The sequence below is a fragment of the Microbacterium sp. CCNWLW41 genome (assembly GCF_037083505.1).
This window is the reverse complement of record NZ_JBAOJP010000012.1, coordinates 1-164,449: the sequence shown is the minus strand read 5'-3', so window position 1 is coordinate 164,449 and position 164,449 is coordinate 1. Positions and strand designations below refer to the sequence as shown.

Genomic DNA, 164,449 nt, shown 5'->3' with positions numbered 1-164,449 from the left:
GCGGCGGACGCGACGGCCTCGGCGGCGGCTCAGGCGGCGGCGACGGCGACGGCGTCGACGAACGCTTCGACGGACGCGACGACGGATGCCACGGCTTCGGCCACGGCGGCCGCTCAGGCGGCTGCTCTGGCGGACGCGACCTCGGCGACGAACGCGGACGCCTCGTCGGCGGCCACGGCGGACACGGCGGCGGCGGCTCAGGTCGCGGCGACCGCGACCTCGTCGAACGACGCCTCGGCGCAGGCCGCGGCGACGGCGGACGCGACGGCGGCGGCGGACCCGGACGCTTCGGCGACGGCGACCGCGGACGTGAACACCAACGCCTCTGCTTCGGCGGCGGCGTCGGCGGATGCGGACTCGGACGCGAACCCGGCGGCGCAGGTTGCTGCTCAGGCGGCGGCTCTGGCGGACGCGACCTCCACGGCTTCGGCTGCGGCGGACGCGACGGCCTCGGCGGCGGCTCAGGCGGCGGCGACGGCGACGGCGTCGACGAACGCTTCGACGGACGCCACGACCGACGCGACGGCCTCGGCCACGGCGGCGGCGCAGGCGGCGGCCAACGCCGACAACACCGCCAACACGGCGGCTGAGGCCTCGGCCGCGGCCACCGCGAACACGGCGGCGGCGGCGGACGCGGCGGCGATCGCCACGGCCTCGGCGGACGCCTCGTCGGCTGCGGCGGCGGACTCGTCGGCGCGCGGGGCTCCGGACGGGACGGCGGACGCCTCGTCCACCGCTTCGGCCACCTCGAGCGCCACCGCGACGGCGGACGCCACGGCCTCGGCCACGTCGGCGGCCACGGCCTCGGCCACGTCGAGCGCCACGGCCTCGGCCACGTCGAGCGCATCCGCCTCGGCGAACGGAACCGCCACCGCCAACGGCAAGCCGCTTCCTCCGACGGGTGCGGACGTGCCGCTGGGCCTGCTGGCCCTGGGCGGTCTGCTGGTTATGCTCGGCATCGGAGCCGCCGTTCTCGGCGTCGCCAAGCGCCGGGCGACCGCCGACGTCGAGTGACGATTCGGTAGCAAGGGTCGGGGTCGTCCTTGGTGGCGACCCCGACCTTTTCTTGACACACCTTCCCGATCCACGAGGGGAACCCGGATGACCGAGGACACCACGAGCGCCCCTGCGCGCTCCGCTCCCGCCCGGCCGAAGCCCACCTGGTGGGTGCGCCTGATCGCCTTCGGGGCATGCGCGTTCACCGCCTGGCACGTCTTCGCATCGTTTCTCTGGATCGCGCCCCCGTCGCCGCTGCGGGAGATCCCGACGCAGCAGGTCCTCTCTGCCTACATGCTCCCGATGTTCGGGCAGTCCTGGAGCGTGTTCGCCCCGGAGCCGATCAACGGCGACTACCACTTCAACGTCCGCGCCGTCATCGAGAAGGACGGCGAGGAGATCACCACCGGATGGGTCAGCGCGACCGACGTCGAGCTGTCGATGATCCGGTACAACCTCTTCCCTCCGCGGGCGGGCATCCAGTCCAGCGAGGTCGCGAGCGGGCAGATGTCGGCCTTCAACAAGCTCTCCGACGAGCAGAAGGCCGTGGTCGCGCTCGACTTCGACAAGGACGACGGCGAGGCCTGGATGCGCCGGGCCTTCGAGAAGCTCGAGGGCGACCAGAACGCCGCCCTGGCCGAGGCCTACATGAAGAAGGAGCACCTGGCGACGACCTACGCCACCCAGGTCGCATACGCCATCTGGGGCGACGACGTCCGGAAGGTGCAGTATCGCGTCAGTCGGCAGAACGTCGTCCCCTTCGCCGAGCGCAACACGCCCGGTGCCCAGCGGCCCGACCCGTCGTTCTCTCCGAGCGGATGGCGACTGCCCATCGAGGAGCCGGGGCAGAGCCGCTCCGCCTTCGGCGACGTGTTCCGTGCCCAGTTCGAGAGGACGCAGCGATGAGCCGGCCCAGCGGAACCTCCGATGCCCGCGCGACCGCGAACGCCCCCGCGTCCGAGGCGAAGGACGCGAAGGCGGCGAGGAAGACGAAGGCCGCGGAGGCCGCCGACGCTGCCGCGACCGGGGCGACCACGCTCGCGCCGGTGCACCCCGCCGAGGTCCCCGCCGAGACCGAGCCGGCCACGGGGGCGACGCCGACGCCGACCGACACCCCCGACGCGGGCACACCCGCTCCGGAGACCGAGCCCGCGGGCGCGGCCGCGGAGGTCACCGCGACCACTCGCGTGCTGACCTTCGCCGGCAGCATGATCGCGGGCCTGTGGAACATGGTCGTGACCGGGCTCGCGGCGATCTTCGCCTGGATCGAGGCCTGGCTCTACGGCGAGAAGAAGGCGCTGTACGGGCTCGCGGTGACCCGCATCCTGTTCGGCGTCACCGCCCTCGGCCTGCTCGCGGCCAACTTCGGCACCCGCCTGTACACATTCGGGTCGGGGTCCGCCTGGAACGGCGAGATGGCCGAGCCGGTGAGCGACTTCCCGAAGATCTGGATCTTCAGCACCTTCCACGCCGTCATGGGCAACGACGTCGTCTACACGCTGATGTATCTGCTGCTGGGCGTCCTCGCGGTGCTGTTCGTGCTCGGGTGGCGGTTCCGCATCGTGCTTCCGGTGTTCTTCTGCCTGTGGGTCGGCTTCATCGAGGCGAACGACATGGTGGGCGACCAGGGCGACAACATGTTCCGGATCGCGCTGCTGCTGCTGTTCTTCGCGGATCCTGCGGCGCGCTGGTCGCTCGATGCCCGGCGACGCGCGAGGAAGGGCGAGTGGTTCGAGCCCGGCAGCCAGCCGGCGATCCTCGGCACGGTGTTCCACAACCTCGCGCTCGTCGCGCTCACCGCGCAGGTCTGCTTCGTGTACGCCTCCGGCGCCCTGTTCAAGGCCGCGGGCTCCCCCTGGTCGGAGGGGTATGCGGTCTACAACCCGCTGCACACCATGCGTTTCGGCACGTGGCCGGTCCTCAGCGACCTGGTGACGGCGTGGGGACCGGCGGTGACGATGATGACCTGGGGATCCATCATCCTGCAGGTGGCCTTCCCGCTGGCGCTGCTGCTGCGTCCCACGCGTCTGGTGGCGCTCGTCGGCATCCTGTCGTTCCACATCGGGATCGCCGTGCTGATGGGCCTGCCGTGGTTCTCGCTGACGATGATCGCGATCGACTCGATCTTCATCCGCGACCGCAGCTGGGAGCGTCTGCACGACGGCGTCGTGCGTCGCTGGCGCGCGGCGGGGAAGGCCCCGGCCGCGTCCCCGCCCGCCACGGCGTAGCGGCTCCTGTGGACACGGCACAATCGCGGGGGCGCGTGCGGCCGGGGGTGGTTGGACGAAAGCCACAGCCGGCTTCGGTCCGTGTTGTCGGAGTCCTACCGTGGAATCATCTCCCACCCGTGTCTTGAGAGGATGCTCATGGTCGACGCAGCCGTCCGAATGAACGCTTCCACCCCCGCCGCCGGAGACGCCGACGCGCACCGTATCGACGTCGAGGCCGTCGGCGACCTGCTCCTGGGCACCTGGGCGGACACCCGCCGTCAGGCCCGCGAGATGATCAAGGATCCCGCGTTCTGGCGCGACGACTCCCTGGGCAAGGACGAGCACCGCGAGCGCGTGCTCAGTCAGCTCCACCTGCTCGTGCAGAACCGCGCCGTGCACCGCGCGTTCCCGAAGCGCCTCGGGGGCGAGGAGAACAACGGCGCGAACATCGCGGGCTTCGAGGAGCTCGTCGCGGCGGATCCCAGCCTGCAGATCAAGTCCGGGGTGCAGTGGGGACTGTTCGGCTCCGCGATCCTGCAGCTCGGGACGACCGAGCACCACGACCGCTGGCTGCCCGGCGTCATGGATCTGTCGATCCCCGGCGCGTTCGCGATGACCGAGATCGGTCACGGCTCGGACGTCGCGGCGGTCGGCACGACGGCGACCTACGACCCGGAGACCGAGGAGTTCGTCATCCACACGCCGTTCCGCGGCGCGACGAAGGAGTACCTGGGCAACGCCGCGCTGCACGGCGTGGCGGCGACCGTCTTCGCGCAGCTCATCACGAACGGCGTCAACCACGGTGTGCACTGCTTCTACGTGCCGCTGCGTGGCGAGGACGGCGTGGATCTGCCCGGAATCGGCCGCGAGGACGACGGCCTCAAGGGCGGGCTCAACGGCATCGACAACGGGAGGCTGTCGTTCGACCACGTGCGCATCCCCCGGACGAACCTGCTGAACCGTTACGGCGACGTCGCCCCCGACGGCACGTACTCCAGCGCGATCGACAGCCCCGGACGACGCTTCTTCACGATGCTCGGCACCCTCGTCCAGGGGAGGGTGTCGCTGGACGGCGCCGCGTCCTGGGCCTCGGCGCTCGGGCTGTACATCGCGATCACCTACGCGACGCAGCGCCGCCAGTTCGACGGGGCGGACGGGCAGGAGACGGTCCTGCTCGACTACGGCAAGCACCAGCGCCGCCTGCTCCCGCGGCTGGCCACCACCTATGCGCAGCTGTTCGCGCACGACGAGTTCCTGCAGAAGTTCGACGGGGTCTTCTCCGGCGCGACGGACACCCCGGACGACAGGGAGGACCTGGAGACGCTCGCGGCGGCCCTGAAGCCGCTGTCGACGTGGCACGCCCTGGACACGTTGCAGGAGTGCCGCGAGGCCTGCGGCGGCGCAGGGTTCATGTTCGAGAACCGCTTCGTCGGGCTCCGTCAGGATCTGGACATCTACGTCACCTTCGAAGGGGACAACAACGTCCTCCTGCAGCTGGTCGGCAAGCGCCTGCTCACCGACTACGCGAAGCAGTTCCAGGGTAAGGACGCGGCCGCGCTGGCCAAGTTCGCGGTGGGGCAGACGGCGGGCAAGGTCTTCCACGGTGCGGGCCTGCGGGCCTTCGGACAGGCGGTCGCGGACTTCGGGTCCACGGCGCGGTCGGTGGAGAACGGGCTGCGCGAGGAGCAGCAGCACGAGCTGCTCGCCGACCGTGTGCAGCAGATGATCGCCGACATCGCAGGGCGGCTGCGCCCCGCCGGCAAGGACAAGGTCCTCGGCGAGAAGCTGTTCAACGAGAACCAGGCCGAACTGATCGAGGCCGCCCGCGCGCACGGCGAGCTCCTCCAGTGGGAAGCGTTCACCGACGCGGTGCACCGGATCCAGGACCCCGAGACGAAGGCGGTGCTCACGTGGCTGCGGGACCTGTTCGGGCTCCAGCTCATCGAGAAGCACCTCGCCTGGTACCTCATCAACGGGCGTCTCTCCGCGCAGCGCGCCGCCGCGGTGTCGCGCTACATCGACCGCCTCTGCACGCGTCTGCGGCCGCACGCGCTGGATCTCGTGAACGCCTTCGGCTATGAGCCGGAGCACGTGCGGGCTCCGATCGCATCCGGCATCGAGCAGCGGCGTCAGGACGAGGCGCGGGCGCACTACGCAGCGCTCGCCGCGTCCGGCGAGGCGCCGATCTCGGAGAAGGCTCTGAAGAAGGCCGCGAAGCGGAAGTAGCCCCCCGGCGGGTTCTCTCCCTCGGGGCCACCGAGACCCCCTCCACGCGTCGAAACCCCTCCGCAGATACGTATCTGCGGAGGGGTTTCGGCGATGCGAGGGGGTCTCGCGTGCGGGAGACGGGACGCTCTGCGGGAGACCGGATGCTCTGCGGAGGCGGGACGCTCAGCCGGCGACGCGGTCGGCCAGGTGGTCGGGCAACGGGCGGTCGGTGGCCAGCACCACGCGGACGTTCGCGCCCTCGTAGTCGAGCGCACCCGCCCGCTGCGACCGCAGATCGAAGATCGTCTGCCCGCGCCCGGGGCCGTCGGAGTGGTCGACGAGGGCGGGGACGGCGGGCGCGCGCGTCGCCGTGACGGTCCCGACGGCGATCGCGGCGGCCAGCGGGTCGTGCAGCGCGCTGCAGCGGCGGCCGTATGCGGAGACGTAGAAGTCCATGTAGAAGTCGAGCATCGCTCCCACGGTCCGCGCCAGCGCCGAGTCGGAGGCGAGGAGGCGCTCGCGGTGGGCGTCCTCGAACACGTTCTCCATCGTGACGTCCAGCGGCACCACGGTCACCGGCCAGGAGGCGGCGAACACGGCGGCGGCCGCCTCCGGGTCGTTGCCGATGTTCGCCTCGGCGACGGGCGAGATGTTGCCGGGGACGAGTGCGGCGCCCCCCATCAGCGTGACGGAGGCGACGCGCTCGGGCAGCGTCGGGTCCAGGCCCAGCGCCGTGGCGAGGTTGGTCAGCGGACCCACGGCGACGACCTCCAGCGTGCCGGCGTGCGCGTGCGACAGGCGGATGAGCATCTCGGCGGCGCTGGCCGCGTCGACGTCGTGCGCGGGCTCCGGCAGGGCCACGTGGCCCACGCCGTCCTCGCCGTGCACGTGCGGCGCGCCCCCGTCGTAGGCGTGCGCGAGGAAGTCATGACGCCCGACGGCGACGGGGATGTCGGTCCGATCCGCGAGCGCCAGCAGGCCCAGCGTGTTGCGGGCGGCCTGAGCGGCGCTGGTGTTCCCGCTGACGGTGCCGATGCCCGCGAGCGCGATCTCCGGCGACGCCAGCAGGTACGCCAGCGCCAGGGAGTCGTCGATCCCCGTGTCGCAGTCGAAGTAGAGGGGGCGGGCGGACGAGGTCATCGGTTCTCCTTCGGAACTCGGGTGGGGAGGGTCAGGCCGACTTGGGCTGCAGGAACAGGCTCGCGACGAGCGCCAGCGCGCTGATGCCGACAGAGATCCACAGTGCCAGGCCGTAGCCGCCGGAGGCGACGAACGGCGCGACGATCGCGATCCCGAGGCTCGCGCCGAAGCCGAAGGCGGTGCTGTTCATGCTCGGCAGGATCGCCGGCGCGTCGTCCGGGGACTGCAGCACGCCGAGGCCGTTCGTGGTGGTGAGCACGACGCCGTTGTAGGTCACGCCGAGCAGGGCGAACAGCGCGAACACGGTCCAGAGGCTGTGCGGGAACAGCGCGACGAGAGCGAGGATCACGACGCAGGCGACGAGGCCGACCCGCAGCACGGGGATCCACCCGATGCGCCCGGCGAGCCAGCCGGACAGCGGCGCGGCGGCCAGCCCGATCAGGGCCGGAGGCGCGAGGTAGAGGAGGGCCGAGGTCGAGGCGGGCAGACCGTACCCGGCCTCGGCGTCCTGGCTGAGCACGACGATCGTGAAGTTGATGACCGTGAAGACGCTCGACAGCGTCAGCACGGTCGTGGCGAGCACCGGCCAGACCTGGCGGGAGCGCAGGTGGTGCACGGCGATGAGCGGCGTGCGGCGGCGGCGCTCGATGACCACGAAGACCGCGAACGCGGCGATCGCCCCGGCGAGGAACAGCAGCGTGACGGTGTCCAGCCACCCGCGCGCGGATCCCTGGGACACGAAGTACGTGATGCAGATGAGCCCGGCCGACAGCGCCGCGGCGCCCCACCAGTCCATCCGGCCCCGGGAGGACGGCTCGCCGTCACGCGGCACGGCGAGCACGACGCATCCGATCGCGACGACGGCGACGACCAGGATCACGACGAACAGCGAACGGAAGCCGAACGCGTCGGCGAGGAGTCCGCCGATCCAGCCGTCGACGCCGCCGACGCCGCCGTTGATGGCGGTGAGGACCCCGAGCACGGTGGGGAAGACCGCGGCCGGGAGCGTCTCGGCGAGGATCACGTACGCGATCTGGAAGGCGGCGCTGGACGCACCCTGGAGCACGCGGCCGACGAGGAGGAGGGGGAGGTTCGGCGCGGCGATGCACAGCACCGTGCCGAGCGCGATGAGGACGAGCACGATGAGCAGCGCGCGCTTGCGGCCGATGAAGTCGCTCCACCGGGCGAGGACCACGCCGCCCACCGCTCCGGCGAGGAAGAACAGCGACGACACCTGCGAGACGGCGTCCATCGGCGCGGACAGCTGCGCGGCGATGTCCGGGAGCGCGGGGGTGATCATGCTCGAGTTCAGCTGGAAGGCGACCACGGTCAGGATGAGCGTCGCCACGAGCGCGAACGCGCGCCCGCCGCGCAGTCCGCCGGTGGGTGCGGGAGCGAGGGTCTCGGGGGAGGTCGGCACGGTGACTCCTTCGTCGGGGAGGGCCGCGTGCGCTGCGGCCCGGCGGGATGATCCCCGCCAATGGGTATGATGTTATACCTCTCGGGTACAACATCTGCAATCGGGTAGGACTGTGGTTGGATGAACCGCGAGACCACCCCGGCCCGGGAGCCATGCCGGACGCCGGGAGGACGCTCGGGAGGAGGACCGATGACGGACGTCGCACCGTTCCTAGACCGTCCGCTGACCGCACCGGTCGGCCAGCCGCTCCGGGTCGCGGTCTACTCCCGGCTGGCGGAGGGCATCCGCAGCGGGGTCTTCCCGCTCGCCTCCATGCTGCCGAGGGAGACCGAGCTCGGCATCGCCCTCGGGGTGTCGCGCACCGTCGTCCGCGAGGCCCTGATGCTCCTGGAGGAGGACGGCCTGATCGTCACCCGGCGCGGTGTGGGCCGGTTCGTGGCCGACGACCTGCCGACCGTCGGCCTGGAGGAGCTGCGCCCGCTGGAGGCCGCGCTCGCCGAGGGCGGCGAGGACGTCACGGTGCGCCCGCTCGAGTTCGTGGTCCAGCCGACGACCGACTACGTCTCCGGTCACCTCGGGCTCGACGCCGAGGCCAACACGTGGTTCCGCGAGAGCGTGGTCGAACGCGCCGGCGAGCCCATCGCCATCCTCCAGGAGCACCTGCCCGCCGGACGCTATCTGAGCGATGCGAGCCCGCAGGTGGCCGCAGCGCTGCCGGAGGCGGCGGACGATCCGTCCAGCCTGATGGCCGCGCTCCTGACGCGCGGCGTGGTCTTCGGATCGGGCCGGTGCGAGATCACCGTGAACGTCGTCGGCCGCTCGCGCGGCGAGCTGCTCGGCCTGAAGGCCGGCGATCCCGTCCTCATCCTCACGCAGACGGCCACCGTGGCGGGGGCGCCCCTCTACCTGGCCAAGTGCATCGTCTCCGGGCGGGCCGGGGTGCTGTCGGTCGTGCAGACGACCCAGTGATCCGCGATCGCCGGCGCCCGCCGGCGGTGTCGGCGCCGGCCCCTACGCTGGAACGGTGATCGCACCGACCGACGACCGCCCGCGCTGTGCCTGGGCCGGGGACGACCCCGAGTACCGCCGCTACCACGACGAGGAGTGGGGGCGGCCGCTGCGCGGCGACCGCGCGCTGTTCGAGAAGATGGCGCTGGAGGGCTTCCAGGCGGGACTCTCCTGGATCACGATCCTGCGCAAGCGTCCTCGCTTCCGCGAGGTGTTCGCGGGGTTCGAGCCGGAGGCGGTGGCGTCCTTCGGCGCCGACGACGTGGAGCGGCTGATGACCGATCCCGGGATCATCCGCAACCGCGCGAAGATCGAGGCGACGATCGCGAACGCCGCACTCGTCCGGGACATGGCCGACGGCGAGCTCGACGCGCTCATGTGGTCCTTCGCCCCCGGGCCCCGTGCGCGCCCGAGGACGATGGCGGACGTGCCCGCGGTGACGCCCGAGTCCGAGGCCATGAGCAAGGCCCTGCGCGCGCGGGGGTTCCGCTTCGTGGGGCCCACGACGATGTATGCCCTGATGCAGTCCGCCGGGATGGTGGACGACCACCTGGAGGGCTGCTGGCGCGCCGCGGACTGAATCGAAGCCGCGCCGGGTCCCGAGCGCGCCGTGCCCGCTAACGTGGAGCCATGCCCCAGGTCACCGCATTCGCCGCGCCCCGTGAGGGCGCTCCGCTGGAACGCACGACGATCGAACGCCGCGAACCGGGTCCGCTCGATGTCGTCATCGAGATCGCCTTCGCCGGCATCTGCCACTCCGACATCCACACCGTCCGCGGCGACTGGGGCGACCAGCAGTACCCCCTCGCCCCCGGCCACGAGATCGCGGGCGTCGTGTCGGCCGTGGGATCGGACGTGACGCGCTTCGCCGTGGGCGACCGCGTCGGCGTGGGCTGCCTGGTGAACTCGTGCGGCGAGTGCGACGGGTGCCTGCGCGGCGAGGAGCAGAACTGCCGCCGCGGCGCGGTCGGCACATACGGCGCGATCGACCGCGACGGGACCGTCACGCAGGGCGGATACTCCACGTCGGTCGTGGTGACCGAGGCGTTCGTCCTCCGGATCCCGGACGCGATCCCGCTCGACCGGGCCGCGCCGCTGCTGTGCGCCGGCATCACCACCTACTCGCCGCTGCGGCACTGGCGCGTCGGGCCCGGCAGCCGCGTCGCCGTGATCGGACTGGGCGGACTGGGCCACATGGGCGTGCAGATCGCGCACGCGCTGGGCGCCGAGGTCACGGTGCTGTCCCAGTCGCTCGGCAAGAAGGACGACGGGCTGCGCCTGGGCGCGGACCGCTACCTCGCCACGAGCGATCCCGAGACCTTCCGCAGCCTGCGCCGCTCGTTCGACCTCATCCTCAACACGGTCAGCGCGCCGCTCGACATCGACGCGTACCTGCGGCTGCTCGACACGAGCGGCACGCTCGTGTGCGTCGGCGCCCCGCCGGAGCCGATGAGCTTCGACGTGTCCCACCTCATCTCCGGGCGTCGTTCGCTCGCCGGGTCGAACATCGGCGGGATCGCCGAGACCCAGGAGATGCTGGACTTCTGTGCCGAGCACGGCATCGCCGCCGAGATCGAGCTCATCGCCGCGGACGACGTCAACGACGCCTATGAGCGCGTCCTCGCCTCGGACGTGCGCTTCCGGTTCGTGATCGACGCCGCCACCCTCGGCTGAGCGCCGCGACGCCTCGCCGTCGTGACACGGCGGGGCATCGGCGCGAGCGGCGCGGGCCTCGCTAGGGTCGAGGCGACGCGGAGGACGACGGAGGGGATCGGATGTCGCAGGAGAGCGAGACGGCGTCGTCGTCCCCGGCGGCGCGGGCACGGACGACGGGGGCGACCTGCTTCGTGTGCACCGTCACGCTGGCGATCGTCGCCGCGCTGTTCCTCTGGGGTGTGACGGTGGACCTGGCGTTCCTGGGCGCTGCCATCGTGTCCGCCGTGCTGGCCGTGCTGATGTTCCTGCTCGGCGCGATCGCCGTGCCGCTGCCGCGTCTGCGCCCGCCGGCCCTGGCCACGCGTCGCGCCGTGCGGATCCTCACCGTGGTCGTGCTCGGCGTCGGGATCGGCGGCGGCGGCGTCGCGCTGCTGCTGGCGGGGCTGCGCGGCAGCGTCATCGGCATGCTCTCCGCCGGCGCCCTGATGCTGATGTCCCTCCTCCTGGCGAACGTCGCCGGCTCGGTCGGCGGCGTCCTCGTGCGCCGGGGACCGGATGCCTGACCTCGGCCTCCCACCGGTCGCCCTCGTCGCCGTTGCGGCCGTCGGCGTCCTCGTCGCCGCCGCGCTGTTCGTCTGGTACGCGGTCGCGCTCTCCCGGCTCTTCCCGCGCCTGGGCGGCGAGGGATGGAAGGGATGGGTCCCCGTCCTCAACGAGGCGGAGATCCTCGCCCGCGGCGGCGTGCCGGCCTGGTCGGTGGTGTTCTTCTTCATCCCGCTGGTGCAGTTCTACGGGCTGTACCTGCGGATCGTCGCGGTCCACCGGATCACAGTGCGCTTCCGCCGGGGCGCGGGGTTCACGGTCCTGGGCGTGCTCCTCCCGCCGCTGTGGGCGACGCTGCTGGCCCGGGCCGAGGCTCCCGCGGCCGAGACCGCGCCGCCTCACGACCCGGCGACGCCGCGGACGGGCGGGATCCGCACGCTCCCGGACCCGCGACGGACCACGCTCGCCCGCGACGCCTCCGGGTACGCGATCCCGATCCCCGCCCCGCTCGAGCCGACGCTGATCGACGACGTGCCGATCGAGCGCCCCGGAGCGTCCGCCTCCGTGCCCGCCGCGCCGGAGCAGGCCTCGGACCCGAGCCCCGCGCCCGCTCCTGTCGTCCCGGACCCCGCGTCCGCGCCGGTGTCGTGGCATCTCGTCCTCGACGACGGCACTCGGCTGCCCCTCCCCGGGCCCCGGATCGTGCTCGGTCGCGCGCCGGCGGGCGCGGCGGGCGACCAGCCGCTGGCGGTCCCCGACGCCACGCGCACGGTGTCGAAGACGCACGCCCGCCTGGAGCACGACGGCACGCGCTGGCACCTCACCGACCTGAGCTCGACGAACGGCTCGGGCGTCCAGAGTGCCTCCGGCGGTTGGCAGGCGCTGAGCGCGGGCGAACGCGTCGTCGTGGAGGGTGCGTTCCGGCTCGGCGATCTGACCCTGCGACTCATCCGGAGCGCGTGACCGCCCCTCCCCTCGGCTGCGCACGGCGACGACGCCGCGGATGGGGAATTCGCCCCATCGACGCGGCGTCGGTCCTCGGGAGAGGATCGGCCAGAGGCAGCGAGAAGGGGAGCGGCGCACGTGACCGACGACATCGACAGGCTGTATGACCTCCGGGACGAGATCGATCTCGGCAGGCAGCGGTTCGCGCAGGGGACGCCTCCGGAGGACGAGGGCGAGGCCAGCGATCCGTCCGGGGCGATCCGTGTCGTCGCCCGGCGCTCGGAGAACCACATCCGCGTCCACCTCGGCGACCACTGGGAGGACGCGCACGAGCCGGAGGCCCTCGGCGCCGCCATCGTGGCGACCTATGCGCAGATCGCGTACGCGGCGCTCGGCGCCTGGGGCGAGAGCGTGGCCGAGGCGCCGGAGCCCACGCGCGCGACCCCGCTCCCGCCGCTCGGATCCTCGGTCGCCTCCCGGGTGGAGGACGCGTTCGCCGCCGGGGCGGAGCGTCCCGACATCCACGCCGTCATGCACAACGTCACCGAGATCCTGCAGCAGCTCAGTGCGGGCTTCGCCGAGGCCGCCGAGGCCGTCGGGCACCGGGCGACGGCCGAGTACGACGGGTCCACCTACGGGGGGCACGTGACCGCCACCGTCAATGGAGCCGGACATCTCGTCCGGCTCGTCCTGAGCCCGCAGTGGCTCGGGCGGACGAGGGCGAGCGGCATCGCGACGGAGATCAACGCCGCGATCGACGCGGCGGTCGAGCAGATCCCGCCGGCCACGGCGGCGGGCGCGCTCGAGGGCACGCCGCTGGCGGAGTTCGCCGCGCTCGCGGAGGACCCGGACGCACTGGTGAAGAGGCTGCTCGGACGGTAGCAGGACCGCGGCGGCATCCGCAGCACGAAGCACGAAGCACGAGATCGAGGAGCAGGAGGACGGGACATGGGACTGGTCGAGTTCAACGCCTTGACGGAGGACGCGTCGAAATGGGACGGGGCAGCGCAACAGCTCGGCGCGATCGAGACGGCGCTCAACGGCATCGACGTGTATCGCGGGGCGTTCTCGTTCGCCGCGATGGACGTCTTCGACGAGTACGTGCAGGTCCGTGATCACGTGCTGCGCCTCCTTCGAGAGGGCGCCGGCGAGACGGCGGGCGCCGCCACCGCGCTGCGCCGGATCCGCACGGACCTGGAGGCCAACGAGAACGCCGCGATCAACGAGTTCGGCGGCATGTGGGCGCCGGTGCAGTAGCGCCCGACCGTCATCAGGAGAGAGGAACAAGGACATGGATCCCGCAGCCGAGGCGAGAAGACTGCTCGAACAGCTCCAGCGACAGTTCGAGGAGCTGCGCCGCGTCATCAACGACACCCTGTCGCACGTGCCCGGCGTCTTCCAGTGGGTCGTGGACCGCGTGATCGAGGGCTGGAACTGGCTCGTCGAGCGCGTCCAGGAGTTCTGGGACTGGTTCGTCGACAAGCTCTCCTACGTCGGCAACCCCTTCATGCTGAGCGGGGCGGCCAACGGCTGGAAGGAGAGCGTCGGGGGCCCGGCGACCGAGGCCAGCCGCAACGTCGACCGCGGCATGCTCGCCGCCGACGACCGCTGGCAGGAGTTCGGGGCCGAGCAGTACCGCCAGCGCGTCCCGCTCCAGCAGGCCGCGATGAAATCCCTGGACACCGATTACGCGCAGAAGATCGCGTCGATGATGGACGACCTGCAGATCGCGATCGTCGCGTTCTGGGCGGGCGTCGTGGCGGCGATCATCTCCGTCATCGTCGGCTTCACCACCGCGACCGGGGAGGCCGTCACGGTCGTCGGGATCCCGCTGGCTCCGCCGACGGCGCTCGGTGCGATCGCCATCGCCCTGGGGGCGCTCGGCGCTGCGCTGGCGGTCATGTACAGCAAGGCCGCCTCGGCGCGAAGCACGCTGAAGGGGACCTCGTCCGGGATCCAGACCTGGCCGAAGTTCGCGTCGGCATGACCGCTGCCGGAGGCACTCGCGACCCCGCCGACGATCCGGCCGGGGTCGCGAGCGGCGCGCGGCGGCGCGCGGCGGGCGGGTTCGTCGTCGGCGTGCTCATCCTGGGCGTCGCCGTCGTCGCGTTCGCGGGGTGGTCCGGAGGCATCGCCATCCGAGCGACCGCGCTTGTGAGCGCGGTCATCGGCGTCCTCACGCTGATCGTGGCGGGGCTCGCGCGGACCATCGCCCGCCGGTATCCGGACGTCGCGGCGATCAGCGGCCCCAACCTCCTCGCCGGCCTCCTGGGGGGAGCGGTCGCCGGGGTAGGTGCGGTGCTCTGCCTCCTCGACGCCACCCGGCTGACGCTCGGGCTCGTGCTCGCCGCCCTGATGCTCGTCCTGGGGATCCAACTGGCGGTGTACGTCCGCGCCAACCACCGCGACGTCCGTCGTTCCCGCGACGCGGATCCTCGCGCCTGAGCCCACCGGCCCACGGAGTGCGGGGCCGGGACGCCGTTGCGGCGGAGCACACGTCTTCGGGCGGATGCCTGAGGATCCATCGTCCGCAGGAGCGCGCGTTGTCCGTGCGGGGCACGGTTCTCCGCGGGAGGGTGCGTTGTCCCCGGGAGGGCGTGGTCTCCGCCGGAATGCGCGATGTCCGTGTCGGTGGGAGTTGCCCTAGCGGAGACCTGCTGTTGGCGCGGAAGCCTCGGCGTCAATCCTCTGCTTGAGTGCGCGTCATCCGTGTGGACGTGTGGTCTCCGCCGGCGTGCGCGGAGTTTCGAGGGGGTGGATGCCGGTGCGGCGGAGATCACCTGTTGGTGCGGACAGTTGGGTCTCAATCCACCGTCGGAGCGTGCGGAGTCCGCGGGAGGGGGTCTCTCCGCCGGAGGGTGCGTTGTCCCCGGGAGGGTGCGTTGTCCCCATGAGGAGGTGATTTCCGCGGGAACGCGCGACGTCCGCGTCGGTGGAGGCTGTGGGGCGGAGAACACGTGCTCGTGCGGACGATCGATTGCTCATCCTCCGCGGGAGGGTGCGTCCTCCGTCGCGTCAGAACGGGGACACGGGAGGGCGCTCGAGCAGGCCGCCCGCAGATCCGGCGCGTTCCGGCCCGGCGGCCGGCCCTGCGCGCTCCGGACCGGCGTCCGAGGCGGCGTCCGGCCCGGTGGGACGCCCGGCGGCGGGACGCCCGGCGGCGGGGCGGGCGGTGTCCGGGCGACGGCGGAGCAGCAGGAGCGCGGCCAGGACGGCGAGCAGCGCCGCCGTGACGACGCCGACGAGGAGCGCGACCTCCCGGGTGAGGGCGAAGGGCGTCGCCGTGGGCGCGGAGCCGATCTCCGCCGGCTCCGGGCGCACCGCGCTGCCGCCGGTGTCGAAGAACGGGCTCGCCGGCCCCCGCGTGCTGGCGTCGGGAAGGAGGTCGATCGCGGCGAGCGGACGGATGAATCCCCACCCGTCGCGATCGTCGCGCCGGTCGGGGTCCGTGCGCACCGCGGTGGCGGCCAGGCGGTACGCCCACGCCGAGGGCGGCTCGGACGGATGCGCCTGCGCCACCAGGGCCGCCGCGGCGCTCGCGTAGCCGGTCGCGAAGCTGGCGGAGGGGGCGTCATCGCTGAACTGGCAGTCCCCGGCCCCGGTCGCGGTGCTCAGCACGTGGGACCCGGGAGCCGAGACGTCCACTTGCGGGCCGTGCACCGAGTCGTCGGTGGCGCGGCCGTTCGCGGCGGCGGCGGTGACCCCGAGCGCCTGCGGGTAGCCCGCGGGGTAACGCACATCGTCGGGGGCGTCCGGCGTCGCAGCGCGGTTCCCGGCGCTGGCGACGACCAGCGCGCCGACGGCGTCCGCGTACTCCACGGCGGCGCGGAGCTCCGGGGCGTCCTGCTGCATGCTCATGGACACGTTGATCACCCGTGCACCGTTGTCCGCGGCCCAGCGGATGCCGGCCGCGATCCGCTCGGGCGTGGGGCCGAACCCCTTGTCCCGGTCCTCCTCGCTGTCGCTGCGGAACACCCGCACCGACAGCAGCACGGCGTCGGGGGCCAGACCCACCACGCCGGAACCGGCGATCCGCCGCGCGGCGATCTCGCCCGCGATCGCGGTGCCGTGCCCGTGCGGGTCGCTCAGACCGTCGGGGCGCTCGCCGTCGCCGACGAGGTTCACCCCGCCGGCGACCGCATCCGCGAGATGCGGATTGGCCACGTCGATCCCGGAGTCCACGACGGCGACGGTCACGCCGCGGCCGGTCGCCCGCTCCGCCACCTGCTCGGCCCCCAGCGCGAGGAGTGCGGGCGGCGTCTGCGGCGTGAGCACGACCTCGCCGGGCCGGCAGGCGTCGCCCGCGGCCATCACGGGGGCCGCGGCCCGCACCGGAGCCGCGGCCGACGCCGAGGCGGGAACGGATCCGACGACGATCGCTCCGGCGACGAGGAGCGCGGCGACGAACGTGCCGGGCGAGCGTCTCATCCGTCGCTCGCGGGCGTGCGTCCTGCGGCGTCGATGGCGAGGGCCGGGCCGCCCGCGAAGTACGCCAGCCACGACTCCGGGACCGGCCCGGCCTGGTCCGTCGTGTACCCGAGACGGTCGACGGCCTCCGCGCCGTCGGGGATCGCGTAGGCGGTCCCCGACTCGTCGACCAGCACGTGCGCCGCCGCCTCGCCGTCGCCCACCCGGACGAGGGCGCCCGATCCGACCGCCACTGCCGGCCGGGCCCGATCCGCCGGCAGTTCGACGTCGGTCGCGGCGAGCACCGTGCGGCCCTCGTCGTCCAGGAGGGCGCAGGCGGCCAGCGGCTCCGCGAGCGCGGTCAGCGGCTCGGCGGGCCAGTCGTCTCCGCCGGCGGGCGAGCCCGTGGGCAGCGCCGCCAGCTCCGCCGGGGTCACCTCGCGCTCGGGACCCGCCGTCGCCCCGCTCCCGAGCAGGTACAGCTGGAACGCGAGCGGCGTGAGGGGTGCGGCCTCGCCCCGGCTGGTGATGACGTAGCGCTCGTCCGCCGGTCGTCCCTGCACGTGCACGATCTCGCCCGCGACGAGGTCGCTGTCCGGGATGCGCGTCCCCACGTCCCGCAGCACGATGGGGGAGAGGTTCCTGCCGGGAGGGAAGAGGTTCAGCCAGCGGCCGTCCACGCGCGTGATCCCCGCGGTGCCGAGCCCTGCGCCGCGCAGGACGGCGTCCGCCTCGTCGGCGGGAACGGCGTAGCGCAGTCCCCCGGCGATGACGAACAGGTCGCCGTCGCGGCGGACGACGACGCCGGCGCCCGGCTGCGCGGTGGCGATGGAGGTGGCGGCGACGGACACCGCGGCGCCGGCGTCCTGATCCACGCACGCGGTCCACCCGGTGTTGTGCAGCGAGCCGGGCGCGGGAAGGTCGTCCGGGGCGCCGAGGATGCCGATCGGGGCCCCGACCTCGATGCCCTCCAACGTGCCCTTGTCCGTGCTGACCACCGAGAACTCTTTCGCCGGGATGAGCAGGCGCGCGCTGGCGGTGTTGATCACCGGATGCAGCACGCCCTCGACGGAGACGTAGCGCGCGCCGGTGTCGGTGGCGATGATCAGGCGGTTGTTCTCCCATCCCTGCGGGAGCCCCGGGCGGAGCATCCCGAAGAACAGGCCGCCCAGCAGGAGCATCGCGGTCAGGGCGATGCCGGCGGCGACGGCCCGCAGAGGCTTGGCCGGCTCGAGCTCCTTGCCTCCGGGCGCCCCTCCGGTGAACGCCGACAGCAGGCGGCGGCGGCTGAAGCCCTGCGCCTCGATGAGCTCCTTCTTCGTCGCCATCGGCTACAGCAGTCCCGCCGTCACGACGCCGAGCGGCAGCACGAGCGCCATCGCGAGGATCTCGACCGTGTCGGCGAGGCGGGCCAGCCGCAGCCGCGCGCGCGGACTCAGCAGGGTGAGGCCGACGAGCACGACGGTGGCGACGATGAGCACGACCAGCAGGCCCAGTCGGAGCCCGGGCTGCGTGAGCGCGACGGTGAGCCCGGCGGCGGCGAGCCCCAGCGCGCCGAGGATCATCAGCGCGAGAACCCCGAGCCGCGCGTGCATCTGACGAGACTGGAACATCATCCCGACGAACGCGAGCAGGCACAGCAGCGCACCCGCCAGTCCCTGGGCGGCCACCAGCGGCGTGGCCGCGAGCGCGGCGAGTCCGAGCGCGGCGCGCAGGGAGACGAGGGTGCGCGTCCCCGCCGCGGCGCGGCGTTTGACGTCCTCGCCGTCGATCGGCTCGGGGACGCTGAAGACGTCCGCGTCGCTCTGCGGCGAGATGACCCGGATGCGGGTCGAGCCGAGGGCGAGCCACGGGATCCCGTTGGCGAGCGTGGCGCTCACGGCGAGCATCAGCGCATAGGGGGCGATGACGCTGCCGAACAGCGCGGCGGACGCCGCCGTGATCCCGATCACGGTGCCCAGCACGATCGGGATGAGATGGATCTCGGGTTTGTCCTTCGTGAGAGCGAGGCTCACCCCGCCCACCACGAGCAGCCCCAGCCCGGCGGTCGCGAGCGGCCAGCCCCAGAGGATCGTCGCGGGGGCGGCGAGATAGCCGGCCAGCCCGCCGTACGCGGCGGCGGCGAGCCCGAGGGCGTGGCCTGCCTCCGGCTGGTCGAGGCGCAGGAGCACCGTGGCGACGACGAGGAGCACGACCGCCCCGGCGCCGGCGACGATCGCCGGCACGAGTCCGGCGCCGCTCGCCACCAGCAGCAGGCCGCACAGCGCCAGGAACGTGAGGCTGATCGCCAGCGCGGTGCGGGCGCTGTCCTTGGGCGTCCAGCTCCCGTGCTGCGCGGCGGTCGCGTCGATCACGGCCTCGACGACGTCGTCGTACACCCGCGGCTCGGAGACGAGGCCGCCGCGCACGAGGGTGAGCAGCTCGCCGTCGTGCACGCCCTGCGCGGAGGCGCCGAGCGCGGGGTTCAGCGGCGTCCCGTCCGCGCGGTGCAGGGCGTAGCCGCCGTGGGCGAGGGAGGGGTCGAGGACGCCGAGGCTCCGCGCGAAGCCCGGGATGATCTCGACGAGCGGCACCTGCGCGGGCACGCCCGCGTCGAGGCGCCGGTCGTCGCTGACGATCGACAGCCTCAGCACGGCACCCGCAGCGCTGCTGCCCTGGTCCATTGGATCCGGTTCCCCCACGCGGTCGTTGATCCCCGGCGGAAACCGCGCCGGGGACAGCGACAACTCTATAAGGAGCACGCCCAGGGGCCCGAGGGGATCCATGGGGAGTTCTCCCCATGGATTCCGTCCGTGGCAGCGCCTACTGTCTTCCGTGGGGACATCACCGGGCGCTTCGGACACCTGGCCTCGAGTCCTCTTTCCGCACCCAACCGGAGGAGAGTGAGTAATGGCTGAGGTCATCTCTGCAGAGGAAGGCGCGCTCAGGAAGGGCGCACAGGCCGTCAACACCGCCAAGGCGGGCATCGACCAGCAGGTCAAGAAGGTCCGGGGCGAGATCGAGCAGGTCCGCGGCTACTGGACCGGCGGCGCCTCGGACTCGTTCCAGGGCCTGATGAACCAGTGGGACCAGAAGACCCGCCAGCTCAACGAGGTGCTGGTGACGCTCGAGGAGGCCCTGGCGGGCACCGAGCGCGACCAGGCCGCGACCGAAGAGCAGCACCGTTCCACCATCTCGGGCCTCGGCTCGATGATGTCGGGCGCCTGAGCGAGAGACAACGAGGGAGATCACGATGCAGTCGATGTCGGTGCGTCCGGAGCAGGTCACTGCTCTGGCGAATCAGATCCGCGGCGGTGCGAACGGCATCCGCTCGCAGTTGGACACCCTGGAGAGCGAGGTCGGCAAGCTCCGGGCCGCCTGGAACGGTGAGGCGCAGACCGCCTACGACCGGGCGCAGCGGGAGTGGAGCGCCAAGCTCACCGAGCTGCAGCAGCTGCTGGAGCAGATCGCGACGAAGACCCAGGGCATGAGCGAGGAGTACGTCTCCCGCGACCGCTCGTCGGCGGGTCGCTTCGCGTAAGGTGACGACGTCCACGGGTGCGGCTCTTCGGGATCCGCACCCGTGGCGTGTCCGGTGCACGCCCCGGCCAGAGCGAGGCCTCGGGGCGTGCAGCGGACACGAGTCGACGGACATGAGTGAGAGGCGGACACGGACATGACGATCAGCATCCTCGTCGAGGGCGTCACCGGCGCCCTGACCAAGATCCTCCAGGCGATGGAGGAGTTCCCCGCCGCGGTCGAGGTGGCGATCTCCGAGGGCGGGACGAGCGCGGTCACCAAGCCGTTCCGCGACGAGGTCCGGTACGCCGCCCAGGAGATGAGCGACGTCACCGCGAAGATCATCACGGTCGTGAACGAGACCCAGGACGAGATCCGTGCCGCCGTGAAGAGGCTCATGGAGACCGATGCCGAGTTCGCCGACGAGGGGCGCCGCCTGCTGGCGCTGCTGGAGTCCGCCGAACAGGGCGGGGGGAGCCGTCCGTGAGCTCCGCGCGTGCGCGTCGCACGGCCGCGGGTCTGGCGGCGGTGGCCGCCGTGCTCGCGGTCGGGGTCGTCGCGCCCGCGCACGCCGCTGACCAGCCGGTCCCCGGCGGGTGGTACATCGATCAGGGGGGCGTGCCCGAGGCCCACGCCGCGGGCTTTCGCGGTCAGGGCGTGACCATCGCGGTCATCGACTCGCAGATCAACCCCGACGTGCCCGCCCTGCGCGGCGCGGACCTGCAGGTGGCCGAGCCGGCGTTCTGCCGCGGCGCCGACGGCGCTGAGATCCCGGCGGCGTCCACCGACGGCCAGGTCGCCGACCACGGCACGCAGGTCGTGTCGACCATCCTCGGCACCGGCGCCGCGGCGGAGGGGCAGTGGCCGGTGCGGGGGGTCGCACCGGAGGCGACAGTCCTGTACTACGCCGGGATGACCGGGAGGACCGCGGACGCGGACGCCGAGAGCCTGGAGTGCCTCGACGGCCAGGGGACGAACATCCGTCTGGACGGGGCCGGGCATGCGTTCGAGGCGGCGCTGGACGCCGGAGCCGACATCGTCTCGATCTCGCTCAGCGGCCCGATCTCCGGTGTCCTCCAGGACGCGATCGCGCGCGCACACGCCGAGGGGGTCGTCGTGCTGGCGGCGATGCCGAACGACACGGGCGCGGTGACCTTCCCCGCGGGCCGCAACGGCGTCGTCACGGTCCAGGCGCTCGACGAGGCCGGGCAGATCATGGCCGGGGACAAGGGCATCGAGGGTGCGCCGCTCACCCCGAACACGAGCGAGTCGGTCGTCGTCGCCGCGCCGGGCATCGGGATCCTGGTGCCGGACGCCGGCGAGGGCTGGACGGCACAGGCGCTGGTGGACGGCACGTCCCTGGCGACGCCGATCGTCGCCGGCTCCCTGGCGGTGCTCAAGAGCAGGTTCCCCGAGGCGAGCGGCAACCAGCTGATCCAGACGATGCTGGGCACCACCGGCGGATCCCGGCACGAGCCGGCATGGCGGGACGACGTCGGCTACGGGCCGATCTCGCTCACGGGCATGCTGGCGGACGACCCGCTGTCCTATCCGGACGTCAACCCGCTCTTCGACAATCCGCAGTTCGAGCTCGCCATGGCGTACGGGCCGACGGCGGACGAGGTCGCGGCGGCGGGCGGAGAGGCACCCGCCACGGCACCGGAGACGGCCTCGACGACCGCGCCGGCCGAGACGCCGGCGCCGTGGGGGATGTGGGCGGTCGCGGGCGGCGCGCTCGTGGTCGTGGGCGGCGCGTTCGCGCTGGTCCTGGGGCTCGGCGCGTCGCGGCGCCGCCGGGCCGCGGCCGCCACGACGCCGCCGACGCCGACGGCCGCGACGGTGACGGACGAGAACAGCCACGGTGTGCCGGGGGGTTACGCCGGAGCAGGACACGACGGAGGGAAGCGATGAGCGAGGCAGAGGACGAACTGAACCGGATCCGCGCGATCGAGGACTGGCGCATCCCCAAGGCGGGCGCGTTGCGGCTGTCGTTGCAGTCGCTGGACGCCGTGCTCAAGACGCTCACCGAGGCGGAGGGCGCCTGGGAGGGCGAGTCGGGGGCAGCGGTACGGGCACGGGTGACCCAGCTGCGGGCGAAGTTCACCGAGGTCGACGGACTCGTGTCGACCATCGCCTCGTCCATCGAGGCGGCGAACACCGCGCGCCGGACGGCGGTGTCGGCGGAGCTCCCGAGCGCGGAGGTCGACCCGTTCTGGGCGAACGCGGTGAAGGGGGCGTCGGTCGTGGTGCACCCCATCCTCGGCCCGCTGGCCGCGGACAAGGCGCTCGACCTCATCGGGGACTTCCTCGGCGGTCAGCGTGAGGAGCAGGCACGTGCGGCGGTGAAGAGCGTCGAGACCGCGATCGAGGAGCCGCGGCGCAAGGTCGTCGAGGCCCGGGCCCGGCTCGCGCAGATCGACTTCAGCTCGAGCGGGGGGAAGACCCCGCCCCCGCCGCCCCCTGGCGGCACCACCGAGAACGAGGGCGGCACCGGCGGCGTCCCCGTCGGACCGACCGGCGGCCCCGGCGGGACCGGCGGCCCCGGGGGGACCGGCGGTCCCGGGGTCCCGCCGCCCTCGGTCCCGGACTACCCGGACGGCCCCCGGGATCCGGATGTCCCCGACTTCCCGGACGAGCCGGACGGCCCGAGCGACCCGGATCACCCGGACGACCCGGACGGGCCGCAGGATCCTGACTACCCGGATTACCCGGACGAGCCGGACGGCCCCCGGGATCCGGACTACCCGGACTATCCGGACGGTCCCGACGTCCCCGACGATCCTTCGGTCGACGACCCGAACCCGACGGGACGCGTCCCCGGCGGTCCCGAGGGGCCGGGCGGTCTGCGACCCGGAGGCACGGGACCCGGAGGATCCGTGCCGGGCGGTCACGCCCCCGGCGGGGGCGGCGGCATCGGCGGCGGAGCGCTGCCCGGGGCGATCGGCGGTGGCGGTGCGGGAGCGCTCGCGCTCGGCGCCGGCGCGAAGCTCGGTGGCGTGGGCGGTGTCGGCGGCCTGGCCGGTGCGAAGACCGGCGGGCTGCTCGGCCTCGGCGGAACCGGATCGAACGGCGCTGCCGGTACGGGATCCGGAGCCGGAGCGGGCGCCCGCGGCGGGATGATCATGGGAGCCGGCGGCACGGGTTCGGACGAGAAGAAGCGTCCGCGCGCCGGGCTCGGGGGCCCGATCGCGCCGCGCATCGAGGACGACGAGGAGCCGCTGCCGCGGTCGAAGGGCTCCCGTGCGGGCTCACGCGACGACCGGGAGTGAGCCGTGCCCGCCGGTCGGCGCGCACCGGACGAGTAGGGTACTGCTGTGTCCGGGGGAGTGATCGAGCGGCGGCGCATCGCGCTGGCGGGCGGGCGGGGACGCGCCGACCTCGCGCTGCCCGTCGACGAGAGCCTGGCGCAGGCCCTGCGGGTCAGCGGTCTCGCCGGATCGGCCCGTCCCACGGTGCTCGGTCCGGACGGGTACGAGATCGATGCGGACACCCTCGGCGAGGACCTCGTCGAGGGTGGGCTGTACACCCTGGTCGACCCCGACGCGGTCGCGGGCGATGCGGACGTCGCACGGGGACGGGCCGACGAAGGGCGCGCGGACCACGGCGCCCGCTGGGTGCTGCTGGCGGTCGCGGCGGTGCTGCTCGTGGCCGCCGGCGCAGCGAGCGCGATCGACCCCCTGCTGCGCCTGATCGCCGGTCTGGTGGCCGCGGCGGGCGCCTTCGTGTCCGCGGTGGCCTGGACCGGCCGCACTGCGGACACGGACACCGACGCTCTGGCGCTGCGGGGCGTGGTCGCCCCGGCGGCGTTGTCCTTCGCCGCGGGAGCACTGCTGATCCCGGCGTCGCTCGAGGGGGCGGCGCACCTGTCGGTCGCCTCCGGCTTCCTCGCCGCCGCCGTCGGGACGGCGCTCGTCGCCCTGCTCACCGGGACGCGCGCGATCCGCGCGGCCGCGGGGACCGTGGCGATCCTGCTGGTCGTGTTCGGCGCGGTGTGGGGGATCGCGCTGCTGCTGCGCTGGGCCCCGCCCGACGCGGCCGCGATCTGCCTGGGCCTCGTGCCCCTGCTGCTGCGCGCGCTCCCCAGCGCCCTGGTGAACCTCCCCGACGGGGCGTTCATCGATTACCGGCACTTCATGAGCAATCGCTGGACCGTGCGCGGCGCGATCCCCGAGTCGCCGACGACGGTGGATGCCCTGGGCGTACGCGAGGTGGTGGCCGACTCCTGGGCGCGGCTGGGGTCGGGCACGGTCGTGCTCAGCCTCGTCGCCCTGGCGCTGGCTCCCGTCGTCCTGCTGCGGCCCTGGGGTTCGGACCCGTTCGTCGTCGTCGGCGGCATCGCGCTGCTGGTCTGCCTGGTGCTGTCCCTCCTGCTCGTGCCGCGACACACCGGCTCGCGCCTGCTGCGCTGGGCGCCGCGGGCGTCGGCGGTCGGCGTGCTCGTCCTCGCGGCGGCGGCCGTCGCCGCCGGGACAGGACCCTGGTCGGGGGCCGCCGTCCCCCCGCCGACGCTGCTGCTGATCGTCGCGAGCGGCCTGTTCCTCCTCGCCGTCCTCGCCGTCCTCGTGATCCGGCCGGTGTCCCGCGGCGCTCGCTCGCTCGCCTGGTCCCGGGTGGGCGATGCGTTCGAGGCGATCGCCGTCGCGCTGGCCCTGCCCGCCGCCCTGCTGCACGCGGATGTGCTCACCCTCCTGCGTGGAATGATGGCAGCGTGAGCGGAATCGGAACGCCCCCGGGGGGCCGCGCCCGGGGAGCCGGGATCCCCGAACCCGTCTCCGTGATCATCCCCGACGCTCCGCCTGCCTCGTCGCCCGGTGCTGCGCGGTCCCGCCGGCGCCGCGGAACGGCGCCTGTGCCCCGCCCCCGCCCCACCGCGAGCGAGAGCGCCCTCGGACCGGCGTTCGCCGGCGTCCCCGCGGCGACGGGCGCCCGACTGGCGGCCTTCACGATCGACGTCGTGCTCGTCGCCCTGCTCGCCGGCGGCGTGCTCTGGGCGACGCGCAGCCCGACCCTCGCCGTCGTGGTCGCCCTGCAGGTCGCTGTCGGGTTCGCGGTCGCCCTCGCCCGCACCGGCGCCACCCCGGGCAACCTGCTGCTGCGCCTGCGTGCCGCACGCAGCGACGGGCCCTTCTCCCCAGGGGCAGGACGCGCGTTCGTCCGCGCGCTCATCACCGGGGCGGGCTTCGTCGTCGGCATCGGGTCCTGGATCGTCGTCGCCTCCAGCGCCTGGGATCCGCTCGGGCGTCGCCGCTCCTGGGCGGACCGCGCCGCAGACACCGTGGTCGTCGCGGCGCCCCGTCGCGGCGCCGCATCCGCCCCGGCCGCCGTGGGCGGCGGGGCGACGCTGGCCCCGCCGCAGCTCATCAGCATGTCGGCTCGCCCGGCGGTCGACGAGGAGGAGGACGACGAGCCCGCGCCGCTGCGCGCCACGCCGTCCGGCGTCCCGGCCGCTCCGGCTCCCGTCGGGTCCGCGCCCGCCGTGTCCGCGCCCGTCGCGGCGACGCCCGCCGCATCCCCGGATCCGGCGCGGGGCGCCCTGCTCCTCGTGTTCGACACGGGGCAGCGGGTGCGCATCGACCTCCCCGCCGCCGTCACGCTCGGACGACGACCGGCGCCGACGGAGCCCGGCGATCTGCTCGTCGTGATCGACGACCCGGACAGCACGGTCTCCAAGAGCCACCTCCGCCTGGAGCACTCGCGCGGCCGCACCTGGGTGACCGACCTCGGCTCGACCAACGGATCCGACATCCTCGCCGATCAGGGCGGCCGCACCGAGCTCCCCGCGGGCACGCGCCTCGTGCTCGACGACGGCGACCGGGTGCGCGTGGGCGACCGGGTCTTCACGATCAACCTGCTGATGCCCGAGGCGGAGGGCGCGGCGGACCAGCCGCTGCGCGGCGCACGACGCGGTCGCGCCGCCGACCGGGAGAGGGGCGCACAGCCATGACCGGACCACGGCTCGCGCCGCCGCGCGTCCCCTCGGGGCGGCTCACCGTCCAGGCGCCGCCTGAGCTGCAGCCCAGCGAGGGCGGCTCGAACATGCTCGCCTCGATGCTGCCGATGCTCGGCAGCGTCGGCGCCGTCGTGATGGTCAGCATGTCCAACGCCGGGCCCACCGGGTTCCTCATCGGCGGCATGGTGCTCGTCTCGTCCCTGGGCTTCGTCGTGGTCAACGGCTGGCGGCAGCGGGCGCAGCGACAGGCGGCGACGCTCGCCGCGCGGCGGGAGTACCTGGCCTATCTCACCGAGCTCCGCACCTCGATCCGGGTGGCGGCCCACCAGCAGCGCCGGGGCGCGAACTGGCAGCTTCCCGCCCCCTCGGCCCTGCCGTACATCGCCGAGGAGCGCACCCGCGTGGGCGAGCGTGCCCCGACCGATCCCGACTTCCTCTCGGTGCGCGTGGGGATCAGCGATCAGCCGCTGTGCATCACGCTGGAGGCGCCGGAGCTGCCCCCGCTCGCGCAGCTCGATCCGGTCGCCGCCTCCGCCGCGCACCGGTTCATGCTGACGCACGAGACGCAGAAGCAGCTGCCGCTCGGTGTCACGCTCGGCGACTACGCGCGCGTCGAGATCACCGGCGACGAGGAGGAGGCGCGGGGCCTCGCGCGGGCGATGCTCCTGCACGCCGCCACCCTCCACGACCCCGAGAACCTGCAGATCGTCATCGCCGCCGAGCCGGGGGTCCTGCCGCAGTGGGAGTGGGCGAAGTGGCTGCCGCAGACGCACTCGCGCACGGTCCGCGACGCCCTGGGCGCGGCGCGGATGATCGGGTCGGACCTGGCGGAGCTGGAGGCGATGCTCTCCCCGGAGGTGCGTGAGCGCTCCCGCTTCACGCGCAGCGCCGGCGCCCCGGCCCTGCCGCACGTCATCGTCCTCACGGACGGCGTGCCGGCGACCGGCGCGCTGCTGAGCCCGGACGGCGTCACCGGGGTGACCGTCATCGATCTGCCCCACAGCTGGGACGAGCTGGACGACGACAACACGCTGCGCGTCGCGCTCGCCGCCGGCGCCGGCGGCGCCGGCGAGCTCGTCAGCAGGCAGGTGCCCGCGCGGGAGTTCGTGCCGGATGCGATCAGCATCGTGGAGGCCGAGGCGACAGCGCGCCGGCTCATCTCCGTGCAGCAGGCCGCCTCGGACTCCCCGGCGGAGGCGTCGGCGACCCCGCGGGGACAGGCGGAGCTGGTCGACCTGCTCGGCCTCCCCGACGTCCGGGACATCGACTTCGACGCCGCGTGGGCGGGCCGCCTGGAGCGCGACCGCCTGCGCGTGCCGATCGGCCAGGCCGACGACGGCACACCGCTGATCCTCGACATCAAGGAGTCCGCCCAGCAGGGCATGGGGCCGCACGGCCTCATCATCGGTGCCACGGGATCCGGCAAGTCCGAGGTCCTGCGGACTCTCGTGCTGGCACTGGCGCTGACCCACTCGCCGGAGCAGCTGAACTTCGTGCTCGTCGACTTCAAGGGCGGTGCGACCTTCGCGGGCATGGCGGGCATGCCGCACGTGTCGGCGATCATCACCAACCTCGGCGAGGAGATCTCGCTGGTCGATCGCATGCAGGACGCCCTGCAGGGCGAGATGGTCCGGCGCCAGGAGCTGCTGCGCGCCACCGGTCCCTTCGCGAACGTGGCCGACTACGAGAAGGCGCGCCGTGCGGGGCGCACGGATCTCGCGCCGCTGCCGGCGCTGCTCATCGTCGCGGACGAGTTCTCGGAGCTCCTGGCCGCGAAGCCGGAGTTCGTGGAGACGTTCGTGAACATCGGACGCCTGGGCCGGTCGTTGCAGGTGCACCTGCTCCTGAGCTCGCAGCGTCTGGAGGAGGGCAAGCTCCGCGGTCTCGACTCGCACCTGTCGTACCGGATCGGCCTGCGCACGTTCTCCGCATCCGAGTCCCGTGCCGTCCTCGGCGTCCCCGACGCCTATCACCTGCCGCCCCAGCCCGGCGTGGGATTCCTCAAGTCCGACACCGAGTCGATGACCCGGTTCCGCGCGGCCTACGTCTCCGGCCCGCCGCCACGTCGCCGCCGCGCGACGCCGGGAAGCCGCCGCGGGGCGCAGGCCGCAGCCGTCGAGCTGTTCACCGCCGCGCCCGTGCGCGTCCCGGAGACCCCCGCCCCGCAGCCGGAGGAGCCGGCACCCGCCGCCGAGCCCGAGACCCAGCGCAGCACGTTCGAGCTCGCCGTGGAGCGGATGAGCGGCCGCGGCCCGGCCGCGCACCAGGTGTGGCTCCCGCCGCTGGAGACGCCCACCACCCTGGACGCGCTGTTCGGCGACCTCGTCGAGGACCCGCAGCTCGGCCTCGTCTCGCCGCGCTGGCGCGCCGTCGGCGGGCTCACCGTGCCGCTCGGCATCGTCGACGTGCCGCTCGAGCAGCGCCGTGAGAACCTCGTCGTCTCCCTGGGCGGCGCGGCCGGGCACATGGCGATCGTCGGGGCGCCGTTGAGCGGCAAGAGCACCCTGGCGCGCACCACCGTCGCCGCCCTCGCGCTGACCCACACGCCGCGGGAGGTGCAGTTCTTCGTCATCGACTTCGGCGGCGGCAGCTTCGCCGGCATGCAGCGCTTCGCGCACCTGAGCGGGCTGGCGACGCGGTCCGAGCCCGACGTGGTGCGCCGGACGGTGTCGGAGATCACCGGCCTGCTCAACCGGCGCGAGGTGTACTTCCGGCAGAACGGCATCGACTCGATCGACACCTACCGCCAGCGGCGGGCGCAGGGCCTCGTCGACGACGGCTACGGCGACATCTTCCTCGTCGTGGACGGATGGGGGACCCTGCGCTCCGAGTTCGAGCTGCTGGAGCCGCAGATCCAGGCCATCGCCGCCCGCGGCCTCACCTACGGTGTGCACGTGATCCTCACCGCCGCCCGGTGGATGGAGGTGCGCGCCAACATCAAGGACCTGATCGGCACCCGCATCGAGCTCCGGCTGGGGGACCCGAGCGACTCCGAGGTCGACCGCAAGGCGGCGGCGAACGTCACCAGCCTCCCCGGACGGGGACTCGACGCCCGCGGGCTCCAGATGCTCACCGCGATCCCCCGCGTCGACGGGGTCGAGGACGCCTCGACCCTGGCCGACGGCATCGCGCGGCTCGTCGAGCGGGTCGGCGCGGCGTGGCCGGGCCCGGCAGGACCCAAGCTGCGACTGCTCCCGGAGCGCATCACCCATGCCGAGCTGCGGGCTCTCGCCGCGGAGCGCGGCGGAGGCGTGGAGCCGCGGGAGATGCTCCTGGGCATCGACGAAGCCGATCTCGCCCCGGTGTCGATCGACCCGATCGCCGAGCCCCTGTTGTACCTGTACGGCGACGCGGACTCCGGGAAGTCGTCCATGCTGCGCGGCGTCGTCCACGAGATCATGCGGCTGTACGGGCCGAAGGAAGCGAAGATCTTCGTCGTCGACTACCGGCGCGCGCTGCTCGGCGAGATCCCCGAGGACTACCTGGGGGCCTATCTGACCTCGCACGAGCTCGCCGACGGCGGCATGGGCGAGCTGGCGGCGTTCTTCCGCAGCCGCATGCCCGGACCGGACGTCACGCCCGAGCAGCTGCGCAGCCGGTCCTGGTGGACGGGGGCGGAGGGGTTCGTCCTCGTGGACGACTACGACCTCGTCGCCACGTCGCAGGGCAACCCGATCGCGGTGCTGGCGCCGCTGCTGGCGCAGGCGGGGGACCTCGGCCTGCACGTGATCCTCACCCGGCGAACGGGCGGGGCGAGCCGCGCCGCGTACGATCCGATCATCCAGCGGATGACCGATCTCGGCGCCACCGGCATCCTCCTCAGCGGGAATCCCGAGGAGGGCCAGCTCATCGGCAAGGTGAAGCCGGTGCCGGCGATCCCGGGCCGCGCGCAGATCGTCAGCCGGGACCGCGGCGTGGTCGCCGCGCAGATGCTCTGGGTGCCTCCGCAGTACGGCTGAGCAGGCTCCGGCGTGGGCGCCGTCGCCCGATGAGGGATGCCGATGGGGAGAGCTCCCCATCGGCATCCCTTAAGGCGGCGGTTAGGATGTCCTCCGGGTCCTCGCGTCCTCCGCCATCCTCGGCGGAGCGATCGCGCGGTCTCGCCATGCCGACCGGAGATCAGCAGAGCGCAGGGGGATTGCGTCGTGAAGTCGTTGCGATGGGGCCGTGCACGCCCGAAGACGATCGCGTCGATCGCGGGCGTCACCGTGGCCGCCGTCGCGATCACGGGCATGGCTCTCGCGTACGAGGGCAACCCCACCGCAGAGGTCGACCTGCACGACGGCGGCGTCTGGATCACGAAGAGCTCCAGCATGCTCGTGGGCCACTTCAACAACGAGTCCCGCGTCCTCGACGGCGGCCTGCGCGCCGCCGGTGACCAGTACGACGTTCTGCAGGACGGCGGGACGGTCCTCGTCTCGGACACGAGTGCTTCGACGCTGACCGCCGTGGACCCGGCGCGTGTCGCGATGGAGCAGTCGGTTCCGGTTCCGGGAGGGGCGAAGATCGCGCTCGGCGGGACCACCGTCGCGATGCTCGAGCCCAAGGACGGCAAGCTCTGGGCGGTGCAGGCCGGCGGCCTCGGCGGGTTCAAGGCGGGAGGCGCCAAGCCCGTAGCGACGCTCGGCAAGGGCGCCGACGTGGCGGTGGGGCAGGACGGCACCGTGTACGGTGTGTCCGCCGAGGACGGCACGGTCGTGACCGTGGCCATGAGCCCGCAGGGTGAGGCGGAGAAGCCGTCCTCCGCCCCGATCGAGCTCCCCGAGGGCGCGGAGCCGCGCATCACCGTGGTCGGGACGCGTCCCGTGGTGCTGGACGCCGCGTCCGGCGCGCTGCGCGGGCCGGGGATCGAGACGGAGATCGAGGACGCCGACGGCGCCGTGCTGCAGTGGCCGTCGGCGGACGCGCCGGGCGTCACGATCGCGACCTCGAAGAGCCTCGTGACGGTGCCTTTCGACGGCGCCGAGCCGGTGGTCCGCGAGGCCGGCGGCGAAGGGGCGCCGGCGGTTCCCGCAGTGGTGAAAGGCTGCGCCTACGGGGCATGGGCCGGCTCCGCCCGGTTCGTCCGCGACTGCGCGGGGGACGCCGCCGATCTCGAGGCGGGCATCGAGGGCGCCGAGGGCAGCACCTCGCTCACGTTCCGCGTGAACCGCGACGTCGTCGTGCTCAACGACATCATCGGCGGCGCGGCCTGGCTCGCCGCCGACAGTCTGCAGCGCGTCGACAACTGGGAGGTCATCACCCCGCCCGAGGGCGAGTCGGAGGACAATCAGGAGACGTCGGAGGAGACGGTCGAGACGACCCTCCCCGAGCGCAGCGAGCAGAACACCCCGCCGATCGCGACGGACGACGAGTTCGGCGTGCGCCCGGGGCGCACCACCCTCCTGCCGGTGCTCGACAACGACACCGACGCGGACGGGGACGTCCTCGTCGCCGCCCTGGAGGGGGATCAGCCGGGCCTGGGCCGCGTGGAGCCGATCAACAACGGCGGCGCCCTCCAGATCGCCGTCCCCGAGGACGCCACGGGCGGCGGGTCCTTCCGCTACGGCATCGACGACGGGCGCGGGGGCACGGCGCAGGCGAACGTCCAGCTCTCCGTGCACGACTGGAGCGTCAACGCCGCTCCCACCCAGAAGCGGACCACCTCGCTGGCGGTCGAGACGGGCGGGACCGTCTCGTACAACGTCCTGCCGGACTGGATCGACCCGGACGGCGACGACGTCTACCTGAAGTCGGTGACGGCCGCCGAGGGCGACGAGGTGGACTTCACCACGGACGGGCAGATCACCTACCGCGCGGTGGCGAGCCTGCAGGGGCGCAAGGACATCGAGGTCGTCGTCGCGGACGGACAGAACGAGTCGGCCGTGGGCGTGCTCCGCCTGGACGTGCGGCCCGCGGGCTCGACCATGCCCAAGACGAACGCGGACCACGTCGTCACCCGCGCCGGGGAGTCCGTCACGGTGGCCCCGCTGACCAATGACACCAGCTCCGGCCGGGAGGCGCTGCGCCTCGCCCGGGTGGACGAGGTCTCCGGTGCCACGATCACGCCGGACTTCCCGAACAAGACCTTCACCTTCCAGGCGGAGGCCCCCGGCGTGTACTACGCCCAGTACCTCGTGAGTGCCGGACCCAATGCGGTGCCGGGGCTCGTCCGCGTCGACGTGCTCGACAAGACCCAGGAGGACCTGCCCCCGGTGGCGGTTCGCGACGTGGCGCTGCTTCCGACGGGCGGCGACGTGCTCGTCGGCGTGCTCAACAACGACACCGAGCCCTCCGGCGGAATCCTCGTGGTGCAGTCCGTGACCGTGCCCCCGCAGAGCGGCATCAGCGTGTCCGTGCTCAACCACGAGACGCTGCGCATCACCGACCAGGGGATGCTCGACGAGCAGGTGCGGATCAGCTACCGCATCTCCAACGGCACCAAGACCGCCGAAGGCGACGTGATCGTCATCCCGATCCCGGCCCCGGACAAGCTCCTTCCCCCGGTGGCCAACGACGACCAGGTGGTCGTGCGTGCGGGGGACGTGGTGAACATCCCGGTGCTCGACAACGACACCCATCCGAACGGCGACGCGTTGCACCTCGCCCCGGACCTCGTCGAGCCGCTGGTGGACCCCCTCGACGGCGAGGCGTTCGTCTCCCAGGACCTGCTGCGCTTCCGCGCGGGGCCCGAGGCGAAGACCGTCTACGCCACCTACGAGGCGATCGACACGACGGGGCAGAAGGACGCCGGCTACGTGACCATCCAGATCCTGCCCCTCGACGCCGAGGAGAACGCGGCCCCGCGACCGCAGGACATCACGGTGCGTGCGCTCAGCGGTTCGAGCGTCCGCGTGGCGGTGCCGCTGGACGGGCTGGACGCCGACGGCGACTCGGTGGAGCTGCTCGGCCTCGCCTCGGCGCCGAAGAAGGGGGAGGTCTCCGAGGTCGGGACCAACTACCTCGTCTACGACGCGTTCGCGGACTCCGTCGGCGCGGACACCTTCACCTACCGCGTCCGGGATCGCCTCGGCAAGGAGGGCACGGCGTCGATCCGGGTGGGCATCGCCCCCGGCACCGAGACGAACCAGGCGCCGTACGCGGTCAAGGACTCGATCGTCACGCGGCCCGGGCGCACCGTCGCGGTGCCGGTCCTGGCCAACGACTCCGACCCCGAGGGCGACGCGATCGGCCTGGTGACGGACGGCGTCGAGGTGCCCGACGTGGCGGGGCTGTCCGCCGAGGTCTCCGGAGACCGCCTGCTCGTCACCGCCCCCGACTCCCCGATGGAGACGTCGGTGCAGTACACGATCGCGGACGAGCGCGGCGCCGAGGCGACGGCGCCGCTGCAGATCACCGTGGCCGAGGACGTGCCGCTGGTCGCGCCTATCGCCCGAGACGACCGCGTGCTCGTCGAGGACGTGACCGACGACCTGACCGTCGACGTCGCGGTCCTCGACAACGACGAGGACCCGGACGGCGTCGTGGACGACCTCGAGCTCGAGGTCGAGGACGGAGGGGTGATCCGGAGCGACCGGTCCATCCGGGTCACCGTGGGCGAGGAGCGCCAGCTCATCCGCTACACCGTGACCGATCTCGATGACCAGCAGGCCTCGGCGTTCATCTTCGTCCCGGCCCGCGACGAGCTGCGCCCGACGCTGCGATCGACGAAGCCCGTCGAGGTCAAGAGCGGCGAGCGGATCGACCTGCCCCTGTCGGAGTACGTCACGGTCGCCGGCGGCGGGACCGCGCGGATCACCGAGGCCGCCAAGGTGAGCGCGGTGAACTCCGACGGCTCGTCGCTCATCAAGGACGAGGCGACTCTGACGTACGCGTCCAAGAACCGCTACTTCGGCAGGGACGCGCTGACGTTCGAGGTCACCGACGGGACCGGGCCGGACGACCCGGAGGGGCGCAAGGCGACCCTGACGATCCCGATCACGGTCCTCCCGCCCGACAACCAGCCGCCGACGTTCACGAACGGCGAGGTGACCGTCGCCCCCGGCGAGCAGCCGGTGACGGTGGATCTGGCGGCCCTCACCGACGATCCCGATCCCGAGGACAAGAGCGGCATGGCCTACGCCGTGGCCGGGCAGCCCCGCGGCGGCATCACCGCACGCATCGAGGGCTCCACGCTGTCCGTGGAGGCCGGGTCCACCGTGCCGAAGGGGACGACCGGGACCGTCCGCATCCGGGTCGACGACGGCACCACCGACCCGATCGAGGGTACGGTCGCCGTGACGGTCTCGGCGTCGACCCGGCCGTTGCCGGTGGCGAACGAGGACACGGTTCCGCAGGCGGACCAGGGCAAGGAGATCTCGATCCCGGTCCTCGCGAACGACGTCAACCCGTTCCCGGAGACCCCGCTGGCCGTCACCAGCGCGATCGCGGAGACCGGCAGCGGCACCGTGCGCCGCGACGGCGACAACGTCGTCGTCCAGCCCTCGGAGGACTACGTGGGCCCGATGGTGGTGCGCTACCGGATCCAGGACGCCACGAAGGACCCCGACCGCGAGGTCGACGGCCGGATCGTGATCACGGTGCAGGGCGTCCCCGACGCCCCGAGCACTCCGCGGGTGACGAGCGTGCAGGATCGCACCGCCGTGCTGTCGTGGTCCCCGCCGGCGAACAACGGTGCCGAGATCACCGGCTACACCGTCACCTCGCTCGCCGGGAACTACACCAAGGCGTGCACCTCGACGACGTGCACGCTGGACGGGCTGACCAACAACGTCGAGTACACGTTCCAGGTCGTCGCCACGAACCGCGTCGGCGACAGCGAGCCCTCGCGCGCATCCGAGGTGGCGCGTCCGGACGCACGGCCGGACACCCCGACCCCGCCGACCCTGAAGTTCGGCGACAAGTCCCTCTCGATCGCATGGAAGACCCCCACGACGCCCGGGTCGCCGGTCTCCTCCTACACGCTGGAGATCTCCCCCGCGCCGCCGAACGGCGTCGCGACGAAGACGGGGGTCACCGGCAACGCGTACACGTGGGAGGGGCTGGAGAACGGCGCCTCCTACCAGGTGCGCGTGCGCGCCCACAACCGCGCCCCCGAGCCGTCGAGCTGGAGCGGGTGGTCGGCCGACGAGATCCCCGCAGGTCCCCCGGGCGCGCCCGGCGTGCCGCGGGTGGGCCGGTCGTCCGCGGTGGGCGACCAGGCACAGGTGAACGTCAGCTGGCCGGCGGCGTCGCCCAACGGTGATCCGGTCGCCGAGTACCGCCTGCACGTCCTGCAGGGCGGGACGACGGTGCAGGAGCTGCTGGTCTCCGGCACCGAGCAGGCCGTGGTCGTCCCGACGTCGACGACCGACTACACGTTCCGCGTACAGGCGAGGAACAAGGCCGGCTGGGGGGCGCTCGGCGAGGTCTCCCCGCCCGTGCGTGCGGTGACCAAGCCGAAGCCGATCACGGACATCGGCGTCGAGCCCCACGACAAGAGCATCACGGTGACCTATCAGAAGCACGGCGGAAACGGTTTCGCGGAGTCGGAGATCAGCGTGATGTACTCGCTGGACGGCGGCATCCCGACCGCGCTGGTGAACGACACGATCACCGGGCTCACCAACGGGACGACGTATCGGGTGACTCTGTTCGCGACCGTCAACGACGCCGCGATCGCCCAGGGGTCCTTCGGCGGAGACTCCGGGTACTACTACCAGAGCGACCCGGCGACGTCCGGCGAGGTGGTCCCGTTCGGCCCGGTGAACACCCCCTCGGCGACGGCCGAGAACCTCGGCACCTCCATCCGCCTGGGCTGGAACGCCCCGCCGGACAACGGCCGGACCATCCAGGTGATGCAGATCAGCATCGACGGCGGCGCATGGGAGAACGTCGGCCGCAGCGGCACGCGCGACGTCGGCAACGGCTACCAGCAGACCCACTCGATCGCCGTCAAGGCGATGGACACCGAGGGGCAGTGGTCGCAGGAGGCCACCCGGTCGGCGACGACCAGCGACCCGCCGCCCCCGCCGACGGCGACCCTGAGCAGGGCGCCCGGGGTGTCGAAGGAGGACGCGCGGATCTGCGGTCACTCCTCGTGCGGGTACTACGTCGTCAACACGAAGAACTTCACGCCGGGCACCTACCGGATCACCTGCATGGTCAACGGCTCGATGATGGGCGGCAACCACCGCCCGCGGGACTACTACCTGCCGGCGAACGGTCCCACCCAGCTGTCCTGCTTCCAGGGGTACCCGGGCTCCCAGGCCTCCGTCGTCATCGACGGCTGGGGCGAGACGCCGGCCATCACGTGGCCGAACTCGTAGCCGGTCCGCACCCTTCCCCCACCGCCCACGCGCTTCACCACGCACACGAGAGGAATCCCCTCCTGATGACCATGACCCCCGAACAGGCCGCCTGGTTCCAGGGCACGTTCCAGCGCCTCGTCGACAACGTCGACCGCGCGCTCCAGGGCAAGCGTGACGTGGTGAGCCTCGTGCTGGCCTCGATGCTCGCCGAGGGCCACGTGTTGCTCGAGGACGCCCCGGGAACCGGCAAGACGAGCCTCGCCAAGGCGCTCGCCGCCACCGTGCAGGGAACGAGCACGCGCATCCAGTTCACGCCGGACCTGCTGCCCTCCGACGTGACCGGCGTCACCATCTACGACCAGCAGTCGCACACCTTCACGTTCCACCGCGGACCGGTGTTCGCCTCGATCGTGCTGGCGGACGAGATCAACCGCGCCTCGCCGAAGACGCAGTCGGCGCTGCTGGAGGTCATGGAGGAGTCCCGGGTGACCGTGGACGGCACAGCCCACGAGACGGGGCGCCCGTTCCTCGTGATCGCGACGCAGAACCCCATCGAGCAGGCGGGCACCTACAAGCTGCCCGAGGCGCAGCTGGACCGCTTCCTCATCAAGACCTCGATCGGCTACCCCGACCTCGACGTGACCGCGGCGATCCTCGCCGGCTCCGCCGATCGGAACCCGTCGGCGCACCTGACGCCGATCATCACGACGAACGCCGTCGCGGACATGGCCGACCTGGGCGCCTCCGTGCACGTCGAGCCGGCCGTGCTGCGCTACATCGCCGAGCTCGTCGAGGCCACGCGCGCCGACGGCGCGATCCGGCTGGGCGTGTCCGTCCGAGGCGCGCTCGCGATGGCCCGGATCGCGAAGGTCTGGGCGGCGGCGCACGGGCGTCACTACGTCCTCCCCGACGACGTCAAGGCGCTCGCCCGCCCGGTCTGGATGCACCGGCTCCTGCTGGACGCGGAGGCGGAGTTCTCCGGCACCACGGCAGAGACCGTGATCGCGCGGGTCGTCGACGCGGTCCCCGCCCCGCAGGCCCGCACCGCGGCCTGATCGCCCGACCGTCCCCGAGCACCCGAACGGAGCCCCGTGAGCATCGAGACCGCCGCCCCGGAACGCGAGGCGGGCTGGCGCGACGTCGCCGCCCTCGTCCTCGCGCGCGTCGGCGCGCGTCTGCGGGCCGTGACGGCGGTGTTCCGGCCGCTCGCCTGGGTGCTGGTCGGCCTCGCACTGGGGCTCTGGATCCTCGGCCGCGTGCTCGGGTGGTCGGAGCTCACCGTCGCCGCCGTGGTGATCGCCGCCGCTCTCGCGCTGTGCGCGCTGTTCCTCATCGGCCGGACGACGTACGACATCCGCCTGGACCTGGCCCGCACCCGTGTCGTGGTCGGGGAGCGCGCCTACGGCGGCCTGCTGCTGTCCAATCCGGGAGCGCGCGCGATCCTGCCGTCCCGCGTGGTGTTGCCCGTCGGCGCCGGTCGCGGCGAGTTCGGCATCAAGCGGCTCGCGCCCGGGGAGGAGGCCGAGGAGCTGTTCGCGATCCCGACCCAGCGCCGCGGCGTGGTGCAGGTCGGACCGGTCAGCATCGTCCGCGGCGATCCGCTGGGCCTGTTCGAGCGGGCGCATCGCCGCGACGAGCCGCGGGACCTGTATGTGCACCCGCGGACCCTCCTCTTCGACGGCCAGTCGCTCGGCTTCCTCCGTGACCTCGACGGGCTCCCGGCCGCCGACCTCTCGCGCGACGACGTGTCGTTCCACGCGCTCAACGAGTACCAGCCCGGCGACGACCTCCGTCGCGTGCACTGGCGCTCGACGGCGCGCACGGGCACGTTGATGGTCCGCCAGTACGAGGAGACCCGGCGGTCGCACTTCGTCATCGGGCTGAGCCGGTCCGCCGGCGACTACGCCGACCCCGACGAGTTCGAGCTCGCCGTGTCACTGGCCGGGTCGGTCGGGCTCCGCGCGATCCGCGACTCCCAGCACGTCGAGCTGCGGGTGCAGGGGCGAGCCCTGCCCGCCGGCACCGGCAAGCAGCTGCTGGACTCCCTGGCCGGGGTCGAGTCGTCCCGCCCGCGCGAGGGCGGCATCGCGACGCTCGCCGGCGTCGTGGCGGCGAACATGCCGCTCGCCAGCGTCGTCGTGCTCGTGTGCGGCGGGCGCGTGGATCCGGAGGACCTGCGCGCCGCGTGTGCGCGGCTGCCGTACGGCTCGCGCGTGCTCGTCCTCGTGGCCGACGCGGGGGCCGCGCCGTCCCTGCGGCGGATCGCGGACGCGGACGTGGTGACCGTGGGGGCCCTGGAAGAGCTCCCGCTGGCGCTCGGGAAGGTGCTCTCGTGAGCGGCGCAGGAGCGACGACGCGCGTCGGAGCCCGGGGCGCGCGCGGACGCGGCGCGCTTCCGCCGACCCGCCGCCTGGTGCTCGACCTCGTCGCCGTCGGCCTGCTGCTCGGCGTCGGGATCGCCGGGTGGTGGCCTTCCTTCGGCGGCCCCGCGTTCCTCCCCGCGGCGATCGGCGGCGCCGTGCTGGGCCTCGCGATCGCCGTCGTCTGCGCGTGGCGCCGGTGGGGCGTCCTTCCGGCGGCAGGACTCACGGCGGCCGCCTACCTCGTCCTCGGCGGCCCCCTCGCCCTGCCGCAGACGATGATCGCCGGCGTCGTGCCGACGCTGCGGACGGTCCAGGAGCTCGTGGTCGGCGTGGTCACGGCCTGGAAGCGCCTGCTCACGACCGTCGCCCCGCTCTCCGGGGCCGACGGGCACCTGCTCGTGCCGTTCCTGCTCGCGCTCGTCGCGGCGGTGCTGGCCGGAACCCTGGCGCTGCGCCGCCGTCGTGCGGGCTGGGCGCTGATCCCCGCCGGCGCGCACCTCCTTCTGGTCCTCGCTCTCGGCACGCCGGAGCCGGCCGCCCCGGTGGTGCAGGGCGGGGTGTTCGCGATCACGGCGATCACCTGGCTCGCGCTGCGTCAGGCCCCCTCCGGGGAGGGCGCGGCCGTGCCGATCGCGTCGGCTGCGGACGCCGACGAGCCGGGCCGAGGGGTCCTCGGCTCCGCACTCCGTCGTCGCCGCCTGATCGCGGGCGCGGCGGTGCTGGCACTGGCCGGCGGCGTCGGCGCGGCCACCGCGGCGGTCGCGGCGCCGACCGAGCCGCGACACGTGTTCCGCGACGTCGTCATCCCGCCGTTCGACGTGCACCAGTACCCGAGCCCGCTGCAGGGCTTCCGCGGCTACGTGAAGGACCATCGCGAGGACACGCTCTTCACCGTCGAGGGGCTGCCCGAAGGTGCGCGCGTGCGCCTGGGCACCGTGGACCAGTACACCGGCGTCGTCTACGACGTCTCGGATCGGGGCGTCGGCTCCTCGGGCGGGTTCACCCCGCTGCGCGGCAACATGTCCGCCGACGCCGAGGGGACGCCGGTGACCCTGCGGTTCTCGGTCCAGGACTACCGGGGGGTCTGGGTCCCGGACGCGGGCGTGGTGCGCGGGATCGCCTATGGTGGCACCCGCGGCGAGGAGCTTCGCCGCAGCACCTACTACAACGACGCCACCGGGACCGCCGTCACGACGGCCCGCCTCGGCGAGGGCGACTCCTACACCGTGGAGACGATCCTGCCGCGCGAGTTGTCCGACGAGGAGCTGGCGGATCAGGGGTTCGGCCACGTCGCGATGCCGAAGCAGTCCGGCGTCCCCGACGACGTCGCGACCCTGGCGTCGGAGGCGGTGGAGAACGCGAAGACGCCGATCGAGCAGGTCAGGGCGCTGGAGACCTACTTCCACGAGGGCGGCTTCTTCAGCCACGGCCTCGACGGCGAGGTGCTCTCGCGTGCCGGACACACCGCGGAGCGGCTGAGCACTCTCCTCGCCGGGGACCAGATGATCGGCGACGACGAGCAGTACGCCGCCCTGATGGCACTGTTCGCGCGCGAGCTCGGCATGCCGGCCCGCGTCGTCATGGGGTTCTACCCCGAGGAGGGCAAGGAGAGCGGCACGTTCGCCGCGACGGGCGACGACGTGCACGCGTGGGTCGAGGTGAACTTCGACCGTGCGGGATGGGTCGTGTTCGATCCGACGCCGCCGGAGGACCAGGTCCCGAACGAGCAGACCACCAAGCCGAAGGTGAACCCGAAGCCGCAGGTCCTGCAGCCGCCGCCCCCGCCCCAGGAGCCGGTGGACCTCCCGCCGACGCTTCCGGACCAGCGCGAGGGCGAGGACGGCAGCTCCGAGATCCTGGGCATCATCGGGATCATCCTGGCCGTCGCCGGCGGCGTCCTGCTGCTGCTCGCGATCCTGCTCGCGCCGTTCATCGTCATCGGGGCGTGGAAGGCCGCCCGTCGGCGGAAGCGGCGCACGGCGGAGGCGGCCGCCGACCGGATCAGCGGAGGCTGGGACGAGCTGGCCGATCGCGCGGTCGACTACGGAGCGCGGATCCCCGCCGGGGCGACCAGGGCGGAGGAGGCGGAGCACGTGGCGCACTCGCTCACGCTGCCTGCGGCCACCGTCCTCGCCGACCAGGCCGACGCGAGCGTGTTCGGTCCGACGGACCCGACGCCCGAGGACATCGACGCGTTCTGGGGCGAGGTCGACGAGATCGTCGGCGGCATGGGGAAGCAGGCCGGCCTGCGGCGCAGGCTCGCCGCCCGGCTGAGTCTGCGTTCGCTGCTGGGCGGCTCCCGGCTGTCGCGGGGCCTCGGCGCCCTGCGCGCCGCGGCGACCGAGCGCGTGCGCGGCAGACCTGGCACGATCGGGGGAGGCGCCGCCGCCCGACCCGGTGACGCCGCCCGCGATGACGGCGACAGCGAGAGCGAGACATCATGACGAACCCGGCCGCCCCGACCGGCGCCGCGACGGCGGTGCCGGTCGCCACCCCGTCCCGCCGGGCGCCCGCGTACCTCGTCGACGCCGGGATCGGCGCCGTGATCGGCGGCGTCGGCTACGGGATCACGCTGGCATCCGTGCTCGGCGCGACCGACCTCACGGCTCTGCTGACGACAATGAGCCTCGGGATCGGCATCGTCGGTCTCGCGCTGCTGGCCTGGTTCCTCGTCTGCACCGCCCTGCAGGGCTCCTCCGGCGGGTCGGTCGGCATGCGCCTGCTGGGACTGCGGCTGGTCCGGGAAGAGGCGCCCGCGGAGCCTCTCGGCTTCGGGCGGGCGCTGGTGCGCAACCTCCTGTTCGCCGTGACGGCGGCGATCGTCGTCGGCTACTTCACGCCGCTGTTCGACGGCAGCGGGCGGTTCCAGGGGTGGCACGACCGGGCCGGGCGGGCGCTCATGCTCGACGTCCGTTCGCTGCGATCCCCCGCCGTCGCCGCGGCGACACCGGCGGCAGGGGAGGCCGCGTCGGCCGTGTCCTCGGAAGCCCCGGGAACGGAGACCGTGGCGATCCCGGGCCTGCCGCCCGTGCCGCCGCGGCCGCCCCTGCCGGTTCCGGCGGAGGACCCGGAGTTCCCGGACGAGACGGTCGTCTCGGGTCCCGCCGTCGCCGCGGCCGCCGAGTCCCCCGCTCCTGTTCCTCCGGCTCCCGTTCCTCCGGTCCCGGACGATGCGGGCCGAGTCGCGGCGGCGGCACCGGCGCCGGCGGAGGCCGACGTCATGATCACGACGGTGCCCGGGATCAGCCCGGCCGTGGCCCCGCGCCCCGAGCCGCCGGTGACGGGCCCGGAGGCGACGCCTGACCCCGGTCCCGTCGTGCCGCCGGTCCCGCCGGCCGACGACGCGCCGTCCGAGGAGGCGCCGCCCTCTCCCGCGCCGCAGATCCCCGGCGAGGAGGACGACCTGGAGGACACGCGGCTGAGCGTGCCGGGCCACCGGCTCGTCTTCGTGTGGGACGACGGCACCCGCTCGCTCGTCTCCGGCCGCACCGTGTTCGGCCGCAACCCCGCCGAGGACGACGGGGCGACGCTCGTCGCGGTGCGCGACGAGACGCTGTCGCTGTCGAAGACGCACTTCGAGGCCGCAGCGGAGGCCGTCGGCGGCTGGGTGCTCGACCGGCACTCGACCAACGGGCTGACGATCGTCCGCGACGGCGTGCGCATCGCGTGCCCTCCCGGCGAGCGCGTCCGCATCCGGTTGGGGGACGCGATCCAGATCGGCGAGCGGATCGTCACCGTCGGAGGCTACGCATGATCGCGCCGGTCGTGGTCTCGGTGGGTGCGGCGACGCACACCGGACTGCGGCGACGGCTCAACGAGGACTCCTTCCTCGCACAGGCGCCGCTGTTCCTCGTCGCGGACGGGATGGGCGGGCATCAGGCGGGCGACGTCGCCAGCGCGGCGGTGATCGACGTCTTCCGTCCGCTGGCGGGCCGTGCGGTGCTGACGGTGGACGACGTGGGCTTCGCGGTCGCGCGGGCGCGGAGCGCCGTCGAGGCGATCGCCGGGGACGGCGCCTCGCGCGCCGGGACGACGCTGAGCGGCGTGGCCATCACCGCCGTGGACGGCGTCGGGTACTGGCTGGCGGTCAACATCGGGGACTCGCGCACCTACCGTCTCGCGGAGGGTCTGCTGGAGCAGATCTCGGTGGACCATTCGGTCGTGCAGGAGCTGATCGACGCCGGCGAGCTGCTCTCCGACGACGCGCAGCGGGATCGACGGCGCAACATCATCACCCGCGCCCTCGGAGCCGGCAGCGACGGCGAGGCCGACTACTGGATGATCCCCGCCGAGCCAGGGGACCGGCTGCTCGTCTGCTCGGACGGCCTGAGCTCCGAGGTGCCCGACGCCCTGATCCACGCCGTCCTGCGCCGCTCCGAGGACGCGCAGGCGGCGGCCGACCGGCTCATCGCCCTCGCGCTGGAGCGCGGCGGGCGCGACAACGTCACGGCGATCGTGATCGACGCCGTCCATGTCTCGGCGCGCGCCCTGGGCGCCGCCGACGACGAATCGGACATCGATTCCGACACGCGTCCGCGTGCCGGAGCGACGGGAGGAGTCCGCTGATGCCCATCACCGCTTACCACTCCGGGACCTGGTACCTGCTCGTCGGACCGCGCGCCGTCGTCGCGCTTCCCCCGGACGCGGACGCGGGCCTCGTCGCCGAGGTCTGGCGTCGCGCCTCGGGCGAGGAGGCCGCCTTCGCCGACATCGTGGACGCGCTCACCGCCGCCGGAGGCGGGTCCTTCGCCGCGATCCCGCCGTTCGGGGCCGTCGTCCTGGAGGGGACGGACGCGACGATCCGCATCGCGGTGCGGGGGCGGGTCTCGGTGCGCTTCGCCGCCGCCGACGGCGAGCAGGAGGCGAGCGGCGCCGAGGTGACGACCTGGAGCGAACGGGTGGCCGGCGGCGTGCACGGGTTCGAGCTGCGCACCGCCGAGGAGCCCGGAGCGGAGGACGAGGCGCTGCCGATCGTCGCCGGTGTCGTGCGCGGCGCGCTGTTCCGCCACGGGGAGATCGCCCGACCCGACGACGCCGACGCCGCGGTGTCGGCCGACGGGTCGACCGACGCCCAGGACGCGGCTCCGCTCGACGAGCCGGAGCCGGAGCCGGAGCCGGAGCCCGAGCACGATCCGTCGGGCGGAGCCCCGGCGGACGAGGAGGTCCCTGACTCCGAGCCTTCCGCGACCACGGCGTTCGAGCCGGCGGACGAGCCGGTGGACGAGCCGGTGGATCCGGCGGATGAGCCCGTGGCGGACGCCCTGGCGGACGAGCCCGCGGCGGAGGAGCCCGTGGCGGACGAGCTCCCTGAGCCGCCGGCCCCGGTGGACGAGCCGGCGGACCCGGCGGACGACTCCCCCGAGCCGGTCGCGGTTCCGGAGGACGAGCCCCGGGAACCGGTGGCCCCGGTGGACGGGCCGACGGACACGGCCCACAGCGGCTTCTCGAGCGTCGAGTCCGCACCGATCGACACGATCGCCGTCGCCGATCCCGAGACGGTCGCCGACCCGGAGGGATCCTCGCCGCCCGCCGACCCGGAGCCGGCCGGAGACCACGACGGCGCGACCATCTCGGTGGCGCAGGCGCGGGAGCTGCGGGGCGCGGAGGCGCCCGTTCCGCCCGCCCCGGCGGTGCCGGCCCCGGTCGTGTCCGCCCCGGCCCCGGTCTTCTCGTTCAGCCCCGCGGTGCTGCCCGACCCGAGGACCGCACCCTCGTCCTCGCCGGTGGCCCCGTCGGACGCGGCGACGGAGGCCATCCCGACCTCGGCGACCGGGCCCCGCCTGGTCCTCTCGACCGGCCAGATCGTGACGCTGGACCGCCCCGCCGTGATCGGGCGACGGCCGCGCTCGCCGCGGGCGACCGGGGCGACCCTGCCCCACCTGATCGCCGTCGAGAGCCCTCAGCACGACATCTCCCGCAGCCACCTGGAGGTGCGTCCCGAGCCCGACGCGGTGGTGGTGGTCGATCTGCACGCCACCAACGGCTCGACGCTGCTCCGGCCCGGCGTCGAGCCGGTGCGCCTGCATCCCGGGGAGCCGACGGTGGTCGTCAGCGGCGACGTGATCGACCTCGGAGACGGAGTGACGGTCCGGTTCGAGGATCTTCCGTGAGCAGACCGCCCTCGCCGCCGCCGCGGCTCGCGGGGTTCACGTACGTCGAGCCGCTCGGGACGGGCGGGTTCGCGGACGTGTTCCTGTACGAGCAGGAGCTGCCGCGGCGCCGCGTCGCGGTGAAGGTGCTGCTCGCCGACCGGCTGGCCAGCGGCGCGGCGCAGGAGTTCTCCGACGAGGCCAACGTCATGGCGATGCTCTCCACGCACCCCGCCATCGTCACCATCCACCAGGCCGGCGTCGCCGAGGACGGGCGTCCGTACCTCGTCATGGAGTACTGCCCGCGGCCGAATCTGCAGCAGCGCGCGCGCAAGGAGCCCTTCACGGTCGCCGAGGCGTTGCGCGTCGGCGTGCAGGTGGCCGGGGCGGTGGAGACCGCGCACCGTGCCGGGGTGCTGCACCGGGACATCAAGCCGGCCAACATCCTCGTGACCGAGTACAACCGTCCCGCGCTGACGGACTTCGGGATCGCGTCCACGACGGGGGCCGTCTCCGAGGCCTCCGGCATGTCGATCCCGTGGTCGCCGCCGGAGTCGTTCGCGGACCCGCCCACGAGCGGGGTGCGCTCCGACGTGTACGCCCTCGGCGCGACCGTGTACACGCTGCTGACCGGTCGCTCGCCGTTCGAGAAGACGGGCGAGCGCAACCGGGGCGCGGACCTGATCGCGCGGATCGAGCGCGAGCCCCTGCCCCCGCTCGGCCGTCCGGATGCGCCGGAGAGCCTGCGCGGCGTGCTCGAGCGCGCCATGGCGAAGGACCCGGCGCAGCGCTACCCGAGCGCCGTCTCGTTCGCGCGCGCCCTGCAGAAGGTGCAGATCGAGCTCGCGCACTCGGTGACGCCCATCGACATCGTGGACGAGCACCCGGTCGACGACGAGCCCGAGAACGACGACGACGGCCTCACCCGGGTCCGCCAGGTCGTCACGATCGCGCAGGACGGCCCGGGAGGCACCGGAGCGACCCGGCCCTCGGCGAAGACGCGTCCCGTCACTGCGGAGCCGTCCGCCGCCCCCGGCCCGCGCTTCGACCCCGGCGGGGTCCCGGTCGCCGACGACACCGTGATCCGCACGCCTCGGCCGGTGCCCGAGGACGACGCCACCGTGGTCAGCCCGCCGCGCGTGGTGGCGCCGGAGGGGACCGCTGCGTCGTCCGCGCCGTCCGCCGTCGTCGCGGAGCCCGCGCCGACGGCGCCGGACGAGAGGCCCCGCGGGCGCCGCGCGCTGTGGATCGTGCTCGCTGTCGTCGCCGTGATCGCGCTCACGGTCGGAGCGGTCGTGGCCGTGAACCTGCTCAACGCCGCGCCGCCCGTGCCGTCGCCGAGCGAGAGCGCGGACGTCGTGCCGCAGGACGTGATCAGCGGAGCGGTCCCCCGGGTGGCGGACCTGTCCGCGACCGTCGCCGGCGATCAGGCGACGTTCACCTGGACCAACCGCGCACCGGAGGAGGGGGACGGCTATGTGTGGAACATCGTCACGCTGTCGGGGGAGGAGGAGCTGTCGATGACGACGGAGACCACGGTCGCCGTGCCGTTCTCCGGCACGCAGACCTGTATCGACGTGATGCTGCGGCGCGCCGACGGGCGCACCTCCGAGGCGGTACGGGGGTGCACGCCGTGAGCGGGGAGCGCCGGTCCTCCCCGGCCGACGAGACTCCGGACGACGCGCTTCCGGACCAGGCGGCGCGGATCGCCGATCTGATGAGCCAGGCTCCCGACCCCGAGGACGCCGCCCGCCGGACCCGCGTCGCCGACCTGATGATCGGGGACGGCGAGGTGGCCGGGGCGGAGCCGAGCGATCCGGCGGACGCGAACGACTCCTCGGCGGCGGAGGAGGCGGAGCCCGGCGCCAGCGAGGGGACTCAGGAGCCGGCTCCCGCGCCGACCGGCACGGTCACGGTCGAGTTCGCGGGTGAGTACTTCCCGGTGGCCGAGGGCGGCCGGTTCGTGGTCGGGCGGGAGGGTGAGCTCGCGATCGACGACAACCTGTTCCTGCACCGCCACTTCCTGGAGATCGCGCAGGAGAACGGACTGTGGTGGCTGGCCAACATCGGCTCGCGCCTCACCGCCACGGTCACGGACGTCTCCGGGGGCGTCCAGGCGTGGCTGGCTCCGGGAGCACGCCTGCCGCTCGTGTTCCAGATCACGACGGTGGTGTTCTCGGCGGGCCCGACCACCTACGAGTTCACGATCCACGCGACCAACCCGACGTTCCACGCGACCCGTCGCGATCTGGCCGGCGACGGGGTGTCGACGATCGGCGAGGTGCCGCTCACGGAGAGCCAGAAGCTGCTGCTCGTCGCGCTCGCCGAGCCGCTGCTGCGTCGCGACGGCACCGGGATGAGTGCGATCCCGACGAGCGCTGCCGCGGCCGAGCGCCTGGGATGGACCGTCACGCGGTTCAACCGCAAGCTCGACAACGTGTGCGACAAGTTCGACCGGATCGGCGTCCCCGGCATGCGCGGAGGCGCGCGCTCGTTCGCGACCAACCGCCGTGCCCGTCTCGTGGAGCACGTGATCTCGTCACGTCTCGTGACGAAGGAGGACCTGGCGCTGCTGGACGCGCCTCAGGGCGAGGACAACGGCGCCGACTGATGCCCGCGGCCGACGGACTCCCGGGGTCGCGCCGGATCAGCGTCCGGCGTCGGCCAGGTGCCGTGCGTGGTGGCTGAGCACCTTGACCATCACTCCGCGCCGTCGCAGCTCCGCCACCGTCCGCGACTCCTCGTCGATGTCTCGGCCGAGCGCGTGGATGTTGGCCACGACCAGCACGTCGCCGGGGCCGAGGGTGTCGATCAGGCGGGCGATGCGGTCGCCCCAGCTCTCCAGGATGTCCGGCGCCGGGTGGCGGAAGCCCTCGATGGGGACGCCGAAGCGGGTCAGGTCCTCGCGCTGCTGCACCACGGAGGGCATCCCCTCACGGGCCACCACGAGGCCGACGAGCCGCGAGCCGTCCGGCCGCGCGGACCACCAGTCGCGGTTCTGCTGCAGCTCGGTGAAGCACTTGGGGCACTCCGCCGCCGCATGGGGCAGGTGCAGGGGGCTGGTCAGCGCATCCTCGCCGGGCCCTGCCGTCGAGACCTGATCCTGCTGCGCGCTGTTCATCCGTGCACCTCCGTCCACCATCATTCTGCCCTGTCGAGGACCGTTCCGCCCATTCTCTCCCCGCCCACGGACATCCTGCGCGGATCGGTCAGCAGGCTCCCGGACCCCGGAGCGCCTCGTTCTCGGCGATCGCACCGTCCACGTCGAAGCGGGCGGTCATCCCGGCGTCGTCGACGTCCACGGCGGTGAGCGTGAACGCCCGGGGAAGCGCGGCGGCCAGGCACACCGAGCGCGGCGAGAGCATGGGCTCGGCGTAGTCGCCGAAGCGGTCGCGCACCAGGTCGGCCGACATGTCCGCGCCCCCGACCGAGAACGCCTGCGGGTTCAGCAGCAGCCGCCCGGAGCCGACGGAGGGCGACAGGTCGACGTCGACGTCCACGCCGGAGTCGAAGAGCCCGGGATCCAGCGAGACCCGCACGCCCGGCGGCGTCAGCTCCAGGCCCACCGTGGGGAGTCCGGTGCTGGTGGCCAGCAGCTGCCGCGCCGCATCCGGCGAGAGCGAGACCTCGGCGCGGGCATCCCCCATCGTGGTCTCGCCGCGGACGGCGACGTTCTCCGCATGCATGGTGAGGTCGCCGCGGACGCCCCCGACCGGGACGTCGGCGACGGCGATGTCGAGGGCGGAGAGCGCGCCGGCGAGGTACTGGGGAAGGACCGGCGTCGGGACCTCGACGTCGACCGGATGGTCGTCCGGCAGGCCGAGCGCCGCCCGCGCCTCCTGCTGCACGGTGCGGACGACCTCTCCCTCCGCCCAGCTCTCGCCGAGGAACCAGCCGCCGGCGGCCAGGCCCGCGAGCAACAGGAGCGAGGAGACGGCGATGATCGCACCCCGGCGACGCCGTCGACGCGGAGCGGGGTGCGGCGCACCGGCCCCGGGATCGGAGGCGGGAGTCTGCTCCGGCGCGAACAGCGCGCCCCCGCCTTCGACGACGTACTGCTGCGAGCGGGTCGGCGGCGAGGTCTGCGCCGGGGCCTGAACCGGGATCTCCAGCGTCGGCGTCTCGTCCTCGCGGCGCGGTGCGGGCGCGTCCGAGCGGTCGTCGGAGTCGATCGCCGGGCGGCCGTCGGCGCGCATCTCGAAGGGCGCGGTGGGCGCGTCCTGCCCCTCGGCGCCGTGCGCCTCGGGGGTGCGCGGCTCGTGCGGGGCCATCATCGTCCTCCTCGTCGTACTGCGCGAGGGGCGGCAGGGAGGGCATCCGGCGTCATGGCCGGATCAGTCTAAGTCTCCCGCCTGAACGCCGTCCGTGTCCGCGCCGGCCCGGGCGTGCGCCTCTCCGGGGCGGTGCGCCCGGCGGTCAGAGCAGGCCGAGCGCCCGCACCGCCTCGCGCTCGTCGGCGAGCTCCTCGACGGAGGCGTCGACGCGCGATCGTGCCCACTCGTCGAGCTCGATCCCCTCGACGACGTGCCATTCGCCGTCCACGGCGTGCACCGGGAACGAGCTGACCAGTCCCTCGGGGACGCCGTACTCGCCCCGGGAGACGACCCCGGCGCTGGTCACATCCGCGTCGGTCGTCCCGGTGCCCAGCGCCCAGCTGCGGACGTGGTCGATCGTCGCGCTCGCGGCGGAGGCGACGGACGACGATCCGCGTACCTCGATGATCTCGGCGCCGCGCCGGGCGACGCGGGGGATGAACGTCGACTCCAGCCAGGCGCGCACGTCGCCCACCCGCTCGGCCAGGGCCTGCGTGACCGGGCGCCCGCCGACGGTGGCGCGGGAGACGTCCGGGAACTGCGTGGCGGAGTGGTTGCCCCAGATCGGCACATGCCGGACGTCGGCGACCGGCGCGTCGAGGGTCGCGGCGAGCTGCGCGCGCGCCCGGTTCTCGTCGAGGCGGGTCAGCGCGCTGAACCGCTCGGCGGGCACCCCGTCGGCGTGGGCGGCGGCGATGAGCGCGTTGGTGTTCGCGGGGTTGCCGACCACGGTGACGCGGACGCCGGCGGCGGCGTTCGCGGCGATCGCCGCTCCCTGCGGGCCGAAGATCCCGCCGTTCGCGGCGAGCAGGTCCGCGCGCTCCATCCCGGGGCCGCGAGGGCGGGCGCCGACGAGCAGCGCGTGGTCGGCGCCCGCGAAGCCGACCGCCGGGTCGTCGGTGACCTCCACGTCGTCCAGCAGCGGGAACGCGCCGTCCTGGAGCTCCAGCGCCGCCCCCTCCGCGGCGCCGAGGCCCGCGGGGATCTCCAGGAGGCGCAGGCGCACGTGCTCGTCCGGGCCGAGCATGTCGCCGGCCGCGATGCGGAACAGCAGGGCGTAGCCGATCTGTCCGCCGGCACCGGTGATCGTGATCGTCGTCGTCATGACTCGAGCCTACGACCGCGGGACGACGACCGATCCGCGGAGTACCCTCGTGCCATGACGTTCAATCCCGATGCGGACATCAGCGGCAACACCACGCGACGACGCGGGCGCACCGCTGCGATCGCGGGCGGCGGCGTGGTCGGCGTCGGTGCGATCGCCGTGATGCTGATCAGCATGTTCACCGGGGTGGATCTCAGCGGGCTGCTGGGCGGCGGGGCCGGGGCGCCGGCGGGCGGGACGGCTCCGTCGTCCTCCGAGGGGGCGCTGTTGGACGAGTGCAACACCGGGCAGGACGCGAACACGAACGACGACTGCCGCATGGCGGGGGCGCAGGTCGTGCTGGACGACTACTGGACGGCGAAGCTCGACGGCTACCGGCCGCCGCAGATGACCGTCGTGGACGGCCAGACCGCGACGCAGTGCGGCACCGCGTCGAATGCCGTGGGGCCGTTCTACTGCCCGCCCGAGGAGGGCGTCTACCTGGACCCCACCTTCTTCCAGCTGATGCGTCAGCAGTTCGGGGCCTCGGCCGGCGAGCTGGCCCAGCTCTACATCGTGGGCCACGAGTGGGGGCACCACATCCAGAACATCACCGGCGTCATGTCCGAGCACCCGAACAACGGCACCGGTCCGTACAGCAACGGCGTCCGGATCGAGCTGCAGGCGGACTGCTACGCGGGCGCCTGGCTGGGCGCGATCACGCAGCAGACGGACGAGAACGGCGTGCCGTTCCTGGAGAAGCCCACGGACGCCCAGATCAACGACGCGCTGAATGCGGCGTTCACCGTGGGCGACGACCACATCCAGGAGCAGTCGGGCTTCTCCAACCCGGAGAGCTGGACGCATGGATCCAGCACGCAGCGCCAGGGGTGGTTCGCCCAGGGCTACAAGAACGCCGCCGGCGACGTCTTCGCGGTCTGCGACACCTTCGCGGTCCCCGACGCGAACCTCTAGTCCTCACCCGAGCGCGGCGTCCAGGAGCCGGTCCAAGGCGGCGTGCGCGGCGGTGCGCGCGGCGGCGTCGCCCGGTCGCGCGGCCAGTCCCAGCGCCGCCTCGTTCATCGCGCCGGACAGCATCGCCGTCATCGCCTCGCGGAGGGCGGGCTCCACGCCCGCCGCGGCCAGGGCCTCCGCGAGGTGGACCCCCGAGTGCTGCGCGTCGAGCTGCCGCCACCGCTGCCACCCCAGCACCGCCGGCGCTTCGATCAGAAGCACGCGCACCGCGGCGTCGTCGGTGATCGCGTCGAGGAAGGCGTGGCTGCCGGCGCGGAGCTGCGCCGAGGGGTCGTCGCCGGCCGCGTCGGCGGCCGCCACGACCGCCGCCGCCACGAGCTCCTGCTGCCGAGCGGCGACCGCCTCGAACAGCCCGGCCTTGTTCCCGTAGTGGTGGTAGACGGCCCCGCGCGTGGCTCCGACCCGCCGTGCGACGTCTTCCACGGCGACGGCCGCGTACCCGTCCTCGGCGAACAGCGCGCGGGCGGCGTCCAGGATCTGCTGCGCCGTGCGTGCGGCGTCGTCGGCGGAGGCGCGGGGCATGGGGTTCCTTTACGTACAGCGTGTATGTAAACTCGAGGGCGATACATACTCAGTGTACGTAAAGGAGCAGACGTGTCCGTCACCAGCCTGTACCCCGTACTCATGTCCTCGGACGTCGCCGTGGCCGCCCGGTTCTACCGCGACGAGCTCGGCTTCGAGGTCTCCTTCGAGAGCGACTGGTACGTGAGCCTGCGTGTGCCGGGGAGGGATGGCGCCGTGTTCGAGCTGGCGATCCTCGACCGCGCGCACGAGACGATCCCCGCGCCCTTCCGCGCCGCCGTGCGGGGCGTGCTGGTGAACGTCGAGGTCGACGATGTGGACGCCGTGCACGCGCGACTCGTGGGAGAGAGGGGATGCGACGTGGCGCTGCCGCTGCGGGACGAGGCCTTCGGGCAGCGCCACTTCATCGTCATCGCGCCCGACGGGGTGCTCGTCGACGTCATCCAGCCGATCGAGCCCGCCCCGGAGTTCGTGGGGGCGTACGCGTGAGCGCGGCCCCGCCCGTCGAGCGGGCGAGCAGCGCGCTCAGGCGCGCATCGCCTGGACGAGCGTGCGCAGCAGCGCCAGCACCCCGCCGCGGGCGCGGAAACGGGTGAGTCCCTCGCTGACCTCCGCGCCGGTGCGGGACGACACGAACCACGGGGGCTTCGGGAGGATGCTGAACCGTCCGCCGTCCGTCACGACGGACGCCGAGCGGGGGAACGGGCGGAACGGTCCGCGCACGACGGAGCGCTCCACGTCCGCGAGGAGCAGCGCGTTGTGCACCACCCCGATGCCGCTGCCGACGTCCTGGATCGTGCCGCCCGGGTACGCGCCCCAGGTCATGGTGGGGGTGAGGAAGGCGAACGCCGTCCAGGCGTTGATCGCGATGTCCCCGTAGCGGAGGTCGGCGATCGCGCGCTCGAAGCCCGCCCCGAGCGCCTGCTCGGACGCGGGGTCTATGAGCACGTTCGCGCCGAGCGTCCCCTGGAGCCGCTCGTTCGCGTGGGCGACCGCCGCGTCCAGGAACTCCTGTCCGGTGCCGGGGATCGAGACGACGCCGAGGACCGGGGCGAAGTACTCGGTCTGCTCCAGCGCGGCCGCATCGTCCTCCGGGCCGAGCTCGACGAGCACGCGGTCGGCCAGCACGAGCGCGTCGGGATACGCGTCGGCGGCCTGCTGCATCCGCTCGTCCGAGCGGGGATACCAGATCGGGCGCTCGGGGGCGTTGGCATAGGCGCGGCGAAGCTCGGCGCGGAACTGATCGGCCTGGGACCAGTCGGAGGACAGGATCACGACCTGCCCGGCGATGCAGTTGTGCCCGGCGTTCTGCAGGCGCATCGTGGCGATGTGCTCCGCGTGGAAGCGGAGGTCATCGGCGCTCCAGGACCCGGGGACGACGATGATCGGGGAGACCCCGCCCAGCTCGGCCGTGATCGGCGTCGTGAGCCGCGGCTTGTCCTGCGTGCGGCGGCGCTTGGTCGCGGCGGCGCCCTGACCGGACGACGGGCCCCACACGATCGCATCGAAGGTCGGCGCGGACCCGGTGATGTGGACGTGCGCGAAGCCGGCGTGGGCCGTCAGGTAGGTCCCGACGTCCGCGCCGCCGCGGACGATGCGGAGGAAGCCGGGCGCGATGAGCGGGGCGAGGGCCCGCTCGAACACGGGCACGAGCGCGTCCTGGGTGGGGTTGACCTTGAGCAGCACCGTCCGGTTGTGCGCGAGCAGCTCGTACAGCACGTCGAGGACGGGGATCGAGGTGATGTTCCCGGCGCCGAGCACCAGCCCGACGCCCCCGTCGCCCTCGGCGGCGGCGCGCTGGGCGAGCCCCGCCCGCGCGCGGGCGTCGCCGGGGGTGGTGCCCGGGGTGAGCCAGACCTCGCCGGAGAAGCCGGACAGGAGGAAGCGGTCGATCCCGGTCAGCGGGAACGCGTGCACGCGGGTCCGTCCGCCGGGTCCGCGATCGACCCGGACGCCGTCGAGCGGGTTGCGCCCGTCGGCGATCCGCTCCAGGGTCGATAGGTAGGCGTCGAGGGCGCCGAGCACGCCGTAGGGGCCGCTCAGCCATTCCTCGCCGCGGAGGGGGTGTCCGGGCGGCAGCTGCTTGGAGGCGGCCGCCGTCTGCGTCCAGGTCCGCGCCGTGTCCGCCACCGTACGGCGGACGCCGCGGAGGACGGTCGCGCGCTGGCCGACCGTCAGCGCGGCCCAGGAGCGGGCGCCGTCGGCGAGAGCGGCGACGGCCGCGTCGATCGGCGCACGCCGGTCTTCGGCGAGGGCGGGGGATGCGGGCATCGGAGCCTCCTTCGGCGCGGTGTCTCCACCCTACGACCGTCGTGACCGGAGGACGGCCCGATCGCACCGGTTCCGTCGCCGATCGGCCTCGGGGTCCGGGCCCCGGCGGAAAGCCTCGGGCCTCAGATGAGGGAGAGCTCGCGCAGCTTCGCCTCGACGTCGGCGTTGGACGGCTCGACGTGGTGGCTGGCGTCCGGATACACCACGACCGGGATGTTCGTGCGGCCGGAGATCTCCTTGGCCACGTCCGCGGCGGCGGGGTCCGCCTCCAGGTCGACGTAGGTGTAGGCGACGCCCAGCTCGTCGAGCTGCTTCTTGGTGCGGCGGCAGTCGCCGCACCACTCGGCGCCGAACATGGTGATGGTGTCGGAGGCAGGAGTGCTCATGTCACCCAGCGTACGGCTGAAATCCGGAGGCGGCTCCGCGGTGGGCGGGTCAGCGGGCGGCGGCCATCGCGCCGGAGGCGATGGCGTCCAGCGCGCGCCGCAGCGCGGTGCTGGAGGTGTGCGCGGTGTACGGGAAGTACACGACCTCGACGCCCACCTCGGCGAACTCCCGCTCCAGCCTCAGGCCCTTCTCGGTGCCCCGCCAGTCGTCGCCCTTGAAGAAGTGCGTGAAGCGCACGTCCCGCCAGGCGTCCATCTTGTCCGGGGCCGTCTCCACGTAGACGTCGTCCACGAAGGAGATGTGGCGGACGATCTCCGCCCGCTCCGCCGTCGGGATCACGGGTTCGATCCCCTTGACCTGCCGCAGCATCTCGTCGCTCACCACCCCCGCGACGAGTCGGTCGCACTGCTGCCGCGCGTGGCGGAGCAGGTTGAGATGGCCCACGTGGAACAGGTCGAATGCTCCCGCGGCATAGCCGATACGCGTCCCCATGACGTCCCCAGATGTCGCGTCCTCGAAAGGACTCCCCAGTGAGGGCGGATCCCCATCCGCCCGACGGCTCCCACAGCCGTATCCGCCGATCCTAGCGCGTCCGTCGCCGGAACTCCACGAGCGGCGGCTGGGCGGGCGCGCAGGCAGGGGGCCGCTCGACGTGCGACGATGGAAGTCGGCGCTGGGGAGGGGGACAGGCATGGACGACACGTCGCCGACGGCCGTCACCGTCGTCGTCCCCACCTTCAATGAGCGCGACAACGTCGCCGCGCTGGTCTCCCGTGTCGCAGACGCCCTGGACGGACAGGACGGCGAGATCGTCTTCGTCGACGACAGCACCGACGACACCCCGGATGTGATCCGCGCCGTGTCGGTGACCGCGCCGATCCCGGTCCGGGTGATCCATCGGGAGCGGGCCGTCGGAGGACTCGGCGGGGCCGTCGTCGAGGGGATCCGCGCCGCCGAGCACGACCTCTGCGTGGTCATGGACGGGGACCTGCAGCATCCGCCGGAGCTGATCCCCGACCTGCTCGCGCGGCACCTCGACGGAGGCGCCGACGTCGTCGCGGCCTCCCGCTACATCGGCGGCGGGGACCACGCCGGACTCGGCACGACGATGCGCTACGCCACCTCGCGCGCCGCGACGCTCCTCACGAAGGCGATGTTCCCGATCCGCCTCGCACGCAGCTCGGATCCGATGACCGGGTTCTTCCTGGTGGACCGCCGGCGGATCGATCCCGCGGCCCTGCGTCCGAACGGCTTCAAGATCCTGCTGGAGATCCTCGTGCGCTCGGAAGTGCGCGTCGCCGAGGTGCCGATGGCGTTCGGCGAGCGGGTCAACGGCACGTCCAAGGCGACCTTCCGCCAGGGGACGACCTTCCTCGCCCACCTGACCCGGCTGCGGTTCGGGAAGATGTCCCTGTTCGCACTGATCGGAGCCCTCGGCGCGGTCGCGAACCTCGCCATCATGTGGGCGCTGACCTCGCTCGGCATGGAGTACGTCTGGGCGGCGATCATCGCCGCCGAGGCGACCATCATCGGCAACTTCGTGCTGCAGGAGCGCTTCGTGTTCGCCGACATGCGCGACGACGCCTCCCGGCTGCCGGTCCGCTTCGCCCAGTCGTTCGCGTTCAACAACGTCGAGGCGGCCCTTCGGATCCCCGTGCTGGCGTTCATGGTGGAGACCTGGCACCTCTCGAGTATCCTCGCCGCGGCGATCTCGCTCGGCGTGGCCTTCTTCGCCCGGTTCCTGTTTCACTCGCTCGTGGTCTACGCCCCTCGCCGCCTTGGAGGGGGACGCCGCGGCAAGGGCGCCGAGGAGCCGCCCGTCGACACCGCGGCGCAGCGCATCATCCGCGCGATCGACGCGGAGGCGATGCGGCCGGGCGAGCTGTAGCGCGTCCGGCGATCCGGCCGGTCAGGCGGTGAAGTCCGCGTCGGAGGCCTCGGGTTCCGGGCAGCCGCACGATCCGCGGCGCACCATCTGCGCGGGCAGCACGGTGGTCGGGGCGAGGCGCCCCGGATCCTTCAACAGCTCCAGGAGGCGCTCGACGCCGGTGCGCCCGATCTCGGCGATCGGAGGCGCCATCGTCGTCAGGCCCGGCGTGACGTAGCCCGCCGCGGGGATCCCGTCGAAGGAGACGACCGCGATGTCCTCCGGGCACCGCACGCCGCGGTCCTTGAGCGCCTCCAGGACCCCGAGCGCCTGGGTGTCGCTGCCGCAGAAGATCGCGTCGGGCGCGCCGTCGCGCTCCAGCAGTCGGATCGTCTCGCGGTACCCCGCCTCCCGTCCGAACGGCGCGTAGACGATCCGGTCCTCGTCGACGGGCACCCCGCTCTCGAGCATCGCGTCGCGCCAGCCCTCGACCCGGGACCGCGCGGAGCGCACGATCCCGGGACCCGCGATGCAGGCGAGCGAGCGTCGTCCGTGGCCGATCAGGTGGAGCGTGGCCTCCCGGGCGCCCGCGCGGTTGTCGATCGTGACGAGGGGGGCGTCGCTGCTCTGCGCAGGGGGGCGCACGACATGCACCAACGGGACGTTGCGGCGACGGAGCTCGTCCTCTCCGGCCGTCGTCGTGATGCCGGGCACGAGGATGATGCCGTCGACCTGGCGCTGGATGAAGGTCCTGATCCAGGTCTCCTGCATGGTGCCGTCCTGGAGAGCGTCTCCGATCAGGAGCGCGTACCCCTCGGCGGAGGCGTGTCGGAGGACGGCGTGAACGAGCGTCGCGAAGAACGGGTTCGACGGGTCGGGGACGATGAGGCCGAGCGTCATCGTCCGGTCCATCCGGAGAGAGCGGGCGATGCTGTTGGGCCGGTAGCCGAGCTCGGCCACCGCCTCGAGGACCCGTTCCCGCACGGCGGCGGACACGCTGCGGGGTCCTCCGTTGAGGACATAGCTCACGACGGCGGGGGAGACCCCGGCGCGCTCCGCGACGTCCTTCCGTCGAGCCGGACGGGAATCAGATCCTTGCTGCAACACGTATTGACTCTACGTGGCCGCCTGAACAACCGCAATATCAACAATCTCGAATTCAGTCTTGACAGCTGGTCGCACCCGATGCTCAACTCGTGTTGACAACTCACAGGGAGGTGACCATGTCGACAGGGACGGCGGTGCTGCCGCGCACCTTCGCACGACGACGGACCCCGGCGCGCCGGACGCGCCGACCGCACGGGCCCGGCTGGAGCTTCGTGCTCCCCGGGCTGCTCGTCATCGGTGTGTTCCACATCGGTGCGTTCGGTTTCAACATCGGCATGTCGTTCACGGACTGGTCGCTGGGCGGGGCGAGCGCGACCGGCCTCGAGAACTACGTCTCGCTCATCACGGACCCGGCGTTCTACAACGCCCTGGCGGTGACGCTGTTCTTCGTGATCGGCACCGTGCCGATCACGCTGGCGATCGCGCTGCCCCTCGCCTACGTCCTGCACACGACGCTCGCGGCCCACTCGATCTACCGCATCCTGGTCTTCACGCCCTACGTCGTCCCCACGGTCGCGGGAGCCATGATCTTCCAGACGATCTTCGGCCCGACGCCCGGCGGGCTGGCGAACTCCTTCCTCGCCGTGTTCGGGATCGAGTCGCAGACGTGGCTGCTGGACGGCACGGGGATCTTCGCGAAGCTGCTCGCGCCGACGGGTGTGGTCCTCGACGGAGTCTGGGCCGGGCCCAGCCTCGCGCTCGTGGTCGTCATGGTCGTCCAGGTCTGGCACATGCTCGGCTTCACCGTCGTCGTGCTGCTCGGCGCGCTCTCGAACGTCGACCCCGGCCTGTCCGAGGCGGCGCGCATCGACGGCGCCGGCGGATTCCGGATCTTCCGCAGCATCTCGATGCCGCTGGTCACCCCGACCGTCCTGTTCCTGTCGATCGCCCTGACGATCTTCTCGATGCGCGAGTTCAACCTGATCTACGTGCTCACCGGCGGCGGGCCGTTCGGGAGCTCCGAGACGCTGTCGATCCTGATGGTCCGGCAGTTCTGGGAGGACAACCAGTTGGGTCTCGGGGCGACCACCGCGATCGTGCTGTCCCTGATCATCGTGCTGCTGAGCTGGGTCCAGTCGAAGGTCTCGAAAGGTGTGGGAGATGAGTGAGACGACGGCCGACGCCACGCGGACGCTGACCACGCAGGGCGGCGGGCGCCGCTCTCCCCGGGCGCTGCGCGCGCCGCTGCGGCGCCGGAGGCCCACCCCGGCGGTCGTGGTGAGCCACGTCGTGGTCGTGCTGATCGTGCTCGTGCTGATGTTCCCCCTCTACTGGATGGTCACCTCGTCCTTCAAGGGGCTGCAGGAGGCGCTGGCCGTCCCGCCGACGCTCTGGCCGGCGGATTGGGATCTCAGCGTCATCCCGCAGGCCCTCGGTCAGGCGCCGTTCGGGCAGTACGTGCTGAACACCGTCCTCGTCGCCGTGGTGTGCGCGGCGTTCAACGTCGTCTTCGGATCCATGGCCGGGTACGGCCTTGCGCGGGGGACGTTCAAGGGCCGCGGCATCGTGCTGGTCCTCATCCTGCTCGCCGCGATGGTGCCGGGAGAGGCCACGTTCATCCCGAACTACGTCCTCATCCGCGAGCTCGGCTGGTACGACACCTACGCGGCGCTCATCGTGCCGTGGCTGGTCTCGGCCTTCAGCATCTTCCTCTACCGGCAGAGCTTCCTTTCGTTCCCGGATTCGCTGACCGAGGCCGGACGGCTGGACGGGGCCGGGGAGTGGCGGGTGTTCTGGTCGATCGTCTTCCCGATCGCCCGGTCCACGTCCCTGACCGTCTTCATCCTCAGCTTCCTGTGGTCCTGGAACGCGTTCCTGTGGCCGTTGCTGGTCACCTCGAGCACCGGCATGCGCACCCTCCAGCTCGGGCTCTCCGTCTTCCAGACCGAGGGCGGCGTCTACCTCAACCTGCTGATGGCCGCGACCTCGCTGTCGGTCATCCCGATCATCATCCTCTTCGCCCTCACCCAGAAGTTCGTCATCAACGGCATCGGACAAGGAGCTCTGAAGTAATGCTCACCACCCGCACCCCCGCCCGGGCCCTCGCGGCCCTCGGGCTCGGCACCGTCGCCGCGCTCGCGCTCGCCGGATGCTCCGGCTCCCCCGCCGGCGGCATCGCACCGGCCGACATCCCCGGGGACCTCACGAAGGACGTCACCGTCTCGTTCTGGCACGTCTACCAGGGTGCCGACCAGGCGGCCCTGGACGGCCTCATCCAGCGCTTCGAGGAGGAGAACCCTCGGATCACCGTGGACGCGCAGTTCACCGGCGGCTTCGCCGAGCAACAGAAGAAGCTCGTCTCCGCGCTGCAGGCGGGCGATCCGCCGAACCTCGCGATCGCCTATCCCGCGGACGTCCTCCGATACCAGGAATCCCGCAAGGTCCTGAATCTGACCCCCTACATCGAGGACGATGCGCACGGGCTCTCCGAGGAGGACCTCGAGGACGTGTTCGAGATCGAACGCACCATCAACCGCTACGAGGTCGCGGAGGGGGACTACCTGAGCTTCCCGTTCACCGCCAACACGATGGTCATGTACTACAACGAGGACCTCCTCGCCTCCGCCGGCATCTCCGCACCGCCCGAGACCTGGGACGAGTTCGTCGCGCAATGCGCGACGATCAAGGAGGAGCTCGGGCTGGCCTGCCTCTCCGCTCGCGGGGACGGATCCAGCATGGACGCGCTGGCCGGTGCGTTCGGCGGCGTCGTCAAGGATGACAAGGGCGAGCCCGGGGTGGGGGAGGAAGCCTGGACCCGGATGCTCGAGCAGCTCCAGGAGCTGGCCGAGGCCGGGTACGCGGAGGTCGCCGGCGGCGCCCCCGGTCAGGTCACCGGGCCGGACCTGCAGTCGTTCATCTCGCAGCGTGCCGCGTTCGTGCTCGGCACCAGCCGGAACATCGGCTTCTTCCCGGACTCGATCGGGGACGCGTTCGCCTGGGGCGCCGCCGCACCCCCGCAGCCCGAGAAGACCGACGCGCCGGTGTCGGTCCTGTACGGCCCGGGGGTCGTCGCCTTCTCGGACGATCCGCAGAAGGACCTCGCCACGTGGCAGCTCATCCGGTTCCTCACGGGAGCGGAGGCGCAGAGCATCTGGGCGACCGAGACAGGGCAGCTCCCGGTCCGCGCCTCGGTGGCCGAGTCCGAGGCGTTCAAGGCCAGGCTCCAGGAGAGCCCCGCGCGGACCGTCGCGTTCTCCCTGATGACGGACGCCGTCTGGGACGGCGCCCTCGGGGAGCACGGCGTCATCGAAGGAGTGTCGCAGAAGGAGCGCGAACTGCTCGCGAGCGTCATGAACGCGGTGCTGCTCGGGGACATGACCGCGCAGCAGGCGCAGCAGCAGCTTCAGGCAGGCATCGGCCGCTGAGCGGTCGGCACGGATCCCGGACGGGAGAGGGAGAGACATGAGCGATACCGAGTTCCCCGGCAGGGTCGGCCGGACCGTGGCCGAGTCCGAGCCCTGGTGGCCCGCGCCGCGCGAACGGGATGCGAGCCGGCCGAACGTGGTGCTCATCATCCTGGACGACACCGGGTTCTCCGACCTCGGGTGCTTCGGGGCCGAGATCCGCACCCCGCACATCGATCGGCTCGCCGAGGAGGGGCTGCGCTACTCCGACTTCTCCGTGACGCCGCTGTGCTCGCCGACGAGGGCCAGCCTGCTCACGGGGAGGAACCACCACTCCGTCGGGATGCGCTTCCTCTCGGATCTGGACACCGGCTTCGAGAACTCGCGGGGGCGGATCCCCGCCGACGTCCCGATGCTCCCGGCGATCCTGCGGGACAACGGGTACGGCACGTTCCTGGTGGGCAAATGGCATCTGACCCCCGCGCACGAGATCACCCCGGCGGGGCCGTTCGAGAGCTGGCCACTGTCGCGCGGGTTCGACCGCTTCTACGGGTTCCTCGACGGCTGCACCGACCAGTACACGCCGGAGCTGTACGAGGATAACCACCAGGCCGAGCCGGTGTCCCGCGACGGCTACCACCTGAGCGAGGACCTCGTGGACCGGTCCATCGACTACGTGACCCAGCACCTGACGTATCGACGGGAGGATCCGTTCTTCCTCCAGCTCGCGCTGGGCGCGACGCACGCGCCGTTCCAGGCTCCGGCCGAGTACATCGAGCCGTACCGGGATGTCTTCGCGAAGGGGTGGGACCGGACCCGGGCCGATCGTCTGGAGCGCCAGATCGCGATGGGGCTCGTGCCGGAGGGGACCGCGTTGAACGCCCGCAACCCCGGGGTCCCCGCCTGGGACGAGCTGTCCGTGCAGGAGCAGGACTTCTTCGTCCGCCTCCAGGCGGTGTTCGCCGGGTTCCTGGAGCACGCCGACGCCCAGATCGGTCGCCTCCTGGACCGCCTCGACGCACTGGGTCTCACCGAGAACACGGTGGTGATGGTGATGTCCGACAACGGCGCGAGCCGGGAGGGGCAGGACCTCGGCGGCGTCGACACGAACGTCGTCTACTCCCGGCTGCCCTACGGGCTAGAGGCCCAGCGCGAGCGGGTGGGCGAGCTCGGCGGCCCGTCCGCGGGAGCCCACTACCCCGAGGGGTGGGCGATGGCCGGCAACACCCCGTTCCAGTACTGGAAGCAGTTCGTCGACCTCGGCGGCGTGCGCTCGCCGCTGGTGGTGCGCTGGCCGTCCGGCATCCCGGCCGCGGGGGAGGTGCGGCGGCAGTTCGCGCACGCCGTCGACATCGCCCCGACCCTGCTGGAGCTCGCGTGCGTCGACGCCGATCCGCAGATGCACGGCAGGAGCATGACCGCGACGTTCGCCTCGGCCTCCGCCCCGGATCCCCGAGAGACGCACTACTGGGAGATGTTCGGGCATCGAGCGATCCGTCACGGGCGATGGCGGGCGGTCACGGCCCACGTCGAGGGCGAGCCGCTGACGTCTGCCGAGTGGCGGCTGTACCACTCCGCGGAGGACTTCTCCGAGTCCGTCGACCTCGCCGCGGATCACCCCGCGAAGGTCGAGGAGCTCGATGCGCTGTGGTGGCGCGAGGCGGAGCGCAACGACGTGTTCCCCATCGACGACCGGTCGATGGGCCACCTGCTGAACACCGGCGTGGGACAGGTCCCGGGGATCGGGGGCGCCGACCGTTTCGTCCTCTATCCGCGTTCCGGGCATCTTCCCTCTGGCATGAAGGCGTCAGGCCTGCGGCGCTCGATGCGCATGACCGCGCACCTGCGGGACTGGAACCGCACCCACGAAGGGGTCCTCCTCGCGTGCGGGACGACGTTCGGCGGGTACGTCCTGTACGTCCAGGACGGCGAGGCCGTCTTCGAGCACACCGCGCTCGGGGTGCGCACCGCCGTGCGCATCGCCTTGGACGAGACCGTGCCGGTGCGCGTCGTGCTGGAGGTGCGCAAGCGCCCCGACCACTCGGCCGCGGTCTCGCTCCGGCAGGACGGCGCCGACGTCGCCCGGGACACGGTGCCGTTCTCGTTCGGGCATCTGTCCTACTGGGGCACCGACGTGGGGCGTGACCGGGGGCGCCAGGTCTCCGCGGCCTACGAGGGCGAGTTCCCGTTCCCCGAGTCGGTGTTCGAGCTCCTGGAGGTCGAGGCGCTCGGCGCCGTCGACCCCGTCGAGGAGGCCGAGCTGGCGATGAGGACCTCATGACACGCGCGCCGATCCCGTTGATCCTCGACTTCGACACGGGCGTGGACGACGCGCTGGCCCTCCTGCTCGCGGCCCGGCATCCGGACGTCCGACTCCTCGCGGTGACCTGCGTGGCCGGGAACACGGACGTCGACCAGGTCGTGCGCAACACTCTCGGCGTGCTCGCGATCGCCGGCGCCGACGAGGTGCCCGTGGCCCGCGGCGCGGAGCGCCCGCTCCTGGAGGAGCATCGGGACGCGGGCCATGTCCACGGCGCCGACGGGATCGCCGGGGTCGTGCTGCCCGAGCGGGCCCGCGGCGCCGAGCCCGGGCACGCGGTCGAGCTGCTGCGGGCGCGCATCCTGGACAGCCCGGATCCGGTGACGCTCGTCCCGCTCGGCCCGCTGACCAACGTGGCGCTGCTGTTGCGGACGCACCCCGAGGTGCAGCGCAACCTCGCGCGGATCGTCGTGATGGGAGGGACCGCCTCGGTGGGCAACGCGACGCCGGTGGCCGAGTTCAACGTCTGGCACGACCCGGAGGCCGCGGCGATCGTCCTCGCGTCCGAGGCGCCGGTGACGATGTACGGACTGGACGTCTTCCTGCGTGTCGCCCTCTCCGCGCGCGACCTCCGCGCGCTCGGCCCGGAGGATCCCGGCGCGGGTCTCGTCCGCGCCCTGTGGGAGAATCGGCCCGCCCTCGGAGACGCCGACACCGACGGCATGCTGATCGGGGACGCCGGCGCGGTGTGCGCCGCGATCGACCCCGACGGGATCCGGGTCGTCCGCGCGCCGGTGACCGTCGTGCGGGACGGCGCCGCGCGCGGTCAGACCATGGTGGACCGCCGGGCTCATCGAGGCGAATCGGATCTCCGCGGCGCGGACTGGGGCCCGCCGGTCGACGTCGCCCTGGAGGTCGACGAGGCGCGGTACCGGCGTCTGTTCCTGGAGCACGCATGCGCGGCGGTGCCCGGATGACCCGCCGGCCGGACGTCGTCCTGCTCATCTGCGATCAGATGCAGGCCCAGCGCCTGGGGAGCGGATCGCCGTCCCTGACGCCGAACCTCGATGCGCTCGCGTCAGCGGGGGCGCGCCTGGAGCGCTCGTTCTGCTCGAACGCGCAGTGCACGCCGTCCCGCGCCTCCCTCCAGACGGGCCTGTACCCGCACGAGGCGGGGGTCATGGTGATCTACGGGTTCGGCGGGCACACCGGGCACCTCGGCGCCGAGCACACCACGATCGCGGACGCCTTCCGCGCCGCCGGCTACTCCACGGCGCTGTTCGGCAAGTCCCACTTCGGGTTCCCGCTGTCCGGCCTCGGGTACGACGCCGGGATCGAGCGCGGCGGAGGGCCGTCCCTCGCGGCCGTGGACCGGGCGATCACCGACGACGCCGTCGCGTACGTCGAGGCGCACGACCGGGACCGGCCGATGTTCCTGGTCGTCTCCTGGCACCAGCCGCATCCGCCCTTCGAGGACGTCCCGGACTTCCTCCCGCGGTCCGGGGACGTGCGGATCCCGGAGTCGTTCGGCGACGACCTCTCCGACCGCCCCGCGTACCAGGCCGAGCGGAGGGCGCAGCCGGGAGGCGGCTACGACGAGGAGACGCTGCGGCGCGAGCAAGAGCAGTACCTGTCCATGATCGCCGCGATGGATCATGAGGTGGGGCGGGTGACGGCGGCGCTCGAGGCCCGCGGCGGGCAGCGCGTCGTGGCCTTCACCTCCGATCACGGTGACCTGATGGGCGCTCACGGCCTGCGGCTGAAGGGGCCGCTGCCCTACGAGGAGCTGTACCGGGTTCCTCTGATCGTGGTCGCGCCGCAGGTCGCGGCCGGGTCGGTGGTCGACGCGCTCACCGTGAACGTCGAGCTGCCGGCGACGCTGATGGATCTCGCCGGCGTGCCCCGGCCGGACGGCTGGCCGGATCGGAGCCTGGTGCCCGTCCTGGGCGGGGCCCCGGGCGCCGACCGGGTGTTCCTGGAGCACTACGGGGCGTACTGGGGATTCCACCCCTTCCGGATGATCCGCACCGAGCGCCACAAGTACGTCCGCCACTACGGGCCCGGGGAGGGGGACGAGGAACTGTACGACCTGGAGGAGGACCCTCACGAGAGGCGCAACCTCGCCGGGGATGAGCGGTTCGCGCCGCTCGCGGCGCAGCTGCGAGCGGAGGTCGACGACTGGTGGCGGCGTACAGGCGGCCGCGACTGGGAGGACTATGAGTCCGACGCGTTCCGCCTCGCCGGGCGGGACACCCTGCTCCAGGACAACGAGCTCTGGGCGGGGACGTGACGTCCGGCGCTCCGGCCGGTCAGCGCGGGGTCACGCGGCGGGCGAGCTGCGGGTAGTCGACGACCATCGCGTTCCGATCCGTCGTCAGCTCCGCCGCGAAGTCGCGGTTCGCGCTGGCGTAGCGGATCCTGCCGTCCCCGAAGGAGCCGTAGAGCTGCTCGCTGCGGATCACCCGGAGGGACGGCACCTCCACCCACGCCATCACGAGCGGTGCGTCCTCGGCGGACCGGTGAAGCAGGTCCAGCCGCCGGATCGGCATGGTGTTGGTCAGCGGGCACAGGCCCAGGTCGCAGTCCACCGCTCCCCGGACGGCTTCCGGGTCGGCGAGACCGGGCGGTGCGAGGTCGGCCTCTCCGCGTGCGTCCGCCTCCGCGGACCACGCGCCGGCGGCGTCGCGGGTCAGACGCAGCGACCGTCTCCAGCCGGCGCCGTGGGCATCGACCTCCAGCGACCGGGTGATCCAGCCCGGCCCGACGTCCAGCGACCACGAGGTCGCGTACGCGCGGGTGATCGACGTCCCGTGCGCCCGCATCGTGTCGCCGGAGAAGCGGACGTGGGCGAGATCGGTCCGGTCTGGGTCGTCGATCCCCTGCCACTGATAGCGGTCGCCGTCGCTCATGTCGCCAGCGTGCCACCGGCCACGGACATCCGCGCGGAGACGGGGATGGACGACGAGGACGGGCGGAGGGATCAGCTCGGGACGTCGCTGATGACGTACTTCGTCTTGCCCCCGGTGTAGGGGAGCGCCTCCACGACCTCGGTCCGGACCGGCACCTCGTCTGCGATCCGGTCGCGGAGCGCGGCGACCGCCGACTCCACCTGCGACCGGGCGTCGGCCCCGTCGCCCAGGACGACGCGGACGACGATCGAGTAGTCGGACTGCTGGTGGATCTGGAACAGCCGCACCGACTCCGGGTGCTCGCCGAACATCCCCATCAGCCGGTGCGCGAGCACCGCGCCGCTGGGCAGGCGGATGAGGTCGGTCGTCCTGCCCTGGGGCTGCTCCATGAGCGGCAGGGCCCGGCCGCACGCGCACGGCTCGGCGCGGAGGATGCCGCGGTCCCCGGTGCGGTAGCGGATCATCGGGAAGACCCGGTTGGCGAGGTCCGTGATGACGAGGTCCCCGAGCTCGCCCGGCGCGGCAGGGCGACCGTCCGCGTCGACGACCTCGATCCGCCGGACGTCGCTGAAGACGTGCAGGCCGTCGCGCCGTTCGCACTCGCCGGCCATCCAGCCGAACTCCGAGCCGCGGTACTCGTCGTACACGGGCGCGCCGAACACCGACTCGAGGCGCGCGCGCACCGGGGCGGTGAGGGGTGCGGCGGTCGTCGCGATCGCGACGGGGGGAGGGATCGTCAGCCCCCGGCTCTCCAGGAAGTCGGCGAACTCCAGCATGGCGCCCACGTAGCCCTCGAACAGGCGGGGACGCACGCGGGTGAGGTCGCGGTGGAAGGCCGTCATCGTCTCGGCGGAGATCAGGCCGGCGTCGAGGTAGCGCTGACGGGTGGGCCACCAGGACACGTCGTTCTTGAGGGTGTCGAGGCGGCCGAAGCTCCACCGCCCGATCCGTGCGAGGTCGTCGTACGGCCGGATGCCCCACCACGAGTACATCCGCCAGCTCAGCGCCAGCGAGGGGACCCGGGCGTCGTGCATCGTCCGCAGCGGCTCGCCCGTGCTCCCTCCGGTCACCGCGGGGCGCACGTTCGCGCCGACGGCCTCCGGCGTCGGGAACTCGGCGCCGTGCTCCTTCACGGTCGCGCGATCGAGGATCGGGAGCTCCTGCCACGCCTCGCGGTCGACGAGTGCCCGCGGGTCCACGCCGCGTTCGCCGTAGACGCGCCGGTAGAACGGCGAGGCGTCCATCGCGAACGCCGCCAGCCGGGCGGCGCGCTGGTCCTGGAGGGCGGCGAGCTCCTCGACGCCCATGCGCTCGTGGGCCAGGAGCTCGCGGTGGAACCGCCCGACGCGGCGGCGGACGGTGGCGGCCTTGAGGTCGAACATCACGCTCTTCAGCGACATGGCTACGCCTCCTCTCGGGGATCGCGCGCGGCCGGGACGGGCCGCGCGTACTCGGGGGTGATGCGGCCGACGGCGCCGAGGATGCGCCCCTGGGCGAACCAGGTGCGGCGGCGCAGGACAGCGTTCGCGGCGACGTCCCGGCGCAGCGCCGCGAGCGCGGCGCCGGTGCCGAACGCCGCCAGCCGCACGACACCGCCGCCGAGCGCCAGCGTCCGGGCGGCGAGCCGGCGCAGGACCGAGCCGTCCCGCGTGAGGATCGCCGTGCGCGCCTGGCCCTGGGAGATCGTCCGGCGGCGGACGAACGCCCGGGTCGCCCGGCTCTCCGGGATCTCGTCGCGCGCGACGGAGTCGGAGGCGGCGGCGATCGTGCCCCCGCGGGCGAGCAGATCGCGCCCGAGCAGCATGTCCTCGCCGCCGACGAGGCCGAGGGTGCGGTCGAACGCGACGCCGAGGCGACGCATCTCCGCCGCGTCGAACAGCACGCTCCCCGTCGACAGCGACGACAGGAGCGTCCCGCTGGGCGGACGGTTCCGGCGCAGGAACCCGCCGGCGGCGATCCACGGATCGGTGCCCTCCGGCCACACGTAACGGACGAAGCCGACCACGGCGGTGGGGCGGACCGCGGTCCACACGTCGACCAGCCCGGCGAGCCATCCCGGCTCGGGCATCACGTCGTCGTCGATCATCACGACCAGCTCGTCCGCCGCCGCGGCGTCGAGGGCCGCCTGCCGGACCGCGGCGATTCCCGGGCGGGCCTCGGCGAGGTACGCGACGCCGGCCTCCTCGGCGACGGGCTCCGCGGAGCGGTCCGGGTCGTTGTCGACCACGAGGATCCTCGTGGGGTGCGCCACGGTCCCGCCCTCGGCGCGCAGGACCTCGATCAGCGGCGGCAGGAGCTCCGTCCGTCGGTACGTCGGGATCGCCAGGAGGATCGGGGGCGGATTCGTCATCGGGTCCTCCGCGGGGTGCGACGTCCGCGGACGCCGCGGGCGCGGACGGCGCGCCGGAACGCCTCCCGGTGCGCGGCCCCGGCCTCCTCCCAGCCGCGGGCGCCGAGGTCGGGCGCCTCGGCGGGCGGCGTGCGGACCCGGTCCGCGAAGGCCAGGAGGTCGTCGGCCGTCAGCTCGTCGTCGAAGACGGTGATCCATCCCGGGCCGACCTCCGCCGACAGCGCGAGGTTGACCTCGGTCCGCGGCACCAGCACCGGTCGGCCCAGGGACAGCGCCGCCAGCACCGTGCCGGAGTTGTGCATGAACCGGTAGGGCAGCACGATCCCCGCGCTGCCCATGACGGCGCGGGCGAAGTCGGGCTCGGTGAGGTAGCGCAGGTCCAGGGCGATGCGCGGATCCGCCTCCGCCCGCCGCCGCACCTCCGCCGCGAGCTCGGGGCTGGACGGGTTTCCGGCCACGCTCAGCCGGAGGTCGGGGGCCTCCTCCGCGGTCGCGGAGAACGCGTCGATGAGGGTCTCCACCCCCTTGTAGCGCCGCACGAGCCCGACGAAGCCCAGCGTGCGCGGCGCGGGCTCGACCGGCGCCACGTCGGCGAACCAGTCGCGGTAGTGGCCGTGCGGGATGAGGGTGCGCGGCAGATCGTCCGGGAGCGCCGTCTGCTCGTTGAGCACGATGCGGTGGTCCGTGCGCCGCTCGATCCACTCCAGGTACCGCCGCTCCCACCCGGACACGTCCTGCGGGAGCTCCACGTTGTGGACGGTGCGCACGACCGCGACCCGGCCGAGCGCGAGGCGTGCGCCGAGGGCGGCGGCGTATGCGCGGCGGGCGAGGCGCTTCACGCCCGTCGCCGTCCCGAACAGCGTCTCCGGCCAGTGGAACTGGAGCACGTCGATCCGGCCGAGGAGGGCGCGCCGGCGGTCGAAGCGCAGATGCTCCACGCCCGGCGTGCGCGCCAGCGCCGCATCCAGCATGTGGATGTACGGGTTGCTCGTCGGCCGTGGTGCGCCGAACGACTGCATGGCGCGAATCGGGCGCGCGGAATCCCCAGAACCGTTCCCCATAACCGCACAGTCTGCCAGCACGCGGGGCTCGGCGCGACGACGAGGCGGCGCCCGGACTCGCGGTCCGGGCCCCGAAGCCCTAGGATCTGCACAGAGCGCGCCACTGGGGAGCGGTGCGCAGGGATCTGGACTGGGGAGCCACGATGACCGATTCGCTTGCCGTCGCCTATCGACGGCTCGCCTCCGCGCAGAAGGGGCACGCGCGCGGGGCACCGGCGTACTCCGTGTACGTCAACCGCCGCCTGGGGCGCGCGCTCGCCGCGTTCGCGTTCCGGGCGGGCTGGACGCCGAACGCCGTCACCGGGATCAGTGCGCTGAACACCGCTGCCGCACTGGTCCTGCTCATCGCGCTTCCGGCGACGGCGTGGACCGGGATCCTCGTCGCCGTCCTGCTCGTGCTCGGCTATGCGTGGGACTCCGCCGACGGGCAGCTCGCGCGTCTCCGCGGCGGCGGGTCGCTGTCCGGCGAATGGCTGGACCACTTCGTCGACGCGGTGAAGATCGCCGCCCTGCATCTGGTGGTCCTCGCGGCGCTCTGGCTGCGCACGCCCGTCGGCGGCACGCCGTGGGCACTGGTCCCGCTGGCCTACAGCGTGATCGCCGTCGTGACGTTCTTCGGCATGCTGCTGAACGATCTGCTCAAGGGCAAGAAGGGCGTCGCGTCCACGCATCGGCGCGGCGGCGGGACGCTCGGCCGGTCGATGCTGCTCCTGCCCACCGACTTCGGGGTGGTCTGCCTGGTCTTCGTGCTGTGGGGGTGGACGACGGGCTTCCTCGTCGCCTACACGGCGCTCGCGGCGGCCTCCGGGGCGTTCCTCGTGCTCGCCGCCGTGCGGTGGTTCCGGGAGATCCGCGCGCTCGACGGCGACGGGGCCTGACGTGCGCGTCCTCCTCTCCTTCCCCTACGCGCTCGGCCGCGTCGGCGTCGGCCGCACGGCGCAGCGCCAGGCCGAGGGGCTGGCCGCGCTCGGCCACGAGGTGTTCGTCGCCGCTCCCCTCGTCGCGGCGGGAGCGGGGCTCGACCCGCGGGTGACGGTCCACGAGACCCTCCGTCTCGCGGGGCGGCGGATCCCCGCGCGGCTCCTCCGAGCGACGGGCGCGCGCGCCGCGATCCACGATCGGCGCGCGGCGCGCTGGCTCCGGCGCTTGCATCGGGACGCCCCGCTCGACGTGCTGCACGCGTGGCCGCTGTCCGGCATCCGGACCATGCGGGCGGCGCGGGAGCGCGGGACGACCGTCGTGCGAGAGGCGCCGAACACGCACACCGGTCACGCCTACGACGTCGTCGAGCAGGAGGCCGCGCGGCTCGGTCTCGGGATCCCGGCCGGGAACTCCCACCGCCGCGACCCTGCGCATCTCGCCGCCGAGCAGCGCGAATGGGAGCTGGCGGACGCGATCCTCGCCCCGTCGGACGCCGTCGCCGCGTCCTTCCTCGACCGCGGGTTCGCGCCCGACCGGGTCGTGCGTCACCGATACGGGTGCGATCCCGGACCCGTCCCGCCTCGCGATGATCCGGACCGTCCGCTGCGAGCCGTCTTCCTCGGGGCGGTCGAGCCGCGAAAGGGCGTGCATCACGCGCTCCGCAGCTGGGCCGACAGCGCCGCGTCCGAGGACGGGACCCTCACGATCGCCGGCCGGTGGATGGACGGCTATCGCGAGCGGCTCGCGGACCTGCGAGGGGCCAGGGGCGTCGTGGAGGCGGGGTTCGTCGAGGACCCGTCGGCGCTCCTCGCGGACGCCGACGTGCTGCTGCTGCCGTCCGTGGAGGAGGGCAGCGCCATCGTGACCTACGAGGCGCAGGCCGCCGGCTGCATCCCGCTCGTGTCGCGGCAGGCCGGGGCGTTCGCGACCGACGGCGTGCACGCGCTGCTGCACGAGGCGGGCGACACAGCGACGCTCACGGCGCATCTCGACCTCCTGCATCGCGACCCGGCCCTGCGGGCCCGGATGCGCGCGGCGTGCCTGGAGGATCGCGACCGGCTCGGGTGGGACGCCGCGGCGACCGCTCTGGCCGACGCGTACGCGGTCGCCGGGCGACGGGCGGTCCGGGCATGAGCGCGCTGCCGGGATTCGCGGTCGTGACCGTGAACTTCGCCTCCGCCGCCCTCCTCGAGGCCAACGCCGCCGCGCTGGATCTCCCGCAGGAGGGCCGCCTGGTGATCGTCGACTGCTTCAGCTCGGCCGAGGAGAGACGACGCGTCGAGGAGGCCGCGCGACGGCTCGGCGCCGATTTCGTCCCGCTGGACGAGAACCGCGGCTACGGCGGCGGGACCAACGCCGGCGCCGCCCATGCGCTCGCCGCCGGTGCCGAGGTCCTCGTGCCGCTCAACCCCGACGCCCGCATCGCCCGGGAGGACCTCGAACGGCTGGTGCGGGAGGCGGTCGGGACGGATGCGCTGGTCTCCCCCCGCATCCGCACGAGCACGGGCCGCAGCTGGTTCGACGGGGCGGACCTGTATCTCGACGACGGCACGACGGCCGGCGCACGCGCGCGGGCGGCGAACGCCGGACGGCCGTCGCGTCCCTGGGCGACGGGGGCGTGCTTCGCCATCGGTGCAGAGCTGTGGCGCCGGGTCGGCGGCTTCGACGAGGAGTACTTCCTCTACTGGGAGGACATCGACCTCTCGCACCGCGTCCTCGACGCCGGCGGCGAGCTGCGGATGTCGGACGCCGAGGTCGTCCACGACGAGGGCGGCACCCATGACGAGGAGCGCCGCGGTCGCGCGAAGTCGTCGACGTACTACTACTTCAACATCCGCAACCGCCTGCTCTACGCCCGTAAGCACCTGGACGCCGCGACCGGAGCGCGCTGGCGGCGCTCGGCGGTGCGGGTCGGCTACGGGGTGCTGCTCCAGGGCGGACGCCGGCAGCTCGTGACGTCGGCCGCGCCGTGGCGCGCCCTGCTGCGCGGCGTCCGGGACGGCCGGCGTCTGCTGCGCACCCCGCCCCCGACGCGGAAGGCGCCGGCGTGACGGGTCGGGCGGATCTCCTCCTGCTGTGCGAGGCGAACGTGTGCCGTTCGCCTCTCGCGGAGCTCGTGATCGCCCGTCGCCTCGGCGGGCACGAGGCGCTCGCGGACGTCGAGGTCGCCAGCGCGGGGGTCCGCGCCGAGGGCGGGCATGCCGTGTGCAGCCGTGTGCGTCGCGTCGAGACCGACCAGGACTGGGCCGACCGGACCTCCGCCCACCGCTCCCGTCCGGTGGACGCGGCCGACCTCGATGCCGCCGCCCTGGTGCTGACGGCGTCCCGCGCCGTGCGCGCGGGCGCGGTGTCCCTGTCGCCCACCGCGCGCCGACGGGTGTTCACCGTGCGCGAGGCGCTGTGGCTCGCCGACGGGATGACGCTCCCGCCGGGAGAGGGCAGGGATGCCGTGACGGCGCTCGCCGAGGCCCTCGACGCACGCCGCGGACTGCGTCCTCTGCCGGGGGCGCGCCGCTCCTTCCTCCGTCGGCGCGACACGGATCCGCTCGACATCCGGGACGGACATGTCCTCGGAGGAGCCGCGCACGAGCAGACCGTCCAGGACGTCGTCGAGACCTCCGGCCGGATCGCCGGGCTCCTGATCGACATATCGGTATCGCCTTAAGGGCGTCGGTGCGGTAAGCTCCGGACAGCGGTCGTGGGGGCCGCTTACTGGGGAACAGAAAACTGGGGACTCTCGTGGACCGTCAAAGGTGCACGCGTCGAGCCGTGCGCTCGTCGTCGGCGTCGATCGCCATCATCATCACCGCGCTCGCCATGCCCGCGCTCGCGGGCTGCTTCGCGGCGCCCGTCTCGGGCGCCGGCGCGACGCCGTCGGCCTCGGCCGAACCGTCGCCGAGCGCCTCGTCCATCCTTCCGCCGGGCGCGGATCCGACGCCGACGGACGGGCCGCTGGAGCCGGCGCCGCTGCCGACGCAGGAGGCTCCGCTGGACCAGCCGATCGCGTTCGACACCGGGGTCACGCTGCGCATCGACACGGTCGAGGCCATCGAGGTCACGGCCGAGACGCCCGGCGAGGTCTCCGGATCGGCGGTGCGGGTCACCGTCACCGCCACCAACGACTCCACCGAGGACCAGACCGTCGAGTCCGCCGTCGTCTCCGTCGTCGCCGCGGACGGCGCGCTCGGGATCGGCACCTCGGCGGGCGAGCCCGATCCGTTCGCCGGCGCCATCGCGCCGGGCGACGCCAAGACCGCCTCGTACGTCTTCATGCTCGACGAGGCCGCGGGTCGCGACGTCGTCGTCTCCGTCAACTACGCCGCCGGTGAACCGGTCGCCGTCTTCACCGGAAAGGTCTCCTGACATGGCGAACACCCGCCGTCCCGGCCTCCGCACCGCCCTGGGCGGCCTCGTGGCCGCCGCCCTCGCGCTGGGCGCCCTCGCCTCCGCACCGACGGCCGCCTCCGCGATCGAGCCCGTCCCGACGACCAAGGCACCGTTCGAGCAGCGCAACGGCGACGTGGCGACGGCCGATCCGCAGCCGACCGTGCAGATCGACTCCGGCTACGTCTGGGCGCAGGCGACGATCGGGAACGCCGTCTACGCCGTGGGCAGCTTCTCGAACGCGCGGGCGCCCCAGGCGGACCCCGGCACGCAGCTGACGCCGCGGGCCAACGTCCTCGCTTACGACATCACGACCGGCGACCTGCTGCCCTTCGCGCCGCAGGTCAACGGGGTGGTGAAGGCGGTCGCCGCATCGCCGGACGGGAGCCGGATCTACATCGGGGGGTCCTTCAACCAGGTCAACGGACAGGCGCGCTGGGGGCTGGCGGCGCTCGACGCCCGCACCGGCGAGCTCGTGCCCGGCTTCTCTCCCGCCGTCGGCGGCACCGGGGTCTTCGGCATCGCGGTGACGGCGGACTCGGTCTACGTCGCGGGATCCTTCACCCAGGCCAACGGCGTGGCCCGCAAGAACCTCGCCGCGTTCGCCTCCTCGAACGGGGCTCTGCGATCCTGGGCGCCCACGACCGATCTCCAGTCCGACGCGATCGTCGTCGAGCCGGGCGGGGCGCACATCGTCGCCGCCGGGCGCTTCGGCACCGTCAACGGCGTGACCCAGCGCGGACTCGTCGCGCTGGACCCGACGACCGGAGGCATCGACACCGGCTGGCTGGCGCCGAAGACGGTGAAGAACGGCGTCTCGTCGGGGACGTCCGCGGGCAAGGCCGGGATCTTCACGCTGGCCACGGACGACAGCGCCGTCTACGGCACCGGCTGGGTGTACGCGACCGCGGACGTCGGGAACCTGGAGGGCGTCTTCGCCGCCAACGCGGGGACCGGGTCGGTCCGGTGGGTCTCGGACTGCCACGGCGACCACTACGGCGTGTACTCGACGGGCAAGACCGTCTACGCCACCTCGCACACGCACGCGTGCGAGACCACGAACCTGTGGCCGGAGCAGAACCCCCGCGCCTATCGTTACATCGAGGCCTACACGACCGACGCGCGCGGCACGCTGACCCGCAGCGAGAGCGCGGGCAGCCTTTACGCCGACTGGAGCGGGACCCCCTCGCCGTCGGCCTACGCGTGGTATCCCGACTTCACCGTGGGCACCGCGTCGGGGCTCGGTCAGGCTGGCCTGTCGATCACCGGTTCCGGGGACTACATCTCGGTCGCCGGCGAGTTCACGAGCGTGAACAACCAGCGCTTCCAGGGCATCGTGCGCTTCTCCACGAAGCCGGCGACCGGCGCGAAGCAGGGCCCGCGGCTGTCGGGCTCCTCGTGGACCGCGACCGGAGCGACGAGCGGCCCGGGACGCACCCGGGTGACCGTCCCGCTGAACTGGGACCGCGACGACCGGGACCTCACCTACGAGCTCCTGCGCGAGGGCGTCGCCGAGCCGGTGGCGCGCAAGACCATGCCGTCGGGGTGGTGGATGACCGGAAGCGTATCGCTCGACGACGCCGGCCTCACGGCCGGGGCGAGCTACACCTACACCGTGCGCGCCGTCGACGGGGACGGCAACGCCGTCACCAGCTCGAGCACCACCGCGGCGGCGGGGGCCGGCGTCTCGTCGCCGTACGCGGACATGGTCCTCAACGACGGCGCCGAGCTGTACTACCCGCTCGGGAACGACACCAAGGACTGGGCGGGGACGAACCCGCCGCTGTTCGGCACGGGGGCGACGAGCACCTCGCCCGGCGCGGTGGCGGGTGTCACCGGCGAGCGCGCGACCAAGCTGAGCGGGACCTCCAGCGGCCGCGTCAGCAGCACGAACGCGCGGACCGCGGACAACGACTTCTCCGTGGAGCTGTGGTTCAAGACGAACACGACCCGGGGCGGCAAGCTCATCGGGTTCGGCAACTCCCGGACGTCCTCGTCCTCCCAGTACGACCGCCACGTGTACATGCAGAACAACGGCCGCCTCACGTTCGGCGTCTACCCGGGCAGCACGGCGACCATCAGCTCGACCGCGTCCTACAACGACAACGCGTGGCATCACCTCGTGGCCTCGCAGAGCGCGGCGGGCATGGCGCTCTACGTGGACGGCAAGCTCGTCGCGCAGAACGCCGCGGTGACCACCGGTGACGTGTACTCGGGATACTGGCGGATCGGAGGCGACACCCTGTCGAGCTGGCCGAATGCCCCGAGCTCGGCGTACTTCGCCGGCACCGTCGACGAGGTGGCGGTGTACGCCACCGCGCTGACCGCCTCGCAGGTCTCGACCCACCGGGCGACCGGGCTCGCGATGACGGCGCCGACGGCGGCCTTCACGCCCACGGCGCAGGATCTCGGGCTGAGCGTCGATGCGTCGGCGTCGCAGCCCGGGGACGGCTCGCCGATCACCTCCTACTCGTGGGCGTGGGGCGACGGCACGGCGAACGGCACCGGCGCCACGGCGACGCACACGTACGCCGCGCCGGGGGAGTACACCGTGACTCTCACGGTCACGGACCAGCGCGGGCTCACCGGGACGGTCTCGCAGAAGGTGGTCGCCAAGGCGCCGAACGTGCCGCCGACCGCGTCGGCGACCGTGTCCGCCACGGGGCTCACCGTCGCCGCCGACGGAACCGGATCGACCGACACCGACGGCCAGGTCGTCGGCTACGACTGGGACTGGGGCGACGACACCGGGCACGGCACCGGCGCGTCGGCGACGCACGCCTACGCGGCGCCTGGCGACTACACCGTCACCCTGACCGTCACGGACGACCGCGGCGGGGTGGCCACGAAGGCCGTCCCGGTCACGGTGACGCACGCCGATCCGGTCGCCTCGTTCGCGCTCGCCGCGGAGGCGCTGACCGTGTCCGCGGACGCTTCCGGCTCCTCGGCTTCGGACGGCGCGACGCTCGGGTTCGCATGGGACTGGGGTGACGGGGAGACCTCCGAGGGCGTCACCGCCCAGCACGCCTACGCCGCACCGGGTGCGTACACCGTGACGCTGACCGTCACGGACTCGATCGGCGCCGCGGCGACCAAGACCCGGGACGTCACGGTCGAGGATCGCGTCTTCGCCGTCCGCGACGACTTCGAGCGCTCGGTCCCCTCGGGATGGGGAGCCGCCGAGGTGGGCGGGACCTACTCGGCCATGTACGGGTCGGCGACGAACGGCTCGGTCTCGGGCGGACGCGGCGTGCTGACCCTGCCTGCGGGGCAGACGCGCAACATGGCGCTGGCGTCGACGCCGCTCACCAACGCCGTGATCGACGTGTCCTACTCGCTCGACCAGGCGCCCTCCACGGGCGGATCGTACGTCGGGGTAGCCGCTCGCCAGTCCGCGAACGCCGACTACCTGACGCGGGTCTGGCAGCGCTCCGATGGCACGCTGTGGCTGGTGATCCAGCGCAGCGGCACGATCCTCGCCACGAAGGCGCTCGGCACGCCGTGGGCCGCGGGGGACGTCTTCCGCCTCCGGGTGGAGGTCTCCGGGACCTCGCCGACGACGATCTCGGCGAAGACCTGGAAGGACGGCGCGGCGGAGCCGGGGTCATGGCAGATCACCGCGACCGACTCCACCGCGGCGCTGCAGCAGGCCGGGTGGATCAGCCTGCACGCGTCCCGCGGGGGCGCCGCCACGACGACCGGCGCGTTCTCCTTCGACGGGCTCCGCGTGGTCGACACCACTCCGGCGCCGAACCAGCCGCCCGTCGCCGCGATGACGGCGACGGCGACGGGGCTCACGGTCGCGGCGGACGGTTCGGGATCCACCGATCCCGACGGGTCGATCGCGTCCTTCGCCTGGAACTGGGGCGACGGATCCCCGGACGGCTCCGGTGCCGCCGCCACGCACGACTACGCGGCGGCGGGGACCTACACGGTCACGCTGACGGTCACGGACGACAAGGGCGCGACGGCCACGGCCGCCCAGGCCGTCACGGTCGCCGCGGCCGAGGAGCCGCCGGGCAACCAGCCGCCGGTCGCGGCCTTCACCGCGACGGCGGCGGGGCTCACGGCGACCGTCGACGGCTCCGGGTCCACCGACGCGGACGGCACCGTCGCCGCGTACGCCTGGGATTGGGGCGACGGCACCCCCGCGGACGCGGGAGCGACGGCGACGCATGCCTACGCGGCGGCGGGCACCTACACGGTGACGCTCACGGTGACCGACGACAAGGGAGCGACGGGGACCACGACGCAGGAGGTCACGGTCTCCGACGAGGACCCGAACCCGGCGGGGAGCCCGATCGCGTCCGACGACTTCGGCCGGACGACGCCGACCGGATGGGGGACCGCCGACCTCGGCGGCGCCTGGAGCGTGCTCTACGGCTCCGCCGCCGCGGCCTCGGTGGCGGACGGCGTCGGAAAGGTCTCCCTCGCCCCCGGCGACACGCGCAACCTCATGCTGAACGGCGTCTCGCTGCACGACGTGGAGCTGACGGCGGACATCGGCAGCGACGCGGCGCCGGGCACCGGTTCCGGATACGCCGGGCTCGTCGCCCGCGCCAGCGCCACGGACAACTACACGGTCCGCCTGTGGCTGCACACCGACGCCAGCGTGTGGGTCGTCGTCCAGAGGGGATCCACGGTGCTGACCGCCCAGCGCGTCCCGGGGCTGATCCGCGCCGCCGGCGATGTGTTCTCGCTCAAGGTTCAGGTGACCGGTGGCGCGTCGACCGCCGTCTCCGCCAAGGTCTGGCGAGCGGGCACGGAGGAGCCGGCGGGCTGGCAGGCCACCGCGACGGACGCCGCAGGCCTGGACGCCGCCGGGACCGTCGGCGTGCACACCAACCGCTCCGGAGCGGCCACGACCCTCTCGCTGATCACGGTCGACAACCTCCGGGTCACGGATCTCGGGTGAGCCTATCCGCCGCGGGCCGTCGGCCCGGCGGCGGATAGGCTCGGGCTGATGTCGGAGCGCACGGGGCTGGAGCACGCCATGGTGCCGGAGCATGCAGAGGGAGCCGCGGGGTGATGGGCGGGAATCTCGTCCTGGCCGCCGTCGGCGCCTGCTCCGCCGTGCTCGCGCTCCTGCTGTTCCGCGCCGCCCCTCGGGCGACGGTGATCGCCTGGGCCCTGGCGCTGTTCTTCCTCCCGGTCTGGGTCGGCGCGAACGTGGGCTTCTTCTGGTCCGTGGTCACGGCGATCACGCTCCTCGCGGTGGTCGCGGGGCTCAGTGACATCCGGTTGCACCCCGTGGATGCGGTGATGGCCGTGTTCGTCACCCTGATCGTCGCGCTGTTCGCGATGAAGGGCGCGACGCTCTCCGCCACCGTCATCGCCCTACTCGAATGGGTCCTGCCGTATGTCTGGGGCCGGCTGGTCCTCGCCCGCGTGTCCGCGGACTTCGTCGTGCGGGTCCTCGCGGCGGCCGCGACGGCCGCCGCGGTCCTGGCGGTGATCGAGTTCGCGACCGGGACCAACGTGTTCTCGGAGCTCCCGCCGCTCAGCGAGTCGCTGTACGCCGAGTGGGGACCCCTGCAGATCCGTGGCGGCCTGCTGCGCGTGGAGGGCGCATGGGGGCACTCGATCGCCTTCGGGGCGGCCATGGCGATGACCTCCGCCTTCCTCCTCGTCGTGCCCTGGCCGGTCGTCGTGCGCCTGCTCGCGCTGGCAGCCGTGGCGAGCGCCACGGTGATGACGTTCAGCCGGATCGGGATCATCACCCTGGTGCTGACCGTGGCGCTCGGCCTCGTGCTCCTGCCGGGGATCCCCGCGCGGCTGCGGTGGTGGGTGATCGGCGGCGGCCTCGCGGCCGCGGTCGCCGTCGTCCCGTTCATCGGCAGCGTGTTCCTCGACGCCGGGGACGAGGCCGGGGGCAGCGCGGACTACCGGGGCGGCCTCTTCGCGCTCATCTCGCAGGTGCAGCTCATGGGCACGGCGGGGGACTGGACGGGGCTCACCGTCGGCGGCGATTATCTCGGCAGCTACGCCAACTCGGTGGACAACGCCTTCCTCGTCTTCGCCTTGCGGTTCGGCTGGCTGCCCTCGCTCGCACTCATGGCGGCCCTGCTGCTCGTCGCCGTCATGGTGCTCCGGCGCCGGACGGCGACTCCCGCGGCGGTCGCCGTGGCCGCGCAGCTGCCGACCATGTTCGCCGTGGCGCTGATCACGCAGTTCGGGATGTACCTGTGGTTCCTCGTCGGCCTCGCGGTCGCGTGGCGCGACCTGCGCGCATCCGGTGGCGACGGGGCGGACCTGTTCGGCCGGGAGCGGGGCGCGCTCGACGCACCCCTGCTCACCCGTTCCGCGCGCTGAGCCCCGCAGGATCCGCCGCCGGGGCGCGGGTCAGGCCGCGGGAGCCCCGTAGAGCCGCGCGCGGTGCCGGCGGATGTAGACCCCGTACGGGACGATCTGGAACAGCAGCACGCTCGCCGCGTTGGCGAGCGGCGGGGCGCACACGCCGAGGAGCGGCACGAGGGCGAAGGTGAGACCCACCGTGCTGACCGCCATGAGCAGCGACGGGAGCACCTGGAAGCGGAGGCCGGGGGCGTCCATCATGAACATCCCGAGCGGATAGAGCACCGCCTGCAGCGTCACCATCGTGCCGAAGGACAGGATGATCCCGGACGTGATCGGCACATGGTCGTCGGCGATGAGCCCGAACAGCCAGGGGCCGACGAGGAGGATCATCAGGGTCGCGATCGCGAGCAGCGCGCCGAAGACCGCCCCGAACAGGAAGGGGCCTCCGCGGATGCGTCCCGCCCTGCGCTGCGCGGCGAAACGCGGCCAGAGGGCGACCCCCGTCGCGGAGACCAGCGACTGCAGCGCGAAGAACACCTGCCCCGCAACGCCGTACTGGGCGATGGCGAGCGAGGACGCGGAGAAGGCGAGGATGTACCGGGGCGCGGTCATCGCGAGAGGACCGGTGAGCATCTGCGCGAGCATCGGCCAGCCGACGTCCATCACCCTCGCCCCGGGGTGGCGGCGGGGGAACGGGAGGGCGCGCAGGGACTCCGGCAGGAGGGGCCCGGTCAGCCGGACGGCGACGAGGAACCCGAGGGCCGCCACGAGCAGCGTCGCCGCGAAGGACCCGATCGCGAGGAACGGCCGCACCCCCTCGAGCCCCGTGCCCAGGAGCAGCCACACGATGAGGAGCGAGACCGGGGAGATCAACCCCTGGAGGAGGATGATGATCGGGTTGCGGCCGAGCCCCAGGAGCACGCGCTGCCAGATCCCCAGACAGATGGTCAGGCAGAGCACCGCCGTGCAGCAGAAGGCCGCCAGGCTGGCGTTCTCGATCCCCTCGGCGCCTCCCCCGAGCAGGACGCTCCATCCGTCGGTGAGCAGGAGCACGAGGTTCAGCGTGGCCAGCACTCCCGCGGTTCCCGCCATGATCCGCATCACGCTGCGGGTCTTCCGCCGCAGCAGCTCGTCGGAGCGGGGATCGTCGCTCTCCGCGAGCGCGTTGACGATCGCCGCGCCGGTGCCCAGGTCGCTGAAGGTGATGAGCCCGGGGATCGCGACGAGCAGGGAGAGGAAGGCGTAGTGCTCCACCCCCGCCTCCGTGATGACGAGGCGGGCCGAGAGCACGCCGCAGATCAGCGAGACCACCAGGGTGACCACGCGTGCGGCTGTCGACCAGAGTGCGTTCACGACCCTCCCCACAGGCCGCGCCCCACGGCATCCCGCGCCCGATCCGACGCCGAAGGACATTCTATCGCCGGGTCAGACGGTAGAATCGTGCGGAGGTCCGTCAGCGCGTCATGGGGGCGCGGGGAGCACAGCTCCTCCGGGGGAGAGACTGACGGCAACGGAGGCTTTCGGTGAAGTCGGAGAACTCGGCCTGGACGCTGGGGAGCGTCGTCGGCGCCCTGACCAAGTTCTGGTATCTGATCGTGGGGCTGACGATCCTCGGCGGTGTCGCCGGGTTCGCGGTGTCCGCGACGACGACGCCGCAGTTCGAGTCCCGCGCGACCCTCTTCTTCGCCCTGAACCAGGGAAACAGTGCGTCGGACCTGAACCAGGGCTCCACGTACACCCAGGGCCAGATGCTGTCCTTCGCGCAGATCGCGAGCTCGTCCCGCGTCCTCGGTGCCGTCATCGACGACCTCGGGCTGGACGCGACGCCGCGCGAGCTCGCGCGGACGCTCGCGATCACCATCCCGCAGGACACCGCCATCCTCGAGGTGAAGGCGTCGTCGCCGGATCCGAAGGAGGCCGCCGAGGTCGCCAACGCCGTGTCGCAGGAGCTGTCCGACGTGGTGCGGGACGTAGCGCCGAAGGGCCCGGAGGGCGCACCGACGATCACCGCATCGATCATCGACGAGGCAGTCGTGCCCGCCTTCCAGTCCTCGCCGAACAAGCCCCGTGACACGGTCCTCGCCGCCGTCCTCGGGCTGGTCGTGGGCATCCTGGCGGCGTTCGCGGTCGCCGTCGCGGACACGCGGGTGCGCAACGAGCGCGCGCTCGCCGCCGTGACCGACGCGCCGCTGCTGGGCACGGTCACCCGCGTCCGGGGCGGCGAGACGGGACTCATCGTCGTCCGCGAGCCGAAGGGCCATGTCGCCGAGGACTTCCGGCGGGTGCAGTCGGCCCTCGCCTTCGCGAGCCTGGACGGCGGCACCCGTCGTCTCCTCGTCACCTCCGCGACGCCCGGCGAGGGCAAGTCGACGTTCTCGGCCAACCTGGCCGCGACGCTCGCCGAGCTCGGCGAGGACGCGCTGCTGGTCGACGCGGACCTGCGCCGACCCCGCGCGGCGGAGATCTTCGGCCTCGAGTCCGCGGCCGGGCTCACGGACGTGGTCCGCGGGACCCTCACGCTGGAGGAGGCGGTGGTCGAGGGCGACGAGTCCCGTCCGGACCTGCTGCTGTCGGGCGACGTCCCGCCCAACGCGGCGACGATCCTCACCTCGCACGCCTTCGAGACGATGCTCTCGGACGCCGCCGCCGAGCACGACGTCGTCATCATCGATTCTCCGCCGGTCCTGACCGTCGCGGACACCAACCTCCTGGCCCCGCTCGCGGACGGCGTCATCGTCGTGGTCGACGCGTCGCGGACCCGCCGGGCGCAGCTCGCGGCGACGCTGCGCTCGCTCGAGGCGGCGGGCGCGCGCATCGTCGGGGTCGTGCTGAACAAGGTCCGCCTCGAACGCGGACGCCAGAGCTACTACACGGACTGAGCGGCTCACGCCGCCCGCCGGGGGCGTCGGCCGCACGGTCGCGCGTGTGCCGCGGCGGCTCACGCGGCGCGCGGTGCCCGGTCGGCGGGCCGCAGCGGATCCGTCGCGGGCGGCAGCGTCCACCAGGCGTGTGTGTCCGCCGCCGGCTCCGTCGGCTTGTCGGTCGGCACTCTCAGATCGCCCAGGAACTGCGCCATCTCGATGAAGCTCGAGTGGTGCGGGCCGAGCAGGCGCGACGAGGCCGCCAGCAGGTAGAGGTCCACGATCGCGGCGCGCACCGCGGCGGTGGAGTTGTACGGCGCGTCGACCTCGTGAGCCACGGCGGTGGGGAACTGCTGCAGGAGCGTCCTCTTCACCTCGGGGACGTCGCAGGAGAGGTAGAAGCGGGTGCCGGGTCGCTCGGCGAGGATCGCGTGCATCCGCTCGGTGAACCAGGAGGCCGGCGACGTCTGGGTCGTCTCCCGGTGGGACACCCGGTGCACGCGCAGCTGCACGCCCACGTAGGGGGCGGACGCGAGTCCGCCGTGCAGCCGGTGCACGGTCCGCGCGATCTCGTCGACGGGACGCAGCGCTCGCAGGTCGTCGGTCCACGATCCGGCCTCGGGCGGGAGAACCAGCTCCGCACCGGTCCGGATCTGGAGAACGGCGCGACGCGGCGCCTCCGTCAGGCGGTTGCCCACGTAACCGCTGAGCAGGCCCACGGCGCGGGAGACCGCGCGCGAGACGCGCATCCCCTCGCCCCACTCCCAGAGGTCGGTGAAGGCGGGCTCGAACAGCGGGCCGCGCGGCCAGACGTAGCCGAAGCGGGCATCGAGGAACCGCGCGTAGCGCGCCGCCCCGAGCGTCACCCGCAGCCGGTTGCCGAGCCCGGCGTCCGCGCCGTTGTAGGCGATCACGAGACGGGTGGCGCTCACGGCCGGCCTCCTCGGGCGGTGGCCGGCGGGAGGACGGCGATGTCGCCGAGGACGGCCGCCGCGATCGCCCGGCGATACGACTCGGGAGCATGGCGTCGGAGCGCCTCGGCACGGCTGTCGGCGGTGCTCGCCACGACGGAGGGCCAGTCCTCGGCGATCTCCGTCAGCGCCTCGGCGATCGCCGTCGCGTCGTCCGGCTCGACGAGCCGGGCGGTGTCGTACCCGCCTGCGGCCTCGCGCAGGCCGCTGCCGTCGCTGGCGATGACCGGGCGCAGAGCCAGGATGCCCTCGACCGCCGTATTGCCGAAGGGCTCGTCCGTCCGCGAAGGGACGACGAGCACGTCGGCGGCGGCCAGGAACGGCCAGACATCCGGATGGAACCCGGCGAAGTCGACGGGGACGGCCTCGGCCGAGGCCTGGTCCCGCAGCTCCCGATCGAACCACTCGTACCCGGTGAACACCGATCCGAGGAGGGTCACGTCCACGGCGCGACCGGCTTCGGAGAGCCGCGCGGCCGCAGAGATCAGGAGGTCCGGGCCCTTCCGCGGCGAGAGCCGGCCGACGTAGAGGACGCGCAGAGGTCCGTCGAGCCGCGCCCGCGGCGGTGCCGGTTCGGCGGGCGAGGCGACGCCGTTGTAGACCACGGCCGCGCGGCGGGCGAGGGGCGCCAGTGAGGCGGCGATCGTGTCCCACGCGAAGCGGCTGTTGACCAGCGCGCGATCGGAGGCCAGGTGCGGCGCGTAGAGCGCGCGGTTGACCAGCCGGTTCGCCGACGCCTCCGCCTCGTGGATGTGGCTGATGGTCCGCGCCCGCCGCAGACGCGACAGCAGGGGCCACTGCGGCAGGGTGAGCGTGGAGACGTACACGGCCTCCGGGCGCAGCCGGCGCAGCAGCCGCCATCCCGCCGCCCATCCGCGCAGCGTGTCGCGGGCGAGGGTCGGCCAGTTCCGGGGGCGCAGCAGAGCCTTGCGCAGCACGAGCATGGGGATCAGCACGACCTCGGCGCCGGCAGCGCGCAGCTCGTCGACGAGCGGCCCGCTCTCCGGGAGGGCGACGACGGTGCGCGAACCCCGTTCGCGCAGCCCGATGACGCTCTCGAGGAGCATGCGGTCGGACCCGAACAGCTCGGCGCCGGGATGCACGACCAGGACGAGCGAGGCGGACGCCCCCGCCGATGCCGGGCGCGCGCTCACGCCGCCACCGTCTCCGGGCCGGCGGCGCGTCCGGTGCCGGTCGGACGCGACGGCGCGGAGGCGTCGCCGTCCGCCTCGTCGGCGCGCCGGCGGGCACGGCGGGCGGCGGGGTGTACCGACTCTCCGGCGGCGAGCCGCGCGGCGAGCTCCTCGTAGGCGTCGGCGACGTCGTCCCAGCGGAAAGCGGTCGCGGCGCGACGCTGCACGCGCGCGGCCGAGGCGGCGACGCGGGCGTCGTCCTCCTCGGCGTCGTCGAAGGCGGTGGCGGCCTCGGCCGGAGTGCGGAAGAACCAGCCCTCGTCGTCGAGCACCTCGCGGTTGAAGCCCACGTCGTAGGCGATCACCGCGGTGCCCGCGCCCATCGCCCGCAGCAGCGACGGGTTGGTCCCGCCGACGGAATGACCGTGCGCGTATGTGCGGGCGTGGGCGTACAGGGCGTCGAGCAGCTCCTGGTCGTAGACGCCGCCGAGCAGCCGGATACGCGGATCCGCGTCGGCGATGTCCTGGATCCGCTGCGTGTACTCGGCGCTGTACGGTGCCGAACCGACCACCACGAGGGGCAGCGTCGCGCTGCTTCGCCGGTACCCGTCGACGATCTCGAGGACGTGGTTCTCCGGCTCGAAGCGCGCCACGACCAGGTGGTAGCCGGCGGGGGCGAGTCCGAGTTCCGCGACGCCGCGCGCGGGCGGCGCGTCGAGGATCGGCGCTCCGTAGCGGATGAGCGCGGTGTCGACGTCGAACTGGTCGCGGTAGTACTCGGCGATCCCGGGGGCGTCGGCGATGAGCGCGTCCGCCGTGCGGACGCCGAACTGCTCCGCCCACCGGTAGTACGCCCGTCCCCGAGCGCCCCACTTCGACCGGCGCCATTCCAGCCCGTCCATGTGCAGCGCGACGGGCACGCCGCGCATCCGCAGCAGGGGCAGGAACGGCGAGTTGGCGGCGTTGAAGACGAACGCGGCGTCGGGACGGCGCCGCGTCACCAGGTGCACCGCGGAGAGTCCCGTGTGGCTGAGCGTCTCCAGCTGCTTCTGCGGCACGGCCGGAAGGTGGATCACCCGCATGCCGAGGTGCTCCCGCTCCCGCGTCGACGACCCGCGCGTGTACACGGACACGCGGTGCCCGCGCTCGACGAGCCGGCGGCCGACCTCCTCGACCGCCGTCTCGAAGCCGCCGTAGGCGGCCGGAACGCCCCTCGTCCCCACCATCGCGATGTTCAGGTTCCTGCGCATCTTGACCTCCCCAGATCGATACGTCGCCCGCTGCGTCGGCTAGTACGCCCCGTGCGGCTGCAGCATCACTCGGGCCGTGCGCCACATGATCTGCAGATCGTTCATGATCGACCAGTTCTCCACATAGCGGAGATCCAGCCGCACGCTCTCGTCCCACGTCAGATCGCTGCGTCCGCTGACCTGCCACAGGCCGGTGATCCCGGGCTTGATGTACAGCCGGCGCGAGACCGTGCCGTCGTAGGCGGTGACCTCGCTCGGCAGCGGCGGACGGGGGCCGACGACGCTCATGTCGCCGACCAGGACGTTCCAGAACTGCGGCAGCTCGTCCAGCGAGAGCTTGCGCAGCCACTTGCCGACGCGGGTGACCCGCGGGTCGGCGCGGATCTTGAAGAGGAGGCCGGAGCCCTCGTTCTGCGCCTGGAGGTCGGCCAGCCGGTCCTCGGCGTCGACGCTCATCGAGCGGAACTTCACCATCCGGAACGTCCGGCCGTCGCGACCGACCCGCTCCTGCCGGAAGAACACCGGGCCCGGGGAGTCCAGGCGGATGAGCAGCGCGAGCAGCGGCGTCAGGATCGCGATCGGGATGAGCGCGAGCGCGGCGACGACGACGTCGAGCGCACGCTTGGCGAGGTGCTGTCCGCCCTCGTAGCTCGGGATGCGCACCTGGATCAACGGCAGGCCCTCGACCGGGGCGAAGGAGATCCTCGGGCCGGCGACGTCCGTCAGCCGACTGGAGAGCACGAGCTCCGCGGCGGTGCCCTCCAGCTGCCAGCTCAGCCTCTTGATGAACTCCGGGTCGCCCTCCGGGCGGCTGGCGACGAGGATCGTGTCGGCGCCGAGCTGCTGGGCGACCTGGGCGACGGAGGTGACGTTCCCGAGGACCGGGCGGGACACGTCGCCGACGGTGATCGCGCGGGCGTTGCCGTCCAGCAGCGTAGCGCCGACGACGTTGTACCCGGTCACCGCGCCGGTCTGGAGCGTGTGCACGACGTACTCGACCTCGGCGCGGTCGCCGACGACGAGGGTGCGCGAGGCATAGCGGCCGTGGCGGCGCTGCGCCGAGAGCCAGCGCCGCCAGCCCCATCGCCCCGCGAGGAGCCCGATGGTGCCGAGGGGCATCGCGACCAGCAGCGGAACGCGCAGCACAGAGGGATCGGCGAACACGGCGCCGGTGGCGAGCACGCCGAACGCGATGGCGCCGGCGTGCACGACCCGCTTGTACTCGGTGGCCCCGGATCCGAAGATCGTCGCCGCGCGGGTGCGTGCGGCGGCGAGCATCAGGAACCAGAGCCCGGCCAGCGCGGCGCCGATCGCGACCGTGAGGCCGCGGCCGGTGCCCGCCGCCGGCACGATCGGGACGGCGCCCAGCGAGACCGCCGCGGACGCGCTCACCGCGGCCAGGATCACGGCGGCGTCGGTGAGGCGCAGCCGGACACGATAGAGCCGCTCCCATTGGCGGCGCCGTTCGAGCGTCGGCGTGGCACGGGGCGAGACCGCCCTCGCGCGCGTCGACGGAACGGACGGCGCCGCCATGGGGCGGACGGGCGGTGTCCCCACACCGACCAGACTCACGGCGTCCTCGACCGACGTCATGTCGAGGCTCCGTGAGCCGTTGATGAACGCAAGAATCCCCAGTGCGCCATGATTTCCCCAGTTATCCCCAGACCGCGGGCGAATGCGCTCGCGGATGCGCACCCGCTCCCGACCCCTCGGGCTGTCCGTCGGCTTTCCCCCGATCCCACATCGGGGGAGTGGTCGGCACCGATCCCACATCGGTGCCCGCATCGCCGTCGGACGTGCGGATGCTGTGCTCACATTAGCGCGAAATCGTCGCTCCCGGAAGCATCATGACAAGATTCTCCACCGAATTGAGCAAACACGGGGATCAGCCGATGTCGGAGATGAGCGACTCCAGCGTGTCTCCGTAGTTGATGCGGATCACCGGCAGCGCGAACTTGTCCGTGCCGGGCGTCACGTACCCCCACTCGATCGTCCGGCCGAGGAGGAAGCCGGCCTGCGCCACGCCCTGCTTCGTCGTGTCGTTGTAGTGGCCGAACGGGTAGGCGACGACCTCCTTGGCGCCGAGGATCGCGGCCGACTGCTCCAGGTCGGCGGCGATCTGATCGGCGGACCAGTTCACCATCCGCCCTTCGCCGTTGTCGCCGGCCTCGTGCATGTCGTGGGTGTGCGATCGCTGGATCACGTACGGCGACGGCGATCCCTCGGTGCGGTACTCCGTGATCACGAACGAGGTGGTGAGGAGCTGATGCTGGGTCACGACGGGCACCGCGAGGTCCAGCCATGTCTGGTCGGCGTCGTCATCGGTGATGATGACCGACTTCGGCGGCAGGTAGACGGTCCCGTCGATGAACGCGTTCAGCTCGTCCCAGGTGGGCAGGTAGAACTGCTGCTCGGCGATGTAGGCCATGTGCGCCTCGAAGTCGCCGATGTAGGCGTAGTTCCCGCGCAGCGCGTTGTCCTCGCCCTCGGGGCGGGTCGTGAACTGGTGGTACATCAGGATCGGGACCTCGGTGGCCGCCTCGGCGTTCTGCTCCGGCGTCATCCACGAACCGTGCAGGGTGAGGCGCCGGTCGGTGCACGCCGCGAGCTCGGAGCCGTTGACGCGCGCCGTCGGGGTGTACGCGGCCGCGTCCTCCGCGGTGGCGTACCACCCCGCGAAGACCAGGCCCTCGCGGGCGGGGATCGGCAGGCCGGTGTACAGCACGCCCTGGGTCTGCAGCATCGGGTCGATCGCGATGCCGTCGCCCTCGAACGAGACGGCGCACGCGTTCGGATCGTCCGTGGTGGCCAGGAGCGCCTCCACGGGCGATTCCGGTGTCGGCGCGGGCGTCGCTCCGCCGGAGGCCTGCGGCTTCGGGTCTGCGGTCGCGCCCGGGCCCGAGAGCGCGTGCACGACGGTGACGACGAGCACCACGACCAGGCCGACGGCCAGCAGCGCGATGACCGCGGCGAGGATCCGGCGCCGTTTCAGCACGGCCGGCGACGGGCGCCGGGAGGAGTGACGGGTCGGGGGAACGGGCGCTGCCATGCCGCCGATATTACGGCGTGCCGGTAGGGAGCCCCGGGGAGGCCACGGGTTTTCCCTCCCTCCCCCCTCGTCCTGCACCGATGCTCGATCCCCGCGGTTCTCCGCCGAGGCCGTCGTCCCGACCCGCGATGCATCGGCATCTCTCTACGGTGGGTGGCGAGCACCGCGGCAGCGGAGCAGGATGGGGGGATGTTCGTGTCGCCGGAGATCATCGGTACGGTCCTGACGGGCCTGGCGGCCGTCGTCACGATCTGCGTCGCGCTGTTCACCGGGCTCGCGTGGGTCGTCCGTCGGATCGACGCCGTCCGGGGCGAACTGCGCGGCGAGCTTCGGAGTGAGATCGGGGGTCTTCGGACCGAGCTTCGTGAGGAGATCGGGGACTTCCGGACGGAGATTCGTGAGGAGATCGGGGGTCTTCGGACCGAGTTCCGTGAGGAGATCTCGGGTCTTCGGACCGAGCTTCGTGAGGAGGTCTCGGGTCTTCGGACCGAGACCCGTGAGGAGAGCGCAGGCCTCCGCGGCGAGATGGCGGGGCTTCGCACCGAGATGGCGGGCCTGCGCACCGAGATGACCGAGGTGAAGATCGCCGTGGCGAGGCTCGAGGGCCCCGCCCCGCGTCTGCTCAGCCGCTGACCGCGACGCGTGCCGACCGGGTTGCTAGCGTGGTGCCATGGCGGCGTACGAGGTGCTGGAGATGGGCGGACTCGACCAGTGGCGTGAGCACTTCGGCGGCTTCCGCCCCGACAGCTCGCGCGAGGGTCGACGGGTCGTCGATCACGAGCTGACCATGCAGTACATCGGCATGACCGCCAACGCGCTCGCGCCGGGCGAGGAGGCCGGGTACTGGCACGTCCACCACCGCGTCGAAGAGGTCTACGTCTTCCTCCAGGGGCGCGGTCAGATGGGTCTGGACGACGAGGTCGTGGACGTCGGGCCGGGTACGGTCGTCCGCGTCGGTCAGGGGGTCTGGCGCACCTGGCGCTGCGCCCCCGACGGCGACGGTGAGCTGCGCTGGCTCTGCATCCGCGCGGGCGGCGAGGAGCTGCCGGAGTTCCCCGACGACAGCGAGCGCGGTCCCGACCGCCCGATGCCCTGGTAGACCGGTCGCCGACGCCCCGGCGCGACATTCCGGCGGCGCGAACCGGCTAGGATCGAGGGGTAACAGGAGGTGCCCCCGTGATCGGCAGTTTCATCATCTTCGGCGTGCTGTTCCTCGGCGGCTTCGCGCTGCTCGGCAACGCGCAGAACTTCCCCGGCTTCGAGAGCCTCGCCTTCATCGGCGGCATCCTCCTCGTGAGCCTCGCGCTGGCCTGGATGATGCGCGAGCGCGGCGGCGCGACCAAGCGCTCCCGTTCCTGGGAGTGACGACGCCCCGCGCGTAGCCGCACCGGTGCGCGGCGCGCTCAGCGGACGCCGCGGATCGGCAGCACCGCCAGACCACCCAGGACGCCGAAGACGATGGCGGCGATGAAGAGGGCGGTGTAGTTCTCGCCGCCGCCGATCGCCAGCAGCGGGACGGCCACGATCGGCACGAGCAGCTGCGGCACCTGATAGGACAGCGACACGATCCCGAGGTCCTTGCCCGCGTCGTCGAAGGTCGGCAGCACCTCCGTCATCAGGGCGATGTCCACCGAGACGTAGGCCCCCTGCGCGGCGCCGACGATCACGATCCCGACGTAGAACATCGTCACGTCCGGAGCCAGGATCGCCACGACCAGGCCCACCGCCGACAGCAGGGACGAGATCCACACGATGGGCTTGCGTCGCCCCGTGCGGTCCGAGATCCAGCCGAACAGGATCGTCATCAGGACGTTGCCGACGGTGAACATCATCAGCGTCGCCGCCTGTACCCCGGAGGCCTCCTCCTTGGGGATGCCCAGGTGGTCGATGATGAAGAAGAGCATGTACGTCGAGACGGAGACGATCGACATCGTCACCAGCAGCCGGCAGGCCCAGGCCCAGAAGAAGTCCGGGTGGCGGCGCGGGTCGAGCCAGTAGGTGGAGACGAGGTCCGCCCAGCTCCACGGTGCGGGCCGCTCGGTGCGGACGAGGTCGCGAAGCCCCAGGAACAGTCCCGCGCACAGGACGGCCCCGATCAGGCCCGGGACGAGGAACCAGGTCCACTGCCGGTCGTTGGGCAGCGCCGCGATCACGAGGGCGCCGAGGATGAGGGCGAGGGCTCCGGACGCGCTCGCCGCCGCCGCGACGCGCGCTCGGACGCGGGCGGGGATCTGGTCGGCGAGAAGGGCGTGCACCGCGGCGTTCGCGGCGCCGAAGCCGGCCTGGACCACGACCCAGCCCGCGACGATCGTCCACAGCGAGGTGGAGGCGGCGAGGACCAGGCACCCGGCGGCTCCGGCGACCGCGCCGCCGAGGATCCACGGGCGTCGCTTGCCGAGGCGGGACATCGTGCGGTCGCTCAGGCGCCCGAACAGGGGCGTGGCGAGGATCACCACGACGCCGCCGATCGCGGCCGTGACGGACAGGTTCAGTCCCTTCGTCCCGTCGTCCAGGAACGCGAAGAACTTGGGGATCGACGCGCCCGAGATGGTCCCGAGGGCCAGGTTGATGCCGAACCAGGCCAGGACGAACAGGGCGAGGAAGCCTCGGGGCTGGGGACCGCCGGGGATGTCGCGGTCCCGGGGATGCACGGCGAGCGGCGGCGTGGGCGGGGCGGTCTCGGGGGTGAGGGACATCGTCGTCTCCTTCGGGCGGGGGTCGGAATGGGCGGGTGTCGGAACGGGCGGACGGGGGAACAGGCGGGTGCGGAACGGGCGGGTAGGGAACGGGCGAGCGGCGGACGGCGTACGGGTCCGGCGGGCGCGGAAGGCGCTCAGCCGGCGGGGGCGGCGGGCTCGGAATCCTCGTGCGGCGCGGTCCCGTACGCGGTGGCCAGCGCACGGGAGTGGCGATCCTGCCAGTCCCGCGCGGCCGGGAGCGCGGCGGTGATGCCCGGCGTCCCGTGCAGGTGGCCCTCGCCGACGATGACCGTCGCGGGGACCCCGGCGGCGCGGAGGCGCTCGCCGTAACGGATCCCGCTGTCGCGGAGCGGATCGAACTCCGCGACCATGAGGAGCGCGGGCGGGAGACCGGTGAGGTCCGGCACGTCCAGGGGCGCGGCGGCGTACGGCGGCTCGCCGGGCCCGACGTAGACCTCCACGAGCTCGGCGGCGTCGTCGAGCCCGAAGCCGTCGGCGTATCGCTCTCCCGAAGAGCCGACCAGGCGCAGGGCGGCGGGCAGCACTTCGAGGTCCTGGTGCAGGACGGGCGGGACGGTCTCGCCGCGCCGGGCCCGATCGCGGAGGAGGATGACCGCGCTCGCCGCGATGGCGGCCCCGGCGGAGTTGCCGCCGATGCCGAGGCGCGCCGGGTCAGCGCCGAGCGCCGGATCGGAGGCGAGCGCCGTGAGCGCCGCCATCGCGTCCTCCGCCGCGGCGGGGTAGCGGTGCTCGGGGGCGAGCCGGTACTCCAGCGAGGCGATCTGGATGCGCGCGTCGCGCGCCCGGCGTGCGCAGAGGCGGTCGTTGAGGATCTCATCGACGGTGCCGCCGAAGAAGCCGCCCCCGTGGAGGAAGAGCTGGGTCGGCGCGAGGTCGGCGATCCCGGCCGGGCGGAACCGGCGCAGGCGCAGCGTCCCGTCCGGGCCGTCGATCGCGACCTCGTCGATCGCCACGTCGTCCGGCGCGGGCAGGGTGAACTCGGCCGCGACGAGGTCCGACACCCGCAGGGCTGCCGCCCGTCGGGGCGCTGCCGCTCGGCCGGCGAGCTCCGGGAACGCCGCGGAGTGCTCGGCGATGCGTTCGCCCCACGCGCGGATCGCGGGATGCAGGTCCAGGTCGTGCACGGCGGTCATCGGGACCTCCCCGCTCCGGTCCTCGGACCCGGATCCGGGTACGAGACGGGATCGTCGTGCAGGGTCCGCAGCGTCGTGATGATGTCGCGGTGCAGGTGATCGGCCGCGGGGACGTGGCGCAGCAGACCCCCCGAGGTGTGCGTCTGACCGATGTACCGGATCGCCGTGGCGGGCACGCCGGCGGCGGTCAGGGTCCGCGCGTAGGCCTCGCCGTCGCCGCGGAGCGGATCCAGCTCCGAGGTGTAGATCACGGCGGGCGGCAGCCCCGCGTGCGACGCCGCCCGCAGCGGGGAGGCATACGGATCGAGCGGGGCGTTCCGGGAGCGGCCCAGGTACTGCCGCACCAGACGGGCGCCGACCTTGCGGACGATGATCCCCGGGACCTTCGCGTCCAGGCCGCGGATGTCCGCGTGGGCCATCGTCAGGTCGAGCGCCGGCGCCTCGAGGAGCTGGAGGCGGATCGGGCGGTTCGCCCGGTCGCGGTTCATCAGGGTCACCGCCGCGGCGAGGTTCCCACCCGAGGACGCTCCGCCGATCGCGATCCGTGCGGGGTCGCCGCCGAGGTCGCTCGCCTGCGCGTGCGCCCACTCGAGCGCCGTCCAGCACTGCTCCGGCTGTGCGGGGAAGCGGGTCTCGGGCGCGTGAGCGTAGTCGACGGCGACGATGATGATGCCGGCCTCGCGGGCGCGCCGCCGGAAGCCCGCGTCCCAGCCGACCCAGTCGATCCCGGCGATCGTGAACCCGCCGCCGTAGCAGTACACGAGGATCGGCAGCCCCGTGCCCCGTCCCGTCACGGCCTCGGCGCGCTCCGGGGAGGGCCAGTACACCCGCACGCGCACGTCCGGGTGCCCGGCGACCGGGAGGGTGTGCTCCTCCGTGTAGGCGGGGATCGGGGCGATCCCGAGCTCGCGGCTGGTCGCGACGTCCTCGGCGGCGGCCTGTCGGCGCCGGCGGGCGGGATCTTTGGGCTCGGGGCGGCGCAGCGGCGCGAGGCGGCGCTCGACGGCGGTCACGAACGGATCGACGACGGGTCGTGCTGTTCTCATCTTGTGGGGGCTCCTTCGTCCTGCGAGCATTGTGCGGGATCGAAGAACTTCGAGAAAGAACTTCAGGAGTCGACATGAAACCGCGCATGGGAGCCGTGACGATCTACTCCGTCGCCGAGAGGGCGGGGGTGAGCATCTCCACGGTGTCGCTCGTGATGAACGCTCCGCACCGGGTGAGCCCGGCCACCCGGGAGCGGGTGGTCGCGGCGGCGGCCGAGCTCGGGTACCGCCGCCGTGCGGACCACCGCTCCGAGCCCGGACAGCTCCGGGTCGCCGTGGCGGCACCGTTCTCCAGCTATCCGTCGTACTATCGCCGCCTCACCGGCATGCTCGCCCGCGCGCGGGACACGACGATCGACCTCATGGTCCACGACCTCGACTCCGCCGCCGCTGCGGACTCCCCGCTCCTGGACGCCCTCCCGGCGCGCCCGGGCGTGGACGGGGTGATCGTGATGGGCGTGCCGCTGAGTCCGGCCGCCGTGCGGGCGAGCCGCGCCGCGGGCCTGCCGGTGGTGCTCGTCGACGTCCGCAGCGCGCGCCCGCGCGGCGGAGACCTCCCCGGGGTGCTCGTGGACGACCTGCTGGGCGGACGCCTGCTGGGCGAGCACCTGCGCGAGCGGGGGCACGACCGCGTGCTGTTCGTCCACGAGCCGCAGCTGTCCCGGGACTACGTCTCGGCCGGGATGCTCCGCGCCGAGGGCGTCGCGGAGTCCCTCGCGCTGGACGAGGTGGCGGTCGCGCCGGACGACGGTCTGGAGCGCGTGGTGCGGGCCGTGGCGGCCTCGGGCGCCACGGCCGTCGTCGCCAATCACGACGCTCTCGCCGTCCGGGTGCACGGAGTCCTCCGGGCGTCCGGTCGGCGCATCCCCGAGGACGTCGCCCTCGCCGGGTACGACGACGGGGACCTGGCCGCGGGGCTGGGGCTGACGACCGTCCGCCAGCCGTTCGAGGAGTCCGGACGCGCCGCGATCGACCTGCTCCTGGCTGCGATCGCCGGGGAGGGGGCGAGCATCTCGCGCGTCGATCTGGCGCCGTCGCTGGTGGTCCGCGCCACGACGTGACGCGGGCGGCGGCTCGCTGCGCTCACTCGTCGGGCGGTGGGTCTGCTAGAATGATGTGTTCCGCGTGATCGTCGCCCTCTTCGGCGCCGCGCGGACACGGCCGAGACACGGCTTCCGCACGAACCGCACCGATGCGCGTTCGTCAGCCCCGGCCCCCATCCCGGGCGCACGCCTGCGCCCGACGAACGACAGAGCATTCACCATGACCATCACCCCTGCCCATGCGCGCCCGGAGCCGACGAGCCTCGATGCGCCCCTGACCTGGAAGCAGGCCGCCGACGACGTCTTCGTCGCGACCCGCGCCGGCGAGTTCGCCGGCTTCATCACCGTCGACGTACACGCGCACATCGTCCACAACCGTCACAGCCGCCGGATCGGCACCTACCCGACGCTCGCCGCCGCCCGCGCGGCGCTGGCCGGCGACGCCGCGCCGCGTCCGCGGCGGAGGGGTCGCCGTCGACGCGTCCTCTCCCGTCCCGCCTGACATCCGGGGCGCTTGCGGTCGGCCGGGCCGGGGGAGAGGGTGGAGGCATGTCCTCCTTCGTCGTCTCCCGGGTCGTCGCGATGGACCGCGACGCCGCGTTCGCGGACTGGATCGTCCCCGCGCGGATGCGCACGTGGTGGTGGCCCCAGTGGCCGGACACCGTCTACCGCCTGGACGCACGCCCGGATCGCGCGTGGGAGATCCGATCCCCGTCCGCGGGCGCCGGCGTCTCGGGCCGCTACACCGAAGTGGTCCCGGGCACCTCGCTCGGGTTCACCTGGGAGTGGGACGGCGCCGAGCGTCCGGACCGCGTCCTTGTGCTCTTCAGCGACGATCGCGCCCATGCGGAGGACGACCCGGAGCACGTCGTCGAGCCGAGTCGCACGGAGGTGACCGTGGTCCACGTCGCCCCGGGTCGCCCGGTCGTCGACGACCACGTCCGCGGCTGGAACGACGTGCTCGACCGCCTGCCAGGACGCATCGCCTGAGGAGGCGGGTCGGCCTCACGTGAGTCGACGGGCGGGCCCTGCCTGAGTGAGCCGCCGGCTCGCGCGGATCGCCACGACCGGTGGAACTCCTCCGGATCCGATCAGCGCACGCCGGCGCTTTCTGCGGCGAGCCGCACAGCCCCAAAAACCGGCGGACGATCCAGGAGCATCGTCCGGACCCCGAGCTGCTCTTCGGCGGCCCGACGCAGCCGACCGGCGTATTCCGGCTGGTTCCCGACCACACCACCGCCGAAGACGACGGTCGCCTCGGCGTCGCCGTCTAGCGCGTGCGCGACGAGACCGATCGTGTGAGCGATGCCGCGTTCCACGGCGCTCGCCGCCGCGGACTCGCCGCGGTTCTGGGCGGAGAAGACCTCGTCCGCCCACCGGGCCCAGGCCGAGGCCGGCTCGCGGTGCATGACGTCCACCAGCTCACGGAGGTTCGCCGCGCCGGAACGGGCGAGGAGCGCCGAGCGGAGCGGATCGGACGCGCGGTCGTCGGCGTCCTCGGCGTCGGTCAGCGCGGTGACGGCGTTGCGCACGATGCCCCACGCCGATCCGTCGTCTCCGACGAGCCACCCCCAGCCGCCGAGATAGCGCGCCCCCGAACGACCGCGACGGACGACGATCGAACCCGTCCCGAGGACGACGTTGATCGCGTCGGGGTGCCCGACGGCGCGGCCGAACAGCTCCGCGTCGTTGACGACCGTGACCGCCGCCGGGACCAGCGCACGGATCCGAGCGGCGAGGTCTTCGCACTCGGCGTCGGAGTCGCAGCCGTGCGCGCCGACGCCGATCGCATCCGGCATCGGCAGCCGAGGATGGTCCGCGATCGCCGCGATCATCCGCGCGCGATCATCGAATCCGGCGCCGCTCCAGTCCCACCCCTCGATCGCACGGTCCTCGAGCACCTCTCCGGCCATGTGCTCGCGACGAAGGTGCACCTTCGTCCCCCCGGCATCGACTCCGAGCACGGTCGGCGCGGTCACACACGGACCGCATTCTCGTAGAACCGGAGGGCGAGCTCCAGGGTCTCGCGGGCGGCGTGCACATCGGCCGGCGCGGGGACGCCGTCGACGACGGCGGCCAGCAGGACGTCCAGCGTGTCGAAGCCGTCGTCCGGCATCGTCTCCGTGTCCCAGGTCCGGTCGCCGCGGGAGACCGAGATCGTCCCGGTGCGGCTGTCGACATGGACCGAACCGCGGGTTCCGACGAGATGCATCGTCGTCTGCGAATCGCCGGAGGAGGCGATCCACGTGTCCTCGACGGTCACCACGGCCCCGGACTCCAGCGTGTAGACGGCATGGCCGTAGTCCTCGACGTCGAGGTCGGGGTGACGCAGGTTCCCGATCGTGCCGGAGACCGCACGAACCGGACTGTCGAACAACCACCGCATCCGATCGATCTGGTACACGGCGTGGTCGATCCAGCCGCCGCCCGGCGCGCGACCCGGGTCGGTCCACCAGCTCGGGCCGACCTGCCCCGGCCACGGCGCGGGGACGCCGCTGTGCATCGAGAAGGTGCCGGCGCGCAGGTCGCCCACCGGTCCGTCGCCGACGAGCGAACGCAGGCGGAGGGCGAGGGCGGACGTCCGGCGCGCTTCGCTCGGCACGAAGACCACGCCGGCCTCCTCGACGGCGGCCACGACCGTGTCGGCGGTCGTGAGGTCCATCGCGAGCGGCTTCACCGCGACGATGTGCTTGCCCGCTCCGGCCGCGGCGATGCACAGCGCTGGGCTGCGGTCGACGCTGCTGAAGCAGGCGACCGCGTCGACGTCGCGTCGGATCGCCGCAGCCGCCGGATCCGTCGAGGCCTCGACGGCGAGCTCGGCGGCGATCTCCGACGCCCGCACCTGGTCCGGATCGGCGATGACGACGAGCTCCGCTTCCGGATGGGCCTGCACCGCTCGGGCGAAGGGAAGGGCGGCGTACCAGTGGTCGAGGCCGAGGACGGCGATGCGCACGGTCATGCCCGGGCCTCCGTTCCGAAGGTGGTGGTCAGGTCGACGACACGGCCCTCGCGCGCGGAGACCTCGACGGCGATCATGATCTCGAGGGCGTGCCGGGCGTGCTCCGCGCTCAGGACGGGGCGCGCGCCGTCGCGCACGCAGTCCGCGAGATGGCCGATCATGAGCGCGCGACCGTACGTGTCCCGGCGGGTGCTCCGCGCGAGCGGCTCGTCCCCGCGGACCCAGTCGTCGACGCCGGGGGACAGGTCGGTGCGATAGACCTCGAGGTCGTCGTGCCCGGGCTGGAGGATGTTCACCACGCCGCGCCGGCCGAAGATCTCGATCTTGGGTCCGGTGGAGACGTGGACGTTGTAGGTTCCGTCGATCACGGCGAACGTCGATCCGCCGAAGTCGAGCATGAAGAGGTTGTTGTCGGCGACCTCGACCTCGACCTCCAATCCGGCGAACGGACCGTCGCCGCGCACCGTCCGTGTCGGATCTGTGATGCCGGAGAAGGCCGAGACCCGCAGGGCGGGACCCAGGATCCCGGTGATCTCATGGATGCCGTACACGCCCATGTCCAGGAGCGGACCGGAGCCCTGCCGGTAGAACCAGCTGGGGTCGCTCTCCCAGCCGCGCGGGCCGCCTCCGGGGCCGGCGTGGCTGGAGTGCACGCGCGCGAACGCCACCCGTCCGATCTCACCGGCTCGGACCAGCTCCGCCGCGCGCTCGTACGGCTCGTAGAGCATGTCGGGCGGGGCGCACACGATGAGCAGTCCCTTCTCCTCCGCGATCCGGATCAGCTCGTCCGCCTCCGCGACGGTCGACGCGATCGGCTTCTCGGTCGCCAGGTGCAGGCCCGCGTCCAGAATGGCGCGGGAGGTCTCGAAATGGAACGGGATCGGTGTGAGGTTGGCGACGGCGTCGATGCCGCCGGCCGCGATCATCTCGTCGAGACCGCCGAAGGCGTGGGGGATCCCGAAGCGCGCGGCGACCTCCTCGGCACGGGCGCGGTCGACGTCGGCCACGGCCTCGACTGCGATCCGCCCGGCGTACTGGTGCATGTTGGGCAGCACGCCGTAGGGCGCGACCGCGATGCCGCCGGTGCCGAGGACGCCGAGGCGCAGCGGGCGGGGGGAATCGGACATGTCGACCTCACCTTCGATGGTTACAGTCAGGAATCCTGCCAGATCTCTGGAGGGAGATCAACGCGACACTTTCCTTCATTTCTCTGAGCAATTGGCGCCATCTTGAAGTGAGGGTTGCCAACTGTCAGGAAACATTGCAATACTGCTTGCGAGCCGATCCCGAGAGTCGAGGCAGACATGGCAGTCAAGCGCACACCGTCCTGGCTGGGCGATGAGAACGCCGCGCACGCGCTGGCCAGCATGATCGACGGCGGTCCCCTCAGCCGGAACGGGATCGCTGCCCGGATCAACCTGTCCAAGCAGACCGCGGCGCAGATCGTGGCCCGTCTGGAGGAGCGCGGACTCATCATCGCGGCCGGTGAGGAGGCTGCGACCCGGGGTCCTGCCGCGACCGTCTACGGTGTCCGGGAAGACGTCGTCTTCGGCGTCGGGGTGAACGTGGACCAGCACGGCGTGCAGTCGAGCGTGGTGGACGTGACGGGGCGCGCTCACGTCGTGGCCCGTCAGTCGGCCGAGGGCATCGGAACGGACCGCAGTGCGGCGAAGGACGTGGCGCACGCCGTGCTGAGCGCCTGCCGCAGCGCAGGCGTCGACCTGGCGCGCGTCGGCCACGTCTGCATCGGGGTCCCCAGCAGCGTGGACACCCGCACCGATGAGCTCAGCTCCGTGGAGGGCCTGCCCGGTTGGTCCCGGCAGCACGTGCGTCGACAGATCGAGGAGGCGCTGGGATGCAGCGTGCGCATCGACAACGACGTGAACCTGGCGGCGGTGGCGGAACGCAGCTCCGGGGCGTATGACGACGGCGACATCACCGCACTGATCTGGATCGGCCACGGCATCGGACTGGCGTTGGACATCGCCGGAAAGGTCGTCCACGGCAGCTCCGGGGGCGCGGGCGAGATCGGGCATCTACCGGTCTCCCGCACCGTCGTACCCGGCGTGACCGAGAACCTCGACATCGAGGACACCGTCGGCGCCGGAGCGCTGGAGGCCCTGGCGCGGAGCGTGGGGGAGGACGGCGTGACCTTCGAGGGGATCCTTGCCGGGGAGGATCTTCCTCGTCGCGTGTCCGAGGCGCTCGCCCCGAGGCTCGCGCACGCGGTCATCCCCGTCCTCGGTGTGATCGACCCCGACCACGTGGTGTTCGGGGGGCCGGTCGGACGCGCGGGAGGAGCGGCCCTCGCTGAGCTCACCCGGGTCGCGATCCGCGATCACACCCGGTGGGATCCGCCGATCGAGGTCGCCCGAGTGGGGGCGGACCCGGTCCTGAGCGGAGCCCTGGAACTGCTGCGTCGAGACCTACGCGAGGACGTGCTCGCGCGGGCGCGCAGATCCGAGGCCGAAGACGAGGAGGTGCGGATCGAGCGGAGTCTCCGCGCGATCCGCTGATCCTCCGGAGTCGTATCCGGAAAGACCGCGCCGGTGCTTGGGGCACCGGCGCGGCAACAGCAATGCACTCGCGAAAGGAATGCAATGAAGCAGTTCACACGATACATCGCCGCGGTCGCCGCGACGTCGGCGACCGTGGCCGTGCTCGCCGGTTGCGCCGGTGGCGGATCCGCCGCCGTCGCCGACAAGGCTCCGTCCGCGGACGAGCTGACGGGGGAGATCTCGCTCTGGCACCATTACTCGGCGCGCGAGGCGGAGGTCATCCAGTCGCTCGTGGATGACTTCCAGGCGGAGCATCCTGGCGTGAAGGTCACCGTCAGCGACCAGCAGGAGGACACGAAGATCGCCCAGGTGGCCGCCACCAGTTCCAAGGTCGACGTGATGATCACGAACGTCAACAACACCCTTGGAACGCTGTGCAAGTCGATGGTCGACCTGCAGCCGTACATGGATCGCGACGGCGTCTCCGCCGCCGACTTCCAGGACGTGTTCGCGGGACTCACCGAGTATGAGGGCAGGCGCTGCAGCCTCCCGACCACCTCGGATGTCTTCGGGCTGTACTACAACACCGAGATGCTCGCCGCCGCCGGATTCAGCGAACCTCCTCGGACCCTCCAGGAGCTCGAGGAGATGGCGCTCGCGCTCACGGAGTACAACGCCGACGGGTCGATCAAGACCCTGGGATTCAATCCCCTCATCGGGTTCGGCCAGCTCCGCCCGACCACGCTCGGCCAGGCGGCGGGCGGCGCATGGATGGAGGACGGCAAGTCCGCGCTGCACACGGATCCGGCCTGGACCGACCTCATCACCTGGCAGAAGGCGTTCGTCGACCAGATCGGCTACGACAAGCTGAAGACCTTCAGCGCGGCCACCGGCGACCAGTTCTCCGCCGACAACCCGTTCCAGACGGGGAAGATCGCGATGGCCGTCGACGGCGAATGGCGCGTCGCGTTCATCGAGGATCAGGCGAAGGACCTGCCGTATGCCACGGCCCCGATGCCGGTGCTTGACGGCAGCGGTCAGGAGTATGGCGGCGGCTACGCATCGGGCGCGAACATCGGCATCAGCAGCAAGTCGAAGAACCAGGAGGCGGCCTGGGCGCTGGTCAAGTACCTCTCCAGCGATACGGACGCCGCGGTGAAGTATGCCAACGGGTTCAAGAACATCCCGACGTTGAAGGCCGCGGCCGACTCCGCCGACCTCGAGGTGCCCGAGACCTACCGCACCTTCGTCGAGGCGTCCGCGCACCCCGCGACGGCGAGCTCGCCGGTCACCGCGATCGGCGCGACGCTGACGCAGGGGGTCGACAGCTTCTGGACTGGATATCAGTCCGGCGCGGCGTCCGAGAAGGGGCTCGCAGAGGGCCTGGGCCAGGTCGATCGCGACATCGACAACGCTCTGAGCCTGCGCGGGGCGAAGTAGCGCGATGACGGCGACACTCGTTTCCTCCCCGGCGGCCCGGCTCTCGGGCCGGGCCGCCGGGGACGCCCCTCGCGGCCGGCGCCGACCGCGCTGGGCGATGTGGACGATGCTCGGGCTCGGGCTGATCGGCCTGCTGGTCTTCTTCGTGTACCCGCTGGCCGCGAACGTCTTCTACTCCTTCACCAGCTACGACCTCGTCAGCGAGCCGATCTGGATCGGCCTGCGCAACTACGAGTACATGTTCAGTCAGGACAGCCGGGTGGGCACCGCGGCGCTCAACACTCTGTGGTTCGTCGTGTTCCTCGTCCCGGTGCGGATCCTCTGCGCACTCGGCATCGCGCTGCTGCTGACCCGTCGCAAGCGCGCGAGCGGCGTGTGGCGCACGCTGTTCTACGTCCCTGCGCTCGTGCCGCCGGTGGCGAGCGTCGTCGCCTTCGTCTTCCTCTTCAATCCGGGGTCGGGGCCGGTCAACACGATCCTGCGCGCCCTGGGGATCCAGGGACCGCTCTGGTTCAATGACCCGGCCTTGTCCAAGCCCTCGCTGCTGCTGCTGGGCATCTGGATGATGGGCGACATCATGGTGATCCTGCTCGCCGCCCTGCTGGACGTGCCCCGCGATCAGTACGAGGCTGCGTCCCTCGACGGGGCGAACGGCTGGCAGCGGTTCCGCTTCGTGACGCTGCCGAACATCTCGCCGGTTCTGCTCTTCGCCCTCGTGACAGGCATCATCGGCTCGCTGCAGTACTTCACCGAGGCGGCGGTCGCGTCGAGCGTCGCCAACGGCTCCACGGGGATCGGGTCCGGCACGGAGGCCCTGATCGGCTACCCGAACGACTCTCTGCTGACCTTCACGCAGTGGATGTATCTGCAGGGCTTCTCCAGTTTCCAGCTGGGCTACTCCGCGGCCCTGGCCGTGATCCTGTTCATCGTCGCCGCCGCCGTCATGGCGCTGCTGCTGCGTCGCCTCGGCGCATTCGCGGGGAAGGGGCCGCGCTGATGGCCCGTCGGATCCTGTTCTGGATCGGCGAGCACGCCCTGCTCGTCGCGCTCGCCGTGATGTTCCTGCTGCCGATCGGCTTCGTCCTGCTCACCTCGTTCATGGGGTCCCACCAGACCCTGACCGGCGCGGTGTGGCCGGACCCGTGGGCGTGGGAGAACTACGCGGGCGCGTTCACGGCCGCGCCGCTGCTCGTGTGGTTCGGGAACTCGCTGCTGTATGCGACCCTGGCGACGCTGTTCATGCTCGTCTCGTCGGTGCCCATGGCGTTCGTCCTGGCGAAGTACCGGTTCCGCGGCGACAACATCGTGTTCTTCCTCGTCATCGTGGCGATGCTGCTGCCGCCGCAGGTCACACAGGTTCCGCTGTACGTGATGTGGTCCTCACTCGGGCTGACCGGGACCCTGTGGCCGCTGATCCTCCCGCACCTGTTCGGCAGCGCCTTCTCGATCTTCCTGCTGCGGCAGTTCTTCCTGGCGATGCCCGCGGAGTACGTCGACGCCGCCCGCATGGACGGCAACGGAGACTGGGGGATCCTGCTGCGCGTCATCGTGCCGATGGCCAAGCCCGGGATCGCCGCCGCATCGATCTTCACGTTCTTCGCCTGCTGGAACGACTACTACGGACCGCTGCTGTACGCCTCGGAGTACTCCGAGAACTGGACGGTGTCGTTCGGTCTGGCGAGCTTCCACGGGTCCCATTCCACGGACTGGGGCATCACCATGGCCGTCACGATGCTGGCGACGATCCCCGTCGTCATCGTCTTCTTCTTCGCTCAGAAGACGTTCGTCGAGGGCATCACCCTCACCGGCGTCAAGGGCTGATCCCCCGTCCCCTCCCTCTGAAAAGGAGCCTCATGTCCGACACCTCCCGCACCCCGAACCTCGGCATCGGCATCGTCGGCGCCGGGTTCATCGCCCGCTTCCATGTCCGCTCGTGGCAGGCGGTTCGCGGGTCCGACATCGTCGCCGTCTCCTCGCGCACGAAGAGCAAGGCCGAGGACCTCGCGCGCTTCGCCGAGTCCCTCGGCGTCGGCGAGGGCGTTCGCGCCTACGACGACGTGGCCGCCCTCGTCCAGGATCCTCGCGTCGACGCCATCTGGGTGCTCACGCCGAACGAGACCCGGGTCGAGGTGGTCGAGGCCATCTGCGCCGAGATCGTCAGCGGCCGGGGGAGTCTGAAGGGCATCGCCGTCGAGAAGCCGCTCGGACGCAACCTCCGGGAGGCGAAGGCGGTGCTGGCCGCGGTCGAGCGGGCCGGGATCCTGCACGGCTATCTGGAGAACCAGGTGTACGCGCCGCGGCTCACCCGGACCCGGGACCTCGTCTGGGCCCGCGGTGCGGGGCCGGCTGGATCGCCCTACCTCGCCCGGTGCCTCGAGGAGCACTCCGGTCCGCACTCCCAGTGGTTCTGGGACAGCGAGCTGCAGGGCGGCGGGGTGCTGAACGACCTGATGTGCCACTCCGTCGAGGCCGGGCGATTCCTGCTCACTCCGCCCGGGGTCGATCCCGATGAGTGGCTCGAGCCCGTGTCGGTCACCGCCACGATCGCGTCGCTGCGCTGGGGGCGCGACCACTACGCGCGTCAGCTCGAGGAGCGCTTCCCGGGTGTGCAGGACTATCGGGACACCCCGTCGGAGGACTACGCGAACGCGACCTTCGTCTTTCGCAACGGAGACGGAGAACCGGTGATCGTCGAGGCGACGACCTCCTGGGGTTACGTCGGCGCAGGGATGCGGCTGTCCTTCGAGTTGCTCGGCCCCGAGTACTCGATGTCGGCGAACTCGCTGACCGGCGACGGTCAGATGTTCCTGTCCCGGGACATCGCTCAGGAGGCGGGCGAGGACATGATCGAGAAGCAGAACGCCGAGCAGGGTCTCATGCCGGTGATCGCCGATGAGCCGGCGTCGTACGGCTACGTCGCGGAGAACACGCACCTCGTGCGCGCCTTCGCGCGCGGCGAGCAGACGGTGGAGTCTCTGCGCAGCGGCGTCGCCGTCACGGAGCTGCTGATGGCCGCCTATTACGCGGCGGAGACGAGCACCGTCGTACGCTTCCCCGTGGAGCTCGACGACTACGTACCCGCCGTCGCCCGTCGGGAATGGCGTCCGCGCGCCGCGCAGCACGAGGGCGGGCCGCGATGATCGGTTTCGAGGAGGGACGCACGCGTCAGTTCGACGGACTCGATCTCGTGATCGCCCGCTCGGCCGCGGCCGAGGTGCCGTCGGTGGGTGCGGGATCCGCGGTGCTGCTCGCGGGGATCGGCGCGAGCCATGCAGCCCTCGCGACCCCGCTGCAGGTGCTGCGCTCGTCGGGGCTGACGGCGATGCGCAGCGACTGCTCCGACCTTCGGCGTGTGCCCGAGCGTGGTCCGGATGCGGTGGTGGCGGTGTCGCAGAGCGGGCGGAGCGTCGAGACCGCAGATCTCGCCACCCGGTTCGTGGCCGCGGGCATTCCGGTCCTCGCGGTCACGAACGCCGAGGAGAGCCCGCTGACCCACATCGCTCCGCATCGACTGACCCTCGGCGGTGGGGAGGACAGCCGGGTCTCCACCGTGGGGTTCGTGACGACGTTCGTGGCCCTGTCCCTGCTCGCGGAGAAGTGGGCGGGGGTCGTGCCGGAGATCTCCTGGCGCCGTATGCCGGAGATCGCGGCGGCGGCGTCCGCGCAGGCGCGTCCGGTCCTGCAGGCCTTCGCGGCGCGGCACCTGGCCGCAGGGTCCGCGGATGTCACGGCGTCTGCGGAGGACATGACCGCGGCCGAGGCGTTCGCGCTGCTGCTGCGTGAAGGCCCGCTGGTGCCGAGCACAGCGTTCGGTACGAGGGCGTACCTCCACGGACCGATGGACATCGCCGGCGGGGCGGTGTCGCATGTCCTGCTGGGCGACGAGCGGGAGGCTCAGCTCGCCGTTCAGTTGCGCGAGCGGACCGAGGCCACGCTGCTGTTGACCACGCGGACGTCTGTGGATGCGGAGGCCGGTCCCGCCGTCCGGGTCCCCGGCGGCCTGACACCATGCCAGCGCGCGCTCGTGGAGGTGTGCGTCCTCCAGGAGCTGCTGTCCCTGACGGCGTCGGCGCGTGGAACGTCCGTCGACGCGTCCGTCTTCGTCCGGCAGGACACCAAGCTCGTCGTCTGACGGGCGGTCGGACCGTACTCCCTGGGGAGTACGGTCCCCGGCTCCCGCGGAGGGATCCGCACGCGAGGACGCGGGAATAGCATCGGAGGATGTCGGATCCGCAGCGTCACCGCGTCGACGCGGGGGAGCCGTGGGGACCGCCGTGGAACCGGTCGCCCCGGTTCCGCCTGATCGCGCCGGTGGTGCTGAGCCTGTTCGTGCAGCTGCCCGCCGCGATCTGGACGACGGCGCGACTGGGCGTGACGGATCCCCTCTGGCCGTCCGTCCTGCACGTCGTGCTGGCGGTCGCCGGACCGCTGACGCTGCTCGCCGCGCGGCGGCTGCCCGGGCCGGTCGTGGCCGTCGTCGCCGGGCTCGCTCTCGCGGACGTCCTGACGACCCCGGTCCCCGGCCCGCCGTACCTCGCGCTCGGGTTCGCGGTGGTGGGCGCGGTCGCCCGCGGGGCCGTCGTCTGGGCGGCCGTGTCCGTGGGCGTCGGGTGGGCGTCCGCGATCCTCGCCGGGCTCGCCATCGGCCGCACCTGGTTCCCGGGCGTCATCGTCGCGGCGACCGTGGCGCTCGGGCTGTGCTTCGGGATCGGCGCCTTCCTGCGCACGCGCGGCGAACGCCGGGCCGCGATGAGGGCCGAGGCCGTGCGGCGGCAGCAGAGCGCCGAGGAGCGGGAGCGGGTCCGGATCGCGCGGGAGCTCCACGACGTCCTCGGCCACGCGCTGTCGCAGATGAACGTGCAGGCGGGGGTGGGCCTGCACCTGTTCGACACCGATCCGGAGCAGGCGCGCAGCGCCCTGGCGAACGTCAAGGAGACGTCGAAGCTCGCGCTCGAAGAGGTGCGCGGCGTGCTGGGCGTCCTGCGCGACGGTGACGCTCCGTTGGTCCCGCAGGCCGAGCTCGCGGAGATCGCGCGTCTCGTCTCCGGGCTGACGGCACCGGAGGTCGACATCGTGCTGGACGACCGGTTGGCCGGCCGAGCGCCGAGCCGGGCGACCCAGTTCGCGGGCTTTCGGATCGCGCAGGAGGCACTGACGAACGCCGTCCGGCACGCCGGCGCGTCCCGCATCCGGGTGACACTGGAGCGGCGCGAGGACCCGGATCCGGTCCTGGTCGTGACCGTCGCGGACGACGGGCGCGGATTCGGCGGGGCCGAGCCGCGGGTCGCCGGGCACGGGGGCGTGCTCGGGATGCGGGAGCGGGCGGCGCTGCTGGGCGGGCGCATCGCGTTCGCCGATGCACCCGGCGGCGGGGCCGTCGTGACGGCGACGCTGCCGTGGGGGAGGGCGACGTGAGGAGGGGATCGTGATCCGGGTGGCGCTCGCCGACGATCAGCTGCTGGTCCGCGCGGGGTTCCGGGCGCTGCTCGACGCGGAGGACGGCATCGAGGTCGTCGCGGAGGCGGCCGGCGGGCGCGAGTTGTTGGCCGCGATCCGCGACGTCCCTGTCGACGTGGTGCTCATGGACATCCGGATGCCGGAGGGGGACGGGCTCTGGGCCACCGAGGAGATCGCCGCGGACCCGCGCCTGTCCGGGGTCCACGTCGTGATCGTGACGACCTTCGAGCTCGACGAATACGTGGCGCGGGCCGTCCGTGCCGGGGCGGCGGGGTTCCTGGTGAAGGACACCGAGCCGGCCGACCTCGTGCGCGCGGTGCGCGCGGTCGCCGACGGCGATGCCCTGCTGTCCCCCGGCGTCACCCGGAAGCTGCTCGACCGCCTCGCCGTCGGGCTCCGCGAGGCGCCGGACACCGCCGCGCTGGCGGGGATCACCGAGCGGGAGCGGGAGGTGCTGCGGCTGGTCGGGATGGGACTGACGAACGACGAGATCGCGGCGCGGCTCTTTCTCAGCCCCCTGACCGCGAAGACCCACGTCTCCCGGATCATGTCGAAGCTGCATGCGCGGGACCGGGTCCACCTCGTGGTGACCGCCTACGAGACGGGCCTGGTCGCTCCGGGCTGGCAGTAGGCGCCCCGTCGTACTCCCGGAGGAGCAGCGAGGATCGCTCCCCCGGCCGGATTCGGATCACGTCCTCGGTCGCGAGTCTGGACCCATCGGCCGAGACGCGGCCGATCGGATCGAAGGATGGGCATCATGCTCGCAACACCCGCGGTCGTCGCCGCACACGCCGGAACCTGGGGCGTCGCCCCGTTCTGGCCGTTCTTTCTCATCGGCCCGGTGATGTTCCTCATCATCGTCGGGCTCCTCATCACGCTGATCGTCCGTCGCCGGAGGTTCGGCGGGCCCTGGGGCCCCGGTCCCTGGGCGACGCCGGACGGCGGGCGTGCGCCCTGGGCCGCGCCGGGTCGCACGGCGGAGCAGATCCTCGCCGATCGCTTCGCGAAGGGCGAGGTCGACGAGACGGAGTACCGCGCGCGCCTGGAGGTGCTGCGCGCCCACAGGCCCGAGTGAGGACGGGCGGCCGAGTCGGCCGGGCGGCTCCCGCCCGGCCGACTCAGACCGAGACGGGGGCGGCCTGGAGCGCGTGGACGACCGGGGCGAGCTCGGGCTGCTCGATCGCGTCGCCGAGGACGCGCTCGAGCGCCTCGTCGTGGATCGGGTGTGCCCGGTCGTAGAGCGCTCGTCCTGCCGGGGTGAGCTCCGTGTAGATCCCGCGGCGGTCGTCCGCGCAGAGGATGCGGGTGAGGAGCCCGCGATCCTCGAGCCGGGTGACGAGGCGGGTGGTCGCGCTCGGGCTCAGCGCGGCGGCCCGGGCGAGCTGCTGCATGCGCATGTGCCAGCCGTCCTGGCGGCTGAGCGCGTCGAGCACGGTGTACTCGACGACCGAGAGGGAGACGGCGGACAGCGCGCGCTCCAGCTCGGCGTCGATGAGGTTGTGGAGCGCGGCGAGGGTGCGCCAGCCCCGGGCGCGGATCTCGACCGCGTCGTCTGCGATGCCCATGGCTCCTCCTGTGCTCCTCGGCGTGGCCGCCCGCGGGATCCGTCGAAGTCGTTGCTTGCGCCGATTAATTGCGTGTGCAATCATTGCTTCTCGGACGCAATATCCCGCGTCTGCAACTACTTTAGCAGGGCCCCTCCGCAGGGTCCACAGGAGCGATCACATGCCACTCGGACTCGTCGCGCTCGCCATCGGAGCGTTCGGCATCGGACTCACGGAGTTCGTCATCATGGGGCTGCTGCCCGACGTCGCCCGCGACTTCGCGGTCAGCGAGGCGACGGCGGGCTGGCTCATCTCGGGATACGCGCTGAGCGTCGTGGTCGGTGCGCTGGGACTCACCGCCGCCACGACGCGGCTGCCGCGCAAGCCCGTCCTCCTGGGGCTCGTCGTGCTGTTCATCGTCGGCAACGCGCTCACCGCCGTCGCCCCGGACTACGGTCTGGCGATGGCGGGGCGCATCATCGCGGCCCTCTGCCACGGGGCCTTCTTCGGGATCGGCGCGGTCGTCGCGGCCGAGCTCGTCGAGCCGGCCAGGAAGGGGCGCGCGATCGCCCTCATGTTCACCGGGCTGACCGCCGCCAACGTCCTGGGCGTGCCGTTCGGCACGTTCCTCGGCCAGCAGCTCGGGTGGCGCTCCACGTTCTGGGCTATCGTCGCCATCGGCGTCGTCGCGTTCCTCGGCATCGCGCTGCTCGTGCCGGCGCCGCGCGAGCCGGCCGCGCCCGTGAGCCTGCGCGGCGAGCTGAGGGCCTTCCGGTCGGCGCAGGTCTGGCTGTCGCTCGGGGTGACCGTCCTCGCCTACGGCGGCATGTTCGGCGCCTTCACGTACATCGCGTACACGCTGACCGAGGTCTCCGGGTTCGCGAGCAGCGCCGTCCCGTGGCTGCTCGTGCTGTTCGGGCTCGGCCTGGTCGTGGGCAACGCCGTGGGCGGACGCCTCGCCGACCGGTCGATCGACGGCACGCTCCTGGCGTTCATCGCGCTCCTCGTGGTCGTCCTCGCGGCGTTCGGCGCGCTCGCCGGCTCGCAGCCGGCGACCATCGTGATCCTCGTGCTCATGGGCGGGTTCGGCTTCGGCACCGTCCCCGGTCTGCAGAGCCGGATCATGACCTACGCCGGCGGCGCGCCCACGCTCGCCTCCGGGGCGAACATCGGCGCCTTCAACGTCGGGAACGCCCTCGGCGCCTGGGCCGGCGGCGTCGGCATCGCGGCCGGTCTCGGCTACACCTCCCCGATCTGGATCGGCGCCGCCATCACGGCGTCCTCGCTGGTCCTGATGGCGATCGCCGCCGTCCTGGCGCGACGCGTCGTCGCCCCTGCCGCCACCGGTCCGCTCCCCGCGGCCGCGCACTGATCCTCCCGTCCCCGAACTCTCACAAGGAGACCGTCATGACCACCCTCACCATCCCCACCGTCGCGCTGAACAACGGCGTCCCGATGCCGCAGCTCGGATTCGGCGTGTTCCAGGTGCCGGACGGCGAGACCGCCGCCGCGGTCGAGACCGCGCTCGCCGCCGGGTACCGCAGCATCGACACGGCCGCGGTCTACGGCAACGAGACCGGCGTGGGCCGCGCGCTCGCCGCGTCCGGGCTGCCGCGCGACGAGCTGTTCGTCACCTCCAAGGTGTGGATCAGCGACCACGGCTACGACGCGACGCTCCGCGCCTACGATGCGGCGCTCGATCGTCTCGGGCTGGACCGGCTCGACCTGTTCCTCATCCACTGGCCGGCCCCGGCGAGGGGGACCTACCCGGAGACGTGGCGGGCGCTGGAGCGGCTGTACGCGGACGGGCGGGTGCGCGCCATCGGCGTGTCGAACTTCGAGCCCGCGCACCTGGACCGGATCGCCGCGGAGGCGGGGATCGTGCCGGCCGTGAACCAGGTCGAACTGCACCCCGCGCTGCAGAACCGCGCCGTCGTCGCGGCGAACACGGCGCGCGGGATCGTGACGGAGGCGTGGAGCCCGCTGGCCCAGGGGGCGGTGCTCCGCGAGCGCGCGATCGTCGAGATCGCCGAACGCCACGGCAAGACGCCGGCGCAGGTGGTGCTGCGGTGGCACCTTCAGCAGGGTCGTGTGGTGATCCCGAAGTCGGTCACCCCCGTACGCATCGCGGAGAACCTCGACGTGTTCGACGGGGACCTGTCGGCCGAGGAGCTCGCGGCGATCGATGCCCTCGAACGCGACGGGCGCACGGGCCCGCACCCGGACCGCTTCGAGGGCTGAGCGGGCGCACCGCCGCGGTCGTCCGGTGCATACCGCCGCGGTCGTCCGGTATATCTCGTGCTCCCGCGAGCGGTCCGAGCGGGCGGCGGGGCAGAATGGCGGGCGAGAGGTGAACCGTCCCGTTCCGAGGAGAGGCGCGCACATGACCACGAAGCACATCGGCATCGTCTGGAACCCGTCGAAGACCGATCGGGAGACGCTGGAATCGGCCCTCGAGACCGCACTCGGCGGTGCGGAGGGCGTCTCGGTCAGCTGGCACGAGACCGCGGAGGACGACCCCGGTCGCGCCGCGGCCCAGGCGGCCCTCGACGCCGGAGCCGACGTGGTGGCGGCGGCCGGCGGCGACGGCACGGTGCGCGCGGTGGCCGAGCAGCTGGCGGACACGGAGACCGAGGCGGACCTCGCCGTGATCCCCCTCGGCACCGGGAACCTGCTCGCGCGCAACCTCGGCGTCCCCCTGAACGACCTGCCGGGGGCGTTCGGCCGTGCGCTGACGAGCGACGCGCAGGCGATCGACGTCGGCTGGGCCGAGGTCGTCTTCGCTCCGGGCGAGGTGCCCGAGGAGGACCCCGAGCCGGAGGGCGAGTCGGGGCGTTACGCCTTCGCCGTCATGGCCGGATTCGGGATCGACGCGCACATGATCACGGAGACCGACGACGACCTCAAGGACAAGGCCGGCTGGCTCGCGTACGTGGAGTCGCTCGGTCGTGCGGTGGCCGCGAGCGAGGTCATCGACCTCCGCGTGGCGATGGACGACGCGGATCCGGTGGAGGAGAAGGCCCACACCTTCATCGTCGGCAACTGCGGGACCCTGCAGGGCGGCATCACCCTCCTGCCCGACGCGGACCCCTCCGACGGGCGGCTCGACCTCCTGGCGCTGAACGCCGACGGCATCGCCGGGTGGATGGACACGCTGCGCACCATGGTGTGGGACAACGGGCTCAAGCGCCTGCTGTCCGGGGGAGAGGAGCGTGCGGCCAGCAGCGACAGCATGGTGCACCGCCGGCTCACCTCGGCGGTCGTGGAGCTGGACGAGCCGCGCGTGTTCGAGATCGACGGCGACGACATCGGTGAGGTGACGCGCATCGCGATCACCGTGCAGCCCGCCGCGATCCGCGTCCGCTGACGCCGGGCGCGCTGCCGGGCGCGAGACCCCCTTCCCCCGCCGAGACCCCCTCCCAGATACGTATCTGGGAGGGGGTCTCGGCGCGTCGAGGGGGTTTCGCGGGCGGGGGCGACGCGTTCCGGGAAGCGATCCTTGACGCCCCGGAGGGCGTGGCCTAGGTTGTGGACTAGTCCACTATTTGGCCATCGTCGCAGGGAGTTCGTCATGCATCCGCCCGTTGGGTCCGCCATTCCCGTGCGCTCGGTCAACGAGTGCTTCTACGGGGAGCGATGGGTCCCTCAGGACCGCATCTCCGTCCTGGAGCACGCCGCCGAGGCCGGCGCGAACGCCTACGTCTACGGGCCCTCGGCGGATCGGCGCACCGGCGGGCTGTGGCGCGACCGCTACGACGGCGTGGAGGGCGAGGTCCTCGCCGACTTCGCGACCGCGGCCCGCGCCCTCGGGGTCGAGCCGATCTGGCGGGTGTCGCCGTCGGCGCCGCTCGAGCCCGAGCGGGGCATGCGGCTGACCGACCCCGAAGACCTGGCCGAGCTGGTCGGCAAGATCGACTCCGTGTTCGCGCTCGGATTCGAGCGCGTGCTCATCGCTTTCGATGACCTGACCCACGGGTTGGACGCGCAGGCGGCCGAGGTGTTCGCGGACGCCGCGCATCCGCTCGCCGCGGCGCATGCCGCGGTGGTCCGCGCGGTGGGCGAGGCGGTCGGGCACCACCGCCTGATCGTCTGCCCGCTCCACTACTGGGGGGCGGAGCCGTCCTCGTACCGGCGGGCGTTCGGCGCCGGATTCCCCGCCGAGGTCCCGGTGATCTGGACCGGTCGCGCGGTGATCTCCGACGAGATCACCGCCCGGGAGGCGCAGGGCGTGGCGGACGAGCTCGGCCACCCGCTCTGGCTGTGGGACAACTATCCCGTGAACGACTGGGACATGGACGGCATCGGCGCCGACGTCCTCCACGTCTCCGCCGCGGGTCTGGACAACCTCGTGACTCCGAGGCGCCTCCCGCTGGCGCCGTTGCGGGCGAGGGACGCCGCGCTGGCCGGGGTTCTCCAGGGGATGGGGGCCAACCTCGCCCTCGATCCGTGGACGGGGATCCCCGCGGCCTCGACCCTCCTCGCCTTCGCGGCGGATCCGGTCTCCTACGATCCCGATCTCGCCTGGCGGCGCGCCGTCGAGCGCCTCGACACGGCTCCGGACGCGCTCGCGGTGCTGGCCGACGCGGCGGGTCCCGGCTCGGGTGCCCCGATCGCGGCGCCCTCGAGCCTCGCCCGGGCCTGCGGGCGCGTGCTCGCCGAGGGTCCTGAGCCGGGCGTCCTGCACGCGCTGGAGGAGGCGATCGCCTCCCATGTGGACGCGCTCGTGACGTTGCGGGCTCGGCCGAGCCGGCTCACGTGGGAGTTGCGGCCCTGGCTGGTGGAGCTCGGACGTCAGTGTCATCTGGTGTCCCTCGCCGTGGCCGCTCTGCGCTCGTCCGGGGAGGAGCGTGGCGACCTCGTGGTGGCGCTGCGCGGCGCCCTGCTGCATGCGAGCACCGTGTCGGTCGCGTCGGGCGCCGGTCGCGCGCTGGCGGAGTATGCCCGCGGGATGATGGCCGGCGGCACGCCGGCCATCGACGTCCCCCCGCATGACCGAGGGATTCGTTGACACTGGACTAGACCTGTATTAGCATCGCCCTAGCTGGACTAGACCTGTAATGCTCGACGTGGAGTACGGGAGGAACCTCGATGAGGAAAGTTCTGAGCGTCGTCGCTGCGGCGACGATGGTGGCGGGCTTGGCCGGATGCGCGGCCGGCGGCTCCGGAGCGGGAGACGGCGGGGAGACCGTGCTCACGGTGTGGGGCTGGCGCACCGACGCCCCCTGGCAGGAGCTCATGGAGAGCTTCTCCGGCGACGGGATCCGCGTCGACTACAAGTCCTACAAGGCGGAGGAGTACAACCAGATCCTGCAGACCGGCCTGTCCAGCAGCTCCGGACCCGACGTGGTGATGCTCCGCTCCTACGGCGGCCTGCAGACCCTCGTCGCCGGGGGCGGCGTCGCGACGCTGCCGGAGGAGTTCCCCGGCCTCGCGAAGATCCCGGCCAACCTCGTGGACGGCGTGCGCAGCCAGGAGGACGGCAAGATCTACGGCGTTCCGTTCCAGTCCGTCACGGCGAACGTCGTCTACAACAAGACGGTCCTGGACGACCTCGGGCTGTCGGAGCCGACGACGTGGGACGAGTTCCTCGCGCTGAACGACGCCCTGCTGGCCGAGGGCGTCACGCCGATGGCGGCGGGAGCGCTGGACTCGTGGATCCTCCCGATCTACCGCGACCTGTTCGCGGCGGCCGAGTACGGCGGCCCGGAGTTCTCCCAGAAGCTGATGGACGGCAGCGCGACGTTCGAGGACGACGGCTACACCCGCGCGAACCAGACCCTGAAGGACCTGACGAAGTACTTCCCGAAGGGCTTCGAAGGACTCAGCTACGCCGACGCCAACGCCCTGTTCGTCTCGGGCGAGGCCGCGCTCTACCCGGGCGGCATCTGGGAGCTGACCGCCTTCCAGAAGGACATGGCCGACGCCGAGCTCGGGATCTTCACGGTTCCCTCGGTCACGGGCGGTGAGCCCTTCGCGATGGGATACCTGGACGGCGCCATCGGCATGTCCTCGAAACTGACCGGCGACAAGGCCGACGCGGCGGAGGAGTTCCTGACGTGGGTCGGCTCCGAGGAGTTCGGGCAGAGGATCGCCGACGACCTGCTGTCGATCCCCGCGGTCGACGGCGTCACGCCGAAGGACCCGCTGCTGGCCGAGTCCGCCGCGGCGTTCGCGGCCAACCCGACCCCCTACCTCACCTACGTCGGATTCGACTTCGGGACCCCCACGGGGACCTCCCTCGAGTACGCATCACTGCAGAAGCTGGTGATCGGCGACATCCCCGCCGCCCAGGTGGGGAAGGACGTGCAGGCCGGCATCTCGCAGTGGTTCGAGCCGGCTCCGTGACGATCGCGCGTTTCGTGAGCGGGGAGCGGCGGGCCGACCGCCGCTCCCCCCGCTGGCCGGTCGTCCTGGCCTTCGTCGGACCGGCCGTCCTGCTCTACGGCGTCATCTTCCTCTACCCCGTCGGCGCCGCGCTCACCAACGGGTTCTTCTCGTGGGCCGGGTCGGTCCGGAAGGACTTCGTCGGGATCGACAACTTCGTGGCGCTGATGGGCCTGGAGCCGTACGCGGGGCAGTTCCTGCGCGCCATCGGCAACAACGTCGTCTTCTTCGTCGGCACCATGATCGTGCAGAACGGCGTCGGCCTCGTCCTCGCGTTCCTGATCCACGGCATCGTGCGGGGGAAGCGCTTCTTCCAGACGGTCATCTCGATCCCGTACCTGATGAGCGCGCTGGTCATCGGATACGCGTGGTCGATGCTGCTCTCCCCGCGCTTCGGCGCGATCAACGCGGTCCTCGGGTTCTTCGGCGTCGAACCGGTCGCCTGGCTGGGGACGCCGGCGCTGATCATGCCGATCCTCATCCTCATCAACGCGTGGCAGTGGATCGGCGTCACGATGCTCATCTTCGGCGCGGGGCTGACGGCGATCCCCGCGGACCAGATCGAGGCGGCCCGCGTCGACGGGGCGTCGTCGTTCCGCATCGCCTGGTCGATCCAGCTGCCGCAGCTGGTCTCCTCGGTGTCGATCGTGACGGTCCTCACGCTCATCGGGTGCTTCAACCTCTTCGACCTCGTCTTCGCGATCGGCGGCAGCGCCGGCGGCGTGAGCGGCGCCGCGGACGTGATGGGGACGTTGTTCTACCGCCTGTCGTTCAGCAACTCGCCGAACGCCTTCGGGCTCTCGGGGGCCTTCTCTCTCGTCCAGCTCGTGCTGATCCTCGTCGTCACGATCGGCATCCAGCGCTTCTTCCGCCGCGTGGAACGGAGGTACTCGTGAAGAACCCGGGTCGGATCGGGACGTACGTCGTCCTCGCGATCGCCGCGGCGGTGTCCGCCGTGCCCAACCTGCTCGTCCTCGTCGGATCGCTCCGGCCCAACGCGGAGATCGTGGCGAACCCGACGGGGCTGCCCTCGTCGTTCTTCCTGGGAAACTACGCACGGGCATGGGAGGAGGGGTCGATCGGGACCTACTTCCTCAACTCGGTCCTCGTCACCGCGATCTCTCTGGCCCTGGCCCTGGTGCTGTTCCTGCCGGCGGCGTACGCCCTCGGGCGATGGCGCTTCCCGTTCGCCGCGGTCGTTCAGGCCGTGTTCCTGCTCGGGCTGATGGTGCCGCTGAAGATCGGGATCCTCCCCCTGGTGCAGCTCTACGACGGGTGGGGCCTCATCGACAGCCTCGGCGGTCTCGTGCTCGTCTACACCGCGCAGGCGGCGCCGCTCATGGTGCTCATCCTGTCCACGTTCTACCGTCAGCTGCCGGACACGCTGGAGGACGCGGCCATGCTCGACGGCGCCTCGCACTTCCGCACGTTCTTCAGTGTCATGACGCCGCTGATGCGACCTGCTGTCGCTGCGGCCGTGATCCTCAGCGTCGGTCCTATCTGGAACGACTTCTTCATGCCGCTGGTGCTCACGCGCAGCGACGCGAACTTCACGATCCCCGTCGGCATCAGCTCGTTCTTCGGCGAGTACGGCGCGGACCGGGGCATGCTCTACGCGGGCATCGTCATCGCCGTCGCCCCCGTGGTCATCTTCTTCGTGCTGGCGATGCGCCAGATCGTCAGCGGGCTGACCGCGGGGATCGAGAAGTGAGAGGCGACGGCGGGACCGACGTCTTCGCGGATCTCGGAAAGTCCGGCCTGCGCCTCGAAGTCCACCACGGTGCCTCCCTGCGGACCCGGACCGGGACCGGGATCTCGCCCACCCAGCGGGGCGACCTCGGCGAGATCCTGGGGCGCGGGATCTCCGCGCTCCTGGCGCAGGAGCAGACGGTGCGCGTGGAGCGAGTGGTGATCGGGTCCACGAGCGAGCTCACGGCTCACGAGACGGCGTCGCTGTTCCGCGTGCTGCGTCCGTCCGTGCCCTCGGCCGTGATCGCCGTCACCGACGACGGCACGCTCGCACATGCGCGGAGGCTGAACGCGCCCGGGGTGCTGCTGTCCGTCGGGACGGGGGTCATCGCGATCGCACGCTCCGGCACGGGGGCGTTCCGGCGCTTCGACGGCTGGGGTCCGTTGTCCGGCGACCGCGGCTCCGCCGTCGACGTGGGCCGCCGGGCGCTGCGATCCGCCTACCGGGCCGTCGACGCCGGCATCGGCACCCCGCTTCGGGACGCCGTGGCGGCGCGGATCGGCCCGCTCGGCCTCGACACCGCCCGTGGCGTCCTGGCCGACGAACGGTGGCCGGCTCTGCTGGCGGGCATCGCCGAAGACGTCTGCGCCGCCGCCGACGCGGGCGACGACGACGCCGCGCGGATTCTCGACGACGCGGTCGAAGAGCTCGTCGGGACCGCTCGGATGGCGGCCGAGGCGGCCGGTGTCCCGGAGATCGTCGTCACCGGCCGGTTCGGCACGTCGCCGGCCGTGGGCGCGCGCCTCATGCCGGCCGTGGGCGCGATCGGCCTGCGTCCGGTCGATCCCCACGGCGACACCGCGGTGTCGGCGCGCGAGATCGTCGGCGGGCCCTATGCGGACCTCCTCGCGGTCGATCATCCGGCGGACAGCGGAGTCGCGCCGTGAGCGCGCGCGGGAGCGAGGCGGCGCTGGCGGGTCTCGGCGGGCCGTTGTCCGACGAACGTCCGCGAGGGGACCAGATCCGCGAGCGCCTCGAGTCCCTGGCCGTGGAGCTCGGCGCGGGCGCGCGGTTGCCCTCCGACCGGAGCCTGGCGGACCATTTCGGCGTCGCGCGGATGACGGTGCGCGCCGAGATCCGGCGGCTCGCTGTCGACGGTGTCGTGGAGGTGGAGCCAGGACGCGGCACGTTCGTCGCCCGCGAGTCCCGGCTGGTCCCGGAGTGGGGCACGTCGTACACCCTGGCGGCACGCGCCGCCAAGGGACGCCCCGAGACCACGCTCGTCGAGCGCGCCGTGCGCGGCGCCGACGAACGCACGGCACGACTGCTGGAGATCCCGACCGGCGATCCCGTGCTCGCCCTCGGGCGGCTGCGTGCGCTCGACGGCCGTCCGATCGGCGTCGAGCGGGTGAGCATCCCGCTGGCCCTGTTCCCGGGCCTCGAGGACCGTGACCTCGCGGAGGGGTCCCTGTACGAGATCCTCGCCGCGGAGTGGGGGCTGGTCCGCGCTGCGTCGAGCGGACGGGCGGCGGGTCAGTTGCCGAGCGCGGTGGACGCGGCGCTGCTGGGGATCACCGCCCATGACCCCTGTCTCACGGTGCAGATGACCAGTACCGACGCGTCCGGGCGGGTCTTCGAGACCGGCCGGTCGATCTACCGCGCGGACCGTTACGAGATCGGGATCACGCTCCTCCATGGGGCGGGCGACGCTCCTGCGGGAGCCCAGGACGGAAGGAGGCAGAGCTCATGAAGGACGCGAGCACGATGGTGCCGGAGTCGACGCTGAGGCTGAGGGCGGGGACCATGGACGTCACCCCGAGCACCCCGGGGCCGCTGGCGGGGTACGAGGCCCGCCGGGACGCCGAGAGCACGGGCGTCCTCGATCCGCTGGAAGCGGGGCTGCTCGTCCTCGAGGATGCCGGCGTGCGGGTCGCATGGCTGACGCTCGACGCGATCGCCGTGCCACAGGAGCTCTCCGCCCGCCTCCGGGGCGCGGTCTCGGACGCGGCGCGGAGACACGGCGGCGGCGACCTGCTGGTGCGGACGGTCGCCTCTCACACGCACTCGGCGCCGCGCGGCTGGGTGGGGAGCATCCTTCCGGGGCATTCCGGCCAGGTCATCGCCCGCGACGCCGACGAGCTCGTCCTCCGGGTCGGCGCGCTCGCCGACCGGGTGCTCGCCGCACCCGCCGAGGTCGTCCGCGCCACCTGGGCGGAGCGACGCGTCCCCGGGATGGCGGCGAACCGCCTCGATCCCGAGGGACCGCGCGACGACACCGCGGGCGCCCTGGTCCTTCGCGGGGTCGACGACGCTCCCCGCGCCGTGCTGTTCGATGTGGGCGCCCACCCGACCGTGCTGGGCCCGGGGAACCTCCGCTGGTCGGCGGACTGGCCGGGTGCGGCGCGGCGGATCCTCCGTGCCGCGCTCGCCGCGAGGGATGAGGCGGCGGAGCGGACCGGTCCCGACCCGGTCGTGATGTTCCTTCAGGGCGCAGCGGGGGACGTCAGCGCGCGGTTCACCCGGCGCGGCGACGACGCCGCCGAGGTCGCGCGGCTGGGGGCGTTCGCGGCATCCGCGGTGCTCGACGCCGTCGTCCATGACGGGCGTGAGCTGCGCGGGTGCATTCGGCACGTCTCCGCCGTGCTGTCGCTGCCGCGGCGGCGGTTCCCGGACGCGGCGCGCGCGGCGTCGGACCGGCTCGCCATCGAAGCGGAGCGCGCGGGCCTCGCGGGGGTCCCGCCGCTGGATCCCCGCGTGCGGTTGGCGCAGTCGCGCGTCGACGGCTCGCGAGTGCAGGAGGAACTGATCGAGGCGGGGATCCCGGACACCGTCCCCTTCCCGGTGTCGGTCGTCCGCATCGGGGACGCGGCATGGGTGCACCTGCCGGTCGAGCCCTTCTCGGAGGTCGCGCGCCGGATCCGGGAGAGCAGCCCCGTCCCGGTCACCCGGGTCGTCGGCTACACGGACGGCTATCTCGGCTATTTCGTCGACGAGCGGGCGGCGGAGCTCGGGACCTACGAGGCGCTGTCCAGCCTGTTCGGCCCGGAGGCGATCGACCCGGTCGTCACCGGCATCCGCCATCTTCTCGAGGAGCTCTCATGAACGAATACCCCCGCCTGGCGCACGATGTGATCGACCGGATCGCGGAGGGACAGGGGTCCGCCGTCCAGGAGGCGGTCTCCCTGCTCGCGCCGCGACTGATGGCCGGCGGCGTGCTGCACGTGTTCGGGACGGGCCACGCGCGCATCCCGATGCACGAGATGGTCGGCCGCGCGGGCGGGCTCGCGCCGGTGAACCTCGTGCGTCTGAGCGATCTCGCCTTCCGGGGGGACGTCCGCGCGCAGGACATCGCCGATCCCCTGCTGGAGCGCGACCCCGCGATCGCGGCGCCGTTGTTCGCGCTCACGGCTCCGCGCGAGGAGGACGCCTTCCTTATCGCGTCGAACTCGGGGATCAACGCGGCGGTGGTCGAGTTCGCGATGATGGTCCGGGACGCAGGCCTGCCTGTCGTCGCTCTGACCTCCCTGGCCCACAGCCGGTCCGTCGCATCGCGACACGCGTCGGGGACGAAGCTGTTCGAGCTCGCGGATGTCGTGATCGACAACGGCGCGCCGGCGGGAGACGCGGCCCTGGACCTCGGCGGCGGCGTCCGAGTGGGCGCGGTCTCGAACCTGGCCGGGGTGATCGTCGCGCAGCTTCTCACCGAGGGCATCGCCCGCGCCTACCTGGCCGAGGGCCGCACTCCGCCGGTCTTCCGCTCGATGAACCTCCCGGACGGCGATCGCCACAACGCCGACCCGCTCGCCGCGTATGCCGGGCGCGTGCATCCGATCGAGGCGTGAGCGGTGATCGTCGAGGGCGCCCGCGTCGTCACCGGCACCGACGGATCCGGGGGATCGCCGTCGACCTGGGTCCGCGTCGAACGGGGGACGATCGTCGAGGTCGGCGCCGGGGCCGCACCCGCGGGCGACGACGATCGCATCGACGCGGGCGGCCGGTGGCTCGGTCCCGGGTTCGTGGACGCCCACATCCACGGCGGCTTCGGTGTGGACGTCATGGACGCTCGTGCCGAGGACGTCGACCGCGTGGCACGGGGTCTGGTCCGTCACGGCGTGACGTCGTTCCTCCCCACGACCTACACCGCCTCGCCGGAGCGCACGAGGGCGGCGCTCGACGCCATCGAGTCGGTCCGTCGACGGCAGGACGTCGGACCGCGCGTGTCCGCGGAGATCCTCGGCGTCAACATGGAGGGCCCCTTCCTCAGTGCGCAGCGCAAGGGCGCGCACCCGGAGGAGGAGCTGCGGGATGGATCTCTCGCTCTCCTGGACTCCTTCCTCGATGCGGCCCTCGTGCGCGTGATGACCGTGGCGCCGGAGCGCCCCGGCGCGGCGGGCGTCATGGAGAGGCTCGTCGAGCGCGGGGTGGTGGTGTCGATCGGCCACAGCGACGCGGATGCCGCCGGCGTCCGGGAGGCGATCGCGCGGGGGGCTCGTGCGGTCACGCACCTCTTCAACGGCATGCGCCCGCTCCACCATCGTGACGTGGGCGTCGTCGGTGCGGCCCTCCTGGCGCCGGGCCTTCTCTGCGAGCTGATCGCCGATGGCGTGCACGTGAGCGCGGAGGCGATGGATCTCGCGTGGCGGATGAAGGGGTCGCGTGGTCTGATCCTCGTGTCGGACGCAGGCCCGCACGCGGGGGAGGGGCGACCGCCGGAGACGGCGGCACGCCTGTCGGACGGGACCCTTGCCTCCAGTGTCTGCATGGCGGACACGGGGCTGCGACGTCTGCGGGCGGCGACCGGGGCCGACATCCCCGCGCTGTGGCCCGCGGTCAGCGGAAACGCCGCGGAGCTTCTCGGCCTGTCCGGGAAGGGCAGGGTCGTCCCCGGCGCCGATGCGGACCTCGTGGTGCTCGACGAGGACGGGAACGTGGACGCGACGTTCGTGCGGGGAAGACTCGTCCACGAACGTCCCGGGGCCCGCCCCCTCACCCGGAGGAGGGCTCCTTCGCCACGTGCATCTGGATGACGTAGCGGTCCCCCCGGTACAGCGAGCGGCCCCACTCCACGACAGTGCCCATCCGGTCGCGGGAGGTCCGGGCGAGGGCGAAGCTCGGCGCTCCGGGGTCCGCGCCGAGGCTGCGCGCGTCGGACGAGGTGAGCTGGGCGATCGCGACCGTCTGCTCGGCGGAATCGACGACTACGCCGTAGGACGAGGACAGCACGTCATACAGGGACTCGTCGTCGTGGATCCGGTCGAGGAGGCCGGGGAACCGCTCGGCGGGGACGTTCGTGCGTTCCAGCGCCATGGGCTCGCCGTCGGCGGTGCGCACCCGCTCGAAGAAGAAGACGGGGTCGCCCTCCGCGATCTCCAGGCGCTCGGCCAGGTAGGCGTCGGCCGTCCTCCGTTCCGAGCGCCCCGGGCCCGTCCCGGGCACCATGCCGCGCAGGCGCATGTCCTCGGTGAACGATCGGAGGACCTCGGACTGCGTCACGAGCGGGCGCTGCACGAAGGCCCCGCGGCCGGGGACCCGGCGGATGAGCGTCGCCGACTCCAGCGCGTCGAGCGCCCCGCGGACCGTCATGCGAGCGACTCCGAACTGCTCGGCCAGGACCCGTTCGGAGGGGAACAGCGTCCCCGGCGCGGCGGAGCGTGCGAACGCTTCCAGCGACGCGCGGATCCACTCGTTCTTGGACGACCCGTCGAACGGAAGCGGGGTGACCCCGCCCGGGTCGTTCCTTCGCCGCGCCATCGATTCCGCCTTCCGTTTCCTCCGAGGAAAGACCCCTCATGCTACCCAGCGGTGGCCGCCCGCCGCGGCACACGACGTGGCGCGCGCCACCCCGGGGCTCACGGATAATAGCGGTATAGTCCATAATGATCGCAGGGCAGGGTGACCGCGGGATCGAGGAGGGCCATGCGCGAGAACGGGATGCGGACGGTCGCGATCCTCGGGTGCGGTGTCATGGGAGCCGGGATCGCGTCGGTGTTCGCCGAGGCGGGACACGCCGTACGGCTCTACGACGCGGATGCCGCGCGCGCGGCGCAGGTGGCGGGGGAGCTGGTCCGACACGGTCCCCGGATCGATGCGCGGGCCGGCCTCGGCCTCGAGGACGCGGTGCGCGGTGCGGACCTCGTGATCGAGGCCGTCGCCGAGGCCCTGTCCGCCAAGCGCGAGGTGCTCGGGAGGGCCGGGGCGGCGGACGGTTCCGTCGTCATCGCCTCGAACACGTCGAGTCTTCCGGTGGCGGAGCTGGCGGCCGCCATCGCCGGACCCGAGCGATTCGTCGTCGCCCACTTCTTCAATCCCGCGGCGACGGTGCCGCTGGTGGAGGTGGTCCCGGGGCCGAGCACGGACCCGGCCGTCGTCTCGTGGGTCGCGGAGGAGCTCCGCGCGGTCGGCAAACGGCCGGTGGTACTCCGCAGGGCCGTACCCGGCTTCGTCGCGAACCGGTTGCAGGCGGCGTTGCTGCGGGAGGCCTTCGCGCTGGAGGCGGACGGCGTGGCGGAGCTCGCGGACATCGACGAGATCGTCCGGTCGGGGCTCGGTTCGCGCTGGGCGGCCGCGGGGCCGTTCGCCGTCGCCGATCTCGGAGGGCTGGACGTCTGGGCGGCGGTCTGCGCGCAGTTGTTCCCCCTGCTCGACGCCGGGACCGAAGCGCCCGATCTGCTGCGGCGCCGTGTGGTGGAGGGGCGACTCGGCGCCAAGGCCGGCGTCGGTCTGTACCCTCACGTGCCGGACGAGGACGATCGCCTGCGGGCGCGGATCGCGGAGCACTTCGCTCGGGAGTTCCCCCAGTCCCCCGCGCAGAGCCGTGGATCCGGATCGCCTGCGGACGGGGGATGACGTCACCGCCGCCGCGCGAACGGGCTGGAGGCGCGCGCCTCCGCCGGGAGCCGAGCGCGGGTCCGCAGAATGGGGGAATGCCGTTCGCGCCCTCCGACGTCCCCGCGCTCGTCCCGTACCTGGAGGGGTTCCTCGTCGACTGGATCGACCAGCAGCGTCGCTCGCACGGCGTCCCCGGCATCCAGGTGGCGCTCCGGCAGGGGGAGGAACTGCTGTTCTCGCGCGCCGTCGGGCTCGCCGACGCGGAGACGGAGGAGCCGCTGACGACGGCGCACGCCTTCCGGATCGCCTCGCATTCGAAGACCTTCACGGCCACGGCCGTCCTGCGGCTGCTCCGGGACGGGCGGCTCCGCCTGGACGATCCGGTGGCGCAGCACGTCCCGGAGCTCGCCGAGGCGCCGATCGGCGCGACGACGCTGCGGAGCCTGCTCGGTCACCAGGCCGGCGCCGCCAGGGACGGGAGGGAGGCGGGGTTCTGGCAGCGCGAACGGGAGTTCCCCGACCGCGACGAGCTCCTCGTCGAGCTGCGCAGGGATCGCGTCTTCCCGGCGAACGTGCACTTCCACTACTCGAACCTCGGCTATTCGCTGCTGGGGCTCGTCATCGAGGCGGTCGAGGAACGTCCGTACGCGGATGCGATGCGCACGCTGATCGCGGAGCTGGGCGACGCCATGGCCGAGCCGGTGCGGATCGGTCCGGACCTCGGGAACGGCGAGGAGGCGCCGATCGCGTCCGGGCACGGGATCCCGATGACCGAGCGCGGACTGCCGGGATCCGCCGTCGCGCCCGTGATCCCGCCCGCCTCCGCTCGGGCGGAGGCGGCGGCCACCGGGTTCTGGTCCAACGCGGAGACGATCTCCGCGTGGATGGCGGGACACGCTCTCGGCACCGGGCGCTTCCTCGACGACGACGCGAAGCGGCTCATGCAGCGGGAGGAGTCGTGCATCGCGACCGGCGGGTCCACGCGGTGGTACGGGCTGGGCGTCATGATCCGGAAGATCGGGACGCGCCGTGTCATCGGCCACTCGGGCGGCTTTCCCGGCCACATCACGCAGACGTGGACGGATCCGAAGACCGGCCTCACCGTGAGCGTGCTCACGAACCGCATCGACGGGCCCGCGTCCGGCATCGCCGCGGGGATCATCGCGCTGCTCGACAAAGCCGCCGCCGAGGTCGCGGACGCGGACGCGGCCGTCCCGTTCCCGGACGCCGCGGGGCGTTACCTGTCGCTCTGGGGCGACACGAACCTCGTCTGCCTTCCCGGCGTCGTGCTGCAGCTCGACGATGCCGCGGCGGATCCTGCGGGCCAGGCCGTCGTCCTCCGGGAGCGGGACGGCGTGCTCCGGGCCGAGGCCGAGGACGGGTTCGGCGGTGCGGGAGAGCCGGTCCTGCTGCACCGGGACGCCGCCGGCGTGGTCGAGGCGATCACGGTCACGGGGAACCGGCTGCGGCGGCCGCCGGCCTTCGGCGACGCCGTCGCGACGATGCTCGCTCGCTGACCTCGCCTCGCGACGGTTGAAACACTCAGAGAAGTGAGCGATTTACGCAGTACTGGTGACACCTTTGCGCTAATTGTGCAGTATGGGGATATTCGCGGAATCCGACGTCGGCAACGGGGGAACGTCGGCCGGACGAGCGATGTCCTATGACCGACCACTGAGACGTGCCGCGGCATCCTCAGCGGGCGCGGTGTCCCCTCGGGTGCACCGTGCTCCGAGGCCTGTGTGATCGCGGTCGTCTCTCCCCGACCCATCATTCTGCAAGGGGGCAGACAGCATGAACCCTGGAAAGCACCGGATGTCCTCCCGCGGCCGGGGCCTCGGCCGCGTCGCCGCGGGAACGCTCGCCCTCGCGCTCGGCGTGACCCTCAGCGCGTGCTCGACGGGCCCGGCGCCGGCCACGAAGCTCGACCCGGACGCCGACGTGACGATCACCTGGTGGACCGGGCAGGCGGACCAGGCGCAGACGATCCTCAAGGGCCTGGCGGAGGAGTTCGAGAAGGAGCACCCGAACGTCACGATCGAGATGTCCTCCGGGGCGCCCTCGACGGAGGACCTCCTGCAGAAGCTGTCCTCGTCCTTCGCGGGCAACACCTACCCGGACATCTCCTACGCGTTCGGGTCCTGGGCGAGCGAGCTGGCCGGATCCGGCCGCACCCTGGACATCACCGACAGGGTCGAAGGTGACGCCGACCTGGACTGGGAGGGGTTCTCGGGGGCGGCGCGGGCGACGGCGCAGCCGGAGGGCGGGGCCACGATCGGGTTCCCGGCCGTGGTCGACAACATCTCGCTCATCTACAACAAGACCGTGTTCGACGCGGCGGGCGTGGACTATCCGACCGAGGACTGGACGTGGGAGGACTTCCGCACCGCCGCGGCCGCGCTCACGAACCCCGACACGAAGACCTACGGCTACGGCTACTCGGTCTCCGGATCCGAGGAGACCACCTGGCAGTTCTGGCCGCACCTGTGGCAGCGGGGCGGGGAGATCCTCGACGGGGACAAGGCCACGTTCGACTCCGCCGAGGGTGTCGAGGCGCTCACGTTCCTCCAGTCGATGGCGGTCGACGACGCCTCGGTCTACCTCGACCAGACGGACACGAAGTTCGGCCAGTTCTTCGCGAGCGACCAGATCGGGATGATCACCTCCGGTCCGTGGATGCTCTATGACCTGCAGAAGGCCGGGACGAAGTACGGGGTCGTGCCGCTGCCGGGAACGGACGGCGACCACACGACGATCTCCGGCGCCGACATCTGGGTGCTCTTCGACCACAAGGATCCGAACCGCGAGCACTGGTCGTACGAGTTCATGAAGTGGCTGACGGCCCCCGAGCAGGATGTGCGCTGGAACGTCGTCTACGGGAACCTGCCGCTGCGCGAGAGCGAGGTGGACTCGCCCGAGTTCCAGAAGCAGGTGGCGGAGATGCCGGGGATCGAGATCATGGCCGCCAACAGCGCGAACGCGACGATCCCGCGTCCGACCGTTCCCGGCTATGTGAAGCTCTCCGAGGCCGTGGGGACCGCGATCTCCCAGGTCCTGCAGGGGCAGGCGGAGCCCGAGGCGGCCCTGAAGGAGGCCGCTGAGGAGGCGACCGCCGCGCTGGAGGACCAGTGAGTCGAGGGGCAGCGGCCACGCGCCCCGGCGCCCTGCGGCGCCGGGCGCGGGAGAGCCTGACGGGCTGGGGGTTCGTCGGCCCGGCGACGCTCATCGTCCTCGGGCTGTCGCTCTTCCCCGCGGTCTGGGCCTTCCTGCTCTCGCTCCAGAAGTGGAACGGGTTCGCGACGCCGGAGTGGGTCGGCACCCGCAACTACTCCGAGATGATCACGGACGCCGACCTCGGCGCGGCCGTGCTTCACACGCTCGTGTACACGGCCATGTTCGTGCCGGCCTCCGTGCTGCTGGGACTGGGGCTGGCGGTGGCGCTGAACCGGCGCATCGTCCTGATCGGCGTGTACCGCACCCTGATCTTCCTGCCGTTCGTCGTGTCCGCCGCGGCGACCGGAATCCTGACCACGTACCTGTTCAACCCGCAGTTCGGGCTCGTGAACAACGCCCTGCGGATCCTGGGGCTTCCCCAGCAGGGCTGGCTGGAGGACCCCTCCCAGGCGATGCTCGTCATCGCGATCATGTCCGTGTGGGGGCAGGCCGCCCTGACGACGGTGATCTACCTCGCGGCGCTCCAGGACATCCCCGCGGAGCTGTCCGAGGCCGCTCGCGTCGACGGGGCGAACCGCTGGCAGACGTTCTGGCACGTGATCTTCCCCCAGCTCGCCCCGGTCACCGTGTTCGTCACGATCTGGCAGGCCATCCAGGCGATCCAGCTGTTCGACGTCGTCTACACGACGACGAGGGGCGGTCCCCTCGGCGCGACGGAGACGATCGTCTACTACCTGTGGAACGCCGCCTTCCGCGAGCTCGAGTTCGGATATGCCTCGGCGGTCGCCTACGGGCTGTTCGCCGTCACGCTCATCGTCACGATCGCCGTCGTCCTGTGGCAGCGGCGCACTGCGAAGGGGATCACCGTATGACGACCTTCCTCGACCGGCCCGCGCCCGAGGCGCCGGAGGCGCCGGCGACGACCCGCACGATCACCGTGGCGAAGCGCCCCCGGCGGCGGCGGTCCTGGGTCCACCTCCTGCTCGTGCCCGTGGCGCTGCTGTTCTCGGTGCCGTTCCTGCAGATGTTCCTCACCTCGCTCACGCCCGAGTCGGAGATCAACCGTTTCCCTCCGAGCTTCATCCCCTCGGAGCTGACGCTCGACGGCTACGTGAAGCTCTTCGAGCAGTCCGACATCCTGCGGTGGCTGGGCAACTCCGTGATCGTCTCGGCGGTCGGCATCGTCGCGCACATCGTCCTGTGCTCCCTCGCCGGGTACGGGTTCGCGCGTCTGCGCTTCGCCGGCCGCAACGTGAGCTTCCTCATGATCATCGCGACGATCATGATCCCCACGCAGCTGCTGATGGTCCCGACCTACGTGATGTTCGCCACCGTGGGGATCATCGACACCCTCATGGCGGCGATCGTGCCGTGGCTGGCGAGCGTGTTCGGCATCTTCCTCATGCGCCAGTTCTTCCTGTCCCTGCCCGCCGAGCTGGAGGAGGCGGCGATGCTGGACGGCTGTTCCCGCTTCGGCACGTTCTGGCGGATCATCTTCCCGCTCGCCCGTCCCGCGCTGGCCACGCTCGCGATCTTCACCCTGCTCGGCTCCTGGAACGACCTGGTCTGGCCGCTGATCGCGATCAACGACCCGAACGCGTTCACCGTGCAGCTGGGGATCACGAACTTCCAGGGCGCGCGTCGGACGGACTGGTCCCTGCTGATGGCGTCGAACGTGATCGCGACCCTCCCGCTCATCGTGTTCTTCGTCTTCGCGCAGCGGCAGTTCATCGCGACGATGACGTTCTCGGGGGTGAAGGGGTGAGCGCCGGGACGGGAGCGGTGCGCCGGCTGCTCGTGATCGGGGACGCCAACGCGGACCTCGTGCTCCGCGGGGACGTCGTCCCCCGGTTCGGCCAGGCCGAGCAGATCCTGGACGCCGCCGACCTCGTCCTCGGGGGCTCCGCGAGCATCGTGGCCTGCGGCGCCGCGCGCCTGGACGTGCCGACGTCGCTGCTGGCCCGGATCGGGGACGACGCGTTCGGGGCGTTCGTCCTGGACGCCCTGCGCGAGCGCGGCGTCGACACCGCGGACGTGCGCGTGCGCGCGGAAGCGGCGACCGGGCTCTCGGTGATCCTGTCGGCCCCCGAGGACCGGTCGATCCTCACCGCGCTCGGCACGATCCCCGATCTCTCCGCGGAGGACGCGATCGAGCGGATCCGCCGATGGCGCGGAACCGCGGGGATCCTCCACGTCGCCAGCTACTTCCTGCAGCCGGCGCTGGCCGCCGGCCTCCCCGCCGTCCTCGCGGAGGCGCGGGAGCGGGGGTGGACGACGTCGCTCGACACGAACTGGGACCCCGCGGAACGCTGGCTCGGCCTCGCCGAGGCGCTGCCCCATCTCGACCTCCTCCTCCCGAACCGGAGCGAGCTGCGGGCGATCGCCGGCGCGCTGGGCGTCACGGACGCCCCGGACGAGGAGCTGGCCCGCGCCCTGTCCCGCCGCGGCCCGCGCGTGGTCGTCAAGGACGGTGCCCGCGGAGGCTGGTCGGTCCGCGGGGAGGACGCGGTCGAGCGCGGGCCCGGACGCCGGGTCGACGTCGTCGACACCACCGGTGCGGGGGACAGCTTCGACGCGGGCTACCTCGCCGCGCTCGCGCACGGGGTGGGGGCGGAGCGGGAACGGCTGCGCTGGGCCGCGGTCGCGGGCTCTCTCTCCACGACGCGATCCGGCGGCACGGCGGGGCAGGCGACGCGAGGCGAGCTCCTCGCCGCGCTGACCGGCTGATCGGCCCGCCGCCCTCCGGGCGTCTCAGCCCCGCGGGGTCTCGTCGTCCGCCGCGATCTGCACGTCGACCCCGGCCGCGGCGATCGCGGCGAGCTCGGCGGGATCGGCGCTGGAATCGGTGACGAGGATGTCGATCTCCGACAGATCGGCGACCTTCGCCAGGGTCGCGCGCCCGATCTTCGACCCGTCGGCCACGACGACGACGCGGTCGGCCTGGGTGACCATCGCGTGGTTCGTCCGCGCCTCGGTCTCGTTGTGGGTCGTCGCCCCGCCGCGGACGCTGATGCCGTCGGTGCCGAGGAACGCGGTGCCGACGTTGATCGCGCCGAAGGTCTTCTCGGCGAGGACCCCGACCGCCTCCAGGGAGCTGGAGCGGATGAACCCTCCCGTCATGATGACGTTCAGCCGGCTCCGCGTCGCCAGCTCCACCGCTGTCGTGAGGGCGTTCGTCGCGACCGACAGGTCGTCCCGGGACGCCAGAGCGCGGGCGACGGCCGTGGCCGTCGTCCCGCCGCTGATCGCGACGGAGTACTGCCCCTCGGGGAGCAGCCGCGCCGCATGCTCCGCGATCCGGAGCTTCGCGTCGCGGAAGCGCGAGTCCCGGAGCTGGACGGGGACCTCCGTGGTCGGGTCCAGCGCCCGCGCGCCGCCGTGCGAGCGGATCAGCAGGCCCTGCTCGTCCATCTCGGCGAGGTCGCGCCGCATCGTCGCGGTCGAGACCCCGAGATCGTCGGCGATCTCGGTGAGCCGTGCGGTTCCCCGCTCGTTGACGTAGCTGAGGATGAGGGACATGCGCTCCGTGCGACGCCGTGACGTCGCCTGCGGAGTGGCCCCGGGTGTGATGGGCATCGGGTTCCCTTCGTTCTTGTCCGAAGCATCAGGGCGATATATTCGATCACTCATAGTGAGCGAAACAAGCAAACTGTGCGGCAATTATTGCGCGGAATCCGCGCAGTCGGCAATCATCAAGACATGGTCAACATCGTCTTCATCGGCGCAGGCAGCGTCGTCTTCACTCGTCAGCTCGTGGCCGACATCCTCCGCCACCCGGAGCTGTCCGATGCCCGCCTGGTGCTGCACGACATCGACGCGGACCGGCTCGCGGTCGCGGAGGCCACCGCGTCGCACGTGAACGAGCGGCTCGGTGCCCGAGCGGAGATCGTGGCCGCGCCGGACAGGCGGGACGCGCTCGACGGCGCCGACTTCGTCATCAACATGATCCAGGTCGGCGGCATCGAGGCCACGATCGCCGACCTCGAGATCCCCGCGCGGCACGGTCTGCGCCAGACCATCGGCGACACCACCGGGATCGGCGGCGTGTTCCGCGCCCTCCGGACCTTCCCGGTGCTGACCGCGCTCGCCGAGGACATGCGCGCCGTCTGCCCGGACGCGTGGCTGCTCAACTACACGAACCCGATGGCGATGAACGTCTGGTGGCTCTCCGTGGTGGCCCCGGACATCAAGGCGGTCGGGCTGTGCCACAGCGTCTTCTGGACCGCTCACGACCTCGCCGAGCTCATCGGGGTGCCCTTCGAGGAGACGCACTTCCGCGCCGCCGGCGTCAACCACCAGGCGTGGCTGCTGGAGTGGACGCGCGACGGGCAGGATCTCTACCCGCTCCTGCGCGAGCGCATCGAGGGCGATGAGGAGCTCGCCCGTCGTGTCCGCGTCGAGATGTTCCGCCGGCTGGGCCGGTACCCGACGGAGACGAGCGAGCACTCGTCGGAGTATCTGTCCTGGTTCCTGCGCTCCGACGAGCAGATCGAGCGGTTCCGGCTGAAGCCGCTGGAGTACGTCGACATCAGCCGCGAGAACGTCGCCGAGTTCGAGGCGACCCGGGACGCGCTGGCGGCCGGACGCGACCTGGATCTTCCCGAGGGGGCCAGCGAGTACGCGCCGCAGATCATCCACTCGCTCGTCACCGGCACGGAGCGCGAGGTGCACGTCAACGTGCCCAACCGCGGCCTCATCGACAATCTCCCCGCCGACGCGGTCGTGGAGGTGCCCGCGGCCGTCGGTGCGGGCGGACTGGTCCCGCGGCCGATGGGGTCCCTGCCCGCTCCGCTCGCCGCGGTCAACATGCCGTACATCTCGGTGGGGCGGCTGGCCGTCGAGGCCGCGCGGACCGGAGACCCGATCCTCGTGCGCCAGGCCGTCCTGATGGACCCGAACGCCCAGTCGACGCTCACGCCGGAGCAGATCTGGCAGGTGTGCGACGAACTGACCGAGGCCCATGGGGACCTGCTGCCCGAGGCGCTGCGCGCGAGCGCCGGTGCCGGGGTCGCAGCCCGCTGAGAGCGGTGCCCCCGGTCGCCGCAGGACCGGGGCGGAGGACAGCAGGAGCCAGGAAGCGACGACACGCATGAAGGAGAGATCGATGAGCATGGCGACGACCCTGACCGGGGTGCTGGCGACGGCGGCGGTGCTGACGGCGTGCGCGGGCACGACCCCGGCGGCCTCGTCGACGACGGGGGAGTCGGCCGGGAAGGCCGCCGTGGCCCTCCCGCCGACGAGCGGCGTCTTCGACTATCAGCTCGGCGGCGCGTACGACAAGGTGGACGCCGGAACGGGGCCCGTGGCCATCGACGTCGTCGTGCGGGACGCCACTGCGACGCCGCTCGCCGGCGCCTACAGCGTCTGCTACGTGAACGGCTTCCAGACGCAGCCCGGGGAGGCGGAGTTCTGGCTCGGGCACGAGGACCTGCTCCTGCACGACGCCGCGGGGACGCTGGTGACCGACCCGGACTGGCCGGACGAGTACATCCTCGACCCGAGCACGGAGGATCAGCGCGACGGCATCCTGGCGATCCTCGGCCCGGTCATCGACGGCTGCGGCCAGAGCGGGTTCGACGCGGTCGAGATCGACAACCTCGACACGTGGACGCGCTTCGCCGAGATCGACGAGGCCGGCGCGCACGCGCTCGCCTCCGCTTACGTGGATCGCGCGCACGGGGCCGGAATGGCGATCGCGCAGAAGAACGCCGCAGAGATCACGGCGTTCGCGCACGAGGAGCTCGGCTTCGACTTCGCGGTCACCGAGGAATGCGGCGTCTGGGAGGAATGCGCGGCGTACACCGACGTGTACGGGGATCACGTCCTCCAGATCGAGTATCCCGGGGCGCTGGAGGAGGCGGGCATGACCTTCGCCGAGGTGTGCGCGCGAGAGGACAGGGCGCCGCTGACGATCCTCCGGGATCTCGACCTCGTCGCCGCGGGCGGGGCCGGCTACGTGTACGAGAGCTGCTGACGCCATGCCCGATCCCCTCATCGGCGGGCACGCCGCCGGCGAGACCGGCCCGGGTCTGCTCCTGTCGGAGTGGGCGCCGCGAGCGCAGGTCTCGCTCCCCGTCACGCACGTCCCCCGGGCCGCGGTGCCCGCCATCGACGTCCACAACCACCTTGGCCGGTGGCTCACCGGCGACTGGTGCGCGCCGGACGTGCCCGCGCTGCTCGACCTGATGGACGAGACGAACATCGCCGCGATGGTCAACCTGGACGGCCGATGGGACGAGGAGCTGGACGCCAACCTCGACCGGTACGACAGAGCGCACCCCGACCGCTTCCTCACCTTCTGTCACGTGGACTGGGAGCGGCTGGCGGAGCCCGGCGGAGTCCCGGCGCTGCAGCGTCGGCTCCGGGAGTCGGCGGACCGCGGCGCGCGCGGGGTGAAGGTGTGGAAGAACCTGGGCCTGTCCGTGCGCGGGCGGGACGGAACGCTGGTGCGCCCCGACGCGCCGGAGGTCGTCGACGTGCTGGGAGTCGCGGGGGAGCTCGGGCTCCCGGTGCTCATCCACGTCGCGGATCCGAAGGCGTTCTTCGATCCCCTCGACCGGTTCAACGAGCGGATCGACGAGCTGGGACAGCAACCGCAGTGGTCCTTCGCGGACCGGTCGCGCTTCCCGTCCTTCGACGAGCTGATCGACGCCCTGGAGCGGCTGCTGCTCGCCACGCCGGGAACCCGCTACATCGGCGCGCACATGGGATGCGTCGCCGAGGACCTGGACCGGGTCGAGCGCCTCCTCGACGCGGCCGAGAACCTCACGGTCGACATCGCCGGGCGCCTCGGTGAGCTGGGTCGTCAGCCGCGCCGCTTCCTGCGCCTCGTGGAGCGGTACCCGGATCGGGTCCTGTTCGGGACGGACGCCTTCCCGCTCGATCGGGAGGACCTGCTCACGCACTTCCGCTTCCTCGAGACCGACGACGAGGGCTTCGACTACGCCGCGGGGTCGCCCGTGCCGCCGCAGGGGCGCTGGACGATCTCGGCCGCGAACGTGCCGCGGCGCCTGCTCCCCGCCCTCTACTCCGGGAACGCGAAGAGGATCCTCGGCCTCTAGCGAGCCGGTGGTGACATAGTGGAGCGATGGTCACTCAACAGGGGTGGTTCGCGTCACATCGGGAGCTGCCCCGCTCCAGCGCTGCCGAGTCGATTCTCGACGATCTCAGAGAAGGCATCCGCAGCAAGAGCCTCGAAGTCGGGGCCCGGCTCCCCTCGGAACAGGACCTCGCGCGCCACTACGGTGTGAGCAGACCGGTCGTCCGGGAGGCGCTGCGCTCGGCCCAGGCGCTCGGGCTCACCCAGACCCGGACCGGCAGCGGCACGTACGTGATCTCGGAGACGCCGCGGCCCTCGCAGCGGTTCGGCGAGTACTCGACCCGCGACCTCGTCGAGTCGCGCCCGGCGATCGAGGTGCCCGCCGCCCGGCTGGCCGCCCTCCGCCGCAGCGACGAGCAGGCGGCGGCTCTGCTCGACATCTGCACCCGGATGGAGGAGGAGCGGCAGGCGCGCGAGTGGGTCCGGCTCGACTCGCTCTTCCACGCCAGCATCGCCGCCGCCTCCGGCAACGCCGTGTTCTCCTCCGTCGTGGCCGACACGCGCGAGGCGCTGTCGCAGCAGTCCGAGATCATCAACCTCGTCGCCCACCGCCGCGAGCCCTCGAACCGCGAGCACCGGGGCATCGCCGAGGCGATCCTCCGAGGCGATGCCGACGGTGCCGCCCGCGCCATGCAGGAGCACCTGGACTACGTGGAGGCCGTCGTCCGTCCGATGATCGACGAGGGCTGAGCGCCCCGCCGCCGTCCGGCATCAGTCGGTACTCTGCTCGCCCACGAGGTTGATCGCGAAGAGCGCCCGCCGCTCGTCGGCGTCCAGCCCGAGCGCGGTGAGGACCCCGAGCTTCGCGAGGGCGGCGTCGGCGGTCAGGTCGTATCCGTCCCACGCGCCCGCTCGGTGCAGCGCCGCGCCGACCGCGTACCGCCGGAGCTGCACGGTCCCGGTCTGGCACTGGGTGATCGCGACGACCGGCGTCCCGGCGCGCGTGGCGTCCTCGATCGTCTGCCGCAGCGCGGTGTCGCTCGTCGGCGCCGTTCCGGCGCCGTAGCACTCCAGGATCAGGCCGTCGGGGTAGAGGTCGGCCGCGGCGCGGACCAGGCGGGCGTCGAGTCCAGGGAACACCCGGAGGAGCCCGACGGCCGGCAGGGGGCGCCCGCCGCGCTGCCGCGGATCCAGCGCCGCCAGTCGCGAGCGCAGCACGGCGGTTCCCGCGGCATCGGCGGCGAGCGGACGGAAGGCTGCGAAGGCCTCGTCCTCGTCGGCGGAGCGCTTCACGGCGCGGACGGCGGGGAGCACGGATCCGCCGAACGCGATCCGCACCCCCGGCGCGCCGTCGTCGGCGTGCCGGTAGGCGAGGGCGAAGTTCGCGGGGGCGTCGGAGCCCGGCTCGTCGACCGGTCGCTGCGCGCCGGTGAAGACGATGGGGATCGGGACGTCGGCCAGCGCGAACGCGGCGACGGCGGCCGTGTACGCGAGGGTATCCGTGCCGTGCACGACGAGGACCCCGCGAGCGCCCGTCACGTGGTCGCGGATCGTCGCCGCGATGGAGAGGGCGTGGGTGAGGTCGGCGTCCGCGCTGTCGATGATCCGCGGGATCGGCAGGTACCGCCACGGCCGGGCGGAGGGGTCCGCCGCGCGGACGAGGGCGGCGAGCGTGGACTCCCGGTCCGCGGCCGCCTCCAGCCCGTGCCCCTCGTCGCGCATCCCGAACGTTCCCCCGGTGTACACGACGAGCAGCTCGTCCTCGATGGTCGGCGTCCGGTTCGCGGCCACGGCCAAGGTCCTCCTCGAAATGATGTCAGGTTGTCAATCTGCTAGACAGGTTTGCGCAGAATCGCTAGCCTGGGCCACGAACGACCCGGATCGCAGATGCGTCGAGAGCACCCTACCTCCCCTCCCGCCTCGCGATCCCCGGTCGCTCGACGTGTCCAGTTCCCCCGATGGAGAGGAAACGCGCTCATGAGTGCCGCAACGGAACCCGGCGTGCAGACGAGGCCCGCGGTCGACGAGACCAACGAAGAGTTCATGCTCGAGCGGGTGCCGCAGAAGGCGCGCCGCTCCTGGTGGTCCCAGTTCGTCATCTGGGTCGGTTTCGGCTATGTGCCCACCGGCCTCATCGTCGGCGGCCAGCTCGCCGGCACCGCCGAGGGCGGAGGCATGCCGTTCGGCGACGCCGTGCTCACCATCGTGCTGGGCCAGGGCGTGCTGCTGCTGCTGACCTTCGCCCTGGGGTTCGCGGCGATGAAGACGGGGCTCAACCTGTCGCTCATCTCCCGCTTCTCGTACGGCCGGAAGGGGATGATCCTGCCCATGCTCGTCATGGGGCTGCTCACCCTCGGCTGGTTCGCCTCCATCGTCGGCATGGTCGGCGACATCTTCAACGCGGCGTTCGGCAGCTTCACCGGGATCACCATCTTCAACGGCCTCAGCCTGGAGTTCGTGATCTTCTCGCTGATCTGGGGCGCGATCTTCACTTGGTCGGCGTGGAAGGGGATCGTCGCCCTGGAGCGGATCTCCGCGCCCGCCGCGCCGTTCGTCCTCATCGTCGCGATCGTCGCGGCGGTCATGATGATCTCCGAGTTCGGCGGGTTCGGCAACGTCCTCGCCGAGGGCGCGAACCGCTCCGGGACCTCCATCGGGACCGGGATCACGGTGATCATCGGCGCCTGGATCGCCGGGGTCATCATGGGTGTCGACATCTTCCGGTTCGCCAAGACGGCAGCACACGTGTTCATCGGGGCCGGGGCGTGCTTCATCCTCACCAACCCCCTGCTGAACTTCATCGGCTACACCGGCAGCATCGCGACCGGAGACGCGAACTTCATCTCGTGGATGGTGACCAAGGGCGTCTTCTTCGCGATCCTCGGCGTCATCCTGTGGGTCGTCGCCCTCTGGACGACGAACATGTCCGAGCTGTACTGCAACGCCCTGTACGTCGGTCCCGCGGCCAACGCGATGGGCATCCGGATCGCCCGGCCGAAGATCGTCATCACCGTCGGGATCATCGGCAGCATCCTCGGCGCGTTCGGGTTCTACTCGTTCTTCTTCGCCGATTTCATCACGGTCCTCGGCGCCGCGTTCGTCCCGCTCGCGGGCCCGATCCTGGCGGACTTCTTCGTGGTCCGTCGCCGCGAGTACACGTCCGCGAACGTGGACGAGCTGCCGGCCGTGCGTCTTCCCGGGATCATCTCGTTCCTCATCGGAGCCGTGCTCGGCATCGTCTTCCAGTACTGGATGCCGCTTCCCGGGGACTTCCCCGCCGGGCTCGGCGCGCTCATCATCACGTTCGCGCTGCACCTCGTGCTCTCGAAGGTGATGGCGGGGCGGCCCGAGCAGCGGATTGTGGAGTCCGCGGACGCCGGGATGCGCTGACCCGGAACCTCATCGATCCCCCGTGCCGCGGCGGCACGGGGGATCGATGCGTCCGGGCCGGCTCAGCCGTTGACGCGGTCCGCGGCGGTGGCGGGCCGGGGCACCTGGTCCATGAACTGCTCCGCGATGTCGATCCGGCGCAGGAACGTGACGCCCTCCTGCTCCTTCGCCCAGGCGATGAACTCCGCCAGGCCGTGCGCGCGGGCGGGGTTGCCCGTGATCCGCGGGTGCAGGCCGATCGACATCATGCGTCCGCAGTCGTCGCCGTCGTCGAGGAGCTGCAGCACGGTGCGCCGGGCGACGTCGACGAAGTCCGAGGGGGATCCGAATCCGGTCCCCATGATGTACCGGCAGTCGTTGACGGCGAGGGAGTACGGCACGACGAGGTGCGACCTCTCCCCGACGAAGGTCCAGTAGGGCAGGTCGTCGCCGTAGTAGTCGGAGTCGTAGAGGAACCGGCCGTCCTCGACGAGGAGCTCCCGGGTGTTCACCGACATCTCGCGGCAGTACCAGCCCTGCGGGGTCAGGCCCATGCGAGAGAAGGAGTCCATCGCGAGGCCGATGATCTCCTTCTCCTCCTCGCGGGAGTACTCGTAGTGATCGATCCAGCGGTAGCCGTGGCCGACGAGCTCGTCCCCGCGCGCCAGGATCTTCTCGGCCACCCGGGGGTTGCGCTCCAGGGCCACGGCGGCGCCGAAGACCGTGATCGGGATCTCGTGGCGGTCGAAGATGCGGAAGAGCCGCCAGATCCCCGCGCGGGAGCCGTACTCGTACATCGACTCCTTGGCGAGGTCGCGCTGGCCCTCGACGTCGAACGGCAGCTCGTACATCCCGTCGTTGCGGCCGTCGCCCATCGCGAACGTCAGTTCCGAGCCCTCTTCGTAGTTGATGACGATGTTGATCGCCACCTTCGCGCCGCCCTCCCAGCGGATCACCGGGGGGTTCTCGCCGTACCCGAGGATCTCGCGGTCGGGACCGGGCACCCCGGGGATGTCGTCGTTGCGGTACCAGTGGTTCTTCGCGACCTGCTGCGGATCGGGCATGCAGGATCTCCTCCCTGTTCGGCCGGGCGGCGTCGTCCCTGCGTCCGAAACCGACGCGCCCGCGGCACATCTGTCAATCTGCTAGACAGCTTTCACTGTATCGACGCCTCCGTACCCGCACAAGCGCGCCGAACCCGAGGCGGCCGGGCACCGTGCGGGGCTACCGGCAGAGCAGCTCGTCCACCGGGGGCAGACGATCCAGCACCGAGATGCCGGCGATCTCCTGCGCGACCTCCTCGGCCGCACTGGTGAGGTGCGCGTGGAGGATCGCCACCGCCCTGTCTCCGTCGTGATCCGACATCGCCTCGACCATCTGCGCGTGCTGCTCGTCGTGCTCGCGGCGAATCGGCGAGCTGGCGAAGGAGATGTCGCGGTACCGGGCGGTGTTCCGCCAGCCGGGAACCAGCGCCCGCACCAGCCAGGAGTTCTGGCAGGTCTCGTAGAGGAGGAAGTGGAAACGCTCGTGCGCGCTGATCATGGCGTACGCGTCCTCCTTCGCGACCGCGGCCCTGCGCTCCTCGTTCGCCGCGAGGGCGGCTGCCGCGTCCTCGGCGGTGAAGTTCGGCGCGCCCAGCCGGAGCGCGAGCGTCTCCAGGTACAACCGGCTCCGGTACGTCTCGACCAGGTCGTCGATGCTGAGCTCCCGCACCTGCGCGCCGCGATTGGGGAGCATCTCCACGATGCCGAGCGAGGCCAGCTCGCGGATCGCTTCGCGGACCGGCATCATCGAGACCCCGAGGTCGGTCGCCACCTCGTTGAGGCGGATGAAGGAGCCGGGCGGGTACGCGCCCTCGAGGATGCGCATGTAGAGCTCGGTCGCGACGAAGTCGACGCTCGATCGCGGCGGCGCCGTACGGTACCTGTCCATCCGGGCGCGAGCTCCTCCCGTTCCACGCAACATGATCGCCCCTAGCGTATGCGGTTCGTCAGCGCGCCCAGCCCCGTGGCCCGCGTGACGAGCGTGTCTCCGGAGCGGAGGAACACCTTCGGCTCGCGCGCGTTGCCGATGCCGCTGGGGGTGCCGGTGAGGATCACGTCGCCGGCGTCGAGCGTCATGCCGCGGCTGAGCTCCTCGATGAGCTGCGGGATGTCGAACGCCATCTGGCCGACCACCGCGTCCTGCATCACCTCGCCGTTCAGCTCGCACTCGATCCGCACCCGGTCGAGATCGTCGATCTCGTCCCGGGTCGTGATCCACGGACCGAGCGGCATGGTGCGGTCGATGCTCTTGCCCTTGAACCACTGCCCGCCGTGCGCGCGCTGCACGTCCCGCACCGAGACGTCGTTGGCCAGGGCGTACCCGAAGACGTGGTCCATGGCGTCCGCGCGGGGGATGTCCTTGCCCGCGGTGCCGATCACGATCGCGATCTCGGCCTCGTAGTCCCACTGGTCGCTCAGCGCGAAGTCGCACTCGATGTCGTCGGCGGGTGCGATCACCGTGCGCGGCGACTTCGTGAAGAACGTCGGATGCTCAGGACGCCCGTCGGGATCCTGCCCCTCGCGCTTGCCCCTCGACTCCTCGAAGTGGTCCCAGTAGTTCCAGCCGACGCAGAGGACGTTGCGTCGCCAGCGCTGGATCGGCGCGCCGAGCACGGCCTCGGCGAGGGGCACCTCGGCGACGGGGCGGGACGCCGGGTCCAGCCCGCCCGCGGTGATCACATCGTCGACGAGGCCGGCCGAGGCCGGGTGGACGTGCACGGTCTCCCCGGAGTCGGACAGCACGCCCACCCGCCAGCCGTCGTTGTGGCGGATCGCGCAGTACCGCATCAGCTCGCCCCGTCGTGGATCACGGCGATGGCGTTGATCTCGATCAAGTAGTCCTTGTTGACGAACTTCGACACCTCGACCATCGTCGACGCCGGGGCGACGCCGGTGAAGTACTGCTGGCGCACCTCGTGGATCGCCGCGAAGTCCTCCATGTTGCGCACGTAGACGTCGACTCGGGCGATGTCGTCCAGCGTGCCGCCGGCCGCCTCGACCGCCGCCTGCAGGTTCTGGCACACCTGGTGGGTCTGGGCGCTCACGTCGCCGACGCCGGTGACGCCGCCCTGGGCGTTGCGGGCCGTCATCCCCGAGATGAAGACCATCCGGCCGTCGAGGCGGGCCTGGGTCGCCTGGGCGAAGTGGCCGTTCGGCACGGCGAGAAGATCCGAGGTGATCTGGGTCTTGGGCATGGGTCTCTCCTTCGGTGGGGTGGCTCAGAGGGTGTCGGCAGCGCTCGTGTACCACTCGGGCTGCGTCGGGTAGTGGGGGCCGTCGTACACCTCGAGCAGGACGGTGTCCTCCTCGGCGTGGGTCGGGCCGTGCAGGCACCCCTTCGGGTTCCAGTAGAAGGAGCCCTCCTCGAGGACGAGCCCCGTGGGCACGTAGCGATACCGACCGGACAGGCAGAACATGAACTGGTTCGAGGCGTGCGAGTGACGCAGCGGGATGCCGGAACCGGCTCGGAACCGCACCAGCGCGATGGACGCGCCGGTCTCCTCGTCGCGCCACAGCGGCTTGTGCGACAGCCCGTCGAGGGTCTTGTCGAGCCATTCGTGGTCCTTCGACTGCACGAGGATCTCGCGGAACCGGTACATCACCTCGCTCTCGCCGTCGCCGGCGACGGCCTCCTCGCGGGAGCCGTCGGCGGCGATGCCTCCGTAGCGGGCGGGGTCGGAGAGGTTGCTCGCCCATTCCTCCGCGTCCACCCCGTCGGGGCGCGGCGGACGGGGGATCAGCTGCTCCTGCTCACGCGGCTCCATCACGCCACCCTCCCGGCAGGTTCTCGCCCTGGTCCTTGAACTCGATCAGCCGGCTCACGTAGCGGGTGCGGCCGACGTTGGTCAGCATGTGCACGGGGCTGGGCAGCATCTCGATGGTGCGCCCCACGAACTCGTGCACGTCGCGGGAGGTGCCGTCGAGGTACGTGATGCGGTTGTCCGCCGCCTCGATGGCGATGACGAGATACGGGTTGTGGTGCAGGTGCCAGGGCTGTGACTCGCCCGGCTCCAGGCTGATGTGCCACACCCGGGTGTGCTCGTTCTCGAGGATGACCTCCTGCCCGACGTCGCCGAGGATGACCTCGCCTCCGTCCGGCAGGGTGATGATGTCGCCTTTGGCCAAGATTCCTACTCCTTCTGCGAGGGTCGTACGATCGCGCGGTACGCGTCGATGGCAGCGCGGCTGCGCAGCGGGTCACGGGGGTCCCACGGCTCGATGGCCGCGACGTGGCCGTCGGGGCGGACGAGCACGAGCGTGTCGTCCGGCACGCCGAATCGGCGGGCCACGGCATCGCCCGGGTCGAAGAGCGCGTGCGGGCGCAGCCCGGTGTTCTCGGGGGCGTCCCAGCGGCTGACGACGAAGTGCCTCAGCCCGGGGGTGTCGTCGTCGACCGGGATGAGCGGGCGGCGACGGGCGTCGGTGAAGTAGAGCGCGAGGAACGCGTCGCGACACAGCTCGTGCAGATGGTGCCGCGCGCTCTCGCCGAACAGGGGCAGGTCCGGCACGCGGGAGCCGAGCCGCACGGGCTGCGTGGGCTCGCCGGTCCGGATAATGCCGCCGCGCCCCGAGCCGTCGACGTCGAGGGTGACGCCCAGCAGGGTGCGGGTCATCGCCGCCGCCCACCCGTTCCCGGAGGAGATGACGTCGTCGGCGCCCTCGGCACGGGCCATCCGCCTGCGGGCGGCCTCCGCGAGCTCTCCCGATCCGTCCCGTGCGATCGGCGCCTGCTCGGAGGCGTACCCCTCCAGCAGACCCGGATCCGCCCAGCCGCGCGTCACCCAGGCAAGTCGCCACGGGAGGTTCGACGCGTCGAGCACGCCGGTGTTCAGGCCCAGCGCCCACATCGGGGTGATCAGGTGCGCCGCGTCGCCCATCAGGAAGACGCGCCCGTCCTGCCACTGCGAGGCGACCCGGTGGTGCACGCTGTAGATGTTGGTGCCGATCACGGTCGTGTCGACGTCGCCGATGAAGCGGTGGACCTTCTGCTGCAGCTCCTCGGCCGACGGCTCCTGCGCGCCCGGCTTGAGGGGGAAGAGGAACCGCCAGCAGTGCGGCTGCCGCACCAGAATCATCCACTCCGCGCTGTCGCCGAAGTACGACAGGTAGGGGTAGTCGCGCGGCGAGGCGATGTCGAGGTCGGCCTCGAGGTCGATGAGCATGTAGCGCTCCTCGAGGGTCTTCCCGTCCACGCGCGCGCCGAGCAGCTCCCGCACCAGTGAGCGGCCGCCGTCGCAGCCGAGCAGGAACGCGCCCTCGAACGTCTGTGGGCCGTCGGGCGTCTGCACGTGCACGGTGACGCCGTCGTCGGTCTGCGTGAACCCGGTGAGGCGGTGGTTCATCCGGAGCGAGCCCGGGGCGATCGCCGCGAGCGCGTCGCGCAGCACCGGTTCGAGGTGGTGCTGCGGGATGTTCACCACGAAGGGGAATCGCGTCTCGTCGGCGAGGTACGAGGTCAGGATGGACTGCTGCGACACGTTGGACGAGCGATCCGTCTCGCCGATCTCGTCGATGCGCACCGAGGCGCGCAGCACCGGCTCGACGACGCCGTACCGGTCGAGCACCTCGAGGGTGCGGGTGAGGATCGTGCCGGCCTTCGTGTCGAGGGACAGCTCGGAGTCCTCCTCCAGCACGAGGAAGGGGACGCCGTGGTGCGCGAGCCCCAGCGCCGTGACGAGCCCGACGGGTCCGCCGCCGGAGATGATGACGGGCTTGTCCGCGGTGTTGCGCTCAGTCATCCTCGACTCCGAAGGCGCGATCCCGGGTGAGGACGGATCCGCTCATGCTCGCCGCGTCGCTGAGCAGGAACATCAGGGGGCCGACGACGTCCTCGGCGGACCCCACGCCGGTCGAGGTCTTCCAATGCTCCAGCTCGCCGCCGGCGGGGTTCGCCTTCCGGAACTGGGGCGTGTCGATCACGCCGGGGAACACGACGTTCGCGCGGATGCGGTACTCGGCCACCTCCGCCGCGAGCGACTTGATCCACGGGACGAGCGCGCCCTTCGTGGCGGCGTACGCGGAGGCGTTCGCGTGACCGACGTTCGCGAGCCCGGACGAGAACGCGAGGATCGTGCCCCGGCGGGCCGCCATCATCGTGGGCAGGACCGCCTGGGTCGCCCAGACGACGCCGGTGAGGTTCACGTCGAGCGTGCGCTGCCACTCCGCCGGGTCCGTCTCGGCGACGGGAGTGCGCGGCTGCACCGCCGCGCCGGCCACCAGCCCGTCGATGCGGCCCTCCTGCGCGACGATCCGTCCGACCGCGGCGAAGACCTCCTCACGGTCGGCGACGTCGACCCGGTGCCCCGTGACGCCGTCGGGCAGCTGCGGGTCCGCTCGGGTGCCGAACACGTGCGCGGACCCGCCCGCCCGGGCGTAGGCGGTGGCCACCGCCAGGCCGATGCCGCTCGTGCCGCCGGTGACGACCAGCACCTCGCCGGTGGCGTCGAACTGCGTTCTCATCTCGTGACCTCTTCTCGTCCGCGCAGCCCGAGCTGCTGTTCCCACTGTTCGATCTGCTCCACGACGCTGCCGGGGAGACGGATGCCCTCGCGCATCGCACGGCGGCGGTTCTGCGCGCTGCGTTCGCCGGGGATCCGCGCCGCCGTCTCCGAGGACGTCATCGGAGCCGCCTGCACCTGCGCGGCGAGCTCCGCGGCCCGATCGGCGAATCCCGGGTCGAGCGCGCTGGCGTCGAGGGCGAGGAAGAACGTGCTGGAGTTGTACGGCATCGTCGCGTCGGCGTACAAGCCCCGCACGCCCGCGCCGAAGCCGCCGCCGGACAGCACGCCGGTGAGAACGTCGACGACCAGCGCCAGGGCGAAGCCCTTCGCGCCGCCGGCCGGGAGCAGGAAACCGGCGATCGCGGCGGCCGGGTCCGTGGTCGGCCGGCCCTCGGCGTCCGTCGCCCAGGTGTCGGGGATCGATCGTCCCTCCGACGCGGCCAGGCGGATCTTGCCCATGGCGGCCTCGGAGAGAGCCAGATCGACGACGATCGGATCCCGGTCCGTGCGCGGCACGGCGACGGCGATCGGGTTGTTCCCCACCACGGCCCGGGCGCCGCCGGGCGCGGGCATGAGCGGCCGGGTGTTCGCTGCGGCGACGCCGATCATCCCGGCGTCCGCGGCCATCGCGGCGTATCGATAGGCGCCGCCGAAGTGGAAGGCGTTGCGGCACGCGACCGCGGCGATGCCGTGTTCGCGCGCCCGTGCGATCGCGAGATCCATGGCGTCCTGCGCGCTCGCCTGGCCGAGACCGTTCCCGGCGTCGACCGTGAGCAGCGCGCCGAGGTCGGCCAGGATGCGATTGCGGGCGGCGGGGTCCACCGAACCGGAGCGGATCCGGTCGAGATACATCGGCAGCAGCAGGAGGCCGTGCGACGGCAGACCGCGTGCATCCGCCTCGACGAGGCCGTCGGCGACGAGGTGCGCCGAGCGCTCGTCGGCGCCCGCCGCGACCAGCATCCGCGTCGCCCGCGCGATGAGGTCCTCCGGGGCGAAGGCGAGGCCGGCGCTCACGACGCGGCCCGCTGACTCTCGGCCCACGGGATGAGCAGACGCTCGATGAAGACGAGGACGTAGAAGAGGACGATGCTCATCAGCGCGAGCAGCACGATCGCGACGAAGGCCAGCGCCGTGTTCGCGTTCGAGCCGGACTGCACGATCAGGTAGCCCAGGCCCTCGCTGGCGCCGACGAACTCGGCGATGACCGCGCCGATCACGGCGAGCGAGATCGCGGTCTTCAGGCCGACGAAGATCTGCTCCAGCGCGAACGGCGCGCGGAACTTCACGAACGTCTGCAGCGGCGTGGCGTTGAGCGACTTGGCCAGCTCGATGAACTCGCTCGGCGTGGAGCGCAGGCCGGCGGTGGTGGACAGGACGATCGGGAAGAAGCACAGCAGGACCACCATCACGACCTTCGGCGCCTGGCCGAAGCCCATCCACACGACCAGCAGCGGCGCGATGGCGACCTTCGGCGCCGCGTTGATCGCCAGCAGCAGCGGGTAGATCATCTGCTCGATGAGCTTGGACGAGGCGATGACCATGGCGATCGGCACGCCGATCACGATGGCGAGGAGGAACCCCTGAACCGTCTCGACGAAGGTCACCCAGGTCTGCGTCAGCAGGAAGCCGGGGTTCGCCATGAACGCGTTCCACACGTCGGCGGGCGACGGCAGCAGGAACCTGTCGATCCGGAACCCGATGACGGACAGCCACCAGACGAGCACGACGAGCAGCAGGCCAGCGAGCGGCAGCAGGACGGCGCGCAGGGTGGTCGTGCGGCGCGCCCGGCGCAGGCCGGTGTCCACCGATCCGGTGATCGCCTTGTTCAGCAGGGTCGGGGTGGTCATGCCGAGACCTCCTCGTGCGTCTCGTGCAGGAGATCGTGCAGTCGTCCGCTCACCCGGGTGACCTCGTCGGCGTGCGCCGAACCGCCCAGGGAGCGGGGACGGGGGATCGGCACGGGGAGGATCTCGCGGATCCGGCCGGGGCGCGGCCTCATCACGACCACGCGGTCGGCGAGGAGCACCGCCTCCTCGATGGAGTGCGTGACGAACACGATGGTCGTGTTCTGCTCCATGACGATGCGCTGCAGCTCGACCGACAGCTCCTCGCGCGTGAGGGCGTCCAGGGCGGAGAACGGCTCGTCCATCAGGAGGATCGACGGCTCCTGCACCAGCGACCGGCACAGCGACACGCGCTGCTGCATGCCGCCGGAGAGCTCGTGCGGCAGCTTCCCCGCGAAGGGGTCGAGGCCGGTGAGGGCGAGCAGCTCGTGGGCCCGGGCCTTCGCGCGCTTCCGGTCCAGGCCGAGCACCTCCGCGGGGAGCATGATGTTCTGCATCACGGTGCGCCAGGGCAGCAGGGCCGGCCGCTGGAACATCATCGCCACCTCCCGGCGCGGGGCGAGCACCGGGTCGCCCGCGATGCGGACCACGCCGCCGGTCGGCTTCTGCAGCCCGGCGATGATCCGCAGCAGGGTCGACTTGCCGCACCCGCTGCGCCCCACGAGCGTCACGAACTCGTTCTCGTCGATGGCCACGTTCACGTCCGACAGGGCGTGGATGCGGCCCCGCGGAGTCACGAACTCCTGGTCGACGGCTTCGATGTCGATCATCACGATGCTCCGACGGTCCTACTCGACCGGCGCGACGATGGCGGACGCGTCGGGCTCCGACGTGATCGCCCCGCCCTCGACCAGCAGCGCGAGGATCGCGTCGACCCGGGCCGGATCGAGCAGGCCGTTGCCGGTGGGGTCGCCGACGTAGGGCGTCATCGCCTCGACCTCGCCCGCGGCGACGTCCGGCTTCTGCGTGGGCTGGTACGTGGCGAGGATCTCGCCGGTCTCCTCGGGGTTCTCGATCGCGTACGCCAGGCCTCGGTGCAGGGCCTCGTTGAACCGCGTGACGCTCTCGGGATCGTCGGCGACCCGCTTCTTCGAGGCGAACAGCGCGTTGCCGTAGAGGTCTTCGAGGTAGTCGCTGAACGGCAGGAAGACACCGGCCTCACCGGTCGCGCCCCGGATCAGGCCGTCGGCGACGACGAACTGCCCGATCGCGTCGACCTGCTTGCTCGCCAGGAGCTGCGGCAGTGCGGAGGGCTGGGCGGGCACGAAGGTCACGGTGCTCGCGTCGATGCCGGCCGCCTCCGCGTAGACGGGGAAGAGCACCTCGTTCACCGAGCCCGGCTGGTCGGCGATCTTCTTGCCCTCCAGGTCCTTCGGCTGACTGATGCCGTAGCCCTCCGCGGTGGCGATGGCGGCGAGCGACTTGTCCTGGATCGCGCTGACGATCCGTGCGGGGATCTGCTCGTTCGCGATGGTCAGAGCCGCCGCCTGGAAATCGCCCACGCCGAAGTCGGCCTTCCCGGAGGCGACGAGCTTGAGCACGTCGACGGTCCCGGATCCCGGCTGGATCTCGACGTCGAACCCGGCGTCCTCGAAGAAGCCCTTCTCAAGCGCCACGTACGCGTAGGCGTCGCGGCCGAAGGTGTTGAAGGAGGTGAGGTACGTGACCGGGGTCAGCCCCTCGGGGGCGTCGGTGCCGGCCGTGCCGTCGGCCGCGGCGGGGGCCTGGCTGGAGCATCCGGCGACCGTCAGGGCGAGAACGGCGAGTCCCGCCACGAGGGCGGAGCGGAAGGGCTTCCTCATGATTGCTGACCTTTCATCTTCGAACGGTGGAACGCAGGGCGGGACTCGATCAGCGGATGCCGAGCGAGAGGGGGTGATGGGCGGAGGTGAGGCGGCTCGGGTTGATCCGGGCGATCCGGTCCTGAAACGCCGGGTCGAGGTGGGCGATCGGCTCCCGCGGGTCCTCGAGCCCCATCGGGAACGGCCAGTCGCTGCCCAGCAGCAGGCGATCGTCGCCGAAGACGTGGCGGGCGAGGTCGACGTTCGCGCCGTCGTGGGTGAGGCAGTCGGTGTAGAGGCTGTGCAGCATCGTCGCGACGGGCGGCAATGACGGGTCCAGTCCGGGGCGGGCGGTGTCGAGGCCGCGCTGCCAGCGGGCGGCGACGGAGGGCACGACCCCGCCGCAGTGCACCAGCACGATCCGCAGGTGCGGGTTGGCGGCAAGCACGCCGCCGAGGACGAGCTCGGCGGTCGCCACGCCGGTCTCCACCGGGTTGCCGAGCAGGTTGTGCAGATAGTGGGCGGCGAGCCGCTTGTCCGGGGACTCCGCGGGGTGCAGCAGGACGGGTCGCCCGTCGGCGGCCAGCAGATGCCAGGCCTCGGCGAACTCGGGGGAGTCGAGCGCCACGGAGCGTCCGCCGGCCGCACCCACCCAGCCGACGAAGCCGTCGGTCGCGAGGTGCGTGCGGACGGTGCGGGCGGCGGCCGCGGGGTTCTCGAACGGCAGGTAGGCCAGCGGCTTCAGGCGGTCGTCCGTGGCGCAGGCGGCGAGGATCCCGTCGTTGATCGCCTCGACCCACTCCTGGGTGCGCTCGGCGGGCAGGTCCTGGCGGAAGAAGGGCGGCGGGACCGAGACGAAGGCGGCGTCGAGCGCGTGCTCGTCGAGGTACCGCAGGAGGCGGTCGGGGGAGTACAGCGCGTCGGGCCCGATCGCCCGCCCGTCGAGGACGAGGCGCCCGTCGTCATCCGTCGCCACCCCGGACTCCCGCTGCGCCGCCGCGTCCAGGAGCGGTGCGAGGTGCGTGTGCACGTCGGTCGCGGGCTGCGGAGCTCCAGCGCTTCCCATGGCGCCTCCTCGCACTCCGTGGGTCGGTTGCCTCAGCGTAGTGCGATATTTGATCAAATGTCAAACAGCCGGGTACGCGGTGGACCCGTGGGATCCCGGCGCCGCAAGCCGAGGCGCTCCGGGATCGAGACAACCTGCCGCCGATGGAGACGCTTCGCGCTCGCCGCAGAGGCGGAGACGGAGGCGGTGCGAGCATGCAAGGCGCCGCCCTTGTCGCGCTTCTCTCGCTCAATGACCGAGAGTTGCCCCGTTACATGGATGGACGGAGCAATCTGCGGAAGCGGCCCAGAACCGCCTTCTCGTCATGGAGGGGACGACTCCCCCCCGGCGAAGTAGAAGCCACGCGGGGCTGCAACGGTGATCTTGATGATCCCAGTGTGCCTCCGGTCGGCATCGATCCGGTGACAGGTGACCGTCAGTTGGAGGCGCGCGGAGCGGAATCCTATTGACCGCCGTTTGTCGCGCAGTTTTGGGAAGTTCACACCGTTGGCTCGGGCGAGTGGTATTACAGCAAGGTCGCCGGCGCAGACCCAGCACAGACTCGACCTGACTGCTCGAGGCGTGCCCGCAACGGCCGCTGAAGCATGGGTGCCGTGCGCACCTGTACCTTGTCTGGTAACTGGTTGTCAATTGGAGAGGCGTGAGCGTTGCTGCACTTTCAGATCCCAGGAGCCCCTGGCGGAAACCTCCTTGAGCATCTACTGATCGAGTCGATGGGGGCGATCCGAGGCGGAGGTATCTTCGCCTGGGCGAATGCTTCAGGAGTGCAGACGCTACTTGAGGACTCCGTGATGGAGGAGATGCTCCGTGACTCTGACTTTCAATTGATTATCGGTACCGATTCGATTACAAACACGGCCGCAATTGCGAAGCTATCTGCCCTGGAGACGGTCCGTCCGAGGCTTCATATTCGAGCGTTCGTGAGCCCAGTGTCGTCGCTATTCCATCCTAAGCTTGCATGGTTCGAGCACAAGGACCATCTGAGTCTTATCGTCGGCTCAGGCAATCTGACCATGGGCGGACTTCTGTCGAACTGGGAAGCGATGGCTGTCGAGAGACTGGTTGGCGACGACGCGACGAAAACGATGACGGAGATTCAGCAATTCGTTACGCAACACGCCGCGGCTCTGCTTCCGCTTTCGGACGCGCGTGTCGTTGCGCGTGTCGCTGCCAATGACGGAGACGAGCGGAGTATCCGTCGTCGAGCCGCGCCGAGGTCCACCGAGGTGCCCCAGGCTGCGGGTGGCACAAACGAGGTTCTTGTTGCTGAGATTCCGGCGTCGGGTGGTCGCTGGAAACAAGCGAACTTCGACCTTGCGAACTACGAGGGGTTCTTTGGCGCAAAGCGTGGTTCGCAGCGACGGATCGTCCTTCAAAGCGTATCGGGCCAGGGGGTGCTCGGCGAGATCGAGAGTCGTCCAAGCGTCGAGGTATCGAGCAGCAACTATAGGTTTGAGCTCGCTGCCGCGGCCGGAATCCCGTACCCGAAACATGGTGCACCAATCGGCGTGTTTGTGAGACTGGAGACGGGGCAGTTTATCTACTCTCTGTTGCTGCCCGGCGACAACGGTTATGCCGAAGCAAGTCGATTCCTGGAGGTGCGCTGGAGTGGTCCGGCGCGGGAGAAGCGTCGTGTTCGGGCGACGGTGGATGAATTGCGTGCGGTCTGGCAGGACGCCCCTCTATGGAAGGCGGAGCTGCCAGCGCTCTAAGGGCGGGCGATCACAAGCACCTCAGCCTCCGCCGGCAACGTGCCATGCAGTTCCGCTCGGTTGAAGCGGCTATGGGACGAATCCTCGATCTCGCGAACTTTGACGTGACGGAAGTGACTTTCAGCTTGTCGGACGAGGCGATCGACAGTCATAAGTCGTGTTTCCGGACGTGAGGGTGTGCCGCCGCCCTGCGGCGAGTATGACAGGACAAGCGGAATGCCACGTTTGCGCGCTGAGGAGAAGAGTGTGTCAAAGGCGTCCGTGACTCTGCTGCGGATACTGAACGGCGACTGGTGGCGGTCTGACCGGTACAGCCCGCGCGAGGGAGATCCGCTGCCTGGCGACAGAGTGACCCCTGGATCATCCGCCAATGTGATGGTCTCGAGCACGTGGTAGAAGCGACTGTAGTGATCGCGCGTATACGGAGGGTCGGCGTAGATAGCACTTATCGAGTCGTCGAGGGCGTCGAGTACGGCTCGGAAATCACCGGTGATCGTCGTGCACACATGAGGAGCAGGAGTGAGATTTGCGTAACGCTCTAGCCAGAGCTCGAATGTGTCAAGTGCGGACCGTTGTCTGGCGCGGATTACCTGGGCTATGGCGCCGAGTTTGGGGGTGCCGGATCTGTCGCGGAGCCGGGACGGCTGTGCGAAGTGGCTGCCAACAGTCGAGACGATGTCGCTCGCGGTTCCGAGGATCGAGGCGAGGAGCGTTGCCTCCGCCGGGGTGGACGGGCCATGGCCTGTCGCGAAGATCAATGCGTCGAGCTCAAGGGACTGTTCGTATGCGAAGTACGCTCCGCCGTAGTATCGGGTAAGCGTCGCACCTGCATCGATGAGGTGGGGGTATGCAGCAGCTTTCGCATGCGCAAGCTGAGGGTCGGTCGCGCCAGCAGAGGCAAGGGACGCCTCCTCAACGAACGAGGCGAACCGGTCGGCATGGTCGATGGCGCTGGCCGACACGCGCGACTCGTAACTGAGTAGTTCGGACACCCGAGGGTGGACGGCAGTTAACCAATCTCGTGCGCGTCGGTTGATGTCGCGCCGCAGTGAATTTGAGTAACGACGTGGGTTTGAGAGTGCGGAGGCGAGAGCTGCGGAGTATGCCTGGACATCGGCGGAGACAACGGGCCGGTGAAGCGCGAGCTCGCGGGAAACCACCGCACTCCCCGCGAAAAGATCCAATACAGCTTGCCCGGGGCGGCTCAACTCGACCAGGGTGGTAACGATCGGCTCGAGGTACCGCGTCTTGTTGCCGAGGTAATGGATAGGGCGAAAGCCAGGACTCTCATTAGTCATTTTCTTCGATTCTGACGATGTCGGTGCCCACGCATAGCCTGAGGGAATGTCGAACTTCACTCCAAGTCAAGTGCGTCGGCGGCTGCAACGAAGACGCGCCACAGAGGGCTGGTCGTGCGGCGGTAGTAGACCCGATGGTCCCCCGGGAGGCGCTCCTCGGTGATCAGGCCAGCGCGAGCAAGGCGTGTGAGTTCTTGGCGTATTGCGGTGTGTGGGCCGAGGCTAGCCGGTGGCTCTGACTGGTAGAAGCGTTCGGTGCCTCTGCTGAGGACCCAGAGGGCGACAGGCAGCCTGCAGCTGCGACCGAACAGCGCGGCGCTCACGTGCTCCAGACTCATCCGATACCTTTTACTAAGTCTTGTTTCATGTAGTATAAAACAAGAAAGATTGGATTCCAAGTGACACTTGAGACCACAAGCCTCGTCGAGCGGGGTGGGACAGCCGAGTCTGGCGCCGCCGGTGGCCGACTGGTGTCGCTGCTCCCGGCGAGCCACGTTGAAGCTCCTCGGATGCTGTGGGGGGAATTGCTCGATGGGTTGATCGTTGAGGGAGACGCGTTGCAGGCGCTCCCCACGTTGCCGCATATCCTGCCCCAAACGATCGCGGGCATAAAGTTGTGCTACATTGATCCGCCCTATAACACGGGGGAGCGCTTCGCCTACTACGACGACCGCCGAGACTCGGACGCGTGGCTAGGTGACCTGAAGGCTCACCTTGAGGGCTTGCTGCCACTCTTGGCAAGCGATGCAAGTGTCTGGGTCCACCTCGACGACTCAGAGCAACATCGAGCTCGCGTGGTTTTGGACGAGGTATTTGGCCGGCGGGCGTTCGTGGGCACGATTATCTGGCAAAAGCGGTTGACGCGCGACAATCGGAAAGCCTTTAGCTCGATGCACGACTACATTCATGTGTACGCTCCTGCAGGGCCGAAGGCATGGAAACGGGTTCGTAACGGGCTCCTCGACGATGGTGCGTTCATGAACCCAGATAACGATCCTCGCGGCCCCTGGCGTTCGGTACCGATGACTGTACAAGCGGGGCACGCAACGCCGAGCCAGTTCTACACCGTGGTCACTCCAACCGGGGTGCGGCATGATCCTCCGGCCGGCCGTTGCTGGACCTACACTGCGGCGCGACTAGCGCAGCTCGTTGCGGACGGCCGGGTCTATTGGCCTCGAGGGGGCGATGGCAAGCCTCGCTTGAAGCGCTATCAGAGTGAGTCAACCGGACTGGCACCGTTCACGATCTGGGGGGCTGCTGATGTCGGCGACACTTCGGGTGCTAAGAAGGCGCTGCTTAGGGAGTTCCCAGCGATTGCAGCCTTTGATACTCCTAAGCCGGTCAGGCTCCTACAGCGAATCATCGAGATCGCTACGGATCCGGGTGATCTTGTTCTTGATTACTATCTTGGATCGGGCACGACCGCAATCGCCGCTCATCGACTGCAGCGTCCCTGGGTGGGAGTCGAGCGCAGCGCCGACGTGATCGAGCGATTTGTCGTCCCGAGGCTAAAAGCAGCGTTTGCCGAGAACCCGTCGCGTGGTATTGGTCTGACACGAGTTGGATAGCCTGCCGTGACGCCAGGAAGCGCGCGAGTGGCTGGGCTCCCGGGCGTCGGCAGCTGGTCCGGCTGGCGCAAGCGGGTCGTCGGTGCGGCGAAGGCGTCGACGTGGCGAGTGGGGGACTTCTCGGCCGCCGCGAGAACCACCTCATCAAGCCGATGGGCAGGGCCCGATGCGGGGGCATCATCAGAAGGCAATGGCATTTGAGGTGGCTTGGGAAAGGTCTCTCGCGTGCACCCGGGTGTGGCAAACCCCGAGCTATTGACAATCAGTATGCCTTTGCGACGACACCTGCAACTGGCTCTTAGGTGACCCACTCGTCGTGCTGATCCGATTCCGGCTGCCGGCGTTCTTCGAGGGTCTCCTGATTTCGACAACGACGTCGATGGCCGTCATAATCTGGCCGGAGCTCGCTCGCCCCGAGCCGAGGAGTCCAAACGTCTGTTGAGCTTGGTCCGCGAGCGTGCGGCGCCCGTGGGGTGGGGGGCGTTTCGTCTCGCTTCGCTCGCTCAACGACCAGAGGGCGCGGCGCCCGTGGGATGCGCGCGTTTCGTCTCGCTTCGCTCGCTCAACGACCAGGACGGGCGTGGCGCCCGTGGGCGGGGGCGTTCGTCTCGTCGCTGCGCTCCTCGCTCAACGACCGGGGGGCCGGACAAAGCGAAACCCCCGCGATGTAGAAGCTACGCGAGGGTTCCTGGGGTGATTGTAACGATCACCCTTGTGGCTCCGACCGGCATCGATCCGGTGACCTTTCGATTTTCAGTCGAACGCTCTACCAACTGAGCTACAGAGCCGCGCGACCGGCGAACCTGTCGCGTCCTAGACGAAGAGCCTCCTCGAAAGAAGGCTCATCGCTCGGAGCGACCCTGACGGGACTTGAACCCGCGACCTCCGCCGTGACAGGGCGGCACGCTAACCAACTGCGCTACAGGGCCAGAACTATGAAATTGTATCGGATGAGTGACCCCAACGGGATTCGAACCCGTGCTACCGCCGTGAAAGGGCGGCGTCCTAGGCCGCTAAACGATGGGGCCGCAGGCGATCCCGAGGGCTCACTTGCCGACGCTCAAGCATAAACGACTCGTCCGCCAAAACGCGAATCGAGGGCGCGTCGGCCCGGATCCCGGGCGTGTCCAGGGGAGGATGGCCAGCGACGGCGTGGGTCCACCGGGCTCCGGGTCGGCACGCACGCCGCGCCCGACATCCTCACTCCGCCCCCTCGACACCTGTTGCGAATGTGATGGATGTTGTTACTGTGACTTCTGTGAAAACGGCGAAAGGAGGCCGTGTGAGCGACCCGAAGAACGTCGTCAGCGACCCGAACGTCGACGACGTCGCCTGCGGCTGTGCCCCCACGGCCGCCGAGAAGAGTGCCTTCTGGCCCTCTTCCCTGCGCGTCTCCCGGCGCAGCGCCCTGGGGATCGGTGCACTCGGCATCGCCACCATCGGAGCCATCGGCGCCGGGTTCGGCAGCGCGTCCGCGGCCTGGGCCCAGGACTACCCCTCGTGGGACGACGTCCAGAACGCCATGAACAACGAGGCCGCGAAGGCCGCCGAGATCGAGCGGATCCAGGGCCTCATCGCGGCGCTCACGCAGCGCGTCGCGGAGACCAAGGCGGCCGCGGAGGCCGCGGGCAACGAGTTCTACGAGGCGCAGCAGGCCTTCTTCGACGCGGCTCAGCGTGCGCGGGACCTCCAGACGCAGGCCGACGCGCAGGAGCAGCTGGCCACCGAGACCGCCCGCGAGGCCGGGAAGGTCGCAGCCCAGCTGTACCGCAACGGCGGTGACAACACCTCGCTGGAGCTGTTCTTCGCCGGATCCGCAGCGAGCGCAGACGAGCTGCTGCAGAAGCTCGGGCAGATGGATCGTCTGCTCACGCGCAACCAGGCCGTCTACGACAAGGCCGTCGCCGCCCGCAACTCCGCCCAGAGCCTCAGCGACCAGGCCTCCGCCGCCCGGGACGAGCGCGACCGCCTGCAGAAGATCGCGGAAGACAAGATGCGCAAGGCGCAGGCCGCGGCCGACGCCGCTGCCGCCGCGCTGAAGGACCAGCAGGATCACATGATCCAGCTCGAGGCCCAGCTCGCCGCGCTCAAGGACACCACCTCCAAGACCCTCGCCGACTACCAGAAGGGCGAGGAGGAGCGCCGCCGCCAGGAGGAGGAGCGGCGCCGTCGTGAAGAGGAGGAGCGCCGCCAGCGTGAGGAAGAGGACCGCCGGCGCCGCGAGGAGGAGCAGGCCAACAACCCGCCGCCTCCTGCCCCGTCCGGAGACGGCGGCGGCGGGGGAGGCGGCGGAGGCGTCGGCCCCGGCAACGGCTGGGTGCGCCCGCACGGCGGGTTCCAGTCCTCCGGATACGGTCCCCGCATCCCCGACTGCGACGCCTGGGGCTGCTCGTCGAGCTTCCACCGCGGGGTCGACCTCGCCAACGGCTGCGGCGCGCCCATCTACGCCGCGCACGACGGCTGGGTCGAGGGCGCGTTCTGGAACGGCGGTTACGGCAACTACATCAAGATCGACCACGGCGACGGCATCGCCACCGGCTACGCGCACATCGTCGACGGCGGCTTCGCGGTCAGCGGCGGGCAGTGGGTGTCGGCCGGCCAGGTCATCGCCTACGCCGGGAACACCGGCGGGTCCTTCGGCTGCCACCTCCACTTCGAGGTGTACCAGTGGGGCGACGCGATCAACCCGATCTACTTCATGGAGGAGCGCGGCGTCTACATGGGCTGAGCCCGGACGCCGCGTCCACCGACGGGAAGACCCCGGCCGCCGAAGCGGACCGGGGGTCTTCTGCGTCTGCGGGATCCGCGGGTCAGTGCCCCTCGGCGCCGAAACGCTCGATCGCCTCGTCGAGGATGCGCTGCGCCTCGGCCGCGTCGCCCCACGCGTCGACCTTGACCCACTTGTTGGGCTCCAGGTCCTTGTAGTGCTCGAAGAAGTGCTCGATCTCCTTCTTCGTGTACTCGGGGAGGTCGCCGATGTCCTGGATGTGCGCCCAGCGCGGGTCCTTCGAGAGCACCGCGACGAGCTTGTCGTCGCCGCCGGCCTCGTCGCTCATCTTGAGCACCGCGACGGGACGCACGTTCACCACGACGCCCGGGAAGATCGCGTGATCCAGCAGCACGAGCACGTCGAGCGGATCGCCGTCCTCGCCCAGCGTGTTGTCGAAGTATCCGTAGTCGGCCGGGTAGCCGAAGGTCGTGTACAGGACGCGGTCGAGGTGGACTCGCCCGGTCTCGTGGTCGACCTCGTACTTCACGCGGCTGCCGCGCGGGATCTCGATGACGGCGTCGTGTGCGCCCATACGTGTGCTCCTTGATAAGACGGTTGGATGCCGCGACAAGCCTACTCGCGTGCCTCTCGGGTTCTTCTCGCCTCCTTCTCGCGCCCTTCTCGACAGGCGCTTCTCGAGAACTACGATCGGAGTCGTGCCCGACCGCCCCCTCGCCCCCGCCGTCGCCGAGATCCGCCTCGCCGTGCGGACGGCCCTGGCAGCCCTCGACCCCGAGCCCTCCGCGGTGGTGGTCGCCCTCTCCGGCGGCGCGGACTCCTTGGCTCTCGCCGCGGCCACCGCGTTCGAAGCACGTCGCCGCGGTGTCCGGACGCTGAGCGTCACCGTCGACCACGGGCTCCAGGACGGATCGGCCGACGCCGCACGACAGGCAGCCGCGGCGGCCACGGCGCTCGGGTTGGAGGCGCACGTCGAGCGGGTGACGGTCGCCGCCGACGGAGACGGGCCGGAGGCGGCGGCGCGCACGGCGAGGTATGCCGCGCTGCGTGCGGCGGCGTCGAGGGAGGGCGCCGCGGTGCTGCTCGGGCACACGCTCGACGACCAGGCAGAGACCGTGCTGCTGGGCCTGGCGCGGGGATCCGGCGCCGCGAGCCTCCAGGGCATGGCGCCCGTGCGCACCGACGAGGACGGCGTGCGATGGCTCCGTCCGCTGCTCGGGGTCCGGCGGGAGACGACCCGCGCCGCCTGTTCCGCGGAGAGCCTCTCCCCGTGGGAGGACCCCCAGAACGCGGACCCGCGGTTCTCCCGCGTCCGGGCGCGTGAGCGCGTCCTTCCCGTGATGGAGGAGGAGCTGGGGCCGGGGATCGCCGAGGCGCTCGCGCGGACCGCGGAGCAGCTGCGGGAGGACGCCGAGGCGTTCGACGAGATGATCCACGAGACGATCGAGGACATCGTCGAGCACGCCGAAGCAGGGATCTCCGTGAGCGCCGCCGCGCTCGCCGCCAACCCGGCGGCGCTGCGCAACCGCATCATCCGGCTGGTCGTCGACAGCGAGTTCGGCGTCGCGCTCACCCGCCGGCAGACCCTCGAAGTGGCCCGGCTGGTGACCGAGTGGTCGGGTCAGGGGCCGATCGACCTGCCCGCCTGCACCGCGGCCCGCGTCGGCGGGCGGATCGTGTTCGCTGCCCGCGCCTGACCGTTTCGTCTCGCTGCGCTCGCTCAACGACCGGTGGGGGTGGGCGCGTTTCGTCTCGCTCCGCTCGCTCAACGACCGGTGGGGCGGAGTGGTGTCGGTCGTTGAGCGAGGAGCGCAGCGACGAGACGAAACGCGGTGACCCGGCGTCGGGGGTGGGCGCGTTTCGTCTCGCTCCGCACGCTCAACGACCGGAGAGACTAGGCGTGTTTCGTCTCGCTGCGCTCGCTCAACGATCGGGGGGTGAGGCTACTTCTTGCCGCCGAAGAGGCCGCCGAGGAGGCCCCCGATGTCGATGCCGCCGCCGGAGCCGCCCGACGACCCCCCGCCGAGCATCCCGCCGAGGCCGCCGAGGATGTCGCCGAGCCCGCCGCCGCCAGAGCCGGAAGACCCGGAACCGCCGCCGAGGAGCCCCCCGAGCACGTCGCCGATGCCGCCGCCCGTCGAGGCGCCCTCGGCCGCGGCGCCGCCGGCCGGCGCCTTGCCCTTGCCCGCGTTGGCGATCAGACCCATCACGATGGGCGCGAGGATCGGCAGGAGCTTGCCGAAGTCGATCCCCGCGGTCTTCGGCTCGTTGGTGAGGGTCTCCGCGACCTGCTTCTTGCTGTCGCCGAACACGTGGTTCACGATCTTCTCGCCGTCGGTCTGGTCGACGTCGTCGACCTTCGCTGCGCCGGAGAACCCGCCGTGCTTGCTGAGCGCGGCCTCGATCGCAGCGGACCCCTCGCTGGTCTCGGCGTTCTTGGCCAGGCCGCCCACGAGGACGGCGCTGCCCTCCTTGACCGCCTGGCGGGCCACGTCCTGGCTCACGCCGAACTTCTCGGCGATGTCGTCGATCGGCACCTGCTTGAGGATCTCGTCGAGGTCCATGTTCTTCCCTTCCCCCGGGTCATCCGGAGTCTTCCGGAAGACAGGCGACCGCCCGTCTCTGTGCTCACCGTAGTGCGGAAACCGAGGCCGTGACGAGATCCCTTGTCGTGATCCCGGTATGTCCGAGGGCGGCGCAGCCCGTCGCATAAAATCGATCCATGCGCGCTGCGGACATCCAGGACGACCTATCCGAGATCCTCGTCACCGAGGAGCAGATCCGCGAGAAGCTCGCCGAGCTGGCGCAGCTCGTGGCCGCGGACTACGAGGGCAAGGACCTCCTGCTCGTGGGCGTGCTGAAGGGCGCGGTGATGGTCATGGCCGACTTCGCGCGGGAGCTGCCGTTCCACGCCCCGATGGACTGGATGGCGGTCTCCAGCTACGGCGCGAGCACGAAGTCCAGCGGCGTGGTGCAGATCCGCAAGGACCTCGACACGGACCTGCACGGGCGCCACGTGCTCATCGTGGAGGACGTCATCGACTCCGGCCTCACGCTGAGCTGGCTGCTGGAGAACTTCGAGTCCCGCGGGGCGGAGTCCCTGGAGGTGCTGGCGCTGCTGCGCAAGCCCGATGCGGCCAAGGTCCACATCGACTGCAAGTACGTCGGCTTCGACATCCCGAACGAGTTCGTCGTCGGCTACGGCCTGGACTACGCCGAGCGCTACCGCAACCTGCGCGACGTCGCGGTGCTCGCCCCGCACGTCTACTCCTGACGCACCGCGCCCCTGGCCCCGCGCGCCGTGCTCCGCGGCATCGCCGCACCCCGTACGCCGTGGGCGAATCCCCAGCGATGGCAAAGCCGCGCCGCGATACGCTGAACGGATCATGGACGTGAAGAAGCTCACCCGCAATCCGCTGATCTACGTGGTGCTGATCGGCGTGCTGCTGATCGGCGGATTCATGCTGATCTCGAGCCTCGGCGCCGCCAAGCAGGTCAGCACCAAGGAGGGGCTGGAGCTGCTCGGCAAGGGCACGGTCACCGAGGTCGTGATGACCGACGGGGACCAGCGCGTCGACATGAAGCTCTCCAAGCCCTTCGAGGGCGCCGAGTCCGTCCAGTTCTACTACGTGTCCGAGCGCGCCGGCGAGGTCATCGACGCGGTCAACAGCGCCGACCCGAAGGACGGCTTCAACGACGCCGTCCCGCAGCCGACGTGGTTCGACGGGTTCCTGTCGCTGCTGCTGCCGATGCTGCTGCTCGGCCTCCTGTTCTGGTGGCTGCTCTCCTCGGCCCAGGGCGGCGGCGGCAAGATCATGCAGTTCGGCAAGTCCCGGGCGAAGCTCGTGAGCAAGGAGACCCCGACGGTCACCTTCGCCGACGTCGCCGGGGCCGACGAGGCGATCGAGGAGCTGCACGAGATCAAGGAGTTCCTGCAGGATCCGGCCAAGTTCCAGGCGATCGGCGCCCGGATCCCGAAGGGCGTGCTGCTGTACGGCCCTCCCGGAACCGGAAAGACGCTGCTCGCCCGCGCCGTGGCCGGAGAGGCCGGCGCCCCCTTCTACTCGATCTCGGGATCCGACTTCGTCGAGATGTTCGTCGGCGTCGGCGCCTCGCGCGTGCGTGACCTGTTCACCCAGGCCAAGGAGAACTCCCCGGCGATCATCTTCATCGACGAGATCGACGCGGTCGGCCGGCACCGCGGCGCCGGCCTCGGCGGCGGCAACGACGAGCGCGAGCAGACGCTCAACCAGATGCTCGTCGAGATGGACGGCTTCGACCCGAACGCGAACGTCATCGTGATCGCGGCGACGAACCGCCCCGACATCCTCGACCCGGCGCTGCTGCGTCCCGGCCGCTTCGACCGCCAGATCGGCGTGGACGCCCCCGACCTCAAGGGCCGCCAGCGGATCCTCGAGGTGCACGCGAAGGGCAAGCCGCTGGCGAACGGCGTCGACCTCGAGGTCGTCGCCCGCAAGACCCCGGGCTTCACCGGAGCCGACCTCGCGAACGTGCTGAACGAGGCGGCGCTGCTCACGGCCCGCTCCAACGCGCAGCTCATCGACAACCGCGCCCTCGACGAGGCGATCGACCGTGTCATCGCCGGCCCGCAGCGGCGCACCCGCGTGATGAAGGACAAGGAGAAGCTCATCACGGCGTACCACGAGGGCGGCCACGCGCTCGCGGCGGCGGCGATGAACTACTCCGACCCGGTGACCAAGATCACGATCCTCCCGCGCGGGAAGGCCCTCGGCTACACGATGGTGCTGCCCGTGGACGACAAGTTCTCGGTGACCCGCAACGAGCTCCAGGACCAGCTCACGTACGCCATGGGCGGCCGCGTGGCCGAGGAGATCGTGTTCCACGACCCGACGACCGGGGCCTCGAACGACATCGAGAAGGCGACCGACATCGCCCGCAAGATGGTCACCGAGTACGGCATGACCACGCAGGTCGGCCCGGTGAAGCTGGGTTCCGGCTCCGGGGAGATGTTCGTCGCCCGCGACATGAACCGCGGACGCGACTACTCCGAGTCGATCGCCGAGACGGTGGACGCCCAGGTGCGTGCGCTCATCGAGCAGGCCCACAACGAGGCCTACGAGGTGCTGAGCGCCAACCGCGACGTCCTGGACCGGCTCGCCCGTGAGCTGCTCGAGAAGGAGACGCTCGACCACAACCAGATCGCGGAGATCTTCCAGGACGTGAAGAAGCTCCCCGAGCGGCCCCAGTGGCTGAGCAGCGAGGACCGCCCGGTGTCCCTGCTCCCGCCGATCGAGATGCCGGTCCGCGGCGTCGAGGCGGGCGCGGCGGCGTCGACCGAGGCCTCCCCGTCGTCCGCGTCCGAGCGCAAGCCCGGCACCGCCGGCGGAGGGCACGCCCGCCCCGCGACGGCCTGACCGTGTCCGTCGACCGGGAGCGCGTCGCCGCCCTCACCCGCGAACTGCTGGAGGCGATCGGGGAGGATCCGGAGCGTCCGGGACTGAAGCAGACGCCCGCACGGATGGCGGATCTGTACGCGGAGTTCTTCGCGGGTGTCGGCGAGGACCCGGGGGCGCCGCTGGCCCACACGATCAGCGTGTCGCACGGACCGGCGCCGGAGACCGTGCCGTCCGGCGCCGTGCTGCTGCGCGACATCCGGTTCCGCTCGGTGTGCGAGCACCATCTGCTTCCCTTCGCCGGGCACGCGCACATCGCGTACCTCCCGGGCGAGCAGGTGGTGGGCCTCGGCGCCCTGGTGAAGGTGGTCGAGGTCCTCGCGTCCCGCCCGCAGGTGCAGGAGCGGCTGGGTGAGCAGATCGCCGACACGATCGCGGCGCACCTCGACGCGCGCGGGGTGCTCGTCGTGCTGGACGCCTCGCACGGCTGCGTCACGATGCGCGGCGGCAAGCAGCCCGAGGCGTCCACCCTGACCATCGCGGCCCGCGGGGCGTACGCCGACGCGGTGGCGCGCGCCGAGCTCATAGCGCTCATGGGCCCGTCGACGGGGGCGGGTACGGTCGGTCCCGCCGGGGACACGCGATGACCGCGATCTGGGGCATCGTCAACGTCACCCCCGACTCGTTCAGCGACGGCGGGCGCTACCTGGATCCCGACGCGGCGCTGGCGCGCGGACGGCTGCTGCGTGCGCAGGGGGCCGCCGTGCTCGACGTCGGCGGGGAATCGACGCGGCCCGGTTCCGAGCGCGTGGATCCCGCCGAGGAGCAGCGCCGGGTGCTGCCGGTGATCGAACGCCTCGCGGCCGACGGGATCGCCGTCAGCGTCGACACGCTCAACGCGACCACCGCGGTCGCCGCGGTGGCGGCCGGGGCGCGGATCGTCAACGACGTCTCCGGCGGGCTCGCCGACCCGGACATGCTCGTCGCGGTGGCGGAGACCGGCGCGGACATCGCGCTCGGGCACTGGCGCGGGCCGTCGTCGGACATGTACGCCCGGGCGGAGTACGGACGCGTGGGGCGCGAGGTCGCCGCCGAGCTGCGGGGCCGGATCGAGGCCGCCGCGGCGGCGGGGATCGCCCCCTCGCGCGTGATCGTCGACCCCGGCGTCGGCTTCGCGAAGACCGGCGAGCAGAACTGGGAGCTGCTGCGGGACCTCTCCGACGTGGTCGCTCTCGGCGCGCGGGTCCTCGTCGGGACGTCCCGGAAGCGTTTCCTCGCCTCGGCGCTGGGCGATGACGCCGACGAGGCGCGTCGGGACCTCGCGACCGCGGTCACCAGCGCGCTGGCCGCGCGTGCGGGCGCATGGGCCGTGCGGGTGCACGATGTCGCCGCCACCCGGGACGCGCTGGCCGTCGTCGCCGCCTGGGACGGCTGAGTCCGAACGCTCCCTCGCCGCCCCGCTCCTCCGTTCGCTGACGGCGCGAACCCCGCGCCGCGCGGATCCGTCGCCGTAGGCTGGGAGCATGGAACCCCTCGACGAGATCGTGCTCACCGGTCTGACGGTGTTCGGCCGTCACGGCGTGTACGACCACGAGCGCGCGGACGGCCAGGAGTTCACCATCGACCTGCGCCTGAGGCTGTCCCTGCGGGAGGCCGCCGCATCCGACGACGTCGCCGACACCGTGCACTACGGAGAGCTCGCCGAACGGGTCGCGGCCGTCGTGGCGGGGGAGCCGGTGGATCTCATCGAGACCCTCGCCGCCCGCATCGCGAACGTCGCGCTCGCGGACCCGCGGGTCCGCAGCGCGCAGGTCACCGTCCACAAGCCGCACGCCCCGATCCCGCTGAGCTTCCAGGACGTGGCCGTGACGATCACCCGGGGGAGGCCGGAATGACCCGCCGCTTCCCGCCGATGCCCGCACCGGACCCGCGCCCCTCGCGGGAGCCGGTGCGCGCGGTTGTCGCGCTGGGGTCCAACCTCGGGGACCGCGCGGCCACGATCGACGACGCCGTCGCGGCGATCCGCCGCCTCCCGCTGGTGCAGGACGTCACGGTGTCCGCGCCGTTCGAGACGGTGGCGCTCCGCCCGGACGGCCCGGACCCGAACGCCCCGGGATACGTGAACGCCGTCGCCCTGGTCACGACCCGCCTCGGACCGTCCGTGCTCCTGGGCATGCTGCACGCGATCGAGGAGCAGCACGGGCGCGTCCGGACCGAGCGGTGGGGCGACCGCACCCTGGATCTGGATCTCATCGCGTACGGAGACCTCCGCAGCGACGACGAGCGGCTGCAGGTGCCGCATCCGCGGGCCGCGGAGCGCCTGTTCGTGCTCGAGCCGTGGCTCGACGTCGACCCGGACGCGGTCCTTCCCGGCCGCGGTCGCGTCGCCGACCTCGCCGCCGCGCTGCGGAGCGCCGGGGGCGCCGGATGAAGCGCACCTCGGTCGTCGTCCTGCTGATCGTCGCCCTCGCCGGGGGAGCGGTCGGCTTCCTCGTGGACCACGCCCTGACGACGGCCGGCAGGGCGACGTTCACCCCCGCGGTGGGGCTGCCGATCCTGCTCGTCCTGCTCGGGATCGGCGTGCTCGTCGTGGCCTGGCCGATCCGACGCAGCACCCGGGCGCAGATCGCCGCGGCGGACACCGGCGTGCGCGCGGCACGGGTGGACCCGTTCCGCGCGTTCCGGATCGCGATGCTCGCGCGGGCGTCGAGCCTGCTCGGGGCGGCGGTCGCGGGCTTCGCGGCCGGGCTGGCCGCCTACCTCCTCACGCGGCCGGTGCCTCCGCCGGTAGGCTCGATCACGGCTGTCATCGCCACGGCCGGGGGCGCGATCGTGCTCGTGGTCGCGGCGCTGATCGCGGAGCACTTCTGCACGCTCCCCACCGACTCTGGGCCGCACGACCCCGCCTCCCCCCGGGGAGCCGGGATGGAGGAAGACGATGACGAACACCCCGGATCCGCACCCGTCGCAGGACGGTGACGGCCTGACGCCGCCGACCCTGCCGGTCGCGCCTCCGCCGGCTCCGGCGCCCGCACCGCCGGCTCCCGCATCGCCCGCCCCCGCCGCGCCGTCCCGCGCCCCCGCATCGGGGGGCGGCGCCCCGCCCCGGCCCCCCCCCACGACGGCCTGCGCCGCGGCCTTCGCCGCTGCGGCGTCCTCTGCGGCGAGGGC

Annotated in this window: 145 protein-coding genes and 3 tRNA genes; 96 read left to right on the top strand and 52 right to left on the bottom strand. The window is 72.0% G+C overall.

Going from position 1 to position 164,449, the window contains the following annotated elements; translation table 11 throughout:
* The 4 genes from V6R91_RS32140 to V6R91_RS32125 all read left to right on the top strand — a co-directional run.
* On the top strand, positions 1-1,014 hold a 1,014-nt coding region (locus V6R91_RS32140; RefSeq protein ID WP_336398731.1), incomplete at its 5' end, for a hypothetical protein.
* 87 nt (positions 1,015-1,101) lie between these two features.
* On the top strand, positions 1,102-1,902 hold the full coding sequence (locus V6R91_RS32135) for a DUF5819 family protein (RefSeq protein WP_336398730.1): 801 nt from the start codon (positions 1,102-1,104) through the stop codon (positions 1,900-1,902).
* On the top strand, positions 1,899-3,224 hold the full coding sequence (locus V6R91_RS32130; protein WP_336398729.1) for an HTTM domain-containing protein: 1,326 nt from the start codon (positions 1,899-1,901) through the stop codon (positions 3,222-3,224). The genes V6R91_RS32135 and V6R91_RS32130 overlap by 4 nt, the downstream gene beginning before the upstream one ends.
* Before the next feature lie 138 nt (positions 3,225-3,362).
* Positions 3,363-5,432, top strand: a complete 2,070-nt coding sequence (locus V6R91_RS32125; RefSeq protein WP_442928208.1) for an acyl-CoA dehydrogenase family protein — start codon at positions 3,363-3,365, stop codon at positions 5,430-5,432.
* Between the two features lie 165 nt (positions 5,433-5,597).
* Here V6R91_RS32125 and V6R91_RS32120 read toward each other — a convergent pair whose 3' ends face one another.
* Positions 5,598-6,554, bottom strand: coding sequence for a nucleoside hydrolase (locus tag V6R91_RS32120; RefSeq protein WP_336398727.1), 957 nt, complete (start codon positions 6,552-6,554; stop codon positions 5,598-5,600).
* Between the two features lie 31 nt (positions 6,555-6,585).
* Complete coding sequence (locus V6R91_RS32115; protein WP_271062333.1) at positions 6,586-7,974, bottom strand: MFS transporter; 1,389 nt, start codon at positions 7,972-7,974, stop codon at positions 6,586-6,588.
* 189 nt (positions 7,975-8,163) lie between these two features.
* Between V6R91_RS32115 and V6R91_RS32110 the strand changes: the two genes are divergently transcribed.
* The 9 genes from V6R91_RS32110 to V6R91_RS32070 all read left to right on the top strand — a co-directional run bounded on the left by V6R91_RS32110 (position 8,164) and on the right by V6R91_RS32070 (position 14,571).
* Positions 8,164-8,943 (top strand): GntR family transcriptional regulator, encoded by a 780-nt coding sequence (locus tag V6R91_RS32110; protein ID WP_271062334.1) that lies wholly within the window; start codon positions 8,164-8,166, stop codon positions 8,941-8,943.
* A gap of 55 nt (positions 8,944-8,998) precedes the next feature.
* Complete coding sequence (locus V6R91_RS32105) at positions 8,999-9,562, top strand: DNA-3-methyladenine glycosylase I (protein ID WP_336398726.1); 564 nt, start codon at positions 8,999-9,001, stop codon at positions 9,560-9,562.
* Positions 9,563-9,612: 50 nt separating this feature from the next.
* A complete protein-coding gene (locus V6R91_RS32100) occupies positions 9,613-10,656 on the top strand; it encodes an NAD(P)-dependent alcohol dehydrogenase (RefSeq protein ID WP_336398725.1) in 1,044 nt (347 codons plus the stop codon).
* Between the two features lie 101 nt (positions 10,657-10,757).
* Positions 10,758-11,201: a hypothetical protein gene (locus V6R91_RS32095; RefSeq protein ID WP_271062337.1), complete on the top strand. Its 444-nt coding sequence runs from the start codon at positions 10,758-10,760 to the stop codon at positions 11,199-11,201.
* On the top strand, positions 11,194-12,144 hold the full coding sequence (locus V6R91_RS32090) for a DUF5684 domain-containing protein (RefSeq protein WP_336398724.1): 951 nt from the start codon (positions 11,194-11,196) through the stop codon (positions 12,142-12,144). The genes V6R91_RS32095 and V6R91_RS32090 overlap by 8 nt, the downstream gene beginning before the upstream one ends.
* Positions 12,145-12,264: 120 nt before the next feature.
* Positions 12,265-13,008, top strand: coding sequence for a YbaB/EbfC family nucleoid-associated protein (locus V6R91_RS32085; RefSeq protein ID WP_271062339.1), 744 nt, complete (start codon positions 12,265-12,267; stop codon positions 13,006-13,008).
* Between the two features lie 66 nt (positions 13,009-13,074).
* Entirely contained in the window at positions 13,075-13,383 is a 309-nt protein-coding gene (locus V6R91_RS32080) for a hypothetical protein (RefSeq protein ID WP_271062340.1), read from the top strand.
* Positions 13,384-13,417: 34 nt separating this feature from the next.
* The gene (locus V6R91_RS32075; protein WP_271062341.1) at positions 13,418-14,113 is read left to right on the top strand and encodes a hypothetical protein; all 696 of its coding nucleotides are present in this window, start codon (positions 13,418-13,420) and stop codon (positions 14,111-14,113) included.
* Positions 14,110-14,571: a hypothetical protein gene (locus V6R91_RS32070; protein ID WP_271062342.1), complete on the top strand. Its 462-nt coding sequence runs from the start codon at positions 14,110-14,112 to the stop codon at positions 14,569-14,571. The genes V6R91_RS32075 and V6R91_RS32070 overlap by 4 nt, the downstream gene beginning before the upstream one ends.
* 570 nt (positions 14,572-15,141) lie before the next feature.
* Here V6R91_RS32070 and V6R91_RS32065 read toward each other — a convergent pair.
* From V6R91_RS32065 to eccD, 3 genes are read right to left on the bottom strand one after another with little or no spacing between them, the layout of a single operon-like run.
* A complete protein-coding gene (locus V6R91_RS32065) occupies positions 15,142-16,554 on the bottom strand; it encodes a S8 family serine peptidase (RefSeq protein WP_336398723.1) in 1,413 nt (470 codons plus the stop codon).
* A complete protein-coding gene (gene eccB, locus V6R91_RS32060; protein WP_336398722.1) occupies positions 16,551-17,861 on the bottom strand; it encodes a type VII secretion protein EccB in 1,311 nt (436 codons plus the stop codon). The genes V6R91_RS32065 and eccB overlap by 4 nt, the downstream gene beginning before the upstream one ends.
* A 3-nt stretch (positions 17,862-17,864) precedes the next feature.
* Entirely contained in the window at positions 17,865-19,196 is a 1,332-nt protein-coding gene (gene eccD / locus V6R91_RS32055) for a type VII secretion integral membrane protein EccD (protein ID WP_336398721.1), read from the bottom strand.
* Positions 19,197-19,422: 226 nt separating this feature from the next.
* Between eccD and V6R91_RS32050 the strand changes: the two genes are divergently transcribed.
* The 17 genes from V6R91_RS32050 to V6R91_RS31970 all read left to right on the top strand — a co-directional run bounded on the left by V6R91_RS32050 (position 19,423) and on the right by V6R91_RS31970 (position 47,273).
* Entirely contained in the window at positions 19,423-19,740 is a 318-nt protein-coding gene (locus V6R91_RS32050) for a WXG100 family type VII secretion target (protein ID WP_271063070.1), read from the top strand.
* 25 nt (positions 19,741-19,765) lie between these two features.
* Positions 19,766-20,053, top strand: a complete 288-nt coding sequence (locus V6R91_RS32045) for a WXG100 family type VII secretion target (RefSeq protein WP_336398720.1) — start codon at positions 19,766-19,768, stop codon at positions 20,051-20,053.
* Positions 20,054-20,188: 135 nt separating this feature from the next.
* Complete coding sequence (locus V6R91_RS32040; RefSeq protein WP_336398719.1) at positions 20,189-20,518, top strand: hypothetical protein; 330 nt, start codon at positions 20,189-20,191, stop codon at positions 20,516-20,518.
* The gene (locus tag V6R91_RS32035) at positions 20,515-21,942 is read left to right on the top strand and encodes a S8 family peptidase (RefSeq protein ID WP_336398718.1); all 1,428 of its coding nucleotides are present in this window, start codon (positions 20,515-20,517) and stop codon (positions 21,940-21,942) included. The genes V6R91_RS32040 and V6R91_RS32035 overlap by 4 nt, the downstream gene beginning before the upstream one ends.
* Positions 21,939-23,300, top strand: a complete 1,362-nt coding sequence (locus V6R91_RS32030) for a WXG100 family type VII secretion target (protein WP_269456622.1) — start codon at positions 21,939-21,941, stop codon at positions 23,298-23,300. The genes V6R91_RS32035 and V6R91_RS32030 overlap by 4 nt, the downstream gene beginning before the upstream one ends.
* 45 nt (positions 23,301-23,345) lie before the next feature.
* Positions 23,346-24,743, top strand: coding sequence for a hypothetical protein (locus tag V6R91_RS32025; protein WP_336398717.1), 1,398 nt, complete (start codon positions 23,346-23,348; stop codon positions 24,741-24,743).
* A 137-nt stretch (positions 24,744-24,880) separates the two neighbouring features.
* The gene (locus V6R91_RS32020) at positions 24,881-25,975 is read left to right on the top strand and encodes an RDD family protein (RefSeq protein WP_336398716.1); all 1,095 of its coding nucleotides are present in this window, start codon (positions 24,881-24,883) and stop codon (positions 25,973-25,975) included.
* The gene (gene eccCa, locus V6R91_RS32015) at positions 25,972-29,940 is read left to right on the top strand and encodes a type VII secretion protein EccCa (RefSeq protein ID WP_336398715.1); all 3,969 of its coding nucleotides are present in this window, start codon (positions 25,972-25,974) and stop codon (positions 29,938-29,940) included. The genes V6R91_RS32020 and eccCa overlap by 4 nt, the downstream gene beginning before the upstream one ends.
* A 186-nt stretch (positions 29,941-30,126) precedes the next feature.
* Positions 30,127-36,228: an Ig-like domain-containing protein gene (locus V6R91_RS32010; RefSeq protein WP_336398714.1), complete on the top strand. Its 6,102-nt coding sequence runs from the start codon at positions 30,127-30,129 to the stop codon at positions 36,226-36,228.
* Between the two features lie 65 nt (positions 36,229-36,293).
* Positions 36,294-37,265, top strand: a complete 972-nt coding sequence (locus tag V6R91_RS32005) for an AAA family ATPase (protein WP_271059912.1) — start codon at positions 36,294-36,296, stop codon at positions 37,263-37,265.
* A gap of 36 nt (positions 37,266-37,301) precedes the next feature.
* Positions 37,302-38,546 (top strand): DUF58 domain-containing protein, encoded by a 1,245-nt coding sequence (locus V6R91_RS32000; RefSeq protein ID WP_271059913.1) that lies wholly within the window; start codon positions 37,302-37,304, stop codon positions 38,544-38,546.
* On the top strand, positions 38,543-41,017 hold the full coding sequence (locus V6R91_RS31995; protein WP_336398713.1) for a transglutaminase-like domain-containing protein: 2,475 nt from the start codon (positions 38,543-38,545) through the stop codon (positions 41,015-41,017). Before V6R91_RS32000 ends, V6R91_RS31995 begins: the two co-directional genes overlap by 4 nt.
* Positions 41,014-42,327 (top strand): RDD family protein, encoded by a 1,314-nt coding sequence (locus V6R91_RS31990; protein WP_336398712.1) that lies wholly within the window; start codon positions 41,014-41,016, stop codon positions 42,325-42,327. The genes V6R91_RS31995 and V6R91_RS31990 overlap by 4 nt, the downstream gene beginning before the upstream one ends.
* The gene (locus V6R91_RS31985) at positions 42,324-43,139 is read left to right on the top strand and encodes a PP2C family protein-serine/threonine phosphatase (RefSeq protein WP_271059916.1); all 816 of its coding nucleotides are present in this window, start codon (positions 42,324-42,326) and stop codon (positions 43,137-43,139) included. Before V6R91_RS31990 ends, V6R91_RS31985 begins: the two co-directional genes overlap by 4 nt.
* Entirely contained in the window at positions 43,139-44,683 is a 1,545-nt protein-coding gene (locus V6R91_RS31980) for an FHA domain-containing protein (RefSeq protein ID WP_336398710.1), read from the top strand. Before V6R91_RS31985 ends, V6R91_RS31980 begins: the two co-directional genes overlap by 1 nt.
* Positions 44,680-46,299 (top strand): protein kinase domain-containing protein, encoded by a 1,620-nt coding sequence (locus tag V6R91_RS31975; RefSeq protein WP_336398709.1) that lies wholly within the window; start codon positions 44,680-44,682, stop codon positions 46,297-46,299. The genes V6R91_RS31980 and V6R91_RS31975 overlap by 4 nt, the downstream gene beginning before the upstream one ends.
* A gap of 137 nt (positions 46,300-46,436) precedes the next feature.
* A complete protein-coding gene (locus tag V6R91_RS31970) occupies positions 46,437-47,273 on the top strand; it encodes a hypothetical protein (RefSeq protein ID WP_442928210.1) in 837 nt (278 codons plus the stop codon).
* A gap of 36 nt (positions 47,274-47,309) precedes the next feature.
* Here the strand turns inward: V6R91_RS31970 and V6R91_RS31965 are convergent, their stop codons facing one another.
* The 3 genes from V6R91_RS31965 to V6R91_RS31955 all read right to left on the bottom strand — a co-directional run bounded on the left by V6R91_RS31965 (position 47,310) and on the right by V6R91_RS31955 (position 50,080).
* Positions 47,310-47,783 carry a recombinase family protein gene (locus V6R91_RS31965; RefSeq protein ID WP_336398708.1) on the bottom strand — a complete coding sequence of 158 codons (474 nt, stop codon included), beginning with the start codon at positions 47,781-47,783 and terminating at the stop codon, positions 47,310-47,312.
* Between the two features lie 88 nt (positions 47,784-47,871).
* The gene (locus V6R91_RS31960; RefSeq protein WP_336398707.1) at positions 47,872-48,936 is read right to left on the bottom strand and encodes an LmeA family phospholipid-binding protein; all 1,065 of its coding nucleotides are present in this window, start codon (positions 48,934-48,936) and stop codon (positions 47,872-47,874) included.
* A 142-nt stretch (positions 48,937-49,078) separates the two neighbouring features.
* Entirely contained in the window at positions 49,079-50,080 is a 1,002-nt protein-coding gene (locus tag V6R91_RS31955) for a malate dehydrogenase (protein ID WP_336398706.1), read from the bottom strand.
* 54 nt (positions 50,081-50,134) lie between these two features.
* Here V6R91_RS31955 and ypfJ point away from each other — a divergent pair, with 54 nt between their 5' ends.
* A complete protein-coding gene (ypfJ, locus tag V6R91_RS31950; RefSeq protein ID WP_271059922.1) occupies positions 50,135-51,034 on the top strand; it encodes a KPN_02809 family neutral zinc metallopeptidase in 900 nt (299 codons plus the stop codon).
* A gap of 3 nt (positions 51,035-51,037) precedes the next feature.
* On the opposite strand, the gene V6R91_RS31945 is transcribed toward ypfJ, so the two are convergent.
* Positions 51,038-51,616, bottom strand: a complete 579-nt coding sequence (locus V6R91_RS31945; protein ID WP_336398705.1) for a helix-turn-helix domain-containing protein — start codon at positions 51,614-51,616, stop codon at positions 51,038-51,040.
* Positions 51,617-51,688: 72 nt separating this feature from the next.
* Here V6R91_RS31945 and V6R91_RS31940 point away from each other — a divergent pair, with 72 nt between their 5' ends.
* Positions 51,689-52,105: a VOC family protein gene (locus V6R91_RS31940; protein WP_336398704.1), complete on the top strand. Its 417-nt coding sequence runs from the start codon at positions 51,689-51,691 to the stop codon at positions 52,103-52,105.
* Positions 52,106-52,141: 36 nt separating this feature from the next.
* Here the strand turns inward: V6R91_RS31940 and V6R91_RS31935 are convergent, their stop codons facing one another.
* The 3 genes from V6R91_RS31935 to V6R91_RS31925 all read right to left on the bottom strand — a co-directional run bounded on the left by V6R91_RS31935 (position 52,142) and on the right by V6R91_RS31925 (position 54,766).
* Positions 52,142-53,887 (bottom strand): aldehyde dehydrogenase family protein, encoded by a 1,746-nt coding sequence (locus V6R91_RS31935; RefSeq protein ID WP_336398703.1) that lies wholly within the window; start codon positions 53,885-53,887, stop codon positions 52,142-52,144.
* Between the two features lie 122 nt (positions 53,888-54,009).
* Positions 54,010-54,273: a glutaredoxin family protein gene (locus V6R91_RS31930; RefSeq protein WP_067250605.1), complete on the bottom strand. Its 264-nt coding sequence runs from the start codon at positions 54,271-54,273 to the stop codon at positions 54,010-54,012.
* Between the two features lie 49 nt (positions 54,274-54,322).
* Positions 54,323-54,766: an adenylyltransferase/cytidyltransferase family protein gene (locus tag V6R91_RS31925; RefSeq protein WP_271059926.1), complete on the bottom strand. Its 444-nt coding sequence runs from the start codon at positions 54,764-54,766 to the stop codon at positions 54,323-54,325.
* Between the two features lie 199 nt (positions 54,767-54,965).
* Here V6R91_RS31925 and V6R91_RS31920 point away from each other — a divergent pair, with 199 nt between their 5' ends.
* Complete coding sequence (locus V6R91_RS31920; RefSeq protein WP_336398702.1) at positions 54,966-56,162, top strand: glycosyltransferase family 2 protein; 1,197 nt, start codon at positions 54,966-54,968, stop codon at positions 56,160-56,162.
* A gap of 21 nt (positions 56,163-56,183) precedes the next feature.
* Here V6R91_RS31920 and V6R91_RS31915 read toward each other — a convergent pair whose 3' ends face one another.
* Positions 56,184-57,248 carry a LacI family DNA-binding transcriptional regulator gene (locus tag V6R91_RS31915; RefSeq protein WP_336398701.1) on the bottom strand — a complete coding sequence of 355 codons (1,065 nt, stop codon included), beginning with the start codon at positions 57,246-57,248 and terminating at the stop codon, positions 56,184-56,186.
* Between the two features lie 116 nt (positions 57,249-57,364).
* Here V6R91_RS31915 and V6R91_RS31910 point away from each other — a divergent pair, with 116 nt between their 5' ends.
* Genes V6R91_RS31910 through V6R91_RS31885 form a run of 6 tightly spaced genes read left to right on the top strand, consistent with a single transcriptional unit; the run spans position 57,365 to position 65,142 of the window.
* Positions 57,365-58,357: a carbohydrate ABC transporter permease gene (locus tag V6R91_RS31910; RefSeq protein WP_336398700.1), complete on the top strand. Its 993-nt coding sequence runs from the start codon at positions 57,365-57,367 to the stop codon at positions 58,355-58,357.
* Positions 58,350-59,261: a carbohydrate ABC transporter permease gene (locus V6R91_RS31905; RefSeq protein ID WP_271059930.1), complete on the top strand. Its 912-nt coding sequence runs from the start codon at positions 58,350-58,352 to the stop codon at positions 59,259-59,261. The genes V6R91_RS31910 and V6R91_RS31905 overlap by 8 nt, the downstream gene beginning before the upstream one ends.
* On the top strand, positions 59,261-60,613 hold the full coding sequence (locus tag V6R91_RS31900) for an extracellular solute-binding protein (RefSeq protein WP_336398699.1): 1,353 nt from the start codon (positions 59,261-59,263) through the stop codon (positions 60,611-60,613). Before V6R91_RS31905 ends, V6R91_RS31900 begins: the two co-directional genes overlap by 1 nt.
* Before the next feature lie 37 nt (positions 60,614-60,650).
* Positions 60,651-62,873, top strand: a complete 2,223-nt coding sequence (locus V6R91_RS31895) for an arylsulfatase (protein WP_336398698.1) — start codon at positions 60,651-60,653, stop codon at positions 62,871-62,873.
* A complete protein-coding gene (locus V6R91_RS31890; RefSeq protein WP_336398697.1) occupies positions 62,870-63,829 on the top strand; it encodes a nucleoside hydrolase in 960 nt (319 codons plus the stop codon). The genes V6R91_RS31895 and V6R91_RS31890 overlap by 4 nt, the downstream gene beginning before the upstream one ends.
* Positions 63,826-65,142: a sulfatase family protein gene (locus V6R91_RS31885; RefSeq protein ID WP_336398696.1), complete on the top strand. Its 1,317-nt coding sequence runs from the start codon at positions 63,826-63,828 to the stop codon at positions 65,140-65,142. The genes V6R91_RS31890 and V6R91_RS31885 overlap by 4 nt, the downstream gene beginning before the upstream one ends.
* A 19-nt stretch (positions 65,143-65,161) precedes the next feature.
* Here the strand turns inward: V6R91_RS31885 and V6R91_RS31880 are convergent, their stop codons facing one another.
* From V6R91_RS31880 to V6R91_RS31865, 4 genes are all read right to left on the bottom strand, one after another.
* Complete coding sequence (locus V6R91_RS31880; RefSeq protein ID WP_336398695.1) at positions 65,162-65,761, bottom strand: putative glycolipid-binding domain-containing protein; 600 nt, start codon at positions 65,759-65,761, stop codon at positions 65,162-65,164.
* Positions 65,762-65,832: 71 nt separating this feature from the next.
* A complete protein-coding gene (locus V6R91_RS31875) occupies positions 65,833-67,161 on the bottom strand; it encodes a phenylacetate--CoA ligase family protein (RefSeq protein WP_336398694.1) in 1,329 nt (442 codons plus the stop codon).
* A 2-nt stretch (positions 67,162-67,163) separates the two neighbouring features.
* Positions 67,164-68,111: a glycosyltransferase gene (locus tag V6R91_RS31870; RefSeq protein ID WP_336398693.1), complete on the bottom strand. Its 948-nt coding sequence runs from the start codon at positions 68,109-68,111 to the stop codon at positions 67,164-67,166.
* Complete coding sequence (locus V6R91_RS31865; RefSeq protein WP_271059938.1) at positions 68,108-69,130, bottom strand: glycosyltransferase; 1,023 nt, start codon at positions 69,128-69,130, stop codon at positions 68,108-68,110. Before V6R91_RS31865 ends, V6R91_RS31870 begins: the two co-directional genes overlap by 4 nt.
* 185 nt (positions 69,131-69,315) lie before the next feature.
* Between V6R91_RS31865 and V6R91_RS31860 the strand changes: the two genes are divergently transcribed.
* From V6R91_RS31860 to V6R91_RS31830, 7 genes are all read left to right on the top strand, one after another.
* The gene (locus V6R91_RS31860; RefSeq protein WP_336398692.1) at positions 69,316-70,050 is read left to right on the top strand and encodes a CDP-alcohol phosphatidyltransferase family protein; all 735 of its coding nucleotides are present in this window, start codon (positions 69,316-69,318) and stop codon (positions 70,048-70,050) included.
* Between the two features lies 1 nt (position 70,051).
* The gene (locus V6R91_RS31855) at positions 70,052-71,227 is read left to right on the top strand and encodes a glycosyltransferase (RefSeq protein WP_336398691.1); all 1,176 of its coding nucleotides are present in this window, start codon (positions 70,052-70,054) and stop codon (positions 71,225-71,227) included.
* Entirely contained in the window at positions 71,224-72,144 is a 921-nt protein-coding gene (locus V6R91_RS31850; protein WP_336398690.1) for a glycosyltransferase family 2 protein, read from the top strand. Before V6R91_RS31855 ends, V6R91_RS31850 begins: the two co-directional genes overlap by 4 nt.
* A complete protein-coding gene (locus V6R91_RS31845; RefSeq protein ID WP_336398689.1) occupies positions 72,141-72,758 on the top strand; it encodes an arsenate reductase/protein-tyrosine-phosphatase family protein in 618 nt (205 codons plus the stop codon). Before V6R91_RS31850 ends, V6R91_RS31845 begins: the two co-directional genes overlap by 4 nt.
* A gap of 104 nt (positions 72,759-72,862) precedes the next feature.
* Positions 72,863-73,456 (top strand): hypothetical protein, encoded by a 594-nt coding sequence (locus tag V6R91_RS31840; RefSeq protein ID WP_271060697.1) that lies wholly within the window; start codon positions 72,863-72,865, stop codon positions 73,454-73,456.
* Between the two features lies 1 nt (position 73,457).
* Positions 73,458-78,392, top strand: a complete 4,935-nt coding sequence (locus V6R91_RS31835; RefSeq protein ID WP_336398688.1) for a PKD domain-containing protein — start codon at positions 73,458-73,460, stop codon at positions 78,390-78,392.
* A 113-nt stretch (positions 78,393-78,505) separates the two neighbouring features.
* On the top strand, positions 78,506-79,789 hold the full coding sequence (locus V6R91_RS31830) for a hypothetical protein (protein ID WP_336398687.1): 1,284 nt from the start codon (positions 78,506-78,508) through the stop codon (positions 79,787-79,789).
* Between the two features lie 30 nt (positions 79,790-79,819).
* On the opposite strand, the gene V6R91_RS31825 is transcribed toward V6R91_RS31830, so the two are convergent.
* Positions 79,820-81,127 carry a lipopolysaccharide biosynthesis protein gene (locus V6R91_RS31825; protein WP_336398686.1) on the bottom strand — a complete coding sequence of 436 codons (1,308 nt, stop codon included), beginning with the start codon at positions 81,125-81,127 and terminating at the stop codon, positions 79,820-79,822.
* Between the two features lie 170 nt (positions 81,128-81,297).
* Here V6R91_RS31825 and V6R91_RS31820 point away from each other — a divergent pair, with 170 nt between their 5' ends.
* The gene (locus V6R91_RS31820) at positions 81,298-82,653 is read left to right on the top strand and encodes a polysaccharide biosynthesis tyrosine autokinase (protein ID WP_271060701.1); all 1,356 of its coding nucleotides are present in this window, start codon (positions 81,298-81,300) and stop codon (positions 82,651-82,653) included.
* A gap of 59 nt (positions 82,654-82,712) precedes the next feature.
* Here V6R91_RS31820 and V6R91_RS31815 read toward each other — a convergent pair whose 3' ends face one another.
* From V6R91_RS31815 to V6R91_RS31795, 5 genes are all read right to left on the bottom strand, one after another.
* Complete coding sequence (locus tag V6R91_RS31815) at positions 82,713-83,567, bottom strand: hypothetical protein (RefSeq protein ID WP_336398685.1); 855 nt, start codon at positions 83,565-83,567, stop codon at positions 82,713-82,715.
* Positions 83,564-84,760, bottom strand: coding sequence for a glycosyltransferase (locus V6R91_RS31810; RefSeq protein ID WP_336398684.1), 1,197 nt, complete (start codon positions 84,758-84,760; stop codon positions 83,564-83,566). Before V6R91_RS31810 ends, V6R91_RS31815 begins: the two co-directional genes overlap by 4 nt.
* A complete protein-coding gene (locus V6R91_RS31805; RefSeq protein ID WP_336398683.1) occupies positions 84,757-85,989 on the bottom strand; it encodes a glycosyltransferase in 1,233 nt (410 codons plus the stop codon). The genes V6R91_RS31810 and V6R91_RS31805 overlap by 4 nt, the downstream gene beginning before the upstream one ends.
* Before the next feature lie 39 nt (positions 85,990-86,028).
* Positions 86,029-87,582, bottom strand: coding sequence for a sugar transferase (locus V6R91_RS31800; RefSeq protein WP_271060705.1), 1,554 nt, complete (start codon positions 87,580-87,582; stop codon positions 86,029-86,031).
* Between the two features lie 292 nt (positions 87,583-87,874).
* Positions 87,875-89,038: a polysaccharide deacetylase family protein gene (locus V6R91_RS31795; RefSeq protein WP_271060706.1), complete on the bottom strand. Its 1,164-nt coding sequence runs from the start codon at positions 89,036-89,038 to the stop codon at positions 87,875-87,877.
* 189 nt (positions 89,039-89,227) lie between these two features.
* Here V6R91_RS31795 and V6R91_RS31790 point away from each other — a divergent pair, with 189 nt between their 5' ends.
* The 3 genes from V6R91_RS31790 (at position 89,228) to V6R91_RS31780 (ending at position 90,403) form a co-directional block, all read left to right on the top strand.
* Positions 89,228-89,671 (top strand): hypothetical protein, encoded by a 444-nt coding sequence (locus V6R91_RS31790; RefSeq protein ID WP_336398682.1) that lies wholly within the window; start codon positions 89,228-89,230, stop codon positions 89,669-89,671.
* A gap of 37 nt (positions 89,672-89,708) precedes the next feature.
* Positions 89,709-90,137, top strand: coding sequence for a cupin domain-containing protein (locus V6R91_RS31785; RefSeq protein WP_067249851.1), 429 nt, complete (start codon positions 89,709-89,711; stop codon positions 90,135-90,137).
* Positions 90,138-90,214: 77 nt separating this feature from the next.
* Positions 90,215-90,403 (top strand): hypothetical protein, encoded by a 189-nt coding sequence (locus V6R91_RS31780; RefSeq protein ID WP_067249848.1) that lies wholly within the window; start codon positions 90,215-90,217, stop codon positions 90,401-90,403.
* Positions 90,404-90,441: 38 nt separating this feature from the next.
* Here V6R91_RS31780 and V6R91_RS31775 read toward each other — a convergent pair whose 3' ends face one another.
* From V6R91_RS31775 to V6R91_RS31765, 3 genes are all read right to left on the bottom strand, one after another.
* Positions 90,442-91,734, bottom strand: coding sequence for an MFS transporter (locus tag V6R91_RS31775; protein WP_336398681.1), 1,293 nt, complete (start codon positions 91,732-91,734; stop codon positions 90,442-90,444).
* A 137-nt stretch (positions 91,735-91,871) separates the two neighbouring features.
* Positions 91,872-92,891, bottom strand: coding sequence for an alpha/beta hydrolase fold domain-containing protein (locus V6R91_RS31770; protein ID WP_336398680.1), 1,020 nt, complete (start codon positions 92,889-92,891; stop codon positions 91,872-91,874).
* Positions 92,888-93,937 (bottom strand): alpha/beta hydrolase, encoded by a 1,050-nt coding sequence (locus V6R91_RS31765; RefSeq protein WP_336398679.1) that lies wholly within the window; start codon positions 93,935-93,937, stop codon positions 92,888-92,890. Before V6R91_RS31765 ends, V6R91_RS31770 begins: the two co-directional genes overlap by 4 nt.
* A gap of 74 nt (positions 93,938-94,011) precedes the next feature.
* Here V6R91_RS31765 and V6R91_RS31760 point away from each other — a divergent pair, with 74 nt between their 5' ends.
* The 3 genes from V6R91_RS31760 (at position 94,012) to V6R91_RS31750 (ending at position 95,970) form a co-directional block, all read left to right on the top strand.
* Positions 94,012-94,998 (top strand): LacI family DNA-binding transcriptional regulator, encoded by a 987-nt coding sequence (locus V6R91_RS31760; RefSeq protein ID WP_336398678.1) that lies wholly within the window; start codon positions 94,012-94,014, stop codon positions 94,996-94,998.
* Positions 94,999-95,200: 202 nt separating this feature from the next.
* Positions 95,201-95,482 carry a hypothetical protein gene (locus tag V6R91_RS31755; protein ID WP_336398677.1) on the top strand — a complete coding sequence of 94 codons (282 nt, stop codon included), beginning with the start codon at positions 95,201-95,203 and terminating at the stop codon, positions 95,480-95,482.
* Positions 95,483-95,529: 47 nt separating this feature from the next.
* The gene (locus V6R91_RS31750; RefSeq protein WP_271060713.1) at positions 95,530-95,970 is read left to right on the top strand and encodes an SRPBCC family protein; all 441 of its coding nucleotides are present in this window, start codon (positions 95,530-95,532) and stop codon (positions 95,968-95,970) included.
* Between the two features lie 101 nt (positions 95,971-96,071).
* Here the strand turns inward: V6R91_RS31750 and V6R91_RS31745 are convergent, their stop codons facing one another.
* The 3 genes from V6R91_RS31745 to V6R91_RS31735 are packed head-to-tail and all read right to left on the bottom strand — an operon-like array spanning position 96,072 to position 99,066.
* On the bottom strand, positions 96,072-96,959 hold the full coding sequence (locus V6R91_RS31745) for a BadF/BadG/BcrA/BcrD ATPase family protein (protein ID WP_336398676.1): 888 nt from the start codon (positions 96,957-96,959) through the stop codon (positions 96,072-96,074).
* A complete protein-coding gene (locus tag V6R91_RS31740; RefSeq protein WP_336398675.1) occupies positions 96,956-97,939 on the bottom strand; it encodes a Gfo/Idh/MocA family protein in 984 nt (327 codons plus the stop codon). The genes V6R91_RS31745 and V6R91_RS31740 overlap by 4 nt, the downstream gene beginning before the upstream one ends.
* Positions 97,936-99,066, bottom strand: a complete 1,131-nt coding sequence (locus tag V6R91_RS31735; protein WP_336398674.1) for a Gfo/Idh/MocA family protein — start codon at positions 99,064-99,066, stop codon at positions 97,936-97,938. Before V6R91_RS31735 ends, V6R91_RS31740 begins: the two co-directional genes overlap by 4 nt.
* Before the next feature lie 177 nt (positions 99,067-99,243).
* Between V6R91_RS31735 and V6R91_RS31730 the strand changes: the two genes are divergently transcribed.
* The 9 genes from V6R91_RS31730 to V6R91_RS31690 all read left to right on the top strand — a co-directional run bounded on the left by V6R91_RS31730 (position 99,244) and on the right by V6R91_RS31690 (position 108,409).
* Positions 99,244-100,455, top strand: a complete 1,212-nt coding sequence (locus tag V6R91_RS31730) for an ROK family transcriptional regulator (protein ID WP_336398673.1) — start codon at positions 99,244-99,246, stop codon at positions 100,453-100,455.
* A gap of 84 nt (positions 100,456-100,539) precedes the next feature.
* Positions 100,540-101,877: an extracellular solute-binding protein gene (locus V6R91_RS31725; RefSeq protein WP_336398672.1), complete on the top strand. Its 1,338-nt coding sequence runs from the start codon at positions 100,540-100,542 to the stop codon at positions 101,875-101,877.
* A gap of 4 nt (positions 101,878-101,881) precedes the next feature.
* Positions 101,882-102,874, top strand: a complete 993-nt coding sequence (locus V6R91_RS31720; protein WP_336398671.1) for a carbohydrate ABC transporter permease — start codon at positions 101,882-101,884, stop codon at positions 102,872-102,874.
* Positions 102,874-103,698: a carbohydrate ABC transporter permease gene (locus V6R91_RS31715; RefSeq protein ID WP_336398670.1), complete on the top strand. Its 825-nt coding sequence runs from the start codon at positions 102,874-102,876 to the stop codon at positions 103,696-103,698. Before V6R91_RS31720 ends, V6R91_RS31715 begins: the two co-directional genes overlap by 1 nt.
* Before the next feature lie 32 nt (positions 103,699-103,730).
* Complete coding sequence (locus V6R91_RS31710; RefSeq protein ID WP_336398669.1) at positions 103,731-105,017, top strand: Gfo/Idh/MocA family protein; 1,287 nt, start codon at positions 103,731-103,733, stop codon at positions 105,015-105,017.
* Entirely contained in the window at positions 105,014-106,009 is a 996-nt protein-coding gene (locus V6R91_RS31705) for an SIS domain-containing protein (protein ID WP_336398668.1), read from the top strand. Before V6R91_RS31710 ends, V6R91_RS31705 begins: the two co-directional genes overlap by 4 nt.
* Positions 106,010-106,098: 89 nt before the next feature.
* On the top strand, positions 106,099-107,292 hold the full coding sequence (locus V6R91_RS31700) for a histidine kinase (RefSeq protein ID WP_271060714.1): 1,194 nt from the start codon (positions 106,099-106,101) through the stop codon (positions 107,290-107,292).
* A 10-nt stretch (positions 107,293-107,302) separates the two neighbouring features.
* Positions 107,303-107,965, top strand: a complete 663-nt coding sequence (locus V6R91_RS31695) for a response regulator transcription factor (RefSeq protein WP_067244032.1) — start codon at positions 107,303-107,305, stop codon at positions 107,963-107,965.
* Positions 107,966-108,091: 126 nt separating this feature from the next.
* Complete coding sequence (locus V6R91_RS31690) at positions 108,092-108,409, top strand: SHOCT domain-containing protein (protein ID WP_219086875.1); 318 nt, start codon at positions 108,092-108,094, stop codon at positions 108,407-108,409.
* A gap of 43 nt (positions 108,410-108,452) precedes the next feature.
* Here the strand turns inward: V6R91_RS31690 and V6R91_RS31685 are convergent, their stop codons facing one another.
* Positions 108,453-108,899: a MarR family winged helix-turn-helix transcriptional regulator gene (locus V6R91_RS31685; RefSeq protein ID WP_271060715.1), complete on the bottom strand. Its 447-nt coding sequence runs from the start codon at positions 108,897-108,899 to the stop codon at positions 108,453-108,455.
* Positions 108,900-109,059: 160 nt separating this feature from the next.
* Here V6R91_RS31685 and V6R91_RS31680 point away from each other — a divergent pair, with 160 nt between their 5' ends.
* From V6R91_RS31680 to nagA, 12 genes are all read left to right on the top strand, one after another.
* Positions 109,060-110,250 (top strand): MFS transporter, encoded by a 1,191-nt coding sequence (locus V6R91_RS31680; protein ID WP_336398667.1) that lies wholly within the window; start codon positions 109,060-109,062, stop codon positions 110,248-110,250.
* A gap of 35 nt (positions 110,251-110,285) precedes the next feature.
* Positions 110,286-111,119, top strand: coding sequence for an aldo/keto reductase (locus tag V6R91_RS31675; RefSeq protein ID WP_336398666.1), 834 nt, complete (start codon positions 110,286-110,288; stop codon positions 111,117-111,119).
* 142 nt (positions 111,120-111,261) lie between these two features.
* Positions 111,262-112,245, top strand: coding sequence for a diacylglycerol/lipid kinase family protein (locus tag V6R91_RS31670; protein ID WP_336398665.1), 984 nt, complete (start codon positions 111,262-111,264; stop codon positions 112,243-112,245).
* A gap of 204 nt (positions 112,246-112,449) precedes the next feature.
* Positions 112,450-113,886, top strand: coding sequence for a beta-N-acetylglucosaminidase domain-containing protein (locus tag V6R91_RS31665; protein WP_336398664.1), 1,437 nt, complete (start codon positions 112,450-112,452; stop codon positions 113,884-113,886).
* Positions 113,887-113,966: 80 nt separating this feature from the next.
* Positions 113,967-115,223 carry an ABC transporter substrate-binding protein gene (locus V6R91_RS31660; protein WP_336398663.1) on the top strand — a complete coding sequence of 419 codons (1,257 nt, stop codon included), beginning with the start codon at positions 113,967-113,969 and terminating at the stop codon, positions 115,221-115,223.
* Entirely contained in the window at positions 115,220-116,158 is a 939-nt protein-coding gene (locus V6R91_RS31655; protein WP_336398662.1) for a carbohydrate ABC transporter permease, read from the top strand. The genes V6R91_RS31660 and V6R91_RS31655 overlap by 4 nt, the downstream gene beginning before the upstream one ends.
* Positions 116,155-116,973, top strand: a complete 819-nt coding sequence (locus V6R91_RS31650; protein WP_336398661.1) for a carbohydrate ABC transporter permease — start codon at positions 116,155-116,157, stop codon at positions 116,971-116,973. The genes V6R91_RS31655 and V6R91_RS31650 overlap by 4 nt, the downstream gene beginning before the upstream one ends.
* Positions 116,970-117,899 carry a BadF/BadG/BcrA/BcrD ATPase family protein gene (locus V6R91_RS31645; RefSeq protein ID WP_336398660.1) on the top strand — a complete coding sequence of 310 codons (930 nt, stop codon included), beginning with the start codon at positions 116,970-116,972 and terminating at the stop codon, positions 117,897-117,899. Before V6R91_RS31650 ends, V6R91_RS31645 begins: the two co-directional genes overlap by 4 nt.
* A complete protein-coding gene (locus V6R91_RS31640) occupies positions 117,896-118,702 on the top strand; it encodes a GntR family transcriptional regulator (protein WP_336398659.1) in 807 nt (268 codons plus the stop codon). Before V6R91_RS31645 ends, V6R91_RS31640 begins: the two co-directional genes overlap by 4 nt.
* A complete protein-coding gene (locus tag V6R91_RS31635; protein WP_336398658.1) occupies positions 118,699-120,054 on the top strand; it encodes a hypothetical protein in 1,356 nt (451 codons plus the stop codon). The genes V6R91_RS31640 and V6R91_RS31635 overlap by 4 nt, the downstream gene beginning before the upstream one ends.
* Positions 120,051-120,794, top strand: coding sequence for a sugar isomerase domain-containing protein (locus V6R91_RS31630; RefSeq protein ID WP_336398657.1), 744 nt, complete (start codon positions 120,051-120,053; stop codon positions 120,792-120,794). The genes V6R91_RS31635 and V6R91_RS31630 overlap by 4 nt, the downstream gene beginning before the upstream one ends.
* A gap of 3 nt (positions 120,795-120,797) precedes the next feature.
* Positions 120,798-121,979 (top strand): N-acetylglucosamine-6-phosphate deacetylase, encoded by a 1,182-nt coding sequence (gene nagA, locus V6R91_RS31625; protein WP_336398656.1) that lies wholly within the window; start codon positions 120,798-120,800, stop codon positions 121,977-121,979.
* Here the strand turns inward: nagA and V6R91_RS31620 are convergent.
* Complete coding sequence (locus V6R91_RS31620) at positions 121,939-122,703, bottom strand: GntR family transcriptional regulator (RefSeq protein ID WP_336398655.1); 765 nt, start codon at positions 122,701-122,703, stop codon at positions 121,939-121,941. The two genes, nagA and V6R91_RS31620, sit on opposite strands and share 41 nt — an antisense overlap.
* Before the next feature lie 165 nt (positions 122,704-122,868).
* On the opposite strand from V6R91_RS31620, the gene V6R91_RS31615 reads away from it, so the two are divergent.
* The 6 genes from V6R91_RS31615 to V6R91_RS31590 all read left to right on the top strand — a co-directional run bounded on the left by V6R91_RS31615 (position 122,869) and on the right by V6R91_RS31590 (position 129,681).
* Positions 122,869-123,798, top strand: coding sequence for a 3-hydroxyacyl-CoA dehydrogenase family protein (locus V6R91_RS31615; RefSeq protein ID WP_336398654.1), 930 nt, complete (start codon positions 122,869-122,871; stop codon positions 123,796-123,798).
* Positions 123,799-123,875: 77 nt separating this feature from the next.
* Positions 123,876-125,297: a serine hydrolase domain-containing protein gene (locus tag V6R91_RS31610; protein ID WP_336398653.1), complete on the top strand. Its 1,422-nt coding sequence runs from the start codon at positions 123,876-123,878 to the stop codon at positions 125,295-125,297.
* Positions 125,298-125,574: 277 nt separating this feature from the next.
* Complete coding sequence (locus V6R91_RS31605) at positions 125,575-126,912, top strand: ABC transporter substrate-binding protein (RefSeq protein ID WP_336398652.1); 1,338 nt, start codon at positions 125,575-125,577, stop codon at positions 126,910-126,912.
* Positions 126,909-127,826 carry a carbohydrate ABC transporter permease gene (locus V6R91_RS31600; RefSeq protein WP_219085906.1) on the top strand — a complete coding sequence of 306 codons (918 nt, stop codon included), beginning with the start codon at positions 126,909-126,911 and terminating at the stop codon, positions 127,824-127,826. Before V6R91_RS31605 ends, V6R91_RS31600 begins: the two co-directional genes overlap by 4 nt.
* Positions 127,823-128,719: a carbohydrate ABC transporter permease gene (locus V6R91_RS31595; RefSeq protein WP_219085907.1), complete on the top strand. Its 897-nt coding sequence runs from the start codon at positions 127,823-127,825 to the stop codon at positions 128,717-128,719. The genes V6R91_RS31600 and V6R91_RS31595 overlap by 4 nt, the downstream gene beginning before the upstream one ends.
* Complete coding sequence (locus V6R91_RS31590; protein WP_336398651.1) at positions 128,716-129,681, top strand: carbohydrate kinase family protein; 966 nt, start codon at positions 128,716-128,718, stop codon at positions 129,679-129,681. Before V6R91_RS31595 ends, V6R91_RS31590 begins: the two co-directional genes overlap by 4 nt.
* A 24-nt stretch (positions 129,682-129,705) precedes the next feature.
* On the opposite strand, the gene V6R91_RS31585 is transcribed toward V6R91_RS31590, so the two are convergent.
* Positions 129,706-130,530, bottom strand: a complete 825-nt coding sequence (locus tag V6R91_RS31585) for a DeoR/GlpR family DNA-binding transcription regulator (RefSeq protein ID WP_067244056.1) — start codon at positions 130,528-130,530, stop codon at positions 129,706-129,708.
* 123 nt (positions 130,531-130,653) lie between these two features.
* Here V6R91_RS31585 and V6R91_RS31580 point away from each other — a divergent pair, with 123 nt between their 5' ends.
* The 4 genes from V6R91_RS31580 (at position 130,654) to V6R91_RS31565 (ending at position 134,743) form a co-directional block, all read left to right on the top strand.
* Positions 130,654-131,976 (top strand): alpha-glucosidase/alpha-galactosidase, encoded by a 1,323-nt coding sequence (locus V6R91_RS31580; RefSeq protein ID WP_336398650.1) that lies wholly within the window; start codon positions 130,654-130,656, stop codon positions 131,974-131,976.
* Positions 131,977-132,058: 82 nt separating this feature from the next.
* Positions 132,059-132,928 carry an endo alpha-1,4 polygalactosaminidase gene (locus V6R91_RS31575; protein ID WP_336398649.1) on the top strand — a complete coding sequence of 290 codons (870 nt, stop codon included), beginning with the start codon at positions 132,059-132,061 and terminating at the stop codon, positions 132,926-132,928.
* Between the two features lie 4 nt (positions 132,929-132,932).
* Entirely contained in the window at positions 132,933-134,015 is a 1,083-nt protein-coding gene (locus tag V6R91_RS31570; protein WP_231819142.1) for an amidohydrolase family protein, read from the top strand.
* A 26-nt stretch (positions 134,016-134,041) separates the two neighbouring features.
* Complete coding sequence (locus V6R91_RS31565; protein WP_336398648.1) at positions 134,042-134,743, top strand: FadR/GntR family transcriptional regulator; 702 nt, start codon at positions 134,042-134,044, stop codon at positions 134,741-134,743.
* A 21-nt stretch (positions 134,744-134,764) separates the two neighbouring features.
* On the opposite strand, the gene V6R91_RS31560 is transcribed toward V6R91_RS31565, so the two are convergent.
* Entirely contained in the window at positions 134,765-135,784 is a 1,020-nt protein-coding gene (locus V6R91_RS31560) for an asparaginase domain-containing protein (RefSeq protein WP_336398647.1), read from the bottom strand.
* A 186-nt stretch (positions 135,785-135,970) separates the two neighbouring features.
* Between V6R91_RS31560 and V6R91_RS31555 the strand changes: the two genes are divergently transcribed.
* Positions 135,971-137,383, top strand: a complete 1,413-nt coding sequence (locus V6R91_RS31555) for a purine-cytosine permease family protein (protein WP_169797656.1) — start codon at positions 135,971-135,973, stop codon at positions 137,381-137,383.
* Positions 137,384-137,445: 62 nt separating this feature from the next.
* On the opposite strand, the gene V6R91_RS31550 is transcribed toward V6R91_RS31555, so the two are convergent.
* From V6R91_RS31550 to V6R91_RS31490, 13 genes are all read right to left on the bottom strand, one after another.
* Positions 137,446-138,426: a polysaccharide deacetylase family protein gene (locus V6R91_RS31550; protein ID WP_336398646.1), complete on the bottom strand. Its 981-nt coding sequence runs from the start codon at positions 138,424-138,426 to the stop codon at positions 137,446-137,448.
* Positions 138,427-138,586: 160 nt separating this feature from the next.
* Positions 138,587-139,294: a GntR family transcriptional regulator gene (locus V6R91_RS31545; protein WP_231819140.1), complete on the bottom strand. Its 708-nt coding sequence runs from the start codon at positions 139,292-139,294 to the stop codon at positions 138,587-138,589.
* Between the two features lie 41 nt (positions 139,295-139,335).
* Positions 139,336-140,193 (bottom strand): fumarylacetoacetate hydrolase family protein, encoded by an 858-nt coding sequence (locus V6R91_RS31540; RefSeq protein WP_336398645.1) that lies wholly within the window; start codon positions 140,191-140,193, stop codon positions 139,336-139,338.
* The gene (locus V6R91_RS31535; RefSeq protein WP_271060128.1) at positions 140,193-140,600 is read right to left on the bottom strand and encodes a RidA family protein; all 408 of its coding nucleotides are present in this window, start codon (positions 140,598-140,600) and stop codon (positions 140,193-140,195) included. The genes V6R91_RS31540 and V6R91_RS31535 overlap by 1 nt, the downstream gene beginning before the upstream one ends.
* 24 nt (positions 140,601-140,624) lie before the next feature.
* Entirely contained in the window at positions 140,625-141,170 is a 546-nt protein-coding gene (locus V6R91_RS31530) for a cupin domain-containing protein (RefSeq protein WP_336398644.1), read from the bottom strand.
* Entirely contained in the window at positions 141,157-141,531 is a 375-nt protein-coding gene (locus V6R91_RS31525; protein WP_217996191.1) for a hypothetical protein, read from the bottom strand. Before V6R91_RS31525 ends, V6R91_RS31530 begins: the two co-directional genes overlap by 14 nt.
* A gap of 5 nt (positions 141,532-141,536) precedes the next feature.
* Complete coding sequence (locus V6R91_RS31520; protein ID WP_336398643.1) at positions 141,537-143,144, bottom strand: FAD-dependent monooxygenase; 1,608 nt, start codon at positions 143,142-143,144, stop codon at positions 141,537-141,539.
* Complete coding sequence (locus V6R91_RS31515; protein ID WP_336398642.1) at positions 143,137-143,865, bottom strand: SDR family NAD(P)-dependent oxidoreductase; 729 nt, start codon at positions 143,863-143,865, stop codon at positions 143,137-143,139. The genes V6R91_RS31520 and V6R91_RS31515 overlap by 8 nt, the downstream gene beginning before the upstream one ends.
* Positions 143,862-144,947 (bottom strand): Ldh family oxidoreductase, encoded by a 1,086-nt coding sequence (locus V6R91_RS31510; RefSeq protein WP_336398641.1) that lies wholly within the window; start codon positions 144,945-144,947, stop codon positions 143,862-143,864. Before V6R91_RS31510 ends, V6R91_RS31515 begins: the two co-directional genes overlap by 4 nt.
* Entirely contained in the window at positions 144,917-145,753 is an 837-nt protein-coding gene (locus V6R91_RS31505) for an ABC transporter permease (protein ID WP_336398640.1), read from the bottom strand. Before V6R91_RS31505 ends, V6R91_RS31510 begins: the two co-directional genes overlap by 31 nt.
* On the bottom strand, positions 145,750-146,520 hold the full coding sequence (locus V6R91_RS31500) for an ABC transporter ATP-binding protein (RefSeq protein ID WP_336398639.1): 771 nt from the start codon (positions 146,518-146,520) through the stop codon (positions 145,750-145,752). Before V6R91_RS31500 ends, V6R91_RS31505 begins: the two co-directional genes overlap by 4 nt.
* A gap of 18 nt (positions 146,521-146,538) precedes the next feature.
* Complete coding sequence (locus tag V6R91_RS31495) at positions 146,539-147,552, bottom strand: ABC transporter substrate-binding protein (protein ID WP_336398638.1); 1,014 nt, start codon at positions 147,550-147,552, stop codon at positions 146,539-146,541.
* A 49-nt stretch (positions 147,553-147,601) separates the two neighbouring features.
* Positions 147,602-148,597: an amidohydrolase family protein gene (locus tag V6R91_RS31490; protein ID WP_336398637.1), complete on the bottom strand. Its 996-nt coding sequence runs from the start codon at positions 148,595-148,597 to the stop codon at positions 147,602-147,604.
* A gap of 791 nt (positions 148,598-149,388) precedes the next feature.
* On the opposite strand from V6R91_RS31490, the gene V6R91_RS31485 reads away from it, so the two are divergent.
* Positions 149,389-150,309 (top strand): phospholipase D family protein, encoded by a 921-nt coding sequence (locus V6R91_RS31485; RefSeq protein ID WP_336398636.1) that lies wholly within the window; start codon positions 149,389-149,391, stop codon positions 150,307-150,309.
* Here the strand turns inward: V6R91_RS31485 and V6R91_RS31480 are convergent.
* Positions 150,306-151,667, bottom strand: coding sequence for a DNA adenine methylase (locus V6R91_RS31480; RefSeq protein ID WP_336398635.1), 1,362 nt, complete (start codon positions 151,665-151,667; stop codon positions 150,306-150,308). The genes V6R91_RS31485 and V6R91_RS31480 overlap by 4 nt on opposite strands.
* 338 nt (positions 151,668-152,005) lie before the next feature.
* On the opposite strand from V6R91_RS31480, the gene V6R91_RS31475 reads away from it, so the two are divergent.
* On the top strand, positions 152,006-153,175 hold the full coding sequence (locus tag V6R91_RS31475; protein ID WP_336398634.1) for a site-specific DNA-methyltransferase: 1,170 nt from the start codon (positions 152,006-152,008) through the stop codon (positions 153,173-153,175).
* Positions 153,176-153,890: 715 nt separating this feature from the next.
* On the opposite strand, the gene V6R91_RS31470 is transcribed toward V6R91_RS31475, so the two are convergent.
* From V6R91_RS31470 to V6R91_RS31460, 3 genes are all read right to left on the bottom strand, one after another.
* Positions 153,891-153,963 (bottom strand) — tRNA-Phe (locus tag V6R91_RS31470).
* Between the two features lie 67 nt (positions 153,964-154,030).
* A tRNA-Asp gene (locus V6R91_RS31465) sits at positions 154,031-154,104 on the bottom strand.
* Positions 154,105-154,130: 26 nt separating this feature from the next.
* Positions 154,131-154,203 (bottom strand) — tRNA-Glu (locus V6R91_RS31460).
* Between the two features lie 254 nt (positions 154,204-154,457).
* Here V6R91_RS31460 and V6R91_RS31455 point away from each other — a divergent pair.
* The gene (locus V6R91_RS31455) at positions 154,458-155,903 is read left to right on the top strand and encodes a peptidoglycan DD-metalloendopeptidase family protein (RefSeq protein WP_271060138.1); all 1,446 of its coding nucleotides are present in this window, start codon (positions 154,458-154,460) and stop codon (positions 155,901-155,903) included.
* Positions 155,904-155,985: 82 nt separating this feature from the next.
* Here the strand turns inward: V6R91_RS31455 and ppa are convergent, their stop codons facing one another.
* A complete protein-coding gene (gene ppa / locus V6R91_RS31450; RefSeq protein WP_067244122.1) occupies positions 155,986-156,477 on the bottom strand; it encodes an inorganic diphosphatase in 492 nt (163 codons plus the stop codon).
* Between the two features lie 115 nt (positions 156,478-156,592).
* On the opposite strand from ppa, the gene tilS reads away from it, so the two are divergent.
* Positions 156,593-157,600, top strand: coding sequence for a tRNA lysidine(34) synthetase TilS (tilS, locus tag V6R91_RS31445; RefSeq protein ID WP_442928209.1), 1,008 nt, complete (start codon positions 156,593-156,595; stop codon positions 157,598-157,600).
* Positions 157,601-157,846: 246 nt separating this feature from the next.
* Here the strand turns inward: tilS and V6R91_RS31440 are convergent, their stop codons facing one another.
* Positions 157,847-158,467, bottom strand: a complete 621-nt coding sequence (locus tag V6R91_RS31440) for a DUF937 domain-containing protein (protein ID WP_336398632.1) — start codon at positions 158,465-158,467, stop codon at positions 157,847-157,849.
* A gap of 158 nt (positions 158,468-158,625) precedes the next feature.
* Here V6R91_RS31440 and hpt point away from each other — a divergent pair, with 158 nt between their 5' ends.
* From hpt to V6R91_RS31405, 7 genes are all read left to right on the top strand, one after another.
* Positions 158,626-159,177 (top strand): hypoxanthine phosphoribosyltransferase, encoded by a 552-nt coding sequence (gene hpt / locus V6R91_RS31435; protein WP_067250451.1) that lies wholly within the window; start codon positions 158,626-158,628, stop codon positions 159,175-159,177.
* Positions 159,178-159,289: 112 nt separating this feature from the next.
* Entirely contained in the window at positions 159,290-161,299 is a 2,010-nt protein-coding gene (gene ftsH, locus V6R91_RS31430; RefSeq protein ID WP_336398631.1) for an ATP-dependent zinc metalloprotease FtsH, read from the top strand.
* A 2-nt stretch (positions 161,300-161,301) separates the two neighbouring features.
* Positions 161,302-161,925: a GTP cyclohydrolase I gene (gene folE / locus V6R91_RS31425; RefSeq protein ID WP_336398630.1), complete on the top strand. Its 624-nt coding sequence runs from the start codon at positions 161,302-161,304 to the stop codon at positions 161,923-161,925.
* Positions 161,922-162,713 carry a dihydropteroate synthase gene (folP, locus tag V6R91_RS31420; RefSeq protein WP_336398629.1) on the top strand — a complete coding sequence of 264 codons (792 nt, stop codon included), beginning with the start codon at positions 161,922-161,924 and terminating at the stop codon, positions 162,711-162,713. Before folE ends, folP begins: the two co-directional genes overlap by 4 nt.
* An 88-nt stretch (positions 162,714-162,801) precedes the next feature.
* Positions 162,802-163,173 (top strand): dihydroneopterin aldolase, encoded by a 372-nt coding sequence (gene folB, locus V6R91_RS31415; protein ID WP_336398628.1) that lies wholly within the window; start codon positions 162,802-162,804, stop codon positions 163,171-163,173.
* On the top strand, positions 163,170-163,709 hold the full coding sequence (gene folK / locus V6R91_RS31410) for a 2-amino-4-hydroxy-6-hydroxymethyldihydropteridine diphosphokinase (protein WP_442928207.1): 540 nt from the start codon (positions 163,170-163,172) through the stop codon (positions 163,707-163,709). The genes folB and folK overlap by 4 nt, the downstream gene beginning before the upstream one ends.
* Complete coding sequence (locus tag V6R91_RS31405; protein ID WP_084344907.1) at positions 163,706-164,257, top strand: DUF3180 domain-containing protein; 552 nt, start codon at positions 163,706-163,708, stop codon at positions 164,255-164,257. Before folK ends, V6R91_RS31405 begins: the two co-directional genes overlap by 4 nt.
* Positions 164,258-164,449: the final 192 nt, after the last annotated feature.

Excerpts from the sequence above, each read along its gene's own strand:
- V6R91_RS32135 (WP_336398730.1), top strand. The coding sequence starts at position 1,102 with ATGACCGAGGACACCACGAGCGCCCCTGCGCGCTCCGCTCCCGCCCGG.
- V6R91_RS32130 (WP_336398729.1), top strand. The coding sequence starts at position 1,899 with ATGAGCCGGCCCAGCGGAACCTCCGATGCCCGCGCGACCGCGAACGCC.
- V6R91_RS32125 (WP_442928208.1), top strand. The coding sequence starts at position 3,363 with ATGGTCGACGCAGCCGTCCGAATGAACGCTTCCACCCCCGCCGCCGGA.
- V6R91_RS32120 (WP_336398727.1), bottom strand. The coding sequence starts at position 6,554 with ATGACCTCGTCCGCCCGCCCCCTCTACTTCGACTGCGACACGGGGATC.
- V6R91_RS32110 (WP_271062334.1), top strand. The coding sequence starts at position 8,164 with ATGACGGACGTCGCACCGTTCCTAGACCGTCCGCTGACCGCACCGGTC.
- V6R91_RS32100 (WP_336398725.1), top strand. The coding sequence starts at position 9,613 with ATGCCCCAGGTCACCGCATTCGCCGCGCCCCGTGAGGGCGCTCCGCTG.
- V6R91_RS32095 (WP_271062337.1), top strand. The coding sequence starts at position 10,758 with ATGTCGCAGGAGAGCGAGACGGCGTCGTCGTCCCCGGCGGCGCGGGCA.
- V6R91_RS32090 (WP_336398724.1), top strand. The coding sequence starts at position 11,194 with ATGCCTGACCTCGGCCTCCCACCGGTCGCCCTCGTCGCCGTTGCGGCC.
- V6R91_RS32080 (WP_271062340.1), top strand. The coding sequence starts at position 13,075 with ATGGGACTGGTCGAGTTCAACGCCTTGACGGAGGACGCGTCGAAATGG.
- V6R91_RS32075 (WP_271062341.1), top strand. The coding sequence starts at position 13,418 with ATGGATCCCGCAGCCGAGGCGAGAAGACTGCTCGAACAGCTCCAGCGA.
- V6R91_RS32070 (WP_271062342.1), top strand. The coding sequence starts at position 14,110 with ATGACCGCTGCCGGAGGCACTCGCGACCCCGCCGACGATCCGGCCGGG.
- V6R91_RS32065 (WP_336398723.1), bottom strand. The coding sequence starts at position 16,554 with ATGAGACGCTCGCCCGGCACGTTCGTCGCCGCGCTCCTCGTCGCCGGA.
- eccB (WP_336398722.1), bottom strand. The coding sequence starts at position 17,861 with ATGGCGACGAAGAAGGAGCTCATCGAGGCGCAGGGCTTCAGCCGCCGC.
- eccD (WP_336398721.1), bottom strand. The coding sequence starts at position 19,196 with ATGGACCAGGGCAGCAGCGCTGCGGGTGCCGTGCTGAGGCTGTCGATC.
- V6R91_RS32050 (WP_271063070.1), top strand. The coding sequence starts at position 19,423 with ATGGCTGAGGTCATCTCTGCAGAGGAAGGCGCGCTCAGGAAGGGCGCA.
- V6R91_RS32045 (WP_336398720.1), top strand. The coding sequence starts at position 19,766 with ATGCAGTCGATGTCGGTGCGTCCGGAGCAGGTCACTGCTCTGGCGAAT.
- V6R91_RS32040 (WP_336398719.1), top strand. The coding sequence starts at position 20,189 with ATGACGATCAGCATCCTCGTCGAGGGCGTCACCGGCGCCCTGACCAAG.
- V6R91_RS32030 (WP_269456622.1), top strand. The coding sequence starts at position 21,939 with ATGAGCGAGGCAGAGGACGAACTGAACCGGATCCGCGCGATCGAGGAC.
- eccCa (WP_336398715.1), top strand. The coding sequence starts at position 25,972 with ATGACCGGACCACGGCTCGCGCCGCCGCGCGTCCCCTCGGGGCGGCTC.
- V6R91_RS32005 (WP_271059912.1), top strand. The coding sequence starts at position 36,294 with ATGACCATGACCCCCGAACAGGCCGCCTGGTTCCAGGGCACGTTCCAG.
- V6R91_RS31990 (WP_336398712.1), top strand. The coding sequence starts at position 41,014 with ATGACGAACCCGGCCGCCCCGACCGGCGCCGCGACGGCGGTGCCGGTC.
- V6R91_RS31985 (WP_271059916.1), top strand. The coding sequence starts at position 42,324 with ATGATCGCGCCGGTCGTGGTCTCGGTGGGTGCGGCGACGCACACCGGA.
- V6R91_RS31980 (WP_336398710.1), top strand. The coding sequence starts at position 43,139 with ATGCCCATCACCGCTTACCACTCCGGGACCTGGTACCTGCTCGTCGGA.
- V6R91_RS31970 (WP_442928210.1), top strand. The coding sequence starts at position 46,437 with ATGATCGGGGACGGCGAGGTGGCCGGGGCGGAGCCGAGCGATCCGGCG.
- V6R91_RS31965 (WP_336398708.1), bottom strand. The coding sequence starts at position 47,783 with ATGAACAGCGCGCAGCAGGATCAGGTCTCGACGGCAGGGCCCGGCGAG.
- V6R91_RS31960 (WP_336398707.1), bottom strand. The coding sequence starts at position 48,936 with ATGATGGCCCCGCACGAGCCGCGCACCCCCGAGGCGCACGGCGCCGAG.
- V6R91_RS31955 (WP_336398706.1), bottom strand. The coding sequence starts at position 50,080 with ATGACGACGACGATCACGATCACCGGTGCCGGCGGACAGATCGGCTAC.
- ypfJ (WP_271059922.1), top strand. The coding sequence starts at position 50,135 with ATGACGTTCAATCCCGATGCGGACATCAGCGGCAACACCACGCGACGA.
- V6R91_RS31945 (WP_336398705.1), bottom strand. The coding sequence starts at position 51,616 with ATGCCCCGCGCCTCCGCCGACGACGCCGCACGCACGGCGCAGCAGATC.
- V6R91_RS31935 (WP_336398703.1), bottom strand. The coding sequence starts at position 53,887 with ATGCCCGCATCCCCCGCCCTCGCCGAAGACCGGCGTGCGCCGATCGAC.
- V6R91_RS31930 (WP_067250605.1), bottom strand. The coding sequence starts at position 54,273 with ATGAGCACTCCTGCCTCCGACACCATCACCATGTTCGGCGCCGAGTGG.
- V6R91_RS31925 (WP_271059926.1), bottom strand. The coding sequence starts at position 54,766 with ATGGGGACGCGTATCGGCTATGCCGCGGGAGCATTCGACCTGTTCCAC.
- V6R91_RS31920 (WP_336398702.1), top strand. The coding sequence starts at position 54,966 with ATGGACGACACGTCGCCGACGGCCGTCACCGTCGTCGTCCCCACCTTC.
- V6R91_RS31910 (WP_336398700.1), top strand. The coding sequence starts at position 57,365 with ATGTCGACAGGGACGGCGGTGCTGCCGCGCACCTTCGCACGACGACGG.
- V6R91_RS31905 (WP_271059930.1), top strand. The coding sequence starts at position 58,350 with ATGAGTGAGACGACGGCCGACGCCACGCGGACGCTGACCACGCAGGGC.
- V6R91_RS31900 (WP_336398699.1), top strand. The coding sequence starts at position 59,261 with ATGCTCACCACCCGCACCCCCGCCCGGGCCCTCGCGGCCCTCGGGCTC.
- V6R91_RS31895 (WP_336398698.1), top strand. The coding sequence starts at position 60,651 with ATGAGCGATACCGAGTTCCCCGGCAGGGTCGGCCGGACCGTGGCCGAG.
- V6R91_RS31890 (WP_336398697.1), top strand. The coding sequence starts at position 62,870 with ATGACACGCGCGCCGATCCCGTTGATCCTCGACTTCGACACGGGCGTG.
- V6R91_RS31885 (WP_336398696.1), top strand. The coding sequence starts at position 63,826 with ATGACCCGCCGGCCGGACGTCGTCCTGCTCATCTGCGATCAGATGCAG.
- V6R91_RS31880 (WP_336398695.1), bottom strand. The coding sequence starts at position 65,761 with ATGAGCGACGGCGACCGCTATCAGTGGCAGGGGATCGACGACCCAGAC.
- V6R91_RS31875 (WP_336398694.1), bottom strand. The coding sequence starts at position 67,161 with ATGTCGCTGAAGAGCGTGATGTTCGACCTCAAGGCCGCCACCGTCCGC.
- V6R91_RS31870 (WP_336398693.1), bottom strand. The coding sequence starts at position 68,111 with ATGACGAATCCGCCCCCGATCCTCCTGGCGATCCCGACGTACCGACGG.
- V6R91_RS31865 (WP_271059938.1), bottom strand. The coding sequence starts at position 69,130 with ATGCAGTCGTTCGGCGCACCACGGCCGACGAGCAACCCGTACATCCAC.
- V6R91_RS31860 (WP_336398692.1), top strand. The coding sequence starts at position 69,316 with ATGACCGATTCGCTTGCCGTCGCCTATCGACGGCTCGCCTCCGCGCAG.
- V6R91_RS31850 (WP_336398690.1), top strand. The coding sequence starts at position 71,224 with ATGAGCGCGCTGCCGGGATTCGCGGTCGTGACCGTGAACTTCGCCTCC.
- V6R91_RS31835 (WP_336398688.1), top strand. The coding sequence starts at position 73,458 with ATGGCGAACACCCGCCGTCCCGGCCTCCGCACCGCCCTGGGCGGCCTC.
- V6R91_RS31830 (WP_336398687.1), top strand. The coding sequence starts at position 78,506 with ATGGGCGGGAATCTCGTCCTGGCCGCCGTCGGCGCCTGCTCCGCCGTG.
- V6R91_RS31805 (WP_336398683.1), bottom strand. The coding sequence starts at position 85,989 with ATGCGCAGGAACCTGAACATCGCGATGGTGGGGACGAGGGGCGTTCCG.
- V6R91_RS31800 (WP_271060705.1), bottom strand. The coding sequence starts at position 87,582 with ATGACGTCGGTCGAGGACGCCGTGAGTCTGGTCGGTGTGGGGACACCG.
- V6R91_RS31795 (WP_271060706.1), bottom strand. The coding sequence starts at position 89,038 with ATGGCAGCGCCCGTTCCCCCGACCCGTCACTCCTCCCGGCGCCCGTCG.
- V6R91_RS31790 (WP_336398682.1), top strand. The coding sequence starts at position 89,228 with ATGTTCGTGTCGCCGGAGATCATCGGTACGGTCCTGACGGGCCTGGCG.
- V6R91_RS31785 (WP_067249851.1), top strand. The coding sequence starts at position 89,709 with ATGGCGGCGTACGAGGTGCTGGAGATGGGCGGACTCGACCAGTGGCGT.
- V6R91_RS31775 (WP_336398681.1), bottom strand. The coding sequence starts at position 91,734 with ATGTCCCTCACCCCCGAGACCGCCCCGCCCACGCCGCCGCTCGCCGTG.
- V6R91_RS31770 (WP_336398680.1), bottom strand. The coding sequence starts at position 92,891 with ATGACCGCCGTGCACGACCTGGACCTGCATCCCGCGATCCGCGCGTGG.
- V6R91_RS31765 (WP_336398679.1), bottom strand. The coding sequence starts at position 93,937 with ATGAGAACAGCACGACCCGTCGTCGATCCGTTCGTGACCGCCGTCGAG.
- V6R91_RS31760 (WP_336398678.1), top strand. The coding sequence starts at position 94,012 with ATGAAACCGCGCATGGGAGCCGTGACGATCTACTCCGTCGCCGAGAGG.
- V6R91_RS31755 (WP_336398677.1), top strand. The coding sequence starts at position 95,201 with ATGACCATCACCCCTGCCCATGCGCGCCCGGAGCCGACGAGCCTCGAT.
- V6R91_RS31750 (WP_271060713.1), top strand. The coding sequence starts at position 95,530 with ATGTCCTCCTTCGTCGTCTCCCGGGTCGTCGCGATGGACCGCGACGCC.
- V6R91_RS31740 (WP_336398675.1), bottom strand. The coding sequence starts at position 97,939 with ATGACCGTGCGCATCGCCGTCCTCGGCCTCGACCACTGGTACGCCGCC.
- V6R91_RS31735 (WP_336398674.1), bottom strand. The coding sequence starts at position 99,066 with ATGTCCGATTCCCCCCGCCCGCTGCGCCTCGGCGTCCTCGGCACCGGC.
- V6R91_RS31730 (WP_336398673.1), top strand. The coding sequence starts at position 99,244 with ATGGCAGTCAAGCGCACACCGTCCTGGCTGGGCGATGAGAACGCCGCG.
- V6R91_RS31725 (WP_336398672.1), top strand. The coding sequence starts at position 100,540 with ATGAAGCAGTTCACACGATACATCGCCGCGGTCGCCGCGACGTCGGCG.
- V6R91_RS31720 (WP_336398671.1), top strand. The coding sequence starts at position 101,882 with ATGACGGCGACACTCGTTTCCTCCCCGGCGGCCCGGCTCTCGGGCCGG.
- V6R91_RS31715 (WP_336398670.1), top strand. The coding sequence starts at position 102,874 with ATGGCCCGTCGGATCCTGTTCTGGATCGGCGAGCACGCCCTGCTCGTC.
- V6R91_RS31710 (WP_336398669.1), top strand. The coding sequence starts at position 103,731 with ATGTCCGACACCTCCCGCACCCCGAACCTCGGCATCGGCATCGTCGGC.
- V6R91_RS31705 (WP_336398668.1), top strand. The coding sequence starts at position 105,014 with ATGATCGGTTTCGAGGAGGGACGCACGCGTCAGTTCGACGGACTCGAT.
- V6R91_RS31700 (WP_271060714.1), top strand. The coding sequence starts at position 106,099 with ATGTCGGATCCGCAGCGTCACCGCGTCGACGCGGGGGAGCCGTGGGGA.
- V6R91_RS31690 (WP_219086875.1), top strand. The coding sequence starts at position 108,092 with ATGCTCGCAACACCCGCGGTCGTCGCCGCACACGCCGGAACCTGGGGC.
- V6R91_RS31685 (WP_271060715.1), bottom strand. The coding sequence starts at position 108,899 with ATGGGCATCGCAGACGACGCGGTCGAGATCCGCGCCCGGGGCTGGCGC.
- V6R91_RS31680 (WP_336398667.1), top strand. The coding sequence starts at position 109,060 with ATGCCACTCGGACTCGTCGCGCTCGCCATCGGAGCGTTCGGCATCGGA.
- V6R91_RS31675 (WP_336398666.1), top strand. The coding sequence starts at position 110,286 with ATGACCACCCTCACCATCCCCACCGTCGCGCTGAACAACGGCGTCCCG.
- V6R91_RS31670 (WP_336398665.1), top strand. The coding sequence starts at position 111,262 with ATGACCACGAAGCACATCGGCATCGTCTGGAACCCGTCGAAGACCGAT.
- V6R91_RS31665 (WP_336398664.1), top strand. The coding sequence starts at position 112,450 with ATGCATCCGCCCGTTGGGTCCGCCATTCCCGTGCGCTCGGTCAACGAG.
- V6R91_RS31660 (WP_336398663.1), top strand. The coding sequence starts at position 113,967 with ATGAGGAAAGTTCTGAGCGTCGTCGCTGCGGCGACGATGGTGGCGGGC.
- V6R91_RS31635 (WP_336398658.1), top strand. The coding sequence starts at position 118,699 with ATGAAGGACGCGAGCACGATGGTGCCGGAGTCGACGCTGAGGCTGAGG.
- V6R91_RS31630 (WP_336398657.1), top strand. The coding sequence starts at position 120,051 with ATGAACGAATACCCCCGCCTGGCGCACGATGTGATCGACCGGATCGCG.
- V6R91_RS31620 (WP_336398655.1), bottom strand. The coding sequence starts at position 122,703 with ATGGCGCGGCGAAGGAACGACCCGGGCGGGGTCACCCCGCTTCCGTTC.
- V6R91_RS31615 (WP_336398654.1), top strand. The coding sequence starts at position 122,869 with ATGCGCGAGAACGGGATGCGGACGGTCGCGATCCTCGGGTGCGGTGTC.
- V6R91_RS31610 (WP_336398653.1), top strand. The coding sequence starts at position 123,876 with ATGCCGTTCGCGCCCTCCGACGTCCCCGCGCTCGTCCCGTACCTGGAG.
- V6R91_RS31605 (WP_336398652.1), top strand. The coding sequence starts at position 125,575 with ATGAACCCTGGAAAGCACCGGATGTCCTCCCGCGGCCGGGGCCTCGGC.
- V6R91_RS31595 (WP_219085907.1), top strand. The coding sequence starts at position 127,823 with ATGACGACCTTCCTCGACCGGCCCGCGCCCGAGGCGCCGGAGGCGCCG.
- V6R91_RS31585 (WP_067244056.1), bottom strand. The coding sequence starts at position 130,530 with ATGCCCATCACACCCGGGGCCACTCCGCAGGCGACGTCACGGCGTCGC.
- V6R91_RS31580 (WP_336398650.1), top strand. The coding sequence starts at position 130,654 with ATGGTCAACATCGTCTTCATCGGCGCAGGCAGCGTCGTCTTCACTCGT.
- V6R91_RS31575 (WP_336398649.1), top strand. The coding sequence starts at position 132,059 with ATGAGCATGGCGACGACCCTGACCGGGGTGCTGGCGACGGCGGCGGTG.
- V6R91_RS31570 (WP_231819142.1), top strand. The coding sequence starts at position 132,933 with ATGCCCGATCCCCTCATCGGCGGGCACGCCGCCGGCGAGACCGGCCCG.
- V6R91_RS31565 (WP_336398648.1), top strand. The coding sequence starts at position 134,042 with ATGGTCACTCAACAGGGGTGGTTCGCGTCACATCGGGAGCTGCCCCGC.
- V6R91_RS31555 (WP_169797656.1), top strand. The coding sequence starts at position 135,971 with ATGAGTGCCGCAACGGAACCCGGCGTGCAGACGAGGCCCGCGGTCGAC.
- V6R91_RS31550 (WP_336398646.1), bottom strand. The coding sequence starts at position 138,426 with ATGCCCGATCCGCAGCAGGTCGCGAAGAACCACTGGTACCGCAACGAC.
- V6R91_RS31545 (WP_231819140.1), bottom strand. The coding sequence starts at position 139,294 with ATGGACAGGTACCGTACGGCGCCGCCGCGATCGAGCGTCGACTTCGTC.
- V6R91_RS31540 (WP_336398645.1), bottom strand. The coding sequence starts at position 140,193 with ATGCGGTACTGCGCGATCCGCCACAACGACGGCTGGCGGGTGGGCGTG.
- V6R91_RS31535 (WP_271060128.1), bottom strand. The coding sequence starts at position 140,600 with ATGCCCAAGACCCAGATCACCTCGGATCTTCTCGCCGTGCCGAACGGC.
- V6R91_RS31530 (WP_336398644.1), bottom strand. The coding sequence starts at position 141,170 with ATGGAGCCGCGTGAGCAGGAGCAGCTGATCCCCCGTCCGCCGCGCCCC.
- V6R91_RS31520 (WP_336398643.1), bottom strand. The coding sequence starts at position 143,144 with ATGACTGAGCGCAACACCGCGGACAAGCCCGTCATCATCTCCGGCGGC.
- V6R91_RS31515 (WP_336398642.1), bottom strand. The coding sequence starts at position 143,865 with ATGAGAACGCAGTTCGACGCCACCGGCGAGGTGCTGGTCGTCACCGGC.
- V6R91_RS31505 (WP_336398640.1), bottom strand. The coding sequence starts at position 145,753 with ATGACCACCCCGACCCTGCTGAACAAGGCGATCACCGGATCGGTGGAC.
- V6R91_RS31500 (WP_336398639.1), bottom strand. The coding sequence starts at position 146,520 with ATGATCGACATCGAAGCCGTCGACCAGGAGTTCGTGACTCCGCGGGGC.
- V6R91_RS31495 (WP_336398638.1), bottom strand. The coding sequence starts at position 147,552 with ATGAGGAAGCCCTTCCGCTCCGCCCTCGTGGCGGGACTCGCCGTTCTC.
- V6R91_RS31490 (WP_336398637.1), bottom strand. The coding sequence starts at position 148,597 with ATGGGAAGCGCTGGAGCTCCGCAGCCCGCGACCGACGTGCACACGCAC.
- V6R91_RS31485 (WP_336398636.1), top strand. The coding sequence starts at position 149,389 with ATGGAGGAGATGCTCCGTGACTCTGACTTTCAATTGATTATCGGTACC.
- ppa (WP_067244122.1), bottom strand. The coding sequence starts at position 156,477 with ATGGGCGCACACGACGCCGTCATCGAGATCCCGCGCGGCAGCCGCGTG.
- V6R91_RS31440 (WP_336398632.1), bottom strand. The coding sequence starts at position 158,467 with ATGGACCTCGACGAGATCCTCAAGCAGGTGCCGATCGACGACATCGCC.
- hpt (WP_067250451.1), top strand. The coding sequence starts at position 158,626 with ATGCGCGCTGCGGACATCCAGGACGACCTATCCGAGATCCTCGTCACC.
- ftsH (WP_336398631.1), top strand. The coding sequence starts at position 159,290 with ATGGACGTGAAGAAGCTCACCCGCAATCCGCTGATCTACGTGGTGCTG.
- folP (WP_336398629.1), top strand. The coding sequence starts at position 161,922 with ATGACCGCGATCTGGGGCATCGTCAACGTCACCCCCGACTCGTTCAGC.
- folB (WP_336398628.1), top strand. The coding sequence starts at position 162,802 with ATGGAACCCCTCGACGAGATCGTGCTCACCGGTCTGACGGTGTTCGGC.
- folK (WP_442928207.1), top strand. The coding sequence starts at position 163,170 with ATGACCCGCCGCTTCCCGCCGATGCCCGCACCGGACCCGCGCCCCTCG.
- V6R91_RS31405 (WP_084344907.1), top strand. The coding sequence starts at position 163,706 with ATGAAGCGCACCTCGGTCGTCGTCCTGCTGATCGTCGCCCTCGCCGGG.